Source organism: Mesorhizobium sp. ORM8.1 (assembly GCF_053005525.2).
In genome coordinates this window covers 7,053,090-7,276,287 of record NZ_CM132600.1, presented here as the reverse complement: position 1 = coordinate 7,276,287, position 223,198 = coordinate 7,053,090, and the positions used below count along the sequence as shown (strand labels likewise).

Here is a 223,198-nt window from a genome sequence, read left to right as displayed (position 1 = left end):
TTGCATCGCCATAGGAGTAGAACCTGTAGCGGTTCGCGATGGCATGCGCATAGGCCGAGCGCATCGTCTCTAGCCCGCTGAAGGCCGAGACCAACATGAACAGCGTCGAGCGCGGCAGATGGAAATTGGTCATCAGCATGTCGGCCGTCCGGAAACGGTAACCAGGCGTGATGAAGATATCGGTGGGTCCCGACCAGGCTTCGACCGCGCCGTCTGCCCGTGCAGCGCTTTCCAGCAGGCGCAACGATGTGGTGCCGACAGCGATGATGCGTCCTCCCCGCGCCTTGGCCTCGTTCAGCGCCTCGGCCGTCTCCGGGCTCACCGAGCCGGCTTCGGCATGCATCTTGTGATCAGCTGTGTCGTCGGCCTTGACCGGCAGGAAAGTGCCGGCGCCGACATGCAGCGTCACGAAATGGCGTTGAACACCCCTGGCATCAAGCGCGGCAAACAGCTCGGGCGTGAAATGCAGCCCGGCTGTGGGGGCCGCGACGGCGCCTTCTTCCCTGGCATAGATGGTCTGGTAGTCGCTGCGGTCGCGTTCGTCATCGTCACGCTTGGAGGCGATGTAGGGCGGCAGCGGGATGTGGCCGACGGCGTGCAGCGCCTCGTCGAGGAACGGGCCTGACAGATCGAAGCCGAGCAGCACCTCGCCCGCCTCGCCTTTCTCGATAACCGTCGCGTCGAGCTGACCGAGGAAGCAGGAATTGCCATCATGGCCGAAATGGATGCGGTCGCCGGCGGCAATGCGCTTGCCCGGCCGCATGAAGGCCTGCCAGCGGTCGGGCGCCACGCGCATGTGCAGCGTCGCCTCGACCTGCGCTGTTGCCTCGCCGCGCTTGCGGATGCCTTTCAACTGCGCAGGGATGACCTTGGTGTCGTTGAACACCAGCACGTCGCCTTCACGCAGCAACGACGGCAATTCATGAACGATACGGTCCTGCAAGACTTCGCCGGGCCTGACGACCAGCAGCCTGGCGCTGTCGCGCGGCTCGGCGGGACGCAGCGCGATGCGCTCCTCCGGCAGATCGAAGTCGAAAAGGTCGACGCGCATCAGAACAACCGGACGAGCAGCGCTCCGGCCAAGAGCAATACCGCACCGGCGACGCGGCCGAACGAAATCTCGCGCACTGCGACGCCGAGGAAACCGATACGGTCGATGAGCATGCCGGCGAGCAGTTGGCCGGCGACGAGGAATGCCATCAGCGCGGCCGCGCCAATGCGCGGCGTCAGGATGGTGGAGAGCGTGACGTAGAAGCCGCCAAGCATGCCGCCGGCGACGAACAGCCAAGGCGCCGGCGCCTTCCAGTCCAGCGTGATGCCTTGCAGCTTCACCACCGTGACGGAGATGATGCCGAGCACGATAGCGCCGGACAGGAACGAAAACGCAGCCGCCGCAACCGGGAGACCCAGGCCGCGCGCCAGCTGCGAATTGATCGGGGCCTGAATGGCAATGAAGGCGCCGGACAGGATGCCGAGAAGCGACCAGACGACGCCCATCATTGTCGTTTGCCCTTACTTGACGTCGGCCGCGACCTTCAGCGACACGATCTTGTCGGGATCGACCACCGGCTCGCCGCGCTTGATCTTGTCGACATTGTCCATGCCTTCGATGACCTGGCCCCAGACCGTATACTGACGGTTGAGGAAGGCTGCGTCGTCGAAGCAGATGAAGAACTGCGAGTTCGCCGAATTCGGGTTCTGCGCGCGCGCCATGGAAAGGGTGCCGCGGCCGTGATTGGCGTTGGAGAACTCGGCCTTCAGGTCCGGCTTGTCGGAACCGCCCATGCCCGCACGCGAAGGAGCAAAGGTGGGCTTCGACGAATTGCCGAATTTGACGTCGCCGGTCTGCGCCATGAAGCCGTCGATGACGCGATGGAACACCACGCCGTCATAAGCGCCCTCGCGCGCCAGCTCCTTGATGCGGGCGACGTGGCCGGGGGCCAGTTCCGGGTACATTTCAATGACGACCTTGCCCTTGGTCGTTTCCATGATCAGCGCGTTTTCGCGATCCTTGATCTCAGCCATGTCAGAAATCCTTTTTAAAATAGAGGGTTATTTGCCGTCAGCGGCGATGCGAACCTTGATCATGCGGTCGGGGTCGGTGACGCTGCCATTGTCGCCCTCGTCGCCCTTCTTGATCTTGTCGACAAGATCCATGCCGCTGACGACCTTGCCGACGATGGTGTACTGGCCGTCGAGGTTCGGCGCCGGCGCGAACATGATGAAGAACTGCGAGTTCGCCGAATTCGGATCGGCCGTGCGCGCCATGCCGAGCACGCCGCGCGTGAATTTCTCGGTCTGCGAGAACTCGCCCGGCAGGTCAGGCAGGTCGGAGTTGCCTGTGCCAACCGCTTCGGCGCTATAGCCCTTCTTCATGTTGCCGAACTTGACGTCACCGGTCTGCGCCATGAAACCGTCGATGACGCGGTGGAAGGCGACATCGTCGTAGGCGCCTTCGCGCACCAGTTTCTTGATCTGCGCGACATTCTTGGGCGCCAGGTCGGGCCTTAGCGCGATGGTCACGTCGCCGTCCTTCAAGGTGATGATCATGGTGTTTTCCTTGTCGGCGGCGAAGGCAGGCAGGGACACGGCCAAAAGGCCGGCAAGCACGACAAGGAACGAGGCGAGCTTCTTCAGCTGCATAGGAATCTCCGGGAAAGCCTATTTGGTGAACTTGGCGGTGAGCGCGCCGGCAACGGCCGCCGGCACGAAAGGACGGATGTCGCCGCCCATCGAGGCAATCTGGCGGACAAGTGTGGCGGTAATGGTGCGCACCGAGGGGCTGGCGGGCAGAAAAACCGTCTGCAACTCCGGCGCCATGGTCTCGTTCATGCCGGCCATCTGCATCTCGTAGTCGAGATCGGTGCCGTCGCGCAGGCCGCGGATCATGATAGAGGCGCCCTGCTTGCGGGCGGCGTCGATGACCAGCCCGTCGAAGGCGACCACCTTGATGCGGCCGGCATCCTTGCCGAATTCGGCCTTGGTCGCCGCCTCGATCAGCTTCACCCGTTCCTCGAAGGAAAACAGCGGCGTCTTGCCGGGATGGATGCCGATCGCAGCGTAAACGGTGTCTGCGACCGCGAGCGATGCCTTCAGGACATCGAGATGGCCGTTGGTCAGCGGGTCGAAGGAGCCGGCGTAAAGGGCGGTGCGTTCGGTCATGGCAGGCTTCTAGCGAGCCTCTCAAACAAAGGCAAATCCAGCTTTGAACCTTTTCGGCGCCATGAACGACAGATGAATGCAACCATCACGAACGCTTCACGCAGCGTTCACTAGAGCACGTCCTGTTTAATCCGGTTCATATCCTGCGGCTTTGAAGTAGTTGGCACATTCGGCTGGGGTGAAGAGGTCGACGACCGCGCCGACCGCGTCCCACAACGCCTTGATGGTTCTCTCGGCCTTTACCCGTAGCAGCGCCTTGAGTTTGGCGAAGGCGTTCTCAATCGGATTGAAGTCGGGACTGTAAGGCGGCAGGTAGAGCAGGCTCGCGCCCGCGGCCTCGATCGCGTCGCGCACGCCGGCGGCCTTGTGGGCGGGCAGGTTGTCCATGACGACCATGTCGCCCTCCGACAATGTCGGGACCAGCACCTGCTCGACATAGGCCAGGAACACGTTGCCGTTCATGGCGCCGTCGTAGACGAAGGGCGCAGTCATGCCCGTCAGCCGCAGCGCTCCGGTGAAGGTCGTGATCTTCCAGTGGCCATGCGGCACGCCGGCCCGGCAGCGCTCGCCGCGCGGCGCTCTTCCACGCAGGCGGGCCATCTTTGTGGAGAGGCCGGTCTCATCGATGAACACGAGCTTCGCCGGATCGAGGTCGAGCTGGCCGTCGAACCAGTCCCGGCGCCGCTTCAGGATGTCGGGGCGATCCTGCTCCAGCGCGTGCGCGGACTTTTTTTGAATGTCCAGCCGTGGCGGCGAAGCCAGGCGCTCAAGGCACTGCGGCTGATGCGCACCGACTGCTCGGCGACGAGCCGCTCCACCATCTCGTTCAGCGTGATGTCCTTGCGCTCCTCGATCAGCCCGACGATGAACGCTTCATGCGTATCGAGGCTGGAGGCGCGGCGGCGGCCCTGTGGGCGGGGCGCCAGTTCGCCGATCTTCGCCCGCGCAATCCAGCGGATCGCGCTGGATACTCCCACGCCGAACCGCGCCGCCGCTTGCCGCGCCGACATGCCCTCGTCCGAAGCCTTCAAGACCCGCGACCGAAGATCCACGCTCAATGCTTTTCCCATCGTCAACCTCCATCGAGGTGGACGTTGAATCAGCACAAAACGCAGCCGTCACTTCACAATCGATTCATCGATCACAGGACGTGCTCTAGGTTGCAGCTTGGAAGATGAAACCAAATCCCCATCTTTTCGTTGTAAGCGCAGGAGAACACGCAAATGCTGATCTATATGCTTGCCGCCGCAATGACCGTCGTAATGCTGATCGCAACCGCATTCGGGCTGCATCAGGAAGCAGCAAGGGTTCGCGTCAAGGCCAATACCAGGCGGATTGACCACTTCGTAGTCCGCAAGCCCTATCGCCGTTTCTGATTTGCAAGGAATGAATGCACCGGCCCGCTGGCCGGTGCTTATGTAGTGGATTATTCGCCCTGGGCTTCGTCTTCGGCGCCCGTCTCGCCCGAAATCTCTTCGACTTCCTCGTCAGACTGCGGTTCCGAAATCCGCTCGACCGACACCACCTTCTCGCCCTCAGCGGTATTGAAGATGGTCACGCCCTTGGTGGCGCGGCTGGCGAAGCGAATGCCGTTGACCGGCACGCGGATAACCGTGCCGCCGTCCGAAACCAACATGATCTGATCGTCATTGCCGACCGGGAAGGTCGCGACCAGCCGACCGATCTCCGCCACTTTCGACACATCGGTGGCGCGGATACCCTTGCCGCCACGGCCGGTCAGGCGGAAATCATAGGACGACGAACGCTTGCCGTAGCCATATTCGGTAACCGTCAGAACCAGTTGCTCGTGCGCCTTGAGGAACTCGTAGCGGTCGTCGGAAAGCTCCGCCTCCTCGCCGATCTCCTCGTTGGTCAGCGCAATCTCTTCCTCCTCGCCGGTGGCGCCGGCGGCAAGACGGCGCTCGGCCGCCGCGCGCTTGAGGTAAGCGGCGCGCTCGGCCGGCGAAGCATCGACATTCTCGATCACCGACATCGAGATGATGCGGTCGGTGTCGGCCATGGTGATGCCGCGCACGCCGACGGAATTGCGGCTCTGGAAGACACGCACGTCACCGACGGAGAAGCGGATGCACTGGCCCGAACTCGCCGTCAGAAGCACATCGTCATTGTCCGTGCAGGTTTCGACGCCGAGGATCTCGTCGCCTTCCTCCTCCAGCTTCATGGCGATCTTGCCGTTGCGGTTGACCTGGACGAAGTCGGACAGCTTGTTGCGGCGCACCGTGCCGCGCGTGGTGGCGAACATCACGTCGAGCTCGCCCCAGCTCGTTTCGTCCTCCGGCAGCGGCATGATCGTGGTGATGCGCTCGCCCTGCTCCAGCGGCAGCATGTTGATCAGCGCCTTGCCGCGTGACTGCGGGTTGCCGATCGGCAGGCGCCAGACCTTTTCCTTGTAGACGATGCCGCGCGAGGAGAAGAACAGCACCGGCGTGTGCGTGTTGGCGACGAACAGCCGGGTGACGAAATCCTCTTCCTTGGTCGACATGCCGGAGCGGCCCTTGCCGCCGCGGCGCTGTGCCCGGTAGAGCGACAGCGGCACGCGCTTGATGTAGCCCGAATGGCTCACCGTCACGACCATGTCCTCGCGCTGGATCAGGTCCTCATCTTCCATGTCCGAGCCACCCTCGGAGAGCTCGGTGCGGCGTGGCGTGCCGAACTCGTCGCGCACCACGGCCAGCTCGTCCTTGACGATCTGCTGAATGCGGGCGCGGGACGACAGGATGTCGAGGTAGTCCTTGATCTCGTCGCCGATCGTGTTCAGTTCATCGGCGATTTCATCGCGGCCAAGCGCGGTCAGGCGCTGCAGGCGCAGCTCGAGGATGGCGCGCGCCTGTTCCTCGGACAGGTTGTAGGTGCCGTCCTCGTTGATGCGATGGCGCGGATCGTCGATCAAAAGGATCAGCGATTCGACGTCGCCTGACGGCCAGCGCCGCTCCATCAACTGCTCGCGCGCCGTCTGCGGATCCGGCGCGGTGCGGATCAGCTTGATCACTTCGTCGATGTTGGCGACGGCGATTGCCAAGCCAACCAGCACATGGGCGCGGTCGCGCGCCTTGCGCAGCAGGAACTTCGTCCGCCGGCTGATCACCTCCTCGCGGAAGGCGACGAACGCCTTCAGCATGTCGGTCAGGTTCATCACTTCCGGCTTGCCGCCGTTCAGCGCCACCATATTGGCGCCAAAAGAGGTCTGCAGCGGTGTGAAGCGGTAGAGCTGATTGAGGATGACGTCGGCGACGGCGTCGCGCTTCAGCTCGACGACGACGCGATAGCCCTGGCGGTCGCTCTCGTCGCGAATATCGGAAATGCCCTCGATGCGCTTGTCACGAACCAGCTCGGCCATCTTCTCGATCATCGACGACTTGTTCACCTGGTAGGGAACTTCCGTGATGATGATCGATTCACGATCGTTGCCGCGCTGTTCGATGTTGACCTTGCCGCGCATGACGATCGATCCGCGGCCGGTCGAATAGGCGCTGTAGATGCCGGAGCGGCCGAGCACGATGCCGCCGGTCGGGAAATCCGGCCCTGGAATGATCTCCATCAGCGCCGGCAGGTCGATCGCCGGATTGTCGATGACGGCAATGGCGCCGTTGCAGACTTCAATGAGATTGTGCGGCGGGATGTTGGTGGCCATGCCGACGGCGATACCGCCGGAACCGTTGACCAGAAGGTTCGGGAAGCGCGCCGGCAGCACCTTGGGCTCACTGCCCGAGGCGTCGTAAGTGTCCTGGAAATCGACGGTTTCCTTGTCGATATCCTCCAAGAGCTCATGCGCGACCTTGGTCAGCCTGGATTCGGTGTAGCGCATCGCCGCCGGCGGATCGCCGTCGATCGAGCCGAAATTGCCCTGACCGTCGATCAGCGGCACGCGCAGCGACCAGTCCTGCGCCATGCGCACCAGGGCGTCATAGATCGAGGCGTCGCCATGCGGATGGTATTTACCCATCACGTCGGCGACCGGGCGCGCCGACTTCACATATTTGCGGTTCCAGTGATAGCCGCTCTCATGCGAGGCGTAGAGGATGCGCCGATGGACGGGCTTCAGGCCGTCGCGCACGTCGGGGAGCGCGCGGCTGACGATCACGCTCATGGCGTAATCGAGATAGGAGCGCTGCATCTCCTCGATGATTGAAATAGGCTCGATGCCGGTGGGGCCGCCGTCGCTGCCGCGCGGTGTCTTCTGGTCGGTCAAATCAGGTCACAATCCTGTCGGGAATCACTGCATGCTTATATAGGAAGCTTCGCCGGAACTCCAACCTTGGCCGGACTTTTCCAGAGACAATTTTCGTGGTAATTTCAAATGGATACCACTGATTGCGACGATATGGCCAAAGAGCATTTTGCTGCCGCTAAAGGGGTAAAGGTCGGCAATGGATCGTCACCCTGACGCGGCAGTCGCAGTGAACCGAAGCCCCTGGCTGCCGCTGCGAGCCCTGAGTGGCTGGACCGCAAAGGACCTCAATGGCGATCTGGCGGCCGGCATCACGCTGGCGGCGATCGCCATACCCGAACAGATGGCGACGGCCCGCCTCGGCGGTTTCGCACCGGAGATCGGCTTTTTCGCCTTTGTCGCCGGATCGCTGGCTTTTGCGCTGCTCGGCGCCAGCCGCCATTTGTCCGTGGGCGCGGATTCAACCATCACGCCATTGTTTGCCGGCGGTCTCGCGCTGATCGCCACCGCAGGCTCGCCGCATTATCTTGCGCTCGCGGCGATGCTGGCGCTGATGGTCGGGTTCCTGGTGGCGCTGAGCGGTCTCCTGCGGCTCGGCTGGATCGCCGACCTCCTGTCGGTGCCGGTCACAACCGGTTTCCTCGCCGGCATTTCGGTCCACATCATCGTCTCGCAACTGCCTTCCTTGCTCGGATTGCCGCCGGAAAGCGGCGAAACACTGCGGCGCCTCAGTGAGATCGCCGCCAATCTCCACCTGACCAATCCGTGGAGCCTGACGATCGGGCTTGGCGTATTTTTGATCGTCTTCATTGCCGAGCATATCAGCGCCCGTATCCCTGCGGCGCTGATCGGCATGGTTCTGGCAACGCTCGCCGTTATCGTCTTCGACCTCAAGGGCCACGGTGTCGAAGTGCTCGGCGCCCTGCCGAACGGGCTGCCGACGCCCGCCGTGCCGCTGGTCAGCTTCCAGGACGCGCAGGCACTGGTTCCGCTGGCGCTGCTGATCGCCATCGTCGTCATGGTGCAGACGGCGGCGACCTGCCGCTCGTTCATCCCGCAGGACGGCAGCCAGCCGGACGTCAATCGCGACTTCATCGGCGTCGGCGCCGGCAGCATCCTTTCGGGCCTGTTCGGCGCCTTTGCCGTCAATTCAAGCCCGCCGCGCACGGCAATCGTCGCCCATAGCGGCGGCCGTTCGCAATTCTCGGGCCTGATCGCCGCGGCCATCGTGCTGGCGCTCAGCACTTTTGGGGGCAGCCTGCTCGCCAATGTGCCGCAGGCGGCACTTGCCGGCGTGCTGATGTTCGTCGCCCAGCACATCTTGCGCTGGCAGGTGTTCGCCAATGTCTACCGCCAGGCGCCGGTCGAGTTCGCGCTGATCCTGGTCACTATGGTGGCAATCGTGGTGCTGCCGATCGAAACCGGTGTCGCCATCGGCATCGGCCTGTCGCTGCTGCACGGCATCTGGAGTTTTACGCGGGCGCGGGCGATCGAATTGGCCGAGGTTCCAGGCACTTCGGTCTGGTGGCCGCCGACCGACCAGAACCCCGGCAAACAACTCCCCGGCGTGCTGGTCGCGGCGTTCCAGGCGCCGCTCTCCTTCGTCAATGCCGACCATTTCAAACGCGGCCTGCTCGATTTGATCGACGCCAGGAGCGAGGACGTCAGGCTGGTGGTGCTGGAGGCCAGCAACATCGTCGAGATCGATTACACCGCGGCGCAGGCGCTGATCGACGCTATTCGCCATTGCCGCGACAGAAACGTGGTGTTTGCCATAGCGCGCATGGAATCGTTGCGCGCCCAGGCGGCGCTGAAGCGCTTTGGCATCGCCGAACTGGTCGGCCCGCAACGGATCTTCCACAGCGTCGACGCCGCCATCAAATCACTCGGTCCGGGGGAACCGCAGCAGCAAAAACAGGACGAAAAACAATGATTGATCCGCGAGAACCCATTGTCACCCCGGTCCCCGTCGAGGAATTGAGGCCGACGCAGATAACCGTCGGCCTGCGTGAGGTTGAGTTGAAGCGCCAGATGATCCGGGCTCAGGACGCCAAGAAGAAGACCGGCGCTTTTCTCGGCAGGCATATGGTGCCGGTCGTGCTAGGCCCCAAAAAGCGCAACTATGTCACCGATCACCATCATCTCGCGCGCGCCTTGCTCGAGGAAGGCGTCAAGGATGTGCTGGTGACCGTGATCAGCGACCTGTCGGCGCTCGACAAGGACGCGTTCCTGTTCATGCTCGACAACCGTGGCTGGATGCACCCGTTCGATGAGAACGGTAAGCGCCGCGACTACTCGGCGATACCAAAGACGATCGGCGAACTGGTCGACGACCCCTATCGCAGCCTCGCCGGCGAACTGCGGCGGCAAGGCGGCTTCGCCAAGGACACCACGCCGTTCAGCGAGTTCCTGTGGGCGGATTTCCTGCGCCACCGCATCGACTGCAACGCGGTCGCGAAAAACTTCGACAAGGCGATGAAGCAGGCGCTGACTTTGGCCAAAGGCAAGGACGCGGACTATCTGCCGGGCTGGTGCGGGCCGACCACGGACTGACCACCAAAGCGATCGATCAGGAAACGCGCCTGGCCCTGTAGCTGCCGGGCGCCTCGCCCATTTCGCGGCGGAAACGGCGGTTGAAGGTCGACAGATCGCTGAAGCCGGCGTCGAAGGCGATGGTCGAGATCGCCATGTCGGAGCTGCGCAGCCGCACCGCCGCCCGGTGCAGCCTTGTCCTGAGCAGGAACTGGTAAGGCGTCATGCCGGCAACGTGCCGGAACGTGCGCAGGAAGTGATACGGGCTGGTGGCCGTGCTGTCGGCAAGCGCGGCCAGCGAAAGCGGCTGCTCCGCATCGAGCTCGATGCGCCGCACCGCCTCTGCAACGCGCTTCTGGTCGCGGCGGCTGGGCGTCCGGTCAGCCGGCCCGGCATCCGAGCCGGCGGCGACGACCGCGCCGGCAATGCGCAGGCCGAGCTCCTCGAACGCCTCGCCATCGCCCGTCTCCCGCGCGGCCTCTGCCTCAGCCAGCAATGGCGCAAGCGCCGGCAAGGGCGGCAGGCGCGGGGCGGCAAAGCCAAGCCGGTTGCCCCCGGCACATCGGCGACGACGCGCTCCATATAGGCCGGGGTAAAATGGAAAGAGAGGCAGCGGTCGCCGGCGCCATGCTCATGACCGCATTCGTAGCAGGCGCCGGGATTGCCGAGCAGGATGGCGCCGGGCGCAAGCATCGCCGTGCCTTGGCTCGTGCGATAGCGGAAGGTACCGCTGCTCACGGCGGCAACGCAAAAACTGCCATGCTCTTCCTCGAACGGCCTGTCGCCGGCGCCGGCCGTGCAAATCACGTCCGACACCTGCCAGCCGAGCCCGGAAGCGAGATTTTGCTCGGTCGTCATCACCGAAAGATAGCAATTTTTCCCAAGCATAGAAGGCCGCCATACCCCTATTGCTCGCCCGTTCTCTGACAAAGGAGGCGGCAAGCATGACCGATACCTTTGCCGAAGCTCTGCACAGCGACGGCCCCGATCCCAATCTTGCCGACAAGCTGAAGCTCTACGGCCGCTTTATCGGCGCCTGGACGTTCGACGCCACACGCATTCAGGAGGACGGCACCAGGCTCACCGGGCGAGGCGAGGTGCATTTCGGCTGGGTCCTGGAAGGCAAGGCGGTCCAGGACGTCTGGATCCTGCCCGCCCGCGACGCCGGCCCCTCGCCTTCGCTCGGTCCCTGGACCTTCTACGGCACGACGCTGCGCGTCTACGATCCTCGTGAAGATGCCTGGCACATCTTCTGGAGCGACCCTCGCAACCAGTATTACAGCCGGCAGCTCGCACATCTGGAGGGCGACACAATCAGTCAGGTCGGCGCCGACGGCAGCGGCGCGTCGGTGCGTTGGAGCTTTTCGCGCATCACCGAGGATTCGTTCCGTTGGCTCGGCGAGCGCTCGCATGACGGCGGCGCAACCTGGCGCATGGAGGTCGAGTTCCTGGCCGGCGTATGGATGAAGCTCGATAGTCCCTGAAAAATCGCTCGGAACGGAAGGTCGCGGTCCTTCGCGGCTTTCACAGCTTGCGCACCATTTCCGTCGCCCCTGTTTTCAGCGCCCCGGCTTTGCTCTACCAATTGCAGGGTTCGGGTTTCGCCCGGCGGGAGGGGACGATGCCGAGCTTCGACAGCCTGTTCAACGCCTTCGTCACCATCCTGGTGACCATCGACCCGCCCGGACTGGCGCCGCTCTTCCTTGCCGTGACGCGCGGCATGAACCGCGACGAGCGTCGTCAGGTCTCGGTGCGCGCCTCGATCATCGGCTTCCTGGTGATGGCGCTGTTTGCGGTTGCCGGCGCCTCGATCCTGTCGGTGTTCGGCATCACGCTGCCGGCCTTCCGTGTCGCCGGCGGCTTCCTGTTGTTCTTCATCGCCTTCGAAATGGTGTTCGAGCGCCGCCAAGACCGCAAGGAAAAGATCGGCGACGTCGCCATCACCAAGGACATGATCCACAACATCGCCGCCTTCCCGCTGGCGATCCCGCTGATCGCCGGGCCCGGCGCGATCTCGGCGACGGTGCTGCTGTCGGGCTCGTTCCAGGGCGTTGCCGCGCAGGCCGCCCTGGTCGGCATCATCTTCCTGTGCCTCGCCATCACCTATCTGGTGTTCGTGCTGTCGGAACGCATCGACCGCATCCTCGGCCAGACCGGCCGCTCCATCCTGACCCGCCTGCTCGGCGTCATCCTGGCGGCATTGGCGGTGCAATTCGTGGCCGATGGCATCAAGGCGCTAATGGCGGGTTGAACGGTAGCCGCCACTGCCCTATTTCGCTGCAGTATCAACGACTTCGAAGTCATGCGTAAGCGTCGCCGTCTTGGCCATCATGGCGCTGGCCGAGCAGTATTTCTCGATCGACAGGTCGATCGCGCGTTTGACCTTGTCATGCGACAGCGCGCGGCCCTTGACGATGAAATGCATGTGGATGCGGGTGAACACTTTGGGATCGGTCTCGGCCCGGTCGGCGTCGAGCTCGACCACGCAATCCTCGATCGCCTCACGGCCTTTTTCGAGGATGTGCACGACGTCATAGGTCGAGCAGCCGCCGGTGCCGATCAGCACCAGTTCCATCGGGCTCGGCCCCGGCGTCGCGCCGTCCGGGCCACGCGCGGTACCCAGCACCAGCTTATGGCCGCTGCCGGACTCGCCGACGAAGGTGCGTTCCTCAACCCATTTGACGCGTGCTTTCACTGTCGTTTTCCTTAAAAAGCCGCCGGCCGCTCTATTGGCCGAACACCACCGAATACATGATCCGGCCGGGCAACAGAGTGAAGACGCCCGCGCCGATCAACGCGAAAATATAGAGCGAGATCATCACCTTGCGATGCTTCGCCACGCGGTGGTTGCGCGCATGCCAGACCGCCAACGGCACTGTTATCAGGACCAGGATCGACAGCAGGTGGATCGGGCTGAACGGCCCGATCAAGCGTATCTGCTGGATCCAGAAACTGGAGATGGCGACGACCAGCATCAGCACCACCCAGGCATAGCCTAGCACGCGGTGACGCATCGTGCCTTTGGGCAGCGCCAGTTGGGCGCCGCCGACCGCAAGCGCGGCAAAAGCCGCGAAGGCATGCCATGGAATGGGAGGCGGCGCCGACAGAAGCGGTCCGAGCGACATCGCGCCTGCCCTCAAACAACCATCGCGAAATGCTTAGAACGGGATTTCGTCGTCCAGTTCACGCGACGAACCGCCGCCGCCCCTCGGGGCGCTGCCGCCGCCGCGGTTGAAACTTTCATTCGGGCTGGACTGGCCGAAATCGGAGCCACGGCTGCTGTTGCCGCCGGAATAATTGCCGACCTGGCCGCCTTCACCCTGGCCGCGCGCGTCGAGCATCTGCAACTCGCCGCGGAATTTCTGCAGCACGACTTCCGTCGTGTACTTGTCGGCGCCGGTCTGGTCCTGCCATTTGCGCGTCTGCAGCTGGCCCTCGACATAGACCTTCATGCCTTTCTTCAAATACTGCTCGGCCACCTTGGCGATGCCCTCATTGAAGATGACGACATTGTGCCACTCGGTCTTTTCCTTGCGCTCGCCGGAATTCTTGTCGCGCCAGCTTTCCGAGGTCGCGATGCGAATGTTGACGACCGGCTCGCCCGAATTCAGGCGGCGGACTTCCGGGTCCGCCCCGAGATTGCCGACCAGAATGACCTTGTTGACGCTACCCGCCATCGTATTTCTCCGCGCTCATCCGAAACAAATTTTAAGTCGCTCACCTTACAGCCTTGGGATCGCTCACGCCTGCAAAGGCTGGCTTTTCCCACAAGGTTTTTGTTCTATTTTTGTTCTAGTATCAGCCGCCCATTCTGTCAAGGAATGGCAGCAAGGCGGTGTTCGAACATACGTTTGGATATGGCGATCAAATAGGCGCTTGCCAAATCGATAAGTATCGACTTATGCTTTTGCCATGATCGAAGCAGAGATTTTCCGGGCACTGGCCGATCCGACACGGCGCGCCGTCTATGAGCGGCTGACCGCAAGCGAGATGTCGGTGTCCGAGCTGCGCGCCGGCACGAGCGTGTCGCAGCCGGCGGTCTCGCAGCACCTCGCCGTGCTGCGCGGCGCTGGGCTGGTGGTCGAGCGGCGGGCCGGCCGCAACGCCTATTACCGCGTCGACCCGCAAGGGCTCGATCCGCTGCTTGGCTGGATCGACCGCTACCGCGCCTTCTGGCCGGAACGCATCGAGAAATTGAAGACGGTTCTGAAGGAAATGGACCAATGACGGCAATCGAACACCCAATGACAGCCACCGAGGCGCCGCTCAGCTTCGAATGCGAGTTGGACGATCCGCCGGAAAAGGTCTGGCGGGCGCTGAGCGAGCCGGAACTGCTCGCCGCATGGCTGATGCCCAATGACATCAAGCCGGAACCCGGCGAGCGCTTCACCTTGGCTGGGCCGGCAGCACCGATCGAATGCAAGGTGCTCGACGCCGAACCTGGCAGGCTGCTGCGCTTCTCCTGGCGCGAACAGCCCGGTGCGGACACAGCCGAGCTCCCGGCCTTTGACAGCATCGTCACCTTCACGCTGGCGCGCACCGCGGCCGGCGGCACGCAGCTTCGCATCGTCCATGACGGCTTTGTGCCGGCGGCGCAGTCTCTTGTCGCCATCTCGGGCGCCGGCTGCGGGCTTTCGCTCGACGCGCGCAAGAACCCCACCGCCGCCAATGCGCCCTGCATGATGCTGCGCGCGGCCTGAACACGAAAGAGGAGGGAATATGCCATGAGCATTGGCAATCTGGTGCCGATGGTGATCGAGCAATCGAGCCGAGGCGAGCGTTCTTTCGATATTTTCTCGCGGCTGCTGCGCGAGCGCATCGTCTTCATCAACGGCGAGATCAACGACAACGTGTCGGCGCTGGTCTGCGCCCAGCTTCTATCGCTGGAATCCGACCATCCCGACAAGGAGATCTCGATCTACATCAACTCGCCCGGCGGCATGGTGACCAGCGGCTTCGCCATCTACGATACCATGCAGTACATTTCCTGCCCGGTCGCGACCGTGTGCATGGGCTTTGCCGCCTCGATGGGCTCGTTCCTGCTGATGGCCGGCGCGCCGGGCCGGCGCATCGCGCTGCCCAACACACGCATCGTGCTGCATCAGCCGCTTGGCGGCTTCCAGGGCCAGGCCTCCGACATCCAGCGCCACGCCGAGGACATCGTGCGCACCAAGCAGCACATGACCGAACTCTACGCCAGGCATTGCGGCCGGACCTATGAGGAGGTCGAGCGCACGCTCGACCGCGACTATTTCATGAGCGCCGAGGAAGCCAGGGTCTGGGGCCTTGTCGACCACGTCTACGACAGCCGCAAGAAAGCGGCGTGATAGCCACCGCGCGGCGATTTGATCGCCGCGCGTCTGGCTTCGCTTCGATCGCGTCTCTATAGTTCGGGAATGATCCGAGGCCACACCTTGAAGAGCTTGCACATCGCCCTTGCGGTGCTCGTTGGAGCCATGCTGGCCGACACAACTGCCTTTGCCGACGACAACGCATCGCAAAAACTGCCGGGCGTCAGCGGCGATTACCGCATCGCCAAGCCCGCGCCGCAGCCGGAACCGGATGACTTGCCCGCCGGCAGCGACGGCTCGTTCAAGATCGGCAACACCGATGTCAGGATCGGCGGCAGCATAACCGTCGACATGGGGACGGGCGGCACCCGGATTCCGAACCACTGATCGCAAGACGGTCGCCGGGTCGAGAGAGTCCTTCGGTCAAAATGTAAGCCCCGCCGCTGCTTCCGCAGTCAGACGGGGCTCTCATGGATCTGAAATCCAAACTAGCCGGAAGTGTACTTCCAGCGTTCTGTTTCGGATGCATCGCGGCGTTCAGCCGACGATCCGACTATCGTCTCTAATTTTGGGGAAACGGCAAGTCACGGTTTGTCGGGCCAACGCTCACGCCTGCCCTGGCACTTGTGCCCGCCGCGGCTCCATCATGTGTGGAGCCTCAAGGGACTGTCCGGTGGCGTCATGCTCCGCTCCTGGGTCCGTTGCGACAATGTCGTTCGAAGCGCTAATCGCTATCACCTGCGGCGTCTCGCAGGCCGCCTGTTGGGCGGCGAGGCCATCGAAAGACGGCCGGCTTCGTTGACGCCTTCGAGACTGCGCCCCTCAGCCGGGCACGTCAACCATTGAATAGCCGGTTACGGAAAAACGTGATCGCCGGCAGGTTACGTGCAGGTAAGTCGAGTGCCTTGATGGACCAGACCGGGCGCCGTGTCGGTACCTATTGTTTCCACAGTTTTGTCAGGAGCATGTTCGGCCTTTGTTCTTTCCGCTTGCCCGCTCGCGCGAAAGACGGTTAAACGCTTCTGGTCGAGATTTGTGGCGTCACTCGACTTGGCGACGAAACCACCTACATAAGGGATGGCCGGGGGCAACCCGCCAATCCAGCAAATTCCAGACCTGAGGCGGCGACCGGCGATGGCCGACCATAAATATCTTTCCATTCGCGGCGCGCGCGAACACAATCTCAAGAATGTCGATCTCGACCTGCCGCGTGACAGCCTGATCGTCATGACCGGCCTGTCGGGCTCCGGCAAATCGTCGCTCGCTTTCGACACAATCTATGCCGAGGGCCAGCGCCGCTACGTCGAAAGCCTGTCGGCCTATGCAAGGCAATTCCTCGAGATGATGCAGAAGCCGGACGTCGACCAGATCGACGGCCTGTCGCCCGCCATCTCGATCGAGCAGAAGACGACCTCGAAGAACCCGCGCTCGACGGTCGGCACCGTCACCGAGATCTACGACTATATGCGCTTGCTCTTCGCGCGCGTCGGTATTCCCTATTCGCCGGCCACCGGCCTGCCGATCGAGAGCCAGACGGTCAGCCAGATGGTCGATCGCGTGCTGGCGCTGGAGGAAGGCACGCGCCTGTTCCTGCTCGCGCCGATCGTGCGCGGCCGCAAGGGTGAATACCGCAAGGAACTGCTTGAGCTGCAGAAGAAGGGTTTCCAGCGCGTCAAGGTCGACGGCGTCTTCTACGAGATTGCCGACGTGCCGGCGCTGGATAAGAAATACAAGCATGACATCGACGTCGTCGTCGACCGCATCGTGGTGCGTGGCGATCTCGCGACGCGGCTCGCGGATTCGATGGAAACCGCGCTCAAGCTCGCCGACGGGCTGGCCGTGGCCGAGTTCGCCGACAAGCCGCTCGACGCCAGCCAGACCGGCGACGATGCCGTCAACAAGTCGAAGAACGAGACGCATGAGCGCATTCTGTTCTCGGAGAAATTCGCCTGCCCGGTGTCCGGCTTCACCATTCCGGAGATCGAGCCCAGGCTGTTTTCCTTCAACAACCCGTTCGGCGCCTGCCCGACCTGCGACGGCCTCGGCAGCCAGCGCGCCATCGATGTAAATTTGGTCGTGCCGGACGAAAACGTCTCGCTGCGCGATGGCGCGATCAGTCCATGGGCGAAGTCGACTTCGCCCTATTACGCGCAGACGCTCGAGGCGCTCGGCAAGGCCTATGGCTTCAAGCTTGGCGACAAGTTCAAGGATCTGAGCGCCGAAGCGCAGAATGCCGTGCTGCATGGCACGGGCGAGCGCGAGATCACTTTCCAGTATGATGACGGCCTGCGCTCCTACAAGACCACCAAGACCTTCGAAGGCGTGGTCCCCAATCTCGACCGGCGCTGGAAGGAAACGGAATCGGCCTGGATGCGCGAGGAGATCGAGCGCTTCATGTCGGCCACCCCCTGCCTGGCCTGCAACGGCTATCGCCTGAAGCCGGAAGCGCTTGCGGTGAAGATCGCCGGCAAGCACATCGGCGAGGTCACCGAGCAGTCGATCCGCAAGGCCGACCAGTGGTTCACCGACCTGCCGGCGCAGCTCAACGACAAGCAGAACGAGATCGCGGTGCGCGTGCTCAAGGAAATCCGCGAGCGCCTGCGCTTCTTGAACGATGTCGGTCTCGACTATCTGACGCTGTCGCGCAATTCCGGCACGCTGTCGGGCGGCGAGAGCCAGCGCATTCGGCTCGCCTCGCAGATCGGCTCCGGTCTGACCGGCGTGCTCTATGTGCTCGACGAACCGTCGATCGGCCTCCACCAGCGCGACAATGCCCGCCTGCTCGACACGTTGAAGCACCTGCGCGATATCGGCAACACGGTGATCGTCGTCGAGCATGACGAGGACGCCATCCTGCATGCCGACTATGTCGTCGACATGGGCCCGGCCGCAGGCATTCATGGCGGCGAGATCATCGCCCAGGGCACGCCTCGGCAGGTGATGGCCAACCCAAATTCGATCACCGGCAAATATCTGTCGGGCGCGCTCGAAGTGGCCACACCAGGTGTCAGGCGCGAGGCCAAGAAAAATCGCCGCATCAAGGTTGTCGGCGCGCGCGGCAACAATCTGAAGAATGTCACGGCGGAAATCCCGCTCGGCACCTTCACCGCGGTCACCGGCGTTTCCGGCGGCGGCAAGTCGACCTTCCTGATCGAGACGCTGTTCAAGGCGGCGTCGCGCCGCATCATGGGCTCGCGCGAGCATCCGGCCGAGCATGATCGCATCGAGGGCCTGGAATTCCTCGACAAGGTCATCGACATCGACCAATCGCCGATCGGCCGCACGCCGCGCTCCAATCCGGCAACCTATACCGGCGCTTTCACGCCGATCCGCGACTGGTTCGCGGGTCTGCCGGAAGCCAAGGCGCGCGGCTATCAGCCAGGCCGTTTCTCCTTCAACGTCAAGGGCGGCCGCTGCGAGGCTTGCCAGGGCGACGGCGTCATCAAGATCGAGATGCACTTCCTGCCCGACGTCTACGTCACCTGCGACGTCTGCCACGGCAAGCGCTACAACCGCGAGACGCTCGACGTGCTGTTCAAGGGCAAGTCGATCGCCGACGTGCTCGACATGACGGTCGAGGAAGGCGTCGACTTCTTCGCCGCCGTGCCCGGCGTGCGCGACAAGCTGGAGACGCTGAAGCAGGTCGGCCTTGGCTACATCCATATCGGCCAGCAGGCGACGACGCTGTCCGGCGGCGAGGCGCAGCGCATAAAACTCGCCAAGGAATTGTCACGCAAGGCGACCGGCAAGACGCTCTACATCCTCGACGAGCCGACCACCGGGCTGCATTTCCACGACGTGGCCAAGCTCCTGGAGGTGCTGCACGAGCTGGTCGACCAGGGCAACACGGTGGTGGTCATCGAGCACAATCTCGAAGTCATCAAGACAGCCGACTGGGTGCTCGATCTCGGCCCCGAAGGCGGCGACGGCGGCGGCGAATTGGTCGCGTCCGGCACGCCGGAAGCGATCGTGCGCGAAAAACGCAGCTATACCGGCCAGTTCCTGAAAGAGCTTCTGGAGCGGCGTCCGGGAGGCAAACGCGAAGCGGCTGAGTGATGGCTGAAAACGGCCTGATCTCCGTCGAAAGCCGTTTCAGCGTGGCCAAGACGATTGACCGGTTGGCCGAGATCGCAACAGGCGCCGGTTTGCGTGTGTTCGCGCGCATCGACCATGCCGCCGGCGCGCATGAGGTCGGCGCCTCGCTGCGCCCGACCGAATTGCTGGTCTTCGGCCATCCGAAAGGCGGGACGCCGCTGATGCAGGACCAGCAACTTGCCGGCATCGACCTGCCTGTCAAGGCGCTGGCCTGGGAGGATGAGCAAGGCAAGGTCTGGCTGTCCTACAATGACGCGCAATGGCTGGCCGAGCGGCATGGCCTCGGCGACGCCAGCCGCGATGCCGTTGCGGCGATTGCCGCAGGCATGCAGAAGGTTATTTCGGCCGCTGCCGGAGTTGACCAACCATGAGACTCGCTCTCCCCGACGATCTTGCCGCCATCGTCGCGCTGACTTCGGATGCCTATGCGCCTTACATACCCGTCTTCGGCGGGCCGCCGATCCCGGTGACCGAGGATTATGCGCCGCGCATCGCGCGCGGCGAGCTCTGGCTGCTGGAAGATGGCTCGCAAATGGCCGGGCTGATCGTTCTCGAGCGCCACGCGGACCACGCCATGATCTTCAGCGTCGCCGTTTCGCCTGCCTTCCAGGGAAAAAACTCGGCATCAAGCTGCTCGGCTTCGCCGACGAGCAAGCGCGGTCTTGGGGTCTGCCGGAGGTGCGGCTCTATACCAATTCGCTGATGGAGCGGAACATCGCGCTCTATTCGGCTTACGGCTATCGCGAAACGGGTCGCCGCGCCAATCCGTACCGCCCAGGATGGACATTGGTCGACATGGTGAAGCCGGTCGACAAGCCTGATCGTATTTTGAAACACTGAGGAGGAAAACAATGAGCCAAGGAAAAATCCGCTCGGGCATGGGCGGCTGGACCTTCGAGCCCTGGGATACCTCTTTCTACCCGGACAAGCTCGCCAAGGCCAAGCAGCTGCACTACGCCAGCCGCCAGGTGCCGAGCATCGAGGTCAATGGCACCTATTATTCCAGCTTTAAGGAGCCGACCTTCGTCAAATGGGCGGGCGACTCCCCGGACGGCTTCGTCTTTTCGCTGAAGGGCAACCGCTTCGTCACCAACCGCCGCGTGCTCGGTGAAGCCGGTGAATCGATGATGCGTTTCCTCGGTTCCGGCGTCGCCGCGCTCGGCGAAAAACTCGGGCCGATCCTGTGGCAGTTCGCGCCGACGAAGAAGTTCGACCCCGACGATTTCGAAGCCTTCCTGAAGCTGCTGCCGGAGAAGCAGGATGGCGTGCCGCTGCGCCATGCGCTGGAAGTCCGCCACGACAGTTTCATCGTGCCGGAATTCCCCGCGCTTGCGCGAAAATACAACGCCGCGATCGTCTATGCAGACCACGCGAAATATCCCGCGATCGCCGACGTCACCGGCGACTTTATCTATGCACGGTTGCAGACGGGCAGCGACGACAATCCCGACTGCTACACGCCGAAAGGCCTCGATGAATGGGCGGCGCGGGTCAAGACCTGGGCGCAAGGCAAGCAGCCCGCCGACCTGCCGCGCGCCGATGCCAAGACCGATGCGCCGGTCAAGCCGCGCGACGTGTTCGTCTACTTCATCACCGAAGGCAAGGTGCGCGCGCCCTTCGGCGCCATGGCGCTGATGAAACGGGTCGGCTGACCACCACCGGCCCCTGTTACAGCTTCACGTCGAACCCGATGCTGATCGTGTGCTGGTTGTGGCCACTGCCGAACTGCCCGCCATAAGTCGAGGTCAAGGCCATGTTCGGCGTAATGTTCGCCGAAAGCCCGGCCTCGACGCGGCCGAACGCACCTTTTTGCGTGTCGATCTCGCTCAAGAAAATTGTCGGCGAACTGGTGTAGGAGGTCGAGATGGAGTCGTTGCCGAGGAAGCTGTCGCCGACGCCCACGCTGACGAAGCCGCGCAGCTTGCCGCCATTCGCCATAGTCCAGTCCTTCGCCGCCGAGACACCGACGAAGCCCTCGAGATGGTCGACCGAATAGGATGGAACATTGAGGTTGCCCGTGCCGGCGTCGGTCTCGGTGTAACCGTCGACATGCGTGCGCAGGTAAGACAGGTTGGCGAAGGGCGTGATGGTGGCCACCGGCATGTCGTATGGCTGCGCCACGCCGATGCGGGCGCCGAAGCTGCTGCCGTCGATATCCGCATTCGCTGTGCCCGCTCCCGCGGTGCGGGAATAGGTCCAGGATCTGTTCGACAGCGAAATTCGCGCATCCAGGATTGTGCCGGTCGGCGCCACCCAGCGCGCATAGGGCGCGACGGTGTATTGCTTGTTGGTGATATCGGAATAGACGCCGCCGATGTCGCCGCTGCCATGCGCGTAGCCGCCGGCGATGCCGAGCAGCAGTCCAGATGCAAAATTGTGCTCGATGCCGATACCGGCCAGGTAACCATCGAAATCGAGGTCGCCCGCCGAATAGTCGCGCGAACCGGTGGTGTAGCCACCGAACAAGTAACTGCGCGTGCCGTCGACATTGGTAACCGCGACCTTGCCGCCTTTCTCGCCGATCTCGTTGGCGAGCGCAGCCGCGCCGTCCTGCTTTCCGCCTGGTGCATTTTCGGCAGCGTACTGCAAAGCGCCGGTCACCATTCCGGGAGCGTTGTAGCCGTTCGTCCAGATCACGGCGTCACGGTTGAGGATGCCGTCGAACGCGTCATGCATGCTTTGCGACAGGCCGGTCACTGCGCCGGCGGCGGGCAGGCTGCCGTCGACCAGCACGCTCCAGTTCACCAGCGTCTGGATCTGTTCGACCGTCAAGCCATCGAACACCGGACTGTTGACGAAGAGCTGCGCCTGCTGGGTCGCCAGCGCGACGTCCTGCAGATAGACTGCCTGATCGGTGCCCGTTCTGGCGTTGTCGCCGAACAGGATATCGACATTCATGATCGACACGGTCTGGCCGGGGGCAACCGTCAGCGGAAAGATGATGTAGGGATTGTCGTCGCCGTTCACGAAGTGCGTCGTGGTCTGATTGAAGGCGTAGTCGTTGTTGCCGTAGATATGCGCGATGACGGGATCGGTATAGTTACCGACTTGGTTCTGCCCAGTCACGACATAGCCCGGTCCCGACGCGTGCACATAGGTAGCGCTGTCGGAACCCAGATTGCCGCCAAAGGCCACGTTGGCGGAAATACTGCTGCCCGTGTTGTTGGTGAAGCTGTCGAACCAGCGAATTGAGTTGGCCGGGAGGCCCGGCACAGCGACGTAAGATTGCGTCTGGCGTGCCGCGGTGAGGCCGTTGAACGCTGTGGCGTAGGGGCTGTTGTAGGCATCGCCGGTGTTGGTCGTGCCGTAGATTGCGCCCCAACCGTCATAGGCGTCCGTCACGACACCGTTAGTCGCCGATGCTTCGACAGCACCACCTGGAACGGACGATGTCTGCGCAATAGCTGAATCAAGTGCGGGCCCTATATAGGACGTGCCACTCGTCCCTCCTTGACAATAGATGTTCTGACAAATGAAGTATTGTATGACGCTCTGGTCGGCGCGGGCACCCGTCGCCGGGAGCGCAAGCGCCATTGCCGAAACCGAGGCAAACAAGCCCGCTGTCAGAAATTTCATGCTATCCCTACCACCCGTAGACACCGCCCTCGGCGGATGTCATCACCCTACGTAACTCTTTACACGCCGCAACAATTGGTGTTTTCCGGCAGGATTAGGGATTGGTAATTAAGTTGCAGAATAGCAACAGTTTTTCGCTCGACCGCCTCATTGCCGAAGCCCGCAGGCTGCACCTTGCCGGCGACTTCAGGCGCGCCCGCGCAACCGCCGAGGCTATTCTGCGCGGCGCGCCGAAAAACCTGCCGGCGCTCGAGGTCTTTGCCCTGGTGGAAATGGAGCATGGCGACCTCGCCGAAGCCGTGCGGCTGCTCAAGCAGAATCGCCAAGGAACTGCCCGGCAGTGCCGAGGCGCAGTACAATCTCGCCCTGGCTCATCGCTACGCCGGACGCCTGGAGCTGGCCGCATCGGGCTTCAACCTGGCGCTCAAGCTGAACCCGGGATTGGGTCGCGCCCGGGCCGAACTGGCCACGACCTATGCCAACCTTGGACAGTTCGACAGCCTGGCCCGGATCTGCCGCACGATGATCGAGGCGAATCCCAACGACCCGCGCCCCTACAGCCATCTCGCCTTCAATATGCCCGAGGCGTTGTCCGACCAGCATTGCGCGCTGATGGCAAGGGCCGGCCATGACCAGAAGATCCCGCAGGGCATAAGGGCCAGCTTTTTATTTTCGATCGCGGAGATCTTCCGACGCCGGGGCAGGCATGAAGAGGCATTTGCTGCCTTGAAGGAGGCCAATGATCTTACTTTGGCCGCGCTTGGCGACGATGCCGCACCGACCAAGGCAATCGCGCCGGCCGGAGAGAAGCCGCGGCTGACGACGCCGGAGGCAGCGGCAACGGCACACAAGCTCCTCTGCGACTACGTTCGGGACACCTTCACGCCGCAGTTCCTGTCAAGATTTGGCGGCCATGGCGAGCGTAGCCGCGTTCCCGTCTTCATCGTCGGCATGCCGCGCTCGGGTTCGACGCTGGTCGAGCAGATACTGGCCAGCCACCCCGGCGTCTTCGGCGCCGGCGAAATTCCCGACTTGTCCATCCTGACCAACATGCGTTGGCCTTATGGTGGTCCGAGCCGCGATGGCGGCAAGCGTCCCGACCAACCGCCAGCTCCGGTCGCCACCTATTTCCGGGATATCGGTCGCGAGTACATCGCCAGGTTGCGCAAGATCGATGCGCAGGCCACCATGATCGTCAACAAGATGCTCGGCAATTACGTCCATATCGGTATGATCGACCTCTGCCTGCCCGATGCCATCATCATCGACATAAGGCGCGACCCGGTCGACAATTGCCTGGCCTGCTACCAACGTCAGTTCCGCACCGGACATGAATTCACCTACGATCTCGCCGCGCTGGGAGCGCAGTATCGGCGCTATGTCGCGGTCATGGATCATTGGGACCGCGTGCTGCCCGCAAGGGTGCTGAGGGTCGATTACGAGGAATTGGTCGGCGACCCGGAACCGCAGATCCGCCGGTTACTCAACCATTGCGGTCTGCCGTGGAACGACGAGGTGATGCGGTTCCACGAAAACACCCGCCCGGTCCGCACCGCCAGCCTGTCGCAGGTGAGGCGCCCGATCAGCACGACGTCGGTGGCCAAATGGAAGCCATACGCCCGGCACTTGGGGCCGTTGCTTGAAAGTCTGGGCGACCTGGCGCCGAAAAACTAGGCCACCGCCTGGATCTGCCCGCACCGGCGCAACCGGCAAAACCCTCGCATCTTCGCGGCGATCGTAACGCAATCGATACTTCCTTGCTGCACTAATGCGCCTACGTCAGGTTGCAGAGGCCCGGCGTCGGCAAGGACGCGTTTATGCTGCTCGACTACAATTCATTGCTTCTGGCCGTCGGCTTTTCCGCTGCCTGCCTGAGCCTCACATTGTTCGGGACGTGGCTGACCGCTCGTACCGACAAGTTCCTGCTGACATGGGCGATCAGCGTGCTGGTTATCGTGGCCGAGGTCTTCGTCTACGACGCCTATATCGCAAAGCCCGGGCCGACGCTTGGCGTGGCGACGCTTGCGCTGCTTCTGCTCGGCTTCTCGGTGATGCTGGGCGCCTCGCATCAGTTCCGGACCGGACGCTCGCCGCTGCCGCGCATCGTGCTCGGCGCCGGCGTCTCTTTGCCTTCACCTTGCCGCCCATGGCGCTCGGCTATGACGGGCTGGGCTTCATATCGGAGATCTCTTCGCAGCACTTCTGCTGTTCGGCACTGCCTATGAATATTGGCGGGGTCGGCGCGAAGCCCCTGTGCATCTTGTCGGCGTGGCGCTGCTCTATTCATTGACCGCCGCATCCTTCGTTTTGTGCTCGGCCATGCTGGTGCTGGGCGGCAAGCTGGTCCTCGGCCACGCGCCGAGCAACTGGGCGGAAGATCTGAACCTCGTCATCGTCATCGCCGCGATGACCGGCATCGGTGGGCTGTCGCTGGCGCTGAACCAGGGGCGGATCGCCCGCCATCACCAGCACGAGGCGCAAACCGACGCGCTGACCGGACTGCTCAACCGCCGCGCGCTCTTCGACTTGCACGGCAAAACGCCTGTCGGCGCTTTCACGGCCGTGGTGGTTTTCGATCTCGATGGCTTCAAGGCGATCAACGACCAATACGGCCACGCCGCCGGCGACGAGGTGCTGAAGGTCTTTGCCGAAGAACTGATGGTCAGCCTGCGCCCGAACGACATCGCCGCGCGCATGGGCGGTGAGGAATTCGCGCTGGTGCTGAAGCGCACGATGCCGGAGATGGTCGAGGGCGCTGCCGAGCGGATCAGAGCAGCGTTGGCCGCGCGCGCGATTGAAACAGAGACGGGCCAGCTGAGATGCACGGTCAGCGCCGGCTTCGCTTTCGGCAGCAATGAAGGCACCAGCTTCGACAAGGTGCTCAGCGCCGCCGACAAGGCGCTCTATGCGGCCAAGCGCGGCGGCCGCAACCGCGTGCTCGACTTCCGTCGCGCCGGGTAAGTCCGTCTTCTAGAGCAATTCCAGGAAAAGTGTGAGCGGTTTTCTGTCCGGAATTGCGTCAAAACAAGGAGATAGAGCGGTTCGCCGTTTCCGTGAAACGGTGAAACGCTCTAGCCTTCAGTGATGCGCTATCACGTCGTAGAAGGCATCGAGATCGACGTAGAAAACCTTGGTTATTTCATCCAGCAGGTCATCCTGGTCGAAGCCCTGCGACATCAGGATGTTGATCGCCGTCATGATATCGACGCGCTCGGTGAGGCGCCGCTTCTGATAGTCCTCGACAAAACGCTCCATCGCCTTTTCCCCTGGCAAGATTCTTTTTGGACGCATTGACCGACAATCACTGCGGGGAAAGCTAGGAGGACTGGCTTGCGTGAAACTTGCGGGCCAAGCCCCGACTTTCCCGTTCATCTGCGACTGGTACGGAAAGCGGCCGACTCACCAAGGCCAAGAAAAGACTAGCATGCAGTATTACTGGTGCCAGGGGGTAGTATGCGAACCTCGCGACTTCGTCATCCTTGGGCGTAGCGACGCGAAGCGGAGCGAAGACCCAGGGATCCATGCCGTGACTTCGAAGCGTTGCGAACGGTGCAAAGAATGGGGCAAAATGCGCCGCAGAAGTAATTTTATTCTCTACCGCGGCGCTCTTCGGCGGATGTCGCGGCATGGATTCTAGGGTCTGCGCGCGTCGCTGCGCTCCTTGCTCCGCCCTAGAATGACGAAGCGCTTTGGGAAGTTCAGCTAATATTCAACGTGCGCGATCCGCGCAGCCGTTCAGCGATGAAAATCTGGGCTACACAGTAAGGAACTTCCGAACATCGGCGCGATCTAAATCTTCCGCCGGTCCGGTGTGGACGATCTGGCCGCGGTCCATGATGTTGACCTCGTCGGCAAGCTCACGGCAGAAATCGAGATATTGCTCGACCAGGAGCACGGCGATCCCGGCCTGGTCGCGCAGGTAGCGGATGGCGCGGCCGATATCCTTGATGATCGAGGGCTGGATGCCTTCGGTCGGCTCGTCGAGCACAAGCAGCTTCGGCCGCATCACCAGCGCCCTGCCAATGGCGAGCTGCTGCTGCTGGCCGCCGGAGAGATCGCCGCCGCGACGTCCCAGCATCTGCTTCAACACCGGAAACAGCTCGAAGACATGCGCTGGAATATTACGGTCGGCGCGCTTGAGCGGTGAAAAACCGGATTCCAGGTTTTCGCGCACCGTCAGCAGCGGGAAGACTTCCCTGCCCTGCGGCACGAATGCGATGCCCGACCGGGCGCGATCATACGCCGCGCTCCGGTCGAGCGCCTTCCCCTCGAAGGCAACGCTTCCGCTCGTCAGCCGGTGATGGCCGACGATCGATCTCATCAAACTGGTCTTGCCGACGCCGTTGCGGCCGAGCACGCAAGTGATCTTGCCGGCGCCCGCCTTCAGCGAAACGCCGCGCAACGCCTGGGCGGCGCCGTAGTGAAGCGTGGCGTTGGAAACTTCGAGCATGTCAGCGCCTTCTCCAGAACCGGAGGAACGACAGATCGAAGCGATGGAATTGCACCCGCCACACCATGCTCATCTCCCCAGATAAACTTCGACGACACGCTCGTCGGCCGAGACGAAATCGAGCGTGCCCTCCGACAGCACCGCGCCCTCATGCAGACAGGTGACCTTGACGCCGAGCTCGCGCACGAAATGCATGTCGTGCTCGACCACGATCACCGAATGGTCGCGCGCAATGTCCTTGAGCAGGCGCGCGGTCTCCTCGGTCTCGGCGTCGGTCATGCCGGCGACCGGCTCGTCGACGAGCAAGAGCTTCGGGTCCTGCGCCAAGAGCATGCCGATCTCCAGCCATTGCTTCTGGCCGTGGCTCAGATTGGCGGCGAGCACGTCACGCTTGTCGCCAAGCCGGATCACGCCGAGGATGTCGTCGATCTGGCGCGTTTCGCCGGCGGAGCGGCGATGGAACAGCGCCGGGAAGATCGAACGCGGCCCCTTCAGCGCCAGCATCAGGTTTTCCTCGATCGTATGGCTTTCGAAGACGGTCGGCTTCTGGAATTTGCGGCCGATGCCCATCATGGCGATCTCGGCTTCGTCATGGCGGGTGAGATCGACCTGGCCGTCGAAGAACACCTCGCCCTCGTCGGGCCGTGTCTTGCCGGTGACGATGTCCATCATCGTCGTCTTGCCGGCGCCGTTGGGACCGATGATCGCCCGCATCTCACCCTTGTCGAGCACCAGCGACAAATTGTTGATGGCGCGAAAACCGTCGAAGGAAACCGAGACGCCGTCGAGATAGAGGATGGTGTTCGACTTGCTCATGGGGTCGCTCACTCCGCCGGCTGCGGTTCGGGGCCGGAGGCCGACCAGGCGCCGGGCGCGGTCGCCGCCGAGCGCACGATCTTCGGTTCTTCCGCGTCGATGGCGGCTTCTTCGGCGACCAAGGCAGCGCGCATCGCTCGGGCATTGCCACGCCAGGAATCCCACATGCCGACAATGCCCTTGGGCAGCAGCAGCGTGACGGCGACGAACAATCCGCCCAGCGCGAACAGCCAGTATTCCGGCAGCACGCCGGTGAACCAGGATTTGCCGGCGTTGACGAGCAGCGCGCCGACGATCGGGCCGACAATGGTGCCGCGCCCGCCGACGGCGGTCCAGATCACCACCTCGATCGAGTTGGCCGGATCGAATTCGCCGGGATTGATGATGCCGACCTGCGGCACGTAAAGCGCGCCGGCGATGCCGGCCATCACCGCCGAGACAGTGAAGGCGAACAGCTTGACGTTCTCCGCCCGCCAGCCAAGGAAGCGGGTGCGGCTCTCGGCGTCGCGCACCGCCATCAGCAGCTTGCCGTATTTGGAACCGACGATTGCCCAGGTGAGGAACACGGCGAGCGCAAGCGTGACGGCGCTGGCCGCAAACAGCGCCGAGCGGGTCGCATCGGCCTGTACGTTGAAGCCCAGAATGTCCTTGAAATCGGTCAGGCCGTTGTTGCCGCCGAAACCCATGTCGTTGCGGAAGAAGGCAAGCAGCAGCGCATAGGTCATCGCCTGGGTGATGATCGACAGATAGACGCCGGTGACGCGGCTGCGGAAGGCGAACCAGCCGAAGATGAAGGCAAGCAGCCCGGGCACGGCCAGCACCATCAGCGCCGCGAACCAGAAATGGTCGAAGCCGGTCCAGAACCAGGGCAATTCCTTGTAGTTCAGGAACACCATGAAGTCGGGCAGGATCGGGTTGCCGTAGACGCCGCGCGAGCCGATCTGGCGCATCAGATACATGCCCATCGCATAGCCGCCGAGCGCGAAGAACGCGCCATGGCCGAGCGAGAGGATGCCGCAATAACCCCACACCAGATCGAGCGCGAGCGCCAGCAGCGCGTAACTGAGATACTTGCCCGTAAGCGCCACCATGTAGGACGGGACGTAGAAGGCGCTGCTTGGCGACACGGCAAGATTGAGCACCGGCACGATGACGGCCGCCGCCAGCAGGATGAAGATGGTGATGGCGATGCGGCGGTCGGCGCCGAAGAAGCGTCGTGTGATCATGCTTCCACCGCCCTGCCCTTGAGCGCGAACAGGCCGCGCGGGCGTTTCTGGATGAACAGGATGATCAGCACCAGGACGACGATCTTGCCGAGCACGGCGCCGGCATAGGGTTCCAGGAATTTATTGAGGATGCCGAGCGAGAAGGCGCCGACCAGCGTGCCCCACAGATTGCCGACGCCGCCGAAGACGACGACCATGAAACTGTCGATGATGTAGCCGCGGCCGAGATTGGGCGAGACATTGTCGATCTGGCTGAGCGCCACGCCGGCAATGCCGGCGATACCGGATCCAAGCGCGAAGGTCAGCGCATCGACCCAGGGCGTCCTGATGCCCATCGACGCCGCCATGCGCCGGTTGGCGGTGACGGCGCGCATCCGCAGGCCCCAGGACGTGCGCTTCATGACATAGAGCAGCACGCCGAACACCAGGAGCGCGAAGACCAGGATCCACAACCGGTTCCAGGTGATGGCGAGCTGGCCGACATCGAACGAGCCGGACATCCAGGACGGATTGCCGACCTCCTGGTTGGTCGGCCCGAAAATGGTGCGCACCGCCTGCTGCAGGACCAGCGACACGCCCCAGGTGGCCAGAAGCGTCTCCAGCGGACGGCCGTAGAGGAAGCGGATGATGCCGCGCTCGATGGCCAGGCCGACCAGGGCCGCGACCAGGAAGGCAAGCGGCAGCGCGATGATCAGCGACCAGTCGAACAGCCCGGGAAACGACGTGCGGATCACCTGCTGGACGACGAAGGTGGTGTAGGCCCCCAGCATCACCATCTCGCCATGCGCCATGTTGATGACGCCCATGACGCCAAAGGTGATGGCGAGCCCGATCGCGGCCAAGAGCAGCACCGATCCGAGCGAAATGCCGTACCAGATGTTCTGGCCGGCATCCCAGAGCGCCAGTGTTGAATTGATGTTGGCGATCGCCGCCGTCGCCGCTTCCTTGACTGCTCCGGAGGCGTTGGCCTCGACGGAGGTGAGGAGCGACACCGCGTTGCGGTCGCCACGCGCCCCGATCAACGCGATCGCGGCGAGCTTGTCAGCTTCGGGTTTGTCTGAAACCAGCACGGAAGCAGCACGTGCCTGTTCCAGCAAGGCCTTGACGCTGGCCACGCTTTCACTGGCGATCGCTGCGTCGAGCGGCTCGATATTGGCGGCGTCCGGTGTCTTGAACATGGTGTCGGCGGCGGCGATGCGGACAGTCGGATCCTTGGAGCCGAGCGTCAACGTGCCCAATGCATCGCGGATGGCGCGACGCAACGTGTTGTTGACGCTGACCTTGGTTATGTCGTCCGCAGAGGCCTCGCCCGCTGCTTCGCCGCTCAGAGGGTCGAACAGCTGGACGTTGTCGTCGCCTTCCTTGCCGATGAACACCATCGAATCGGCCGCGCGGCTGTAAAGATTGCCGTCCGCCAAGGCAGCAAGCGGCCGTTCGACAGTTGGATCGCCTGTGGCTGTCAACTCTTGAACGACAGCTTCTGTCTCGGAAAAGTCCGTTACCGTAGCGAACTTGGCGATAATGGCACGCAGATCGGCTTCCGCGGCGCCCGAAGACGACAGCGTCGTCAACAGGAGCAAGAGCGTCAGGCCCATCGCATGGAAGATCTTCATCGGTTTTTGATGACCCTTGAAGGTTGAACTGGGCGTCCGGACAGTGGAGGAAACCGTCCGGACGCGCGCGGTCTTGGACATGGACCCGGAAGTCCAGCCCGGGGAGGATCAGTTCGTGCCCTTGCCGCCGCACTTGCCGGTCTTGACGTTGAAGTTGCCGCAGCTGAGCGGCGCGCGCCAATCGGAAATCAGGTCTTTGGAGTCGGGCAGATAGTCGGACCATTCGTCGCCCATCACCAGGCCTGGCGTCTTCGAAACCGTTTCGAACTGGCCGTTGGCCTGGATTTCGCCGATCAGCACCGGCTTGGTGATGTGGTGGTTCGGCATCATTGTCGAGTAGCCGCCGGTCAGGTTCGGCACTGAAACGCCGACCATGGCGTCGATGACCTTGTCCGGATCGGTGGTGCCCGCCTTTTCAACCGCCTTCACCCACATGTTGAAGCCGATATAGTGGGCTTCCATCGGGTCGTTGGTGGTGCGCTTGTTGTTCTTGATGAACTTGTGCCAGTCGGAGATGAACTTCTTGTTCTCGGGCGTGCTGACGCTCTCGAAATAGTTCCACGCGGCGAGATGTCCGACCAGCGGCTTGGTGTCGAGGCCGGCCAGTTCCTCTTCGCCGACCGAGAAGGCCATGACCGGGATGTCCTCGGCCTTGATGCCCTGGTTGCCGAGTTCCTTGTAGAACGGCACATTGGCGTCGCCGTTGACGGTCGAAACGACGGCGGTCTTCTTTCCGGCCGAACCAAACTTCTTGATCGCCGAAACTTCGGTCTGCCAGTCGGAGAAGCCGAACGGCGTATAGTTGGTCATGATGTCTTCGGCCGCGACGCCCTTGGACTTCAGATAGGCATCGAGGATCTTGTTGGTGGTGCGCGGATAGACGTAGTCGGTGCCTTCCAGCACCCAACGCTTCACCGAGCCGCCGTCCTTGCTCATCAGATAGTCGACCGCCGGAATGGCCTGCTGGTTCGGAGCGGCACCGGTGTAGAACACGTTGCGCTCGCTTTCCTCGCCCTCATACTGGACGGGATAGAACAGGATGTTGTCGAGCTCGGAGAACACCGGCAGCACCGATTTGCGCGACACCGAGGTCCAGCAGCCGAACACCGCCGCCACTTTGTCCTTCGAAATGAGCTCGCGCGCCTTTTCAGCGAACAGCGGCCAGTTGGAAGCCGGATCGACAACCACGGCCTCGAGCTTCTTGCCGAGCAGGCCGCCCTTGGCGTTCTGCTGCTCGATGAGCATCAGCATGGCGTCTTTCAGCGTCGTCTCCGAAATCGCCATGGTCCCCGACAGCGAATGCAGAATGCCGACCTTGATCGTGTCTTCCGCGGCCTCGGCGGAAGCCGAGGCCAGCAGGCCGGCCGCGACGACGCCCGCCGACAGGATCTTTGTTATTTTCGCGAAATTACCCCTCATATGACACGCTCCCAAGCTGGTTGTTTGCACCGCACCATAGGCTGTGCAAGCGACATGCCAGACGGAAAGGCATCGCGACATTTTATGAGATAATATTGTATTTACAGGCGCTTATCTTATGATCTTAAAACTTCTCGCACCTGCCGCAGTGCGGAAAGTTGAGAAAAGTTTACGCACATATGCCTAGATTTTGCCCAAATGGTAAAACTGCCTCAAGTTTCATCAGCAGCGTCCCGATCGCCTGCGGCCCTGTTGCGGGGTCACGGCAAAATGAGGCAAGGTCGCTCTCGCAAACGAGCGACGTCATGGCCTTCCGTTTTATCCTCGCCTTCCTGATTCTCGTGTCCGCCGCCGGCGGCGCGCGCGCCGACTTCGCCGACGGCAAGCTGCCAGACGGGACCTATCACTGCGAAGTCTATCTGCTCGGCCTGTTCATCAACCTCGGCGACATCACCATCAAGGGCAACCTCTATAGCGGCCCGGTCACCTTCGGCAGCGCGCCTCAGGCCTACAACTATCAGATGGACGCCAATGGCGAGATCAACTGGCTCGGTCCGCTCGGCGGCTACACCGCCGGCGGCAACTCGCTTTCGATGACGCAGGCGACGCTCGACGGCCAAGGCGCCCCGTCTTTCGACATCATCATGAAGCAGCCGGACGGCGCCTTTACCGCGTCGACCTGCACCAAGGGCTGAGCTCTCGTAAAAAAGACGCGGAGCCCTTTCGGACCCCCGCGCCAGCAGGCAGTCGGGAGGTTCAGATGGTCTTCGCCGACATCTGCGCGGCGATGTAGTCGGCCTGGCGGATCGCCAGCGACACAATCGTCAGCGTCGGGTTCTCGGCCGCGCCCGTCGTGAACTGGCTGCCGTCCGAGACGAACAGGTTCTTGATGTCGTGCGCCTGGCCATGCTGGTTGACGACGCCGTCTTCCGCTTTCTCGCTCATCCGGTTGGTGCCGAGATTGTGGGTCGAGGGATAAGGCGGCGTCGGGAAGCTGCGCGTGGCGCCAACCGCATCGTAAAGTGCGGCGGCCTGTTTATAGGCATGGTTGCGCATCGCCTCGTCGTTGGGATGGTCGTCGAAATGGACGTCGGCGATCGGCATGCCGTGCTCGTCCTTTTCGTCCTTGTGCAGCGTGATGCGGTTTTCCTCGCGCGGCATGTCCTCGCCGACGATCCACAGGCCGGCCATGTGGTCGTAATGGTCGAGCGCGGTTGTGAAGGAGCGACCCCAGCCACCCGGGTTGAGGAAGGCGGCCATGAACGGCAGACCGAGCGACAGCGTCTCGAACTCGTAGCCGCCGACGAAGCCACGCGACGGATCGTGCCGCGCCTCGTCGCGGATGATGCCGGCCATGGTCGTGCCGCGATACATGTGCACCGGCTTGTCGAAGATGGCGTAGACCGAGCCGGTAGTGTGGCGCATGTAGTTCTTGCCCACCTGCCCCGACGAATTGGCAAGCCCGTGCGGGAACTTGCTCGACTCCGAATTCAAGAGCAGGCGCGGGCTCTCGATCGAGTTGCCGGCGACCGCGACGACGCGGGCTTTTTGCTCCTGCAGCTTGCCGTCCTTGTCTGCATAGACCACGCCCGTGACCTTGCCGGAAGCGTCATGGTTGATCTTGATCACCATCGCGTTCGGCCGGACTTCCAGATGGCCGGTCGCTTCCCCCTTCGGGATCTCGGTGTAGAGCGTCGACCATTTGGCGCCCCATTTGCAGCCCTGGAAGCAGAAGCCGGTCTGCTGGCAGGAATTGCGGTCGTCGCGCTCCACCGAATTGATGGCCATGTTGCCGGTATGGCATTCCTTGTAACCGAGCTTGTCGGCGCCGGCCTTGAGGATCTTGAAATTGTTGTTGCCGGGCAGGCGCGGCCAATCATTGGTGCCGGTCACGCCCATCTTGGCCTCGGCCTTGGCGTAGTAAGGCTCCATTTCGGCCAATGTCACCGGCCAGTCGAGAAGGTTCGCGCCCTTCACCTTGCCGTAGGTCGTTGCCGTCTTGAACTCATGCTCCTGGAAGCGCAGCGAGGCGCCAGCCCAATGCGTGGTAGAGCCGCCCACCGATTTGACGATCCAGGCCGGCAGGTTCGGAAAATCCTTGGCCACGCGCCACTCGCCGGATGTGGTGCGCTTGTCCTTCCAGGCGAGTTGGGCAAACGAGTCCCACTCGTCATTGATGAAGTCCTCATATTCGTGGCGGGCGCCCGCTTCGAGGACAACGACGTCGATGCCTTTCTGCGCCAGTTCATTGCCGAGCGTGCCGCCGCCGGCGCCGGAGCCGATGATGACGACCACGCCGTCGTTTTTGAGATCAAATTGTGCTGCCATGGTTTCCTCCCATGAAATCGGTCAAAAAGCGGTTCGAGAACAGAGCGGCTCAGAGCCACTCGATGTCGTTGAAGCCGCGCGCGATATAGCCGCCCTTGGAGTAGGACTCGCCCTCGTAGCCGAAGATCGGCCACACCTCCTTCTGGTTGTAGAGGCTGACGACGAGACCGCCGCGAACCGCCTGGAAGAAAGGCGTCTTCTCGATGTCGGTGAGCAGCGCCACACGCTGCTCTTCCCAGCCAAGCCCGCGATAGCCGCCCTTGCCGGCCTTCTTGTCAAGTTCGGCGATGCCCTTCTCGATCAGTTCCTTGTGGGCAGGATCCTTGGCGGCCGCCTCGTCATGGCCCTTGACGGCGATCGCGTAATATTTGTCCGGGACCTGGTCGTGCGGATAGATATCGCGCGCCACCTGGATCAGTGTCGCCATCGTCTCCGGCTTCAGTGCCGAGGTTTCCAGACCCCAGGCATGTTCGGGACTGATGATGGCGCTGCCCGAGATGATGAGCAGCGCGCCGGCGCCGCCGCGTTTGAGAAGCTCGCGCCGTGACAGGCCAGGCTTCTTCTCATAGCCCGGCCTCTTCTCATAAATCGTGACCATATGTTCCTCCCTGCTTGCTGTTCGCACCCCGAAGGTGCCGTTGCTGGCGCCGCGCCGGTCCGCGCGGCCGTTTGTCCGAATTTGCTGGAGCATGATCTTTTCCGAAAACCGGTTCCCACTTTTCGGGATCACGCCCTAGAGGTAGCGCCCTCCTCGCTGCAGAACCTCGATCTTGTAGCCGTCGGGATCCTCGACGAAGAAAAAGCGGGCGATCGGAGTGCCGTCGTGATTGAAGTCGACGATCTTCTTCGGATTGAGGCCGAGCGCGCCGAGCCGGTCGTGCTCGCCGTCGAGATCGGCGACCGAAACCGCGAGGTGGCCATAGCCGTCCCCGAGCAGATAGGGCTCGGTCCGCCCCTTGTTCACGGTGATCTCGACCTCGAAGGGCTGTTCGGTATTGCTGAGATAAATGAGCGTGAAGGTTTCGAAATCGAGCCGCTGCGCAACCTTGAGGCCGAAGGCCTTGTCGTAGAAGTCGACGGACCGCGCCTCGTCGAGAACCCTGATCATGGAATGGACCGTCTTTGCCAAATCGGACTCCGCAGCGTTCCTGGGCTTTCAGGAGCGATTATGCGCGCCGGCGAAAAAAGATGGTGGCAGCCGATTACCACGCATACGGCTTGAAAATGGCTAGTGTCGCCACAGTTTCCAGGAAGGCCGCCGCCTAAGGACCAAAGTCCGATTGCCGTTGCCGGCGGTGAGGTTGAAGATAACAGGTGCAGGCAGTGTTCAAAAGACGCCGATTCAACAGGCGCCCAAAACCAACAAGAACGGGAGGTAACGATGTGCAGAGTCTTTGCCGGACAGGATCCGGAAGGCTACCGCCAGATCAATCGGTCGATCCGTATCGACGGACATTCGACCAGCATCCAGCTTGAGGCGACGTTCTGGGGTCTCCTCGACGAGATCGCCGAGAGCCAAGGGCTGACGACGCCGAAATTCATTTCGAAGCTCTATGACGAGGCCATCGAGATCAATGGCCAGATCCCGAACTTCGCCTCCATGCTGCGCACCACTTGCGCGCTCTATCTGCGCGGTCACCGCCCGAGCGTCGAGGAACAGTCCCATATGAAGCAGGAAGCCGCCTAGCCAGGGTACGGGTGAACTTTTCTTGGACAGGCGAAGGCAGCGGAACGACCCGCTATGGCGCCGGCGCTACCGGCGTCCGCAAGGAGCTGGCGCAATAGGCTTCAGCTCGCGCTTGCGACCTCGAGCGTCAGCCGGGTCATATCGGTGAAAAGCGCCTGACGCTCGGCGTAGTCGGTCTGCTCGCCGGTGGTGATATGGTCGACGACGGTGAGCAGCGACAGCGCGCGTGCACCGAAATGCGCGGCGATGCGGTAGAGCGCGCTGGTCTCCATATCGACCGCCAGCGCACCGCGTGCGGTGAGCTCATCGAAGCGAGCCCTGCCGTCCGGATGGTGGAACGCGTCACTACACACTGTCAGCCCAGTCTTGCAGGCGATGCCAAGCTCGGCCGCCCGCCGCACCGCCAGCGCATGCAGGGCCTGGTCCGGTCCCGCCGACTGATAAAGCCCGAACACCTGCCCGCTCATTGCGCCCTCGGGGCAGACGGCGCTGGAAATGACGACGCCGCGCAACGGCACATCTCGCGAGAGGCCGCCACAGGTACCGGTGCGGATCAGCGTCCTCACACCATGGAAATCCAACAGCTCATGGGCGTAGATAAGGAAAGACGAGACGCCGATGCCGGTTGCCTGGATGCTGACCGGCTTGCCGCGGAAAAGGCCGGTGAAGCCAAGCGCGCCGCGACGGCGGTTTACACAACACGGCGCCTCGAGAAAAGTTTGCGCCATCCATTGGGCACGCTCGGGATCGCCCGGCAGCAACACCGTTTGGGCATAATCTCCATGGTCCGCCTCGATGTGCGGCGTCACGCTACCTTACCATCATGCATGTCAACCCCCGCCGCCATCATGGCAGGGTCAATGCAATGTGCAAGCGAGCTTTATTAGAGCAATTTCAGGAAGAGTGCCGAGCGGTTGGGCTCGGCGGCTTCGCCGTAGCCTTCCGAAATTGCGTCAAAACAAAGAGATAGAAAATTTCGCCGTTTCCCCCAAACTGCGAAATTCTCTAGGATTCCAGCACGTCCTTGACGATCGTCGCCAGTTGCTTGAGCGAGAACGGTTTGGGCAGGAAGCCGAAATGCGCGTCGGCCGGCAGATTCCGGGCGAAGGCATCCTCGGCGTAGCCCGAGACGAAGACGAACTTGATGTCCGACTGCCGCTTGCGCAATTCGCCAAGCAGCGTCGGCCCATCCATCTCCGGCATCACCACGTCCGACACCACGATGTCAACCTTGCCGCCAAGCGCCTCGAAGACCTCCAGCGCCTCGACGCCGGAAGACGCTTCGTGAACGGTATAGCCGCGCGAGGTCAGCGCCCGCACACCGCCCATGCGCACGGCGTCCTCGTCCTCGACCAGCAAGACCGTCGCCGAACCGGACAAGTCTTTTGCGGCATCGGTCGCCTTGGCGGGAGCCGACGCGGCGCTCGCCGGCGCATCGGCGACCTCGCCCTGTTTCTTCACCTCGGCGATATGCCGTGGCAGGAAGATACGGAACACCGTGCCCTTGCCGACTTCGGAATCGCAGAAGATGAAGCCGCCGGTCTGCTTGATGATGCCGTAGACCATCGACAGGCCAAGGCCGGTCCCCTTGCCGACTTCCTTGGTGGTGAAGAACGGCTCGAAGATCTTCTTCAGCACGTCCGGCGCGATGCCGCTGCCGGTGTCCTCGACCTCGACCAGCACATAGTCGGCCGGGGCGAGCTCGCGATAGGCGAAGGACTTGCACTCCTCGCTCGAAACATTGCGGGTTCGCACCGTCAGATCGCCGCCCGCGGGCATGGCGTCGCGGGCGTTGACGGCGAGATTGACCACCACTTGCTCGAACTGGCCGATATCGACCTTGACCGGCCAGAGGTCGCGGCCATGGTCGATCTTCAGCTTGATGTCGTTGCCGACCAGGCGGGCAAGCAGCATCCTGAGATCGGCCAGGACATCGGTCAGGTTCAGCACCTCCGGCCGCAGCGTCTGCTTGCGTGAGAAGGCGAGCAATTGCCGAACCAGCGAGGCCGCGCGGTTGGCGTTCTGCTTAATGTTCATGATGTCGGGGAACGACGGATCCGACGGCCGGTGGTTGGTCAAGAGAAGGTCCGACGCCATGATGATGGCGGTCAGCACATTGTTGAAGTCATGCGCGATGCCGCCGGCAAGCTGACCGACCGCCTGCATCTTCTGGCTCTGCGCCATCTGGCCTTCGAGCGCCTTCTGCTCGGTGGTTTCGACGGCATAGACGATCGCCGATTCCTCCACGCCATCGCCGGCAGCCCCGTCGGCGACGGCGTTGACGTAAAAGCGGATGTGGCGTTCTTCGTTGCCGGGCAGCACGGAGTCGATCGCCTCGATGTTCGCCTGCCGCTGCCGTGCCTTCTCGAAGGCGCCGGCGAAAGCCGGCCTGTCCCTGTCATGCACGATGGTCTCGAACCGTACCCGGCGGTCGACGGCGTCGCGGTCGACGACGGACGAGAACAGCTGCAGGAACGGCGCGTTGGTGCGCAGGATGCGCCCGCTTGCATCGACACCGGCGATCGCCATCGGCGTCGAATTGAAGAAACGGGTGAAGCGGACCTCGGAGGCCCTGAGTTCGGCGGAAGCGTCCTCGCCCTGGGTGCGGTTGAGCACGATCGTGCGGGTTGGACCGTTCACGCCCTCGCGGCTCGCCGAAACGCGATGCATGAAGCGGACGGGCAGCGCCTGCCCGCCCATCGTCGTGAGATCGAGGTCGATAACGGCGTTGCGCGTCGTGCCGGGATCGGCCTTGACCGAACGCACCAGCGCCATGCCGTCGCCGGCGATGATTTCGGGCAGCGTGATGGCGCCCGGCGTGAAGGAGGCAAGGTCGATGCCGAGCCATTCGGCAAGCGTGGCGTTGATATAGGTGACGCGGCCTTCCTGGTCGGCTGAAAAGAAGCCGGCCGGCGCGTGATCGAGATGGTCGATGGCTTTCTGCAGGTCGAGGAAGAAGCGCTCCTGCTCGGCTCGTTCCTGCGAGATATCGGCGAGCTGCCAGGCTAGCATCGGCAGCCTTTGCCCCGGCATGCTGAAGGCGCGGGCCCGGGCCCGATACCAGCGCGCGCCAGGCTCGGCGCCCGGCTTGATCGACTGCGCCAGCCGGAACTCGCCGTCACCGGCCTGGCCGTCGCGCAGGCCGGAGGCCAGCCGGTAGATCGTCATCGAGGCTTCGGGAACATCCGACAACAACCCCTCGACGGTCTTGAGATCGGCTGCCGACTCGGCGCCAGTCATGTCGGCATAGGCGCGGTTGGCATAGACGACACGGCCTTTGGTGTCGGTGACCAGCAGGCCTTGCGACATCGAGTCGACAAAGGCCTTCGACAATTCGTCGCCGGTCGAACGCGGCGCGATCTGCACGAAGCCGATGGCCGTGGCGAACAGGAAGCCGACGCCGATCATGGCGAGCACGCCGAGCATGCCGAGCAGGAACGGGTCGCCCAACCGCTCGCGGAACAGCCCGAAGACGATTGCGGCGCCGGTCAGGACGACGATGAAGACGATGAGCCTGGTGACGGCGCCCGGACGCGTGTTCTGGTCGACGATCGGTACCGGATAGAAATCGCCGCGCGCTTCCTTGGCCATGTTCCCCCTGCAGGTGATTCCGGTGTCCGACAGGTGCGGACGGCCGGTTGAATCACATTCTCCTGTAGCGGAAAAGGCCTTGGCGGCAAATGTCCGATAAAATCAACGATTCATGTTTCAAACTGTTCACGATGCGTGAAGCGAACTTGCGGCGAGCCGTCACCACGGTCTAGTGTCGCCTCACTTCAAAAAGGTGATGGGTGCACACCGATGCTGCAGTGGCTGGATAGCATGGCGGGTCCGGGTTATGTCGCTGCAATCCTGTGGACGTTCGCGGCGCTCATTTTGCTGGTCGTCGTGCTGCTGGTCATCAAGGTCGTCCGCAACCTGACCTTCGGAACCTTCGTTGCCGGCGGCGAGGATCGCAAGACGCGGCTTGCCGTCATGGACGCCACCGCCGTCGACAGCCATCGCCGGCTTGTCCTGGTGCGTCGCGACGACATCGAGCATCTGATCCTGATCGGCGGACCGACCGATGTCGTGGTCGAGCGCGACATCAGGCTGGCGGCGCCACGCCGCCCGGCATTGACAGGCGACGGCGGCCAGCAACAGCAACAGGCGGCCGGGCCACGCCCGCGGACGCCGCAACCGGCCCCCGCCCCGGCACCGGCCAGACAGGCGCCGGCGCAGCCGGTCGCCCAACCGGCGCCGCAACCGCCAGCCGCCGCGCGTCCACGGCCAGCCCCCACGCCGGCGCCCAGGCCGGCAGCGCCGAGCCAGCCGACCGCGAAGGTCATGCCGTTGCCCAGTTATGGGGCACCCAACGGCAGCGCGCGCTACACGCCGCCGCCCGCCAACGAATCCATCGACGACACGTTGATGCACGAGCTCGAGGCCTCGCTCGACGAAGACACCCAACCTGCCAAGCCGGCGGCCAAGCCTTCGCTTGACGACGAGATGACCAAGCTTCTCGGTGAATTGGGCAGCCACAAACGCTGACCGGAGCGTTTCACCGTTCCACGGAAACGGCGAACCGCTCTATCTCTTTGTTTTTACGCAATTCCGGGCGGAAAACCATTCACACTTTTCCTGGAATTGCTCTAGACGCCTGCTTCGGCCTGCTTCGGCGAACCGACGACATCGCATCCCATTTGCCGAAAAACAAAAATGGCCGGAAAACCGGCCATTTTTCATGACAATCTGGGTCGCGCTCAGTCGTCGCGATAAACCTTCTCGCGGCGTTCATGGCGCTCCTGCGCCTCGATCGACAGGGTTGCGATCGGGCGCGCGTCGAGCCGCTTCAGCGCGATCGGCTCGCCGGTTTCCTCGCAATAGCCGTAGGTGCCTTCGTCGATGCGCTGCAGCGCGGAGTCGATTTTCGAGATGAGCTTGCGTTGGCGATCGCGGGCGCGCAATTCGATGGCGCGGTCGGTTTCAGAAGAGGCACGATCGGCTAGGTCGGGGTGGTTGGCGTTTTCTTGCTGAAGGATTTCGAGAGTTTCACGCGCTTCACGAAGTATGTCATTCTTCCAGGTGATAAGCTTTTGACGGAAGTATGATTTCTGCCGTTCGTTCATGAACGGCTCGTCTTCGGAGGGTACGTAATCGGCGGTAGCGATATCGTTCATTCGACTCACCCAACAACCCCAAATTTGGCGCCTATATATTCGCGGACAAGGGGCTGCACAAGCGCAATCGGCGAGAGTTTCACGCAATTGTTAGTACCGCAGCGGAAGCGCGTGGCACCGGCTTTGTTTCAACGGCGGAGATCGAATTCCCCTATGATTTGCTGCGCTTGTTGAAAAGCCTGCCATTGTGCACGACACGGTTCTGGTGACTAATCGCTTCGCCAGGAAAGGCGGCACATGGGGGTCGGTTTGAGCAGACTTTATCTGTTGCGGCATGCCAAGGCCGGATGGGCGCTGCCGGGTGTGCGCGACTTCGACCGTCCGCTGGACGAATCGGGCATTGCCGATGCCGAGGCGATGGGCGAGGCCATGCGAGCGCTCAATTACGTGCCCGACGTCACCCTTTGCTCCAACGCCAGGCGGGCGCGGCAGACGCTGGAAGGGCTTGCCGGGCGCACCGACACCGGCCGGGTGCTGTTCTTCGACACGCTCTACAGCGAGGATGCCGCCGGTTATCTCGACATTATCCGGAAAAACGGCGCCGCCGCCTCGCTGTTGGTGATCGGCCACAATCCGATGACGGAAGACCTCGCCATGGCGGTGTCGGGCGATGGCGAGGAGACCGCGCGCGGCCTGCTCAACCATGGCTTTCCCACCTCCGGTCTGGCCGTGGTGCGCTTTCCCGGCGACCTGGCGGAAGCGGCGCAAGGCAATGGCTACCTCGAAGCCTTTCTCACCCCTGCGGACCTCTGACACCATTTCAAACGGGTGCACCAGGGCCTATATCGGGTCCTGACCCGCGACACGGAGCAATTCCAGGAAAAGTGTGAAACGGTCAGGTTCGGCGACTCCGCCGTAGCCATCCATCCGGAATTGCGTAAAATAAGGATGGATCGGTTCACCGTTTCCGTGAAACGGTGAACCGATCCAGAGACATGATTTGGCATCATCGCTGACCACTTTCACCGACGAGGCGAGGATAGCGCTCGACACGCTGTCGGGCCGTGCCGCCGGGCTCTTCTCTCCGTCGTTGCGCCTGGGCGTCACCGGCCTCTCCCGCGCCGGCAAGACGGTTTTCATCTCCGCTCTCGTCCACAACCTGATCCATGGCGGACGCCTGCCGCTGTTCGAGGCGCAGAAATCCGGCCGCATCGCCCGCGCTTTTCTCGAGGAGCAGCCGGACGACGCCGTTCCGCGCTTCCAGTACGAAGATCACGTCGCCGCCCTGGTCAACGATCGCATTTGGCCGGAGTCGACGCGCGCCATCTCGGAACTGCGGCTGACCATCGAATACGAGTCCGCTTCCGGCTGGAATCGCCTGTTCTCGGCTGGAAAGCTCTCGCTCGACATCGTCGACTACCCAGGCGAATGGCTGCTCGACCTGCCGCTGCTCGGCAAGTCCTTCGCCGATTTTTCGCGCGAGGCGGTGGAACTGGCCGCCCTGCCAGTGCGCTCGGACCTGTCGCAGGCCTGGCGCGAGCTGGCATCCGCCATCGACCCCGACGCCGACGCCGACGAAATGACGGCGCGCCGGCTGGCCGAAAGCTTTGCCGCCTATCTCAAGGCCTGCAAGCTCGACGAACGCGCGCTGTCGACGCTGCCGCCCGGACGTTTCCTGATGCCGGGCGACCTTGAGGGCTCGCCGGCGCTTACCTTCGCGCCGCTGATGACGCTGTCAAAGCGGACACGCTCCGGCTCGCTGCAGGCGATGGTGGAGCGCCGTTATGAGGCCTATAAGACGCATGTCGTAAAACCGTTCTTTCGCGAGCACATCACCCGCCTCGACCGCCAGATCGTGTTGATCGACGCCATGCAGGCGCTCAATGCCGGCCCCGCCGCCATGGCCGATCTGGAGCGTGCCGTCACCGAGATCCTGTCCTGTTTCCGCCCGGGCCGAGGCAATTTCTTGACCGATTTCTTCTCGCGCCGTATCGACCGTATCCTGGTGGCCGCCACCAAGGCCGACCATCTGCATCACGAAAGCCATGACCGGCTGCAGGCGATCGTGCGCAGGCTGACCGACCGGGCGCTGGCGCGGGCGAATTCCAGCGGCGCAGATGTCGATGTCGTCGCCATGGCGGCGGTGCGTTCGACACGCGAAGGCACCGTCAAGCAAGGCCGCGAGACATTGCCGGTGATCATCGGAACGCCGCTAAAGGGTGAGAAGATCAACGGCGAGACGTTCGACGGAAAAACCGAAACCGCCATATTTCCCGGCGACTTACCGGAAAAAGTCGATGCGGTGTTTAATCTTTCCGAAGCCGGACCGGAAAATAACGAGCCGGCGATCCGCTTCGTGCGCTTTCGCCCGCCGAAGCTCGAGCGCACGGCCGAAGGCGTCACGCTGTCCTTGCCGCATATCCGGCTCGACCGCGCGCTGCAATTCCTGATCGGAGATCATCTGGCATGACCGCGCCCCGTAAACCCGCGGCCTTCCGCATCGAACCCGAAGTGGAGTTCACCCCAGAGCCGGCAAGGAACCGCCGCGCGGAGGAACAGCCGGCGCGCAAGCCGCGCGCTGCCAGAGCCGACGTCGCGGTTGTGGTGCCGTCGGAAGTCGACGTCTTCGACGAGCCCGACATCGAAGCCGCGGCGCCGCCGCCGGCGACCGCGCCGCGAAAGCGGTCGCTGCTTGCGCGGCTGTTTTTCGGCGCGATCGGCGCGCTCGTCTCGCTCGCGGTCGGCCTGTGGACGGACCAGCTCATCCGCGACCTGTTTGCCCGCGCCGACTGGCTGGGCTGGCTGGCGGTCGGCATGGCCGCGATCGCGCTCTTGTCGCTGTTCGTCATCCTGATCCGTGAGTTCCTCGCCATTGCCCGCCTCGCAGAGGTCGAAAAGATGCAGAAGCGAGCCCTGGACGCGGTGGCGCGCGACGACCCCAAGGCCGCCCGCGCCCTGGTCGACGAGTTGTCGGCCTTCGTCGCGGCAAAGCCCGAGACAGCGGCCGGCCGGCGCTCGCTTGCCGCACTGCGTGGCGAGATCATCGATGGCGCCAATCTGGTGCGGCTTGCCGAGGTTGAAATCCTGTCGCCGCTCGACGCCCGCGCCAAGGCCATGATCCTCGAAGCCGCCAAGCGTGTCTCGCTGGTGACGGCGGTCAGCCCGCGCGCCCTGGTCGATGTCGCCTATGTCGTGTTCGAGGCCGGCCGGCTGATCCGGCGCCTGTCCGAACTCTATGGCGGCCGTCCCGGCACGCTCGGCTTCTTCCGGCTGGCGCGCGGCGTTCTCGCCCATCTCGCGGTGACCGGCTCGATCGCCTTTGGCGACAGCTTCGTGCAGCAGATCGTCGGCCATGGCCTTGCCGCCAAACTGTCGGCAAAGCTCGGCGAAGGCGTCGTCAACGGCATGATGACGGCGCGCATCGGCATCGCGGCGATGGAAACCGCCCGCCCCTTGCCGTTCATCGCCGTCAAGCGCCCGGGCCTTGGCGATTTCCTGTCGGCGCTGACCTCTTTTGCGTCACGCAAGGAGGGTGAAGACAAGCGGTAAGGTAAACGCAGAACCCGGCGCTAGTGACGAAGCATTAACCAATCTTGGTCATGGTCACTCAGGTTCCAAACACAGACTCTGCCGTGCCGGGTGTCGTCCATGAGAAGCGTAATCTTGTCCTGCGTCCTGTCTTCGGCAGTTGCCATCGCCGCACCTTTGGGTCTCGTTGCAAAGGCCTTCGCAGCAGAGCCGGACAAGCAGTTCTTCCATTCGATCGAAGGCACTTGGGCCGGTCCGGGCGAGATCATCGCCGGCAAATACAAGAACACCAAATTCACTTGCAATTTCGTCGGCTCGACGCCTGACGGCAAGGTTGGGATGACACTCGACGGCGGTTGCCGGGTCGGCATGTTCACGCAGAAGATGTCGGCAACCGTCGAGCGCAAGGGCCGCGACGGCTACCGCGGCAGCTTCATGGGCGGTTCGACCGGCAATGGCATGGACATTGTCGGCGGCAATGTCGTCGATCCCCAGAAGGTCGTCTTCACCATCAACCGCAAGCAGTTGAACGGCGTCATGCAGGCGCGTGTCCCCGACGACAATTCGATGACCGTGACGATTGCCGTGCGCGTCAACAATCAGCTGGTGCCGGTCGTCGGCATGAGCCTGAAGCGCATCGATTCGCTCGAAGTCGGCGCGATCGCGAAGAACTAATCCGCGCCGAAGCGACTCTCAGACCAATGTCGGGAAATGGCAGGCCACTTTGCGGCCGCTGCGATGTTCCTTCAACTCGGGCCGTTCCGAACGGCATCGATCCGCCGCGATCGGGCACCGCGGATGGAACCGGCATCCCGATGGCGGTTTGAGCGGGCTTGGCACGTCGCCGGTCAGGATGATGCGCTTGCGCGTCCCCGTCGGCGTCGTCTCCACGACCGGAACCGCCGAGATCAGCGCCTGGCTGTAAGGATGGGACGGGGTTGCAAACACTGCTTCGGCTGGCCCCTCTTCGACGATCGAGCCGAGATACATCACCGCGATGCGGGTCGACACCTGGCGCACCACGGAGAGATCGTGCGCGATGAAGATGTAGGTGAGCTTCAGCTTCTCCTGCAAATCGGCGAGCAGGTTGACGATCTGCGCCTGCACCGAGACGTCGAGCGCCGAGACAGGCTCGTCGAGCACCACCAGATCAGGGTTCAGCGCGATCGCCCGCGCGATGCCGACACGCTGGCGCTGGCCGCCGGAAAACTCGTGTGGGAAACGCATGACATGGTCCGGCAGCAAGCCGACCAGGTCGAACAACTCGGCGACGCGTTTCTTGATTTCGGCGGATGAAAGCCTGGTATGAATGCGCAGCGGCTCGCCCACCAGATCGCCGACGCGCCGGCGCGGATTGAGCGAGGCCGACGGATCCTGGAAGACCATCTGCAGGCGTCGTCGAAGCGGCCTGAGTTCAGACAGCGACTTCGAGGTGATGTCGTCGCCTTCGAACAGGAGCTTGCCGTCGCTGATGTCGTAGAGCCGCACCAGGCAGCGCGCCAGCGTGGACTTGCCGCATCCCGATTCGCCGACCAGCCCGACTGTCTCGCCGTGCCGCACCGTCAGCGAGACATTGTCGACCGCGTGCACCGTCCGCCTGCCCTCGGCCGAAAAGCGGCTGCCGATCGAAAACCGCTTTGCCAGCGAACGCGTTTCGAGGATGGGGGTCTCTGTCATAGGCTCGCTCATACCTGCGCCACCCGGAAGCATGCCGCCGCGTGCGCGCCGGCGCCGAGGCCTGGCTTGTCGGCCGCGCACGGCTCGTAGCGAACCGGGCAGCGCGGGCCAAAGGCGCAGCCTTGCGGCAGCCGCAGCAGCGACGGCGGCGAGCCGGGAATGGCCGGCAGACGGCGCGGTTTCTCGCCGGTCAGCGGCGGGATCGAGCCAAGCAGCGCGCGGGTATAGGGGTGTCGCGGATCGGAAAACAGCTCGGTTCGCGTGCCGCGTTCCACCACGCGGCCGGCATACATGACCATGACCCGGTCGGCGAGTTCGGAAACCACGCCCATGTCATGGGTGATGAAAACGACCGCCGATTTGTGCGTCGCGCGCAATTTGCGCACGAGGTCGAGGATGCCGGCCTGCACCGTCACGTCGAGCGCCGTGGTCGGTTCATCGGCCACCAGCAGCGCCGGATTGCAGGACAGCGCCATGGCAATCACGGCACGCTGGCGCATGCCGCCGGAGAGCTGGTGCGGATAGCGCGACATCGCCTCGTGCGGGTTGGGGAAATTCACTTCGGCCAGAAGTTCTTCGACACGCTCCATCGCCTTGGATTTGCTGATCTTGCGATGCGCGCGGATCTGTTCGGCGATCTGCCAGCCGATCGTGTAGACCGGGGTCAGCGCCGTCATCGGATCCTGGAAGATCATGGCGATCTCGTTGCCGCGCAGGCGGCGAAGCTCGCGCGCGGGCAGACCGACGAGTTCGCGACCCTTGTAGCGGATCGAGCCTTCGATCCTGGCGTTGGGATCGGTGATCAGGCCCATTACCGCCAGCAGTGACACCGTCTTGCCCGAACCGGATTCGCCGACGACGCCGAGGATTTCGCTTTCCTCGAGGTCGAAGGAGACGCCGTCGATCGCCCGCACCAGGCCGTCATTGGTGCGGAAGGATACTTTGAGGTCGCGCACCGACAGGATCATGATGCCCTCAGGCGCGGATCGAGAAGGATGTAGATGAAATCGACCACCGCATTGGCGATCACCACGAACATGGAGGCATACATCACCGTCGCCATGATCATCGGCAGGTCGAGGTTCTGCAGCGCATCATAGGTGAGCTTGCCGATGCCGTGCAGGCCGAACACCACTTCGGTCAAAAGGGCCGAGCCGCCCACCAGCGCGCCGAAATCCAGGCCGAACAGGGTGACGAAGGCGATCAGCGACGTGCGCAAGGCGTGGCGCAGCATGATGCGGGTTTCCGACAGGCCTTTGGCGCGGGCCGTGCGGATAAAGTCTTCCTGCATGGATTCGATGATGGCCGCACGCAGCACGCGCCCGTAGATGCCGATATAGAGGATCGCCAACGTGATCCATGGGATGACCAGGGTCAGGAACCAGCCCTTCGGATCGTCGGAGAAATTCTTGTAGCCGAGCGGCGGCACCCAGGAGAACATCCAGCTGTCATGGTAGCGGCTCTGGGTGATCAGGTTCATCACCTCGCCCAGCCAATAGACCGGCATGGAAATGCCGAGCAGCCCCAGCGCCATCAAAAGCTTGTCCAGCCAGCTGTCGCGGGTGGCGGCGGCAACGACGCCGATGATGATGGAGACAACCACCCACAGGATCGCCGCCCCAAAGACCAGCGAAAGCGTGACGGGGATCGAATCCATCACCGCCGGCACCACCTTCCAGCCACGGTTGACGAAGGAGGTCAGATCGCCGGTGACGAAGATCTTCTCCATCATCTTCACATACTGCACGTAAAGCGGCTGGTCGAAGCCAAAGCTGCGGCGCACCGCTTCCAGCACCTCCGGCGACGCGTTGCGGCCGGCGATGCGCGCGGCGGGGTCGGCGCCCGGCGTCGCGAAGAAGATCAGGAAGACGATGACGGAGATGCCGAACATCACGAACAGCATTTGGCCGAAACGGCGAAGGATGGCGTAAAACATCAGTCGCGCCCCAGCCGAACCTTGGAGCGCGGGTCGAGCGCGTCGCGCAGACCGTCGCCGAAGACATTGAGCGCCATCACCGAAACGGCGATCGCCAGGCCAGGCACCAGCGCCACCAGCGGCCGCGTGTAAAGCAGCGCCTGCCCGTCCTGGATGATGGTGCCCCAGCTCGCGGCCGGCGGCTGCACGCCGATCGACAGGAAGGAAAGTGCCGATTCCGTCAGCATGTTCAGCGCCATCATCAGCGGCACGAAGACGATCAGCGTGGTGGTGATGTTGGGCAGGATATCGCGCCACAGGATGCGCCATCCCGGCACGCCGAGATTGATCGCGGCGTGCACGAACTCGCTGCGGCGCAGCGCCAGCACCTGTCCGCGTATCGGGCGCGCCACGTAAGGCACATAGACGATGCCGATGATGATGATCGGCAGCCACAGGCTGCCGGATTCGATATCGATCGGTCCGATCCTGATGCCTTGCGCGATGGTGACGATGGAAAGCGAAATCGCCAGCAGATAGATTGGGAATGCCCACAATATGTCGAGCAGGCGCGACAACACCGTGTCGGTGATGCCGCCGAAATAGCCGGCGATCAATCCGGCCAGCGTGCCGACGATCAGCGTGAAGATGGTGGCAGCACCGGCAATCAGCAGCGAGCTCAGCCCGCCATAGAGCATCCTCGCCATGACGTCGCGGCCCTGGCTGTCAGCGCCGAGGAAATAATTGCCGAGCTGCCAGGTCGGCCCGATCGGCGTATAGCCGAGGCCGAGCCCCTCGGTCGACTGCTCCATCACCGGAACGTCGGTGCCGTCGATCTGGATGACGGCGTCGAGCGTCGAGGCGAAGGGGTCCGTGCCCGCCCATTTCGCATAAAGCGGCGCGCTGAAGCAGGCGATGACGATCAGCAGGAACACGGACAGGGACGCCATGGCGGCCCTGTCCGTTGCCAGCTTCGCAAACGCGACGGCCCAGGGCCCTCGCGTCTTGCGCGGCATGGCTGCGACTTGGTTGGACACGGGGGATGTGCCTTGCGCGGTTCGTTACTGCACCCAGGACTGGGTGACGATCCAGTTGAACTGCGGGTTGAACTTGAAATTGCCGATGCGCTTGCTGACGAAATCAAGCCGCTTCGGCGTGAACAGGCCGACAGCCGCCGCCTTGTCCGTGACCTGCCTGTCGACTTCGGCCCAAAGCTTGTCGGCCGCCTTCTGGTCGGTCACGCCGAGATCCAGCGCCTTCTGCATCTGGGCGTCGATATCCTTGTCGCAGAAGCCGGAGATGTTGATCGAAGCGTCCGAGCCTTCGCGGTAGGAGGCGCAGGAGAACAGGATGTTCAGGAAGTCCGAGGCCGCCGGATAGTCCTTGTACCACTGGGTGACGGACATCTGCACTTTGTTGTTGGTGTTCTGGATATAGGTGAACTGCAGGTTGGACGAGATCGGCTTGACGTCGGCGACAAAGCCGATGCTGGTCAGCACGCTCTGCAGATAGACGCCGATCGACCGCGAAATCGCGGTGTCCTCTACGATGATCGTCACCTTCTGGCCCTTTGTGCCCGATTCCTCGACGAGCTGCTTGGCCTTGTCGAGATCCGGCGCCGACCATTTGGCGCCGGGGTTCTTGGTGAAGGGGCAGTAGTCTTCATGACCGGGGAAATCCGGCGGCAGGACCTGGCAGACCGGCGAGGCCAGCACCTTGCCGCCGAACAGCTTGACCAGCGTGTTGCGGTCGACGGCAAAGGCTACGGCCTGGCGCGCCTTTTCGTTGTCGAACGGAGCCATGCGGGTGTTCAGCGGCGCATACCACCACGCCGAAAGCGGCGAGATGTGCAGCTGGTCCATGGACTTGCTGCCGAGTTCACCGAGGCGATCGCTGGGCAGCGCGTCGAACATCCAGTCCGCTTCGCCGTTCTGGATCGCCGTGACCGCCGCTTCCTCGGACAGGCCGAAATCATATTGTACGACATCCGGGTAACCGTCCGGCTGGGCTTCCTCGCTCCACTGCTTGAAATTGGGGTTGCGCGAAACCGTCATGCCCTTGTTGGGGTCGAAGGCGGAGATCATGTAGGGGCCGGTGCTCGGGATGGGCTTGGAGCCCATGTCTTCCGTGGGCGTGTCCGCCGGCAGCACCACGGCATGCGGCAAGGCCAGCTTGTAGAGGATCTCCGCGTCCGGCTTGGTGAGATTGAGGGTAATGGTGCCCTTAGCCTCGTCGGCGACCACGCCGCCGTCCAGCGTGCAGCTCTTGGTGTCGGCCAGGCATTTGTCGGCACCGACAATGCCGGCATAGAAGGTGCCGGAAGTCGGCCCGGAAACCTTGAAGATGCGTTGGAAGGAAGCGACGACGTCCTTGAGGCCAACATCCTGGCCGTTGGAGAACTTGATGCCCTTGCGCAGCTTGAAGGTGAAGGTCTTGCCGTCATTCGTAACCTCGGGCAGCGCCTCGGCCAGGTCGGCAACGACAGAGAAGCCATCCTTGCCCTCGGCCTTGCGGAAGGTGACCAGGCCGTCATAGATCGGCTGGTACATCTGCCAGCCCTGGTCCGTGTAATTGATATGCGGATCGAGCGTGCCGGCCGCCGAGCGGGCGAGCAGGCGAATGGTGCCGCCGCGGTGTTCCTTGAGATATTCGGCCTGCGCCGGGGCGAGCCATACGCCGGCCAGCAATGCCGCGGCTGACGCCGCCAAAAGCAGTTTCTTCATTTCGTTTATTCCCCTTTTCGTCAGTTGTCGTTGTCGTCCAGGAAGTCTCCCACCACCCGCATGCATGCCTCTTGCTCCTCGACATGCGGCATGTGGCTGGAATGCTCGAATATCTCCCAGTGTGATCCCTTGATGCCGTCCTTGAAGGGCTGGACGGTCGCCGGCGTGGCTTCGTCGTATCGGCCGGAGATGATCAGCGTCGGAACATCGACGGCCGGCAGGCGATCGACGATGCTCCAATTCTTCAGCGTGCCGATGACGTGGAATTCGTTCGGCCCGTTCATCACATTGTAGACGGTCGGATTGCGCGCGATCTGGGCGAAGGTCTCCGTCACTTCCGGCGGGAATGGCACGACACGGCAGACATGCCGTTCGTAGAACCGCATCGTCGCCGCCTGGTAGGCCGGATCGTCCGTCGTGCCGGCCTGTTCGTGCCGCGTCAGCGTCTCCTGCACGTCCTTGGGCAGGTCGGCGCGCAACCGGTTGGCCTCCTCGACCCACAACTTCATGGAAGCTGGCGAATTGGCGATGGTCAGCGACTTAAGGCCCTTGGGCTGCGTCACCCCATATTCGGCGCCGAGCATGCCGCCCCAGCTCTGCCCGAGCACATGGAAGCCACCGCGGATGCCGAGATGATCGACAAGGTTCTCGAGTTCGTCGATGAACAGACCGGGCGTCCAGAAGTCGGCGCCTTTTTGCGGCAGCAAGGTGGAATTGCCGCAGCCCAGCTGGTCGTAATGGATGACGGCGCGGCCATCTCGGGCAAGGAGCTTGTAGGCGTCGACATAATTGTGCGCGGCGCCGGGCCCGCCATGCAGGATGACGATCGGCGCCTTGCCGGCGTCGAGGTCGCCGCTGATCCGGTACCAGGTTTCGTAGCTGCCGAAGGCGGCCCGCCCCTCTTTGCTAGCGATCTCGGACGACATCCCGGCTCCTTGCGTGGTTGAAGGCATGCTGATCGCCTAGTTCGTTGCGCGGCTGGACCGCACCCACTCTTCCAACATCTGCACGCCGAACGCGGTCGCGCCTTCGCGACCGAGCGGCCGATCCGCGTCGGCCATTTCCTTGCCGGCTATGTCGAGATGCACCCAGGGCCTATCCTCGGTGAAATGGCGCAGGAACGCCGCCGCGTAAGGCGCGTCGCCGTCTTCCATGTCCTTGGCGTGGTGCCGGATATCGGCGAAGGGCGATTGCAGGCCTTCGTCATAGGCTTTGTCTAGCGGCAGCTGCCAGAACCGCTCGCCGACCGTTTCTCCTGCGGCGATCATCTGTGAGGCGATGGCATCGTCGGTGCTGAACAGGCCGGCGAAGACAGATCCCAGGCCGCGCATCACCGAATAGGTCAGCGTCGCCAGATCGACGATCACCGAAGGGTTGAAGCGCGAGGCGGCATAATAGAGGCAGTCGGCCAGGATCAGACGACCTTCCGCATCGGTGTCGAACACCTCGACCGTCTGTCCCGACGCCGTGGTGATGATGTCGCGCGGCTTGAGCGCGGTGCCGGACGGCATGTTCTCGGCAATGCCCAGCACACCGACGGCATGCACCGGGCTGCCTTGCCTGGCGAGCGCAATCAGCAGGCCGACGACGGCGGCCGCGCCGCCCATATCGGCCTTCATGTCGAACATCTGCTCGCCGCGCTTGATGCAGAGACCGCCGGAATCGAAGCACACGCCCTTGCCGACGAAAGCCATCGGCTGCGAAGGCGCGCCCTTGCCGCGATAGCGCAGCACCGCCACGCGCGGCGGCCGCACCGAGCCCGAGCCGACGGCCAGGATCGCGTTCATGCCGAGTTCCTTCAGCCGCGCCGGATCGAGTATCTCGACATCGATGCCGGCTTCGCGCAGCGGCTCCAGATAATCGTGGAAACTGTCGGGATGGAGATGGTTCGGCGGCAAATTGACCAGCGTGCGCGCATATTCGACGCCATCGGCAATGGCATTGATCCGCGCCAACGCCGGGGCGAGATCCGCGCCGCTCGCACCGACCAATTGCACCCGCAACGTCCGATCCGAGCCCGCGCCCTGGCGTCGGTTGCGCATGTCGAAGCGATAGCGCCGCAGCCGCATGCCCAGCGCGACACGCGCCAGGATTTCGGCTGCGGGCAGGTCGACACCGGCGATCGGGTCGAGAACCAGGGTGGCCGCGCACTCGCCCTTGCCCTCCAGATGCGCGGCGAGCAAGCCGCCGGTGCGCGCCAGGGACAGCGCGGTAACAGTGTCCGCCGCGCCAAGGGCGAGCACGATAACGCGCCGGGTGGAAAGCCCTTCGGGAGCAATGACGTCGATGCAGGCGCCGGACTTGCTCAGGGCGGTCGGATCGGAGCAGGCACGAGAGAGGATCCCGTTCAAGTTGGCGCCCAGTGCCGCGGCTCGGGGACCGAAGCCGGTCCGGGCAGCCTGCAGGATCACGACGACGGGGGCTTCCGTCGAAATCTCGTCCGCCGTCTCAAAGACCGGCACTGGCGATTGCGGCATAGACGCTCGTTCTCCCATTTGCGGGCGCCCCTGCCGAGGCTCAAGCTTGCGTGATGCGCGAAGCTTCGCCTGCCATCGGCGCAAACCCGGTCAAACCGGTCCCCGCCTCTGGTGCACGGCATCAAAGTGCCCAAATAATCGTTTTCTGATGACGACTTAGTCGCTCTTGCCAATTGGGTATCCCCGAACCGGTCGGGTGATCAAACGCCAATTTTGCCCAAGTCGATTGACAAAAACTCAATCGACAATCCATGATCGGCCAATGGCGCTACCCTCCCTCAATGGCATGCGCGCTTTCGAGGCCGCCGCGCGCCTTGGCAGCATCAAGGATGCAGCGGAAGAATTGCACCTGACGCCCTCGGCCATCAGCCGACACATCCGGTCGCTCGAGAGAAATCTGGGCCAGGACCTGTTCGAGCGCGGCTTTCGCCAGATAACACCGACGATCAGGGGCTCCTATTATGCGCGCAGCCTCTCCGAGGCGTTCGAGGCCATCTGGCGCGCCACCGACGACGTCAGCTTCGTCGATGGCCCGGCTCATGGCAGACCTCAGCGGGTCAGGGTTTTATGCGTGCCCGTGGTTTTGAATCTTTGGCTGGCGGACCGGTTGCCGAACTTCCGAAAGCTGCATCCGACCGTGGATCTGGAGATTTCGACTTCGGGCAAGCGGGCCAACTTCGATTTGGCCATCATCGACGAGTTCGTCTACAAGGCCGGCCCGGCTTTGACGCTGCTGATCCCGCTGATCCTGACGCCGGTCTGCGCGCCTTCGCTGCTCGAAGGGCCGGTGCCGCTGCGAACGCCAGCCGACCTGGTCAATCATCACCTGATCCATGAATGCGAGACCATGCGCTGGAAGCGATGGCTGGAGCAGGAAGGTGTTTTGGATACCACGCCGAAATCCAGCACGACGCTCGATGACTGCACCTTGATCATGCGCGAGGTGATCAACGGCGCGGGCATAGCGTTGGCCGATACGATGATGGCGCAGGATCTTCTGCAGCAAGGCAAGCTCGTCGCCCCGTTCCGCGCCCGCCACACTTATCCAGCCGGCATCTACCTGCAACAGCGCCGGAGCATCGGCAACAAGCCTGGCACCGGCCTGTTCCAGGATTGGCTGCTCGCCGAGATCGCCGACCACAAGCGGGCGATGGCTATAGCTTAGAGCAATTCCAGGAAAAGTGTGACGCGGTTAAGTTCGGCGACTTCGCCGTAACCCTCCGTCAGGAATTGCGCCGAAACAAAGAGGCCGCACCAACAAAAAAGGCGGCAGCCAAATGGCCACCGCCTCTCTACGTCCTGAAGGGCTGCCTTTAGCTCTTGATCGCGGCAGTCAATTCGTCATAGGCCTTGCAGGCGTCGTTGAGCGTCGTCGCGCCCTGATACTTGGTCGTCACGGCCTGCACCTTGGCGGTGAGGTCGGCAGCCTTGGACGGATCCTTGGTGATCGCTGCCTGAAGCGCTGCAGCCATATCCTGCGCCTTCTTGGTGGCGATTTCCTGCGTGCATTCCGGTCCCTTGGAACAGGCGGAACCAGCGAGTGCCGCAACACCAACGGCAACGAGCAAAAACTTCTTCATGTCAGTCATCTCCTCAAAAAAGGCAGCCGCCCATCGCCGCTGCCTTTCCAAATGGCCGAAGCCTAATGGCTAAAGCCAGGCGTGCCTTAACCGCTGATTGTAGCGGGACGCAACGACCAGGCCGCATAAACTTGTGTAACCAGGCTGCAATGTCGCTGCGGCCCGGATTCAGGCCGCTCAGTGTATGTCGCCCAAAAGTGCGAAGCGGTTTTGGGGCAACGACATGCATGAAAACAACAACCTAAGCGCGTCGCATGAGGCCGTTCAGACGCGACGCGCTTTAGGTCAGCTGGAGCAAAGTTCAGTCGCCGCGAGGCTGCAGCAGTGCCAGCGCCACCGTCGCTACGGCAAGGACGGCGGTAAGGCTCAAGGGGCCCGTGGCGCCATAGGTGTCCACGACATAGCCGCCGACAACCGCGCCGGTGGTGATGGCAATCTGGAAAGAGACGACCATCAGGCTGCCCGCTGCTTCCAGCGCATCAGGTGCGGCGCGCGACAGATTGGTCGGCAACACCACCGGCCCCATGCCGAAGGCCAGCCCCCAAAGCGTGACGAAGCCGAAAGCAACGCCGATGTGCACGCCCCAAAGCACCAATGCCAGCGCCGCAATCGCCATCAACACGGCGGTGACCACGAGAGCGACGCGGATATTGGCATCGGCCATGCGGCCGCCGGCAACGTTGCCGATCACGGCGGCGATGCCAAACCCGAGCAGAGCGAGCGCAATTGGCCCGGTTGCAAGAAGCGTCACTTGCTCGAGGAAGGGGCGCACATAGACCGAGCCGGCGAAATGCCCGGTCATCAGCAGAAGAATGGCAAGCATGCCGAGTTGAATGCCGCGCCGCCGTGTCAGCCGGAATACGTCGGCAAGGCTGTTGCTTGCCGTTGCAGGTAAGGTCGGCAGGCTAAGCAACTGCAGCAGCATGGCAACCACGGCCAGTCCCGCCGTCATGGCCATGGCGCTGCGCCATCCCAGCCAGTCGCTGATCAACGCGCCCATCGACGGCGCGGCGATGGTGGCAAGCGAGACCCCGAGGGTGACGATACCCATGCCTCGACCTGTCGCATTGGCGCCAACCAGCCTGGCTACGACGGCAACCGAAAGGGCCCAGAAGGCGCTGATGGCGATTCCGAGCCCGGCCCGGCCCAGCAACAGCAGCCAGAAATTGGGCGCCAGCGCGGCAAGGATGTTGGAGCCGATGGCCAAGGCCATGAGGCCGACCAGCACCGTCTTGCGGTTCAACCGGCCGATGAGGACATTGCTCAACATGGCCGTCACGGCGCCTATGGAAGCGGTGGCGGTGACGACCTGTCCGGCCGTCCCTTCGCTGATGCCGAGATCGCGCGCCATTGGCGTCAGCAGGCCTGCCGGCAGGAATTCGGCCGACACCAGGGCAAAGCTGGTGGCCGCCAATGAAATGACCGCGAACCAGGTGGTTACGCTCCACGCGGCTGGCGCGGCGGCTTCAACGTCTATCGCCGCATCTTCAAGCTGTAATGTTGTGTCTCGTCATCGAAATATCTCCAGGGATTGGAGATATTTATAGACGAGTCCTTCCGGATGATATGCAACCTAAAATCCGAAATTCATGTCCATTCGTCCGGGAATTGTGCGGCGCACAACGCCCGGCGAGACATTGGTGATGCGCTTGAACGCGCGCGCGAAGGATGCCTCGGAATCATAGCCCAAACGGGTGGCGACCTCGGCAACCGACAAGCCGTTTTGCCCCAGCAAGTCACGGGCAAGCTGCATGCGCAGCCGGGCGAGATAGCGTGCGGCGCCCTCCCCCAACACAGCGCTGAAGCGCTCGGCGAAAATCGAGCGCGATTGGCCTGCCAGGGTAGCGAGGCTTTCCAGCGTCCAGTTATGGCCGGGGTCACGGTGCATGGCTGCCAGTGCGCGGCCGATATGGGGGTCGCGGATGGCGGCGAGCCAGCCGGTGGTCGAGGCTCCCGTGCAATTGACCCAGCAGCGGATGAGCCGGGCTGTCAGCAAGTCCGCCATGCGCGACAAGATGGTGGCGCTGCCCATCTGCGGCTGCGCGGCCTCCGCCGTCATGGCCGCCAGCAAAGGCCCAACGACCGGGTCATTGCCGGCCACATCGCAGCCCTTGATGATAGGCGGCATCAACGTGATCAACGGGTTAAGCGCACAGGCGCCCAAGACCATGGAGCCGCAGAAAAGGGTGCTCGTCGCGCCCGTTCCTTCCCGCACCACTTCGCAGACGTTGCTCCCCAGCTTGGTCACCTGGCAACCCTCGAGCGAGTCGCCTTCAACGTCCGGCGCACTGGCCAGCCGATGGGCTATGCCTTGCGGCAGCAGTACCAGATCGCCATCGCGTAACTCTTGCCAGCCTTCCGCTTCGGTATGGATCCAGCACGGACCCTGGCTGACAAAGTGAAAACGAAGCAGCTTTTGTTGCGGAAAGGCGATGCTCCATGGATGTCGGAGCTCGCAGCGGCCATAGTTGACGCCACTCAAGCGAAAGTCCTGCAGGACTTCGCTGAGCGCATCCATCGGGATATGCGGTGCCGGAGAGGGGCGGGACGAATAGTCAGGCATTTACCCGATATAGATGCCGAACGTCCGGCAGGCAAGCGGGCACCGCTTCAACGGCACCCTACCCTTCCTGGCAGGCTCACTGCCCTTGCCTCCCGCTCCGGTCGCATGCAAGGAAGTTCTCGGGAACAACAGGACGACAGGCATGGCGGTTGAAGCTTCGAGCAGCGATCTGGTGCAGGTGGTGGCGCTGCTTGCCGCCGGCGTCGTCGCCGTGCCGATCTTCAAGCGCCTGGGGCTGGGCTCGATCCTCGGCTATCTCGCCGCCGGCGTGATCATCGGCCCGTTCGGCCTTCGCGTCTTCTCCGAATCGGAAGCCATCCTTCACGTCGCCGAGCTCGGCGTCGTCATGTTCCTGTTCATCATCGGGCTGGAAATGCAGCCGTCGCGGCTCTGGGGCTTGCGTCGCGAGATCTTCGGGCTCGGCGCGCTCCAGGTCGGCGTCTGCGCGGTGCTTCTCACTCTGGTCGGCCTGGCCGGAGGCTTCCCAATCGCGCAATCCTTCGTCGCCGGCACCGGCTTCGTGCTGACTTCGACGGCGATCGTCATGCAGTTGCTGGAAGAACGCGGCGAAATCTCCGCGCCCAAGGGCCAGCGCATCGTCTCCATCCTGCTCCTCGAAGACCTGATGATCGTGCCGCTTCTGGCCCTGGTCGCCTTCCTGGCGCCCGGCGGCGGCGAAACCAGCCTTTCGGAGCGTCTGACCGAAGTCGGCATCGGTGTCGCGGCTATCGTTGGCCTGGTCGTGGCCGGACGCTACCTGCTCAATCCGCTCTTCCGCATCCTGGCCGACGCCCGCGCCCGCGAGGTGATGACCGCCGCCGCCCTGCTTGTGGTCCTCGGGTCGGCGCTTGCCATGCAGCTGTCCGGCCTGTCGATGGCGATGGGCGCCTTCCTGGCCGGCGTGCTCCTGTCGGAATCGACCTTCCGCCACCAGCTCGAAGCCGATATCGAGCCGTTCCGCGGCATCCTGCTCGGCCTGTTCTTCCTCGCCGTCGGCATGTCGCTCGACCTCGGCGTCGTCGCGCAGAACTGGCGGCTCGTCGCCATCTATGTCGTCGCCTACATGATCATGAAGGCGCTCGGCATCTACATCGTCGCGCGCATACTGAAGACCGGCCATCGCGAAGCGCTGGAACGCGCGGTGTTCATGGCGCAGGGCGGCGAATTCGCCTTCGTGCTTTATTCCGCGGCCAACGCGGTCCATATCATCGACGGCCCGGCCAACGCGACGCTCACCGCCATCATCATCATCTCCATGGTGCTGACGCCCCTGGCCATCATAGCGCTGCGTTACGTCACGCCGCGCGACGAGCAGTCGCTCGAAGGCGTCGACGTCGCCGACGGCCTCACCGGCAGTGTTTTGATCATCGGCTTCGGCCGCTTCGGTCAGATCGCCAGCCAGCCGCTGTTGTTGCGCGGCATCGATGTATCGATCATCGACAACGACGTCGAAATGATCCAGGCGGCCGCCGATTTCGGCTTCAAGGTCTATTACGGCGACGGCACCCGGCTGGACATCCTGCGCGCCGCCGGCGCCGGGCGCGCGCGCGCCGTGCTGATCTGCGTCGACAAGGCCGACGCCGCCGTCCGCATGGCCGAACTGATCAAGTCGGAGTTTCCGCTGCTGACGATCCTGGCGCGCGCCTTCGACCGCGGCACCGCGCTGCAGCTCATTCGCGTCGGCGTCGACTACCAATTGCGCGAAACTTTCGAATCGGCGCTCGTCTTCGGCGGATCGGCCCTCGAAGCGATGGGCGTCGATCCCGAGGAAGTCGCCGACGTTATCGACGATGTGCGGCGGCGCGACGCCGCCCGCTTCGAGACGCAGCTGGCCGAAGGCATTCGCGCCGGCCAACGCTTCCTCAGGGGCAATATCGGCACGCCGATCCCGACGCCGCTCACGCAGCCGCGCCGCGCCGGCCAGGCGTTGAACCAGGAGACCGCCGTCGTCCTGAACAAGGATATGAACAAGGCAGAAACGAAGAACTGAGGGGGACGCAATGGCAGGGCTCGACGCGCGAGCGCTTTCGCTGACAAAATTCTGGCGCGATGCCGGCGAGGACGCATGGTTCGAGAAGAACGACGCCTTCGACATGGATTTCCGCAACCGTTTTCTCGAATTGCACTACGCCGCCGCGCGCGCGAATGCGACGACTGGAACGCGCATGCCGAAGGGTCGCTGGCGCTGATGATCCTGCTCGACCAGTTCCCACGCAACTGCTTTCGCGGCACCGGGCACATGTGCGCGACCGATCCTTTAGCCAGGTATTTTGCCGACAAAGCAATCACCGCGGGCCAGGATCTCGAACTGGAAGAGCTGGTCCGCGTTTTCCTCTATCTGCCCTTCGAGCATTCCGAACTGCTCGCGGATCAGGAACGCTCAGTGGCGCTTACAACCGCGAACGCGGCCGAATATGTGAAATACGCGCACGAGCACCTGGAGATCATACAGCGTTTCGGCCGCTTCCCGCACCGCAACCGATTTCTCGGCCGCGAGACGACGGCAGAGGAGCAGGCATTTCTGGACGGTGGCGGATTTTCGGGCTGAATCTTAGCAATTCCAGGAAAAGTGGCGACCGGTTTTCCGTCCGGAATTGCGAAAACAAAAAGTCAGACCAGCCACCACTCCCGTCCGGATGACAGCCGCTCGATGCCCGAAATATCGACGGCCTTGAGCCGCTCCGACACACTCCTGCCGCTGACGGAAAGCTCCGGCGCGATCTCGGCCAGCGGCGCCAGCACGAAAGCGCGCTCCAGCATGCGCGGATGCGGCACTTCGAGGCCCGTCTCGTGGATGACGCGGTCGCCGAACACCAATATGTCGATGTCGATCAGGCGCGGCCCCCAGCGCTCTTCGCGCACGCGCTTCAGGCGCCGTTCGGCATCGAGGCAAAGATCGAGCAAGGCGCGCGGCGAAAGCTGCGTCTCGATCGCGGCGGCGGCGTTGAGGAAATCCGGCTGGTCGAGCTTGCCCCAGGGCGGCGTGCGATAGAGCGACGACACGGCGGTGACGCGCGTCTGGTCGTCGCCATCGAGCATGCGCAACGCCGCGCCAATGGATTTCGCCGGCTCGCCGAGATTGCCGCCGAGACTGAGATAGACGGTGCTATTCTGGCCAGACAACTGTCACCTCGACATGATCGAGCACGCCTGGCACCGGCGCGTTCGGCTTGCGCACCGTGATCGCCGCCTTCCTGATCTGCGGAAAGCGCGACGCCAGCGCCTTTGCCACTTCGAGCGCCAGCGCCTCGATCAGGAAACGCCGATGTCCGGTGACGATCTTCTCGATGACCGTGAAAGCGACACCGTAATTGACCGTGTCCTCGATGGAGTCTTCCTCCAGGGGACGGCCGGGCTCGACCGTCAATTCGGCATCGACATAGAAACGCTGGCCAAGCGCCTCCTCCTCGTCCAGCACGCCGTGCCGGGCAAAGAAGGCGCAGTTCTGCATGCGGATGACGTACATGTTCAGTGTCCGGAAGGAAAGAAGGTCTCGCGCGCCAGCATAGCATCTGTCACCGCCAGCGCGTCCACGTTGATTGCGACATCGTGGACGCGAAACAGGTCGGCTCCCTTCAAGCGCAGGATAACGCTGGTGGCAGCCGTGCCTGCGGCGCGCTCGGCGGGGTCGCGGCCGGTGGCGTTGCCGATGAAGCGTTTGCGCGATGTGCCCGCCATCAGCGGGTAGCCGAGCGCGCGCAGCTCGGAAAACCGCGCCATCAGATCGAGGTTTTCCTCGGCCGTTTCCTTGGCGAAGCCGAAACCGGCATCGAGCACGATCTGGCCGTCGGCGACGCCGGCCCCATGCGCAATTTCCAGGGATTTGCGCAGAAACACGAACTGGTCCTCGATCACGTCCGGAAGCTTTTGCCTTTCACGCCCGGTATGCATGATGACGAGACCCGCGCCGGTTTCCGCGGCGACGCGCGCGATGCCCGGCTCGCGCTGCAACCCCCAGACGTCGTTGACGAGATGCGCGCCGGCGGCGACAGCGCGTTGCGCGGTGTCCTCGCGATAGGTGTCGATCGAGATCAGCGCTTCGCCGGAAGCGGCGAGCGCCGCGATGACCGGCAACACGCGCGCCTGTTCCTGCTCGGCGGTGACGGGCGAAAAACCGGGCCTGGTCGACTCGCCGCCAACGTCGACGATGGCCGCGCCCTCCGCCACCATGCGGCGTGCCTGTTCCACCGCCTTTTCAGTCGCGATGAACAGGCCGCCATCGGAAAAGGAGTCCGGTGTCACATTGAGGATGCCGACGACGACGGCCTTGGGTCCGAGGTCGAGGTGGCGCCCATGCGCCAGCTGCCATCGCCTCGTCGTCATTGTCCATCAACCATGCGTGATCCGCCCGAAATCAATTCCGTTGCGCCGGCAACGGCCGTAAAGCAAGCTGCGTGAAGAGGCAACATAATGAACCGGTCCCTGCTCTGCGCCCTGATGCTCGCCATGACCGCACCGGCGGCGAGCGCGGCCAATCTGGTGAAAACATACAGCTATTTCAGCGTCGGCGGCCGCACGCTCGACGAAATACAGAACCAGCTGTCGAAAAACGGGCCGCAGGTGAAAAGCACCGGATCGCGGCATCCGGGCGCCACGCAGATGGCCTTCACCAGCCGCATCAGCTACGCGCAAAGCGCTAGTTCCTGCCGCATTGCCGACGCGGTCGTGACCGTGAAGGTCAAGGTGATCCTGCCCGAGTGGCGGCGGCCGCGCAAATCCGATCCCGACGTCAGGCTGTTCTGGGACACGCTGTCGGCTGACATCAAGCGCCATGAGGAGCGCCATGTCGAGATCGCCAGGAACCATGCCAAAGCGCTTGAGGACGCGCTGAAGGCCAGCTATCCGCAAAAGACCTGCGACGCGGCAAAGGCCAGGGCCGCGCAGATCACCGCGGCCGAGCTCGCCAGGCACGACCAGGACCAGGTGCGCTTCGACCGCGTCGAAGGCGCCAATTTCGAAAGCCGCATCCTTCGCCTCATGCGCTACCGGATGCAGCGCGTCGAAAATGGCCAGCTGCCGCCGCCATAGAGCAATTCCAGGAAAAGTGCGAAGCAGGTCACATTCAGGGCCAATCACGTCCAAGCATGGTGCCAGAACGCAAAAACTTTCGAGCGGTGGTCGAAATCGGCCTATATCGCGCGACATATAGCGGGTTCGAAGACACGGACCCCGAAACCGCAAAGCAACAGGCGGCCGACGCAACGGACCGCCTATGGCCGTCCGCCTCACGGCGGATCGAGCATCAGCCTTTGAAAGAATGAAGCATGGACCAGACCGTCGACAACAACACGATGGCGACAAAGCCCTCGCCGGTGTTGAGCGAGAGCGAGAAGAACGCCATCATCGGCGGCGTGCTGTTGTCGATGCTTTTGGCAGCCCTTGACCAGACCATCGTCGCCCCGGCCCTGCCGACCATCGCGCGCGCGCTCGGCCATGCCGAATACCTGCCCTGGATCGTCACCGGCTATCTTCTGACGGCGACCGCCGTTGCGCCGCTCTACGGCAAGATTTCCGATGTCTATGGCCGCCGTCCGGTCATCTATGCCGCGATCCTCATCTTCCTCATTGGCTCGCTGGTCAGCGCGCTGGCGCCCAACATGCTGGTGCTGGTCATCGGGCGCGCCATCCAGGGCGCCGGCGGCGGTGGCCTGTTCGCGCTGGCGCAAACCGTGATCGGCGACCTCGTGCCGCCGCGCGAGCGCGCCCGCTATGCGGCCTGGATCTCCGGCACCTGGGCAGTCGCCAGCATCGCCGGTCCGCTGCTCGGCGGCGTCTTTGCCGAGCATCTGCACTGGTCTCTGATCTTCTGGATCAACCTGCCGATCGGCTTCCTGGCGATGGCCATCATCAACAACCCGCTGAAGAAATTGCCGATCGTCGCCAAGAACCACCGCATCGACGGGCTGGGTGCGGTGCTTCTGGTGATTGCCACGGCGCTGCTGCTGCTGGCACTCAACTGGGGCGGCAGCACCTATCCCTGGTTCTCGCGCGAAATCCTCGGCCTTGTGGCCTGCTCGGCCGTGTTCTGGGCTTTCTTCGCGCTGAGGCTCTTGCGCCGCCGCCGAGCCGCTGATCTCGCTCGAGGTGCTGAGCAATCCGATCGTGCTCGCCGGCACGCTGTCGATGTTCCTGCTTCAAGCCGCCAACATCGGCGCCTCGGTCTACCTACCGGTTTACCTGCAATCGGTGGTGGGGCTTTCGGTCAGCGAATCCGGCACAGCCATGCTCGGGCTGCTGCTTGGCACCGTCGCCGGCGCCACCTTCTCGGGCCGCATGATCCCGCGCTTCGTGCACTATAAGCGTATCGCCATGATCGGCGTCACCTTGGCCATTGTCAGCATCGGCCTGCTCAGTGCCATTGCGGGACACGCCTCGTTGCTCGAGGTCGAGATCCTGACCACTTTGGTCGGCCTGGGCGGCGGAACGACGTTCCCTGTCGCCACCGTCTCTGTCCAGAACGCGGTCGATCGAACCCATCTAGGGGTCGCGACCGGCGTGCTGACCTTCCTACGCACGCTGGGCGGCGCTCTGGGCGTCGCCATGCTTGGCGCCGTCGCGCTCGGCTATGGCTTGCCGCTCTCCTCCGAGGGCTCGCAGACACCGATCCAGCTGACATCGGCGTTGCCGTTCGTGATGATCTTCCTGACCGCCGGCATCACGCTCGTCCTGGCGCTCATCGTGCTCTTCCTGATGCCGGAGAAAGCCCTGCGCGGCCGCGACGAGCATGCCGCGCCGGTGCTTGCTGAATGACGGGACGGCTCTCGGTTTCGTATGCGAACAAAAAGTCTAGTCGTGGACGCCGAGCTTCTTCTGCAGGCTGGTCGACGAGGTCGTGTACTGGAAGACGATACGCTCGCCCGGGCTGACGATGCGCTTGGCCGCCTGCGCCATCAGCGCCACCTCGTGGAAGCCCGACAGGATCAGCTTCAGCTTGCCGGGATACCAGTTGATGTCGCCGACGGCGAAAATGCCGGGCACCGACGTCTGGAATTTCTCGGTGTCCACCGGGATGAGGTTCTCATGCAGGTTGAGCCCCCATTCGGCGATCGGCCCGAGCTTCATGGTGAGACCGAAGAAGGGCAGCATGCGCGTGCACGGCACCTCGACATCGCCGTCCGGGCCGCCTTTGATCGTCGCGGAGGAAAGCTGGCCGTCCGCGCCGGCCAGCCCGCTGACCTGACCGACCAGGAACTCCAGCTGCTTCATCTCATGCATGGCATACATCTTGTTGACGCTGTCGGGCGCGGCGCGGAATTCCGGGCGCCGGTGGACGAGCGTCACGCTTTTGGCGATCGGCTGCAGGTTGAGCGTCCAGTCGAGCGCGGAATCGCCGCCGCCGACGATGACGAGATCATGACCGCGGAATTCCTCCATGCGCCGGACCGAATAGAAGACGCTCTTGCCTTCATAGGCCTCGATGCCCGGTATCGGCGGGCGCTTGGGCTGGAAAGAGCCGCCGCCGGCGGCGATCACCACCACCTTGGCCTCGAACAGCTCGCCCTCGTCGGTGGTGACGCGAAAAGTTCCGTCCTCGAGCTTTTCCAGGCTCGACACCATGCGGTTGAAGGTGAAGTCCGGCTTGAAGGGCGCGATCTGCTCCGTGAGCTTGTCGACGAGCCCCTGGGCCGAGATCGTGGGCCAGCCCGGAATATCGTAGATCGGCTTTTCCGGATAGAGCTCGGCGCACTGGCCGCCGGAGCGGTCGAGAATGTCGATGAGATGGCACTTCATGTCCAGGAGGCCAAGCTCGAACACCGCGAACAGGCCGATAGGCCCTGCGCCTACAATGAGAACGTCCGTCTTGATGGTCTCGGTCATGCGGTGTGCCTCGCTGCTGGACTGGCGTGAGACTGCATGACCACCGGCTCGCTGCCAAGCGGCAGCGGCAAAAATCGACTTTTCAGCCCTGGCGCTCAGGGACCCGCACGACCAGCCCGTCGAGCGCGTCGCGGACCTTGATCTGGCAGGACAGGCGCGAATTCGGCCGGACTTCATAGGCGAAATCCAGCATGTCCTCCTCCATCGCTTCCGGCTCGCCGACTTCTGCCGTCCAGGCCTCGTCGACATAGACGTGGCAGGTCGCGCAGGCGCAGGCGCCACCGCACTCGGCCTCGATACCGGGAACCGCGTTGCGGATCGCGTTTTCCATGACGGTCGAGCCGTTTTCGGCATCGACGTCGAACTGGGTCCCGTCATGGGCGATGTAAGTCAGCTTTGTCATTAGTCACCTGAGGAGTCGCAGCGGAGATAATCACTCCACCGGACAAGTCAACTGCGGCGCGAAAGCGCCACGAAATGCCGTTTTTTCGGAAGATGGGCCAATGCATGTCGCACAAAAGTGTGCAGCGGTTTTGCGGCGACGACATGCATAAAACAAAAACCTAAACTGCCTCGCCTAAATTCGCTTCAGGGCGACGCAGTTCAGCGATTGATGCCGGCGATGAAGTCGCGCACTTCCTCGATCAGCGTGCTGAGCTTCTTGAGCGCGCGGGTGTCGTCCGGCTGCCCTTCGATGATCGCCGCGCAGTCGGCCACGGCAAAGGCGCCGATGCCGCGCGCCGATCCCTTCAAGCCATGCGCAAGAAGCACTCTTTGCCGGACGTCGGCATCAACGATTTGATCGCGCACCGAAAGCGACTGGTGCACGAACATCGCCAGCACCTCCCGTTCGAGTTCGCGGTCGCCCATCGTCTGGCGCGCCAGATGGGCAAGATCGACCGGGCGGGCCCCGGCCGTCCCGGATACATCGCCACCGGGCATGGAAAACGCAACACCAACTTCGCCACGCATACGCACTAGAAACTCCATCAAGCGGGCAGACAGCCCAAGAAAATAGGCGACTCGGGTCGCCATCCGGTTAACGGTTGGCGCGGAAAAATGTTGTCACGGAGGCAAGCGCATCACGCTTGCGTTAACCTTATATTTAAAGTTTTACGTATCGGCCCGAATGCATGTTTTCTTTACCCCAGTGTGTCATTACGATACGAAGGTCCATTTTTCAGCCTCCTGCGCGGGATAGACAAGCCAGAATCAGGCCAAAATCATAAGTCCCGCGGCAGCTAGTACAGGGTAGCGAAGGCATGGCTAAGAAACCAACGACGACGAAATCTCTCGAGAATGACGTGGCCGCGGAGCTGGAAAAGGCGCTCGACCTTGACCTCAACGGCGACGACGGCGGCCTCGACATGGCGGCGTCGATGGAAGATCTCGAGGCTCAGATTTCGGCGGCGGCCGACGAACTGGCGCGCGAAGGCCGCAGCCAGAAGGCAGAGCCGGCGACGCAGTCCCAGCCTCCGAAGGCGCCTGCTGCCAAGCCGGCCGAACTTCGTCCGGTCGAGTCGCGCAATACCCAGGCGAACGGCTTCACGCCCCCGGCCGGCTTTGCACCCGCCAATGACGATCGCCAGAAGGACTATAAGACGCTGCTGCACGGCCTCAACCGGCGTGCATCGAGCACCATCTACTGGGTGATCGCGTTTGTTTCGCTGGCCTGGATCGCCGGCGCCGGCGGCCTCGCCAATCTCTTGTTCGGCCCCGGCATCTGGAAGATCCGCACTTTCGACCAGTTCTTCGCCCGCCCCGACCTCATCGGGCTTGCGGTCGCCGCAATCGTGCCGGTGATCCTGTTCTGGGCCTTTGCCGCCATGATCCGGCGCGCCCAGGAAATGCGTCTCGCGGCGCAGTCGATGACCGAGGTCGCCTTCCGCCTGGCGGAGCCGGAAAACCTCGCCCAGGATCGCGTCATGATGATCGGCCAGGCCGTTCGCCGCGAAGTGGCGGCCATGGGCGAAGGCATCGAGCGCACTTTGGCGCGCGCCGTGGAACTCGAGACGCTTGTCCACAGCGAAGTCAGCCAGATCGAGCGCTCCTATACGGAAAACGAATCCCGCATCCGCTCGCTGGTCGATGGCCTCGGCAGCGAGCGCGAAGCGGTCGTCAGCCATGCCGAGCGCGTGCGCGCCTCGATCTCCAGCGCGCACGAGACGTTGCGCGACGAGATCGGCGCGGCCAGCGATATCATCCGCGATTCGATCCTCAACGCTTCGACCAAGCTGTCGATGACGATCAACAATTCCGGCGACACGCTGATCGATCGCATCAACGACAGCTCGACATCGATCTTCGATTCCGTGGAGTCGCGCCTCGACAACATCACCGACCGGCTTTCGACGTCCGGCGAGGCCTTCGCCAGCCTGCTCGACACCCGCATTGCCAAGCTCACCGACACCACGGACGGCCTCACCCGCTCGCTGACCGATCTGCTCGACGATCGCACCCACGGCATGGTTTCGCTGCTCGGCGGCGCGGCGCGCACGTTGAATTCCGAGTTCGAGGCGAGCCTCAATGGCATCGAGCGCACGCTGGCCGAGCGCGGCCAGGCGCTGATCAGCGAATTCCAAACCCGCGCCGAGGCGCTCGACACTGGCACCCAGAAGCTGAATGCCGCGCTGGAAGCCCGCGCCCGCCAGATCAATGAAACGATGGTCGAACGCGCCCGCGAGATTGCCCACACCTTCGCCGAGAGCAAGGACCAGCTGTCGTCGATGATCGACCAGGGCAAGACGCAGATTGGCGCCGATATGGCCGACATCATCTCGTCGACATCGTCGATGCTCGAAGCCCGCGCCACCGATTTCGCCGGCCGCATGGAAGCGGCCCGACACGTCGTGTCGCGCTCCTTCGATACCGACATCCAGCGGCTCGCCAATGCCCGCGTCGGCATCGAGGAAGCCGTCGAAAACCACAGCCGCAAGCTTTCCGAGAGCCGCGAACGCATGGCTACCGCCATGCAGACGGACCTGGCGAAATTCGCCGAAGGCCGCGCCGCGATCGATGCGGCGGTCACCAACCAGGTGCAGAAGCTGGCCGAAGGTCGCGGCCTGATCTCGCGCGCGCTGGAAGAAGACCTGCGCAAGGTCAACGAATCGCGCGCCGCCATAGACGCTTCGCTGGGCGGCCACCTCGAACAGCTCGAGGAAGGCCGTAACCGCCTCGCCCAGGCTTTGAATGAAGACTCCAGCAGGCTTGTCCAAGCCCGCACGATCATTGACGAAATGGTCGCTGGCCACGTCGGCAAATTGGCCGAAGGCCGCAACATCCTTGCACGCGCCTTGGAAGCCGATCTCGGCAAGCTCGCCGACAGCCGCGCCTCGATCGACGGCCTTGTCGCCGGCCAGGTCGAGAAGATTGCCGAGGGCCGCGCCGTGCTCGCCCAGGCGCTCGAAACCGACATTATCGGCATCAGGGGCCTGGTCGAGACCCACTCGGCCAAGCTCGCCGAGGACCGCGGCGAACTGAGCCGTGCGCTGGAACATGATCTGAGCGGCATCCGCGGGCTGATCGACAGCCATTCCAACAAGCTCGCCGAGGATCGCAGCGTGCTGTCGCAGACGCTGGAGGCCGATCTTGCGAAACTGGCCGACAGCCGCGCCTCGATCGACGGCCTGGTCGCCGGCCAGGTCGAGAAGCTCGCCGAAGGCCGCGATATCCTCAAGCGCGCGCTGGAAGCCGACCTCAACAACATCAAGGGTGCCATTGCGGGACACTCCGACAAGGTGCTGGAAGATCGCGCCCAATTGTCGAAGGCTTTGGAAGCCGACCTGCAGTCGGTCAGCGGCGCCATCAACGAGCATCAGAACAAGCTGGTGGAGAATCGCTCCGCCTTGTCCAGTGCCCTGCAAGACGATTTGCGCCATGTAAGCAGCGCCGTTGCCGAACATCAGGATCGCCTCGTTCAGGAACGCTCCGCATTGTCCAATGCGCTGCAGGATGACTTGCTGAGCGTAGGCAGCGCGGTTGCCGAGCATCAGAACCGTCTGGTTCAGGAACGCTCTGGGCTGTCGAAATCGCTTGAAGACGATCTTGCGAAACTGGCGGAAAGCCGCTCCTCGATCGACGGCCTGGTCGCCGGTCAGGTCGAGAAGCTTGCCGAAGGCCGCAACATCCTCAAGCGCGCGCTCGAAGCCGACCTCAACACGATCCAGGGCGCGATCGTCGATCATTCGCAGAAGATCACCGATCACCGCGCCGAGCTTTCGCGCGCGCTTGAAACCGATTTGACGAGCGCCAGCGGCCTCATGCAGACGCATGCCGATCAGCTCTCGCAAAATCGCTTGGCATTGTCGAAGGCCCTGGAGGACGATCTGGCGAAACTGGCGGAAAGCCGCTCCTCGATCGACGGCCTGGTCGCCGGCCAGGTCGAGAAGCTCGCCGAAGGCCGCGATATCCTCAAGCGCGCGCTTGAGGCCGACCTTGCCAAGCTGGCTGAAAGTCGCACCGGCATCGACGGCCTGGTCACCGGTCAGGTCGAGAAGCTTGCTGAAGGCCGTGATATCCTCACGCGCGCCCTGGAAGCCGATCTCGCCAAGCTTGCCGAAAGCCGCGCCAGCATCGACGGCCTGGTCGCCGGTCAGGTCGAGAAGCTTGCCGAAGGCCGCAACATCCTCACACGTGCTCTGGAAACCGACCTTCAGCAGCTGGCCGATAGCCGTTCGCAGATCGACGACGTCATCGCCGGCCATGTCGGCAAGCTGTCGGAAGGCCGCAACATGCTGGCCCGGGCGCTCGAGGACGATCTCGTCAAGCTCACCGACGCACGCAAGGATGTCGACCGCTCGGTCGCCGGCCATATCGACCAGATCGCCGCCAGAAGCGGCGACATCTCGGCCGCGATCGCCGCCGATGTCGAAAAGATCGAACAGGCCTTCAGCCGCCAGACCGGCATTATCGAGGAACGCGCCGGCACCATGGAGCGCGCGCTCTCGACCGGCGTCGACAACGTCCGCGGTGTCCTGGAAAAGACCGCCGTCTTCGTGGCAGGCGCCCTGCGCGACAAGGTGATGGAAGTGACCAGCACCCTGCACGAGCAGGCGGGTGCGGCCTTCAGCGACGCCGACCGCAAGATCGCCGAACGCGCCGAGCAGACCTCGGCGGCATTGCTTGCCCGGGCCGAGGACATCGCCCAGGCTTTCGAGCAGGCGGACCGCCGCCTGCATGAGCGTGCCCAGGATACGTCCAACATGCTCATGGCCCGCGCCGACGATGCGTCGAGCGCTCTTATGGCCCGCGCCGAGGAAACCGCCGACAAGCTGGCCAGCCGCGCCGGCGAGATCGCCAACACCTTCGACGCCGCCGACCAGAAGCTTGTTGCCCGCGCGGTCGAAACCGCGCAGTCGCTGGCCGCACGCGCCGGCGATATCCTGCGCAACTTCGAGGGCGCCGACGAGCGGCTCTCGATGCGCATCGGCGAATCGGCCGAAGCGCTGGCCGCCCGCGCCTCTGATCTGGGCCGCGTCTTCGACAGCGCCGACCGGCAGTTGATGTCGCGCATCGCGGAAGGTGCCGAAGCGCTCTCGGCCCGCGCAGGCGAAATTGGCCGGATCTTCGACGACGCCGACAACCGGCTGGTGGCGCGCATTGCCTCGAGCAGCTCGGCCATTGGCGAGCATGCCGACACCATCGTCGGCGCCTTCGCCTCCACCGAGCAGCGCGTCGCCGACCGCGCGCGCCAGACCGGCCAGGAGCTGGCTGTCCATGCCCGCGAAATCGAGCAGGTGCTGGCCGGCGCCGACGAGCGGCTGTCGGCGAGCGCCGCCGCTGCCGCCGCCCGTGTCGAGGACCAGGTGGCGAATGTCGAGAACCGCCTCGCCTACACCGCCGAAACGATGGGCCAGAAGCTCAACGAGCAGGTCTCCAACGCCGAGGCCCAGCTGATCTCGCGCGCCAACGTCATTGCCGAGACCTTCACCGCGGTCGGCCAGCATATCGGCCAGAGCACCAACGAGGCGGCTAAGACCATCGGCTCCAACACGCGCGAGCTCAACACCATGCTCGCCGCACGCTCGGCCGAAATGGCAAAAATCCTCGACGAGACGGCCAGGCCTTTGGTCGATCGCTTCACCCAGGGCGGATCCGAGCTGCAGCGCAGCATGGAAGAAGTCACCGAGCGGGCAACCGAGAAGCTGCGCAGCGAAAATGCAAGCCTGGTCAACGCGCTCGCCAGCCGCACGGCCGAGACGCTTTCGGCTGTCGAGGGCGCACGCTCCTCGCTTGCCGACAGCGTTTCCGACCTCATCGGCCGCATGTCGACCTCCAGCGCCCAGCTCGGCCAGCTGATCGATCAGGCTGCGGTCAACCTCGGCCAGGTCGAGGAGCGGCTTGCCGGCAGCACGCAGAGCTTCGCCACGACCACGGAGAAGGCCGCGCAGACCTTCGCGTCCTCGGCACGCCTGGTCGATTCCAACACGACGCGGCTCACCGACCTGTCGTCGTCGACGCTGCGCGAAGTTGCCTCGATCGCGACCAAGTTCGACGAGCACAGCCGCCTCTTGTCCAGCGCCTCGAATTTGCTCAGCTCCGCGCAGAGCAATCTCGAGCACACGCTGGAGCGCCAGTCGTCGCTGGAAGACCTCGCCGTCGGCCTGGTCAAGAAGTCGGAAGACCTCGAGCGGGTGATGCGGTCCTTCGAGAACCTCGTTGGCCAGACGATGCAGAACGCGGAAGGCCGCACGATGGAATCGGCGGAAAAGATCCGCACGGCCATCACGGAGGTCGTCGAATCGGCCACCCGCCGCTTCGCCGACGCCACCGAGGAGATGCGCCGCACCGCCGGCTCCATCAAGAGCGAGCTCGATCTCACCCGGGCCGAGCTCAAGAAGGGCGTCATCGAGATGCCGGAAGAGGCCAAGGAATCGACCTCGGCCATCCGCCGCGCCGTCGCCGAGCAGATCAATGCGCTGAAGGAACTGTCGGATATCGTTGCGAAATCCGGCCGCAGTGGCTCCAGCGAAGCCGGCGAGCCGCGCGGTCTGCGCCCGGCTCCGCAGGCGCCGGCCCGTGCGGCTGAACCGCCGCTGCGCCGTCCGCCGCAGCCGCAGTCGCAGCCACAACCGCCACCGCCTCGAGCGCCGCAGGCGCCGGTCGCCGAGACGGCGCTGCGCGGCACGCTCGATCTCGAGCGCCCCGCCGAGGCGCCGCGCCGCGATCCCAATGCCAAGACGCCGCAAGGCGGCTGGGTGCGCGATCTGTTGACCAACGCCTCGCGCGAGGAGGAGCTTAGGCCGGCAGCGCTCGCCGAAGCACCGCGCGCGACGCCTGCCCAACGCTCACCGCTGCATGTGATGGAGTCGCTCAACTCGCTCTCCGTCGACATCGCGCGCGCCATCGACCACGACGCCTCGATCGAGCTGTGGAACCGCTACCGGCGCGGCGAGCGCGACGTGTTCACGCGCCGCCTCTACACGCTGAAGGGCCAGCAGACCTTCGACGAGATCCGCCGTAAGTATCAGGCCGAGACGGAATTCCGCGCCGCCGTCGACCGCTACTGCGAGGATTTCGAGAAGCTCCTCAAGGATGTCTCGCGCAACGACCGCGACAACATCATGGCGCAGACCTACCTGACGTCCGACACCGGCAAGGTCTACACCATGCTGGCCCATGCCAGCGGCCGGTTGCAATAAACCGGTAAAGGCGCCGAAGGAAAAGAAGGCGGGCCAAGGCCCGCCTTTTTTATGTCTTCGATTGAAATTCGGTTCGTCTTCGAACAGCCTTCCCGGGTCCGCTCAGATGACAGAATCCGTCCAGCGGACGATGTCCTTGGCGGCCTGGCCAAACGCGCTGTCCAGCGCGTCGACATAGGCGGTGTTGCCTTTGCCCGACACAGGCGCGCTCGCCGTAAAACTCTTTGACGCCCGCACCTCGCCGTTGCGGTCGTTGAGGATGCGCACGAACAGGTCGACATCGGCATGATCGCCGCCATTGACGCGCACCTCGAAGGAACGCACCTCGACGATGATTTGATAGTCGATCGCCAGCCCTTCGCCCGGCTTGCCGACGCCGGCAAAGCTGCCGGAACGCTGGAAGGTCTCGGCCAGTCTCGCCTGGACGATGAGCGGCAGGCGGTCCGCCCATTGCGCGCCCTTGAGGAACTGGATCGATCCGTCGGACGGCCTGATGACGATGTTCTGGCTGTCCAGCGCCTTCAGCGCCGAAGGCTGGGCGATCAGGATCTGGCGACGGCTATGGGCATGTATGTCGACCGAAGGCGCGGACAGCTCGAACGTATCGAGCGGCGCCGGCTTGCCGCCAAGGGCGGCACAGCCGGCAAGTGTGAGCACGAGCGCCGCGGCGGCAACCGACTTCAACCCTCTCACCGACTTCACGCCTGATCCCCGTTGTCCCCGGATCTTACGATCAACCCACACTTGCGGTTCATTTCTTGGCGGTCGCGGCAGCGGAAGTCAACGCCGTGCCCTTCCATCGAACTGTCGGACCTCGCCCTCACCGCCGGACAAAATGCGCTGCGGATTGCGGCTGAGGTCGGTCACTGCTTCCTCGATGCGGTTGATCGAACGCCGGCTGTCCTGCACCAGCGCTTCGACATTCTGCAGACCCGAGCCGGAGAAGCGCGACAGATTGTCGACGATGGTGCCGAGGCGAGAGTTCAGCGTATCGGCAACCTGCTTGAAGGATTTCAGCGTCGCCCGGGCGTCAGCCATCACGCCGTTGGCTTCGCCGGATCCGAGAAGCTTATCGACCTTGGCAAGGATGCCGTCGACGCGCACCGAGGCATCGTTGAGGCGCTGCGAGAGCTGGCGGGCATTCTTGATGGTATCATTGATGTCGTCGGAGCGGTTGGCGATCTTGTCGGTGACCCTGGCGATATCGGCGGCGGCCTTGTCGGCGTTGGCGCTGGCCTTCTGGATGTTGGCCAAAGCTGCCTTCACATCGGCGGGATCGATGCCGTCGAGCACGCCGTTGACTTTGTCCAGGGTGCCTTGCGTCTGCTTGGCGAAATCGTTGATCGAGACGACCGCCGTGTTGACGTTGCCGATGACGGTGTCGAACTGCTTCGAGGTCTCTTTCAGGTTCGCCGTCACCGTATCGACATTGGCCACGATGCTCTTGATCTGGTCCTTGTCGACGGAATTGAGCAGGCCTTCGGCCGCCTTGAGCGTGCTGTCGAGCCGGCCCGAAACGTTCTTCAGCTGATCGGAAAGCGAGCTCACCGCCGAGAGGAACTTGTCGATGCCGTCGGAATTCTTGGCCAGCGCGTCGGAGAAGGTCTCGACATTCTTGACCGTCTGCGTCAGCGGGCCGCGGACATCCTTGGTGAAGCCTTCGAGCTCGGTCAGCACCTTGTCGGCGCGGGTAAAGATGTTCTGCGCCGTCTGCAAAAGATTGGTGACGGCTGACGGGTTGGCGACGATCTCGGCGATCCTGCCTTCCTTTTTCGCCTCGTCGAGAACCCTGGCTTCCTTGGGATCGGCGCCCTTGAGCTCGATATTGGCCTGGCCGCTGAGGCCGGTCAGTCCCAGGTCGGCCTGCGTCGACTTGGTGATCGGCGTCCAACTCGCGACTTCGGTATCTGCAATGGCGACGGTGGGATCGTCACCGTCGATATAGACATTCTTGACGTCGCCAACCCTGACGCCGTTGAACAGAACCTGGCTGCCGCGGCTGAGACCGGAAGCCGAGCCCGGGATACGCACGCGCAGCATCGTCGTTTCGCCCTTGTCGCCGATCGCCGCGGTCCAATAGACGAAGGCGAAGGCCGCAAGGATCGCGCCCAGCGTGAAGATGCCGACAATTACATAGTTGGCTCTTGTTTCCATCGCCTCACTTATGGCTATGTGCGCGCCGCAAGATCAAGTTGCCGGGCGCGTTTTCCGCGGAAATAGGATTTCACCCACGGCTCATCACTCTTCAGCATGTCGTCAATCGTGCCCTCGACCAGCACCTTCTTCTTGCCCAGCACCGCTACGTGGTCGCAGGCGGTGAACAGCGTGTCGAGATCGTGTGTGACCATGTAGACGGTCAAATCCATCGTGTCGCGCAGCTTGACGACCAACTCGTCGAATTCGGCCGCGCTGATCGGGTCGAGCCCCGACGTCGGCTCGTCGAGAAAGACGATGTCGGGGTCGAGCGCGAGCGCCCGCGCCAGCGCCGCGCGCTTGATCATGCCGCCGGAAAGCTCGGACGGGAATTTTTGGGCAGCATCCGGCGGCAACCCGACCAGCTCGATCTTGAGCAAGGCGAGTTCATCCATCAGCGACTTAGGCAAATCGAGATATTCGCGCATCGGCACCTGGACGTTCTCCAGCACCGTCAGCGCCGAAAACAGCGCGCCGTGCTGGAAAAGGACGCCGAGGCGCATGTCGATGCCCAGGCGTTCGGCATCGCTTGCCTTGTCGACATCGACACCGAACAGGCTGATCGTTCCCGACTGCTTCGGCATCAAACCAAGGATGGTGCGCAACAGCACCGACTTGCCGGCGCCCGAGGCGCCGACGAAGCCAAGGATCTCACCCCGCTTTATGTCGAGCGAAAGCTTGTCGAGGATCGACCTGTCGTCGATGGCAACGGTCACGTTTCGAACCGAGAGAACGATCTCGTCGTCCGCTTTGTCTTGCGATGCCGCCGCGCCGTTGCCGTTCGCCATCTCAGAACCCGATCGCTGCGTAGAACATGGCGAAAAGCCCGTCGAGGATGATGACGACGAAGATTGACTTCACCACCGAAGCGGTCACATGCAAACCAAGCGATTCGGCGCTGCCGCCGACCTTCATGCCTTCGACCGACGCGATGATGCCGATGATCAGCGCCATGAACGGCGCCTTGATCAGTCCGGCAAAGATGGTGCTGAGGTCGATGGCGGCGCGCAACCTGTCGATGAAAGCGGCCGGCGGGATGTCGGAATACAGCCATGCGGCGGCAATGCCGCCGCCAAGCGCCGCGAAATTGGCAATGATGGTGAGGCACGGCAGGCCGATCACCAGCGCCACCAGGCGTGGAAAGACGAGCACGCCGATCGGGTTCAGCCCGATCACCTTCAGCGCGTCGACCTCCTCGCGCATCTTCATCGAACCGATCTCGGCCGTGATGGCGCTTCCCGAGCGGCCGGCGATCATGATCGCCGTCATCAGCACGCCGAGTTCGCGCAGGATCAGCACGCCGACGAGGTCGACGACAAAGATGTTGGCGCCGAAATAGCTGAGCTGATAGGCGCCCTGCTGGGCAACGATGGCGCCGACGATCGCCGACATCAGCACCACCACCGGTATCGCGCCAACGCCCATGCGGTCGATCTGGTTGAAGATCGCCGCAAGATTGACGCCATGGCCGCGACCAAGCTTCATCTGCGCGCCGCGGATGGTGGCGCCAAGGATGTTCATCGAGGCGAGAAAATCGTCGCGTATCTCATAGACCCGCCGGCCGACCAGCTCGAGGGCGCGCACGACGATGTTGGGCGGCTTGGACGGAGCCGATTCGGGCTCACGGCGGACGGCGTCACCGACCGCGCCAAGCAGGATCGAGGCGACCTCGCTCTGCCCCTGCATATGAACCTCGACGCCCTTTTTCTCAAAGACGCTGGCCAGCCGGTCGATCAGCCAGGCACCGGCCGTGTCGATCTTTTCAATCTTGGAAAGGTCGAGCACCAGCTGCTTTGCGCCACTGCGCTTCTCGATCTTGCGCATGTCGGCATCGATCAGCGCCACGGTGCGCGTCGTCCACACGCCGGAAAACGCGCAACGGAGCACACCGCCCTCCTCGCCCACGGCGACGCGCGGCTGGTGCTCGGCGTCCTTGGCGGCCTCGCCGCTTGCGTCGCGTTTGCGGATGGTCAACATGGCGTCCTGTTTAGCCTGATGGGACAGGCGTGTCGATTTGCCGGCAGACCGGTGTCGCACAGCCGGAGAAGAAAATTATGGCGCGTGTCATTTCGGTCGAGATGGAGCGATTCCCGATCGCCAGCACTTTCACCATCTCACGCGGATCGAAAACCGAAGCCGAAGTCATCACCGTCACGATTGCCGACAACGGCCATGTCGGCCGTGGCGAATGCGTGCCCTACAAGCGTTACGGCGAGACGATGGACAGCGTATATGCGGCAATCGATGCCATGCGAGGCGAGATCGTCCGTGGCATCGACCGTGTGGCCCTGCTCGCGGCCATGCCTGCGGGAGCGGCGCGCAATGCCATCGACTGTGCTTTATGGGACCTGGAAGCCAAGCTGAGCGGTACGTCCGTGGCCGCCGCGATCGGCGCCCTCCCCGCCAAGCCGCTCGAAACCGCCTACACGCTGTCGCTTGCCGAACCGGAAGCGATGGCGGCGCAGGCCCGCGCCAATGCGCATCGGCCGCTGCTCAAGGTCAAGATCGGCGGCGACAACGACATGGCCCGCATCCGTGCCGTCACCGCGGCAGCGCCCAATAGCCGCATCATTCTCGACGCCAATGAAGGCTGGACCGACGATAACGTCGAAGCCAACGTCGCCTTCGCCGCCGAGCATGGTATCACGCTGATCGAGCAGCCTTTGCCGGCAGGCAAGGACGCCATCCTGCGCCGGATTGCGCATCCGGTGCCGATCTGCGCCGACGAAAGCGTGCACGGCACAAAAGACCTCGATGGGCTGGCCGGGCTTTATGACGCCGTCAACATCAAGCTCGACAAGGCGGGCGGCCTGACCGAGGCGCTGAAGCTTCGCGATCGTGCCCGCGACCTCGGCTTCGGCATCATGGTCGGCTGCATGGTCGGCACCTCGCTCGCGATGGCGCCGGCGGTGCTGCTGGCCCAGGATGCCGATTTCGTCGATCTCGACGGTCCGCTGCTCTTGGCGCGCGACCGCGAGCCTGGCCTTGTCTATGACGGGTCGATCGTCCTACCGCCTGAGCGGGCGCTGTGGGGCTGAACGCGCGGCAAGCCCTATCAACGCCATGCCGATGATCGCGATCGGGATCATTGCCCAGAAGCCGTCGACGCCCAACCGGTCATAGAGCGGACCGGAAGCAAGCGTCACTGCCGCCATGAAGAAGCCGTTGAAGAAATAGGCAATGCCTTGCGCCGCACCGGTGCGCTCTTCGGAAATCGTCTCGCCGATCATCTTCTGCAGTCCGATCAGCACCATTGCGACCGATACCGAATGCAGCGACTGCACGAGGAAGAAGCCGGCAACGCCAAAGCCGAGCGGCCAGACCAGCGGGAAGACCATCCAGCGCACGATCGAGCCGATGCCGGCGATCACCATCACCTTGACCACCGAGACCGAAGAAAAAATGCGGTTGAAGAACAGGAACATGCAGACTTCGGAGACAACGCCCCAGGCCCACAGCAGGCCGACGACGGAATCGCCGATGCCGATCGACTTCCAGTAGATCGACACGAAACCGTAGAGGAAGGCATGGCTGGCGGTGATGATGCCGACGCCAAGGGTGAAATAGAGGAAATAGGCGTTGAACAGGCTCGGCGCCTTGTCCTGGATCTCGGTTGCCGACAGCGGCGAGGCCTTGCGCGGCCGCCCCATCCGCGGCGCCACTAGTGCCGCTACGAGAGCGGCGCCAAGCGCCACGAAAATGATCACCGGAACCGCCTGCGGACCGGTGGCCGCCAGGATGAAACCGCCGGCGACGTTGGCGCACAGATAGGAAATCGAGCCCCATTTGCGCATGGCGGTGTAGTTGGAGCCGAAGCGGCGCACGCCCGACAACGCCAGCGAATCGGCCATCGGCGAATGCGGTGTCCAGGCGATCGTCAAAAGCAGCGATACGGCGAGCACGATGGCGTAGGTGGCCGGCAGGAAATAGCCGGCCGAGACGGCCATCGAGGCTGCGACCAGCGCGATATAGACGTTGGCGCGGTCTTTCGCCCGATCGGCAAGCGCCGTCAGCATCGGCGTCGTCACCACGCGCAGGAACATCGGCGCTGCCAGGATGACCGCGATCTGCTCGGCATGGAAACCTTTCGCCTGCAGCCAGAGCGGAAAGTAAGGCAGATGCGTGCCTTGCGACACGAACAAAGTCGCGAAGATCAGGCTCATGCGAAGTTCGAAATGGCTTGGCTTGACGAGCTGTTCAGGCGAGAGCGGCGGCAGCGACATGAATCGATCCAATTTCGCTGCACTTGGCGTCCGCGCAACGTGTTTCGATCCCTAACATGCAGCAAAGCGCGGCGGAACTGCCTGGACCAATCGATCAAAGGCAAAGCTGTTGATGACGCTCGAAAGAGTCGGCAAAGCGCCCGTTACACCAATGCAATCAAGGCAATGGAGCTAGGCGCGGGCAAACCGGCCGTGGTCAGGCGGCCTGCGCCGCCCTGCCCTTGAGGTCGATGAGATCGACCGGCACCAGCACGTCGCTGCCTGCCTCGGTCTCCGGCAGCACATGCGCCCAGGTCAGGATCTCCATGTGGCCGTCGAAATGCTCGACCACCGCAGTGCAGCTTTCAACCCAGTCGCCGGTGTTGATGTATTGCACGTCGCCATAGTTCTCGATCGCCGCGTGGTGGATGTGGCCGCAGATGACGCCGTCGACATGCGAGCGCCGGGCCTCGTCGGAAAGCACGGTCTGGAACGAGCCGATGAAGTTCACGGCCTTCTTGACCTTGACCTTGGCCCAGGATGAGAACGACCAGTACGGCAGCCCCAGCAGATGGCGCAGCTTGGTCACGACGCGATTGACCACCATGGCTCCGTCATAGGCATAGTCGCCAAGATAGGCGAGCCAGCGCTGATTGTGCACCACCGTGTCGAACTGATCGCCATGGATCACCAGCAGGCGCCTGCCGTCGGCGGTTTCGTGGATGGCGCGGTCGGCAACGACGATGCCGCCGAAATGCACGCCCTGGAACTGGCGGGCGAATTCGTCATGGTTGCCGGCGATATAGGTGATCGAAGCGCCTTTGCGCGCCTTGCGCAGCAGCTTCTGCACCACGTCGTTGTGGCTCTGCGGCCAGTGCCAGCTGCGCCGCAGGCGCCAGCCGTCGACGATATCGCCGACCAGATAGATGATGTCGGCGTCGTGGTGACGCAGGAAATCGATCAGGAAATCGGCCTTGGCCGCCTTGGAGCCGAGATGCACGTCGGAAATGAACATAGCACGGAAAGTGCGGGGCTCTGGGCCTGACATCGCGATTTCACCTTTGCTTTCGCGTGCCTATGCCCCGATTCATGCAACAACCGTATGACGGTTGCGGTTGGTCCAGCCCAGGCGCTAGCTTGCGCGCAATTCAATCAGGAGAAAAATCGTCATGGATCTCGGCATTCGCGGCAAGAAAGCCATCGTCTGCGCTTCGAGCAAGGGACTCGGGCGCGGCTGCGCGATGGCGCTTGCCGAAGCCGGCGTCGATCTCGTCGTCAACGGCCGCAACGCCGAGCTCGTGGCCAACACCGCCAAGGAGATCCGTGACCGGTTCGGGGTCAAGGTGATCGAAATCGTCGGCGACGTATCGAAGCCGGACGTGCAGAAGGCGATCCTCGCCGCCTGTCCCGACCCGGACATCCTGGTCAACAACAATGGCGGCCCGCCCTTGCGCGATTTCCGCGAGCTCGACCGCGCCAAGATTCTCGAAGGCGTGACGCAGAACATGGTGACGCCGATCGAGCTGGTGCAGGCGGTGGTCGACGGCATGGCCAAGCGCGGCTTCGGCCGCATCGTCAACATCACCTCGCTGTCGGTCTATGTCCCGATCCCAGGGCTCGACCTGTCGTCTGGCGCAAGGGCCGGCCTGACGTCGTTCCTCGCCGGCGTGGCACGCACGGTCATCGACCGCAACGTCACCATCAACAGCCTGTTGCCCGGCAAGCTCGACACCGACCGCCTGCGCGGCCCGCATGAGGCCGGCACCGTGGAAGACCCGGCGGCCGCGGCAGCGCGCAAGACCCGCATCGGCGCCGATGTGCCGGCCAAGCGGCTGGGCACGCCGGAGGAATTCGGCCAGATCTGCGCCTTCCTCTGCTCGGTTCATGCCGGCTACCTCACCGGACAGAACATCCCGGTCGATGGCGGGCTTTATGTCAGCGCCTTCTGAGACAGGCCGCGCGCTGCCGACTCTCGAAGCAAAGAGCTGAAATAACGCGACGATTCCGGTTTCGCGAATGTGAACGCGACGCCCGGGGTTTGGCGTCGCGAAAAATCGCGCTCGCGTGCATCCTGCTTGATGCAATTGCAGACGGAAACCGTTTCACACTTTTCCTGGAATTGCTCTAAAAGGCTCGGAAAGCAGGAAGCAGAGGGAGGCCGTAATGGACGGCGAGAACAAGAAAACGGCCCGGTCGGACCTCGACGAGGCCGCCCTCTTCTTCCACAAATATCCGATCCCGGGAAAGCTCGAGATCCAGGCGACGAAGCCGCTTGGCAACCAGCGCGACCTGGCGCTTGCCTATTCGCCCGGCGTGGCGGCCCCTTGCCTGGAGATCCGCGACAATCCGGCGACCGCCGCCGACTATACCGCGCGCGCCAACCTGGTCGGCGTCGTCTCCAACGGCTCGGCCGTGCTCGGGCTCGGCAACATCGGCCCGCTCGCTTCCAAGCCGGTGATGGAAGGCAAGGCGGTGCTGTTCAAGAAATTCGCCGGCATCGACGTCTTCGACATCGAGATCGACGCGCCCGAGATCGACCGCATGGTCGAGACGGTCGCCGCGTTGGAACCGACCTTCGGCGGCATCAACCTCGAGGACATCAAGGCGCCGGAATGCTTCGAGGTCGAAGAGCGGCTGAAAGCCCGCATGAGCATTCCGGTCTTCCACGACGACCAGCACGGCACGGCAATCATCGTCGCCGCCGCGGTCCTCAACGGGCTTGAACTGGCCGGCAAGGCGATCTCCGACATCAAGATCGTCACCTCGGGCGCGGGTGCCGCGGCGCTTGCCTGCCTCAACCTGCTCGTCTCGCTCGGCGCCAAGGTCGAGAACATCTGGGTCACCGACCGTTTCGGCGTCGCCCATAAGGGCCGTGTCGAGGAGATGGACCGCTGGAAGGATCCTTATGTGAAGGATACCGAAGCGCGCACGCTCGCCGATGTCATTGCCGGCGCCGATGTCTTCCTCGGCCTCTCCGCCGCCGGCGTGCTGAAACCGGACCTTTTGCAGCATATGGCGCCGAAGCCTTTGATCCTGGCATTGGCCAATCCCAACCCCGAGATCATGCCGGAGGTGGCGCGGGCCGCCCGGCCGGACGCCATGATATGCACGGGACGGTCCGATTTTCCCAATCAAGTCAACAACGTGCTGTGTTTTCCTTATATCTTCCGCGGCGCGCTCGACTGCGGCGCCAGCGCCATCAATGAGGAGATGAAGATGGCCGCGGTCAGGGCAATCGCCGCCCTTGCCCGCGAGGAGCCTTCGGACGTCGCGGCGCGCGCCTATTCCGGCGAGACGCCGATGTTCGGCCCGGATTTCCTGATCCCCTCGCCCTTCGACCCGCGCCTCATCCTGCGCATCGCGCCGGCGGTGGCGAAGGCCGCCTGCGACACCGGCGTGGCGACACGGCCGATCGCCGATTTCGCCGCCTATATCGACAAGCTCAACCGCTTCGTCTTCCGCTCCGGCCTAGTGATGAAGCCGGTGTTTTCCTCGGCCAAGACTTCGAGCGCCAAGCGCGTCATCTATGCCGACGGGGAGGACGAGCGCGTGCTGCGCGCCGCGCAAGTGGTGCTGGAGGAAGGCATTGCCGAGCCGACCCTGATCGGCCGTCCGCATGTCGTGGAAGTGCGCCTGAAGCGCTATGGCCTGCGCATCAAGCCGGGCGTCGATTTTGCGCTGATCAATCCCGAAGACGATCCGCGCTACCGCCACTATGTCGATCTTCTGATCGAGCTCGCCGGCCGGCGCGGCATCACGACGGAAGCCGCGCGCACCATGGTGCGCACCGACAACACGGTGATCGCGGCGCTGGCGCTGAAGCGCGGCGACGCCGACGCCATGATCTGCGGCCTCGAAGGCCGCTTCGAGCGGCATTTGCGCAACGTCACGCTGATCATCGGGCCACGCGCCGGCATCAAGGATTACGACCTGTCGACGCTGTCGATGTTGATCTCGCAGCGCGGCATCATCTTCCTCACCGATACGCATGTCTCGGTCGATCCGACTGCGGAGGAGATCGCGGAAATGACCGTGCTGGCGGCGGAGGAAATCCAGCGCTTCGGCATCGAGCCGAAGGCGGCGCTGTTGTCGCACTCGGATTTCGGCTCCCGCGATTCCACCAGCGCATTGAAGATGCGCCAGGCGGCCGAAATCCTCGGCCGCATCGCGCCGGACTTGCAGTGCGACGGCGAAATGCATGCCGACACCGCGCTGTCGGAACATCTGCGCCAGCGCGTCTATCCGCATTCGCGGCTAAAGGGCGAAGCCAACCTTCTGGTGTTCCCGAACCTCGATTCGGCCAACATCACGCTGACGGCGCTGCGCGCCATGATGGACGCGCTGCATGTCGGACCGATCCTGCTCGGCACCGACAAGCCGGCGCATATCCTGACGCCGTCGGTGACCTCGCGCGGTGTCGTCAACCTGACCGCGCTGGCCGTGGTCGAGGCCGCGCACAAGGCGCAGGCGCTCGCTCCGCTCTGAGTTAGGTGCCGAGCTGGCCACTCAGATTGGCGCGAAGCGGAAATGACCTGTCTGCCGGAAGACGTACAAAGTGTCCTCCTCGCGGGCGCCCCAGCCGATATTATGGACGACCAGCGGCCGTTCCGGCGCTTCAGCCGAGCGGTTGGATGAAACGATGGCGATATGCGTCAGATTGCCGGGCAGCATCTGCGTGACCAGGTCGCCCGGCTGATAGTCGGCCGGGTCCTGGCTGACCGGCAAGGACGCGCCGCGCCGGGCGAAAAACACGGCAAGGTTGGGCACGCGGCGGTGGTCGATGTTGGGGTCGGTCGATTTCAGGCCCCATGCCTTCGGGTAAGCCGCAAAATCGGCCAGCATGTCTTCATGCACCAGCTTTTGCAGATCGAGCTTGAAGGCATTGCGATAAGCGCGGATCACGACATCCGTGCACACGCCCCGCTCCGGCGCGACATCTCCGCCGGGATAGGCGATGCGTGTGTAGGCCGGATCGTAGATGGTCGTGATTCCGATCTGCCGACGCGCGGCATCGACCAGCCTTTTGCGCCAATCGGCAGCCGATCCTTTCTCGGCCCTGGCGGCCGGCATCGCCAGGCACAGAAGACCGAACTGCAGTGCGGCTCGACGGGTAATCTGGGTCATTGCCCTGGCCTCCGGCTGGATCGAGGGGATTTTTCAGGCCCGAATACGCCTTTTTTGCACCTGCTCCATGCAACTTTCATGCACGGGAAAAGTCTGGCGGTCGCGGCTTTGTCGACGCAGCCCCGCCAGCACCTGCATCGGCGATTTGGGTCGAGATCGTCTTTGGTTGTAGATTGAGGAAACGGTTAACCGCGAATCCGGTAGCATCCCGACAAACGGGCTAGCAGGGGTTGGCATATGACGCGCGGAGGGTTGAGGCTGACCCACCTTGCGGCGCTGCTTGCAGCGCTTGCCGCCTCGGCCGTTGCCGTGACCGAACCGCAGGCGGCGTCGCGCACATGCCGCCAGCTCGAGGCCGAACTTGCCGCCACGCGCGGCGGGGGCGGCGGACCGGGCCTGATCGGCAAATATGACGACGCCATCCAGCGCCAGCGCGAGCAGCTCGCCAAGGCACGCAGCCGGGCAAACGATGCCAATTGCGATTTTTCGCTGTTTTCGCGCAGTGTCAGCCAATGCGCCGCGATCAATGCCTCGATCCAGCGCATGAACGCCAATCTCGACACTTTGCAGGCCAAGCGCGAGCGGCTGGCGGCCGGCGGCACCCGGCAAGACCGCAGCCGCATCCTGGCGGCGCTCGACGCCAATGGCTGCCGCGACGACGAGATCGCGCCACGGCGCGCGCCAACCCAGGAGGCTGCCCGCGACAATGGCGGCGGCAGTATCTTCGAGCAGCTTTTCGGACGGCAGCATCCGGAAAGCGAGACGCTCGACAACGTGCCGGACGCGTCGGACGTGCCGCCCGACGATCCGAGCGTGCGCAACGTCCGCCGCGTCATCAACCAGCCCGACGGCATGGACCTGCCGCGAATGGGCGGCGAATTCCACACCATGTGCGTGCGCACCTGCGACGGCTATTTCTTCCCGATGTCGAACGCCGCTTCCGTCGGTGATTTCGAGCGCGACCAGAAGAATTGCAGATCGAGCTGCCCCGGCACCGAAATGCAGGTCTTCTATTCGCGTGGAATCGACGACGATTCTGGGTTCGATGACCTCCTCGGCGACAGGCCAGCCCTACAGCGAACTGCCCAGCGCCTATCTCTACAAGCAGGCGAATTATTCGCGACCGCCGAGCTGCGGCTGCAATGCGCAGGCCGGCAATTTCTCGATCATCGGCGGCAATCCGCCCAATCCCGAACAGTCGCAGCCGGAAAATGAAAGTGCGCCGTTCATCCCGGTGCCGGCTGCCAAGCCCGACCCGGGCGCCGATCCGGAAACGCTCGCCAACACCCAGGGCGGGCTCGACCGCGAGGCGATCAAGCGCCTCACCACCAAGGTGCCGGTATCGCCGGTGTCGGCGCTGCCGCCCGACCAGCGCAAGGTCAGGGTCGTCGGGCCAGCGTTCCTTCCCGACCCATCAGCGGCAATAGATCTGAAAGCTCCGGCCCCGCAGTCCGCCCAGTAAGCGCGAGCCTCAGCGGCATGAACAGCGGCTTGCCCTTGCGTCCGGTGGCTTCCTTGATCTTGCCGGTCCAGTCCTTCCAGACCGTGCCGTTCCATGGCTCCTCCGGCAGCACGTCGAATGCCTGATTGAGGAAATCGCGATCCTCGCCGGAAAATTCGGCCGGCTCCGGCGGGCCGTCACTCCAGAATCCGCCACCAGGTGGCGGCATCGGCCAGCCGGTCGAGATTGCCGCGCACGGCCATCCAGAACGGCTCGGCCTTGTCGCCGGAAATGCCGAGCACCATCAGCCGGTCGCGCGCTTCGTCGAACGACATGTGATGCAAAAGCGAACGGTTGAGCACGAACAGTTCAGCTGGATCGAACTTTGCCGACGATTTCGAGGTCGCCGCCGGGTCGAAATGGCCGGCGAGTTCGCTGAGGTCGTGCGCGGCGGTGACGTTCTCCGACGTGCCGACGAGCACGGCGAGCGAGGCGACGGCCATCGGCTCGATGCCGTCCTCGCGCAGGCTCTCGATCGACAGCGCGCCGCTGCGCTTCGACAGCCCCTCGCCTGTCGAGGTGGTCAGCAGATTGTGGTGGCCGAAAACCGGCGGCTCGGCGCCGAGCGCCTTGAAGATCGAAATCTGCACACCGGTGTTGGTAACATGGTCGTCGCCACGGATGACATGGCTGACGCCCATCTCGATGTCGTCGACCACCGAGGGCAGCGTGTAGAGATAAGTGCCGTCCTCGCGCACCAGCACCGGGTCCGAGAGCGAGGCCAGATCGACCGTCTCTTCGCCGCGCACCAGATCGTTCCAGTGCACCTCGGTACGCTCCGGCTGCAATGGGTCGCTGGTGAAATTGGGCAACAGGAAGCGCCAGTGCGGCCGACGTCCGTCCGACCGGTATTCGGCCACCTGCTCGGTCGTCAGCGTCAGCGCCTCGCGGCCATAGACCGGCGGCAGGCCGCGCGTGCGGCGCACCTTGCGGCGAAGATCCAGTTCCTCGGGCGTTTCGTAGCAAGGGTAGAGCAGCCGCGCTGCCTTCAGCTTCTCGACCGCCGCGTCGTAGATCTCGAAACGCCTCGACTGATAGTCGGTGGCATCGGGAAAGATGCCGAGCCAATGCAGGTCGTAGAGGATGGAATCGGCAAATTCCTGCTTCGAGCGGGCAATGTCGGTGTCGTCGAAGCGCTGGATGAAGCGGCCCTTGTTGTTCACGGCGAACAGCCAGTTGAACAGCGCGGTGCGCGCATTGCCGATATGGATGCGGCCGGTGGGCGACGGGGCAAAACGTACGGTAACTGTCATGGGCGGGGCGTAGCGGATGCTTTTCACATTGACAAGGCGCGCCCCCGCGCGAAGGCAACAGATAGTGCAAGCCAGCTAAAATGAAAAGCCATGGGGCAGACACGGGCTTCCGGGCAGGCTGATAAACCTCGTCAAGTGCCTGCAAAGCAGGGCGTCGCATGTCCCCGTTATCCACATGTGTGACACACAAGATGTTGGGGTCATAAAAGCTACGCAAACAGAATCCTTGACGGGCAAGGACGAGTCGCTTTTTATGGGCCATGCGTTCCTGTTGAGAGCGTGACCGGAAAGTTTTGAGGCCGGTCTTTTTCCCGGATTTTGTGCGTTTTGCCCGGATTTCCGCCTGTTACGAGGCCGGCGGAAGCGTTGGGATCGGTGGGGGCTTGGGTGGGCGAAAGGGACAATTGTCGGCCTGGAAAAAATGATCTGTTAACACTATATTTAGTGTTTGCAGGCAGGCTCGACGCTAGATAGTGTGAACCTCCCTCGAACGAGGGAATCGACCAAAGTTTCAGTTGAGGGACCCGCGAGGGTCGGTCTGCAGCCCGGGCAAACGCTCGGCAGGGCGTATCGCTGACTGCATGCCGGCACTTGCGACAAGGAGAGTGTCGGCGTCGCCTGCGATGCCGGCAAACGGCGGACTGCGCTTTTCGCCATGTGGGGCAGAAATCCCCGGGGAAAAGCGCTATATATAGACAAAAAGGGACCGGACCAATGCGCATCGAGCGTCGCTTCACCAAGCCAGACCAGTCTGCTTATGCGGAGATCGAATTCCGCAAGGCGCTGTCGGAAATCAAGAACCCCGATGGTTCGGTGGTGTTCCGCTTGGATAACATCGATGTGCCCGTGCAATTCAGCCAGGTCGCGGCCGACATCCTGGCGCAGAAATATTTCCGCAAGGCCGGCGTGCCGGCGCGGCTGAAGAAGGTCGAGGAGAACGACGTCCCTTCGTTCCTGTGGCGCTCGATCGCCGACGAAGCCGAGCTCGCCAAGCTGCCGGAGGCTGAGCGCTATGGTTCCGAGACCGACGCCCGCCAGGTCTTCGATCGCCTTGCCGGCACCTGGACGTACTGGGGCTACAAGGGCGGCTACTTCAAGTCCGAGGACGACGCGCGCGCTTTCCGCGACGAGCTCGCCTATATGCTCGCCACCCAGCGCGTCGCGCCGAACTCGCCGCAATGGTTCAACACCGGCCTGCACTGGGCCTACGGCATCGACGGTCCGAGCCAGGGTCATTTCTATGTCGACCCCTTCACCGGCAAGCTGACCAAGTCGAAATCCTCCTACGAGCATCCGCAGCCGCATGCCTGCTTCATCCAGGGCGTGCAGGACGACCTCGTCAACGAGGGCGGCATCATGGATTTGTGGGTGCGTGAAGCGCGCCTGTTCAAATACGGCTCCGGCACCGGCTCGAATTTCTCCATGCTGCGCGGCGAAGGCGAGAAGCTGTCCGGCGGCGGCCGTTCGTCCGGCTTGATGAGCTTCCTCAAGATCGGCGACCGCGCCGCCGGCGCCATCAAGTCGGGCGGCACGACGCGCCGCGCGGCCAAGATGGTCATCGTCGACGCCGACCATCCCGATATCGAGGAATTCATCGACTGGAAGGTCAATGAAGAGCAGAAGGTCGCCTCGCTGGTGACCGGCTCGAAGATCGTCAAGAAGCATCTCGAAGCGATCATGAAGGCCTGCGTCAATTGCGAAGGCAATGGCGGCGACTGCTTCGACCCTGCCTTGAACACCGCGCTGAAGCGCGAGATCAAGGCCGCCAAGAAGGATGCCGTGCCGGAGAACTATATCTACCGCGTCATCCAGTTCGCCAAGCAAGGCTACACCTCGATGTCGTTCAAGACCTACGATACCGACTGGGATTCCGACGCCTACCTCACCGTCTCCGGCCAGAACTCCAACAACTCGGTGTCGCTGAAGGATAATTTCCTGCGCGCCGTCGAGGCCGACAGCGACTGGCAGCTCACCGCCCGCAAGGACGGCAAGGTGCTGAAGACGCTGAAGGCGCGCGACCTGTGGGAAAAGATCGGCTACGCCGCCTGGGCGTCCGCGGATCCCGGCCTGCATTTCAACACGACGATGAACGACTGGCACACCTGCGCGTCCGCCGGTGCGATCCGGGCCTCCAACCCGTGCTCGGAATACATGTTCCTCGACGACACGGCCTGCAATCTCGCCTCGATCAACCTCCTGCCCTACCGCAATGCCGACGGCACGATCGACATCGCCGCTTACGAGCACACTGTCCGTCTGTGGACCATGGTGCTCGAAATCTCGGTGATGATGGCGCAGTTCCCGTCGAAGGAAATCGCCAAGCTCTCCTACGAATACCGCACGCTCGGCCTCGGCTACGCCAATATCGGCGGCCTGCTGATGACGTCGGGCATTCCCTATGACTCGGACGAGGGCCGCGCCATCTGCGCAGCACTCACTGCCATCATGACCGGCGTCGCCTATTCGACCTCGGCCGAAATGGCCGGCGAGCTCGGCGCCTTCCCGGACTATGACCGCAACGCCCAGAACATGCTGCGCGTCATGCGCAACCATCGCCGCGCCGCCTATGGCGAAAAGCAGGGCTATGAGAAGCTCGCCGTCAATCCGGTGCCGCTGGTCGCTTCCGACCTCAAGCAGCAGGCGCTTGCCGAGCATGCGAAAGCCGCCTGGGACCGCGCCATCGAGCTCGGCGAGGAGCATGGCTACCGCAACGCGCAAGCGACCGTGATCGCGCCGACCGGCACGATCGGTCTGGTCATGGATTGCGACACCACCGGCATCGAGCCCGACTTTGCCCTGGTGAAGTTCAAGAAGCTTGCCGGCGGCGGCTACTTCAAGATCATCAACCGCGCCGTGCCGGAAGCGCTGCGTACGCTCGGCTATTCCGAAAGCCAGATCGCCGAGATCGAGGCTTACGCCGTCGGCCACGGCAACCTCAACCAGGCGCCCGGCATCAACCCCGGCTCGCTGAAGGCCAAGGGCTTCACCGACGAGAAAATCGCGGCGCTCAATGCGGCGATGAAGTCGGCCTTCGACATCAAGTTCGTCTTCAACCAGTGGACGCTCGGCGCCGACTGGGTGAAGGAGACGTTTGGCTTCACCGACGAGCAGCTCGGCGACTTCGCCTTCGAGATACTGCCGGCGCTGGGCTTCTCCAAGAAGGACATCGAGGCCGCCAACATCCATGTCTGCGGTGCCATGACGCTGGAAGGCGCGCCCTTCCTCAAGGCCGAGCACCTGCCGGTGTTCGATTGCGCCAGCCCCTGCGGCAAGATCGGCAAGCGTTCGCTGTCAATCAACAGCCACATCCTGATGATGGCGGCGGCCCAGCCCTTCATCTCGGGCGCCATCTCCAAGACCATCAACATGCCGAACGACGCGACGGTGGAAGACGCCAAGGGCGCCTACATGCTGTCGTGGAAGCTGGCGCTGAAGGCCAACGCGCTCTATCGCGACGGCTCGAAGCTGTCGCAGCCGCTCAACTCTTCGCTGCTCGCCGATGTCGAGGACGACGAGGATGAGGCCATCGAGCAGCTGATCGCCGCGCCCGCCGCGCAGCGCGCCGTGCAAGTGACGGAAAAGATCGTCGAGCGCGTCATCGAACGCCTCTACCGCGACCGCGAAAAACTGCCGAACCGCCGCAAGGGCTACACCCAGAAGGCCGTCGTCGGCGGCCACAAGGTGTACCTGCGCACCGGCGAGTTCGACGACGGGCGCCTGGGCGAGATCTTCATCGACATGCACAAGGAGGGTGCTGCCTTCCGCGCGATGATGAACAACTTCGCCATCGCTATCTCGCTCGGCCTGCAGTATGGCGTGCCGCTCGACGAATATGTCGAGGCCTTCACCTTCACCAAGTTCGAGCCGGCCGGCATGGTGCAGGGCAACGACGCGATCAAGAACGCGACGTCGATCCTCGACTATGTGTTCCGCGAGCTTGCGGTCTCCTACCTCGCCCGCCACGACCTCGCCCATGTCGACCAGTCCGACTTCGACAAGACCGCGCTCGGCCGCGGCATCACCGAAGGCAAGGCGACACCCTTCTCCAAGGGCCTGACCCGCGGCGTCTCGCCGGTCAAGCTGGTGTCGGGCGTCGGCTCCGAGCCCAAGGGCTTTGCCGGCGCTGCCCCGACCACGGCCCCTGCCCGCGCCGCGCCCACCGCCTTCTCCGGCTCCAACGTCTTGACGCTGAAGCCAGCAAGCGACGAGGCGATCGCCTACAAGCGCGACTATGAGGATCGCGCCAAGGAACTGGCCGAGGAGATCGTCGAGGAGGAAGTGTCGAGCGCCGAGGCACTGTTCACCGACGCCGCCGCCAACGAGGCCGCCGAGGCCAAAAAACTCGCCGCCACCCGCCGCCAGCAGTCACTGCTGCAGGGCTACACAGGCAACGAATGCACGGAGTGCCACAACTTCACCATGGTGCGGAACGGCACCTGCGAGAAGTGCGACACGTGCGGAAGCACGAGCGGGTGCAGCTGAGGAATCTGAGCCGCTAAAACGTACGTAACATGATCGGCCCGGTCGCAAGATCGGGCCGATTTATGTCGGACTCTCAAAAAGCGATTGTTGGATTTCGTTTTCAATTCCATGGTCGAGGCGGATAACGCCATTGATCAACCATTGCGGGTAGGCTTTGTGGGTCCCCATAGCGAGAACAAAACCCTTTTTTGGATATTCTATTCCAAATCGATCTGACATTTTCTGCAGCGTTTCTGCCTCGCCGTATAGACGTTGCCACCGAAGAAAGGTGGCCTCAATTTCCCAGTCCTGGCACGTTCCTTCGCGCACGCCATCGTCGGTTTCATACCTATACTTGAAGACAAAAGGTGCAGGCTCATAAGGAACCAGGCTTTTTTCTAGGAACCCAAACAAGCTGTTGGCCTCTTGGTCATGCCACTTCCGAAACCTGACTTTTTCACTCTCAAACGTATTGCGATCCTTTCGCTCGACGAGGAATTCTGCATTTCTTGGTCGAACAAGTGCCAAACTCCGACCTCTTTCCAGCTCAGCAGCGAGACTGGAAACAACGTGCCGAGCTAAAAACTGAGATCGTGACTTTTCAGACAAAGTGCCTGTAATCACTAGCGATTTATGTTCTAGTCGCCGGCTCTCACGTCGTTGATCGCCTCTCGGGAGAGTCCAACCATATTCAATCGTGTCCCATCTGCCGAACTTCTGGGCATCTTGCAGCGTACGAAACGCGACCGGATACAAGCGTATCCAATTTCCGCTAAAGTCTATGCCGGCACAGCAGACCAGTTCGCCGTGGGTCTCCCCGACGCGCGGCGCCGCCTTTACAAGGACCACCGCTGAATCGCGTTGAGTTATTGACGCCAATCAAGCCGCCTTTAGACAAAACCCTTTCGGTACACCAAGATGCTTAATGGTAATATTTCTATTTTTCAATATCTCTTCGCAAACAATGGACCGGTGGCAGTCTTTGTGATCTCGCTCAAAACACATCAGGCAGATATTTTTGTTTTCGGACTGAGCAGATATGTCGCCAATCGTTTTTTTAGCAACCTCATTGGCAATATGGCTTCTGAAAATTCGTTCGAACCGCCGACGATCCCCGCTTCGCGCGGCCAGCCGACCCTCTTTTGGATCACCTAGAGTCTTCGCATGTCGATATTCGATAGCAGACTCTTCGAGGTGTCTTTTGAGCGAATTTTTAGAAAAGCCCGGCTTCCTTGACAGCGGCAAATCTCGCACGTCAATAAGTACGTCTATCTTTGCTGCCTTAAGAACGGACACGAAATCGCCGATCTCGGAACCTTCGTAGCCAATCGTTAGTAGCGCCATAGGATATCTCACAGTTCTGCTACGCTGGTCATAAACGATCAAACTTGTCCGAAGCGTGACGCTCGGCCTGCGGAGACTAGCATGATCGACCATATCACCATCGAAGTCAGCGACCTCGATAAGAGCAAGCTCTTCTACGAAAAAGGCTTTTGCGCCGCTGGGACACACCCTCTCCTTCGGCAAGGAGGGCGTGTTCTGGGCTTTCGATGTCGGCAATGGCTGTCTGTTCGAGATCCAGAGCACGGGCGAGAAGCCGCCGCTCACCCATCTGCATGTCGCCTTGCGCGTGAAGGACAAGGCCGAGGTCGACGCCTTCTATCGGGCAGCGCTCGAAGCGGGTGCGGCGGACAATGGCGCGCCGGGGCCGCGTCCGGAGTACACCGAGAACTACTATGCCTGTTTCGTGCTGGATCCCAACGGCTACAATATAGAGGCGATGATCAACTAGCCTTGAGCGCCCTACTCATCGATCGCCATCACCCGCACATAACCCTCCAGCAGAAGCGCGCGGTCGCGGATGACGTTGGTCGCGTCGGCCGCCTGCATGGGCACGTACATCGTGCCTTGCCTCGTTTCATAGAGCGCGTCGCGCGCCTTCGCCTCGGCGTCGCGGAAGGCCAGCCAGGCGCGCTGCGACAGGCGCAGTTGCTGCGCCGCCGCGCGCGGCAGTTTGTGCATGAGCGTGGCATAGGCCGCATTCATGCGCCGATCGTAATCGCTGGTCGCCGCTGCCTCGCAATCCGTCTGGCCGGCAGTCGTGCCGTTGACTGCGTCGTTCAGGCAGCGGTCGAGCGTCTCAGCCGTGGCATCCTTCAAACCCGAGGCAAACAGAGCCGCAGGCAGCGCCGCCGCCAGCGCGAGCGAGGTCGCGCCTCCGACAAGCCAAAGCCGCGCGCCGACAATCCGTATTTCGCCTCCGAGGCCCGATCTCTATGCTGATGCAATTCTGGACGCAAAGCCGCTCCCGCGCCAGACGTGGGGAACCCGCGCGCTAAAAATCACCGTCCGGATTTGTGAGGCAATATCTTAGCGGCCGGCTTCGACCGGGTATCAGGACAGCAAGCCGCTCAGTCCCTGAATGTGATCCCGTAGCTTGCCGCCTGTTCCTTCGGCATGTCGGCAAATGCCTGCCGCACCGTATAGCCGCCATAGACGCTGCCGCCGTTGCGGATCATCCAGTCCTCGACATCGGCTTCGGCCACCGTCATGCGATCGCCGATCTTATACTTGTTGCCGTTGACCGGCTCATCGGCAAGCAGGCCGACGAAGCGGCCCTCGTTGTAGCCGGTGAGCTGTAGCCAGATGTGCTCGGTGGCGCCGTTCTGTGTCAGCGGAAACTTGATCGTGTAGGTGCCCGACGTACCGGCGGCCATCAATTGGCGAAAGCGCGCCAGCGTCGCGTGGCCTTTGGCCTTGGCGCCCTGCATGCCCTGGTCGGCGGTGAAGTAGGCGACGACATTTTCCTTGATCGGCCGGGGCGACATCGGCAAGGCGCCGGGCGCGGCCTCCGGGATGCGACCGGCTTGTCGCTCGGCGTGTGCCCCATCGCATTGTAAAATCCGTAGCCAAAGACGGCAACAAAGGCGACTGCCAGAACCGGATTGCGCATAAACCCTCCAAAACGCGATCACGGACACGTTACCGGAAGGCCATTGCCGCACCGCTAAGAGACACGGTGAGCGGGCGGTTAGCGAAATGCTGAAAATTGAGAGCGCGTCTCTCCAGCTGAAGAGATCGCGACCTCAGTCGGCGTCGGCCATCATCTGCCCGCCCCCGCCCAGCCAAGCGCGCCATGCCTTTTCGTCGCCATGGAAGACGTTGAGGTCGATGCGACCCGTCACGCCATGCGACAGGCCGGATCCGGAATATTGCCAGAACAGCCATTTGCGGCCCGGATAGACTTTTGAGGGTGCCGCGCCACCGCGCGCAGCCAGAACGGATAATCCTCGAAGGCGCCCTGCAGATTGTCGCGATAGAAATCCGGCGATGTGTAGATGATCGGCCGCTGTCCGTAATGACGCTCGAGCTTGTCCATGAACACCTGCATCTTCTCCAGCACCTTTTCGCGCGAAGGTTTGCGCCTGCAGGAAGAATCGCCGTTCCATTCGACATCGATCACCGGCGGCAGCGCGCCGTCGACCTTCGGCACGTTGCGGATGAACCAGTCGGCCTGCTCGCCGGCAGTGCGGCACCAGTAGAAGAAGTGATAGGCGCCGCGCTTCAGCCCGGCGGCATCGGCATTGCGCCAGTTCTTCATGAACATCGGATCGAGATGGTCGCCGCCATCGGTCGCCTTGATATAAGCGAAGTTGGCCCCCTGGGCACGCAGCTTGTCCCAGTTGATGTCGCCTTGCCAGCGCGACACGTCGACACCGTGGACGGCAAGATGGCGCGGCGAGGCGCGCCCGAAATTCATCGGCTTGGCATCGCGGAACGCATAGCGCGTGACCGGACCGGCGAGCATTGCGGGCGCCGCGCGCGACAACCGCTTCGGCTTCGCAACGAGCGCCGCCTCTTGCACCGGCGGCTCGACGCTGTCCGGCAGGCCCTGTGCGGGGAAATTTACGGTCTCCTCCTCGGCGAGGCCGAATGGGCGCGGATTTTCGTCATCGTCGCGTGCATTGTCCTCGTCGAGACGGGCGTTGTCCTCGCCAAGGCGCGAATTCTCGTCGCCAAGCAGCGGCGCCGGCGGTGCAATACGCGCAGCACCCGACATCGACGCGGTCTCGACGGTTCTTTCGGTCCGGGCCGTCCGCCCGGCTTTCGATACGGGCGCGCTTGGCCGCACGACCGAACTGGTCGTCTCGTTGGACGGCGCCTGCAAGGCATCGACGCCCGACGTGGACGAGCAGCCGGCAAGGCATAGCGATGCGAGCACGAAACTGACGACGCTGACAATCCGCATCTTGACCTGTACGCGATACAAAACAGACCGAGGCAGGAACGGCACCATCGGACAATCAGCCCTTTCCTAACGAGAAATTACCAACAAAGTTTGAATCAAAATTTACTTTTGGCCGACAAGCGCGGGCGCGAATCGGTGTGTCCTCGTCACCTCGCCGGCGCGAATTCGACGGAAAACGCAGCCCGACCGGCCTTCGCCGCGCTTGACAGCGCACACGCTTCACCGTTGAGACAAAGGCGATCCATTCGCTCGCGATGAAAGCGCCAACTCAAAATGCTCCGTGTCTTTCGCCTCTCGCTGCTGCTTGCCTGCCTTGTCGGCGCCTTGCAGGGTTCGCCCGCGCGCGCGGAAAAACTGATCGTCGTGCCGCCCGGCAACCGTTCGGAGGCCCAGCCACCCATTCCAAGCGCGTCGGCCAACCGCACCCGCGCGTTCAAGACGACCTACAACGAGAAATACGAAAAGATCATCGCGCTGCTGAAGCACGAGACGAAGCTGGTGGCGCACATCAAGCAGGCTGCCGCCGCTTACGACATCGATCCCATCCACATCGTCGGCGCGCTGGTCGGCGAACATACCTACAACGTCACCGCGGTCGGTTCGGTTCAGACCTACTACGTCAAGGCGCTTTCCTATTCCGGGCTCGATTTCGCGTTCCGCTACAAGGGCGTGCGCGTGCAGGATTTCGTCAAGCGCCCGGAATTCGCCAGTTGCGAAGAGGCCAAAGGCAGCGCGGCTCTGTGGAGCTGCCGCGACAGGGTCTGGACCGGGCATTTCAAGGGCAAGACCGTGGACGGTGTCGCCTACGAGCCGATGACCTTCCAGCAGGCGTTCTTCCAGCCATTCTTCGCCGGCCAGACTTTTGGGCTCGGCCAGATCAGCCCGCTGACCGCGCTCGAAGTCACCGACCTCGTCAACCGGGTAAGCGGCTACGCCAGGCTGACCCCCGACGACCCGCAGGCGATCTACCGCGACGTGATGGATCCCGATCGCAGCATCGTCTACATCGCGGCAATCGTGCATGATGCGATCGAGGCATACAAGGAACAGGGCTTCGATATCTCCGGCAATCCGGGCATCACGGCCACGCTCTACAATGTCGGCCAGCCCAGGCTGCGCGCCGCCCAATTGAAGGCCTCGGGCCACAAATTGCCGGTCGAGAACTATTACGGCTGGCTGGTCAACGAAAAGCTCGACGAGTTGAGAAGCCTGCTCGACAGCGGCAGCTGAGACAGAGGCCTAGAGCCGGATGATCTCAGGTCGAAACGACCTGAGATCTGAATCCGTCTCTAAATCAAAGGGATAGAGCATGATGCCGCCCGAAAGCCGCTTCACACTCTTCGGCATCATGCTCTGATGGAGAATTTTGTCGATCAGTGCGTCCGGCTCATCGAAACGCATCAGGCCTGGGCCGGGCTCATCGTCGGCCTGCTCGCCTTTGGCGAATCCCTGATCCTGATCGGCATCCTGCTGCCCGGCACCACTGTGCTCGTCATCGTCGGCGGCCTGGTTGGAGCCGGTCTGATCAACCCTGTCCCGGTTGTGCTCGCCGCGATCGTCGGCGCGGCGCTCGGCGATATCGTCTCCTATTATCTTGGCGTGAAGCTCGGGCGCGGCGTCGTCCACAAATGGCCGCTCAACCGCTATCGCCGCGAGATCGCGCGCGCCAGGCTGTTCTTCCAGCGCTACGGCTTCGCCGCAATCTTCCTTGGCCGTTTCTTCGGCCCGGTCCGGGCCACGGTGCCGCTGGTTGCCGGTATGATGGGCATGAACCGGCATCGCTTCCAGCTCGCCAACATCCTCTCGGCGCTGATCTGGGCGCCGGCCATCCTGGGTTCGGGCTGGCTGGTCGCCAAGGGCGCGGGCGAACTCATCCAGTTCAGCACGACGACCATCCTGGCGCTCGCCGCTGTTGTCATCGTCGTGGCAATCGTCATCGCCCTGGTCGGCATCAAGCTCCGCGCGCGCAGCCGTAGTCGCGCTAGCCGCCCTTCCTGAACACGCCGACCATCGGTCCGAGATTCCAGAAATCGTCGTTGCGGCCGATCGCCGGCGCATAGAGGCTCGAAATCGAACCGTCGAGGAAGAGTGCGTTCGGGCAATTGAGGTCGTCGCGAAACAGGCGCGCGAATTCGTGGAAGGTGACGACGTCGTTCGAGATGGCGAAGACGGCGACGCCGTCGGCGCGCACGCCCACGCCGTCGCGGATTTTCCGCGACGAACTGTCGGCCTGGAATTTCGAATGCAGCTTACCGTCGATCACCAGCATCGGGCCGGATTGCGTGGCGAAGTCCACCCGCGGCCGGCGTTTCAGATAATCCTTCGTCGCGCGAACGCCGGCCTTGTTGCCACTCAGATAAAAGATGCCATTCGGTTGCATGGAGAAATTGCCGGTGCCCGCGCCGGTTTTTGCCGGTGTGATCTGCTCGCCGCGTTCGACGTAGAGACCGACCGGCGCAAGATCCGGATGGTACATGCCGGCATTGATGCCGAACAGCATGGTACGGCCGGCGGCCTGTTCTGCGGTGCGCAGATTGTGCAGCGAGCGGTAAAGGGCACCATCCCGGTTCTTCCAGAACAGCTCGATGGAGAAAAGCTTCGGATCGGTCTCGCAAACCAGATAGGTCGCCGTCTCAAAGGTGTGGTCGCGGCAAGGCGGAAGCGCCGCCAGCCATTGGCCGGCGCTCAAGCCAGCGCCAACCACCGCCGGCACCGCCGATTTCACCAGCATTGCCAGCAAGGGTACCGATTGCAGAAGCGTCACAAGATCCATGCGGGCATCACTCTATAGACGACCGGAAAGCGAGAAAACGGCCCTCTCGCGGCGATTGTGCAAGCGTCACGATGCCGGAATGCCCGGATCCTGCAGCAAATAGAAGACCGGCTTGGGATTGAAGTCGGTGATGAGGAAATTGAAGGTCGAGCGCCTCAGCGGATCGACATGGCCGTCGAGAAACCGCAGCCGGTCGAACGGTTCCAACTCACGATCGTATCTGGCGAAGCTGTCGCAGGAAATGAAGTCCGGCGGCGTGTGGATCTGGTCGAAGGACAGGCCGTCGCCGAACGTGCTCGGCTCGTTCAGGATCGATTGAAGTTCAAACAGGAAATCCACCCATGGATGGCCGCTATCGTTGAGCGCCACGATACGCAAATAGAGGATCCCCTCCGTGAAGTTGGCCTCCGGCTGCCGTTCGCGGATCTCCAGGACGACGGGATCCGCCGACTCCAGTTCTTCGTCGACGATGACTGGATCGGCTCTCGTGCCCATCCCGGAGACCGAGCGGATGCGAAAGCCGCCGAGTTCGTCGGAGAAGGAATATTGACCGGCTTGCCAGGCCCCGCTGCTCTGGCCATGCGCGCTCGACACAAACGCCGCCAGAGTGCAGCAGCCGAGAAAACCTGCGAGGCGCACCGATCGTGCGCGAATTCCTGGCGGTGCCAAATGGGCTAGGTAAGCCATCCCGTGGCCACGCCGATCAACAGGACGACGCCAAGCACGCCACGATAGATCACAAAAGGCCAGGCCGAAAAACGTTCCAGGATCCGCATCAGGCCCCAGATGGCGAAAAAGGCCGAGATCGAGGCGACGACGAGGCCGACCGCCAGGATCGACCAGCCATGCGCGTCGAGATGCGCTTTGTGCAATTCCCAAAGCTCCTTGAGGCCGGCAAGCGCGATCGCCGGAATGCCGAGCAGGAAGGAAAGCCGCGCCGCCTCGGGTCGAGTGTAGCCCAGCCCAAGTGCTGCCGTCAGCGTCGATCCCGAACGCGACACGCCGGGGATCAGGGCGCCGACCTGGGCCACGCCGACAAGCAGCGCGTCGAGGATCGAGACCTTGTTGAGCGTCAGCCGGTGGCTGGCATAGATTTCGGAAAGCGCCAGCAATATCGCCATGGCGATACAGGCCCAGCCGATGACGGCAAGCCCGCGCAAGGGCGAGCCGCAGGCATTGAGGGTGCTCGAAAGCGCCAGGCCGGCAATGACGATCGGAACCGTCGCAAGGACAATGCCGACCGCCAGGCGGAAATCGCGGTTGGCGAAATCGCGTTGGGTGAGCGCCGACAGCGATCCGAAGACCACGCCGCGGACATCGGCCCAGAAATAGCTGACGACGGCGGCAAGCGCCGCCAGTTGCATGGCCGCCGAAAAGGCCGAACCGGGGTCCTGCCAGCCGAGCACGGCCGGAACGATGCGCATATGCGCCGTGGACGAGATCGGCAGCAATTCGGTGATGCCCTGGACGACGCCTAAAAATGCGACCTTGGCATAGCCCAGGCCGACGAATCCAGTATCCAACCCTTGAGTGCAGACGTCGGTCATCTCAACCCTTTCTCAGCGAAAAGTGAATCGTCATTCGAAAAGCCATCGAGGACAGGCTTAGCCTCACGATAGCGTGATTCCAACTCACGGATTTGTAAGGTGCCACTAATCCTGCTTGACAACGGCCGTCGCCATATTATCCTTTGCTAATCTTACACTGTAAGGCAAGTCGGAGGATCATCATGTCGACCGCCCTCTCGGAACTGCAGCAAGCCATGCCGCCGCGACCGCATAGTCCGCAAATCGCAATCGAGGAGGTATCGCGTGATATCAGCCGCGCCATCGAGCGCGCCGAAGTCGCTGCCTGGCTCGACCTTTACGAAGCGGCTCCCGCGGATTTCGCGGCACGGCAAGGCCTGTCGATCGCCAGCGACGGCGACCTCGTCTGGACCACCTGCACGGCAATCCCGTTCATCCATTTCAACTGCGTGAAGAATATCGGCGTCGACAATCCGGCCTCGGAGACACAGGTCGACGCGCTGCTCGCGCATTATCGCGACGCCGGCATCATGCGGCCGTGGTTCTATGTCAATCCGCACACCGAGCCGTCGCGGCTGAGATGCTGGCTGGAAGCACGCGGCCTGCAGCAGCAGGGCGGCTGGGAGCGCATCTATCGTGACGCAAAGCCGCTGGCCGCCGAAACGTTCTTCCCTGTCGACGATCTGTTGGTCGAGGAGGTTACGCGCGAGACAGCTTCGCAATGGGCTTCCTTCATCGATCGCAACTACAGACTGCCCACCTCGCCTTGGTTGATAGCGCTCGTCGGCCGCAAGGGCTGGCGTCACTATATGCTGCAACGCGGAGGTACGGTGGAGGCGGTGCGCTCGCTCTTTATTGGTGCTGACGGCGCCGCCTGGAGCGGCATCGACGCGCCGGTGCCTGGGATCATGGCGCCAAGCTTCAATCTTGATGCCATGCTTGGGGAAAGGGTGGTTCGCGACGGGATCGCCGCCGGCGCGAAACTGTTTGTCGCCGACATCGAGGCGCCGCATCCCGGTCGCCACGGACCGGCCTATCGCAACTACGACCGGCTCGGCTTCAGGCTCGCCTATTCACGCAGCCACTATAGCTACCTGCCGGCGCATTCGAGCTGACCCGCGGCTGTTGTCTTTGCGCAATTCCTTACGGAAACCGCAATGCATTTTTTCCGCGTTTGCCTCAGCGATGCAGCCACTGCTTCAGGCAGCTTCTCGCCACCATATGCGCGGGTGGCACCGAAGCCTGGTCGATACGAGAATCGTCGCCAGCCTTGTCGCGGGCCTTTTCCAGAAGCAACCGAAGCTCGGCCGGCTGGACGCGATCGCGCGCCATGACAAGTTGCACCATCGGGTCGTTCAGCAGCTCGTCCAGGGTGTTGATGGTCTCGCTCATCAGTCGTCTCCTCGATATCGGCCCGCAACGCATAAATAAGAAGCCAATCATGGCTCGCCAATGACGCTTTGCCGGCTATCTCGTGAATCGAAGATGAAATTTTTGTGCAGTAATGTGCAGTAAAAAGTGAATCAGGCCGGCGGCGCGCCTTCATATTGCGGCAGGCCATCGTCCAGCCGCAGCCATGGTTGTTTCGAGGCGATCCAGAAATGCATGTCGGGCTTGAACACCGAGGGATCGTCGAGCGAACCTGACGTGATGCCGATTATGCCCCTGAATCGCGCCGCGAAAACATCGTCGTGCCGCAGGCCGGGCAGAAGCCGCGCTTGAGGTCCGGCGAGGTGTTTATCGTCGCCACGTGGCCTTCGATGGCCACGTCGTCGATGCGGAACAGAAGCCGCGCATTGAAGGCGGCGCCAATCGCCTTCTGGCAAAGCCCGCAATGGCAGACGCGCTCGTTGATCGGCTCGGCCTCGGCCTTGTAGCGCACCGCGCCGCACACGCATCCGCCCTGATATTTCGTCATCGCAATCACTCGTTCCTCGGATACCGCCACGGTAGCGGTCGGCCTCATCGCGTCAATCAAAAAGCTCTGATGGGAAGCGATCGATTGTGCTGATGCGGTGGCCCAACGACCGGTGCCTGCCTGTGATTGACAATCGGCGGCAGCCACGCCCTGCTTGCGTCGTCCCGGCAGGAGCAGGGCTGTCCGGGGAAAGTTTTGAGTGAATCGAAATGCCGCATGTGCATGCCCCGTAAAACGGGGTTTGTCCGTCTTTTCTCTGGTTGTCGAGACTCAGAAAAGGAACGGGGCATGCGCTTTGCACCTAGCATCTTCGGGCAGCTTCTTGAAGCCGTCGATCGCCGTCAATTCCAGGCAATTGTGGATCGCCACGACGGGGATGCCTACGACAAATCGTTCAGGAGCTGGGATCATCTGGTGGTGCTGATCTATGCCCAGTTCTGCGGCAGCAGCGGTCTGCGCGGCCTGGAGGCCGGCTGGAACGCCAACCGCCAGCACCATTACCACCTGGGCAGCGGTCCGCTGATGCGTTCGACCTTGTCGGACGCCAACAGACGGCGTCCGGTCGCCATCTTTGCCGAGGCCTTCAGCCTTGTGGCGGGCCTGCTCGACCGACAGACGCGGCAAGAGGGCCAAGACATGCTGCGGCTGATCGACTCGACCCCCATTCCACTCGGCAAGCTGTGCGACTGGGCCAAGTCGAACGGCCGCATCCGCGGCATGAAGGTGCATGTCGTCTATGACCCGAAGGCCGACCATCCGCGCGTCCTCGACATCACCGACGCCAACGTCAACGACGCCCAGATCGGCCGCCGGATCACCATCGAACCCGCGGCGACCTATGTGTTCGACAAGGGCTATTGCCACTATGGCTGGTGGACGGTGATCGCCGAGGCCGGGTCGGTCTTCGTGACGCGGCCCAAGACCAACATGGGGCTGGCGCAGGTGTGCAATCGCCCCATAGCCGAGCCGCAGGGCGACGGCTTCCTGGTCCTGGAAGACAGTGAGGTGAGCCTGGTCAGCAAGGGCGTTTGCAAGCTGCCGATGCGCCTGCGGCGCCTGCGCATTCAGCGCGAGCAGGGCGACACCATCATGCTTTTGACCAACGACCTGGAGCGCTCCGCAGTCGAGATCGGGCAGCTCTACAAAGGCCGCTGGCAAATCGAGCTTCTGTTCCGCTGGATCAAGCAGCACCTCAATATCCGCAAGTTCCTGGGCAACAACGCCAATGCAATCCGCCTGCAGCTCTTCGCGGCAATGATGGCCTATGCACTGCTGCGCATCGTCGCGCGCACCCGCTGCGTCGCCATTCCAATCCTGAGGTTCACAGAGATGGTCGCCCAATACTTGTTCGGGCGGCGAAAAATACACGCCATCGACAAGCCGCCGCCGGTCAATCCGAGCCGACCAAGAGACCGATCCTCCCCCAATCAGATGGCCTTCATATATGAATAACTTTCCCCGGACAGCCCTGCGGCAGGAGGAAGATTGATGGCCGATATCGATACGATCGCGATCGCGGCGCTGTTCGGGTCGCCCTCACCCGCCCGCGATCAAACCGACGCCAGGATCATGGCGGCGGCCTCCGGCATCGGCTTCATGGCGATCCGCGATTTTCCGGGCGACGACTGGCTGACGCCGCGGAACCGGGCACGGCTGCTGGCGCTCTTTTCGCTGCCCGAGGCCGAGAAGCAGAAGCTGCTGCGCTGGAATTTCGACCCGACGAAGAAAAATGTCTATCGCGGCTGGTTCCCGCTGCAGCCGAATGCCGTCTCCTACAAGGAAGGCATCGACATGGGGCCGGACATCGCCGATGCAACGGCCGCTACGACGGGCCTTGATGCCAGCGACCCGCTCTGCGAGCCGACGCCGCTGCCGCCCGAAAGCGCCTTGCCTGGCTGGCGCGCGGCCGCCGCCTCCTACTACCGGGCGATGGAAGCGGTCGGCAACGCGCTGCTGCGCTCGGTCGCGCGCGGGCTTGGCCTCCCGGAAGCCATCTTCGATGCCGATTTCGAAGGTGGCATCTCAACCTTGCGCCTGATCCGCTATCCGCTGCGCGATCCAAACAGTGGCGTCGACCTGAGCGGCCCGGATTTCTCCGTGCTGCACAAAGGCGAGACGCGCACGGTCATCGGCCGCGAACATGCCGATTCCGGTTTCGTCACCTTGCTGGCGCAGGATGGTGTCGAAGGCTTGCAGGCGAAAAACCTTGCCGGCGAATGGATCGACGTGCCGCCCGCCGACAACACGCTCGCCGTCAATTTCGGTCAGTTGCTGGAGCGCTGGACGGCCGGCCGCGTGCGCGCCACCAGGCACCGGGTGATCGCGCCGAAACAGGCGCGCTTTTCGATCCCGTTCTTTTATGAACCGCGCGTCGATGCCGAGATCGCGCCATTGCCCCTGGCCGGCGCCGAAACCTTCAAACCGTTCCTCTATGGCGACTATCTCTGGGACACGGCGACGAAGTTCGTCGAGATGAGCGGCGTCAGGCATCTGCGCCAGCCACGGCGAGCCAAGGCTTCGTAAATCAGTGGCGCTTGGCCTGGACCATATAAGCGTCGATCTCGGTCTCGCCCAGCCATTTGGCGGCTTCCAGCCGATGCAGCCCTTCGACGAGGATATGGCGCTTGCCGTCGTGGCGCACCTGGATCGGCGTCTTCAGGCCGTTCTCCAGAATGTCCTCGGCAAGGTGACGAACCGTTTCGGGGTGCAACGTCTTCTTACGCGCCGTCGGCACGTAAATGTCGGCGACCTTGACCTTCTGCACTCTTAGCATGCCCGCTCCCGAGGCGGAAAATACCGCCTCACCTGAAATAGTCGCTTTGGTGGGTGTGGCCAAGGGTGGCTAAGCAATTGCTGGCCCGATCGTTTCCATTTGACGCTTGGTCGGCCAATGGTCTCAATGGCAGCCTCTCCGTTTCAGGTGTTCCTTGACGCAGTTGCCAACCGAATTCCCCGATTTCGGGCTGACGCCCGAACAGCGCCGCGAGGCGGTGCGCGGCCATTATTACGAATGGCCGGGGATGGATGGCGAGCGTGGCGAGATCTGGTGCTACAGCGACCGCTTTTCCTACCGCCCGGGCGAGACGGTGACGCTCAATGTCAGTTCGACGGCGCCGAAATACGGCATCGCCATCGTCCGCGACGGCGATGCAGAGACCAAAGTCTTCGAGAAAACGGGGCTGCTGGCGCGTTGGCAGGACACGCCCGACCAATGCTCCGTGGAAGGTTGCGGCTGGCAAACCTCGTTCGACTTCCGCGTCGAAGCCGACTGGCCGTCCGGCGCCTACCGGATAGCGCTTACGGCCGATGGCCGGGACGGCAAGCTGATCCGCAGCCATCACCTTTTCATTGTCGCGCCGCTGCCGGGCAAGAAACCCGGGCGCCTGCTGCAGGTCGCGGCGACCGGGACCTGGCTCGCCTACAACACCTGGGGCGGCTCCAACCACTACCAGGGCATCACCGGCCCGAAGCGCGACCAGTACGCCACAATGGTGTCGACGCAACGCCCCTGGTGCCGTGGCTTCGCGGTGCTGCCCAAGGATGCGCCGCGCGTGCCGTTGGAGGTGGCTGTGCCGCCCAAAACCGTGCCGCGCTACCCGCATATGGAATGGGCCTTCGCCACTGGACATTCCAAGAAATACGCCTCTTCCGGCTGGGCGAGCTATGACAGTCATCTCTTCCGCTTCGCCGAGCGCGAAGGCTACGCCATCGATCTCGCCAGCCAGCACGACCTGCATTTTTCGCCCGAAATCCTCGAAGGCTATGACTGCGTCGTCTTCGTCGGCCATGACGAATACTGGACCTGGGAGATGCGTGATGCGGTCGACGCCTATGTCGAGCACGGCGGCCATGCAGCGCGCTTTGCCGGCAATTTCATGTGGCAGACCAGGCTGGAGGACGAGGGCCGCCGCCAGGTCTGCTACAAGTACCGGGCGCGGGCTGAAGACCCTGCCTATCGCGGCGGCGACGTAACCCGCGCCACCAATTCCTGGGAAGCGCCCGAAATCGGCCGCCCCGGCAGCGCGACCTTCGGCCTCAACGCGACACGCGGCGTCTATGCCGGCTGGGGTGGATGCGCGCCGCGCGGCGTGCGCGGTTTCCCGGTCTATCGTCCAGAACACTGGGCTTTTGCCGGTACCGGCATCTACTATGGCGATCTTCTCGGCGCCGACAGCCATGTCTATGGTTATGAGGTCGACGGCCTCGATTTCGAGATCCGCGGCGGCCTGCCCTATCCGGCACCAGACAGCGGCGCGCCTGACGGATTGCAGGTGCTTGCCGTCGGCATGGCGAGCCAGGTCGAGGAGAGCGCCGACATCCCGATCGAGGACCAGTTCCTCACCGACGAGGACGGACGCTTTACCGCCGAGACGTTGTTCGGTGAGGCGAGCGACGCCAACCTCGACAAGGTCAAGCGCGGCAACGGCATGATCGTCAACTTCCAGCGCGGCAAGGGCGAAGTATTCCACGCCGGAAGCTGCGAATGGGTCGCCGGCCTGCTAAGGCAGGATCCGATGGTCGAACGCGTGACGAAAAATGTTCTCGACCGCTATCTTGGAAAGTCCTGACATGCCGAAATCGCAAGTCCAGCCCGCTGCCGAAACCGAAGCGCGTGAGCCGTCGCATCTGTTCTATCTGTCCAGCCTGCGCCGGCCGCTCGTCGACCGCGCGGAAGGCATCTACTTCTGGACCAAGGACGGCCGCCGCTTCATCGACGGCTCGAGCGGGCCGATGGTCGCCAATATCGGCCATTCCAACCGCAATGTGCTCGACGCCATGAAGCGGCAGATGGACAAAACCACCTTCGCTTACCGGCTGCATTTCGAGAACGAGCCGGCCGAGGAGTTGGCGCGCGAACTGGCGGGAAAGCTCCCCGAAGGCATGGACCGCATCTTCTTCGTCTCCGGCGGCTCGGAAGCGACAGAATCCTGCATCAAGCTTGCCCGGCAATGGGCCGTCGCCACCGGCCAGCCGAAGCGCTGGAAGATCATCACCCGTTTCCCCTCCTACCATGGCGGCACGCTCGGCTCGCTTTCCGTCACCGGCGACGACGCGCTGGCCGAGACCTTCACGCCGATGATGCGGCCGATGCCGACCGTGCCGGCGCCGACCGCCTGGCGCGATCGCGACAATCTCTCGATGGAACAGCGCGGCATCCGCTACGCCGACATGCTGGAGGAAAAGATCCTGGACGAAGGGCCGGATAGCGTGCTTGCCTTCATCATGGAGCCTATCGGGGGCGCCGCGACAGCAGCGCTTGTCGCGCCCGACAGCTACTATGCGCGCATCCGCGAGATCTGCGACCGCCACGGTATCCTGCTCATCCATGACGAAGTCATGAGCGGCGCCGGCCGTACCGGCAAATTCCTCGGCGGCGACCACTGGAACTGCAAGCCCGATATCGTCGCGCTGTCGAAAGGCCTTGGCTCGGGCTACGCGCCGCTCGGCGCGCTGGCGGCCCCGATGCGGCTGGTCGAGCCGCTGCTCGCCTCGGGCGGCTTCCAGCACGGCCACACCTATGCCGGCAATCCACTCGCTTGCGCCACCGGCCTTGCCGTGCTCGGCGAGATGGACCGGCTCGATCTGATCGACAATGCCGCCGCCATGGGCGACGTGCTGATCGGCGAGCTCAAAGAGCTGCAGAAGCGCTTTCCGTTCATCGCTGACGTGCGCGGCAAAGGCCTTCTGCTTGGCGCGGAAATGGTTGCCGATCCCGACACGCTACAGCCGATCGATCAGGGCAAGAAAGCCACCCAGCGCCTGCTCGACCTCGCCTATGCGCGCGGCCTGATCATCTACGGTCGCAAGGTCAAGGGCGGTGTTGATGGCGACAATTTCATGGTGGCGCCGCCGATGATCATTACCTGCGAGCAGATCGGCGAGATGATCGCCATCATCGGCGACTCGCTGGAAGCGCTGGCGGCCGAACTCGACCTGCCGGTTGAAGGCTGAGGGACGAAAAGATGGCGCCGAGGAAAGTCACGCCTGCGAGTCCGGAGGCGCGCGATGCCGGCGCTGAAGGATGGGGATAGGGTGACGTTTTGAGAATGGCTTTGAGATGACGGCGTTCCTTCGCCCCCCTCTCTGTCCTGCCGGACATCTCCCCTCAAGGGGGAGATTGGCCGTCACGAGTGCCTTCGCCAACCTCCAACATTGCAGAAAGAGCCGCGGCGCCAAAGCTGCTGATCTCGCCCCTTGAGGGGGAGATGGTCGGCAGGTCAGAGGGGGGGGCCTGGGCGCCATGCTCTCCATGAGCCATACCTCAACCGCGCAAACCGTCACCCTCCGCCCCGCCACCATCGACGACGTCGATACCATCCACGCGGCGCTGCTGCGCCTCAGCACGCATATCGGCTCCCACCAGGAGATCAAATCGACAGCCGATGACCTCCGCCGATACGGTTTCGGCGAAAAACCCGCCTTCTCCACCCTGATCGCCGAGGTCGACGGCGAATTCGCCGGCCTCTGCCTGCATTTCCCGATCTTCTCCACCTGGATGGGCCGTCCCGGCGTCTATATCCAGGACCTCTATGTCGAGGACCGTTTCCGCGGCCGCCGGATCGGCGAGAAGCTGCTGCGGCGCGTGGCAAGGAATGCCGCGCGGCTGGCGGCGTCTATCTCAGACTGTCCGTCGATACCGACAACGAGACCGCCAAGGCCTTCTATGAACGACTTGGCATCGGCTGGGCGAACTACGAGCAGGTGCGGAAAATCGTCGGCGACGCCTTCTTCGCTTTTGCCGACGCGCCGGAGGAATGACGATGAAAGCCTTCTATGCCGAAGAGCAAAAGCGCCACGATCCCAAGGCTTTCCTGTCCAGCGGCGCACCGCAACCCAATCCGGAAAAACCGGAGCGGATCGTGAGATTATTAGCCGGCGCAACATCTGCCGGATTGACGGTTGAAAGACCGAGGAACCACGGCCTCGGTCCGATTGCCGCCGTGCACACGCCTGAATATCTCGACTTCCTCGAGCATATCTTCGCGCGCTGGCAGCGCATCGACGGCGCTTCGGCGGAAGTCATCCCGAACATCCATCCGATTGCCCGCGGCGGCTCCTACCCGGCCTCGGCCGTCGGCCAGGCTGGCTACCACATGGCCGATACGGCTTGCCCGATCTCGGCCGAGACCTGGGACAGTGCGCTGTGGAGCGCCTGGAGCGCGGTTGGGGCTGCGGAGGCCGTGATGACCGGCGCGCCCTCTGCCTACGCGCTCTGCCGCCCGCCGGGCCACCACGCCTTTGCCGATGTCGCCGGCGGCTTCTGCTTCATCAACAATTCTGCGGTTGCCGCGCAAGCGCTGCGGAAAACACCGCGCGCGTCGCCATCCTCGATGTCGACCTGCATCACGGCAATGGCACGCAAGGGATATTCTATGCGCGACCGGATGTGCTCACCGTCTCGCTGCATGCCGATCCGGTGCGCTTCTATCCGTTCTTCTGGGGTCATGCCGACGAGCGCGGCGAAGGCCCGGGCCTCGGCTACAATTTCAACCTGCCGCTGCCGCGCAAATCCGCCGACGCAGCGTTTCTCGAAGTGCTGGCCACAGCCTTCCAGCGCATCCGCGCCTTCGCCCCCGAAGCGCTGGTGGTCGCGCTCGGCCTCGATGCCTTCGAGGGCGATCCCTTCGGCGGGCTTTCGGTCACGACGCCCGGCTTCTCGCGCATCGGCGAAGCCATTGCGAGGCTCCGCCTGCCGACCGTGATCGTGCAGGAAGGCGGCTATCTCTGCGACGCGCTCGGCGACAACCTCACCGCTTTCCTGACCGGCTTCGGCAGCGCTCACAAAAACTGATTGCGGCGCTGGTCAGCGCCGCTGCTGCCTCAGCATTGCGATCACCCGATGCACGCTCTCCAGCGTCTCATCGATCTCGGCTACCGTGTTGTAATGCGCAATGCCGATGCGCACGACGCCATGCTCGGCGGGAATGCCGAGTTGGTGGACGATCTCCCAGGCGTAATTGTGGCCCGACCACAGGAAGATGTTCTCGGCATTCAGCTGCCGCACAATCGTCTCCGGCGCGATGCCTTCGACCGTGAAGGAAACGGTCGGCACGCGCTCGGCAAGCCGTTCCGGATCGATGATGCCGCGGATGACCAGGCCCTCGATGCCCGACAGGCCCTCGATCAGCTGCCGGGCCAGGGCATTTTCATGAGCGATCGACACCTTGAAGGCTTTCGCGATCCGCTCACGACGCGAACCACCCTCACCGGCTGCTGAGCCGAGATCGGCGAAATAATCGACGGCCGCGGTCAGGCCGGCCATCAGCTCGATCTGCGGCGTGCCGAGTTCGAAGCGCTCCGGCAGGCCGTTCGATGAGCAGCGGCATTTATAGGGTTTCAGCGCATCGATGACGTCGCGGCGGCCCCACAATATGCCCATGTGCGGCCCGAAGAATTTGTAGGCCGAGCAAACCAGGAAATCGCAGCCCAGGTCCTGCACGTCGATCAGGCCATGCGGCGCGAACTGCACGGCATCGACATAGACCAGCGCGCCGGCCTGTTTGGCGATAGCGGTCAGCGCCTTCACCTGGTTGATCGAGCCGGTGAGGTTAGAAGCGTAGTTCAGTGCGACGAGCCGCGTCTTGTCGGTAAGCAGAGCGCTCAATGCCGCCCCCTCGACCTGCCAGCTTGTCTCATCGAAGGGCAGGAAACGCACGACCAAGCCAAGATCCTCGGCCAGTTGCAGCCAGGGCGAGACGTTGCCCTCATGATCCATGCGGGTGACGATGATCTCATCGCCGGGCTTGAATCCGCGACCGAGCGTGCGCGACATATGATAGGTGAGCGTCGTCATGTTGGCGCCGATGATGATTTCCTCGACGCTTGCGGCATTGAGAAAATCGGCCATCGCGGCATGCGCGTCGTCGACCACATGCTGTGCCGCGACCGTCGTTTCAAAGAAGCCGCCGAGATTGGCGTTGGTGGTGAGAAGACAGCGCGATACCGCGTCGGCCACCGCCTGCGGCACCTGCGTGCCGGCCGGATTGTCGAGATAGATGCGGCGGCGCCCTTTGTCGGTCAGCGAAAGCGCCGGAAATTTTGTGCGCACGGCCTTGATCGGAAAATCTGCCATTGCCTCCATCTGTCTTCCCTCAACGCTTCCCAGTCACGGGCACGGATTGCCGACCCGCTGGTGGATCGCATCTACAGCCTTCTGCATCTCCTCGGTCCAGGTCACGTCGGCCGAGGATAATGCCATGTCGAGCTGCGCGACACTGGTGGCGCCGACGATGTTGGCGGTCACGAACGGCCGGCTCGACACATAGGCGTTGGCAAACAGCGCCGGCTCCATGCCGAAGGAACGCGCCAGCTCATTGTATTCCAGCTGAACCTCGGCCGCGTTCGGCGTCTCGTAACGCTGGCCGCGGTTGAAGAGCTGCGAACGCGAGCCTTGCGGCCGCGCGCCATGGTCGTATTTGCCGGTCAAATAGCCCTGCGCCAACGGCGAATAGGGAAGAAACGCGATATCTTCGCGTGTGCAGACCTCGGCGAGGTTCACTTCGAAGGTGCGGTTGACGAGGTTGTAGGCGTTCTGCAGCGAGGCGACGCGCGGGCCGACGCCCTTTTCGGATCTGAAGAGGTAGCGCATGACGCCCCAGGAGCTCTCGTTCGACAGGCCGAAATGACGGATTTTGCCGGCCTTCACCAGATCCTCCAAAACAGCGAGTGTCTCGGCGATCGGCGTCTCGTCGGATGTTGCGCCTTCGCTGTCGGCGCGGCGCGGCATTGCGCCGATGCGCGTCGGATTCGATCCCCACGGGATATCCCGCTCCGGCCAATGGATCTGATAGAGATCGATATAGTCGGTGCCGAGCTTGGCCAGCGACTTCTCGACCGCGTCGAAAATGTCGGCGCGGTTGAGCTGCGAAGACCGGTCGCCGCGAAACCAGGTGTTGCCCGTGCGGCCGACCACTTTCGAGGCGACGATGACCTTGTCGCGGTTGCCCTTCGCCTTCAGCCAGCTGCCGATGATCTTTTCGGTCCGACCCTGCGTCTCAGCCTTGGGCGGGATCGGGTAAAGCTCTGCCGTGTCGATGAAATTGACGCCGCGCGAAAAGGCGAGGTCCATCTGCGCATGGCCCTCCGCCTCGGTGTTCTGCTGGCCCCAGGTCATCGAGCCGAGACAGATTTGCGAAACAAGAAGATCGGTCCGACCGAGGCGGCGTTTATGCATGGAATTCTCCGATGGGAGGTTGCGCGGACAGCGCGGGGAGGAAATTCAAGCATAAAGCAAAGGCCGGAGGTTCTCCAAGCCCGTCGCGGCCGCTTTTGCGTGATCTGCGAGCCGTTACTTTCTAGCGCCGGCCAGGGCCCGCCGCTTGGCCTCGTCGATCAGCATGTTGGCCACCTGCATGCGGATCATGGCGCGTTGGCGCAGATGCGGCGCGACACGGTCGGGATGGTTGGCGAAGGCGAAGCTACGGCGTATGCGGCCAAGATCGGCATTCTTGGCGGGACGGTCGAGGCCGAGCTCTCCGGCAATCGATTCGGGATCGATCGGCGGCAGCTTTTCCTCCGGCCGGTGTTCCTCGCTCGCGAGCGCAAGCTTCGCGTGGTCGAGCAGCGCGGCGAATTCGGCGGCCAGGTCACCTGCCTCACGATACTCGGCGGCAACGCTCTCGCCGGCAACCTTGATGCGGCCGGAATGAAGCTCGTCCGCCACCGACAGATAATCGAACGGAATAGACGGCCGCGCGCCCTCATCCTCGCCCTTCTCGGAGGCGGTGATCAGGTCGTCGAGCAATGAAGCGAAATCACGCTTGGTGCCGATCTCAGCCTCCTCCTGTCGCAACGGCATGCATTTCTCAACCAACGACCATAGGGCGCTCTCGTTAAAAATGAATGCCTACGGCGCTGAGAATTGCCGTCATTCATGGGACTTCTGGAGGGTTCGAAGGGCGCCGAACATAAAAAGCCGGACCGCATTTTCATGCAGCCCGGCAGGATCGCCAGGAGTGGCGAGGAAAAAGCCAGCCATGTGCCAGCATATGGGCCTACGGTCGAGCCGATCGAAAAGTTTCACCGAAAATCGATTGTGGTGAAAAAATGCGCGTGGCATGGCAGCCATGCAATTGCTGCACTGCACAATTTTCACAAATCAGCTATATGGTTGAGGGTGGAGGATGAACTGGGGCACAGAGTCATGGGGTTCTTCACCGAAATGTTCGCGCGGCCAAGGCCGCAGGAACAGCAGCGTTACCGTTCGGCGCTCGCGCTTCTCAATGCGATGAGCAATGCCGACCGCGCCGACATCGGCATCAAGCCGGCGGATTTTCCGCGTATCGCGCGTGAAATGTCGATGCGCTGAGGCGCATTGAACGAGCCGATAAGAGGGTTTCCCGCTAAGCAGGCGGGAAACCTCTAAGCTTTTGTTCTGTCAGCGATTTCCCAGGAAAGTCTGCTTGCTCAGCGGCACGCCATTGTGGCGCAGGATGTCATAGGCCGTGGTGACGTGGAAGTAAAAGTTCGGCATCGCCAGGTGCAGCAGATATTGCAGGCCCGGCAGCGTGGTTTCGCGCCCGCCGAGCCGCACTTCGACCGTCCTGTCCTCCGAACCTTCCAGATCAGCCGCCGAAAAAGACGCCAGATGATCGAGCGTCTTGGCGATTCGGGCCTGCAGCTCGGCAAAGCTCGCTTCATTGTCTTCGTATTTCGGCACCTCGCGGCCGGCGAGCCGCGACGGCGCGCCCTTGGCATGGTCCGTGGCGATCTGTACCTGCCTGGCCAACGCGAACATGTCGGGCGCAAGCCGGGCTGTCAGGAACACTTGCGGGTCGATCTTGCGCTCGCCAGCATTCTGCTCGGCCGCGGTCAGCACGCTGGCCAACGCCTTGAGCCGGGCCGAAAAGACGCCGACCGATATGTCGTACATGGAAATGGTCACGGGTTACCTCCCAAGGCGGCTCCAGCGCCGCGGGCCGTGACCTAGCGCCTCCTGCCACGATTCTTCAAGCAGTCGCTCGCCGGCGTCACCACGTCGCCGCAATCGCCGTGGTAGTATTTTCGTTACCCGAGTGGAGGACCCGATGAGACGCGCCACTTTCGCTGCGACCGCCTTTTTCTCCCTGATCTGCATCGGACAATCGGCCCAGGCCGCCGACGCGCCCTATATCGACGACAGGTCCAGCGCAGAATCGGTCGTCCGCTCGCTTTACAGCGCCATCGGCCGGCACGAGTTCGCCCGCGCCTGGGGTTACTTCGGAGATACTAAGCCGGCAAAGGATTTTGCCACTTTCGCCAAAGGTTACGACGATACCGACACGGTCGAGGTCAAGACTGGCGCTGTATCGCAGGACGGTGCCGCCGGCAGCATCTACTACAGCATCCCTGTCGCCATCCAGGCGACCGACAAGAAGGGCGAGGCCAAGGTTTTTGCCGGTTGCTACACGGTCCGCCAGGTCAATGCGCAGATCCAGGAGCCGCCCTTCCAGCCGATCTTCATCGACAAGGGCGCGCTGAAGCCGTCGACCGAGGACTTCGACAGCGCGGTGCCGGCAAGCTGCGGCGACGGCCCGCCGCCGCCGAAGAAGGACACGGCGCTGGAGCAGGCGAAAAAGGCGTTTCTCGCCACCTATGGCGACAAATGCGACAAGCAGGATCCGGACGGCAAGCCGATCGGAGAGCCCCAAGCTCACTCCATCCACTACAAGGACAAGGACGCCCAGCCCAACGACCCGGAGCGTGAGACGCGGCTCTTCCGCTTCTTCTGTTCCATGGCCGCCTATAACGAAACCGCGGTCTATTACATTTATGACGACGTCAACGGCGTAACGCAGCTGCAATTCACCGAGCCGGAGCTCGACATCCGCTACGAGAACAACAACAGCGAGGGCAAGGTCGAAGCGATCCACATCATCGGCTTCAAGACGAGCGGCTGGGCGACCAACTCCGACTATGACGAGACAACCAAGACGATCAGCACTTTCAACAAATGGCGTGGGGTTGCCGATGCCTCGTCATCGGGCACTTACCTGTTCCGCAATGGCGACTTTTCCCTCGTCCAGTATGACGTCGACGCGTCCTACGATGGCGAGCAAAATCCGCAGACCATCATCGACTACAACACCGCGCCTTGAAAAGGGCACCCTGTTCAGGGCGCTTTCGTCAGCATCCAGTTCAACGCGCCGCGCCAGTCGACCATGCGGATGGGCGTGCCATGCGTGCCGGTCTCGAAGCGCACGAAGCGGGTCGGATAGGTCTTCGACTTGGCCAGGATCGAGCGGAAGAAGGCCTCCTGCTTGTCCACGGGGAAGACGATATCGTGGCTGCCCTGGCCGAAAAACACCGGAATGCGGCGCTTGAAGGCAGGGCTGGTAAGGAAACTCTCATCCCATAGCGAGCCGAGCAGCAAGAGCCCATTGATGCGGCTGCCCGTATCCTTGCGGTCGGCGAGCTTCCAGCAGATCATGCCGCCCATCGAACCGCAGGCGACGAAGATCTTCGCCCCTGGCGATTGCTCGCCATAGTGATCGATCAGCGCCGCGACCTGGCCCGCGCCCTTGTCGCCGAAATCGGGGAAATCCGGTGAAAGATAGAGGCCGTTGTTGGCGGCCATCAAATTCTTGATACGGTTGAAATTGCCGCCGAAGGTGAAGTCGTCGACGCCCTGCTTGCGGCTGCCGCCCTGCCCGTGCAGGTAAAGCACGATGATGGCAGCGCCGGCCGTTCTACCGACTGCGACATGCCTTATATCGCCGGCGTCGGATTTCAGCATCAGATCCTGCTGGACCTTGCGCACGCCGGGATCGCTATACTGGGCGCGCACCCGCTTTTCCGGCACCTCGTCGCGCTGGTTGATGTCGCGCATCTCGTGATAGTCGAGCACGGTGTATGCGCCATTGTCGCCGGTCGACAGCGTCGGCGGATAGGCGAAGAGATCGTCCTTGAACGGTTTTAGCGACGGCGCCTGGCTGTTGGCGGCCGAGACGGCGAACCCGGTTGCGACAAGCAGCGCGAAGAGAAAGCGGAAATGGAAAGACATGCCCAAAGGCATGCGAAATTCGCCTCCGGTTTGTCAATCCTGCAGGACGCCGCCGGCTCCTTCCAGCGCCTCGCGCGTGTCGACATCGATCGAGGCGCCCTGCCCGATCTCGACATCGATGACATCGAGCCCGCCGGCCTCGACGAGGTGGCGCGCGCCGGTGTCGCCCTCCAGCTGCGCGACGGCCGCAAACAGCGCGCGCGGCAAAAGCACCGGATTGCCGCGTTTGCCTTGATGCGATGCCCGCACGACAGCGCGCCCGCCCGAGCGGCGGAATGCATCGATCAGACTGTCGAGATCGTCTGACGACACGCCCGGCATGTCGCCGAGCACGATCATGGCGCCAGCGGCTTCTGGTGCGACCCCGCCAATGCCTGCCTTCAGCGACGAGGCGAGGCCGTCGGCAAAATCCGGGTTGTCGGCGAGCCGCAAATCCAGGCCGGCAAGCGCGGAGCGGATGCGCTCGCGCTGATGCCCGGTGACGACGATGGTGCCGGCGGCCTTGGAGCCAAGCGCCCGTTCGGCGGTGCGACGCACCAGCGGCTTACCCTCGAAGAGCGCCATAAGCTTGTTCGGACCGCCCATGCGGCTGGAACGGCCGGCGGCCAGAAGCACGATGTCGACCTTCGGCTCGGAATTTGCCGATCTTGGTGCCGGCTCACGCGGTTGCGGCCGTGTCGGGATCTCCATCAGCAACCCTCCAACCCCCATGCTGGCAATGTCACTCGCGGTGACATCGAGCCCGGCAATCAGTCGGTCCAGCACCCAGTCGAAACCGTTTTCCTTCGGGCTGCGCGCGCAACCCGGCGCGCCGATAACGCGCTTGCCGGCCAGCGTACCCAGCACCAGCAGATTACCGGGATCGACCGGCATGCCCGCGCGGATAACAGTCCCACCGGCCCTTTCAATCGCAGCCGGCACGACATCGGCGAAATCGCTCATCGCCGAGGCGCCGAAGATCACCACAAAATCGTTGTCGCGCGCCAGCGCGGCGGCGGCTTCCGCGACCGGCGCCACTTCATGCGGCGTGCGGCGCTCCGCCGTCACCCGGCTGCCGGAGCGCGCCAGCCGGACTTCGGTGATACGCAGCGTCTTGTCGAGCACGCTCGGCTTGATGCCGGGAAGCACCGTCTGGATGACGCCGACTTTGACCGGGCGATAGGCGTTGACCGCGAAGATTTCGCCGGCAGCGCAGATTCCGACCGCCTGCTCGACCAGGCTTCCCGCGACGGCAAACGGAATGATCTTCACCGTCGCCACCATCTGACCCGGCTCGACCGGCGCATGCTGCGCCAGCGTGGCGATGGTGATCGCCGGATCGACCGCGTTGATGGCATCGATCACGCTGGCATCGACGGTGAAGACACCGGCGGCTTCGGCATGCAGGTTGACCCGTCCCGTGGCTGCAGGTCTGGCGTCGATACTGCGGCGCCTCATCGCGGCTGCGATCCTGGTCGCCGCCGCGTCCTCACTGAGATCGTCGGCTGCCAGGATGGCGGCAACGACCTCGACGATGCCGGCTGCCTTCAGGGCCGCAACATCCTCGCCACTCAAGCGGTGAGCCTTACGGTACCGCCGACCGCCGGCCGTCACCGCATGCGCCAGCACCGCGCCTTCCGCCTCGTCGATCGGAACCGGGCCGAACTTCACGCCACGGCGCCTTTAGCTTCGAGACCGCGCGAGCGGAAAGCGTGGATGGTCTGCGCGAGGATCGCGACGGCGATCTCGGCCGGGCTGGCGGCCCCGATATCCAGGCCGATCGGCGCATGGATGCGCGCGATCTGGTCGGCGCCGGCGCCCAACGCCAGCAACCGCTCGACGCGCTTGGCGTGGGTTTTGCGGCTACCCAGCGCCCCGACATAGAAGCATCCGGCGTCGAGCGCCGCCTTCAATGCGAAATCGTCGATCTTGGGATCATGGGTGACGGCGGCGAGCGCCGTATAGCTGTCGAGCGGTCCCTGCTTCAGCACCTCCTCCGGCCATTCGGCATGCAGCGCGACATCGGGGAAACGTTCGGGCGTGGCGAAAGCCGTGCGCGGATCAATGATCTCGACAGGATAACCGGCGATCCTTGCCATCGGCGCCAGCGCCTGGCTGATATGCACCGCGCCGATCACGACAAGGCGCGGGCGTGGCAGATGCGCGTTGAGAAAGAATGTCCTTCCTTCCGCTTCGACCGACGCTGAATTCCCGGTGCGGAATGCCTTGGCGATTGCCGCTCCCAGATCGCCAGCAACCGGATCGCCCTCGCGCACGATGCGGTCGCGGCCGTCGCCGAGGTCGGTGACCAGCACCGCGGCGCGCCGCGCGCGACGCTCTTCATTCAGTGTCTTGAGAACATAAGGATCCATCTGGTCAGCCTAGTCTTTCGACATAAACCTTGATGCGACCGCCGCAAGACAGGCCGACCTGCCATGCGGTTTCGTCGGCAACGCCGAACTCCAGCATCTTGGCTTTGCCGGTGTCGATAACGTCGATCGCTTCGCTCACCACGGCGCCCTCGACGCAACCACCTGAGACGGAACCGTGGAAATTGCCTTCGGCATCGATGACCAGATGGCTGCCAACAGGGCGCGGCGCCGAACCCCAGGTCTCGACCACGGTGGCGACCGCGACATCCTTGCCGTCCTTCATCCAGCCTTCCGCGATGATCAGGGGATCGCGGGCCTCATCGAGATAGATGCTGTTGTCCATAGCTGCTTCTCTCAAAGTCTGTTTTTCGGGATCCAAAACATATGGTCATGCGGCGCGTCTGATGCCAGCGTCCAGCCAGCGGCGCGGATCGACCGAAGCGGCCGATTTCTTGTCCAGCGATGCGCACAGATCGGCCAGCGCATCAAGATTATGCACCGCGCGGAACTCGTCGACATGCGGCAGCATCGCCTTCACGCCACGAGCCCGCGCCTCGAAACCGTCGAAGCGCAGCAGCGGGTTCAGCCAGATCAGCCGGCGGCAGGATTTGTGCAGCCGCTCCATCTCTTCCGCCAGGCCGGCGACGTCGTCGCGTTCGAGCCCGTCGGTGATCAAAAGCACCACGGCGCCCTGCCCCAGCACGCGCCGCGACCACATACGATTGAATTCGGCAAGCGTGTCGCCGATGCGGGTGCCGCCCGACCAGTCCTTGACAGCCGCCGAGCACTCGGCCAGCGCCTCGTCCGGATCGCGATGGCGCATCTGGCGGGTAAGGTTCGTCAGCCGTGTGCCGAAGACGAAGGCATGCACGCGCCGGCGCTTTTCGGTCAGCGCATGCAGGAAATGCAGGAAGATGCGGGTGTACTGGCTCATCGAGCCGGAAATGTCGGCCAGCACCACCAGCGGCGGGTGCACTTCGCGCGGTGAGCGGTACTTCGGCAGGATGAGCGCGCCACTGGTGCGCGCGGCCGAACGCATCATGGCGCGCGGATCGATGCGCCGCCCCTGCGCGTGCGCCTCGAAGCGGCGCGTGCGCACTGTGTCGAACGGCAGGCGCAACGCCGCGATCGCCTTTTTTGCCTTGGCCATTTCGCCGGCGTCCATCTGCGCAAAGTCCTTACCGCGCAGCACCTCGTTGCCGGAAAAGGTCAGACGCGCATCGACCTCGATCTCGGGCACTTCCCGTACCGGCTGGTTCTTGCTGTGGCCCTCGAACATCGCCTGGCTGACACGGTTTTCCGCCGCGCGCGGTTTTTGCTTCTCGCTCCTATCAGGCGCAATCGGCGAAAACATCGCCAGCATCTTTTCGATCAATTCGCGTGATTTCCAAAACAGCCGGAAAGCCTCGTCGAATACTGGATGATCCTCGTGCCGCGAGACCAGCACGGCGTGCAGCGTCCAGTAGAAATCGTCGCGCGAGCCGATGCCGGCGGCAAGCACGGCTTCGATGGCATCCTTGACCGAGGCCGGCCCGACCCGCATGCCGGCTTTGCGCAGCGTTCGGGCGAAATAGACGATGTTGTCGGCGATGCGTCCGTGCGCGAGCGCCTCTCTGGGTTCCGGTTGCGAAGGCATGCGGGCTACTCCGCCGCCGACAGCTCGGCCTTCACCTCATTGAGGATGCGCCGGCCCTCGCCCTCGCCGATGCGGGCGATATCGTCCTGGTATTTCAGAAGCACGCCGATCGTGTCGGACACAGTTTCCGGGTCGAGCGCCACCTTGTCGAGCTCGGTCAGCGCGCCGGCCCAGTCGATGGTTTCGGCGACGCCGGGCGCCTTGAACAATTCGACCTGGCGCAGCTTCTGGACGAAGGACACCACTTCGGCCGACAGCCGGCTGTTGGCCTGCGGCACCTTGCGGCGCACGATCTCCAGCTCGCGCTCGGCATTGGGATAGTCGACCCAATGGTAGAGGCAGCGCCGCTTCAGCGCGTCGTGGATCTCGCGGGTGCGGTTGGTGGTGATGATGACGATCGGCGGTTCTTCCGCCTTGATCGTGCCAAGCTCAGGAACCGTCACCTGGAAGTCCGACAGAATCTCGAGCAGGAAGGCTTCGAAGGCCTCGTCGGTGCGGTCGAGCTCGTCGATCAGGAAGACAGGTGCTGCACCCTTCTTGCCGGTCAGCGCATCGAGCACGGGGCGGCGGATCAGGTATTTTTCGGAGAAGACGTTGCGCTCCATGTCGGAGCGCACGACCTTGCCCGCCGCCTCCTCCATGCGGATCTCGATCATCTGGGCGGCATAATTCCACTCATAGACGGCCGAGGAGACGTCGAGCCCTTCATAGCATTGCAGACGGATCAGCCGGCGTCCAAGTGCTGCGGCCAGCACCTTGGCGATTTCGGTCTTGCCGACGCCCGCCTCGCCTTCGAGGAACAGCGGCCGCTGCATGCGCAGCGAAAGGAACAGCACCGTTGCCAGAGAGCGGTCGGCGACATAGTCCGCGCCGGTCAAAAGATCGAGCGTTTCGTCGATCGATTTCGGCGCGGGGCGCAGCGCGGTCATCATGTCTCCGTGGATCCCACGCACCGTTTCAAAGAATGTGGCCGTTTCAAAGAAAATGCCCGTTTCAAAGAAAATGGTAGCCGCGGTTGTGGTAGATCAGCGGCCGCAAATTATCGCCGATGCGCAGGCCTGTCACCTTGCCAAAAAGCACACGGTGGGTGGCAAGGTCCTTGGTGTCGATGATCTCGCAGTCGAACACGGCGAGCGCGCCTTTCAAGGTCGGCGCTCCGGTCGAGATCACGTCCCACTCAGCCAAAGCGAAACGCTCATCCGCCGGCAGGCCGGTGACGCCGGAAAAGCCGACCGAGACGGCCTCCTGGTCGGAAGCCAGTGTGTTCAGCGCAAACTTGCCGTTTTTGATGAAAGCCTCGTTCTTGGCGTTCTCGCGGTTGAGGCAGACCAGCACCGTCGGCGGCGTGTCGGAGACCGAGCAGGCGGCGATCACCGTCGCGCCCCTTTTTCCTCCGGGACCGTCCGTCGTCACCACATGGACATGGCCGGCAAAATGCGCCATCGCGTCGCGATAGTGCTGCGGCCCTATGTCGTTGATCTTGAGCACGCGATAATCCACCTGTTAGAGCAAGCTCGTTATATATGGCGGTCTATTGCGCGCCACAAGTTGCCCATCATAGGCGAAGTGCTTGGCCGCAATCCGCAAATTCGCGTGTTGCGCCGCGCCTGGCCAGCCTTTAGGTCTTTGCTGGAACAGTGTCGGGACTATACTCCCGGCACGGAGGATTTCATCGCCCGAATGCGCCTTGTCACGACGACATCAGCCGCGCTGGTTCTGCTGGCGCTGGCCGCAAACGCCAACGCCGAGATTCTCGTCGGTGTCGCCGCCCCGCTATCCGGTCCGTCAGCCATCCTAGGCAAACAGGTCGAGAACGGCGCCGAGCAGGCAGCGGAGGCGAACGGCGTCACCGTCAAGACTGTCGATGATGCCTGCACGGCCGATGGCGGCGCGGCGGCAGCGAAGGAATTCGCGGCTGAAAAAGTCAACATTGTCGTCGGCTTCCTCTGCACCGACGCGATCGAGGCGGCCTTGCCGATCCTGAAGGATGCCAACATTGCGGTGATCACGATCGGCGTGCGCACCGAAAGCCTGACCGATCGCCGCGCCAAGACCGGCTGGCCGGTCTACCGGCTCGGGCCGCGCGGCGACGACGAGCGCAATGCGGTCGCCACCGACCTCACCCAATTGTGGCGCGACGACTTATTCGCCATCGTCGATGACGGCACGATCTATGGCCGCGAGATCGCCGAGACCTTTCGCGCCGCGGCCGAGCAGGCAGCGCTGAAACCGGTCTTCACAGACACGTTCCGGCCGCAGCTCGAGAACCAGATCGGGTTGGTCGGCCGTTTGAAGAAGGCCGGCGCAACCAAGGTGTTTGCCGGCGGCGATGGTGACGACATCGCCATCATGGGACGCGACGTCGCCCAACTCGGCGCCGGCATCACCCTGGCCGGCGGCGAAAATCTGCGCGCGCCGCCCGGCGACGTGCCCTATGCAGCAGGCACGCTGATGATCGCGCCGCCCGAATGGGAACAGGTCGCCGACCCCAAGGTGGTGCAAGCCTTCACGGCCCGGAACATCGTGCCGGAAGGCTATACGTTGCCCACCTATGCCGCCGTCGAGATCGCCAAGGCGGCGCTGGCCGATGCGCAAAGCACTGGAAAACCCATTGCCGAGGCGCTGACCGGGCATGATTTCACCACCGCGATCGGCACTATCCGCTTCGACGAAAAAGGCGACCTCAGCCAGAATCCGTTCCGTGTCTTCCGCTTCGACGGCACGCATTTCGTGCCGCTGGAGGCCAAGTGATGTTCCGCACGGGACCGCGCAACCTGATTACCGACGTCGCCGGCCTTCGCGTCGGCAATACCGGCGACACCAGGCTGAAATCCGGCGTCACCGTAGTGCTCTGCGATGAGCCGGCGGTGGCCGGCGTGCAGGTGCTGGGCGGCGCGCCGGGAACGCGCGAGACCGACCTGCTCGAGCCGCAGAACTCGATCGCGACCATCCATGCCGTCGTGCTGTCCGGCGGCTCGGCCTTCGGCCTCGATGCCGCTTCAGGCGTGCAGGCGGCGTTGCGCGAGAAAGACATCGGCGTCGAAGTCGGCGGCTTCCGCGTGCCGATCGTGCCGGCCGCGATCCTGTTCGACCTGCGCAATGGCGGCGACAAGCACTGGGGCCGCTATCCGCCCTATCGCGACCTCGGCTATGAGGCCGTGCAGGCGGCAATTGTCGACTTCGCCATCGGCACAGTCGGCGCCGGTACCGGCGCGCTGACGTCCGGGCTCAAAGGCGGGCTAGGCTCGGCCTCGACCGTGCTCGACAGCGGTGTCACCATCGGCGCCCTCGCCGCCGTCAACCCGACAGGCTCGGTGACGGTCGGCCGCAGCCGCCATTTCTGGGCGGCGCCCTTCGAGATCGGCGACGAATTCGGTGGTCTGGGCTACCCTAACCCGCTGCCGGAAGATGCCCGGGCAATATTGCTGAAATACCGCGACAGGCGCCTCGGCGGACAATCGGAGGGCAGCAGCACGACGATTGCCGTCGTCGCCACCGACGCGGTCCTGACCAAGGCCGCCGCCAAGCGGCTGGCGATCTCGGCGCATGACGGGTTCGCGCGTGCCATCTGGCCGACGCACACGCCGGCCGACGGCGACCTGGTCTTTGCGCTGGCGACGGGCAAAAGCGGCATCGAACTCAGCGCCGACGCCGCGATCGACCTGTTCGCGGCAGCCGGCGCAACCATGGCCCGCGCCATCAGCCGCGGCGTCTACGCCGCGACGCCGAACGAAGGGGATTTGTTTCCAGTCTGGTCGTCGCGCTGACTGGAGCAATTCCAGGAAACGTGTTGCAGCGGTTAGGCTCGGCGCTCCGCCGCAGCTTTCGTCACGGAATTGTAAATACAAAGATCAGGTCGGATCGGATTTCTCTTCCTCGAAGGTGACCGCGACATCGGAATTGGCCGACAGCCAAACCTTGCCTTCCTCGATCTCGGCAAACAGCGCGAGCGGGACATAGTGGTGATGGCCCTTATGCGCGCCCATGCCGCTGTCGCCCTTGGTCAGCTTGATCCGGTCGCCCTCGACTTTGTCGACGGTGCCGATATGGACGCCGTCGGCGCCGATTACTTCCATGTGTTCGCGTATCTTGCTGACGTCGGTGGTCATGTTGGTTCTCCACTGGTGGCCGTGCGTCGTTTTGGATGCGTGACGGCCGACAATAACAAATGAACGTCCGATTGGATGCATGGCGCGGCCTGTTCATCATGCTTTGACGGGCATGACGCCAATGAGACAGCTGTGCACGGCAGCGGCGTTGAGCATTTTGTCCACCTCTGTTAGGACGCGACCAACGCTTTCCCAGGCAGGACTTTTAAAGAATGATCCCTCGCTACTCCCGGCCGGACATGGTCGCCATCTGGTCGCCCGAAACCCGCTTCCGCATCTGGTTCGAGATCGAGGCGCATGCCTGCGACGCGCTGGCCGAACTGGGCGTCATCCCGAAGGAAGCGGCAAAGACCATCTGGGAAAAGGGCGGCGCCGCCAAATTCGACGTCGACAAGATCGACGAGATCGAGCGGGTCACCAAGCACGACGTCATCGCCTTCCTGACCCATCTTGCCGAGTTCGTCGGGCCGGACGCCCGCTTTATCCACCAGGGCATGACGTCATCCGACGTGCTCGACACCTGTCTTGCCGTGCAGCTCAGCCGCGCGAGCGACATCCTGCTGGCCGACATTGACGCCCTGCTCGCCGCGCTGAAGCGGCGCGCCTTCGAGCACAAGGACACCGTCACCATCGGCCGCAGCCATGGCATCCATGCCGAGCCGACCACCTTCGGCGTCAAGCTGGCGCAGGCCTATGCCGAATTCTCGCGCTGCCGCGAGCGACTGGTGCACGCGCGGGAGGACATCGCAACCTGCGCCATCTCCGGCGCGGTCGGCACCTTCGCCAACATCGAACCCTATGTCGAAGAGCATGTGGCGGCACAGCTCGGCCTGAAGCCGGAGCCGGTCTCGACGCAGGTCATCCCGCGCGACCGCCACGCCATGTTCTTCGCCACGCTCGGCGTCATCGCCTCGTCGGTCGAGCGGCTGGCGACCGAGATCCGCCATCTGCAGCGCACCGAGGTGCTCGAAGCGGAGGAATATTTCTCGCCGGGCCAGAAAGGCTCGTCTGCAATGCCGCACAAGCGCAACCCGGTGCTGACCGAAAACCTCACCGGTCTTGCCCGCATGGTACGCTCGATGGCGCTGCCGGCGATGGAAGATGTGGCGCTCTGGCATGAACGCGACATTTCGCATTCCTCGGTCGAGCGCATGATCGGGCCGGATGCGACGGTGACGCTCGACTTCGCGCTGGCGCGGCTGACCGGCGTCATCGACAAGCTGCTCGTCTATCCCGACAACATGCTGAAGAACATGAACAAGTTCCGCGGCCTAGTGCATTCGCAGCGCGTGCTGCTGGCCCTCACGCAAGCCGGCGTCAGCCGCGAGGACGCCTATCGCCTGGTGCAGCGCAACGCCATGAAAGTCTGGGAACAAGGCGCTGATTTCCTTGAAGAACTGCTGGCCGACAAAGAGGTCACAGCCGCCCTTCCCGAAGCCGAGCTGCGCGAAAAGTTCGATCTTGGCTATCACACCAAGCATGTCGACACGATCTTCAAGCGGGTGTTTGGAGAGGCCTAAATTTTCCTTCTCCCCGTTTACGGGGGAAAGAAGCGCGCCGACCCCCAATCAAGCCTTTCCAGGCACAGTCTTGATCACCGTGCCCCACGGATCCTCGCGGCTGGTCTCGGCCGTCACATTGTCCGAGCGCATCTCGACCCAGGCAAGGCCCGCGCGAGACGGATCGCGTCGGCCGGCGCCGGGACTGCGCCAGGCATTGGCGCCGATATGGTGGTGGTAACCGCCGGACGACAGGAACACCGCCTGGCCGCCATACTTCGCCACAGTGTCGAAGCCGAACTGGCCGTGCCACCAGGCTTCAGCGTCTTCCGGCCGGCCGACGCGCAGATGCACGTGGCCGATCACAGAGTTTTCCGGCGCGCCCTGCCAGCCGGCGTCGCCAGCCGGCACGCTGGCCACCACGGCCGGCAGGTTCAGCCGCTCGGTCGCCATAGCGATCTGGTCGCCATTCCATTTCCAGTCCTGCGGGCGGCGGTCGGCATAGATTTCGATGCCGTTGCCTTCCGGGTCGGTCAGGTAGAGCGCCTCGCTGACCAGATGGTCGGATGCACCCTCGATGCGGATCTGGTTGGCGGCGGCGTGGCTGATCCAGCGGCCGAGATCGGCGCGCGACGGCAACAGGAAAGCGGTGTGGAACAGGCCGGCGCTGTGCGGGTCGTCGGGCTTGGCCGAAGAATCCTGTTCCAGCACCAGAAGCGGACGGTTGGCCGCGCCGAGCGTGATCGCGCCGTCAGCGCGACTCAGCTCCTGCAGGCCGACGACAGCGCGGTAATAGGCAGCCAGGCTCTCCGCGTCGCGCGCCTTCAACCCGACGCGCGCCACGCTGACCGGGGTGGTCGCGGCAAAAGGCAATTCGCTCATTCAACTCTCCGTTGGGCGGCGCTTCTCCCAAAAAGGGACGCTCCAGGCCGCCAGTCATTGTTGCTTCTTCAAATCGTCGATTGCGATCGTTCACACAAGGCAGCAAGGATCGAACAGGTTGTTCACGATTGTGATCTGGCCGATGTTCAGGCAGGGTTGCAGGTGGCAAGGCCGCTCGCTACATCGGCGCCATGAAAGTCAAAGACGCAGACATACTGATCGTACCAGGCTACACCAATTCCGGTCCCGAACACTGGCAGACGCGCTGGCAGTCGAAACTGTCGACAGCGCGCCGGGTCGAGCAGGCCGAATGGACGAAGCCGGTGCGCGAGGATTGGACGGCAAGCGTGGCGAACGCCGTCAATCAGGCCGAACGTCCAGTGGTGCTTGTTGCCCATTCGCTCGGTGTGGCGGCGGCCGTGCAGGCCATTCCGCAATTCAGGAAGCCGGTGGCCGGCGCCTTTTTCGTGGCGCCGCCTGATGTCGCCAATCCGACGATAAGGCCAAGGCATCTGATGACCTTCGGCCCCTACTCACGAGAGCCGCTGCCATTTCCCTCGGTCGTCATCGCCAGCCGCAACGACCCGTTCTGCGCCTTCAATGTCGCCGAGGACATTGCCGGCGCCTGGGGGTCGCTGTTCATCGATGCCGGCGAAACCGGCCATCTCAACGAGGACGCCGGTTTCGGTCCATGGCCGGAGGGATCGATGACCTTCGCCAAGTTCCTGACCGAGTTGAAGGCGCCTTGAGCTTATCCGAAGGTCAGGAGCCGATCGAATCCCGCATGCTCTTCAACAGCGTCTTGGCGCCGAGCGAGATCAGCGTGTGGTCGGAGCCCATGGCGAGCAGCCGGTAGCCCATCGCCACCATGCGCCCGGCAACCGCCGGCTCGACGATGTAGGTCGCCGCGTGCTTGCCGGCCTTGCGCGTGCGCTCGGCGATCGAAGCCACCGTCTCCATCATGCTTTCCAGCGTTGAATTTATCGTCGTGCCATTCGACCAGGCGATCGAGAAATCCGACGGACCGACGAAGATGCCGTCGATGCCGGGGGTTTCAAGAATGCCGTCGAGCACCTCGAAAGCCGCGCGCGTCTCGACCATCGCAAACGCCATGGTGCGCTGGTTGGTGTCGCGCAGCCATTCGGCATGGTCGCCCTTGCCGTGGCGGGGAAAGCGTAGGTCGGCCCCCAGGAACGCTCGCCGATCGGCGGATATTTCATGGCTGCCGCGAACTGCCTGGCATCGGCCACCGAGTTCACCATCGGCGCGATCACCGCCTCGGCGCCGAAATCGAGCGCGCGGCTTGCCATGTCGAAACGGCCGACCGGGATTCGCACCAAAGCCGGCTTGTTGGCGGCAAGCACCGGCACCAGGCCGCGTAACACGCTGTCCTCGTGATGGCCGCCATGCTGCATGTCGAGCGTGACGGCGTCAAAACCCTGCTTGGCGATGATTTCCACCGTCAGCGCGTCCGGCACGCCGGACCAGGCGGTGAACAGCGTTTCATCGGCGGCCAGGCGGGATTTCAGCGACATTGGAACTTTCCTCGTTAACAATCGGCAGTTTCAGCGCGAAACGGCGGCAAAGGCAAAGAAAAACCGCCCGACTAAGCCGAGCGGTCGATTGGTCCAGTTATCCGGGTTGTCGCAAAACCGTACGACATTTTGCGCAACCTGCTTCGGTCGGATCAGGTGTTTTTGATCTGCTCGATCGCCTGCGCCATCAATTCGTCCATGGTGCGGCGGATCTGATGGTCCGACTGGCTGACGCCCGCGGCGTCGAAATCCTTGCGGATCTTGCGGAAGACGTCGTGGTCACCGGCTTCCTCGATATCGGAAACCACCACCTCCTTGGCATAGGCGTCGGCGTCGGCGCCGGATTTGCCGAGTTTTTCGGCGGCCCACAGACCGAGCGCCTTGTTGCGGCGCGCCGAGGCCTTGAAGCGGAGTTCCTCATCGAAGGCGAATTTGCGCTCGAAACCCTCTTCGCGGTCTTTCATGCTGCTCATGACGTCCCTCCGGTCAAAATCCGATTCGCGTGGCGGTGAATATGTGTGGTGGGCAAGCACAAATCAAAAGGCCGCGAGCCGGTCAATATGCTTCGTTACATGCTGCGCTGCGGCATTTCAGTCCGCAAAGCGGTTGATTCGCTGGATTTGCCGATTGAGCAAATAAGACGATTGCGATAACACCGGCATTGAACACCACCGTCGCCATACTAATTTAGGCAGACGGACAGGAACTGGTCGCTTGCCGCCTGCCCGCAAATCCAGAGAAAAAATCAAATGAAAAATCGCCGCCGCATTTATGAAGGCAAGGCCAAGATCCTCTATGAAGGGCCTGAACCGGGCACGCTGATCCAGTTTTTCAAGGATGACGCCACCGCTTTCAACAAGAAGAAACACGAGGTCATCGACGGCAAGGGCGTGCTCAACAACCGCATTTCCGAATATATTTTCAACCACCTCAACCGCATGGGCATCCCGACTCATTTCATCCGCCGGCTCAACATGCGTGAGCAGCTGATCAAGGAAGTCGAGATCATTCCGCTCGAGGTGGTGGTGCGCAACGTCGCCGCCGGCTCGCTGTCCAAGCGCCTCGGCATCGAGGAAGGCACGGTGCTGCCGCGTTCGATCATCGAGTTCTATTACAAGGCCGATGCGCTCGACGACCCGATGGTGTCGGAAGAGCACGTCACCGCCTTTGGCTGGGCAAGCCCGCAGGAAATCGACGACATCATGGCTTTGGCCATCCGCGTCAACGACTTCCTCTCCGGCCTGTTCCTCGGCGTCGGCATCCAACTCGTCGACTTCAAGATCGAATGCGGCCGCCTGTTCGAGGGCGAAATGATGCGCATCGTTGTAGCCGACGAGATCTCGCCGGATTCCTGCCGGCTGTGGGACGTCGCCACCCAGGACAAGCTCGACAAGGACCGTTTCCGCCGCGACATGGGCGGCCTGGTCGAGGCCTATCAGGAAGTTGCCCGCCGCCTCGGCATCATCAACGAGAATGAGCCGCCGCGCCCGACCGGCCCGGTGCTCGTCGCCTCGTCCGAGCCGCCGAAGGGCTTGAAGCACTGCGGCCCGCCGGCGACGGCGGGCCCGCCGACCACACGACCGATCATTTCAGGAGTATCGATGAAAGCCCGCATCACCGTGACCCTCAAAAACGGCGTTCTCGACCCGCAGGGCAAAGCGATCGAGCACGCGCTGTCGGGGCTGGGCTTCGACGGCGTCGGCCAGGTGCGCCAGGGCAAGGTGTTCGACATCGAGCTTTCGGAGACCGACAAGGCCAAGGCTGAGGCTGACCTGAAAGCCATGTGCGACAAGCTTCTGGCGAACACGGTGATTGAGAACTATAGTGTGACGCTTACCTGAGGTTGTGCCGGAGGCGTCATGCCGGAAGTCACGAATGAGCTGATGTACGAGCTTCTGAAACGCGTGCATCACCAAATCGGAGAGCTTTGCCAAGACGTGTCCGAGACGAAGCGGGAACTGAATGTGATGCGAGGTCACATGGTGGCGACGCAGAGCGACATCCACAACATCTATGGTATTCTCGCCCGGCAGGACGAGCGACTCGAACGCATAGACAGGCGCCTCGATACGCGCGAACTAGTCGAAAACCAGAGGCCTTACGAACCCAAATGAAATCAGCCGTCGTCCTCCTGCCTGGCCTCAACCGCGACCGCGATATGATCGCGGCGCTGACCAAGATTTCCGGTCAGGCGCCGGCAACCGTCTGGCAGACCGACACCGAAATCCCCGATGTCGACCTGATCGCCATCCCCGGCGGCTTCTCCTTTGGCGACTACCTGCGTTGCGGCGCCATCGCGGCGCGCATGCCGGTGATGCGGGCGGTTGCCGAGAAGGCCGCCAAGGGCGTCACGGTCATTGGCGTCTGCAACGGTTTTCAGATCCTGGTCGAGGCCGGCTTGCTGCCCGGCGCCCTGATGCGCAATTCGTCGCTGAAGTTCGTGTGCCGGCAGGTGAAGCTCGAGATTGCCAACGCCAACACCATGTTCACCCGCCGCTACCAGCCCGGGCAGGTCATCCGCTCGCCGGTGGCGCATCATGACGGCAATTATTTCGCCGACGCCGAGACGCTCGCCCGTCTCGAAGGCGAAGGCCAGGTGGTGTTTCGCTATGCGGAAGACACCAACCCCAACGGCTCGATCAACGACATTGCCGGCATCGTCAACGACAAGGGCAATGTGCTGGGCCTCATGCCGCATCCGGAGAACCTGATCGAAGCCGCGCATGGCGGCAATGACGGCCGGGCGCTGTTCGAAAGCGCTCTCGGCATCGCTGCTTGATCCTTCAAAATCCCAGAACGCGGGGGCGGACTGACCATGAGACCGACGATTGCTCGCCTTGCTCTCCTGGCCGCCGCCGGGCTTGCGCTGGCCTCCTGCCAGTCCAGCCCGAAGACCGCGCCGATATCTTCCGGTAAAAGCGCCTCGCTGCTTGCCATGGAGCAGGTCGCCATCTCGGCGCACAAATGCTGGATCGCCAGCAAGGATCCGGCCTTCAAATCCTATCAGATGGCCAATGAGCTGAATTCCTACAGCGGCACGCCGCGCTTCCTGCTGGTGCCGGCCAAACACTATGGCGGCAAGCCGTTGCTGGTCGTGCAGGCGCAAGGCAATTCGAGCCGCGTCGACGCCTTCGGCCCACTGATGAACGATCCGCTCGGCGCGCGCATCGGCTCCGACATCGCCCGCTGGCAGGCCGGCAATCCGTCCTGCACGGCTGCTGCGTAAAGCCGCCATGGGCCGGTTCCTGCAAATCGCGGGACTGACCATCGGCCTCGCCGCGCTTGTCCTGCAATTCTCGATCAGCATCCCGGCATCGATGACGGCCGGCCGCGGCCTGCTCGGCTCGATCGTCTTCTATTTCAGCTTCTTCACCATCCTGACCAACATCGCGGCGGTGCTGGTGCACGCCTCGCTGGTGTCACCCGCCGGCTATGCCTGGTTCCCGGCCTTCGCCGGCCCACGCATGCGCGCCGGCGTCGCGGTCTCGATAACGCTGGTCTTCATCGTCTACGCGACCGTGCTGGCAAGGCTCTGGCAGCCGCAGGGCCTGTTCCTGCTTTGCGACATGCTGCTGCACTATGTGACGCCGGTGATCTTCGTGCTGTGGTGGCTGGTTGCGGGAGCCGACGGCGCCACGCGCTGGCGCGACGTCTCCTGGTGGATGATCTATCCGCTCGTCTATCTCGCCTATGCGCTGATCCGCGCGCCCTTCGCCGGCGAAGTGCCCTACCCATTCCTCGACGCAGCCAAGAACGGCGCGGCCAGCGTCGCCTTGGCGTCGCTGGCCATCACCGCGTTGTTTGTCGGATTGGGCGTGCTCGCCGTGCTTACCGATCACGGCATCGCACGGCTGCGCAAATAACCGCGCTCGCAGGCGATCAGTCCCAGAGCGACCGGATGCCTTCGCGGTGCGCGTCGCAGCGCGACACGCCGATGTCCTTGAGCTGCTCGTCGGTCATTTCCAGCAAGGCCAGCCGGCCACGGCGGCGCTCCAGCATCCGGTCGAGTTGGCCTGCCATGGAACCGAGCACAAGGACGAAGCGGTTCACAAAGCCATCGCGAACCTGCGTCCGGGCCCTTAGCGTCGGACCGTCGTAGCGAATTGTCTCGATTGTATCCATTGCCGTTCTACCTTGTCTCGATTGTACCCTTTCAATCGTATGCTCGATATGAATTGACTCATCTTGCGGTGCAATATAGAAAATTGTCACCATGACAAATTGGCTCCCTGATCTCTCCTCCGGCTCCGGACCGCTCTATCAGCGTCTTGCTGACAGCATTGAGTCAGATATCGACAAGGGCGTCATCGATGCCGGCGCCAAACTGCCGCCGCAGCGCGATCTCGCCTATGACATCGGCACGACTGTCGGCACCGTCGGCCGCGCCTATCAGTTGCTGCGCGAGCGCGGGCTGGTCAGCGGCGAAGTCGGGCGCGGCACCTATGTGCTGGCCCAGCAATCGCAAGCGGCGACGCCCGAATTCACCGAGCCCGCCGTGCAAGGCACGCGCTATGTCGATGCGCCCTCCGGCAAGCTGCGCTTCGACAGCACGGCGGCGCCCGACATTGGCCAGGGCGCCATTGTCGCCGATATGCTGTCGCGCACGGCGCAGGATTATCCGCATGAGATTTCAAGCTACACCAGGGATTTTCCGGATCGGTGGTTCGAGGCTGGCGCCCGTTGGCTGTCGCGCAATTCGTTCCGGCCGCCCGCCGACTCCATCGTTCCCACCCTCGGCACCCATGCCGCGGTGATGGCGGCGATCGCGGCACTGACCACACCCGGCGACTATGTCGCCTTCGAGCACCTCACCTATTCGCAGATTTCGCGCAGTGCCGGCCTGATCGGCCGCCGCACAGCGCTGGTGGGGTCGGACGAGGAAGGCATCGACCCCGAAGATTTCGAGCGCGTCTGCGCGCAAAAACATCCCAAAATGATCTTCCTGATGCCGACGGCGCAGAACCCCACTTTGGCATGCCTGTCGGCGCCGCGTCGCGAAGCGATTGCGCGCGTCGCGCGCGAGTACAACGTCGTCCTTATCGAGGACGATCTCTACGGCAGCCTGACCGACGATCCGGCGCCGCTGCTGGCCGAATACGCGCCTGAGCGCACCATCGTCGCCGGCGGGTTGTCAAAATCCGTCGCCGCCGGTGTTCGCGGCGGCTGGCTGTCCTGCCCGCCCGCCTATCGCCATCGCATCCGCGTCGCCCACAAGATGATAACCGGCGGCATGCCCTTCCTGCTGGCGGAGGTGAATGCCAGGCTGGTGCTGTCCGGGCAGGCCGATGACATAAGCCGCCGCAGCATTGCCGAAATCAGCGCCCGCATGGCGATCGTGCGCGACACGCTGGCCGGCTTCGCATTCAGGTCGCACGACAAAGTGCCTTTCGTCTGGCTGACCTTGCCCGAACCGTGGCTCTCCGGCACCTTCAAGCAGGCCTGTCTCGAACATGGCGTGCTCATCGATGACGAGGACGAGTTCAAGGCCGGCCGTTCCGAGCAGGTTTTTCACGCCGTTCGCTTCGGCGTTTCGCAGCCAAACCGGCGCGACGATGTCGCCGGCGGCGCGGCGGTGATCCGCCGGTTGCTGGAGGAAGGCCGCGCCGGCTACGACAGCTTTTCCTGAGCCAATCCGCGGCCGACGGAGCTGGCGCTCAGCCCTCCGCCTTGAAGTTCTTGGCTTCCTTCACGGCCTTGTCCTTGCCGTGCTCCTTAGCCAGGTCCTTGGCCTGCTTCGGCGAAACGTCGGTGGTCTCGGCGATATGCATCGCCTCCTTCTCCGAGAGGCGATTGTCTTTCTTGCCTTGCCTGGTAGCCATGTCGAAAATCTCCTGATTGGTTGCAGCCGTAACGGCTGGGGGTGCCATAGCGTTCCGCATTGGCCCCGCGCTGTTGGTAGTTGGTTGTTTTGCGTGTTTTTTCCTCGGTCGATGGGTGTATCGGTCGCAAAGCTTGCGATAAGAGGAAGACTCGAAGCTCCCCTTTACCATGGACACGACCCGCCGCCCATGACCATCTCCAATTCCGTGCCGATCACCCCGGAACTCATTGCCGCGCACGGGCTGAAGCCCGACGAATATCAGCGCATCCTCGATCTGGTCGGGCGCGAGCCGAGCTTTACCGAACTCGGCATCTTCTCGGCGATGTGGAACGAGCATTGTTCTTATAAATCCTCGAAGAAATGGCTGCGCACGCTGCCCACCACCGGCCCGCAGGTCATCCAGGGTCCGGGCGAAAATGCCGGCGTGGTCGACATCGGCGACGGCGACTGCGTCGTCTTCAAGATGGAGAGCCACAACCACCCCTCCTACATCGAGCCCTACCAGGGCGCGGCGACCGGCGTCGGCGGCATTCTGCGCGACGTCTTCACCATGGGAGCACGGCCGATCGCGGCGATGAACGCGCTGCGTTTCGGCGCGCCGGACCATCCCAAGACGCGCCATCTGGTCAGCGGCGTGGTTTCCGGCGTCGGCGGCTACGGCAATGCTTTTGGCGTGCCGACGGTCGGCGGCGAGGTCAATTTCGACGCCCGCTACAATGGCAACATCCTGGTCAATGCCTTTGCCGCCGGTCTTGCCAAGACCGATGCGATCTTCCTGTCTGAAGCCAAGGGCGTCGGCTTGCCGGTCGTCTATCTCGGCGCCAAGACCGGCCGCGACGGCGTCGGCGGCGCAACCATGGCTTCGGCCGAGTTCGACGACAAGATCGACGAGAAGCGCCCGACCGTGCAGGTCGGCGACCCCTTCACCGAAAAATGCCTGCTCGAAGCCTGCCTCGAGCTGATGGCGTCCGGCGCCGTCATCGCCATCCAGGACATGGGCGCGGCCGGCCTCACCTGCTCGGCGGTCGAGATGGGCGCCAAGGGCGATCTCGGCATCGAGCTAGACCTCGACAAGGTGCCCGTGCGCGAGGAGCGCATGAGCGCCTATGAGATGATGCTGTCGGAAAGCCAGGAGCGCATGCTGATGGTGCTGCGCCCGGAAAAGGAACAGGAAGCGGAAGCGATCTTCCGCAAATGGGGGCTCGACTTCGCCATCGTCGGCAAGACGACCGACGACCTTCGCTTCCGCGTCATCCACCAGGGCGACGAGGTCGCCAACCTGCCGATCAAGGATCTCGGCGACCAGGCGCCGGAATATGACCGCCCCTGGGTCGAATCCAAGAAGCCCGCGCCGCTTGCGGCAAACGATGCGCCCAAGGCCGACGTCGCCGACGCGCTGCTCAAAATGCTCGGCGGACCAAACCTGTCGTCACGTCGCTGGGTATGGGAGCAGTATGACACGCTGATCCAGGGCAATTCGCTGCAGCTTCCCGGCGGCGATGCCGGCGTGGTGCGTGTCGAAGGCCACGCGACCAAGGCGCTCGCCTTCTCCTCCGACGTCACGCCGCGCTATTGCGAGGCCGATCCTTATGAGGGCGGCAAGCAGGCCGTCGCCGAATGCTGGCGCAACCTGACCGCCACCGGCGCCCTCCCCCTTGCCGCCACCGACAACCTCAATTTCGGCAACCCCGAACGGCCCGAGATCATGGGCCAGTTGGTCGGCGCGGTGAAGGGCATCGGCGATGCCTGCCGGGCGCTCGGCTTCCCGATCGTCTCCGGCAACGTCTCGCTCTACAACGAAACCAACGGCCAGGGCATCCTGCCGACGCCGACCATCGGCGGCGTTGGCCTGATCGCCGACTGGTCGAAGATGACCCGCATCGGCTTTGCTGGCGAAGGCCAGATGATCGTGCTGGTCGGCGCGCCCGCCACCTGGGGCAGCCATCTCGGCCAGTCCGCCTATATGCGCGATATCCATGGCCGCGCCGACGGTCCGCCGCCGCCGGTCGACCTCGCGCATGAGAAGCGCGTCGGCGACCATGTGCGTGCGCTGATTGCCTCGGGCGTCGTCACATCAGCTCATGACCTCTCCGACGGCGGGCTGGCGATAGCGCTGGCCGAAATGGCGATGGCCTCAGGTATCGGCGCCAACATTCCAGGGCTGACAGGCACTGACCCGATCCCGGTCTGGTTCGGCGAAGACCAGGGCCGCTATCTGCTGACACTGTCGGTCGACCCGCAGAGCAAGGAATGGGACGCCATCCGCGAGGAGCAGAGCAAGCTCGGCATCTTCGCGCCATGGATCGGCACCACCGGCGGCAACACATTGAAACTCGGCGATGCCCGCGCGATCCCCGTCAGCGACTTGACGGCCGCCCATGAAGGCTGGTTCCCCCGGTTCATGGATCAGGCCAGTTGACTAGGCTAAAAGCATGTCTCCCGAAAGTGTGTAGCGGTGCGACATGATTTAACCGCCAGGGCGCTGATTGCAGTCGTCTTCTGGCCGTCGCTGTTCTTCTTCTGGTTCCTCGGGCCGTTCGTGTTTTTCCTGCTGTCGACGACCTCGAGCGAGGTCTGCCCGCTGTTGGAAAGGCGTGAGCAGTTCCTGGCTTCGGCCAACGGCACGCTGCCGATGTTGATGCTGCAGAACCTGATCTACGCGGTCCCGATCGTCTGCCTAGTACTGTGGAGCAGGCTTCTGCCGGATCCGGTGCGGGCGAGGCATATCATGACCTGCATCAAACTCTTCGTCGTCGCCGCGGTGATCGGGGCATTGTGGGAATATGGCTCGTCCTTGGTCTGCGATGGCTACGGCCAGGCTTTCTTCTCATCCGCCTGGCAGATGACGAGCTATCTTCCCATCGTCGTCCTGGTGATCAACATCCCGCTCTATGTGCTGACGTTCAGCCTCGGCCGCGCATTCTCGACCCGCGACGACATCACGGAAGATGGTGTGGTCCACTCCAGCCGGGATGACGCTTAACCTGCCATTCCCGAGTCAACGGCTTCAATCCGGGCCGGAAAGGCTTTAGGCTCGCGCGAGTCACACATCAGGCCGCCGCTTAGCCGCCCGCTTAAAATAGGATTCCGCCATGGCAATGGATGCCCACGACATCGAAAAACTGATCAAGGACGGCATCCCCGACGCCAAAGTGACGATCCGCGACCTCGCCGGCGACGGCGACCACTATGCGGCCGAGGTGGTGGCCGAAAGCTTTCGCGGAAAAAGCCGCGTCCAGCAGCACCAGATGGTCTATGACGCGCTGAAGGGCAACATGGGCGGCGTGCTGCATGCGCTGGCGCTGCAGACCAGCGTTCCCGACTGAGGTTAGCCCAAAATCGCGTTATCCCTTGCGCCATCGCGACAGCGACGCGGCTAACGTCTTGTTTCAGCCAATCTATGGGTTTATTTGAAGGACATGTTTCCAGCCTGACTCCCACAGGCGTGAAAGGACCGTCCATGACTGGCATCAACGACTACATCGACAATGAAGTGAAGAGCAACGACGTGGTGCTCTTCATGAAGGGCACCCCGGCTTCCCGCAGTGCGGTTTTTCCGGCCAGGTGGTGCAAATCCTCGACTATATCGGGGCCGACTACAAAGGCGTGAACGTGCTCGACTCGGCCGAACTGCGCCAGGGCATCAAGGAATATTCGAACTGGCCGACCATCCCGCAGCTCTACGTCAAGGGCGAGTTCGTCGGCGGCTGCGACATCATCCGCGAGATGTTCCAGGCCGGCGAGTTGCAGGACTTCCTGGTCGAAAAGGGCGTCAGCGTCAAAGCCGCTGCCTCCTGATCGAATACCGCCTGCCGGCATCCTGGCCGGCAGCGTTGGTCTCTGAGGCTGCCCCACCTCGGCATTGTAGTTCTCGACAGTGAGAACGGGACGGACCGATGCGCCGCAAGCCGGCGCATGTTCGTTTGGAAGATCGGATTTCGCCGTGGACAAGCAGGCAGCAGCGCAGCAATCGGTAACCCGCTTGCCCATTCCGCGCTGGGAATTCATTGCGCTCTGCGCAGCGCTTATGGCGCTCAATTCTTTGGCCATCGACATCATGCTGCCGGCGCTGCAGCAGATCGGCGCCTCGCTCGGCGTCGTGAGCGAAAACCACCGCCAGTATGTCATCACCGCCTATATGCTCGGCTTCGGCGGCGGGCAGCTCTTCTTCGGGCCGATCTCTGACCGCTACGGTCGTCGTGCGCCACTGGTTTTCGGCCTGATTGTCTATGTCGCCGCCGCGGCCGCCGCCGCCGTCGCGCCGAGCTTCGCCCTTTTGCTGACCTGCCGTCTCATACAGGGCTTCGGCGCCGCGGCCACCCGCGTCATCGCCGTCTCGATCGTGCGCGACACATTCGACGGACGCCGCATGGCCGAGGTGATGTCGCTGATCTTCATGGTGTTCATGGCAATCCCCGTCATCGCGCCCGGCATCGGCCAGTTCATCATGCTGTTTGCCAGCTGGCACTGGATCTTCGTCACCATGGCCATCGGGGCGATGCTTGTTTCGGCATGGGCGCTGCTGCGGCTGCCGGAGACGCTGCATCCGGAATATCGGCGGCCGCTGACGGTCAGTTCGGTTGTCGGCGGTTTCCGCATCGTGCTCACCAATCGCCTGACGCTGTGCTACGCCTTCGCCAGCACCTTCATCTTCGCCGCCATGTTCGGCTTCATCAGCTCGGCGCAGCAGATCTATGTCGACATCTTCCATGTCGGCGAGCTGTTCCCGGTCATCTTCGCCGGCGTCGCCGGTGTGCTCGCTTTCTCGAACTACCTCAACTCGCGGCTGGTTGGACAGGTCGGCATGCGCCGCCTGTCGCAAGGCGCGCTGCTTGTGTTCCTGTGCATCAGTCTCGCCTGGCTGGTCGTCTCGCTCGAAATGAACATGCCGCTCTGGCTGTTCATCACCTTCTTTGCCTCAGCCATGCTGCCCTTTGGCGGGCTCGGTGCGAATTTCAACGCCTTGGCCATGGAGCCGCTGGGCGAGCTTGCCGGCACCGCCGCATCCATTCTGGGCTTCATGCAGACCTTTCTCGGCGCCCTCATCGGCGCGGCGATCGGCCAGGCCTTCAACGGCACGGTGACGCCGCTGGCCGCCGGCTTCTGCAGTGTCTCGGTCGCGGCGCTGCTGATGATCCTCATCGCCGAGCACGGCAAGATGTTCCAGCCGCACAACCCACCCGTTTCAGGCCACGTCACGGACCTGCACTGATCGATCGGTAAAGCGCGGTCAGGATCTGCCTTCCTCCGCCGCCGTGAAGAGTGGGCACAGCGGGCGCCCCGCGATCGCCCCACCCATGCCTTTGGTGAAAGGCACCGGCAGTTCCTTTCCAAGAGCCTCGATCACCGAGGCGACGAAAGATCTGTTCAAATCGTCATCCGGCCCGAGCTTGGAGAAGGTGGCGCGCGGCTTGCCGATAAGCGTTCCGTCCCGGCGAAGCGAGAAGCACAAGGTCAGCGACATGCCACCCGTCCCGCGCGGCGGCTGCCAGCAGGCGTAAATCGCTCCCGACATCTCAGCTATGGAATTGACCGGATCGCGACTGCCGCAGGCGCGTTCCTGTGCCTGGGCTTTCCCGCAACCTGCGCCCAGGATCAAGGCGAAAACAAAAGCGGCCGCTGCCGACCGGAAATTCATAGACATCCCCCGATTTCTTGCGAAGTCATAGGGATCCTGCCGACCTCCCGCCCCGCAAGTGAATGCTCCACCGCCTAAAAGGCGGTGGCTTCAGGTTACGGCTTAAAGCCGGATCGGTCCGCCGTCCGGCGGACAGGGCGCAAACTCATGTCACGTTAAAGTTGTCGTCGGGTTCGGGCGGTGTCTGGTTGGTAATGTATTCCATCCACATCTCGTCCGTCACATTGCCGCTTGTGGCAACCCAATAACCCCTCGCCCACAGGTGCTGGCCCCAATAGCGCTTGCGCAATATCCCGAACTCGCTCAGCAGCTTGTGCGAACTGCGCCCCTTCAGGTGCTGCACGGCGCGCGATACCGACAGGCTTGGCGGGATCGACACCAGCATGTGCACATGGTCGCGATTGATCGATCCGGCGTGAATCACCATCTCATGCGCCTGCGCCGTCTCGCGCAGCAACTCCCGGCATCGGTTGCCGACATCACCGCCTAGCACCGCATAGCGATACTTCGTCACCCAGATCAGGTGATACTTGCAGTCCCAAACCGTGTGGCTGCCGCGCTTGTACGCTTCCATCCGGCCAATCTACACCGGATAGGCCGCCATCCCAGCCGCCTAAAGGCGTGGGGTTTCCTGATCCCCTATCGGGGACTCTAAAGAATTCCAGGAAAAGTGTGAGCGGTTTTCCGTTCGGAATTGCGTAAAAACAAAGAGTTAACCTATCTACTCAGCCCAGAGCTCGCGACGCAACTCTTGCCAGCTCTCCTTATCGGGAGCGACCAGCAACCCGCCGTCGACATGCGACGGCAGATAGGTGCTGCCGTCGATCCGCGCGGCATGGCCGCCGGCCTCCTGATGGATCAGCGCGCCGGCTAGATGATCCCAAGGCATCAGCTTGTTGTAGACGACGAAATGCGCATGGCCGCTGGCCAGGAGCCGGTATTCATGCGCCGCGCAGCGATAGCCGAATTGCGACAGCGCCTTGGTATGGTTGCGGGCAAGCCGTGAACGCTCCGGCTCCTCAAGAAATTGCCAGGAGACCGCGCCCGTCATCTGCGACAGAGGCACCGGCGCCGCGACGCGCACCTTTTCCAGCGCGCCATGCGCATGGCGGATATGGCCGCCCGCGCCCTTGGCGCCGATCAGCCAGTCCTTGCCGACAGGATCATGGATGATGCCGGCAACCGTCTCGCCCTTGACGACGACAGCCAGCATGACGCCGAACAAGGGCAAGCCGGACGCGAAATTGAAGGTGCCGTCGACCGGATCGATCACGAAGGCAAGCTCGGCATCGCCAAGACCATCAAGCAGCGCCGGATTGTCGGAGCATGCTTCCTCGCCGACCACCGTTGCGTCGGGATAGCGTTCGCGCAGCCTGGCGGTGATCAGCCTCTCGGCATTCACATCCGCCTCGGTCACCAGGTCGGCGGCCGACGTCTTCTGGCGGATGTCGCCCTCGCCCAGCCGGCGGAAACGCGGCATGATTTCGGCGGTTGCCGCATCGGCGAGAAGCTCGGCCAGCCAGTCGATCGCACGGTCGTCAAATGTCATCGGCTTGCCTTGTCGTGATGCTCTCGTTGAGCGCTGCGAAGTCGAACAGTTTTCGGTCGAGCAGATGCGAGGGCCGCACATTGGCCATGGCGCGGATCATCGTGTCCTTGCGACCCGGCAGGCGCTTCTCGATGTCGTCGAGCATTGCCTTCATCGCATTGCGCTGCAGCCCTTCCTGGCTGCCGCAGAGATCGCAAGGGATGATCGGGAACTTCATCGCAGTGGCGAATTTTTCGAGATCGACTTCCGCGCAATAGGCGAGCGGCCGCAGCACCATGACGTCGCCCTCGTCGTTAAGGAGCTTGGGCGGCATGGCGGCCAGACGCCCGCCATGAAAGAGGTTCATGAAGAAGGTTTCGAGAATGTCCTCGCGGTGATGACCGAGCACCAGCGCCGAGCATCCCTCCTCGCGCGCGATGCGATAGAGATGGCCGCGCCGCAGCCGCGAGCACAGCGAGCAATAGGTGCTGCCCTCGGGCAGCTTGTCGGTCACCACCGAATAGGTGTCCTGGTATTCGATGCGGTGCTGAATGCCGTTGGCATTGAGGTAATCGGGCAGGATGTGCTTCGGGAAATTCGGCTGGCCCTGGTCGAGATTGCAGGCCAGCAGCTCGACAGGCAGCAGGCCGCGCCATTTGAGATCGAGCAGCAGTGCCAGCAGGCCGTAGGAATCCTTGCCGCCCGAGAGCGCCACCAGCCAGCGCTCGTCGGGCTTGACCATGGCGAAATCATCGATCGCCTGGCGCGTCAGCCTGAGCAGCCGCTTGCGCAGCTTGTTGAACTCGACCGAGGACGGCACGTCGGCGAACAGCGGATGGAAACCGCCCTCGGCGATCGGTTCGAGTGTTTCGATGTCTGGCAGCATGTTCATGGCGCGACGGCCCCTGCGTGTGACTACCGCCCGGATTAGCGCATCGGCCGGAGAAGCGAAATTGATTTTAGCGACACACGGCACAAGCCGATGAGCGAAACAAAAAGGCCGCCTCGAAGGCGGCCTTTCCGATATCGCAGAAAAGCGTTCGCTTAGCGCGAATAGAATTCGACGACCAGGTTCGGTTCCATCTGGACAGCGAACGGAACATCCGCCAGGCCGGGAACACGGGCGAAGGTCGCGACCATCTTGTTGTGGTCGGCTTCGATGTAATCCGGCACGTCGCGCTCGGCCAGGCCGACCGACTCCAGCACGATGACGAGCTGCTTCGACTTCTCACGCACCTCGACGACGTCGCCCGGCTTGCAGCGGTACGAACCGATGTTGACGCGCTTGCCGTTGACGTTGACGTGGCCGTGGTTGACGAACTGACGGGCCGCGAAGATGGTCGGCACGAACTTGGCGCGGTAGACGACCGCGTCGAGACGCGACTCGAGCAGGCCGATCAGGTTCTCGGAGGTGTCACCCTTGCGGCGGTCGGCCTCTTCATAGACCTTGCGGAACTGCTTTTCCGAAACGTCGCCATAGTGACCCTTCAGCTTCTGCTTGGCGCGCAGCTGCAGGCCGAAGTCGGAAAGCTTGCCCTTGCGGCGCTGGCCGTGCTGGCCGGGGCCGTATTCACGCTTGTTGACCGGGGACTTCGGGCGGCCCCAGATGTTTTCGCCGAGACGGCGGTCGATCTTATATTTCGCGGATTTGCGCTTGCTCATCGCATTCCCTTTCAAAACAAAATACCCGAAACCCCATGGCTCCGGGCGAAGGAAACGCGCCCTCCTCTGGCCCCCGTTTTCGGGACCTGACAGGGTTTTCCACGCAAAGCGACGGAAAACCCACGGGACACGTCAGTTCAAACAAGATCGGCAACGACTGTGACAGATCTTGCATATACAAAACAAACACCGGACATCGCTGCCCGGCGTTGGCGGCTGGTTAAACCGAGATTTAACCGGTGTCAAGCTTGTGAGTGGCGCAGCGCAACGCAGCCCTATAGCGTTGAACACGTTGTGTGTGCCGGATATGGCGGGAGGTTTACGCCAGCGGCACCAGCAAGCGACTGGAGCTAGAGGAGCCCGATTAACATGAAGAAGTTCTTCCTTACCTTGGCCGGTGCCGCTGTACTGGCCGGATCGATGGCGGTTGCGCCGGAACCGGCGATGGCCCGTCATTGGCACGGGCACAAGCAGGTCTGCCGCGTCATCGTCAAGAAGAGGGTGGTGTGGCGGCACGGCCATCGCAGGGTGATCGTCGAAAGAGTACGGCGCTGCCACCGCTGGTAAACCAGGCGGGTAGTCAAAGGGCCAGCGATCAATCGCTGGCCCTTTTTTCAGCGGCTGTTGTCAGGGGTCTGGCTCGAAGCGCTCAATCCTTGGATTTTTTCTCGGGCAGCCCTTTGCGCTTCGTCTCGGCGAATTCCTCGAGCTGCGTTTCACTCATCGATTCATACATACCCTTGGAAGCGCCCTTGAGCTCGCTCTTCTTGGTCTCGCCACGTTTGGCAGAGAGCGCGGCGCCGGCGGCTTTCTGCTGGGCTTTCGAGGTGGCAGGCATGGCCGTTTCTCCTTTGCTGTCAGGAGAAACGCCGCGCTTCGGCGGCAGTTCCGTCGCAGCGGCTGAGTTCCCGGTCCGCTTGGTGCAGCCCATCAGGCTGCCGGCTCCGGCCATTTTCCGTGGCGGCCTTCCCGCGCCTAGAAGCCCAGTGTAGGACGGACGGCATGAAATCACTGACCGACCCCTCACAGGCACTCTCCGCCGGTCTTTCAAAAATCCGCACCGCGTTCCACGTGCCGGATGGATTTCCGCCGAATGTAACGGCCTCGGCGCAGGCGGCGGCCAAGCGTGTGCCCGACCAGCATGTCGATCGGACGACGGTGCCCTTCGTGACACTCGATCCGGCGAGCTCAACCGATCTTGACCAGGCGTTCTGGATCGAGGCGAGCGGTAGTGATCTTCTGTTGCACTATGCCATTGCCGACGTCGCCTGGTTCGTCGAGGACGGCGACGCGGTGGATCTCGAAGCCTGGACGCGGGGCGAGACGCTTTACCTGCCGGACGGCAAGGCCGGGCTTTACCCGCCGGTGATCGCCGAGGCCGCGGCGAGCCTGTTGCCCGACGGACCGCGTCCGGCGGTCATCTTCACGGTTCGCGTCGCCGAGGACGGCGCGGTGAGGCTGGACGGCGCCGAGCGCGCAATCATCCAAAACCGCGCCAAGCTCGCCTATGACAGCGTGAAGGCCTCCGATGTTCCGGCCGGCTTCGCGGAGTTGGCGCGGCGCATGGCGGCAAACGAAGAGCGGCGTGGCGCCTCCCGTGTCGACCCGCCCGAGCAGGAAGTGGAAAGGCTCGCCGATGGCAGCTTCCAGCTTTCGTTCAGGCCGATCCTGCAATCCGAGCAAGACAACGCAGCACTTTCGCTGGCCGCCAACATGGCGATTGCCGACGCCATGCTGGCGCACAAGACCGGGCTGTTCCGGGTCATGTCGGGGCCTGATGCTTTCAAGGTGCAAAGGCTGCGCAACGCGGCGCAGGCCCTCGGGCTGTCCTGGCCGGCCTCGACCAGCTTGCGCGACTATCAGCGGACCCTCGATCCGACCAACAAGCAGCAGGCGGCGCTGATGCTGGAAATCCGTCGTGCAGGCAACGGCGCGTCCTACCAGCCCTATCAGGAAGGCGTTGTCCCCTGGCATGAGGCGATGGCTGCGACCTACCCCCACTCTACCGCGCCGCTCAGGCGACTGGCCGACCGCTACGTCGTGCGCTGCACGCTGGCAATCGCCAATGGCCAGCCCGTGCCGCTGGCAGTAAGCGACGCATTCGCCAGATTGCCGAAGGTGATGGGGCGTGCGGATGCCCGTGCTTCACAGATCAACCACGCGGCGATCGACCTTGCCGAAGCGGTCATGCTGAAGGGACACGAGGGCGAGATTTTCAACGCCGTCGTCACCGACATCGTCGACCAAGGCGTGCGCGTTCACCTTGCCGACATGCCTGTTGTTGCCAACGTCAAGGCCTCGGGGCTCCGGCAAGGTGACGGTCTGAAGCTAACGCTGGTCTCGGCCGATCCGGATCAACGCAGCATCGTCTTCCAACCTGCTTGAGTGGCAGGTCCCAGGTGTATTGATATTCAGGTCAGGCCCGCATCACCTGAATACCAATACGCCTTAGCGCGTCGTCAATCCAAAGCCCTGGATCAGGCGTCTCGTGGCGAAGTCCACCTTGCCCGAGGTGAAGATGGCGATATCTGGCTCGTTCTCGGCTGAAGGCTCGCCCACGGGATCAAGCAGCGACATGGCGCGCCGTGCGATCGCCTCCGCCGGATCGATCCAGTCGACCGGCCAGGGCGCCGTCTTGCGCATGCGATTGACCAGAAACGGGTAATGCGTGCAGGCCAGCACGACGATATCGGTGCGATTGCCGTCGCGCTCGATGAAGCATGGCGCGATTTCGGCGCGCACGGCCTCCTCGTCGACAAAGCCCTCGCGCATATAGGTTTCGGTCAGCCCCGCCAGCCTGTCGCTGCCGACCAGGCGCACGTGGCATTTCTGCGCCCATTTGCTGATCAGGTCGCGTGTGTACTGACGCTTCACCGTGCCCGGCGTCGCCAGCACCGAGACCAGGCCGGAGCGCGTCCGCTCGGCCGCCGGCTTGATCGCCGGCACGGTGCCGACGAAGAGATGGTCGGAGAATTTTTCGCGCAGCGCATCGATCACCAGGGTCGAGGCGGTGTTGCAGGCGATGACCGAGATCGCGGGTTTAAACCGGTCCAGCAATGAGCCGAACAGCGCCAATATATGGGCGTTCAACGCCGGTTCTTCCCAGGCGCCGTAAGGAAATGCCGCGTCGTCGGCAACGTAAACGAAGCGGCGGTCCGGCATCAGCACGCGCGCCTCGCGCAGCACCGTCAACCCGCCAATGCCGGAATCGAACATCAGGATCGGCGGCTGGCTTGATCGATCGCTCATTGTCATCCGGTCACAGGAAGAACCCGGCCCGTGATCGGGCCGAGAGCGCTTCTATCGCGAATGATCATGGTCTTGAAGTGGCGAATGCCCGCAGCTTTTGCGCAGTCGTCAGCCTCACACCCCACGCTTGCCGAAGCCGGCCGGGCGTGGCCGGCCAAAAGGCTGCGGCGCGGGCGGAACACGGGCAGCGGCGGCACGCGGCGCGGCCGGGACACTGCTTGTCGCGACACCCGCGGCGCGGGCGGGCGTTGGCAGCGGACCGTCAAAGTCGAACGTCGAGGTCAGCTCTTCGATGTTGCTGCCGGCGACAGGCTTCGCCCACAGGATTGTGCACCAGAGGCCGAATATGGAAAGCCCGAGCAGGTTCAGGCCGCCAGGCACGCTTTCTGGATCGCTGAATTTCATGACCAGCAGCGTGCCCGCTTGCAGGAAGGCGTAGAAGCCGGAAAGCACGATATAGGACCACACGACCCAGCGGTATTTGTTTGCGTCGCGGCCACGGCGCAGGGCGATGTTGCCGCGCAGCGCGACAAAGATGAGCGAGAAGACCAGGGCGGCGCCGGCCAAGCCTTGCCGCGATGGGCCTGGCGCCGAATCGAGCAGCCCTTTGAAGCCGATCGTGGCGATGATGCAGATGATGATCGCTACCACCTCGCCTACCCAGAGGCCGAGAGAGTAGAGAAAGAAGCGCATGCGGCCAATATTGGACGTAAACATATGCCACCCCCATCGTTCCAATAAGGATGGATCAAAACCGAATAATATTCGGTTACTTCAAATGTTCGGAGCTTATCGATTTTAACTTTCTTTGTCCGCCGCACGACTTCGCGCGGGTATTCGCCTCGGATCGTCACCCGGCGAGCCGTCGCCACGCGGCATGGCCGGCGAAAACCTGTCGAGCGAGGAGATGATGCCGCGCAATACTTTCAACTCCTGTTCAGCGAAGCCAGCGCGCGTCAGCACGGCGCGCAGATTGTCGACCATCTTCGGCTTCTTCTCTTCCGGCCGGAAGTAACCACGCGCCTCAAGCGCCCCCTCCAGATAAGCAAACAGGCTGTGCAGCTGTTCCTTCGACGCCGGCACAAGCTCCGGTCCGGAGAAGTTGGTCGCCGTCTCCTCGGCGAGGCCTGATTTCATCCACTCATAGGACATCAGCAACACGGCCTGGGCGATGTTGAGCGAGGAAAAACCCGGATCAACCGGAAAGGTGACGATCTCGTCGGCGAGCCCGACCTCGTCATTGTAGAGGCCGAAGCGTTCGCGGCCGAACAGTATCCCGGTGCGAAGCCCTGCCTCGGCGCGGGCGCGCAGCGCCCTGCCCGCCTCGACCGGACCGCGCACCGGCTTGAAGCCGTCTCGCTCGCGCGCCGTGGTGGCGAAGACGAAGTTGAGGTCGGCGACCGCGGACGCAAGGTCGTCAAACACCCTGGTGGCATCGATGACATGGTCGGCGCGGCTGGCGGCGGCGCGCGCCTTTTCGCTCGGCCAGCCATCGCGCGGATTGACCAGGCGCAGCTCCGACAAACCGAAATTCGCCATCGCCCGGGCCACCATGCCGATGTTCTCGCCGAGCTGCGGCTCGACCAGGATGATCGCCGGTCCGGCGGATAAGGTCTTGGTTGCGTCTTCTAGGGCGGGCATGGCGGTCGGTAACCGATGTTTGCGGCGTTTCGGCGTCCCCTGCCACATCCGACGCCGAAAATGAAGCATTCACAACAGCGGCACTCGTCCAACATGAGGCGGATCGCGGTTTGCGCGCTCAAAAGGCCTTTGATATACGCTCCCCATCCCCGGCCGAACGCCATGCGGGCAAGGCCGTTCAGATCCCCAGCAACGAGGCATTCTTTCCATGGCGAAGATCAAGGTGGCGAACCCGGTCGTCGAACTCGACGGCGACGAGATGACCCGCATCATCTGGCAGTTCATCAAGGACAAACTGATCCACCCTTATCTCGACCTCAAACTTGAATATTACGACCTCGGCATCGAGCACCGCGACGCCACCAACGACCAGGTGACGATCGACTCGGCCAACGCCATCAAGAAATGGGGCGTCGGCGTCAAATGCGCCACGATCACCCCCGACGAGCAGCGCGTCGAGGAATTCAAGCTGAAGAAGATGTGGAAGTCGCCCAACGGCACCATCCGCAACATCCTCGGCGGCACCATCTTCCGCGAGCCGATCATCATGAAGAACGTGCCGCGCCTGGTGCCCGGCTGGACCAAGCCGATCATCGTCGGCCGCCACGCCTTCGGCGACCAGTACCGCGCCACCGATTTCCGCTTCCCCGGCAAGGGCAAGCTGACGATCAAATTCGTCGGCGAGGACGGCCAGGTGATCGAACACGACGTGTACGATGCCCCCGGCGCCGGCGTCGCCATGGCCATGTACAATCTCGACGAGTCGATCCGCGAGTTCGCTCGCGCCTCGCTGAATTACGGCCTGCTGCGCAACTATCCGGTCTATCTCTCGACCAAGAACACCATCCTCAAGGCCTATGACGGCCGCTTCAAGGACATCTTCCAGGAAGTCTACGAGGCGGAATTCGAGGCCGAGTTCAAGGCAAAGAAAATCTGGTACGAGCACCGCCTGATCGACGACATGGTGGCCTCCGCCCTGAAATGGTCGGGCGGCTATGTCTGGGCCTGCAAGAACTATGACGGCGACGTGCAGTCCGACACGGTTGCACAAGGCTTCGGCTCGCTCGGCCTGATGACTTCGGTGCTGATGACGCCCGACGGCAAGACCGTGGAGGCCGAAGCCGCGCACGGCACCGTCACCCGCCACTACCGTCAGCACCAGAAGGGCGAGGAAACCTCGACCAATTCGATCGCCTCGATCTTCGCCTGGACGCGCGGTCTGTCACATCGCGCCAAGCTCGACGACAATGCCGAATTGAAGCGGTTTGCCGACACGCTGGAGAAGGTCTGCATCCAGACCGTCGAAAGCGGTTTCATGACCAAGGACCTGTCGCTGCTGATCGGTCCCGACCAGCCCTGGCTGTCGACCACCGGCTTCCTCGACAAGATCGACGAGAATTTGCAGAAAGCCATGGGGTGAGGAGCGGTGCGCGGTGCCAGCGAAAAGGTTCACCTTTGCGCTGGCAACAACGCCGATCTGTGTCAGGCTATATTCAAGGCGCATGGACTAAGTGATCGGAGGAACGACTCCTTCTGGTCAAGCGAGGAGAAAGCACCATCCTACTACCCTAATGCTGTCAGCCTGGACGCCGTTTCGACGGCGGCTCAGCTTATGGAAGTAGCCCGGTTGACATCCGTTCTCGCCAGCTTTGCAGTCAAGGATGGGTTTTTCTGTCTTGATCTCCAACCGTTAGGGTTCTCCCAGCTCTTCGAAGCCAGCTGGATCTGGATGGACCCGGCTCATCTGACCACGACGCCTTTCGGCTGGGAGCGTGTTGAAGACGCTGCCAGCTTGGAAATGTGGGAGTTTGCCTGGGCTGATGGATCATCTCTCTCAAGTGGCCGTGTCTTTCCACCGACGATCCTGGCCGACCGCGAGATCGCCGTCCTTGGAAGACGGACGGCCAATGGCTTCACCGCAGGCTGCATAGCTAACAAATCAGAACTGGTGGTTGGCGTGTCGAATGTCTTTGCCGCGGATGGCAGGTCGACATATCGAGATGCTGCGCGGGCCGCAGCCAATGCATTTGGCCGGGGCCTTGCCTTGGTAGGATATGATCGCGGCGACGGGCTACGTGATGCACTGGCCTGCGGTTTTGACGCCATCGGCGCATTGCGCGTCTGGATGAGGGACTTTAGGCAAGACGAGACGGAGCGCGGCTCGCCGCACTACCACCATGGCAAAGAGTGATGACAAATGGCAAAGCCGATCCTCTACGGCGCCGATTACAGCGTCTATGTGCGCATCGTCCGGATGGCGCTGGAGGAAAAAGGCGCCGACTATGAGCTTGTGCCACTCGACATCTTCGCCGCCGAAGGCATTCCGGCCTGGTATCTGGAGCACCACCCGTTCGGCCGCATCCCGGCCTTCGAGCATGACGGTTTTCGCCTGTTCGAGACGAGCGCGATCGCGCGCTATGTCGATGAGGTCTTCGACGGTCCGGCGCTGCAGCCGGCCGACGCGCGCGGCCGGGCCAGGATGACCCAGATCACCGGCATGCTCGACGCCTATGGCTACCGCACCATGGTCTGGGACGTGGCGGTCGAGCGGCTGGAGCAAGCTCAGCCGGACGAGAGCCTGATTGCCGCCGGCCTTATGCAGGCGGAGACGGTGCTCAAGGTGCTGACCTCGCTGAAAATGCAAGGACCGTGGCTGCTCGGCGACCAGCTGACGCTGGCCGATCTGCATGCGGCGCCGATCATCGCCTATTTCGTCAAGGTCGCTGAAGGGCGCGACTTGCTGGCGCGGTTTGCGGATATTCGCGACTGGTATGGGCGGGTGACTGAGCGGCAGAGCTTTGTGCGGACGGAAAAGGTCAACTAGGTTGAGTGAGCTTCTTTAAGGCTGGCGCTGCCCCTCATTGCCCTGCCGGGCATTTCTCCCCGTAAACGGGGAGAAAGAAGCTGGCCGCAACGCCGGCGCCCTTCTTGCAACATTGGCGATGAGCGAAAGCCGCGACAACAGCCCCTTCTCCCCGTTCTACGGGGAGAAGATGGCGGCAGCCAGATGAGGGGCAGCACTGCCGCATGAGAGTCTGGCGCGCCTAGCCTGAGGCCAAGCCAAACTCGCCAGCCTACGCCGCCTCCAGCGCCGCCCGCACCGCCGCGATCGCGTCATTGGCCTTCGACGCATCGGGGCCGCCGGCCTGCGCCATGTCAGGGCGTCCACCGCCGCCTTGCCCGCCGAGTGCTGCGGAAGCGACGCGCACCAGGTCGACGGCGCTGAAGCGGCCGGTGAGGTCGTCGGTGACGGCGACCACCACGCTCGCCTTGTTGTCCTCGCCGGCGCCGACGAAGACGACGACGCCGGAGCCCAGCGTCTTCTTGCCGGCATCGGCGAGCGGCTTCAGGTCCTTGGGCGCCACGCCGCTGACCGCCTTGCCGAGGAAGCCGATGCCGGCAACCGTCTCATTGGCCGCCGGAGCATCGGCAACGGCGCCACCGCCGAGCGCCAGCTTCTTGCGCGCCTCGGTCAACTCCTTCTCGAGCTTCTTGCGCTCCTCAAGCAGCGTCTCGACGCGCGCCGGCACATCGGCCGGCGAGATCTTCAGCGTCGCCGCCGCGGCCTTCAGGCGCTTGTCCTGCTCGTCGAGATGCTTGCGCGCCGCTTCGCCGGTCAGCGCCTCGATGCGGCGCACGCCGGCCGCGACCGCGCTGTCCGACAGGATGCGCACCAGGCCGATATCGCCGGTCGATCTGACATGCGTGCCGCCGCAGAGCTCGACCGAATAAGGACGGTTGGCCTTGGCGCCGTGCACGCCGGTGCCCATCGACACGACGCGCACCTCGTCGCCGTATTTCTCGCCGAACAGCGCCATGGCGCCCTCGGCAATGGCGTCGTCGACCGACATCAGGCGCGTCGTCACCGGGCTGTTCTGCACGACGATCTCGTTCGCCATGCGCTCGACCTCATCGAGATCCTGCGCCGAAATCGGCTTGTTGTGCGAAATGTCGAAGCGCAGCCGCTCGGGCGCCACCAGCGAGCCTTTCTGCGCCACATGCGTGCCCAGCACCTCGCGCAGCGCCTCGTGGATCAGATGGGTCGCGGAATGGTTGGCGCGCAGCTTCGAGCGGCGGGCATGGTCGACCTTCAGTTCAACGGCTGTACCCGTCTTGACGGTGCCGTTCGCGACCTTGCCGATATGGACGAACAGGCCGTCGGCTTTCTTCTGCGTATCGGAAATCTCGATCGAGAAGCCGTCGCCGGAGATTACGCCGGTGTCGCCCATCTGGCCGCCGGACTCAGCGTAGAACGGCGTCTGGTTGACGACCACGGCAACGGCATCGCCCTGATCGGCGCTGTCGATGGTCTTGCCGTCCTTGACCAGCGCCTGGATCAGGCCTTCGGCAGCTTCAGTCTCATAGCCGAGGAATTCGGTCGCGCCGGTCTTCTCGCGCACCGCAAACCATACCGTCTCGGTCGCCGCTTCACCCGAGCCCGCCCAATGCGCGCGCGCCTCGGCCTTCTGCCGCTCCATCGCGTCGGTGAAGCCGGCAAGGTCGACCGAGATGCTGCGCTGGCGCAGCGCATCCTGCGTCAGGTCGAGCGGGAAGCCATAAGTGTCGTAGAGCTTGAAGGCCGTCTCACCGTCCAGCATGTCGCCGGCATGCAATGTCTCGGTGGCTTCTGAAAGCAGGCCAAGGCCGCGCGTCAGCGTTTTGCCGAAACGCGTCTCCTCGAGCTTCAGCGTCTCGGCGATCAGTTCCTGCCCGCGTAAGAGTTCCGGATAGGCCTGGCCCATCTCGCGCACCAGCGCCGGCACCAGCTGCCACATCAAGGGCTCCTTGGCGCCGAGCAGCTGCGCATGGCGCATGGCGCGGCGCATGATGCGGCGCAGCACATAGCCGCGGCCTTCGTTCGACGGCAGCACGCCGTCGGCCACCAGGAAGGACGACGAGCGCAGATGATCGGCAATGACGCGGTAGGACGCGACATTCTCCGCATCCGGGCCATGGCCGAGCGCTGACGAGGCGGCGTCGATCAGGTGGCGGAACAAGTCGGTCTCAAAGACGCTTTCCACGCCTTGCATGATGGACGCCATGCGCTCCAGGCCCATGCCGGTGTCGATCGAGGGACGCGGCAGATCGATGCGCTCTTCCTTCGTCACCTGCTCATACTGCATGAACACCAGGTTCCAGAATTCCAGGAACCGGTCGCCATCCTCTTCCGGGCTGCCGGGCGGGCCGCCCCAGATGTGCTCGCCGCGATCGATGAAGATCTCCGAGCACGGGCCGCACGGGCCGGTATCGCCCATCGCCCAGAAATTGTCCGAGGTCGCGATGCGGATTATGCGGTCTTCCGAAAAGCCGGCGATCTTCTTCCAGAACCCCGCCGCCTCGTCGTCGGTGTGGTAGACGGTGACCAGCAGCTTGTCCTTGTTCAGCCCGAACTCCCTGGTGATCAGGTTCCAGGCAAGCTCGATGGCGCGTTCCTTGAAGTAATCGCCGAACGAGAAATTGCCGAGCATCTCGAAGAAGGTGAGATGGCGCGCGGTGTAGCCGACATTGTCGAGGTCATTGTGCTTGCCGCCGGCGCGCACGCTCTTCTGCGCCGTCGAGGCACGCGAATAGGGACGCTTCTCCAGGCCGGTGAAGACGTTCTTGAACTGTACCATGCCGGCATTGGTGAACATCAATGTCGGATCGTTGCGCGGCACCAGCGGGCTCGAGGCGACGATCTCGTGCCCTTCCTTGCGGAAGTAGTCGAGGAATGTCGACCGGATCTCGTTCACGCCAACCATTGCATACTGCCTTTTCACGAAAACCGCCGGCACGGCCGGCGGCAATGGGTTTTGTGTCTAAAGCAATTCCAGGAAAAGTGCGAAGCGGTTAAGTTCGGCGACTTCGCCGTAACCCTCCGTCCGGAATTGCGTCGAAACAAAGAGATGGATTGGCCTTTTAGCGATAGGCCTTGGCCCTGTCCAGAAACACGGGACTAAGCATGTCGCCCAAAACTGCGCAGCGGTTTTGGGGAAACGATATGCGCAAAAACAAAGCCTGCGCGTCGCCTGAATCCGTTTCAGCGCGACGCGCTTTAAGCCAAGCCAGAGAGCCCCGCGCTCGAATTCCGGCGCTTAAAACGCAAACCGCCGGCACGAGGGCCGGCGGTTCAGGAACGCGGTACTACAGAACTCAATTACATAAGCATATGCCGATATGCCAGGATTGTGGCCGAACTCCGGCCAAGCCAGCTAACTGTCGGCATTATTCCGGACATTGCTGGGGTCCAGCATCTTACACGGCGCCGGCTTCGTCCTCGAAACCGTCATCGCCATTGCCCTCGGATCTGTCATTTTCGAGGAATTTCTCGGCGATCAGACCGGCATTCTGGCGCAACGCCAGCTCGACCTCGCGCGCGGTGTCGGGATTGTCGCGCAGGAACAGCTTTGCGTTCTCGCGGCCCTGGCCGAGGCGTTGCGAATTGTAGGAGAACCAGGCGCCCGACTTCTCGATGACGCCGGCCTTGACGCCGAGATCGACCAATTCGCCGGTCTTCGACACGCCCTCGCCATACATGATGTCGAACTCGACCACCTTGAAGGGCGGGGCCAGCTTGTTCTTGACCACCTTGACGCGGGTCTGGTTGCCGACGACCTCGTCGCGGTCCTTGACCGAGCCGATGCGGCGGATGTCGAGGCGCACCGAGGCGTAGAATTTCAGCGCATTGCCGCCGGTGGTGGTTTCCGGCGAGCCGAACATGACGCCGATCTTCATGCGGATCTGGTTGATGAAGATGACCATGGTGTTGGAGCGCGAGATCGAGGCGGTCAGCTTGCGCAGCGCCTGGCTCATCAGGCGGGCCTGCAGACCCGGCAGCGAATCGCCCATCTCGCCTTCGATTTCGGCGCGCGGCGTCAGTGCCGCGACCGAATCGACCACCAGCACGTCGATGGCGCCGGAGCGCACCAGCGTATCACAGATTTCCAGCGCCTGCTCGCCGGTATCGGGCTGCGAGATCAGGAGGTTCTCCAGATCGACGCCGAGCTTGCGGGCATAGACCGGATCGAGCGCGTGTTCGGCATCGACGAAGGCGCAGATGCCGCCCTTTTTCTGGGCTTCCGCCACCGTGTGCAGCGCCAGCGTCGTCTTGCCCGAGCTTTCCGGCCCGTAGATTTCGACGATGCGGCCGCGCGGCAGGCCGCCGACGCCGAGCGCGATGTCGAGGCCAAGCGATCCCGTTGGCACGGTTTCGATCTCGACTACCTGCTCGTTGGCGCCGAGCCGCATGATCGAGCCCTTGCCGAAGGCGCGCTCGATTTGCGACAGCGCCGCATCCAGAGCCTTTGATTTGTCCACTGCCTTGTCCTCTACAAGCCGCAAAGAATTCTGAGCCATGATACATCACCCCTTGGTCGTCAATGAAGGCCGGACAATCCGTAATCCTTATTAGTTTGTACCTTTTTTGTTCTCATTTGGCAAGTGGCAACAAACATTTGAAAAACAATCAATATCTGGATTTGTTCTATTTTTGTCTCACCAGGGTTAGTCGCGGCCGCGGCGACTGGTCCAGAAGCGACGCAAGCCCCCGGCCCCGAATCGCTGCCGATCGCGAAGCCCTGCGCGAACATTGCGAGGCGGTGAGCGGAAATCTAGTGTGCGCGACCGAACGATCAACAAGGTAATCCCACCGCATGCCGACATCCCCGACAATCCTGGCGCTGGGCGGCGCCCACATCGACCGCCGCGGCCAGGTCTCGGGCGCCTATGTGCCCGCCGCCTCCAATCCGGGCGTCATGCGCGAGGATGTCGGCGGGGTTGTCTTCAACGCGTTGCGCAGCGTGGTGAAGCGCGGCGTGTCGGCATCGCTGATGTCCGTGCGCGGCGGCGACGCGGCGGCAGACACAGTTGCCTCGGCCATCGACGATGCCGGGATAACCGACCTCTCGGTGGTGTTCCTCGACCGCGTCACGCCGAGCTATACTGCCTTGATCGACGCAGAGGGCGAGCTGATCGTCGGCCTGGCCGACATGGCGCTCTACGATCTCGCTTTTCCCAAGCAGATAAGACGCGCCAAGGTGCGCGAGGCGATCGGCGCCGCCGACGCCATTTTGTGCGACGCCAATTTGCCGACGGCGGCGCTGGAGCGGCTGACGGCGCTGGCCGGCGACCGTCCGGTCTTTGCCATCGCCGTCTCGCCGGCCAAGGTCGTCCGCCTGGCGCCGCTGCTTGGCGCGCTGTCGCTGCTCTTCATGAACCGCCGCGAAGTGGCAGCACTTGCCGGCGCCGATCTGTCGGACGGGGACGCCGTCGGCAGACTGAGGCAGGCCGGCCTCGGCGCCGGCGTGATCACGGCCGGCAGCGCCCCGGTGCTGGGCTTCGACGACAGCGGCATGTTCGAAATCGATCCGCCCGCGCCACGCCGGATTGCCGACGTCACCGGCGCCGGCGATGCGTTGACCGGCGCCACGGTCGCCGCGATGCTGCGCGGACTGCCCTTGCGCTCCGCCCTGCGCGAGGGCCTCGCCGCGGCAATGCTTGCCATCGAGGGCGTCGAGGCCGTGCCGGCCTTCACGGTGGCGAGCTTCGCGCAGGCGCTCGCCCTTGTGCCGCAGGCGCGGGAAGTGGCATAGGGCCAAAGAATCATCTTGCCGGAGCTCAATTCTCCGGATCGGAGACAGACATGACACCGCAAACCGCCAGCCCGTTCATCGACATCCATCCGCCGGTCGCCGAAGCGCTCCGCGCCGGCAAGCCGGTGGTGGCGCTCGAAAGCACCATCATCACCCACGGCATGCCCTATCCCGACAATGGCGCGATGGCGGCCAAGGTCGAGCAGATCATCGTCGACGGTGGCGCCGTGCCGGCGACGATCGCCGTGGTCAACGGCCGCATCAAGATCGGGCTTTCCGATGGCGAGCGCGAATCGCTGGCCATGACCGGCGACGCCATGAAGCTGTCGCGCGCCGATCTCGGCTTTGCGGTGGCGCAAGGCCGTACCGGCGGCACCACAGTCGCCGCCACGATGATCGCCGCGCATATGGTCGGGATAACGGTCTTCGCCACCGGCGGCATCGGCGGCGTCCACAAGGGCGCGGAAAAGAGCTTCGACATCTCGGCCGACCTGGATGAGTTGGCGCGCACCCCTGTCATCGTCGTCTCGGCCGGCGCCAAGGCGATCCTCGACATCGAAAAGACGCTTGAAGTGCTGGAGACGCGCGGCGTGCCCGTGGTCGGCCACGCCTGCGAGACCATGCCGGCCTTCTGGTCGCGGCAATCGCGCTTCCGCGCCCCCTCACCCTGCACAAGGCGGAAGAAATCGCGCGGTTCTACGAGACTCGGTCCGCGCTGGGCCTGGGCGGTGGCATCCTGATCGCCAATCCGGTGCCGCAGAATGACGAAATCCCAGCCGACGAGATGGCCGGCTACATCGAGGCCGCGCAGAAGGCCGCGGAAGCGCAGAACGTCACTGGCAAGGCGGTGACGCCGTTCCTGCTGGGAAAAATCCTGGAACTGACCGGCGGCCGCAGCCTCAAGACCAACATCGCGCTGGTCGAGAACAATGCGCGGCTGGCGGCCGAGATTGCCAAGGCGCTGTAGGCCTCACTTCCCCGCCCTTCGTCCGGCCTCATGCGCGCGGCGCGCCCAGACATTCATCTCGTCGGGATCGTCAAGCGCGCTGTCGGGAATGCTCCAATACGGCATCGCGACCTGCTTGCCATGCCGTGAGCCGGTATAGGTCCACTGCTTGCAGCCGGCGGCCTCGAAGTCCGGCGCGCTCTGCTCGTCGGCCTTGAGCAGCAACTCGCCGCGCAGCACGATGGCCACGATCACGCCGTCGAAATAGATGCCCTTGCCGCCGAACAGCCTGCGGATGCTGACCGAGCCTAGCCCCTCGAACAATTCGGCGATGCGTTCATTGTCCATGGCGCTATCATGTCACCGGCTTCCGGTCTTGTCATGGCCGCAACCAAAAGCATGCTGACAAGTTGAAATCTGGAAACGGAGTACCTTCATGCCTGTCCTGCTCAAAGGCTCCTGCCGCTGCGGCGCCGTCCGCTTCGAGGTGGAAAGCCACACGCCGGTGCCGTTCATGCTCTGCTACTGCTCGATCTGCCGCAAGCAGCAGGGCGGTGGCGGTTTTGCCATCAATCTCGGCGCCGACTACGAAACCATGAACATCAGGGGCAAGCGCAGCCTCGGCGTCTTTCGCGCCGAGATCGAGGACGACGAGCATCCTCATTGCGAGATCTCGACCGGCGAGCGCAATTTCTGCAGGAAGTGCGGCGCGGCCCTGTGGCTCTACGACCCGACCTGGCCGGAGCTGGTGCACCCCTTCGCCTCGGCAATCGACAGCGACCTGCCGAAGCCGCCGGAGAAGGTGCATCTGATGCTGAAATACAAGGCCAACTGGGTCGAGCCGGTGATCGGCAAAAAGGACAAGGTCTTCGACGTCTATCCGGAGGAGTCGATCGCCGACTGGCACAAACGGACAGGGATGTGGGTCGATTAGCCTTCTTCGCCCCGTTTACGGGGAGAAGATGCCGGCAGGCAGAGATGAGGGGCGGCGCCAGCATCGGACAGGACGAAATTACCCTCATCCGGCCCTTCGGGCCACCTTCTCCCCGTAAACGGGGCGAAGGAAAATCAGGCGGAGGCGCGCGCTTCGGCCAGCGCCTTGAGATCGGCAGGCTTCAATTCGACCGATTCGCCGCAGCCGCAGGCCGAACTCTGGTTCGGGTTGTGGAAGGTGAAGCCGGTGCGCAGCGTCGTCTGCTCGAAATCCATCTCGGTGCCGAACAGGAAAAGCGCGGCTTCCGGCGCGACATAGACATGGGCGCCGTCGCGCTCGATATGGTCGTCCTTGGTGTTCGGCTCGGTCACCAGATCGACCGTGTATTCCATGCCGGCGCAGCCGCCCTTCTTGATGCCGAGCCGGATGCCATGCGCGTTGTCGCGCGTGGCGACGATCTCGCGCACGCGGTCGGCGGCCTTTTCGGTCATCGTGATGACGGCGAAGCGTCCCATGCTTTTTCTCCGCGTTCACGCAGGTTCAAGGCCTGCGGAATGAGTCTTCCTATAAAATGGTGAAGTTTGCTGGCCGGCGCAACCCCAGAAAGTTGCCCCCCTCTCGTCATCCAGGTTCAGCCTCATTTACCCCATGCACCGAAGCCCACAATCCAAGTCGCCTTGCACCATTTTAATCGCTATACTGGTTCAAACTTTCTATAGGAACAACCTTGACTGGTGGCCCATCCATCCCCTCAGAATCCGAATCTGGCGTCGACGTCGACAACCTTATTGTCTTCACCGAAGATTATGATGTTAAGATTAATAACTTTCTAGGATTCGCGATAATATCTTCTGTTATCCTTATTGGATTTATAGCTCTATATAGAGGTAATGGTTTAGCATATGATGCAATTTTCATACTTTTACTATTGTATGTAATTTTTACATGCTCGATATTTACCTATCAAATATTTCGACAAAATCGTTCGGTGACACTCTCTCCCGATGGATTGAGAGATTCCAACATCATGACCGAATTTGTCCCATGGTCAGCGGTCAACCAGGTTACAAAATACCCGATGTTCATACACCTGGGACTGAAGCCGGGCACGGGCAGGATTCTCAAGTTAAACTGGCGGGGGCAGCATTTTTTCCTGAAGAAGGACGAACTCCAAATAGCGTTTGGGAGTGGCATGATGGCGCTTGGAACACGCATAGACCCCGAGCGGTTTTCGGAAGTGGTCAAAGCGTATGCCCGTGCGTACGGACATGACGTCAAATAGAAGCTCTCAGTACCAACCCACCGCGACCTGCGCCTCTTCCGACATGCGGTCCGGCGTCCAGGGCGGATCGAAGGTCATGTTGACCTCGACGCCGGACACGCCTTCGACGGCGCCGACGGCGTTTTCCACCCATCCGGGCATTTCGCCGGCCACCGGGCAGCCCGGCGCGGTCAGCGTCATGTCGATCTTGACCGAGCGGTCGTCCTCGATGTCGATCTTGTAGACGAGGCCAAGCTCGTAGATGTCGGCCGGGATTTCCGGGTCGTAGACCGTCTTCAGCGCCGAGACGATGTCGTCGGTCAGCCGCGCCAGTTCGTCGGCGGGAATGGCCGAGGCCGAGACGATGCCGTTGGCAGCCGTTTCCGGCGCGGTCTCTGCGGTGGTGCTCACATCATCCATCATCGTCATCCGAAGAATTTTCGCGCCTTTTCCAGCGCCCCGGCCAAAGCGTCGACTTCGGCCCTGGTATTATACATGCCGAACGATGCCCTGCATGTGGAGGTGACGCCGAAGCGTTTCAACAGCGGCTGGGCGCAATGCGTGCCGGCGCGGACCGCCACACCCTGCCTGTCTATCACCATCGAGACGTCATGGGCATGAATTCCCTGCAATTCGAACGAGATGATGGCGCCCTTGCCCGGTGCGTCGCCGAAGATGCGCAGCGAGTTGATGGCGCGCAGCCGCTCATGAGCATAGGTCTTCAGGTCCGCCTCATGCGCGGCGATGCGCTCGCGGCCGACCGTCTCCATATATTCCAGCGCCGCGCCCAGGCCGATCGCCTGCACGATCGGCGGCGTGCCGGCCTCGAAGCGATGCGGCGGGTCGTTGTAGGTGACGATGTCCTCCGTCACCTCCTCGATCATCTCACCGCCGCCCATGAAGGGCCGCATCTGCTCGAGCATATCCTTCTTGCCGTAGAGCACGCCGATGCCCGACGGCCCGTAGACCTTGTGTCCGGTGAAGACGAAGAAATCGCAGTCGAGGTCCTGCACGTCGATCGGCATATGGACAGCGCTCTGGCTGCCGTCGACGAGCACGGGAATGCCCCGCGCATGCGCGATGCGCACGATCTCCTTGATCGGCGTCACCGTGCCCAAAGCGTTGGACATCTGCGTGATGGCGACAAGCTTGGTGCGGTTGGTCAGCCGCTTCTCGAATTCCTCGATGTGGAAGGCGCCGAGATCGTCGACCGGCACCCAGACCAGCTTGGCGCCCTGCCGTTCGCGGATGAAATGCCAGGGCACGATGTTGGAGTGGTGCTCCATGATCGACAGCACGATCTCGTCGCCCTCGCCGATCCGCGGCATGCCATAGCCATAGGCGACCGTGTTGATCGCCGAGGTCGTGTTGGACGTGAAGACGATGTTGTCGGTGCTCGGCGCGTTCAAAAACCGCTGCACGGACTTCCGCGCCTTCTCATAGGCATCGGTCGCGGCGTTCGACAGGAAATGCAGGCCACGATGGACGTTGGCGTATTCCTGGCTGTATGCGTGCTGGATGGTGTCGAGCACCACCTGCGGTTTCTGCGCCGACGCGCCATTGTCGAGGTAGACGAGCGGCTTGCCATAGACTTCGCGCGACAGGATCGGGAAATCGCGGCGGATCACCTCGACATCATAGGGGGTGGTTTCGATCTTCTGGTCCATCACAAGCTCTCTTGAGGCACCGCCTCGTTCCGTCACGCGCCCCTCGTCCGTCTCGGCGCTAACGCCGATCCACCTTCTCGCACAAGGGGAGAAGGAAAGGCGCTAGCCATGCGCCACGAACCAGCCATCGAGGCGGGCCTCCAGCGCCTCGACAAGCGCCTCGTCGTCGAATTCTTCGATCACTTCGGCGACGAAAGCCTTCACCAGCAGGCCGCGCGCGCTCTTCTCGTCGATGCCGCGCGCCATCAGATAGAACAGATGGTTGTGGTCGATCTCGGTGACGGTCGCACCATGGCCGCAGACGACGTCGTCGGCGAAGATTTCCAGCTCCGGCTTGGTCGAGAACTCGCCATCATCCGACAGGAGCAGCGTATTGCAGGCCATCTTGGCGTTGGTCTTCTGCGCGTATTGATGCACGTTGATGCGGCCCTGGAAGACGCCGCGCGCCTTGCCGGTCACCACATTGCGGATCACCTCGGTCGAGGTCGTGTGCGGTACGGCATGGTCGAGCACCATGGTAACATCAGTGTGTGTATCGCCGGCGAGCAGATTGACGCCGCGCAGCTTGAAGTCGGCGCCTTCGCCCGTCGTCCTGACCACGACCTCCTGGCGCACCAGTCTCGCCGCCGGCGTTCATCACGAACAGCGTCAGCTTCGCGTCCTTGCCGATATGCGCCTTGAACTGCGCCAGGTGCGTCGCCGTCTCCGGCTGTTCCTGGACAATCAGCCAGATCACCTCGGCGCCCTCGTCAAGCACAAGCTGGCTGACCGAGCTGACGAGCGCATCGTTACCGTCACCGGTTTGCCGCTCGACGATGATCGCCTTGGCGCCGGCGCCAACCTTGTCAGCAGCCGCACATGCGCCTGGCCTCCGGCCTGCAGGTTCTGCAATTCGATCGGCTTTTCCAATTCCGTGCCGTCGGCGATCTCGACGAAATAGCCGTCGGCGACGAAGGCCGTGTTGAGCGCGCCGATCGCGTCGTCGGAACCGTAAGGGTCCAACCCCGGCGCCACGCTGCCATCGGTCAGCTTCTCCGACAGGCGCTGCACGGCAACGCCTTCGACCTGGGGCAGTTTTGTCTGCGACACGCCGTTCAGCACCGGCAGGACGGCGGAACCGTCCAGAATAGGAGCCAGCGCTTTTGCGACAGCATCGGCCTCGAAACCCGGCACCGCCGTCAGCAGGCGACGCAAATCCGTATAGTGCCAGGATTCGACGCGCCGCGTCGGCAGGCCGTGCTTGATCGCCTCGATGGCGTCATCGCGCTTGGTCATCACCGCGCCGTCGCCCGGCAGCAGCGACAGGCGCTCGCCGAAGGCGTCGATCAGCGCCGTCTCGGCCAATGTCCGCTGGGGCTGTGCATGCATGTTCATCGCTCTTGCCTCGACTGCTCCCATCTCACGCGGCTTGCCCGATCACGCCGGCATAGCCATTGGCCTCGAGGTCGAGCGCCAGCGACTTGTCGCCGGACTTGATGACCTGGCCCTTGTAGAGCACGTGCACGCTGTCGGGCACGATGTGCTCCAGGAGGCGCTGGTAGTGCGTGATGACGACGATGGAGCGCTCCGGCGAACGCAGCGCGTTGACGCCGTCCGAGACGATCTTCAGCGCGTCGATGTCGAGGCCGGAATCGGTCTCGTCGAGCACGCAGAGCTTCGGCTCAAGCAGCTTCATCTGCAGGATCTCGGCGCGCTTCTTCTCGCCACCGGAGAAGCCGACATTGAGCGGCCGCTTCAGCATCGCCATGTCCATCGAGAGCGAGGCTGCCGCCTCCTTCACCCGCTTGAGGAATTCCGGGATCTTCAGCGGCTCCTCGCCGCGCGCCTTGCGCTGCTCGTTCATCGCCACTTTCAGGAATTCCATGGTCGCGACGCCCGGTATCTCCATCGGGTATTGGAAGGCGAGGAAGATGCCCGCCGTGGCGCGCTCGGCCGGGTCCATCTCCAGGATCGACTGGCCGTTGTAGAGGATGTCGCCTTCGGTGACTTCATAATCCTCGCGGCCGGCGAGGATATAGGACAGCGTCGACTTGCCCGAGCCGTTGGGCCCCATGATGGCGGCGACCTCGCCGTCTTTCACGATCAGGTTCAAGCCGCGGATGATCTCGGTGCCATCATCGACGATGCGGGCGTGAAGGTTTCTGATTTCAAGCATCATTTTCTACTTTCGTGTTCTTGTCGTTCTCGACGCTCGGTCCCTGACGGGATCTCCCTAAAAGCGCGCCCGCAAGACGAAGCGCGTCATCCTCGGGCTTGTCCCGAGGATCTACCGACCTCTCAATCATGATTGCGTCACATTCTCGTTGGGCGGCAGATCCTCGGGACAAGCCCGAGGATGACGGCGCAATACCCGGCAATGACGGTGCAATGCCCGAGGATGACGACCGTAGCGCGCGAGTATCTGCTGACTTCTTAATTGTAATCACTCCACATTCTCGTATTCGGATGAGGCCGATAGACATTCTCAATCTCATCAATGCTCTCATACAAATCCAGCCAAGTCGGGTTTAGGCCTTCAATCAGATTCGTCTTCCATTCGCGGCGATAGCGCTTCAAAGACTTTTCGCGCTGAATCGCTAGAACGATATTTGGGTGCCGTTCGAACCAAACCAGATTCTTTGCACTATATTTCGAGGTAAAACCTCGGTGCACATCATTACGGTGTTCCCACACTCGCGCATGCAAATCGCTCGTTACACCAATGTAGATAACTCCACGCGGCTTATCGGACATCATGTAAACAAAGCCAGTCATTTTCCTGCTGATGACCGGTCCAAGGTGCCGGCATCTTTAAACTTGGCGCCGTCATCCTCGGGCTTGTCCCGAGGATCTACCCGCCTCTCAATACCGATCGCGCCGTATCTCTGTTGGACAGCAGATCCTCGGGACAAGCCCGAGGATGACGGCACGAGACTCACAGACGACAGCGCGAAACTCAGAGACGACGGCGCCAAATCCGAGGATGACGGTGCCAGGCTCAGAGATGACATCGCAAAGCCGGAGCTCATCACCCCACACTCCCCTCAAGCGAGATGCCAATCAGCTTCTGCGCTTCGACCGCGAACTCCATCGGCAGTTGCTGGATGACATCCTTGACAAAGCCGTTGACGATCAGCGCGATCGCCTCTTCCTCGGGGATGCCACGCTGCATGACGTAGAACTTCTGGTCCTCGGAAATCTTCGACGTCGTCGCTTCATGTTCGAACTGCGCCGTCGAGTTCTTGGCTTCCATGTAAGGCACGGTGTGCGCGCCGCACTGGTCGCCGATCAGAAGCGAGTCGCAGTTGGTGAAGTTGCGCGCGTTGGTCGCCTTGCGGTGCGCCGAGACCTGGCCGCGATAGGTGTTCTGCGAGAAGCCGGCGGCAATGCCCTTGGAGATGATACGGCTCGACGTGTTCTTGCCGAGATGGATCATCTTGGTGCCGCTGTCGACCTGTTGGTAGCCGTTCGACACGGCGATCGAATAGAACTCGCCGCTGGAATCGTCGCCGCGCAGGATGCAGCTCGGATATTTCCAGGTGATCGCCGAGCCGGTCTCGACCTGCGTCCACGAGATCTTCGAGCGGTCGCCACGGCAGTCGCCGCGCTTGGTGACGAAATTGTAGATGCCGCCCTTGCCCTCGGCGTCGCCGGGATACCAGTTCTGTACCGTCGAATATTTGATCTCGGCATCGTCGAGCGCCACCAGTTCGACGACAGCCGCATGCAGCTGGTTCTCGTCGCGCTGCGGGGCCGTGCATCCCTCGAGATAGGAGACGTAAGCCCCCTCCTCGGCGATGATCAGCGTGCGCTCGAACTGGCCGGTGTTCTTCTCGTTCATGCGGAAATAGGTCGACAGTTCCATCGGGCAGCGCACGCCCTTCGGCACGAAGACGAACGAACCGTCGGTGAACACGGCCGAATTCAGCGTCGCGTAGAAATTGTCCGAGGTCGGCACGACCGAGCCGAGATATTTCTTTACGAGTTCCGGATGCTCGCGGATGGCTTCCGAGATCGAGCAGAAGATGACGCCGGCCTGCGCCAGCTCCTTCTTGAAGGTGGTAACTACCGAAACGGAATCGAACACCGCGTCGACGGCGACGCGGCCCGACTTGTAGACATTGTCGCTGGCTTCCTCGAGCTCGGACACGTCGGTTTTCTGTACGCCGGCGAGGATTTCCTGCTCCTTGAGCGGAATGCCGAGCTTCTCATAGACCTTGAGCAATTCGGGATCGACATCGCTCAGCGACGTCGGGCCGGGCGTGCTCTTCGGTGCCGCGTAATAGTAGATGTCCTGGAAGTCGATCTTCGGATAATGGACGCGCGCCCAGGTCGGCTCTTCCAGCGTCAGCCAGCGCCGATAGGCTTCCAGACGCCATTCCAGCATCCAGGACGGCTCATCCTTCTTGGCCGAGATGAAGCGAATAATGTCTTCGCTCAGGCCCTTGGGGGCCTTGTCCATCGCGATCTCTGTCTGGAATCCGTATTTATACTGGTCGACGTCGATCTTTCGAACTCGATCGATCGTCTCCTGCACAGCAGGCATCAGCGTTCTCCATCCACGCCGGGTTCAAGGCCCGGCAGTTTTCAAACTATGGCATCGCTTTCAATCGGGCGACCGAAGGGCCCGAAGCGGCGTAAGTTCCATATAGTGCGTTCCAACCGGAAATTCACCCGGCCAGCGCGAAACGCACGGCTCTACCAGGCCAGATGGCCTGAATTCATCCTCGGGCAACAGGTTTGCGAGAACCATGAGGCAATTCTCGCTTCCTATGCCCTGCCGCCCTTCAGGCGGCTTGTTCCTTCCCGGCCCGGCGTCCGGCAATGCCGGCCAGCGCTGCCTTGAACGCCGCGATGTCCTCGACACCGGTCGCGCGGCCGATCGACACGCGCAACGCGCCGAGGCTGTCGCCATGGCCCATCGCCTTCAGCACATGGCTCGGCCCGACTTTTCCCGACGAGCAGGCCGATCCCGCCGACAAGGCTATGCCGGCAAGATCGAAAGCGATCTGCGCCGTCTCGGCCTTGACGCCGGGAATAGCGAAGAATGTCGTGTTGGCAAGCCTCGGAGCGCCATTTCCGAAGATTTCCGCGTCCAGCACCAATCCTGTCACGATGGCTTCGATCTCATCGCGACGTTGTGCGATCGCATCGACATCGCCAAGACCGGCCAGCGCAACGCGCGCGGCAGCGCCGAAGCCGGCAATGCCGGCGATGTTTTCCGTGCCGGCGCGGTGCCCCTTCTCCTGGCCGCCGCCATTGACCAGCGGCTTCGGCATCATCAGGTCGGACGCGGCGACAATCGCGCCAACCCCCTTCGGACCGCCGATCTTGTGCGAGGACAGGATCAGATAGTCCGCATAAGGAACTGACATATCGAGCGCAATCCGCCCCGCCGCCTGCACGGCGTCGACGACCAGCACCCCGCCCGCGGCCTTGACGATTGCGGCAATACGCTCGATCGGCTGGATGACGCCGGTCTCATTGTTGGCGGCGTGGATCGCAACCAGTGGCAGGCCGGCAGCCTTGTCATGCGCGGCAAGCGCTGTAGCCAGCGCGTCGAGATCGGCGATGCCGTTCCGATCCACACCGATACGTGACACTTGCCCTGCCGAGAACCGCCCACCGCTGAGGATGCAAGGATGATCGGCCTCGCAAACGTAAAGGTGGCTCATGCGGATGGCGCCGCGGCCCATCCGCCAGTCGGGCGTCAGCAGCGTCGAGGCGGCCTCGGTAGCGCCGGAGGTGAAGACGACATGCTCAGACTTGGCGTTGACCAGCCGCGCCACATCGCGGCGCGCATCTTCGACCAGCCGCCGCGCCGCGCGGCCTTCGGCATGCACCGAGGACGGATTGGCGGCGTCGAGCGCAGCGACCATCGCCGTCCGCGCCTCTGCAAGGAGCGGCGCGCTGGCGTTGTAATCGAGATAGGCGCGGTTAGCGGCCATTTTCGCTCAGTTCGTCCTTCCGCCAACTATCCCGCGAGAATAGCGCGTTATTTCCTTGAAATTGCAAGGCAAGCCGTCCTATTTACCCGGCTTGCGGCGCGGGCGTCCGGACCATTGGGTTCCGGCCACCCAGTTTTGAACAATTCTAAACTAGCTTCTAGGAAGACGCTTGCCCGGCGTCAAGGTCGCAGAGGCCAAGGAAGTTCCGGGCGAGCGCACTCGTATGCTACGTGGAGTATTTTATGCCTGAGGTCATTTTTGCCGGTCCGGCCGGTCGCCTGGAGGGTCGTTATCAGCCCTCGAAGGAAAAGAGCGCCCCGATCGCCATCGTGCTGCATCCGCACCCGCAATTTGGCGGCACGATGAACAACAAGATCGTCTATGACCTCTTCTACATGTTCCAGAAGCGCGATTTCACCACCCTGCGCTTCAATTTCCGCGGCATCGGCCGCAGCCAGGGCGAATTCGACCACGGCACCGGCGAATTGTCGGACGCGGCCGCAGCCCTGGACTGGGTGCAGTCGCTGCATCCGGATTCCAAGAGCTGCTGGGTCGCCGGCTATTCCTTCGGCTCGTGGATCGGCATGCAGCTTCTGATGCGCCGGCCTGAGATCGAAGGCTTCATCTCTGTGGCGCCGCAGCCCAACACTTACGACTTCTCCTTCCTGGCGCCCTGCCCGTCGTCCGGCCTCATCATCCATGGCGATGCCGACAAGGTGGCGCCGCCCAAGGACGTGCAAGGGCTGGTCGACAAGCTGCACACCCAGAAGGGCATCACCATCACCCAGAAGACGCTGCCCGGCGCCAACCATTTCTTCGCCAACGACTCCGAGCTGCTGATCCAGGAATGCTCCGACTATCTCGACCGGCGCCTGGCCGGCGAACTCGCCGATCCCCGGCCGAAGCGGCTGCGCTAAGCGCAAATCGCTGGAAGACTGCGCCGAGGTCTTCCAGCCGTGATTGTCTAAGCCGGCTGCTTGCAGCAGGTCAGCGAACCGCTCCGCTAGCGCAATTCCGGGAAAAGTGTCAGCGGTTTTCCGTCCGGAATTGCGTTAAAACAAGAAGATAGAGCGGTTCGCCGTTTCCGTGAAACGGTGAAACGCTCGACAGCCAATAAGCCTACGGCTTGTCGGCCCTAACCTCTTCGGCTGAGCGGGTCCGCCTGGCCATGGCTATCCTGACGTTGGGCGGATCGGACCGGCCAAGCCGGAACGTCTTTTTTGCGCACCGGTAGTTTCGCCTGGTTGTGCTCGAAAATGAAACCGAGCCGGGCAAAGACCAGGCCGGAGAGAATGGCGAAGGCCAGTCCCAGGCCAAAACCTGCGACCGTATCGCTCGGATAGTGCGCGCCGACGAAAACGCGTGTCGAGGCAATGCAGGCGGTGACAATCAGCGCGAGGGTCCAGCGCCGAGGGAACAGCAAGAGCAGGATGCCGAAGATCGCGCCCATCGTCGTGGCGTGGCCGGATGGGAAGCCGGCAAAGCGCGCATCCATGGCGAAAGGATGCAGCGACAAGACGCCGAACCTGTCGAAATAGAGCGGCCGCGCCCGGCCGACGCCGTATTTGACCAGATTGACCACAAGGCCCGAAAGGCCAACCGAACACAGCACAAAGAAGGCGAAACACGTCCAGTTGTAGACGAGCATCCGGCCATCCCGTGAAAGCCCGCGCCAATCCGTCAGATTGGCAACGACGAGGCAAAGCGCCGCCGGAATGAGATACCAGCCGCCAAGCCCGAATTGCGTGAAGAAGTCGGCGAAGCGCACGAAACCCGGCGACCATTCGCTCCGCATCTCACCCGCGCCTGTGTCGAGGCGCAGGAAGACGGCCACGGTCAACAGCGCCCAGGCAAGTACCCACACAGCCCACAGAATTCTCGGATAGCGCGCCGGGCGCACGGCAAAGCGTCGCTTCACGATCCTCATCGTGTCGCTAAAATTGCCGAGCGAGCGGCGATATAGGGATATTCGATGCCCGAGCCTGTTGTTCACGGCGCCACCCGATAAAGGCCGAGCGAGAGCTTGTCTCCTGACGAATAGTTGATGCCTTCGATCTCGGTCAGGCGCTGCGCCGACTTGCCCTGCGCGGCCAGCGCGCCGGTAAGCTTCTGCTCGTCCTTGATCGGCACCAGTCCAAGAGCGCAGGACGGATCAGCCAAAAGATGCCGTGCCACGCCGTCGACATCGGTGAGCACGGTCTTGGTGCCGACCAGGAACACAAGGCTCGGCTCCTGATACTTCGCCGAGGCAAGCACAGTGGTGTCGCAGAGACGGTTGGCGTCGACCGCGGCTTTGATAGCCGGGCTCAACCAGATCGGCTTCAGCGACGGCGCAATCACGCCGAACAGCAGGCTGAAGGTGATACCGGCGCCGACCGCGATCGCGGCGATGCGTCCGAGCGGCACCTGCAATTGGCGCGGGAACGCCAGATATCCGGTGGCCAAAGCGGCGATCGCCGCCGGAATGCTCCACCAGGAAAAGGTCTTCGTCAGATAGAGCGGCAAGCCGACGCAGACCACGGCAAGGCCGATCGCCACCACGCCGAGACCGAAGGCCGTCGCCCACCAAAGCCAACTCTGCCAGCGCTTCAGCGGCGCATTGGCCTGGTCGGCCGGCAAGGTCAGCAGCCAGCCGACCAGCAGCGCCATGCCCGGATAGGCCGGCATGACATAATGCGGCAGCTTGGTCGGGATCGCCTCGAACACCAGCCAGAATGGAATGTACCAGGCCAGGCAGAAGCGCAGGCGCGGATCGTCCCAAAACCGGTTGATCGCCTGCAGTCCGGCGCCGACCGCGATCAGCCCGAAAGGCCACATGAACAGCGAATAGGTCAGCATGTAGAAGCCGGGCGGCAGGCCGTGCGATTCCTCGCCCTGCGCCACCTTGTTCAGCATGTCCTTGCCGAGCGCTTCCTGGAAGAAGGCGCCGCCGCTCTTCCAGGTGATGAGGATGAGCCAGGGCAGCACGATCGCAAGCACGATGATGACGCCGCGCACCAGCTTCATCTTGAGCAACCAGCGCCAGTCGCGGTCGAAGGCAATCAATGCGGCCGCCGTGAGCAGCGACAACAGCGGCGCGACCGGCCCCTTGATGAGGATGCCGAGCCCTTGCGCGATCCAGAAGATCCACGGCAGATGGCCAGGTGCCGGTTCGTTGCGCCGCGCCGCCAGATAGACCTGCGCCAGCGCGCCTTGCGCCGCCACGCAACAGGCAAGAAGCATGGCGTCGGTCTTGGCGTCGCGACCTTCGAAGGCGGTGGCGAAGATCGCCGCCATCATCAGGCCGGCGGCAAGGCCGGCATTGGCGCCGAAGAGTTTTGTCCCGGTCCAGCCGATGCCGACGACCGCCAGCGCAATGCCAAGCATCGAGACCAGGCGATAAACCCAGATCGGCGCCCCGGCCCCCTCGCCGCTCAACGCGACGGCCGCCGATTGCAGCCAGTAGATGCCGATCGGCTTCTTGTAGCGCGTGACGTCCTGGAGGCGGATGTCGACATAATCGCCGGTCTCGACCATCTGCTTGGTCGCCTGGACGAAGCGGGATTCGTCGCGATCGACCGGCGGCAGGATGGCCAGTCCGCTGACGGTCATGACGATGCTGAACAGAAAGAGGAAGAGATAGTTCCTGTTCATCGCGGGAGCTTGTCCGATCTGTCTGCGGGATGGCCCCGTCGCGGCGTAAGGCGCGCTTGGTCTTTGCGCGGCGCCTCATTACGCCAGCAAAATGGGCGAGGCAAGGACGCGCGGGCGTCGAACCCAATCCGGCCGCAAACCGGAAAGCACTTTTGCTTCGGCCGCTTGGATGCTAAACGCCCGCGTTCATATCAAGCTTGGCTGCGTACCAAGCGATCTCCAGGAAGAAAAAATGTCTGCCTTCAAATCCGATTTCCTGCGCGTCATGAGCGAGCGCGGCTTCATCCACCAGATTTCCGATGAATCCGGCCTCGACCAGCTTTTCGCCAAGGAAACGGTGAGCGCCTATATCGGCTTCGATGCCACCGCCAAGAGTCTGCATGCCGGATCACTGATCCAGATCATGATGCTGCATTGGCTGCAGCAGACCGGCCACCGGCCGATCGCGCTGATGGGCGGCGGCACCTCGATGATCGGCGACCCGTCCTTCAAGGACGAGGCGCGCAAGCTTCTGACCCCGCAGGACATCGACGACAACCTCGTCGGCATCCGCCGCAACTTCGCGCCTTACCTGAAGTTCGGCAACGACGCCGGCGACGCGGTCATGGTCAACAATGCCGACTGGCTGATGGAGATCAACTACGTCAACTTCCTGCGCGATGTCGGCCGGCACTTCTCCGTCAACCGCATGCTTGCCTTCGATAGCGTCAAGCTCAGGCTCGACCGCGAGCAGTCGCTGTCCTTCCTCGAATTCAACTACATGATCCTGCAGGCCTATGACTTCGTCGAGCTCTACAAGCGCGCCGGCTGCCGGCTGCAGATGGGCGGCTCCGACCAGTGGGGCAACATCGTCAACGGCATCGACCTCGGCCACCGCATGGAAGGCGTGCAGCTGTTTGCGATGACCACGCCGCTGCTCACCACGTCGTCCGGCGCCAAGATGGGCAAGTCCGCCTCGGGCGCGGTCTGGCTCGATGGCGACATGCTGTCGCCTTATGAATTCTGGCAGTATTGGCGCAACACCGAGGACGCAGATGTCGGTCGCTTCCTCAAGCTTTATACGACGATGCCGCTCGACGAAGTGGCACGGCTCGCGGCGCTTGGCGGCGCGGAGATCAACGAGGCCAAGAAGATCCTGGCCACCGAGATCACCGCCATGCTGCACGGCCGCGCCGCCGCCGAAACCGCCAGCGAAACCGCGCGCAAGACCTTCGAGGAAGGCGCGCTCGCCGACACGCTGCCCAGCGTCGAGGTAGCCAAATCCGATCTCGAAGCCGGCATCGGCATCCTGTCGCTGCTTGTCGGCGCCGGACTGGCGGGCTCGAATGGCGAAGCGCGCCGGCACATCCAGGGCGGCGCCGTGCGCATCAACGACCAGCCGCTGACCGACGACCGGCGCGTTGTCACGCTTCAGGACCTCGGCCCGGAAAATGTCGTGAAGCTTTCGCTTGGCAAGAAGAAGCACGTGCTGGTGCGTCCGGCTTAACGGCCGCACTCGCTACCGGTACTCGAAGATCGAGCGGAATATTCCGGGCGCCACCACCGACAGCGGATTGATGTTGAGCGTCGGCTTGTTGGCGTTGCCCTTGAGCCGGTAGGTGACGCCGATCAGGCCGCGGTCGCGGCCGTTGCCGAGCAACGGGCCGAACAGCGGCAGTTCGCCGAAAATGCGGTTCAGTCCATAGACCGGCATGAAGGTGCCGGTCATGTCCATATTGTTGTTCTGGTCGTAAAGTATGCCCTGGAAGGTCGTGCCGATGCGCGGGCCGCGCAGCAGGCCGTTGCCCAGCTTCAGATAGCCGGAGCCCTTCTCGATCTCGGCGAAGCCGCGCTCGAACTGCACGCGCGATGTGTCGATATTGGCCTTGACCGCCTGGTTCAGGCTGCGCGTGTCGCCGGCCGGCGTCGTCGACACCATCGAGGCGAGCTTGGGTTCGTTGACGATATAGAAATTGCTGGTGTCGACCTGCCCTTTCATCGGCCCGTCCGCGGCGCCGGCGAGCGACATGGTGATCGCGCCGCCTTCCATGTGTTCGTAGACGTTGAGGAAACGCAGGATGGCGCCGGCATCGGCCGACTTCACCCGGAGCGAACGGCCGCCTTCGTTGGTGGTGTTGGTGATTGCGATCGCTGCGCCCGAACTCGCGGCGGCGCTGACATTGAGCCCGTTCACGCGCGAGCCGGCGGCGCTGTAGTCGAGCTTCAGGTTGGAGAGCACCTCGTCATGGAAACCGGTCAAGGATTGCACATCGGCACTGACTGAGATCGCGTCGCTGCCAGCGCCTTTGGTGGCGGTGTCGACATCCGAGGTGAACTGCTTGATCAGCGAGCGGGCGTCGAGCGCGGCGCCGCTGACATCGACCGCGTAGCTCTTGCCGGATCGCTTGACCGACACGGCGATGTCGTCGCCCCGGTTGAGCGCAACCTTGCTGAAGCGGGCCGATGACAGCGCGCCGTTGACCAGGGTCACGTCGCCCTCGACCGAGAAGCTCTTTCCATCGAGGTCGAAATCCGACAGCGTGGTCGTGCTGCCGGACTTGGCCATCGCAAATGTGACCTTGGCCGGAATGCCGGCGCCCTTACTCCATCCCGCCCACGGAATGTCGAGCCTGGCGTTTGTCAGGTCAGCCGAAACCTCCTGGGCGCCCTCGCCGCTCTTGTCGATCGCCACCTTGATGGTGCCGGAAAGCAGGTCCGACAGGCCTGGCATGCTGGCTTTGCGGGTCTTATCGTCGAGCACCAGGGTAACCTTGCGGCTGCGCGCCGGTCCGTCATCGGCGAGTGGCTCGACAAGATCGAGCTCGGCCGGGATGCCGTTGAGCTTGGCATCGGCCGAGATCACCGCCTGCTTTGGCCCGACGGTGATCGAGCCATCGGCCTCGGTCACCGTCTGGTCCTCGAACGGCTTGGCCAGCGACAGATCCTTGTAGTCGAGCGATACCAGCCAATCGAGCGTCGACGTGTCCATACCCCGCGTCAACGGAATGTCCGCCTTGACGTGGCCGGCGACGGTGCCGGACAAGTCCTCGGGCGAGAACCCGACATGGCGCATAGCATTGATCGGTTCGTAGGAAGCGAGTTCGGCGATCGCCGGCGCCTCGCCGGCGACGTCGATGTCGAGCGCGCCGACAACGATCGGACGGTTCGCGTTCTTGATCGTCAGCGTGCCGCCGCTTGCCGCCACGGTGCGGCCGCTCGGCATATAGACGCTGCCGGAAGACAGGCTGATGTCGACATCGTTGCCGTGGAAGGCGACAACGCCCACGGCGTCGCGGATCGGCGGGATGCGGCCTGCCGTGTCGAAGCGCGAGCCGTCGATCTGGAAGCGGCCGAACACCTCGTCGCCGGACAGCGGCACGCCATTGCCCAGCCGCCCGGGCGCGACCTGGAACTGCAGGCTGGCGTCGCTCACATTGCCGCCAAACAGATTGCCGAGCACCCAGAGCCGCGCATTGCGGGCCGAGAACCACGGCCACAATTGCTTGACATGCGAAACCGGCATGTCGTGGACGTTGAGGGACAGCGATATGCCCGGAGGACCGTTGTCGATGAAGGCAAGCGTGGCCGCGCCTAGCACCTCGCTCGAGCCGCCGGAGCGGACGCCGATCTGCTCGGCAATGAGCTTGCGGCTGCTGGGCTGGTAGACCCCGGCGATGCGGGCGACGAACGGAAGCGGAGGCTCAGGCGACTCCGAAGGCGCCAGCGTGGAATCGTCGCTGGTCAGGTCGTAACGGTAGGACGGCTCCTCCCCCGCAACTGCCGGCTTCGGCCCGATCGACCCGGCAAAATCGAAGCTGGAACGGCCGTTCTTGATGAGCAGCTTATCGACCGAAATCTTGTCGGAGCCTGCCACCAGCGTGGCATTGGCATCGACATCGGCGGGCAACAGGCCGCGCTCATCCAGGTCGAGCTCCGCACCGGCAAGCGACAATGAGGCTGTCAGCTGCGACGGCGTATCGCCGGCCGCTTCCGAGCCTGAAAGCTTCAAAGCGACCGAACCAAGCTTGCCGCCACCGGCGGCGGGAGCAGCATTGTTCGAGCTTGCCGCGGCGGAGGTTCCCCCTGCCGCGTTCGCATCCGCTATCTGAAGGCTGGCATCCAGCGAGGCGATGCGACGGCCCGTTGCATCGCGCGCCGCCGATCCCGTCAGGACCGCGTGCCTGCCGTCGACATCGGCGTCGTAGGAAAGCTGTATGCCGCCGGTTCCTATCTGGGTCACCTTGGCTTCGGTGACGGTCACGCGCTTTGCCAACCCATTGTCGGGCAAATCGAACTCGACATTGCCGAGTTCGACCTGGCGCATCGAATCTTCGCGCACCGCATCCAGCGCCTGGTTGACGCCTGCGAAGACCGCCACCAAAACTTTCTCCGGATCGATCAGGCCGTTCTCATTGCGCAACCTCGCCGTCCAGTCGCCGCCGCCCGACGGCAGCGCGGCGGCCATGATACGGGCATCGGAGAAGCGGGCGCTGGTCAGCCTGACCTGGCCGGACAGCAGCGGCAGCAAGCGCATGCCGAAGCGGACACGGCCCATGTCGGCCATCGGCTTGCCGTCGGCGCTTTTCAGGCTGACGTCGTTCACCTGGAGGGCAACGAGGCTGGACCCGTCCAGGGTCAGCCGCGCCGATCCGACGGCGACTTGGACATCGACGCCGGCGAGCTTCTCGATCGCCGCCTCTGCCTCGGCGCGTAGCCGTTCCGTGCCGATACCGGATGCACCAATGACATAAACGCCAGCCGCCGCCAGGAACACGAGCGCGCAAAGCCCGGCAAACACGTGGCCAAGGATGCGAAAGCGGCGGCGCACGGCCGCCCGCCCAAGCGGCGGCACGCTGCACGCGGACGGAAACCTGCCCAGGTCGGTGATCTCGTCACGCCTGAACCTGATCTTCTCGTGCTGCGGTTCTTCCTGATCCAAGCAATATTCCGTTGTGACGAACTCGTCGTGGACGGATCCCCGCTTCACGTTATATCGATGCTTTCTCGCGCGTAACCGCAAACAAGGGCATCGATATGGCTGATCTCGACGTGGGCGACGAAGCGCCGCAATTCGATCTTCCGCGTGACAGCGGCGGTTCGCTCAGCCTCGCCGCGTTCCGGGGCAAGCCGGTTGTACTCTACTTTTACCCGCAGGACGACACCACAAGCTGCACCAACGAGGCGATCGGCTTCTCGCAGTTGAAGCCGGAACTCGAAAAGGCCGGCGCCGTGGTGATCGGCCTCTCGCCCGACAGCGTGAAGAAGCACGACAAGTTCAAGAAGAAGTACGATCTCACCGTCGATCTGGTTGCCGATGAAGAGCGAAAAGTGATCGAGGCCTACCATCTGTGGGTCGAGAAAAGCATGTACGGCCGCAAATATATGGGCGTCGAGCGCGCCACCTTCCTGATCGGCAAGGATGGACGTATCGCCCGCATCTGGCGCCAGGTTCGCGTCAAGGGCCATGCCGAGCAAGTCCTGGAGGCGGTGCGCGCGCTCTAACCTCCTCGGCACAATCGCCTTCCGGTCACCCCTCGCCGCCTTCCGGTCACCCCTCGCCGTGCTCCCTGTCGCCGCAACCCGGCACCCGCATCGCGGGAATAGGTTGAGCCGGGATTACGAACCGCAAAACTTTGTTAACCCTAATAATGTGTAATCGGGCTTCTCGTTGGTGGTCGTAACGAAAGCTTGGTCCCGTGAACCCAACCGGTCAGTCAGCGGTCTTCGGCAGGCGCAAGGAACCCCATACGGTCATCATCGCCCGCGGCAATGAAATCAGGCATTTCACGATTCGCCCCTGGCTTGCGGCGCTGATCGGATCTGCCCTGGCCGCGGTCGCCATCGGTTACCTGCTCGCCACCTCCTATCTGGTGTTGCGCGACGATCTGATCGGCGCCACGACGGCCAGGCAGGCGCGCATGCAACAGGCTTATGAAGATCGCATCTCTGCGCTTCGCGCCCAGGTCGACCGCATCACCAGCCGCCAGCTTCTCGACCAGCAGCTCATGGAAACCAAAGTCAGCGAGCTGCTGGCCAGGCAGACCCAGCTCAGCCAGCGCCATGGCCGGCTGGGTCCGATCCTCGAGCGCGCCGAAAATGAAGTCGGCGGCGACGTGCCCGCGACAAACGATACGGCGCCGAAGCCCAACGCCGAGATCACTGGCAGCCTTTCGCAGGCACCGACCTATTCCGTCGCATCCTTGAGCGCCAGCGACACAAGGCCTTTCTCGCTGTGGGCGACACGGTCTGACCCGCTCGATGGCGAGACGGCCGCAGATCGCGCCGACAAATTGTTCGTGTCGATCAATGCGTCGCTCAAAACCATTGAAAATCAACAGCTTTCCCGCATCACCACGCTTGCTGACAGCGCTTACAAGAATGCCGACGCCATCACGCAGGCGCTGGAGGCGGCAGGCCTGCCGGTCGATGGCGAATTCGGCAAGAGCGATGTCGGCGGCCCGCTGGTTCCGCTCGACCCGTCACTGGTCTTCGACAGCAAGGTCAAGGAACTGGACGAAGCGCTCGATACGCTCGACGAGGTCAAGAAGGAAGCGCGCAAGCTGCCGCTCACCAATCCCGCCCCTGGCCATACCGTGACCAGCCCGTTCGGCGTGCGCATCGATCCGATCCTCGGCACCGGCGCCTTGCACACGGGTATGGATTTCCGGGCGCCGATCGGCATGCCGGCCAAGGTGACAGCGGCCGGCGTGGTGACAAGGGCCGACTGGGCCGGCGGCTACGGCCGGATGGTGGAGGTCGATCACGGCGGCGGCTTTGCCACCCGCTATGGCCATCTGAGCGAGATCGACGTCGTTGTCGGCCAGAAGCTCGCCGCCGGCGACGTCATCGGCAAGACCGGCAGCAGCGGTCGCTCGACCGGCCCGCATCTGCACTACGAGGTGCGCCACGATGGCGAGGCGGTCGACCCGCTGCGCTTCCTCAGCGTCGGCAAGAAAGTCGCGCAGTATCTCTAACGTTGCGCCGACAGGAACATCGTCGCCGCCGAAACCAAGGTGAGAACGCCGTTCTTCAACGCGGCCTCGTCGACGCGAAACCGGGCGTGGTGAAGCGGATAAACCGACCCCGCCTCTTCATTGCGGATACCGAGCCTGAAATAGACCGACGGGCGTTTCTCGCTGTAATAGGCAAAGTCGTCGGCAATGCTCCATCCCGGCATGTTGAGCGCATTGTCCGCGCCGATGCTGGCCTTGGCGCCTGCGATGATCAGCCCCGCCATCTCGGCATCGTTGACAACGCCAGGTTCGCCCCGGTGGATATCGACCTTTGCGCTCGCCCCATGGCTTGCCGCGATCCCCTCGACGACCGCGCGAACCCGGCGCCAGGCGCGCTCACGGGTGGCGTCTCTGCCGCTGCGGATAGTGCCCTTTAGCGTCACCTTGCCGGCCGTGACGTTATAGGCGTTGCCGCCATTGATGGCGGTCACCGAAATGACCAACGGGTCGTAGGGGTCGGTCTCACGCGAGACGATCTTCTGCAACTCGCCCACCACCGAGCAGGCTACGGTCAGCGCGTCGACGCCTTCATAAGGTTTCGCCGCATGCGCCGCCGAACCGGTGACGATCACATCGAACGTGTCGCAGGACAAAGTGTAGGGACCGGAGCCGACGCCGACCTTACCCGACGGCGTATACGGATCGACATGGACGCAGATCGCGGCGTCGACATCGTCGAGAAGCCCCTCCTCCACCACCCGTTTGCCGCCTGACGGCTCGTCCTCCTCGGCCGGCTGGAAGATGAGGCGGACGGTCCCGCCGAAACTGTCGCGCTGGCGATGCAGGTGCGCGGCCACGGCAAAGCCCATCGCGGCGTGGAATCGTGGCCGCAGGCATGCATCACACCCGGATTCTCCGACGCAAACTCGACGCCGGACTCCTCCTCGATCGGCAACGCGTCGATATCGGCGCGAATGGCGATCTTGCGGTTCGATGGCCGGCCGGTGCCGACTATGTCGACAGTCAGGCCGTAGCCGGCGACATCGCGAATGTCCGCAATACCCTCCGCCGCGAGCATCTCGCGCAAATAACGCTGCGTGCCCGTCTCGCGGTTCGAAAGCTCCGGGTGGCGGTGCAGGTGACGACGGACCTCGATCATCCGCTCGAGAATCCCGGCATCGATGTCGAGCGCTGGGGCTGGCCGGTCAGGATTTGACATGGATGTCTCGTGGGAGCTTCGTCAGCGTCTCATTGCCGGTCTCGGTCACCAGAATGGTCTCGCTGACCTCGATGCCCCAGCCGTCCATCCACATGCCCAGGATGGAATGCACGACGTTGCCGGGTTGCAGCACCGTCTTGTCGCCGGGCCTCAGGCTGGTCGTGTGCTCGCCCCAATCCGGCGGATAGGCGACGCCGATCGAGTAGCCGATGCGCGATTCCTTCTTCAGCCCATAGCGCTGGATGACCTTGCGCCAGGCGGCTTCGACCGCCTCGGCGGTCGTTCCCGGCCGTACGGTATCGAGCACCGCATCCATGCCTTCGATCACCGCCTTTGCCGTGTCCGCGACAATTGTCGGCGTCTTGCCGAGCTGCATCGTCCTGGCAAGCCCCGCGGCATAGCGGCGGCAGACGCCGGCGAGTTCAAGCGCGATCGTCTCGTCCTTTCCGAACCGCCTGTCGCTCCACATGATGTGCGGCGCCGATGCGTTTTCGCCACCGAGAATGGTCGGCGGCAGTGCCGTGATGTCGCCGGCGAAATCCGGACTGCCGGCGATCTGCGCCGCCTGGATCGAGGCAATCGCATCGCATTCGCGCACGCCCGGCGCGATCACTTCGAAGGCGCGCGTGACCGCCGCCTCGGCCAATGTCGAGGCCTTGCGCAGATAGGCGATTTCGGGCGCCGACTTGACCGCGCGGATCCAGTTCACCAAGAGATCGGCATCGTGCCATTTGGCATTGGGCAGTCCCGCAACGAGCCGCGCATGCGCCTTCGGCGAGAAATAATAGGCTTCGAGTTCGATGCCGATAGGGCGGTTGCCCCAGCCCTTGGCGACGATCCAGGCCGCGATCCAGTCCATCGGATGGCGGTCGGCGCGCTGGACGTGGTCTTCGGGAAAGCCAATCACGTTCTCCGGCTTCATCCACGCCGTCAGCAACCCGCCGGCCGCATCCATGGCGCGGCCGATCCAGACCGGCTCGACCTCCTCGATCGGGACCAGCACCACCTGCGGCGTGTAGAACGACCAGCCGTCATAGCCGGTGATGTAATGCTGGTTGGCGACGTCGTTGACGATCAGGAGTTCGATGCCGCGCTTCGCCATCTCGGCGCGGATTTTCGCGAGGCGCTGCTGGTACTCTTCGCGGGCAAACGGCAATTCGATCATCTTTGCTCCATGCTTTGTTGGATCAACGGTTGCGGGGCTTGCTCATCATTGAAAGCGGCTTCGGCGGGCGGCAATCGGCCAAGGGCGACAGGTTCTAGGCCATGGCCTTCTTCGGGCATGAGGTTCCATTGTCATTTTTATTTTTGAATTCCATTTGACTGAATAAATCTTTGATGCGAACCTTGCATCAGCCGGGAGCGCAAGGCATGGCATTGCGGGGGACCAATCAGGAATTCGGGCGGCCGTACAACCGGCGCATCGTGCTTGAGTCTATCCGCCTTCATGGACCGATCGCCCGCGGCGAGATCGCCAGCCGCGTCGGGCTTACCGTCCAGACGGTATCGACCATCGTTCGCGAATTGGAGGAGCAGGGCTACATCCTCTCCGCTCGCGAGGAGCCGAAGGGACGCGGCCTGCCTGCGGCGACGCTGCGGATCAATCCTGAGGGCGGCTATGCCGTCGGCATCCACATCACCCCGCTCGGCATCAATGCCGCCTTGATCAATTTGAGCGGCGACGTGATCGAGAGCACCTATCGCGAAGCGCCGAACGCAACGCCTGACCACGCCTTCGAGCTGATCGGCGCGATGGTGATTGAATTGACCAGGTTGCGGGCCGGAGGACGGGTTCTCGGGGTCGGCCTGGCCCTGCCCGGACCGTTCGGCGTCGAATCCATGAGTTTTGTCGGTCCGACCACCATGACCGGCTGGAAGGATGTTGCGCTGCGCGAGCGGCTGGCGGCCTCGACCGGACTGCCGGCCTTCTTCGAAACCGACATGGCGGCTGCGGCAATGGGCGAGCGGCTTTACGGCCTCGGCTCTCAATTCTCTGAATATTATTACCTCTATTTCGGCGTCGGCCTTGGCGGCGTCATGGTCCATGACGGCGGCGTGCTGCGCGGCGCGTGGGGAAATGCCGGCGAGGTCGGACACATCCCTGTTGTTCCCGGCGGCGAGGCTTGCCCTGCGGCAACCGCGGCTGTCTCGAAAGGTACCTCTCGCTCGAGGCGCTCCGGCGCTGGAACGGCACAGAGGCCGATTGGGTCGCGGAAGTCGCGCCGATCTTTCGCAATGCCATTGCCGTCATCGAAAACCTGTTCGACCCCGAAACGGTTATCCTCGGCGGGCTGGCGTCCATCGACCTGCTCGAACGGCTAGCCGGTTCGACTGACGGCCTGCACAACTCCGTCTCGGCGCGCAAGGACCGCACCACGCCCCGGATTTTGGTCGCTCGCGGCGGGCAACATTCGGTACTGCGGGGCGCCGCCGCCCTTGCGGTTTCCGGAGTGCTGTCGCCGCGCTTCGGCCAGATGTTTACCGCCGAGCGCGAACGAGGGCGCGATCTTCTGACGGCAAGGAGATTGCCGCATGAGCGAACCCTTGCTGGTGCTCGACAACGTCACCAAGAACTATGGCGCCATCGAAGCGCTGAAGGGAATCAGCTTTTCCATCGGCAAGGGCGAGGTCGTGGCGCTGCTCGGAGACAATGGCGCCGGTAAATCGACGCTGGTCAAGATCATTGCCGGCGGGCTGGAGCCGACCTCGGGCCGCATGCTGTTCGAAGGCAAGGAGTTTCTTGCTCGGTCGCCGGCCGAGGCCAAGGCGGCGGGCATCGAAACCGTCTACCAGGACCTATCGCTGTGCACCAATGTCGACGTCGTGGCCAATTTCTTCATGGGCCGCGAGATCACCAGGAAGGTTCTCGGCATTCCCGTGCTGGATGAGCGCGCCATGGAGGCCGTGGTCGGGAAGGCTCTGGCCAGCGCCGGCACCCGCATTCCGTCCCTGCGCACCAATGTCGAGCATCTTTCGGGCGGCCAGAGGCAGGCGATCGAACTCAACCGATTCGTGCATTGGGGCGGCAAGCTCGTGCTGCTCGACGAGCCGTTCGCCGCCCTTGGCGTCGAACAGACGCGGCGCGGCCTCGACATGATCCGCCAGGTGGCGAGCCAGGGCATCGGCGTCGTCATCATCACCCACATCATGCAGCAGGCTTTTCAGGTGGCCGATCGGATCGTGGTGATCCGCCAAGGTGTCGTGGCGGGCGATGTGGCGCGCAACAAAACAAGTCCCGATGCGGTGATCAACATGATCACCGGAGAGACGCTTGCCGGTGCCGGACCGGTAGGCTGAGGGATAAAGAGGGGTCCGGCTTAACAGGGAGCCAACAACATGAAGCGAATACTTCTTGCTGTCTTCGGTATCCTGGCACTGGCCTTTGCCACGCTCACGCCGGCATTCGCCCAGTCCAAGGGAACCGTCTACTATATGGTGCCGACACTGCTCGACGAGTTCCAGACCGGCTCGGTGACCGCGCTGGAACTTTTCCTGAAACAGGTCGGCTACGACATAAAGACGCTGAACGCCGACAACAAGACCGACGCGCAGCAATCACAAATGAATGACGTCATCGCGCTGAAGCCGGCGGCGATCATCCTGGCCGCGGTCGATTTCAACGCGCTGAAACCATCGATCGAAGCCGCGCGCGCCGCCAGCATCCCGGTGGTCGAGTTTGACCGCCAGATCACCTCGACGCCTTCCGACTTCACCTCGGTGGCGGGTACCGTGGAGATCGGTCATATCGCCGCCGATCAGGCCGAGAAGCTGCTGAAGGCGAAGAACGGATCGGTGAAGGGCAAGGTTCTGCAGGTGCTGGGCGACCCCGGCGATCCCTACACGCTCGATATCCAGAAGGGGTTTGAGGAGAAGATGAAGGCGTTTCCCGACGTCAAGATCATCTCGCTTCCGGCCATGCAGTGGGAAGCCAGCAACGCCGGCACCATTGTCGCCGACCAGATGTTGGCCAATCCCGACATCGACTTGATCTTCAGCCATGCCGCGCATCTCTCGGTCGCCGCCGTCGCCTCGCTCGAGGCTGCCGGCAAGAAGCCGGGCGATGTCATGCTGATGAGCTCGAACGGCGCTCCGGTTGGCCTCGACCTGATCCGCAAGGGTTGGCTCAACGTCGAAGTCGAACAGCCGCTCTACGCACAGGCCGCGGCCGTCGCCATGTTCATGGACAAAGTCGTCAAGAAGCAGGAAATCAAGCCTGGCGACTATGACGTGCTTGGCCTGAAATCGGTCGTCACCAAGGAAGCCTGGGGCCCGAACATCAAGATCCCGGGCGCCGCCATCACAAAGGAAAACGTCGACAATCCGGCCTTCTGGGGCAATCAGAAGCCGCCGACGGACACTGTCAAGTCAGTCGAATAGCACGTCGCAAAAAACGCTCCGGGCCATCTCGGTCCGGAGCCAATCCCGCGCAATCCCAATCCGCGCCTTTCCGAAGATCGAATTGATTGTCGGGCCATGCGCCAGCCGGATCAGCCTATGAACCTCCGCACCCGCCATACCCTGGAGTTCGTCCTCGACAATCTCGTCTGGTTCATGCTGCTGTTCGTGCTGGTGGTGTTTTCCATCTTCATCCCAAACTATTTCCAGCTCGGCATCTTCGCCAATATCGTCGAGGCGTCGAGCGTGCTCGGCGTCATGTCGATCGGCCTGGCGCTGGTCATCATCGCCGGCCACATGGACCTGTCGGTCGAATCGGTCGCCGCGCTCAGCGCCATGGCAGTGGGCATCCTGTTCTGCTCGTCGGGCATTGGCCTTGGTATTCAACTGCATCCGGAATGGCTGATGGTTCCGGTCTCGCTGCTGCTGGCGCTGGCTGTCGGCGGCGTGATCGGCGCTTTCAACGGGTTTCTGGTGGTGCGGGTCAAGATGAGCGCCTTCATCATCACGCTCGCCTCCTACATCTGGGTGCGCGGCCTGGTGCTGGTCATTTCGGGCGGCCGCTCGGCGCAGGACCTGGCACCAGCCATCCGCTGGTTCGGCATCCAGCGCCTCGCCGGCCTGCCGCTCACCGCCTGGATCGCCATCGCCTGCTTCGTCGTCTTCTCGCTGATCATGGCCAAGACGCCGTTCGGCCGGCATCTCGTGATGATCGGCGGCAACGAGACCGCCACCTTCCGCGCCGGCATCCGGGTCAACCGCAATCTCATCATCGCCTTCGTGCTTGCCGGTGCCATCGCCGGCCTGGCCGGCTGGCTGCTGGCGATCCGCACCTCCGGCGCCACGGCCAATCTCGGCGTCGGCCTGCTGTTCAACGCCTTTGCCGCGGTGGTCATCGGCGGCGTCAGCTTAAAGGGCGGCGTCGGCACCCTGCCTGGCGTCTATGCCGGCGTGCTTCTGCTCTCGGCCATCAACACGGCAATCAATTTGATGGGCCTGCCGGCCAACTTCACCCAGGTTATCCACGGCCTGCTGGTGCTCGCCGCCGTGCTGCTTGACGCCTTCAAGCAAACCATTCGCCAAAGACTAGCATGACAGGAAGACTCTGATGACAGGAAGGCGGGCATGACCGGACGACTGCAAGACAAGGTGGCGCTGATCATCGGCAGCGCGCGCGGGATAGGCAAGGGTATCGCGCTGCGCTTTGCCGAAGAAGGTGCAAGGCTGGTGCTGGCCGACACCGATGTGGAGGCCGGGCAAGCGACCGCGGACGAACTCGGCGTCCCCTTCATCCGCACCGATATTTCACAAATGAGCGACGCCGAGGCCGCGGTCGCGTTGGCGCTGAAGCAGCACGGCCGCCTCGACGTCATCGTGCAAAATGCCGGCATCTATCCCTGGCAATTGATCGAAAACACCAGCGCCGACGATTGGGACCGCGTCATGGCGGTCAATCTGCGCGGCACATTCAATGCCAGCCGTGCAGCACTGGTGCCGATGAAGGCGCAGCGCTTTGGCCGCATGCTCTACACCTCATCCATCACCGGCCCGCATGTCACCAGCCCGGGCCACGGGCACTACGCGGCGACAAAAGCCGGCATCAACGGCTTCATCCGTTCGGCAGCGCTCGAGTTCTCGGGCTATGGCATCACCGTCAACGGGGTCGAGCCAGGCAACATCCTGACCGAGGCCATCCAGCAGCATCGCGGCGCCGCCTATATCAAGAACATGGAGGATTCCATCCCGCTCGGCCGGCTCGGCAGCCCGCGCGATGTCGCCAATGCCTTCCTGTTCCTGGCCTCGGACGACGCCAGCTACATCACCGGCACGACCATCGTCGTCGACGGTGGGCAATTGCTGCCGGAAGGTAAGGATTTTCGGATGGCGCCGCCGTGACACCCCTGGTCGTCCGCGATCTGGCGGGAACCGGCTTGAATATGGTGGAATGGTGGGCGATGACGGGCTCGAACCGCCGACATCTTCGGTGTAAACGAAGCGCTCTACCAACTGAGCTAATCGCCCGCCTGAGCGCGGACCTTTAAGCAGTTAGCGTCGCATTCGCAAGGCCAAATGAATGCCCGGCAACGCCCCTGCCGGCCGGTTTTCCCCAGCCTCGGCGCGGCTGTCAAAAAACCTTCTCCTGTTTGCTGTAAATGCTTCAATGCCGCGCTTGACACCCGGTAACGAACCCCTTATCCACCGCCCCAACGACGAACACGGCTGACACGTGCTCGTTAATGCGCGGGTGTAGCTCAGTTGGTTAGAGTGCCGGCCTGTCACGCCGGAGGTCGCGGGTTCGAGCCCCGTCACTCGCGCCATTTCTCCTCAGGAGAAATGTGACATAATCGTCAAAAAACGTGGTCTTGCTCACAACAATTCAGATCCGACCGGATCTGGATCTGATCTTCCTGAAGCATCACCCTTTGGCCGACGACGCCTCGGCTTCCTGTGCGACGAACAGCCGAGCACCTTCATCGCCCAGAGGGTCGGGCGGCACGATCTCGGAACCATCCCATCCCTGCCCGTTCCACCCCAAGGGCAAAAAAGACGGGAGAAATCTGATGGCTGTGAGATGCCGTATTTCGATTGACGATGCCAGGGATGTGGACGAGCTGGCGTTCCAGGAATTGCCGCGCGTCGGCGAAAGCATGTCGATGCCAGCCGAAGGATCGAGCAAGGATCTTCGCGTTCTGCGCGTCGTGCACATGCCCGGCACCGAGCAAGGCGCAACCACTATGCTGGAGCTGACCAGCAGGATTCTTTGACTCCTGACAGTGTCCCTTCAGAAAAACCCGCCTCGATGCAGGCGGGTTTTTCGATTCGAGCCTCCGGCCGGTTCGTCATTCGCCCAACACAACTCCGGAAGCCGTGATCTGCGCCGTGCGCTCGGTAAGCTTCCCGCGCTTCGTCAGCGTCGGCTTTTCGTAGGCTTTCTTCATCTTGCCGCTCCAAATCCGTGCCCCATCTTGGGTTCAAGGCAATGAACGCGCGCGTATCGGGTTGCGTTCCGAGCGGCGGATGGCCCCTAAGCATTGGGAGAAGTGAAAATTGCGGGTCAGGCCCGCGCCAGCAGCGCTTCTACCTCTTGCAGCGTCGGCATGGATGGCGCCGTGCCCGGGCGCGTCACCGAAATGCCGGCGACGGCGCAGGCAAAGCGCACCGCTTCCAGCGGCTCGACGCCCTTGGCAAGGGCTGCCGCAAGGCCGCCATTGAAGGCATCGCCTGCGCCGGTGGTTTCGACGACCGCGCCGGCGCTGACGGCGTCGATATGCTCTGAGCGGTCCTTCGTGTGCAGCAACGCGCCCTTCTCGCCGAGCGTGACGATCACCGCGCCGACACCCTTGGCCAGCAATGCGTCGGCGGCGCGGCGGGCATCCTCGATCGACGACACCTTGATGCCGGTCAGCCCTTCGGCTTCGGTCTCATTGGGCGTGACATAATCGCAAAGCGCGTAGATGCGGTCCGGCAGCTGTGCTGCCGGCGCCGGGTTGAGGATGGTGATCACCCCTGCCCCACGCGCGATCTCGAGCGCCTTGAGCGCGGCGTCGATCGGCTGTTCGAGCTGCGTGACGAAGACGCCGGCGGAGCGGATCAGTCCGGCATGCGCCTCGATATCGGCGGGCGAGATCAGCATCGCCGCACCCGGGCTGACGATGATGGCGTTGTTGCCGCTGCCCTCCTCGATGAAAATATAGGCTGCACCCGTGTAGCTGTCGGGCGTGTCGATGACGGCGCTTTTGACGCCCGCCGCAGCCCAAGTCTGCTTCGCCATATCGGCAAAGGCATCGACGCCGAGCCTGGTCAGGAAGGTCGTGTCGGCGCCAAGCTTGCCGGCCGCTACCGCCTGGTTCGAGCCCTTGCCGCCCGGCCCGAGCTTGAACGAATTGCCGAGGATCGTCTCGCCCAGGCGCGGTTGCCGGTCGGCGCGATAGGCCGTGTCGGCGACGAAGACTCCCAGGATGACGACGGGCTTGCCAATGGCCATGGTCTTACTCCGCATCCGGCGGCACGACGCCCTTGCGGAAAGCAAAGCAGCCGTAGAAGCGGCGCTCGCCGGTCTGGATGACGCAATAGGCCTTCCTGGAGCGGTCGTAAAGGCGTAGCGCTCGATCGAGATCATCGGCCAAGGCTTGCCCTCGGCGGCGTTGATCTCCTTTTGCACTTCCTTCTGCACCGGCGGGATTTCGTTCGGCTTGCCGACGATTTCCATGCGCGCGGCCGCATCGTTGACGAAGGTATCGAGCGGATAGAGCGACAGCACCGCCTTCACCACTTCGGCCGCCGACGCATCGATGCGCAGCACTTTGCCGAGCACGGTCTGGCGCGCCACCGAATCGGCCGGGAAATTGGTGTCGGCGATGATCAGGTCGTCGCCATGCCCCATCGCTCGCAGTGCCTGCAGCACGTCGGCATTGAGCAGCGGATTGATCCCTTTGAGCATACTGTCCCCTCGTGAATTTGTTCGCAGTCAGAGACGCGTGCCGGTCGCCGCGTCGAAAAGATGAACTTGCTCGAGCCGCGGCCTCAGCTTCAGCGTGTCGCCCGGCTTGACGTCGTGGCGTTCGCGGAACAGCGCCACCATCTCGCCCTCGCCGAAGCGCAGGAACACCAAGGTCTCCGAGCCGGTCGGCTCGACCACCGAAACCGTGGCGGCGATACCGTCGGGATGGATTTCCAGATGCTCCGGCCGCACGCCATAGACGACGGCCTGGCCGTCCTGGGCAGCACGTCCCGAGGGCAGCGGAAACGCCGTGCCGGCTATGTCGACGGCGTTGTCGCCCTTCTTCACCGTGCCCTTGAGCAGGTTCATGGCCGGTGAGCCGAGAAAGCCGGCGACGAACAGATTGGCCGGCCGGTCGAACAGCTCCAGCGGCGCGCCGACCTGTTCGATGCGACCGTCACGCATCACCACGATCTTGTCGGCCATGGTCATAGCCTCGATCTGGTCATGCGTGACATAGATGGTCGTGGTCTTAAGCCGCTGGTGCAGTTCCTTGATCTCGGTGCGCATCTGAACGCGCAATTTGGCATCGAGATTGGAAAGCGGCTCGTCGAACAAAAACACCTGCGGGTTGCGCACGATGGCGCGGCCCATGGCGACGCGCTGGCGCTGGCCGCCGGAAAGCTGGCGCGGATAGCGCTTGAGATAAGGAGCGAGGTCGAGGATATCGGCGGCGCGCTTGACCCGTTCGGCAACGACAGTCGGGTCGGTGCCGCGCAGCTTCAGCGCAAAAGCCATGTTCTGCTCCACCGTCTTGTGCGGATAGAGCGCGTAATTCTGGAACACCATGGCGATGTCGCGCTTTGCCGGCGGCAGATTGTTGACGACGCGCTCGCCGATCGAGATCGTGCCGCCCGAAACAGTCTCCAGCCCGGCCACCATCCTCAGCAGCGTGGACTTGCCGCAACCCGAAGGGCCGACCAGCACGACGAACTGGCCGTCGGCAATATCGATGCTGACCTCGTGCAGGACCTTGACGGTTCCAAACGCCTTGGCCACACTGCTGATCGCGACTTGAGCCATCATCTCCCCTTTATCGTTTGCGGTGAAGCTAGCCATTGCGAACGGCAAGGGCAAGTCGGTATATTATAGATAAAAACCCAGTCGTGTTGACAAGGTAATCGATTACGCGAATAGTGGCGAGTGCCAATCCGACAACGGGCCTCTTACCCCGAAATCGGAACTCCGGCGACGCAGGGTGGGGTCCCACGTCCCCGTATGTTCAGGGAGAACCGTAAGACGTTTCGACGTCCGATAGATTGGCATTTCCATTCAATGGCTGTTGTTCTGGGAGGAACCTGTAGATGAGAGTCGACCTGTACGAAAAACTGATGCGAGCCGGCGCGAGCCGCCGTGATGTGCTGAAAGGCGCAGCGAGCATGGCCGCGATAGCCGCCGCGTCCGGCGCCGGGCTCGGCCCGATGACAAAGCCGGCCGCCGCCGACGATGGTTTGCGGGCCAAGATCCTGCAGATCCCCGGCGTCGGCAAGGGCCAGCCGACCGACGCCGACTTCCAGAAAGTCGGCGAGCTCTGCCTCGAAGCCACCAAGGCCAATGTCAAGGAAGGCGAGTTCGCGGGCGTCGAGCTCAAGTTCATGGGCCTCAACAACCAGAACCTTCACAATGTGCTGTTCCGTGGCTTCCTGAAGCCTTGGGAGGCCTATACCGGCGCCAAGATCAGCTGGATCGACCTCGCCCAGGCCGACTACAATGCCCGCCTGCAGCAATCGATCGCCACCGGAACCGTGGACTTCGACATTGCCGAGATGGGCGCGCCTTTCGAAGGCGATGTCTGCGGCAAGGGGCTTACTTCTGAAATGCCCGACTGGGTCAAGAAGCAGATCGATATCGACGACCTGGTCAACTACCTCAAGCCGCCAGTCGGCACCTGGAACGGCAAGCAGTATCGCGTGACGATTGACGGCGACACGCATAACTTCAACTACCGTACCGACGTGTTCGCCGACGCGGATCTCGCCAAGCAATGGAAGGACGGCGGCGGTGCCGGCGAATGGGGCGTGCCCAAGACCTGGCAGCAGGTCCAGGCCGTGACCAAGTTCCTCAAGGGCAAGAAATTCAAGGGCCAGGACGTCTACGGCTATCTCGATGCGCCCAAGCCATGGGGCGGTTTCGGCTTCTACTTCCTTGGCAGCCGCGCCGCGGCCTATGCCAAGCACCCCGACGACAAAGCCTGGCTGTTCGACGCCGACACAATGAAGCCGCGCGTCAACAACCCGGCCTGGGTGCGCGCCATCCAGGACGTAATCGACGCGCTGCCGTCCGAGCCCGCCGACCAGATCAATGCAGACCCGAACACCACCGGCTTCCAGCAGTTCCTGGCTGGAACTGGTTCAATGATCCCCTGGTGGGGCGACATCGGCTCCAACGTCAAAACCAACGATTCGTCCGTGATTGGCGACCTTTGCGGCTTCGACATCCTGCCGGGCTCTGATGACGTCTACAATTCCAAGACCGGCAAATGGGAGAAGCTCGCCAGCGGACCCAACTTCGCGCCCAACCTCGCCTATCTCGGCTGGGGCATTTATGTCATGGCCCGCGTCGACAGCGATCCGAAGAAGCAGAAAGCCGCCTGGAGCGCCGCGGCGCATCTTGGTGGCAAGGATCTGGCCATCTGGACGGCAATGTACCCGTCCGGCTTCCAGTGCTACCGCAACAGCCAGCACAACATCGACGAATGGGTAGCCGCTGGCTACGACAAGGCATTCATCACGAATTACCTCGACTCCCAGTTCAACTCCTACAACCATCCCAATGGTGCAATCGAGCCACGCATCCCCGGCATCTTCCAATATTACAGTGCCGCCGAGGACATTCTGGCCAACACCTTCGCCGGCAAGATGAAGGCGCAGGAAGGCGCCGACGCAATCGCCGCCGCCTGGGAAAAGCTGACCGACCAGATCGGCCGCGAAAAGCAGGTCAAGCTCTACAAAGCCTCGCTCGGCATGTAAGCTGGCTTAAGCAGACGTCGCGGCCCGGTGGCACACCGTCACCGGGCCGCATCTTTACCCGGCCTTGCCGGTTTGATGCGTTAAGAGGCAAGAGGCGTGGCTGAGCAGACTTCGACCGCAAATGCCTGGCCGGCAAATCCGGCCGACCTGATCCCGGCCGGCCGCAAACGCCTGGGATGGGGCCTGCTGGCGCTGGCGACGCTCGGCCTTCTGGCGATCATCGTCGTGCAGATCCTCTACAAGACCGAGACGTCCACGATTGGTTTCGACACTTGGCGCCCGGTCATCTACGCCTATGTCCTGTGGGGTGTGGCGCTCGGCGCCTGGCAGGTGCTGACGCGCGGCGAGGACGGCCAGCGCGCGCTGTTCCTTTTGCCGGCCCTGCTCTTCACCATCGCCATGGTGATCTTCCCGACGCTGTTCGGCTTCTACATCGCGCTGACCGACTGGAACCTCAGTTCGTTTACCGGGCGCAGGTTCAACGGCCTCGACAATTTCTGGCAGATGCTGGCCGACCCCTACTACCGCAACGCGCTGTTCAACATGGTGCTCTATGTGCTGGCGGTGCTGGTCGAATATGTCATCGCCTTCGGCTTGGCGCTGCTCCTCAACGCGCAGATCCGCGCCAGGAAGTTCTTCCGGGTCGTCTTCCTGCTGCCGCTGATGCTGTCGCCGGTCGCGGTCTCCTGGATGGTCGGCAAGTCGCTGATGGAATACCGCTTCGGTCCGGCGGCGACGCTGGCGCGCCATCTCGGCTGGGAAAATCCCGCCTTCTTCTCCGATCCGATCACCGCCCGCATCTCGATCATGATGCTCGACGCATGGACCTTCATCCCGTTCATGATGATCATGCTGCTTGCCGGCCTGCAGGCGATGTCGCGCGAGGTGCTGGAAGCCGCGCGCGTCGACGGCGCGACCGCATGGCAGACCTTCTGGCAGGTCACGTTCCCGCTGATGCTGCCGGTGTCGGTGACGGCGGTGATCCTTCGCATCATCTTCAAGCTGAAGCTTGCTGACATCATCATCACCTTGACGTCCGGCGGCCCCGGCGGCGCCACCGATTCCGTGTCGAGCTTCATTTATCGCGAGTACCGCGACCGCTCGAATGTCGGCTATGGCACCATGCTCGCCATGGCCTATCTGGTCATCATCGTCGTGTTCGTGACCTGGCTTTTGAAATTCGCCAATCGCTTCGTGCGCAACGTCAACTGAGCGGCACCATGAGCGTCCAGACCACCGACTACACCGTTTCCGAAATCCGCTCGCCGGCAGCTTTCGTCGCGAGCCGCGTCTTCATCTATGGCGCGCTGCTCTTCTGGGCCTTCGTCTGCCTGTTCCCGATCTACTGGACGATCACCACCTCGTTCAAATCGGCGGTCGATGTCACGCAAGGCCACCTCATCCCGTTCATCGACTTCCAGCCCGACTGGAAGGGCTGGCGCTCGCTTGGCCTGTCGCCGGATTCGATCTTCGAGACCTCGACCGTGCGCGACGAGTTCTTCAAGCGTTTCATGAACTCGGTCATCACCTCGGTCGGCGCGTCGGCGCTTGCCATCGTCATCGGCAGTTTCGCCGCCTATGGCCTGACCCGCTATCGCTACAAATTCGCCTGGTTCAAGAACGAGGACATCTCCTTCTTCTTCCTGTCGCAGCTCATCCTGCCGCCGGTGGTGCTGGCGCTGCCCTTCCTGGTGCTCTACCGCGAAGTGGCGCTGCTCGACACGCGCATCGGCCTGATCCTGCTCTACACGCTGATGGTGCTGCCGATCGTCATCTGGATCATGCGCGACCAGTTCAACTCGATCCCCGTCGAGCTCGAGGAGGCGGCCCTGGTCGACGGGCTTTCGATCTGGGGCGCCTTCTTCCGCATCGTCATGCCGATTGCCCTTCCCGGAATGGTCGCCGCCTTCATCCTGGCAATGGTGCTGTGCTGGAACGAGTATTTTTTCGCCGCCCTTCTGACATCGACGGATGCCAAGACAATCCCGGTCATGGTGGCGAGCCAGACGGGCTCGCAAGGGATCAACTGGTGGTCGATGGCCGCCCTTGCCACCGCCGCGATCGCGCCGCTGGCGGTCATCGGCATCGCGCTCGAGCGCTATCTGATCATGGGCATGACGGCCGGTTCGGTGAAATAGGGCGCCCTCTTTTCCTTCTCCCCTTGTGGGAAAGGGCAAAGCAGCGCTAGCGCCTCAGGATCGACCGCAAGTTATCTAGGATCATGGTGACGCCCCTCTGCCCCAGCTCCGCCGAAGCTTCCGCGGCGCTTTTCGTGTACCAGCCGGTGTTGTCGGCGAAACGCGCCGCGTCCACCGCCTCCGGGCATAGCGCCAGCATCAGTGAGGTTTCGCCGATGCCGGCATGATCGAACGGATATCTGCCGTTCATGGAAGCCGGCATCAGCGGATGCACCTGCACCCAGTTGAAGACATTCTCGCCCTGCGCGTGGCCGGCATAGTAATCGACCATGGCGTTCGACCCCCACCAGCCCTCGCCGCGCTCCTTTTCGAGGAAACGGAAAATCGCCTGCCGTCCAGCGGTCTTGAAAGCGAGATCGGTCGGCATGCCGGCCACGAAATTCTCTGTCTGGTGATGGATGATAGCGTGGATGTTGCGAAAGCCGATGCGTAGCAGGCCGTAGAACAGCTCCTCCGCGAACGGCGCCAGCACCGGTCCGCCGACCTGCACCGAGCCGCTGCCCTCGGGTGCGGCCACGGCGTAGCTCGCCGCGCCGTAGTAGAAGGGCGGCAGGATGACGAGGTCCCTTTCCTTCTCGATCAGCTCCACCGTCTTGATCACCGCCAGCGTGTCCATGCCGACCGCCATGTGCTCGCCATGGTATTCGAGCACGCCGAGCGGCAGCATGACCGGCCAATTCTCCTCGATCGCCTTGCGGATCTGATGCGGCAGCATCAATTCGTAGCGCATGGTCCCTACTCCATATTGGTGTGCCTGGCGCGCATGGCTTCCGGCGTAGCGCCCGTCAGGCCCTTGAGCTTCAGCACCATGATCTCGAACAAGACAAACAGCGCGCCTTCGAACAGCGAGCCCATCGGCAGCACCGAGGTCCTGGCCGCGCCCTGGTCGCTGGCCATGGTCTGGGCCGGAATGAGCAATGTGAAGTCGGCGAGTTTTGCGGCACTTCCACCGGCCTCCGCCGTGAGCAGCAGCACTTTCGCGCCGGCCTCGCGGGCAACGCGCATCAAGGTGAGTACTGTCGTGGTCTCGCCCGGCCCGGAACTGACCAGAAAAACGTCGCCCTGCCCCAGCGGCGGCGTGGTCATGTCACCGACCACCGAGATCGGCAGGCCGAGATGGTAGAGCCGCATGGCAAAACCCTTGACCTGCAGCGCCTCGCGGCCGCAGCCATAGGCGGCGATCTTACCGGCGCCGGCAAGCATGGCGCAGGCAGCGTCGATGCCGTTTTCATCCATGCGCGCCAACACCGCGCCGAGTTCGTCCAGCGCGGTCGCGAACATCCCGGATCCGGCTTTGCTCATGATGGCTCACCCTGTTTGCCGAGGTCTTGGGTAGGTGGTGCGAATTTTGCGGCTGCCACCCACGAAACGCTTGTTTTTATTCATGCTATCACCTCGAAAATCGCTATCCAACACGCCGCGGCGCTTTTGCTGGGCCACCAGCGTTGATAGTGTCATGTCAGACAAATCGCTCCGGGAAAATCGTTGGACATGAAGACACGGCATTTCGACCGCATCGGCAATGGCGGCATCACCTTCACCGAGCTTGGCTTCGGCACCGCGCCGCTCGGCAATCTCTATCGCGCCGTCCCCGACGAAGACGCCAACGCCACGCTGGAGGCGGCTTGGACAACCGGCTGCCGCTATTACGATACGGCGCCGCTTTACGGTCTCGGCCTTGCGGAGACCCGCCTCAACGCTTTCCTGCGCGGCCGCAAACGCGACGACTATGTGCTGTCGAGCAAGGTCGGCCGCCTCATGCGCGTCGCCCCGCCCGAGCAGCGCACCGGCATCGGCAAGTTCTTCGACACGCCGTCGCGCCGCGAGGTCTACGACTACAGCTATGACGGCGTCATGCGCTCCTTCGAGGCGTCGCTGGAACGCCTTGGCGTCGACCGTATCGACATCCTGTTCGTGCACGACGTCGACATCTTCACGCATGGCAGCAAGGAAGCCTCCGACCGCCGCATCGAGGAGTTCATGTCGTCCGGCTATTACGGGCTGCTGTCGTTGCGCGACCAGGGCGTGATCAAGGCGTTCGGCGGCGGCATCAACGAGTGGCAGGTTGCGCAGACGCTCGCCGAGCGCGGCGATTTCGACCTGTTCCTGCTTGCCGGACGCTACACGCTGCTCGAGCAGGACGCGCTGGCCACCTTCCTGCCGCTCTGCCAGAAGCGCGGCATCGGCATCGTGCTCGGCGGCCCTTACAATTCCGGCGTGCTCGCGACCGGACCGAAGCCCGGCGCTTACTACAATTACAGCGAAGCGCCAAAGGAGATACTGGATCGCGTGGCGCGCATCGAAGCCGTCTGCAAGCGCCATGGCGTGCGCCTGATCGAGGCGGCGCTGCAGTTTCCCCTGCAGCATCCATCCGTGGTGTCAGTGATCCCGGGCGGGCAACGGCCGGCGGAAGTCGAAAGCAACCGTGCGCTCCTCGATGTCAAGATTCCGGCAGCACTCTGGGCCGATCTCAAGCAGGAAGGCCTGCTGCGGGCCGACGCGCCGGCGGCCTGAACCCGCGCGCGCCAGGCGAACCGCACACAAAAGAAAAGCCGGGCAAGCCCGGCTTTTCTGCTCTTAAAGAAAAAGGTCTTAGTTGACCGCGTCCTTGAGGCCCTTGCCGGCCGAAAACTTCGGCACGGTGCGCGCCGGAATCTTCACTTCGGCGCCGGTCTGCGGGTTGCGACCCGTCGAAGCAGCGCGTTTTGACACGGTGAAATTTCCGAAGCCGACAAGCCGGACATCGCCGCCCTTCTTCAGTTCGCCGGTGATCACGGAGAACACTGCATCGACGGCGGACTGCGCGTCAGCCTTCGAGATGCTAGCGGAGTCGGCGACAGCGGACACCAGTTCGTTCTTGTTCATAAAAATTCCCTTCCATGAGAAAACCGGAACTTACGACTCATCCGGCAGGAAACGGACTTTAGAAAGAAGCGCTCCGGAACCCAAGTCGAAAACCGCGGAATTCCGGGCTTTTTTGCTTTTTTTCGTGGCTTTTTCACATGAAAAAGCCGGGCTCGAAGCCCGGCTCTCTCTTTGTGCGACGCAACATTAGAAAATTCTAATGAGCAAGCGACTTTCCGGCGTCGTCAACGGTGTCGACCGGAGCCGGCGCATTGACCGGCTCGACCCATTCGATCGGCTCCGGCATCCTGACCAACGCGTGCTTCAGCACCTCGCCGACGCGTGCGACCGGAATGATCTCCATGCCGTTCTTCACATTGTCCGGAATCTCCGCCAGATCCTTGACGTTCTCTTCCGGGATCAGCACCTTCTTGATGCCGCCGCGCAGTGCCGCGAGCAGCTTCTCCTTAAGGCCACCGATCGGCAAGATGCGGCCGCGAAGCGTTATCTCGCCAGTCATCGCCACGTCGGCCCGGACCGGGATACCGGTCAGGATCGACACGATCGCCGTGGCCATCGCGGCACCGGCAGACGGACCATCCTTCGGCGTCGCGCCTTCCGGCAGGTGCACGTGAATGTCGCGCTTGTCGAACAGCGGCGGCTCAACGCCGAAATCGAGCGCCCGCGAGCGGACATAGGAGGCCGCCGCCGAGATCGATTCCTTCATCACGTCGCGCAGATTGCCGGTCACCGTCATGCGACCCTTGCCGGGCATCATGACGCCTTCGACCGTCAGCAGCTCGCCGCCGACTTCCGTCCAGGCAAGACCCGTCACGACACCGACCTGATCGTCAGCCTCGACCTGGCCGAAGCGGAAGCGCGGCACGCCAAGATAATCGGCGAGATTGGCCGCCGTGATCTTCACCGTCTTCTTCTTCGTCCGCAGGATCTCGGTCACCGCCTTGCGGCCGAGCTTCATCAGCTCGCGCTCGAGGCTGCGAACGCCGGCTTCCCGCGTATAGGTCTGGATGATGCCGCGGATCGCGTCCTCTGCGACCGAGAATTCGTTCGGCTGCAGCGCGTGATCGCGGATCACCTTCGGCATCAAGTGCCGCTTGGCGATCTCGATCTTCTCGTCCTCGGTGTAGCCGGCGATACGGATGATCTCCATGCGGTCCATCAAGGGCGCAGGGATGTTCAACGTGTTCGCCGTCGTCACGAACATCACGCTCGACAGGTCGTATTCGACCTCGAGGTAATGGTCCATGAACGTCGAGTTCTGCTCCGGATCGAGCACCTCGAGCAGGGCCGATGACGGGTCGCCGCGGAAGTCCTGGCCCATCTTGTCGATCTCGTCGAGCAGGAAGAGCGGGTTGGACTTCTTGGCCTTCTTCATCGACTGGATGACCTTGCCGGGCATCGAGCCAATATAAGTCCGCCGATGGCCGCGGATCTCGGCCTCGTCACGCACGCCGCCAAGCGCCATGCGGATGAACTCACGGCCGGTCGCCTTGGCGATCGACTTGCCAAGCGAGGTCTTGCCGACGCCGGGCGGTCCGACGAGGCACAGGATCGGCCCCTTGAGCTTCTTCTGGCGGCTCTGCACAGCGAGATACTCGACGATGCGCTCCTTGACCTTGTCGAGGCCGAAGTGATCGGCATCGAGCACGTCCTGCGAGAAAGTCAGGTCCTGCTTGACCTTGGAGTTCTTGCCCCACGGGATCGATAGCAGCCAGTCGAGATAGTTGCGCACGACCGTCGATTCAGCCGACATCGGCGACATCGACCTGAGTTTCTTCAACTCCGCGTCCGCCTTCTCGCGGGCCTCCTTGGAGAGCTTGGTCTTCTTGATGCGCGCCTCGATCTCGGCGGCCTCGTCGCGGCCGTCCTCGCCCTCGCCGAGCTCCTTTTGGATCGCCTTCATCTGCTCGTTGAGGTAGTACTCGCGCTGCGTCTTCTCCATCTGGCGCTTGACGCGCGAACGGATGCGCTTCTCCACCTGGAGCACCGATATCTCGGCTTCCATGAAGCCCATCGCCTTCTCCAGGCGCTCCTTGACGGAAAGCGTGGCGAGCATTTCCTGCTTTTCAGGAATCTTGATGGCGAGGTGCGAGGCAACCGTGTCGGCGAGCTTGGAATAGTCGTCGATCTGGCTGGCCGCACCCACCACTTCGGGCGAGATCTTCTTGTTCAGCTTGACGTAATTCTCGAAGTCGGTGACGACCGAGCGAGCAAGCGCCTCGATCTCGACCTCTTCCTCTTCCGGCTCGACCAGCGCGGTGGCGCGGGCTTCGTGGAAATCGGCGCGGTCCGTGAACGAAACGATCTTGGCGCGCGAGGCGCCCTCGACTAGCACCTTCACGGTGCCATCGGGAAGCTTCAAAAGCTGCAGCACATTGGCGAGCGTGCCGATGTCGAAGATCGCATCGGGCTCGGGATCGTCGTCGGCTGCATTCATCTGGGTGGCAAGCAGGATCTGCTTTTCCTGACCCATCACTTCTTCCAGCGCCTTGATCGACTTTTCACGCCCGACAAAGAGCGGAACGATCATATGCGGAAACACGACGATATCGCGCAGTGGGAGGACCGCGAAAACGCCGTCGCCGGAAGCCTTGGATATCTTGGCCATTGTCCAACCTTTCATGTCGCAGTCGCTAATTTTAGCCAACCGCGAATCTCATATTAACGACCGAGTGTCGTTCCGCCTACCACCGTTTGTGACGGGAGTTTTACAGCACAGAATTCGGCGCCTCGGCCTTCTGCTGTTAGGTGGATGCAGCCGGGGCAAAGATCAAGGGCTAACACGGGTCGTATGATCCCTTCCATGGCATGCTTGCCAGTCCCTTTCGTGGCAAAACAGCGCCGTTCACAGCAAAACGGCGCCACGCGGGCGCCGTTCCATGAAAATGCGGCCTCAGATGCCATTTCAGGCGCTGACATTGCCCTTCTTTTCCTTCTGTTCGGAATAGATGTAGAGCGGCCGGGCGCTGCCGGTCACCACCTCTTCCGAAATCACCACCTCGCGCACGCCTTCCAGCGCCGGCAGCTCGAACATGGTGTCGAGCAGGATCGCTTCCATGATGGAACGCAGGCCGCGCGCGCCAGTCTTGCGGTCGATGGCGCGCTTGGCGATCGCCGACAGGGCGTTCTCGTGGAAGGTCAGGTCGACATTTTCCATCTCGAACAGCCGCTGATACTGCTTGACCAGTGCGTTCTTCGGCTCGGTCAGGATTTGGATCAGTGCCGGCTCGTCGAGGTCTTCCAGCGTCGCCAGCACAGGCAGACGGCCGACGAATTCCGGGATCAGGCCGAATTTCAACAGATCTTCCGGCTCGACCTGGCGGAACAGGTCGCCGGTACGGCGATCTTCCGGGGAAGCCACGGTCGCGCCGAAGCCGATCGAGGTCTTGCGGCCGCGATCCGAGATGATCTTGTCGAGCCCCGCGAAGGCGCCGCCGCAGATGAACAGGATGTTGGCGGTGTCGACCTGCAGGAATTCCTGCTGCGGATGCTTACGGCCGCCCTGCGGCGGCACCGAGGCGACCGTGCCTTCCATGATCTTCAGGAGCGCCTGCTGCACGCCCTCGCCCGACACGTCGCGGGTGATCGAGGGATTGTCCGACTTGCGCGAGATCTTGTCGATTTCGTCGATATAGACGATGCCGCGCTGGGCCCGCTCGACGTTGTAATCGGCCGATTGCAACAGCTTCAGGATGATGTTTTCGACATCCTCGCCGACATAACCGGCTTCGGTCAGCGTCGTGGCGTCGGCCATGGTGAACGGCACGTCGATGATGCGGGCGAGCGTCTGGGCCAGCAGCGTCTTGCCGCAACCGGTCGGGCCGATCAGCAGGATATTCGACTTCGCCAGCTCGACATCGTTGCTCTTGCCGGCATGCGCGAGGCGCTTGTAGTGGTTGTGGACCGCCACCGACAGCACGCGCTTGGCGTAAGGCTGGCCGATGACATAGTCATCCAGAACTTTCAGGATTTCCTGCGGTGTCGGCACGCCCTCGCGCGACTTCACCATCGAGGTTTTGTTTTCCTCGCGGATGATGTCCATGCACAGTTCGACGCATTCGTCGCAGATGAAAACCGTCGGGCCGGCGATCAGCTTGCGGACCTCATGCTGGCTTTTGCCGCAAAACGAGCAGTAAAGCGTGTTCTTTGAATCACCGCTATTATTGCCGACCTTGCTCATTTTCCTGTCCTTTCACCGACGCCCGCCGATCGCCTGGCTGCAAGAGGCGTCTCACCAATCTATCGCGGGAATCCGCCGCCGCCAGTGTCCCGGCCCACACTGCGCATTCCGTACGAAACACAAATCAGAAAACGCGGCAATGATTCGCAGCTACCCCCACGCAAAGCTAAGCCGTCGAAAATCAACATAGCCTTAACGTAGGCAATCCCAACGCCCGAGGGAACAGCCAAATGTGGCCGAAATGCCGCAAGCCGCGCCAAAAGCGCGTTATCCTGCCATCCGGTTGCCAAGGCGCCCTTATGTGGCGGCGCCTTCGACCGGTTCGCGCGACGAGATGACCTTGTCGATCAGGCCGAAATCCTTGGCCTCGTCGGCAGTCATGAAATGATCGCGATCGAGCGTCCTCTCGATCTCTTCATAGCTCTTGCCGGTGTGCTTGACATAGACCTCGTTCAAGCGACGCTTGAGCTTGATGATGTCCTGCGCATGGCGCTCGATGTCCGAAGCCTGGCCCTGGAAGCCGCCGGACGGCTGATGGACCATGATACGGGCGTTCGGCGTGGCAAAACGCATGTCCTTGTGGCCGGCCGTCAGGAGCAGCGAGCCCATCGAGGCGGCCTGGCCGATGCAAAGCGTCGAAACCGCCGGCTTGATGAACTGCATGGTGTCGTAGATCGCCATGCCCGAGGTGACCACGCCGCCCGGCGAATTGATGTAAAGGTTGATTTCCTTCTTGGGGTTCTCCGCCTCGAGGAACAAAAGCTGTGCACAAACCAGCGTCGCCATCCCGTCCTCGACCGGACCGGTGATGAAAATGATGCGTTCCTTCAAGAGGCGCGAGAAAATGTCGTAGGCGCGCTCGCCACGATTGGTCTGCTCGACCACCATCGGAACGAGGTTCATGTAGGTTTCAACGGGGTTCTTCATGGACTACCCTTGTTGGAGATGGGATCCCGGCGCCGTGGTACATTGGCAATCGGGCGGAATCGCTCTGGATCGGTTATGACCTAAATAGGATGCCGGCTCACCCTAGCGCAAGGCCGCCTCTCCTAGCCACCTGGTTAACTGGAATCAAGCGGTGCAGCCGGCGCGACGCCCGCGCCTGGCTAGGCTGCGGACGGCCCGGTCCCCGAAGCGCGGCCGCAGCCTTCCGCCTCGGTAGCATTTTCTTAACCGCGCCGCTTAACGACAAGCCTTGAAATCGCTGCCTGGCCCGGGACCTTCCGCTACACTCCTCCGTTGAAAATGCGTCCTTTTTCAACGGGGGAATGTCATGATCCGCAAAAGCACCACATCCCTGGCAGTCATCGCGATGCTTGCCACGGTGTCTGAAACCGCCGCCGGCGGCCGCGCACTCGAATGCTACGAGCCCGTGCACAGGCCGGCGCTCTACGACACCGTATACGAAGACGTAATGCTGAGCCCGGGCGGCCAATTGGTCGATTACGACGCGCCGATCTACGGCACATACCAGAGCGTCGAGCAGATTGCGCCGCCGCGCGTGACCTATGAGACGCTGCCGGCGGAGACGCGCACGGTCTACCATACGGTCAGGGTCGACGATGGCGGTTACGCCTGGGAATGGCGCGTCATCCACGGCCGCAAGGTGCTTTGCAAGGTGTGGCGCAAGGCCCGCTATGCGCGCGTTGCCGAAATCGTGGTGGTCAGACCCGAACGCGTGCGCCGTGTCGTGCAGCCGGCGGAGTATGAAGGCGTCGCCCGCGAAGTGCAGGTGCGGCCGCAACAAGTACGTATCCGCGAAATCCCGCCCTCATATGGGACGGTGGCGCGCCGGGTGGTGGTGCGGGAAGGTTCGACCAGCTGGCGGCGTGTGCATATCCCGCGGCACTGCCAGGATTAGGCGGTACTCACCTGGATATCGTGGCCGGCCGGGCGGCGGTGTTGCGCACCCCGGCCAGAACCGATGGTTGGCTTAGGCCAGATCGACGTCGAGGATCGCCATCGAGAAATTATAGTCGCCATCATCCTCGTCCTTGAACACGAGGCCCAGGAATTCGTCGCCGATATAGACCTCGGCCGAGTCTTCCTTGCGCGGGCGCGCCTTGATTTCGAGCCGGGGATTCTGGAACACCCGCTTGAAATAGGCGTCCAGCTTTCTGATTTCGTCAGGCTTCAAAGACTTCTCCGAGATGTCGGTCTGTTCGTTGGAACGCGCTTCTGACACGCGGACGATGGCTATGTAAAGGCAAGCCGGCAGCATTGACACGCGGCAGCCAGCGCCTGAACCGGCGGTCCGAGGGGCCGCCGCCGGTGGCAAGTTGCTCAGATGTCGAAGCTGACCACGTGATCCATCGTCTGCGACGGCAGGAGCTGGTCCATCTGCCGCGAAGGCTGGTCGCAGCCGGTTTCTCCCACAACCCGCGCGGGCACGCCGGCGACGGTTTTGTTGTGCGGCACGGGCGACAGCACCACCGAGCCGGCGGCGATCTTGGAGCAATGGCCGATCTCGATGTTGCCGAGGATCTTGGCGCCGGCGCCGATCAGTACGCCACGGCGGATCTTCGGATGACGGTCGCCATTGGCCTTGCCGGTACCGCCCAGCGTCACGCCATGCAGGATCGACACGTCATCCTCGATGACCGCCGTCTGGCCGACGACGAGGCCGGTGGCGTGGTCGAGGAAGATGCCCTTGCCGATGCGGGCGGCCGGGTTGATGTCGGTCTGGAACACCGAGGAGGAGCGGCTCTGCAGGTAGAGCGCGAAATCGCGGCGGCCATGGTTCCACAGCCAATGCGCCAGACGGTGGGTCTGGATGGCGTGAAAACCCTTGAAATAGAGCACCGGCATGATGAAGCGGTCGCAGGCCGGGTCGCGGTCGTAATAGGCCTGGATGTCGACGCGCACCGTCGTGCTCCATTCCGGATCGTCGTCGAGCATCGCCTTAAAAGTCTGGCGGATGAGGTCTGAGCCGATATCCTGATGGTCAAGACGCTCGGCCAGACGATGGATGACCGCTTCCTCGAGGCTCTCCTGGTTGAGGATGGTAGAATAGAGGAACGCCGCGAGCAGCGGATCGCGGTTCACCGCTTCCATCGCCTCATCGCGGATCGAACGCCAGATCGGGTCGACCGGCTGCACCATGCTGGGGCGGGCAATCGTAATGCTGTTCATCGACGCTCTCCGGCCTCGCTCATTCTCCGGCGGCACATATAAGCCAAATCATAGCACGGTTGAACTCAATTTTCCTTAGTGCTTTGTCAAATGGACATGGTTCACGCAGAATCAAGCGACAATGGAAAACGAACCCTTGATCGACGACGCACTGAAAAACGAGCTTTCCGCGCTCTATCAGGCCGCGGACAGGCACTACCACAACCTCGCCCACATCAAGGCCATGCTGGCGCTGGCTGACGAATATCGAGGACTGCTCGATGACCCGGACGCCGTCGAGGCGGCAATCTGGTTCCACGACGCCATCTATGACAGCCGCGCCAAGGACAATGAGGCGAAAAGCGCTGAAATGGCCGAGAAAAGGCTGGCCGGGCGCGCAAGTTCCGAGCGCCTGGCCCGCATCGTCGCGATGATCAACGCCACCGCAACGCATCAGCTGCCTGCCCTGGGCGACGAGAAAGCCCTCAACGATGCGGCCCTTCTGCTCGACATGGACCTCGCCATCCTCGGCGCCGAACCCGACGCCTTCGACGCCTATGAGAAGGCGGTCCGCCTGGAATATGGCTGGGTGGAAGAGCCGATGTGGCGCGCCGGACGCGCCGCGGTCCTGAAGAGCTTTCTCGGCCGCCCGCATATTTTCCATACTCAATCGTTTCGCGATCGGTTCGACGCGCGCGCCAGGCAGAACCTGGACCATTCGCTGCAAGCGCTGCAAGGCTAGCCCCGACAGGCCCACTGTCCCGTTGGGACTTGCCCCTATGTCTTAATTCCATGTCCTGCGATCACTGGCGGCCGCTAACCGCTCCGGATGACCGACGCCATGGAAAACAGCTTTCATCAACCCGCTGATGCGGCGCAGGTGCCGCGATTTGCCGGTCTTTCCACCTTCATGCGGCTGCCGGCCGTGGCGAGCGCCAAGGGGCTCGACATCGCCCTCGTCGGGATTCCTTGGGACGGCGGCACGACCAACCGGGCCGGCGCCCGTCACGGTCCGCGCGAGATCAGGAACCAGTCGAGCCTGATGCGCCGCGTCCATCACGTGTCGGGAACCGAGCCGTTCAGCATCGCCAATGTCGCCGATGTCGGCGATGTCTCGGTCAATCCCATCAATCTGCTCGACGGCCTGAAGCGCATCGAGGACGGCATTGCCGCGATCGTTGCCGATGGAGCCATCCCGCTGGCAGCGGGCGGCGATCATCTGACGACGCTGCCGGTGCTGCGCGCCGTGGCCCGCAGCGCGCCAGTCGGCATGGTTCACTTCGACGCCCATTCCGACACCAACGACCGCTATTTCGGTGACAATCCCTATACGCACGGCACGCCTTTCCGCCGCGCGATCGAGGAAGGGCTGCTCGACCCGAAGCGGGTGGTCCAGATCGGCATCAGAGGGTCGATCTATGAGCCCGGCGAACACGACTGGGCGACCGCCCAGGGTATACGCATCATCTATATGGAAGAGTTCGTCAGACGCGGCGCGGCGTCCGTCATGCGGGAAGCGCGCGATCTTGTCGGCGACAGCCCGACCTATGTGACCTTCGATATCGACTGCATCGATCCGTCGATGGCGCCCGGCACCGGCACGCCGGAGCTTGGCGGCTTCACGACACGCGAGGCGCAGGAGATGGTTCGATTGCTCGACGGATTGAATTTCGTCGGCGCCGATGTCGTCGAGGTCGCGCCTCCCTTCGATCTTGCCGGCATGACGGCGCTGGCCGGCGCGACGATGATGTTCGAACTGCTCTGCGTCATGGCGGGATCTGTCGCTAATAGGAAACCGCGCGGCTAGGGTGTGCCGATATTCGGGTGAGGCCGGCCTCACCCGAATATCGGCACACCCTAATCCGGAAAAGCCTCCATCCGGCGCGAGTAGGCCCTGAACCCGGCGCGCTCGTAGACCGACTGGGCACCCGGATGGTCATAGGTGTCGGTGTGAAGCCAGACCCGTTCCGGCCGCTTCGACCACACCGAACGCAACGATTGGTCAAGCAGGAACGGTCCCAGCCGCCGTCCTTGAAATGCTGGAACGAGCCCGAAATGCACGAGTTCGACGGCCGCCCGCCCGACATCGTTGAACTCGCAGAAACCGGCGGCTTGGCCGCCGACGCGCAGCACGTGAATATGCGTCGCCTCGCTGGCAAGTAGCGTTGCCAACTCTGCTTCGGGCATGCGCAGGCGCTGATCCCACTGCACCGGTCCGCCGACGGCGCGGTAGAGATCGACATAGTTCGAAAGATCAAGACTTTCGCGCGTCACCACCGCACCGGGCAGCGGCGCCGCGAGCGCATCGCCGGACGGCGGCGCGAGCATCTCCATGTAAGTGACGAGAAGATCGACCATCGTCAGGTCGAGACAAGCCGAACGCTCACAGTGGATTCTCAGCGTAGAACTCCAGCACGCGCTGCTTGAAGCTCTTGTCGCCGACGGCGAGCATGTGGTCGCGGCCTTCGATGTGGAAAGCTTTTGCATTGGGCATCAAGGCGGCAAGCTCATCCGGCGAGCCGCCGATATCGTCCGTGGTGCCGACGGCAATCAGCGTCGGCTGGGCGATGCGGGCCATGTCGTCTTCGCTGAGCAGCTCGCGCGATTTGGCGATGCAGGCGGCGAGCGCACGCCGGTCGCTGCGCGTCTGGTCGGCAAAGGCGCGAAACGAGCGGCCGCGCGGATGCGTGGTCTGGGCTGGGTCCTCCGCCAGAAGCGCGGCCGCGATCGGGTCCCAGTCGCCGACGCCATCGACCATGCCGATGCCCAGCCCGCCGAACACCAGTGTCGCGACCTTGTCCGGATCGGACAGCGCCAGGAAAGCCGAGACCCGCGCGCCCATCGAATAGCCCATGACATGCGCGCGCCCGATGCCGAGATGGTCGAGCAGCGCCGCCGCGTCCGACGCCATCTTCTGCGGCGTGTAGTCGGCCTCGTCATAGCTCTTCGACGACGAGCCGTGGCCGCGATTGTCGAAGGCGATCGCCCGGTAGCCGGCATCGTTCAGCGTCTTGAACCAGCCGGGCGAAACCCAGTTGACATAATGGCTGGAGGCAAAGCCGTGGATCATCAGCACCGGGTCGCCCTGCCCCGACGCCGGCTGGCGATCGAGAAAGGCAAGCTCGAAACCGTCATGGGAAAAGAATTGCATCGGCAGAAATTGCTTTTCAGTTGGAACCGGCGCCCGCGCCGATAGAAGGATGGCGCAAAACATCGCCTTCCTTGATGCCGTCCTTGGCCGCGGTGCCTGCCTTCAGCTCAAGCACGAAACGCACGGGTTGTCCGGGTGAAATGATCGCTTCGGATTCGGGCTCGCCGCGCTTGATGGCCTTGATCCTGCCGTCCTGGCCGATAAAGACGAGGTCGAGCGCCATCGGCGTGTTCTTCATCCAGAAATCCGCCTCTTCGGATCTTTGGAACACGAACAACATGCCGTGGTCGTCGGCCATGGTCTGGCGAAACATCAGCCCCGCCTCGCGCTCGGCGGAGGTATCGGCGATCTCGATGGAGAAGGAGCGATCACCCGAACCCGTCGCCACCACCAGCGGTGTGCGATCGACCGGCAGCAGCATGGCGTCCGCCGCGCTCGGCTTCAAGGCGCTGAAATAGACAGCGAAAATCATCGCGGCGCAGAGCGCGCCTGCAGTCAGCCGGTTGCGGTGAGCCATTTGATACCTCGTGCGGCCCTGTCCTAAACCATGTTCCGCAAGACTGGAACCGGTTTTCGAACAAGATGATCCCGCCAGCAAGGGCCTCTCCAACAGTGCTGGAAAGACCTTAGTGCGAAACCGACAAGGTGCCCATATCGGGGTGGATTTCGGCGGCCATAAGGCCTTTGTCGCCGCGTCCGAAGCGAACCAGGACCACCTGGCCGGGCCTGAGCTCGGTGATGCCGTAGCGCCGCAACGTCTCCATGTGGACGAAGATATCCTCAGTACCGTCACCTCGGGTCAGGAACCCAAAACCCTTGGTGCGATTGAACCACTTGACCAGCGCGCGTTCGAGACCGCTCTCGGGGGTCACGGTGACGTGCGTGCGCTGTTCCTGTTCTGCGGGATGGATGGCGGTAGAAGCATCCATCGAAAGAACGCGGAACGCCTGCAGGCCGCGTTCACCCTGTTTGACCAGGCAGACGACCCGCGCGCCCTCGAGCGCTGTCTGGAAGCCGTCCCGTCGAAGGCAAGTCACATGGAGGAGAATATCACCCGAGACGCCGTCGTCCGGAAGGATGAAGCCGTAGCCTTTGGCCACGTCGAACCATTTGATAGCGCCAGCGATTTCGACAAGCTCGGCGGAGTCGTCGCCGCTGTCTGGACGCAAGGCGTCGTCAAGGCTTCCGTCCTGCCTCATGAAAGAGGCTTTTTCCCCCATAAGAATGCCCCCTTTTTCAACTGAAACCGTAACTGATTCTTGCCATCAGCTTAACACTGCGGCTTCCGGGGTGTGCAAGGCCTGACGTGCCTTTTTTCACTATTGGACACCGGAAACACTGAAATGTTGTTTGCCGGCGCCGATGGACGAAGTCCGGCAGGCCCCAAACAGACCATCCCGCCCTGTATTGTCTGATGATTGCCCTTTGGCGAGGTCGCTCTTATGGTGCGCCGCAACCCAACGCTCCGAGGAAGCTGCCATGCGCTATCTGCACACAATGGTCCGCGTCGCCAACGTCGACCAATCGCTTGATTTCTACTGCAACAAGCTCGGCCTGAAGGAAGTGCGGCGCTACGAAAACGAGCAAGGCCGCTTCACGCTGATCTTCCTCGCTGCCTCGGAAGACGAACAGAGCGGTATCGACGACAAGGCACCGCTGATCGAACTGACCTACAATTGGGATCCGGAAGAGTACAAGGGCGGCCGCAATTTCGGCCACCTCGCCTATGAGGTCGACGACATCTACGCGACTTGCCAGCATCTGATGGACAATGGCGTCGTCATCAATCGTCCGCCGCGCGACGGCAACATGGCCTTCGTCAAGTCGCCGGACGGCATCTCTTTCGAGTTGCTGCAGAAGGGACCGCCCAAGCCCAAGGCCGAGCCCTGGGCCTCGATGCCCAACACGGGCACCTGGTAGCGATCACGCCATCTTGAAGCGAGGCGGTCGGGGCAAAAGTCGGCCGCCTTTGCCGTTTTGCGCAAAGCCACCTATCTACGGCATGATCCCGAAAAGTGGGAACCGGTTTTCGGACAAGATCATGCTTCAACAAAGAGCTGCATCAGGATGACGATTCAACGAACGTCATCCTGATGCAGTGTCATCGCGCCCAGCCGACAGCCAGCGCTCTGAGCTATCAGGAGAATTCAATGCCCTCCAGCCATGCCGATGTCGCCACCGAACACGCCAGCCGCTACCTGCAGCAGCTGTGCAAACACTGGGCACACAAATTTCCCGTCGAGTTCGATCCAAGCCACGGCAGCATCGACCTGTCGCTCGGCCGCACCGTCATGGATGCCGATGCAAGTGCGCTGCACATCACGGTATCGACGGATGAAGGCGGATCGCTGGAGCGGCTGGAAAGCGTCGTTGCCGACCACATCAAGCGCTTTGCCTTCCGCGAGAAACTGACCTTCGCGTGGAAGCCCGCTGCGGCGGCCTGATCCTTATTTCGAGCCGGCTTGGCCGGCCATCTCCAGAAGCGCCAGCACCGAGCGCCAGTTGCGCGCGGTGCCAGGCACCTTCAGAACGCGCGGAATGAGGTTGGCAAACACGGATTTGCCGAGCCCGTCCGGCGCGCTGAGGTAGAGCACGTCGCCCTTGACTTCGAAGCGCTCGGGGCCGGTGCACTTCTCGGCCAGTCGCGCCACCTCGTCGGCGGTCGGCTCGCGCTCCAGCGCATAGGCATGCAGCTTGGTGTGGTCGGCGGCCGCTTCCGGATAGGGATTTTCGCTCACCAGCCGTTCGAACCAGGAGAGATCGCGCACCATTATGCGCGAATAAAAGCCCCATTTCTTTTCGAAGGCCGCTTCCAATTCCTTGGTCAGCGCCGCCGCATCGCCCGTCTTTGCCCGGAAGACGACGTTGCCGCTCTGCACATAGGTCGCGACATCGTTGAAGCCGAGGCTTTCGAAGAACGACTTCAGCTCCGCCATTTTGACGATGCGGTTGCCGCCGACATTGATGCCGGAAAACAGCGCCACGAAAACAGTGCCTTTTGCGCTCATATGATGAACCCGGCCAGCGTTTCGTTGTCGGTGATGTCCTGATACTGCACGCCTTCGGCTTCGAAATTGGCCTTCAACAGATCGAAATTGCGCCGGTCCTTGGTTTCGATGCCGATCAGCACCGAGCCGAAATTGCGTGCCGACTTTTTCAGATATTCGAAGCGGGCGATGTCGTCGTCCGGGCCGAGCATTTCGAGGAAGTCGCGCAACGCGCCCGGCCGCTGCGGGAAGCGGATGATGAAGTATTTCTTCAAGCCCTCGAAGCGCAGCGCCCGCTCCTTCACGTCGGGCAAACGCTCGAAGTCGAAATTCCCGCCTGAAACCACCGCAACGATCGTCTTGCCCCTGATCTCCTTGCGCGAAAAATCCTTGAGCGCGTCGATGGCCAGCGCGCCGGCCGGCTCCAGCACCACGCCTTCGATGTTGAGCATCTCGATCATGGTCGCGCAAAGCCGGTTTTCCGGGATCAGCCGCACCGTGTCGGCGGCAAACTCCTTAAGGTATCGCAAAGGCTCGCGGCCGATCTCGGCCACCGCCGCACCGTCGACGAAGTTGTCGACCTTGGCGAGCTTCAGCCGTTTCCCGGCCGCAAGGCTGTCGTGCAGGCTCGGCGCCCCGGCCGGCTCGCAAAAGACGAAACGCGCCTCCCGGCCCTGGTCGGCGAAAAAGTGCGTGACGCCGGCGGCGAGGCCACCGCCGCCGACCGGCAGCATGACGATGTCGGGCATGCGCCCCCGGGCATCTGCGCGGCGATCTCATAAGCCACCGTCGCTTGGCCTTCGATAATGTCCTTGTGGTCGAAAGGCGGCACCATATGCGCGCCGGCGCTTTCGGTGAATTCGAAGGCAGCGCGGTAGCAATCGTCGAAGAAATCGCCGACCAGCCTGATCTCGACGAAGTCGCCGCCGAACAGCCGTGTCTTGTCGATCTTCTGCTGCGGCGTCGTCACCGGCATGAAGACCACGCCCTTTTTGCCGAAATGGCGGCAGACAAAGGCAAAGCCCTGCGCATGGTTGCCGGCCGACGCGCAGACGAACAGCTCGGCATTGTTGCCGGCGGCAAGTGCCTTGCGGAAGAAATTGAAGGCGCCCCGGATCTTGTAGGAGCGCACCGGCGTCAGGTCCTCGCGCTTCAGCAGCACATGGGCGCCGGTTTTCTTCGACAGGTAGTCGTTCTCCTGCAGCGGCGTTTCCGGAAAAATCTCGCGCACCGCCTCGGTGGCAGCGGCAACACGGGCGGAGAAACTGTTCACTGCAAAACCTCGCATTCTTTCGCCCGCGACCGCGAGACGGAATTCATTCCGAATTCGGGAGCACGTGCCAGGACGGCAAAGGGCCGTGCCAGAACGGTTCGTAATACACGGCTCCCCTCGACAACAGGCCGGCAACGTAACTCAGCGAGCTCTTGGCCATGATCAGGCAATCCGCCTGGATCATCGCCGAGACCGTCGAAAAGACATCTGAATTCAGCTCGAAGTCGCAGAATTCCGCCAGCGGCCCGAAATCCGCCGGCGCCCCCTCGGACAGGATTAGGACCCGATGGCGCGGATGCTCGCCAAGCACATGCCTGATATTGGCCAGCACCATCGCGTTGTCGGTCAGACGATGCGTATATTTGGCATTGCCGATGACGTCGCCGCGCCGGATGTGAACGGCAATGGTCGGCGTGTCGAATGTCCGTGGCGGCAGGACCACGCGGTTGCGAAGCTCGTCGGCAAGTGCCGGATAAAATCCGAGATTTCGCTCCGCAAAGCCATGGAAATTCTGCGCGGCGACGATCGCGGGCGCGCCACGATAGCCCTGGTTGAATTCCTCGCTGAATATGAATGGCACGCCCTTGGGCACCTTTGGCGCGCCAAGCCCGAGATTGAAGGCGCGTTCCCACTGTGCAGCGAAGGCCTTTGGATTGCCGCTATGACTGACGCGCTCGAATGGCGAATGGAAATAAGGAATTCCGTTGGCGCGCGAAAACAGCAGCACCGACATGACGGCATGGACCTGCGCGCCGCCGCCGTCGCGCTTGCCCACGCATGTGATGCCGAGCAGAGACCCTCTGTCCTTGTCGGATAGATCGAGCTCGACGCCTTCAGTGGGCTTTCGACGTTTGAACCAGAACATGAGCCGAAGCCTATTGCATGAATCGATGTCGGCGGCCACCGATGGCGGCTGCGCGGGAACCGGCTGGATACCGATTATCGACCGCCTGCTTGCCAGCGAATTTGGCGGCTTTCGCGCCACAGTGCCGCGGTCGTCGCCTGGTGCTGCCCGGATTTCCGGTGGACACGACTTACTTTGGCCGCACTTCGCCTGTCCGGGAGGGTTCGCGGAGGTGGGATGGCCCTTTGCGGCCGGAGTGGAATTTTCAACGTGCATTTGAAGACGATTTGCATCATTGCCCTTGCCCTGCTGATGGTGGGCTGCGCGGGCCACCAGACACAGGAAATCCTGGGCAGCGTCGTCGTGCCGACGCAGGCGACCGAGATCGCCGGCAACCACGCGATTTTCATCGCCACCACGCGCAAGGCTTCAGACGATCCGAACAAGGTCTTTGATGGTGAGCGTTCGGCGACGCTCAACTACGCCCGTGTCAGCGTAACGGTGCCGCCGATCCACCAGACCGGCCAGATCGAGCGGCGCTCGCGCGGCAAGTCGAACGACCCGACCAAGTATTTCATGGCCTCCGAAATGGTCGGCTACGACACGCAGCCGAAATTCGCCAGCGCGCTCAACGCCGATATCGAGGCCCGTGGCGGCCGCGTCATGGTTTTCGTCCATGGCTACAACACCGGCTTTGACGATGCCGTCTACCGGCTGACGCAGATCGTCCATGATTCCGGCTATCCGGGCACGCCAGTGCTGTTCTCCTGGGCCTCCGGCGCCAAGACCACCGACTATGTCTATGACAAGGAAAGTGCCGCCGCCGCCCGCGACCAGCTCGAGGTGACGCTGCGGATGCTGGCCCAGACAGGCGCCCGGCGCATCGACATCGTCGCCCATTCGATGGGCACATGGGTGACGATGGAGACGCTGCGCCAGCTCGCCATCACCGGCGACCGCGATCTCAACGGCAAGCTCGGCGATGTCGTGCTGGCCTCGCCGGACATCGACGTCGACGTCTTCAAGAGCCAGATGCGCCGCTACGGCAAGCCGGACAAGCCGTTCATCCTGCTGCTCTCCGACGACGACCGCGCGCTGCGGCTGTCCGGCCTGATCGCCGGCTCGCGGCCGCGCGTCGGCGACTACAGGGACGCCGCCGATCTCGCCTCCTATGGTGTGACGGTGGTCGACCTCTCGAAGGTCAAAGGCACCGACAGCTTCAACCACACCAAATTCGCCGACAATCCCATGATGGTGCAGATGATCGGCCAGCGGCTGCGCGAGGACGACGGCTTTGCCAGCGATCGTGACGTGACGGACCGCATCCGCCAGCTTGCCGGCCAGTAACGCCGCCACGCGGGACGGCATCGTTGCCGTCTTGCATATTGACTTTGAACTGGACCCGGCCGCCCTCTGGCTTTATCGGAATGGGGATAGAGGTTTGCCGCCCTTGGGGGATCCCGGGTGACCGTGCGCTGTAAGATCGTCCTTGGCCTTGCCTTCGCGCTCGCCCTGACCGGCTGCGCCGGCCCCACGCATGACCTGCTCAACCGGAAGCTGGTGACGGTGCCCGCCTCCGACATCGCGGCCACGCACGAGATTTTCGTCGCCACCACCCGCCAGCAGGCGATCAAGGATCCGCGGCAGGTGTTCGGCGGCGATCGTTCGCTGACCACTTCCTATGCCCGTGTCGACGTCACCGTCCCGAAGATCCATCAGGTCGGCGCGATCGAGCGCGCCAAGGGCTCGGCCGACAGCAATCCGGCCAAGCAATTCAGCGCCACCGATGTCGTCCATTACGGCGACGCACAGCAATTTGCCAAGGCGGTCGGCGCCGACATTTCCATGCGCGGCGACCGCGCTTTGGTCTTCGTGCACGGCTTCAACAATGGCTTCGACGACGGCGTCTTCAGGCTGACGCAGATCGCGCATGACACCAAATACCCGGGCACGCCGGTGCTGTTCTCATGGGCTTCGAGCGCCAAGACGACCGGCTACATCTACGACAAGGACAGCTCGACCGCCGCGCGCGACGATCTCGAAGCCACGCTCAGGATGCTGGCCAAGACGCGGGTAAAAAGCATCGACATCATCGCCCACTCGATGGGAACCTGGCTGACGATGGAGGCGCTGCGCCAGCTTGCCATCACCGGCGACCGCGATCTCGGCGGCAAGCTCGGCTACGTCGTCCTTGCCTCGCCCGACATCGATGTCGACGTTTTCAAGAAACAGATGATCCGTTACGGCAAGCCCAACAAACCCTTCGCCATCCTGCTCTCGGGCGACGACCGGGCGCTGAAATTGTCGAGCTTCATTTCCGGCGACAAGCCGCGTGTCGGCGACTATGGCAACGCGGCCGACCTTGCAAGCTATGGCGTCGTCGTGGTCGATTTGACCAAGGCCAAGGGTGGCGACGATGGTCTCAACCATGCCAAGTTCGCCGACAATCCGATCCTGGTGCAATTGCTCGGCAACCGCCTGCGCACGCCTGCCGGCCTTGCGCCCGATGAGCCCAACCAGGCGCAGCTCAATGATATCGGCCAGGGTCTGGGCAAGGCGGTCGGCTCGGTAGCCGAGGTCGTCATCACCACGCCGTTCAAGGTGCTGACCATCGCCACCGGCGGCTGACGCTCCGGGGGTCTCAGATGAACAGGTCGACTTTCTGGAACGTCGTCACATCGACCAGGCCGACGTCGGAAATCCTGAGCTCCGGAATGACCACCAGCGCCAGCAGCGAGTGCTGCATATAGGCGTTGTTCAACGAACAGCCGACCTTGCGCATTGCCGCCGTCAGTTGATCGGCCTTGGCCGCCACGATCTCGGCGCGCTCATCCGACATCAGCCCGGCGATCGGCATCTCGACCAGCGCCAGTTCCTTGCCTTTCGAGTAGAGCACGACGCCGCCACCGACCTCACCCAAGCGATTCACCGCCAGCGCCATGTCCTTCTTGTTGGTGCCGACGCAAATGATGTGGTGTGCGTCATGCGCCACACTCGACGCCATCGCGCAGTCTTCCATATAGCCGAAGCCGGAGACAAACGCGTTGGTGACGCCGCCGGTGCCGCGATGGCGTTCGACCAGGGCGATCTGGCAGATGTCGTTGCGGCGGTCCATGGCGACCAGCCCGTCCTCGACCGGCAGATCGGCTTCCAGCGCGCGCGTCGGCGCCTGGTTCTCGATCACGCCGATCACCCGCACCCGCACCTCGTTCGCCCCTTGCGGCGCGGCGATGTCGAAATCCGCGGCCGCCAGTTTCTTGCCGAGCTTGACCGTGTCCTTGGCCGACTTCGGATAATCATAGGCCGGAATGTCGATCTCGAGCTTGCCGGCCTTGGCCAGCCGCACACCACGGCCATAGACCTCATCGATGCTCATCTGGGCGAGATCGGAAACGATCAGCATATCGGCAAGCCGCCCCGGTGCGATCGAGCCGATCTCGCGCTCCAGCCGGAAATGCTGGGCTGTGTTGAGCGTTGCCATCTGGATCGCCGTCACCGGCTTCAGGCCCTGGCTGATCGCATGGCGCACCACACGATCCATATGGCCTTCATGCACCAGCGTGCCGGAATGGCTGTCGTCGGTGCACAGGATGAAGTTGCGCGGATCGATGCCGCCTTCGGTCACCGCCTTGATCTGCGAGGCGACGTCGTACCAGGCCGATCCCAGCCGCAGCATCGCCTTCATGCCCTGGCGCACGCGCGCGATCGCATCCTCGGCGCGCGTGCCTTCATGGTCGTCCTCGGCGCCGCCGGCGACATAGCCGTGGAAAGGCAGGCCGAGATCGCGCGAGGCATAGTGCCCGCCGACCGTCTTGCCGGCCTTGACCGTCTCGGCGATCTCGCCCGACATCACCGGATTATTGGCGGCAACGCCTGGAAAATTCATCACCTCGCCGAGCCCGATGATGTTTTCCCAGGTCATCGCTTCGGCGACATCGGCCACCGTCAATTCAGCGCCCGCATGTTCCAGCCCGGGCGCCGACGGCACGCAGGACGGCATCTGCACATGCACGTTGATCGGCATGGCGACCGCCTCGTCATGCATCAGGCGAACGCCTGGCAGACCCAGCACATTGGCGATCTCATGCGGATCGATGAACATCGAGGTGGTGCCGTGCGGGATGACGGCGCGGCAGAATTCCGTCACCGTCACCATGCCGCTTTCGACATGCATATGCGCGTCGCAAAGGCCCGGCACCAGATAACGCCCGCCGGCATCGACCACCTTGGTCCCCTGCCCGATGACATGGCCGGCATTCGGCCCGCAATAAGCAAAGCGGCCGGCGGCGATCGCGATATCGGTGCCGGCAATGATCTCGCCCGAATGGACATTGACCCAGCGCCCGTTGCGGATGACGAGATCGGCGGGCTTTCGCCCCATGGCGACATCGACAAGATGCGGCGCCACCTCGGTCCAGGGCTTTGGCTTTGCGGCGCTTTGGGCTTTGGCATTCGTCATTGGCGAGTCCTTTTCTGCGGCCACTCTGGCAAATGTCGGCGCGCGGAGCCAGAGCCGGTACCCGAAGCCGAAGACCGCGTGTGCATGGCATTCGCGTAAACCACTGTTGCAGAAACGCAATTTCTTTCCGCGCCGAATAGGGCTAGTTTGAGTATGAGAGTCTTTCGAACCCGCCATTTCGGAGAGCTCGATGCGTCGCCTGACGCTCGCCAGTGCCGGTCTTCTCATGCTGCTGTCGGGAGCAACCCAGGCGGCGGACTTGGGCGTTGATCTGCCGATGACCGCGCCGGGCTTCGACTGGACAGGTTTCTATGCCGGCGCGCAGGCCGGCTACGGCTGGGGCCGGTCCGATATTACCGGGGACAATGGCGGCCCCTTCTCTTTCAGGCCTGACATCGACGGTGGTTTTGTCGGCGGCCACATCGCCGGCCTCTGGCAATTCGACCAGGCGGTGCTCGGCGCCGAAGCCGAGCTCAACTATGCCTCGATCAACGGCACGGCCGATGCCGGGCCGGGCGGCAGCGTTGGCACTGACGTCAAATGGTTCGGATCGGTCAACGCCAAGGCCGGCTACGCCATGGACCGCGTTTTGATCTACGGCATCGGCGGCGTCGCTTTCGCCGGCATCGAAACCTCGCAGGCGGCGGGCGCCGCCTTTGCCCAAACGCATACCAGCACCGGCTGGACGCTCGGCGCCGGCGTCGACTACGCTTTCAGCAACAACGTCGTCGTCGGTGCGCAATACCGCTACTATGATTTCGGCAAGGAGCATTTCGACACGCCCGACGCCTTTTCCGACCGCGACCAGGACGTCAAGTTGCAGACGCTCGGGGTGAATTTCAGCTATAAGTTCTGAGAGCCACCTTCGTCGTGGCGAGGTGGAAAACTCTCATCTCAAGGGTTCGCTGAAAGGGATTGGCCGGCGCCCGCAGGGGGCGGGGGAATGGGTAGGGGCCTGATAGACGCCGGCCGCGGCGGAGTGATTCGCCACGTGAGCTACCCTAGCGGCATCCTTGGAAACCGTAATTCCGTGATCGCGCCACTTTCCAACCGGCCCCTGCCCCGCGAGCGCCTTGGGTTTATGGTAAATACGTCACGGTAAATACGTCGGGCCGGCAGCTTTGCAATCGGATCGGTCAGGCCGACCTCAAGCCAGCCTTCGCGCCGGCTTCGCGGCGAGGCATTCCTCCAGCCGCTGCAGTTGCGCCTTGTGCCAGCGCAGCGCATGCGCGGTCTCGTGCAGGTTGCGTTTGGCCTTGGAGTTGGCGGCGCTCAGCAGATCCCGTTCGAGCCGATCGACCTCGCCGCGCAACTTCAACGCCTCGGCCTCCCGAAGCCCCCTGATCCAGCCTAACCCACGCATGCCTCACCCCTAAAGCAGGCCTGATGTTGGCAGAAAAACGCTAATGAGGTCGGTTCGGGTAATCTCGAATTTTAAATATCACTAATGTTAAATCTATGCGGGCTGGCTTTGCCCCCAAAAGAGGTCGCCTTTCATGGCCCAACCCGGCAAACTCTAACTCAACAGGCGCGGTGTCTTAGGACCAAAACACAGTGACTCTGAGCGGCCGAGTTCGACCTATTGCGGACGTTGGCCTAGTGAAGATGTCCTTTGTATCCGATGAGTGAGAGCACTTTGGCGAGCTTATCCCCAGGAAGCCCAGAGCTCATCTTGATCCAGGTCGCCATATCGTGTCCGTGTGGACGGCAATCGGTTGAAGCACCGATTAAAAGAAGCCAACGCGTGAATTTCACCTGTCCCGCGTGCGCTGCCAACGAAAGCGCCGTGTCACCGATGTCATTCGCGGCGTTGATTTTAGCACCTTTGGCGAATAGCACTTCTCCAGCACGGGTGTTGCCCTCCATCGCGGCAAGCATGAGCAAAGTCCACGCGAACCGGTTGGCTAGGTTTGGGTCCAGGCCGTCGTCTAAAGCGCGATTGAGGGACAATAAGTCCCCGCGCTTGATACAGCGGTGAGCTTCATCGAAAGTCATGGGGTGTGAAGTTAGAGCATTTCAAGCGCCGTACAAAGGCCGCTATCCATCCATCTCGGCCCCTGGTGGCAGCCAGATGGCCTGGGAACCTTGAACTTGTGACATGGGCTGTGACATACCGATGCCACGGTGACTTGCGGGCGTGGCGAAACTGGTAACCGCACAGGACTTAAAATCCTGCGTCCTTAGTGACTTACGGGTTCGACCCCCGTCGCCCGCACCACCCTTCGCTCTTCGAGCTTCGTAGGCAAGCCATCTCTATCCATTCGCGATCTGACGACAGGCTCAACCCACCATCGGATTGAGCTTCAAATGCTGGATCAGGATGATGGTCTTGGCATCGACGATGCGGCCATCGGCAATGCCGGCCAGCGCCTCGTCCAGCGGCATCTCCAGCACCTCGATGTCCTCGCCCTCCTCCGGCGCGCCGCCGCCGGCGGAAATCCGGTCGGCGGGCGAATAGCGCGCGACGAAGAACCACAACCGCTCCGTCACGCTGCCCGGGCTCATATAGGGCGCAAACAGCCGCTCAATGTTCTTCAAGTGGTAGCCGAGCTCTTCTTCCGCCTCCTTTCGGATGGCGGTTTCCGGATCGTTTTCGTCGAGCAGGCCGGCGCAGGCCTCGATCAGCGGCTCATGGTGGCCGGTGACATAGGCCGGAAAGCGGAACTGCCGCACCAGAAGCACCGTCTGGCGCTGCGGATCGAACGGCAGGATCACCGCGCCGTCGCCGCGATCATAAGTCTGGCGGGTTTGCGTCTCCCACCGACCGTCACGCCGGCGGTAGTCGAGCACGGTTTTCTTCAACACCGCCCAGTCGTCCGAGAGAACTTCCTCCGAACGAATACGAATGCGATCTTCCATGATGAGCTCCGTGTTTGGGCGGCTAGGGGTAGCGGCGAACGTGCGCCCGCGCAATCCGCGGAATGGTGGGTCCGGCATGACTTTTTCACCGGCTCGTGTGTGGTCTTGGTCCCGACCATTGCTTAGATAGGCATGACCTTTCCCTGGAGTTTTCCATGACGTCAGCCCTTTTTCAGCCGATCACTCTCGGCGGCCTCACCTTCCCCAACCGGATTGCCGTGGCGCCGATGTGCCAATATTCGGCCGAAGACGGCTCCGCCAGCGACTGGCATCTCTATCATTGGATGAACCTGGCCATGTCGGGCGCCGGCATGGTGACGGTCGAGATGACCGACGTCGAGCGGCGCGGCCGCATCTCGCATGGTTGCCTCGGCCTTTATTCCGACGACAACGAGGCCGCCGCCCGGCGAGCGCTCGACGCCGCCAGGCGCGTTGCCCTGCCCGGCGCCAAATTCGGCACCCAGCTTGCCCATGCCGGCCGCAAGGCCTCCAACAGGAAGCCCTGGGAAGGCGGCGGGCCGTTGCAGCCCGACGAGGACCCCTGGCAGACGGTTTCAGCCTCGGCCATCGCCTATGACACCGGCTGGAACGTGCCGCATGCGCTGGAGGAGGAGGAAATCCTGCAACTGGTCGCGCGGTTCGCGCAAGCCGCCAGGCGGGCCGAGCGCGCCGGGTTCGACTTCATCGAACTGCACGCGGCGCACGGATACCTGATCTTCCAGTTCCTTTCGCCGCTCTCGAACCAGCGGACCGACCGCTGGGGCGGCTCGCTGGAAAACCGCATGCGCTTCCTGCTCGAAATCGTCCGGGCCGTGCGCAAAGCGGTCCCGGACATGATGCTGGGCGCGCGCCTTTCGGTGAAGGAATGGGTCGATGGCGGCTTCGACGTCGAGGAAGCGATCGAGGTGGCCAAGGCGCTGAAGGCCGAAGGCGTTGCCTATCTCTGCTGCTCCAGCGGCGGCAATTCGCCTTTGCAGCAGCTGCCGACCGGCCCAGGCTACCAGGTGCATCTGGCGGAAGCCGTGCGCAAGGGCGCCGGCATCGCGACGCGGGCCGTCGGGCTGATCGACGATCCGAGCCAGGCCGATGCGATCATTGCCGATGGCCGCGCCGACATGGTGGCGCTGGCGCGCGCCTTCCTCGCCGATCCTCGTTGGGGCTGGCGCGCGGCGGCGACCTTCGGCGAGGAAATCCATCCGGCGCCGCAACTGGCGCGCTCGGTTGCGACGATGCGCCACTGGATGAAGGCGGCGGGATGAATGCGCTGATCGCCGACTGGGACGTTTGGGCGCAGGGTGCCCGCCACCTTTGCAACCAAATTGGCCGTTTTACGTTGGCGCCCATGACAGACAGCAAACCATTTGAAACGCCGGTGGTGGTCGAACTCGGCCATGTCGGCAAATATCGCCAGATAAGCAGCACCCGCGAAGCCGCCGAGTGCCTGATGACCGTTTGGCCGCTTAATCGCGGCGAGCGTCATCGGAATGCTCTCGACACTTGCCTCAAAGCGCTGGAAGGTTATCGTTCGATTGCGGACGCGCGCCGCGCCCTGATCGAGGCAGCCAGGAATCGGAAGTTCTGGTTCCCGAGGACAGGTTGCCCGACGGAAGGCTGCATTGAGCGAGTGCTCTTAACCGGAGGATTTCATGGCGAAGCTGACTTATAAGATTGTCGAGCATGACGGCGGCTGGGCCTATAAGGTAGGCACAACTTTTTCAGAGACGTTCCGCACCCACCAGGAGGCGTTGCGAGCCGCCGAAATCGCGTCGGCCGAGCAGCAAGTCGCCGGCGCCACTGACGGCATCCAATATGAAGATGCCGATGGCAAGTGGCATGACGAACTGGCGGATGGACGCGACCGGCCGCAAACCGAAGTGTCGGACTAGTGTGTTCCCCGCCGCGCCGCGGCCGGCAATGCGATGCCGGCCGCCGGCGAGACCCTGCTGATTACTTGCCGCAATAGTGGTCGTTCACGTTGCCGCTCGCATTGGCGTCGGGTCCGGCCGTATTATCCGCACATGGACCGGCAGCTCCCGTATTGCCGAGGATGTTGAGGCCGGACGTGTCCCTGCCCGTGGAAATACTGCCAGTGGTCGTGCGATCGATCGGCCGCTGCTCGCTCGAGCCCCAGTGGTGCCACCACGACCAGTCCCAATCGGACGATTGCGCCATAGCCGACCCACCCAGGGCCAGCACAAGCGCCGAAGCTGCGATAATTTTCCTAAGCATTGGAGTCTCCATTCTATCTACTCGCCGAATTTTCGTCGGCGACGGGTATGAAACCCCAGATTGGAGGCAAGGTTCCGACGGGAAAATCACGATGAACCGATGGCTTCGACACGTTTGTGTGACGACGCTGTGAGTCGGCGATGCACTGGCGGCCGCGGGCGGGACTGCGGACTACTTGCCGCAATACTGGTCGTTGACGTTGCCCTGGGCATTGGCGTCGGGTCCGGGCGTGTTATAGGCACACGGGCCGGCGGCTCCGGTACTGCCGAGGGTGTTGAGACCCGAAGTATCCCTGTCCACGGAAATGCTGCCGGTGGTGGTGCGATCGGCATGTACGGAACCGTCGCTTGCTGGTGGAACACGTGACGGCGACCAATCGTCGTCGGTCGCCTGCGCCATGGCCGAGCCGCCCAGGGCCAACACAAGCGCCGAAGCTGCGATCATTTTTCTAAGCATTGGAGTCTCCATATCGTTGGTCGCCGAATTGGATCGGCGACCCGCATGAAACCCCGGGCTGACGGCAAAGGTTCCGGTCGGGAAATCACGAAAAACCAAGGAATTCGACACGTTAGTGTGACGTCCTCGTGAGCGGCGGAGAGCTCAACATCGCGTGATCGACGCAGTTACGGTCGAAAGTCAGGTCATGTCCGCGAAAGCGCGCTTCGCGATGCGCTCGATGAAGGCGACAACCCGCTCGGCATCGACGAATTGCGGCATGTGGCCAAGCCCTTCGATCCGCTCGAAGTCGAGCCCCTGGATCTTGTCCAGCATCGGCTCGCCATGGAGGGCCTCGCCGATGACACGGTCGGCGCTACCGAACAGAATGCCGGCCGGCATCGCTATCTCGCCATAGCGCTGTTCGATACGACCAAGATCCTGTTCCACCGCCACGGCATCCGTGGAGGTGGCGAAGAAATGCGCCGGACGCAGCCCGAGCCATCCTCCGCCGCCGATCATATAATCCTGGGGAACCGCTTGCGGGGCGAAAATGGACCTCATGGTCGGCTCGGCGTAACGCCGGCTTGCCGGTATCGCCACCGTATGGGCCAGAACGCGGCGCACCAGCCGCGACGGAATATAGAGCAGGTCAAATCGCTGACGTATGCGCGCTTCCAGATGCGTCAGCGGCGAGAGCAGCGCGATGCCCGAAATCGCTTCAGGATGCTCGACCGCCAAGGTAAGCGCGATCGCGCCGCCGAGCGAATGGCCGACGATCAAAGGCCGTTCCAGGCCGAGCGCTTCGATAAAGCGCCGCACCGCCGCCGCCTGTTCGGGCAACCGTCCGGTCGCGCCGCTTGCCCGCACCGAATAACCCGAGCCCGGCCGGTCGAGCGCGATCAGGCGGTAGCCCGAACCGAAACGGCCGAACAGCGTATGGCGGAAATGGTGGAGCTGCGCGCCGAGCCCGTGCACGAAGACGATCGGCCTGCCCCCGCCCTCTTCCGCATAATGGATGCGGTTGCCGTCGATCTCGACGAATTTTCCGCAGGCCGGCACCAGCCTTTCGGCCTTTGCGGCAATAAGCCAGGTCGCAACCACCAGGCCGACGAGGACTAAAACCGCCAAGGCGAGCAGGCCACCAAGCAGCCACGAAACAATCGATACCAGCATTGTTCACCCGAACCTGACCGGCCGCACCATAGTCGCAACCGCGGCCGCGACAAGCGCTCTCCCGGCTTTCGCATTGCGGCCGGCCACGCGCCGCGTTATTTCAGACGACCCCTTTTTGCCGGAGCTCGTCATGCCTGAAATCGTCACCGCCGCCATGCTCGTCATCGGCGACGAGATCCTCTCCGGCCGCACCAAGGACAAGAACATCGGCCATCTCGCCGACATCATGACGGCGATCGGCATCGACCTGAAGGAAGTGCGTATCGTTCCCGACGAGGAGGATGAGATTGTCGCCGCGGTCAACGCCGTGCGCGCCCGCTACAGCTATGTCTTCACCACGG

The 223,198-nt window shown here is 63.0% G+C and carries 205 protein-coding genes, 3 tRNA genes and 20 pseudogenes (2 of these 228 only partly in view); 98 read left to right on the top strand and 130 right to left on the bottom strand.

Features of this window, described 5'->3' with window-relative positions; translation table 11 throughout:
• The 6 genes from queA to ACVDG8_RS36220 all read right to left on the bottom strand — a co-directional run.
• Positions 1-1,051: the 5' portion of a tRNA preQ1(34) S-adenosylmethionine ribosyltransferase-isomerase QueA gene (queA, locus tag ACVDG8_RS36245; protein ID WP_447252766.1), read on the bottom strand. The gene continues 38 nt to the left of window position 1, outside the view; only the first 1,051 of its 1,089 coding nucleotides appear in the window; it begins with the start codon at positions 1,049-1,051; its stop codon lies beyond the left edge, outside the window.
• Positions 1,051-1,500 carry a DMT family transporter gene (locus ACVDG8_RS36240; RefSeq protein WP_447252765.1) on the bottom strand — a complete coding sequence of 150 codons (450 nt, stop codon included), beginning with the start codon at positions 1,498-1,500 and terminating at the stop codon, positions 1,051-1,053. Before ACVDG8_RS36240 ends, queA begins: the two co-directional genes overlap by 1 nt.
• A gap of 12 nt (positions 1,501-1,512) precedes the next feature.
• Positions 1,513-2,025 carry a peptidylprolyl isomerase gene (locus ACVDG8_RS36235; RefSeq protein WP_447252764.1) on the bottom strand — a complete coding sequence of 171 codons (513 nt, stop codon included), beginning with the start codon at positions 2,023-2,025 and terminating at the stop codon, positions 1,513-1,515.
• A 27-nt stretch (positions 2,026-2,052) separates the two neighbouring features.
• Positions 2,053-2,643 (bottom strand): peptidylprolyl isomerase, encoded by a 591-nt coding sequence (locus ACVDG8_RS36230; RefSeq protein WP_447252763.1) that lies wholly within the window; start codon positions 2,641-2,643, stop codon positions 2,053-2,055.
• Positions 2,644-2,661: 18 nt separating this feature from the next.
• Positions 2,662-3,162, bottom strand: coding sequence for a pantetheine-phosphate adenylyltransferase (gene coaD / locus ACVDG8_RS36225; RefSeq protein WP_447252762.1), 501 nt, complete (start codon positions 3,160-3,162; stop codon positions 2,662-2,664).
• Positions 3,163-3,288: 126 nt separating this feature from the next.
• Positions 3,289-4,232 (bottom strand): IS630 family transposase gene (locus ACVDG8_RS36220; RefSeq protein WP_447252761.1). Its coding sequence is split into 2 segments (ribosomal slippage): positions 3,289-3,896 and positions 3,896-4,232, totalling 945 coding nucleotides; the frame shifts between segments, so codons are not numbered across the junction.
• 153 nt (positions 4,233-4,385) lie between these two features.
• On the opposite strand from ACVDG8_RS36220, the gene ACVDG8_RS36215 reads away from it, so the two are divergent.
• On the top strand, positions 4,386-4,538 hold the full coding sequence (locus ACVDG8_RS36215) for a hypothetical protein (RefSeq protein WP_371010680.1): 153 nt from the start codon (positions 4,386-4,388) through the stop codon (positions 4,536-4,538).
• 50 nt (positions 4,539-4,588) lie between these two features.
• Here ACVDG8_RS36215 and gyrA read toward each other — a convergent pair whose 3' ends face one another.
• Positions 4,589-7,372: a DNA gyrase subunit A gene (gene gyrA / locus ACVDG8_RS36210; RefSeq protein WP_447252760.1), complete on the bottom strand. Its 2,784-nt coding sequence runs from the start codon at positions 7,370-7,372 to the stop codon at positions 4,589-4,591.
• 178 nt (positions 7,373-7,550) lie between these two features.
• Between gyrA and ACVDG8_RS36205 the strand changes: the two genes are divergently transcribed.
• Together ACVDG8_RS36205 and ACVDG8_RS36200 are read left to right on the top strand one after the other, a co-directional pair.
• Positions 7,551-9,284 carry a SulP family inorganic anion transporter gene (locus ACVDG8_RS36205; RefSeq protein ID WP_455707455.1) on the top strand — a complete coding sequence of 578 codons (1,734 nt, stop codon included), beginning with the start codon at positions 7,551-7,553 and terminating at the stop codon, positions 9,282-9,284.
• Complete coding sequence (locus tag ACVDG8_RS36200; protein ID WP_447252758.1) at positions 9,281-9,904, top strand: ParB-like protein; 624 nt, start codon at positions 9,281-9,283, stop codon at positions 9,902-9,904. The genes ACVDG8_RS36205 and ACVDG8_RS36200 overlap by 4 nt, the downstream gene beginning before the upstream one ends.
• Before the next feature lie 16 nt (positions 9,905-9,920).
• Here the strand turns inward: ACVDG8_RS36200 and ACVDG8_RS36195 are convergent.
• Positions 9,921-10,741: pseudogene (locus ACVDG8_RS36195) on the bottom strand (helix-turn-helix transcriptional regulator).
• A gap of 86 nt (positions 10,742-10,827) precedes the next feature.
• Between ACVDG8_RS36195 and ACVDG8_RS36190 the strand changes: the two are divergent.
• The gene (locus ACVDG8_RS36190) at positions 10,828-11,367 is read left to right on the top strand and encodes a hypothetical protein (RefSeq protein ID WP_447252756.1); all 540 of its coding nucleotides are present in this window, start codon (positions 10,828-10,830) and stop codon (positions 11,365-11,367) included.
• A gap of 137 nt (positions 11,368-11,504) precedes the next feature.
• Complete coding sequence (locus ACVDG8_RS36185) at positions 11,505-12,134, top strand: MarC family protein (protein WP_447252755.1); 630 nt, start codon at positions 11,505-11,507, stop codon at positions 12,132-12,134.
• 18 nt (positions 12,135-12,152) lie between these two features.
• On the opposite strand, the gene ACVDG8_RS36180 is transcribed toward ACVDG8_RS36185, so the two are convergent.
• Genes ACVDG8_RS36180 through ACVDG8_RS36170 form a run of 3 tightly spaced genes read right to left on the bottom strand, consistent with a single transcriptional unit; the run spans position 12,153 to position 13,560 of the window.
• Complete coding sequence (locus tag ACVDG8_RS36180) at positions 12,153-12,578, bottom strand: OsmC family protein (protein ID WP_447252754.1); 426 nt, start codon at positions 12,576-12,578, stop codon at positions 12,153-12,155.
• Between the two features lie 31 nt (positions 12,579-12,609).
• Positions 12,610-13,008, bottom strand: coding sequence for a DUF2306 domain-containing protein (locus tag ACVDG8_RS36175; protein WP_447252753.1), 399 nt, complete (start codon positions 13,006-13,008; stop codon positions 12,610-12,612).
• Positions 13,009-13,041: 33 nt separating this feature from the next.
• Positions 13,042-13,560 carry a single-stranded DNA-binding protein gene (locus ACVDG8_RS36170; protein WP_447252752.1) on the bottom strand — a complete coding sequence of 173 codons (519 nt, stop codon included), beginning with the start codon at positions 13,558-13,560 and terminating at the stop codon, positions 13,042-13,044.
• A gap of 235 nt (positions 13,561-13,795) precedes the next feature.
• Between ACVDG8_RS36170 and ACVDG8_RS36165 the strand changes: the two genes are divergently transcribed.
• From ACVDG8_RS36165 to ACVDG8_RS36130, 8 genes and pseudogenes are all read left to right on the top strand, one after another.
• Positions 13,796-14,110: an ArsR/SmtB family transcription factor gene (locus tag ACVDG8_RS36165; RefSeq protein ID WP_447252751.1), complete on the top strand. Its 315-nt coding sequence runs from the start codon at positions 13,796-13,798 to the stop codon at positions 14,108-14,110.
• Positions 14,107-14,583 (top strand): SRPBCC family protein, encoded by a 477-nt coding sequence (locus ACVDG8_RS36160; protein WP_447252750.1) that lies wholly within the window; start codon positions 14,107-14,109, stop codon positions 14,581-14,583. Before ACVDG8_RS36165 ends, ACVDG8_RS36160 begins: the two co-directional genes overlap by 4 nt.
• Positions 14,584-14,607: 24 nt before the next feature.
• Positions 14,608-15,210: an ATP-dependent Clp protease proteolytic subunit gene (locus ACVDG8_RS36155; protein WP_371010693.1), complete on the top strand. Its 603-nt coding sequence runs from the start codon at positions 14,608-14,610 to the stop codon at positions 15,208-15,210.
• A 129-nt stretch (positions 15,211-15,339) separates the two neighbouring features.
• On the top strand, positions 15,340-15,561 hold the full coding sequence (locus tag ACVDG8_RS36150; RefSeq protein WP_447252749.1) for a hypothetical protein: 222 nt from the start codon (positions 15,340-15,342) through the stop codon (positions 15,559-15,561).
• Between the two features lie 747 nt (positions 15,562-16,308).
• Positions 16,309-19,230: an excinuclease ABC subunit UvrA gene (gene uvrA, locus ACVDG8_RS36145; protein WP_447252748.1), complete on the top strand. Its 2,922-nt coding sequence runs from the start codon at positions 16,309-16,311 to the stop codon at positions 19,228-19,230.
• Complete coding sequence (locus ACVDG8_RS36140; RefSeq protein ID WP_447252747.1) at positions 19,230-19,640, top strand: DUF302 domain-containing protein; 411 nt, start codon at positions 19,230-19,232, stop codon at positions 19,638-19,640. The genes uvrA and ACVDG8_RS36140 overlap by 1 nt, the downstream gene beginning before the upstream one ends.
• A pseudogene (locus ACVDG8_RS36135) lies at positions 19,637-20,109 on the top strand (GNAT family N-acetyltransferase). Before ACVDG8_RS36140 ends, ACVDG8_RS36135 begins: the two are co-directional and overlap by 4 nt.
• A gap of 11 nt (positions 20,110-20,120) precedes the next feature.
• A complete protein-coding gene (locus tag ACVDG8_RS36130) occupies positions 20,121-20,921 on the top strand; it encodes a DUF72 domain-containing protein (protein WP_447252745.1) in 801 nt (266 codons plus the stop codon).
• 16 nt (positions 20,922-20,937) lie between these two features.
• Here the strand turns inward: ACVDG8_RS36130 and ACVDG8_RS36125 are convergent, their stop codons facing one another.
• Both ACVDG8_RS36125 and ACVDG8_RS36120 read right to left on the bottom strand, forming a co-directional pair.
• Positions 20,938-22,611 (bottom strand): autotransporter outer membrane beta-barrel domain-containing protein, encoded by a 1,674-nt coding sequence (locus tag ACVDG8_RS36125; RefSeq protein WP_455707454.1) that lies wholly within the window; start codon positions 22,609-22,611, stop codon positions 20,938-20,940.
• Positions 22,612-22,904: 293 nt separating this feature from the next.
• Positions 22,905-23,126 (bottom strand): hypothetical protein, encoded by a 222-nt coding sequence (locus tag ACVDG8_RS36120; RefSeq protein WP_455707453.1) that lies wholly within the window; start codon positions 23,124-23,126, stop codon positions 22,905-22,907.
• Between ACVDG8_RS36120 and ACVDG8_RS36115 the strand changes: the two genes are divergently transcribed.
• Together ACVDG8_RS36115 and ACVDG8_RS36110 are read left to right on the top strand one after the other, a co-directional pair.
• Positions 23,125-24,519 carry a tetratricopeptide repeat-containing sulfotransferase family protein gene (locus tag ACVDG8_RS36115; RefSeq protein WP_455707452.1) on the top strand — a complete coding sequence of 465 codons (1,395 nt, stop codon included), beginning with the start codon at positions 23,125-23,127 and terminating at the stop codon, positions 24,517-24,519. The genes ACVDG8_RS36120 and ACVDG8_RS36115 overlap by 2 nt on opposite strands.
• 143 nt (positions 24,520-24,662) lie before the next feature.
• Positions 24,663-25,806: pseudogene (locus ACVDG8_RS36110) on the top strand (GGDEF domain-containing protein).
• A gap of 117 nt (positions 25,807-25,923) precedes the next feature.
• Here ACVDG8_RS36110 and ACVDG8_RS36105 read toward each other — a convergent pair.
• The 6 genes from ACVDG8_RS36105 to urtA form a co-directional block, all read right to left on the bottom strand.
• Positions 25,924-26,100, bottom strand: a complete 177-nt coding sequence (locus ACVDG8_RS36105) for a hypothetical protein (RefSeq protein WP_447252741.1) — start codon at positions 26,098-26,100, stop codon at positions 25,924-25,926.
• A gap of 499 nt (positions 26,101-26,599) precedes the next feature.
• Positions 26,600-27,295 carry an urea ABC transporter ATP-binding subunit UrtE gene (urtE, locus tag ACVDG8_RS36100; protein ID WP_371010701.1) on the bottom strand — a complete coding sequence of 232 codons (696 nt, stop codon included), beginning with the start codon at positions 27,293-27,295 and terminating at the stop codon, positions 26,600-26,602.
• Positions 27,296-27,364: 69 nt separating this feature from the next.
• Entirely contained in the window at positions 27,365-28,111 is a 747-nt protein-coding gene (urtD, locus tag ACVDG8_RS36095; protein WP_447252740.1) for an urea ABC transporter ATP-binding protein UrtD, read from the bottom strand.
• An 8-nt stretch (positions 28,112-28,119) separates the two neighbouring features.
• Positions 28,120-29,337 carry an urea ABC transporter permease subunit UrtC gene (urtC, locus tag ACVDG8_RS36090; RefSeq protein ID WP_447252739.1) on the bottom strand — a complete coding sequence of 406 codons (1,218 nt, stop codon included), beginning with the start codon at positions 29,335-29,337 and terminating at the stop codon, positions 28,120-28,122.
• A complete protein-coding gene (gene urtB / locus ACVDG8_RS36085) occupies positions 29,334-30,950 on the bottom strand; it encodes an urea ABC transporter permease subunit UrtB (protein WP_447252738.1) in 1,617 nt (538 codons plus the stop codon). The genes urtC and urtB overlap by 4 nt, the downstream gene beginning before the upstream one ends.
• 108 nt (positions 30,951-31,058) lie before the next feature.
• A complete protein-coding gene (urtA, locus tag ACVDG8_RS36080; protein ID WP_447252737.1) occupies positions 31,059-32,369 on the bottom strand; it encodes an urea ABC transporter substrate-binding protein in 1,311 nt (436 codons plus the stop codon).
• A gap of 305 nt (positions 32,370-32,674) precedes the next feature.
• Between urtA and ACVDG8_RS36075 the strand changes: the two genes are divergently transcribed.
• Entirely contained in the window at positions 32,675-33,064 is a 390-nt protein-coding gene (locus tag ACVDG8_RS36075) for a hypothetical protein (protein WP_447252736.1), read from the top strand.
• A 61-nt stretch (positions 33,065-33,125) separates the two neighbouring features.
• Here the strand turns inward: ACVDG8_RS36075 and ACVDG8_RS36070 are convergent, their stop codons facing one another.
• From ACVDG8_RS36070 to ACVDG8_RS36060, 3 genes are all read right to left on the bottom strand, one after another.
• A complete protein-coding gene (locus ACVDG8_RS36070) occupies positions 33,126-34,697 on the bottom strand; it encodes a GMC family oxidoreductase (protein WP_447252735.1) in 1,572 nt (523 codons plus the stop codon).
• A 49-nt stretch (positions 34,698-34,746) separates the two neighbouring features.
• Positions 34,747-35,295 (bottom strand): gluconate 2-dehydrogenase subunit 3 family protein, encoded by a 549-nt coding sequence (locus ACVDG8_RS36065; protein ID WP_447252734.1) that lies wholly within the window; start codon positions 35,293-35,295, stop codon positions 34,747-34,749.
• 135 nt (positions 35,296-35,430) lie between these two features.
• The gene (locus ACVDG8_RS36060) at positions 35,431-35,826 is read right to left on the bottom strand and encodes a VOC family protein (RefSeq protein ID WP_447252733.1); all 396 of its coding nucleotides are present in this window, start codon (positions 35,824-35,826) and stop codon (positions 35,431-35,433) included.
• Between the two features lie 252 nt (positions 35,827-36,078).
• On the opposite strand from ACVDG8_RS36060, the gene ACVDG8_RS36055 reads away from it, so the two are divergent.
• Positions 36,079-36,384 carry a ribbon-helix-helix domain-containing protein gene (locus ACVDG8_RS36055; protein ID WP_447252732.1) on the top strand — a complete coding sequence of 102 codons (306 nt, stop codon included), beginning with the start codon at positions 36,079-36,081 and terminating at the stop codon, positions 36,382-36,384.
• A 101-nt stretch (positions 36,385-36,485) separates the two neighbouring features.
• Here the strand turns inward: ACVDG8_RS36055 and ACVDG8_RS36050 are convergent, their stop codons facing one another.
• Together ACVDG8_RS36050 and cckA are read right to left on the bottom strand one after the other, a co-directional pair.
• Positions 36,486-37,193: a purine-nucleoside phosphorylase gene (locus ACVDG8_RS36050; RefSeq protein ID WP_447252731.1), complete on the bottom strand. Its 708-nt coding sequence runs from the start codon at positions 37,191-37,193 to the stop codon at positions 36,486-36,488.
• A gap of 196 nt (positions 37,194-37,389) precedes the next feature.
• Positions 37,390-39,975, bottom strand: coding sequence for a cell cycle histidine kinase CckA (gene cckA, locus ACVDG8_RS36045; protein WP_455707451.1), 2,586 nt, complete (start codon positions 39,973-39,975; stop codon positions 37,390-37,392).
• A gap of 210 nt (positions 39,976-40,185) precedes the next feature.
• On the opposite strand from cckA, the gene ACVDG8_RS36040 reads away from it, so the two are divergent.
• Entirely contained in the window at positions 40,186-40,914 is a 729-nt protein-coding gene (locus ACVDG8_RS36040; RefSeq protein WP_455707450.1) for a hypothetical protein, read from the top strand.
• Positions 40,915-41,126: 212 nt separating this feature from the next.
• On the opposite strand, the gene dksA is transcribed toward ACVDG8_RS36040, so the two are convergent.
• Positions 41,127-41,543, bottom strand: a complete 417-nt coding sequence (gene dksA / locus ACVDG8_RS36035; RefSeq protein ID WP_140815850.1) for an RNA polymerase-binding protein DksA — start codon at positions 41,541-41,543, stop codon at positions 41,127-41,129.
• Between the two features lie 249 nt (positions 41,544-41,792).
• Here dksA and ACVDG8_RS36030 point away from each other — a divergent pair, with 249 nt between their 5' ends.
• From ACVDG8_RS36030 to ACVDG8_RS36015, 4 genes are all read left to right on the top strand, one after another.
• Entirely contained in the window at positions 41,793-42,296 is a 504-nt protein-coding gene (locus ACVDG8_RS36030) for a SixA phosphatase family protein (RefSeq protein ID WP_447257183.1), read from the top strand.
• Positions 42,297-42,483: 187 nt separating this feature from the next.
• On the top strand, positions 42,484-43,953 hold the full coding sequence (locus ACVDG8_RS36025; protein WP_447252729.1) for a YcjX family protein: 1,470 nt from the start codon (positions 42,484-42,486) through the stop codon (positions 43,951-43,953).
• Positions 43,950-45,032: a YcjF family protein gene (locus ACVDG8_RS36020; RefSeq protein WP_447252728.1), complete on the top strand. Its 1,083-nt coding sequence runs from the start codon at positions 43,950-43,952 to the stop codon at positions 45,030-45,032. Before ACVDG8_RS36025 ends, ACVDG8_RS36020 begins: the two co-directional genes overlap by 4 nt.
• 99 nt (positions 45,033-45,131) lie before the next feature.
• Entirely contained in the window at positions 45,132-45,686 is a 555-nt protein-coding gene (locus tag ACVDG8_RS36015; RefSeq protein ID WP_447252727.1) for a hypothetical protein, read from the top strand.
• 18 nt (positions 45,687-45,704) lie between these two features.
• Here the strand turns inward: ACVDG8_RS36015 and ACVDG8_RS36010 are convergent, their stop codons facing one another.
• The 7 genes from ACVDG8_RS36010 to ACVDG8_RS35980 are packed head-to-tail and all read right to left on the bottom strand — an operon-like array spanning position 45,705 to position 53,803.
• Positions 45,705-46,688, bottom strand: a complete 984-nt coding sequence (locus tag ACVDG8_RS36010; protein WP_447252726.1) for an ABC transporter ATP-binding protein — start codon at positions 46,686-46,688, stop codon at positions 45,705-45,707.
• A gap of 8 nt (positions 46,689-46,696) precedes the next feature.
• Complete coding sequence (locus tag ACVDG8_RS36005) at positions 46,697-47,656, bottom strand: ABC transporter ATP-binding protein (protein WP_447252725.1); 960 nt, start codon at positions 47,654-47,656, stop codon at positions 46,697-46,699.
• Positions 47,653-48,624 carry an ABC transporter permease gene (locus tag ACVDG8_RS36000; protein ID WP_447252724.1) on the bottom strand — a complete coding sequence of 324 codons (972 nt, stop codon included), beginning with the start codon at positions 48,622-48,624 and terminating at the stop codon, positions 47,653-47,655. The genes ACVDG8_RS36005 and ACVDG8_RS36000 overlap by 4 nt, the downstream gene beginning before the upstream one ends.
• Positions 48,624-49,640: an ABC transporter permease gene (locus tag ACVDG8_RS35995; RefSeq protein ID WP_447252723.1), complete on the bottom strand. Its 1,017-nt coding sequence runs from the start codon at positions 49,638-49,640 to the stop codon at positions 48,624-48,626. The genes ACVDG8_RS36000 and ACVDG8_RS35995 overlap by 1 nt, the downstream gene beginning before the upstream one ends.
• A gap of 24 nt (positions 49,641-49,664) precedes the next feature.
• Entirely contained in the window at positions 49,665-51,326 is a 1,662-nt protein-coding gene (locus tag ACVDG8_RS35990) for an ABC transporter substrate-binding protein (protein ID WP_447252722.1), read from the bottom strand.
• Between the two features lie 20 nt (positions 51,327-51,346).
• Entirely contained in the window at positions 51,347-52,252 is a 906-nt protein-coding gene (locus ACVDG8_RS35985; protein ID WP_447252721.1) for a proline iminopeptidase-family hydrolase, read from the bottom strand.
• Between the two features lie 36 nt (positions 52,253-52,288).
• Positions 52,289-53,803 (bottom strand): leucyl aminopeptidase, encoded by a 1,515-nt coding sequence (locus tag ACVDG8_RS35980; protein WP_447252720.1) that lies wholly within the window; start codon positions 53,801-53,803, stop codon positions 52,289-52,291.
• A 262-nt stretch (positions 53,804-54,065) separates the two neighbouring features.
• On the opposite strand from ACVDG8_RS35980, the gene ACVDG8_RS35975 reads away from it, so the two are divergent.
• Entirely contained in the window at positions 54,066-54,968 is a 903-nt protein-coding gene (locus ACVDG8_RS35975) for a LysR substrate-binding domain-containing protein (protein WP_447252719.1), read from the top strand.
• Positions 54,969-55,116: 148 nt separating this feature from the next.
• Here the strand turns inward: ACVDG8_RS35975 and ACVDG8_RS35970 are convergent, their stop codons facing one another.
• The 3 genes from ACVDG8_RS35970 to ACVDG8_RS35960 form a co-directional block, all read right to left on the bottom strand.
• A complete protein-coding gene (locus ACVDG8_RS35970) occupies positions 55,117-55,383 on the bottom strand; it encodes a hypothetical protein (protein ID WP_447252718.1) in 267 nt (88 codons plus the stop codon).
• A 301-nt stretch (positions 55,384-55,684) separates the two neighbouring features.
• Positions 55,685-56,860, bottom strand: a complete 1,176-nt coding sequence (locus tag ACVDG8_RS35965) for an MFS transporter (RefSeq protein WP_455707877.1) — start codon at positions 56,858-56,860, stop codon at positions 55,685-55,687.
• 96 nt (positions 56,861-56,956) lie between these two features.
• On the bottom strand, positions 56,957-57,946 hold the full coding sequence (locus ACVDG8_RS35960) for an AraC family transcriptional regulator (RefSeq protein ID WP_447252716.1): 990 nt from the start codon (positions 57,944-57,946) through the stop codon (positions 56,957-56,959).
• Between the two features lie 142 nt (positions 57,947-58,088).
• Here ACVDG8_RS35960 and ACVDG8_RS35955 point away from each other — a divergent pair, with 142 nt between their 5' ends.
• Together ACVDG8_RS35955 and ACVDG8_RS35950 are read left to right on the top strand one after the other, a co-directional pair.
• Complete coding sequence (locus tag ACVDG8_RS35955) at positions 58,089-59,936, top strand: monovalent cation:proton antiporter-2 (CPA2) family protein (protein ID WP_447252715.1); 1,848 nt, start codon at positions 58,089-58,091, stop codon at positions 59,934-59,936.
• Between the two features lie 10 nt (positions 59,937-59,946).
• A pseudogene (locus ACVDG8_RS35950) lies at positions 59,947-60,494 on the top strand (DUF924 family protein).
• Positions 60,495-60,556: 62 nt separating this feature from the next.
• On the opposite strand, the gene folK reads toward ACVDG8_RS35950, so the two are convergent.
• From folK to folP, 3 genes are read right to left on the bottom strand one after another with little or no spacing between them, the layout of a single operon-like run.
• The gene (folK, locus tag ACVDG8_RS35945; protein WP_447252713.1) at positions 60,557-61,069 is read right to left on the bottom strand and encodes a 2-amino-4-hydroxy-6-hydroxymethyldihydropteridine diphosphokinase; all 513 of its coding nucleotides are present in this window, start codon (positions 61,067-61,069) and stop codon (positions 60,557-60,559) included.
• Entirely contained in the window at positions 61,053-61,412 is a 360-nt protein-coding gene (gene folB, locus ACVDG8_RS35940; RefSeq protein ID WP_447252712.1) for a dihydroneopterin aldolase, read from the bottom strand. Before folB ends, folK begins: the two co-directional genes overlap by 17 nt.
• Before the next feature lie 2 nt (positions 61,413-61,414).
• On the bottom strand, positions 61,415-62,269 hold the full coding sequence (folP, locus tag ACVDG8_RS35935; protein ID WP_447252711.1) for a dihydropteroate synthase: 855 nt from the start codon (positions 62,267-62,269) through the stop codon (positions 61,415-61,417).
• 87 nt (positions 62,270-62,356) lie between these two features.
• On the opposite strand from folP, the gene ACVDG8_RS35930 reads away from it, so the two are divergent.
• Both ACVDG8_RS35930 and ACVDG8_RS35925 read left to right on the top strand, forming a co-directional pair.
• Positions 62,357-62,974, top strand: a complete 618-nt coding sequence (locus tag ACVDG8_RS35930; protein ID WP_447252710.1) for a DUF922 domain-containing Zn-dependent protease — start codon at positions 62,357-62,359, stop codon at positions 62,972-62,974.
• Positions 62,975-63,210: 236 nt separating this feature from the next.
• Positions 63,211-64,696 (top strand): annotated as a pseudogene (locus ACVDG8_RS35925) (MDR family MFS transporter).
• Between the two features lie 36 nt (positions 64,697-64,732).
• On the opposite strand, the gene ACVDG8_RS35920 reads toward ACVDG8_RS35925, so the two are convergent.
• The 3 genes from ACVDG8_RS35920 to ACVDG8_RS35910 all read right to left on the bottom strand — a co-directional run bounded on the left by ACVDG8_RS35920 (position 64,733) and on the right by ACVDG8_RS35910 (position 66,736).
• A complete protein-coding gene (locus ACVDG8_RS35920) occupies positions 64,733-65,764 on the bottom strand; it encodes an NAD(P)/FAD-dependent oxidoreductase (protein ID WP_447252708.1) in 1,032 nt (343 codons plus the stop codon).
• A gap of 82 nt (positions 65,765-65,846) precedes the next feature.
• Positions 65,847-66,167 carry a 2Fe-2S iron-sulfur cluster-binding protein gene (locus ACVDG8_RS35915; RefSeq protein ID WP_337093431.1) on the bottom strand — a complete coding sequence of 107 codons (321 nt, stop codon included), beginning with the start codon at positions 66,165-66,167 and terminating at the stop codon, positions 65,847-65,849.
• A 200-nt stretch (positions 66,168-66,367) separates the two neighbouring features.
• Complete coding sequence (locus ACVDG8_RS35910) at positions 66,368-66,736, bottom strand: Hpt domain-containing protein (protein WP_447257182.1); 369 nt, start codon at positions 66,734-66,736, stop codon at positions 66,368-66,370.
• Positions 66,737-67,026: 290 nt separating this feature from the next.
• Here ACVDG8_RS35910 and ACVDG8_RS35905 point away from each other — a divergent pair, with 290 nt between their 5' ends.
• Entirely contained in the window at positions 67,027-73,404 is a 6,378-nt protein-coding gene (locus ACVDG8_RS35905; protein ID WP_455707449.1) for a kinesin, read from the top strand.
• Positions 73,405-73,506: 102 nt separating this feature from the next.
• On the opposite strand, the gene ACVDG8_RS35900 is transcribed toward ACVDG8_RS35905, so the two are convergent.
• From ACVDG8_RS35900 to ACVDG8_RS35885, 4 genes are all read right to left on the bottom strand, one after another.
• Positions 73,507-74,097 carry an ABC-type transport auxiliary lipoprotein family protein gene (locus tag ACVDG8_RS35900; RefSeq protein ID WP_447257181.1) on the bottom strand — a complete coding sequence of 197 codons (591 nt, stop codon included), beginning with the start codon at positions 74,095-74,097 and terminating at the stop codon, positions 73,507-73,509.
• 87 nt (positions 74,098-74,184) lie between these two features.
• Positions 74,185-75,558, bottom strand: coding sequence for an MlaD family protein (locus ACVDG8_RS35895; RefSeq protein WP_447252706.1), 1,374 nt, complete (start codon positions 75,556-75,558; stop codon positions 74,185-74,187).
• A 14-nt stretch (positions 75,559-75,572) separates the two neighbouring features.
• Positions 75,573-76,385, bottom strand: coding sequence for an ABC transporter ATP-binding protein (locus ACVDG8_RS35890; RefSeq protein WP_447252705.1), 813 nt, complete (start codon positions 76,383-76,385; stop codon positions 75,573-75,575).
• Between the two features lies 1 nt (position 76,386).
• On the bottom strand, positions 76,387-77,574 hold the full coding sequence (locus ACVDG8_RS35885) for an ABC transporter permease (protein ID WP_447252704.1): 1,188 nt from the start codon (positions 77,572-77,574) through the stop codon (positions 76,387-76,389).
• Between the two features lie 77 nt (positions 77,575-77,651).
• Here ACVDG8_RS35885 and dgcA point away from each other — a divergent pair, with 77 nt between their 5' ends.
• Positions 77,652-78,635, top strand: coding sequence for an N-acetyl-D-Glu racemase DgcA (gene dgcA, locus ACVDG8_RS35880; protein WP_447252703.1), 984 nt, complete (start codon positions 77,652-77,654; stop codon positions 78,633-78,635).
• Here the strand turns inward: dgcA and ACVDG8_RS35875 are convergent.
• Together ACVDG8_RS35875 and ACVDG8_RS35870 are read right to left on the bottom strand one after the other, a co-directional pair.
• Positions 78,606-79,820, bottom strand: a complete 1,215-nt coding sequence (locus ACVDG8_RS35875) for an MFS transporter (protein WP_447252702.1) — start codon at positions 79,818-79,820, stop codon at positions 78,606-78,608. The two genes, dgcA and ACVDG8_RS35875, sit on opposite strands and share 30 nt — an antisense overlap.
• Positions 79,821-80,016: 196 nt before the next feature.
• Entirely contained in the window at positions 80,017-80,814 is a 798-nt protein-coding gene (locus ACVDG8_RS35870) for a UDP-2,3-diacylglucosamine diphosphatase (protein ID WP_447252701.1), read from the bottom strand.
• A gap of 154 nt (positions 80,815-80,968) precedes the next feature.
• On the opposite strand from ACVDG8_RS35870, the gene ACVDG8_RS35865 reads away from it, so the two are divergent.
• Positions 80,969-81,748: an SDR family oxidoreductase gene (locus ACVDG8_RS35865; RefSeq protein WP_447252700.1), complete on the top strand. Its 780-nt coding sequence runs from the start codon at positions 80,969-80,971 to the stop codon at positions 81,746-81,748.
• 214 nt (positions 81,749-81,962) lie between these two features.
• A complete protein-coding gene (locus ACVDG8_RS35860) occupies positions 81,963-84,284 on the top strand; it encodes an NADP-dependent malic enzyme (protein WP_447252699.1) in 2,322 nt (773 codons plus the stop codon).
• A 21-nt stretch (positions 84,285-84,305) separates the two neighbouring features.
• Here the strand turns inward: ACVDG8_RS35860 and ACVDG8_RS35855 are convergent, their stop codons facing one another.
• Positions 84,306-84,923 carry a DUF1287 domain-containing protein gene (locus tag ACVDG8_RS35855; RefSeq protein ID WP_447252698.1) on the bottom strand — a complete coding sequence of 206 codons (618 nt, stop codon included), beginning with the start codon at positions 84,921-84,923 and terminating at the stop codon, positions 84,306-84,308.
• A 237-nt stretch (positions 84,924-85,160) separates the two neighbouring features.
• Between ACVDG8_RS35855 and ACVDG8_RS35850 the strand changes: the two are divergent.
• A pseudogene (locus ACVDG8_RS35850) lies at positions 85,161-86,385 on the top strand (DUF2865 domain-containing protein).
• Here the strand turns inward: ACVDG8_RS35850 and gltX are convergent.
• Positions 86,303-87,677 (bottom strand): annotated as a pseudogene (gene gltX / locus ACVDG8_RS35845) (glutamate--tRNA ligase). The pseudogenes ACVDG8_RS35850 and gltX overlap by 83 nt on opposite strands.
• Before the next feature lie 714 nt (positions 87,678-88,391).
• Here gltX and ACVDG8_RS35840 point away from each other — a divergent pair.
• Positions 88,392-92,159 carry a vitamin B12-dependent ribonucleotide reductase gene (locus tag ACVDG8_RS35840; protein WP_447252696.1) on the top strand — a complete coding sequence of 1,256 codons (3,768 nt, stop codon included), beginning with the start codon at positions 88,392-88,394 and terminating at the stop codon, positions 92,157-92,159.
• Between the two features lie 60 nt (positions 92,160-92,219).
• On the opposite strand, the gene ACVDG8_RS35835 is transcribed toward ACVDG8_RS35840, so the two are convergent.
• Positions 92,220-93,017 (bottom strand): hypothetical protein, encoded by a 798-nt coding sequence (locus ACVDG8_RS35835; protein ID WP_447252695.1) that lies wholly within the window; start codon positions 93,015-93,017, stop codon positions 92,220-92,222.
• On the bottom strand, positions 93,018-93,482 hold the full coding sequence (locus tag ACVDG8_RS35830) for a DUF488 domain-containing protein (protein WP_447252694.1): 465 nt from the start codon (positions 93,480-93,482) through the stop codon (positions 93,018-93,020). It lies immediately after the preceding gene.
• 81 nt (positions 93,483-93,563) lie between these two features.
• Here ACVDG8_RS35830 and ACVDG8_RS35825 point away from each other — a divergent pair.
• Positions 93,564-93,930 (top strand): annotated as a pseudogene (locus tag ACVDG8_RS35825) (VOC family protein).
• An 11-nt stretch (positions 93,931-93,941) separates the two neighbouring features.
• On the opposite strand, the gene ACVDG8_RS35820 reads toward ACVDG8_RS35825, so the two are convergent.
• The 3 genes from ACVDG8_RS35820 to ACVDG8_RS35810 all read right to left on the bottom strand — a co-directional run bounded on the left by ACVDG8_RS35820 (position 93,942) and on the right by ACVDG8_RS35810 (position 96,387).
• Positions 93,942-94,298 carry a lysozyme inhibitor LprI family protein gene (locus tag ACVDG8_RS35820; RefSeq protein ID WP_447252693.1) on the bottom strand — a complete coding sequence of 119 codons (357 nt, stop codon included), beginning with the start codon at positions 94,296-94,298 and terminating at the stop codon, positions 93,942-93,944.
• A gap of 251 nt (positions 94,299-94,549) precedes the next feature.
• Complete coding sequence (locus tag ACVDG8_RS35815; RefSeq protein ID WP_447252692.1) at positions 94,550-94,966, bottom strand: DUF2314 domain-containing protein; 417 nt, start codon at positions 94,964-94,966, stop codon at positions 94,550-94,552.
• 353 nt (positions 94,967-95,319) lie between these two features.
• Positions 95,320-96,387, bottom strand: a complete 1,068-nt coding sequence (locus tag ACVDG8_RS35810; protein ID WP_455707448.1) for a GH25 family lysozyme — start codon at positions 96,385-96,387, stop codon at positions 95,320-95,322.
• Between the two features lie 273 nt (positions 96,388-96,660).
• Here ACVDG8_RS35810 and ACVDG8_RS35805 point away from each other — a divergent pair, with 273 nt between their 5' ends.
• Both ACVDG8_RS35805 and ACVDG8_RS35800 read left to right on the top strand, forming a co-directional pair.
• A complete protein-coding gene (locus ACVDG8_RS35805) occupies positions 96,661-97,617 on the top strand; it encodes a DUF1402 family protein (RefSeq protein WP_447252690.1) in 957 nt (318 codons plus the stop codon).
• A 126-nt stretch (positions 97,618-97,743) separates the two neighbouring features.
• Positions 97,744-98,385: a DedA family protein gene (locus tag ACVDG8_RS35800; RefSeq protein WP_447252689.1), complete on the top strand. Its 642-nt coding sequence runs from the start codon at positions 97,744-97,746 to the stop codon at positions 98,383-98,385.
• Here ACVDG8_RS35800 and ACVDG8_RS35795 read toward each other — a convergent pair.
• The 3 genes from ACVDG8_RS35795 to ACVDG8_RS35785 all read right to left on the bottom strand — a co-directional run bounded on the left by ACVDG8_RS35795 (position 98,369) and on the right by ACVDG8_RS35785 (position 100,707).
• On the bottom strand, positions 98,369-99,160 hold the full coding sequence (locus tag ACVDG8_RS35795) for a phosphodiester glycosidase family protein (protein ID WP_447252688.1): 792 nt from the start codon (positions 99,158-99,160) through the stop codon (positions 98,369-98,371). The genes ACVDG8_RS35800 and ACVDG8_RS35795 overlap by 17 nt on opposite strands.
• Positions 99,161-99,226: 66 nt before the next feature.
• Positions 99,227-99,754, bottom strand: coding sequence for a hypothetical protein (locus ACVDG8_RS35790; protein WP_447252687.1), 528 nt, complete (start codon positions 99,752-99,754; stop codon positions 99,227-99,229).
• Positions 99,755-99,834: 80 nt separating this feature from the next.
• Positions 99,835-100,707 carry an undecaprenyl-diphosphate phosphatase gene (locus ACVDG8_RS35785; RefSeq protein ID WP_447252686.1) on the bottom strand — a complete coding sequence of 291 codons (873 nt, stop codon included), beginning with the start codon at positions 100,705-100,707 and terminating at the stop codon, positions 99,835-99,837.
• A 182-nt stretch (positions 100,708-100,889) separates the two neighbouring features.
• Between ACVDG8_RS35785 and ACVDG8_RS35780 the strand changes: the two genes are divergently transcribed.
• On the top strand, positions 100,890-101,801 hold the full coding sequence (locus ACVDG8_RS35780) for a hypothetical protein (protein WP_447252685.1): 912 nt from the start codon (positions 100,890-100,892) through the stop codon (positions 101,799-101,801).
• A gap of 64 nt (positions 101,802-101,865) precedes the next feature.
• Here the strand turns inward: ACVDG8_RS35780 and ACVDG8_RS35775 are convergent, their stop codons facing one another.
• Positions 101,866-102,078, bottom strand: coding sequence for a hypothetical protein (locus ACVDG8_RS35775; protein ID WP_447252684.1), 213 nt, complete (start codon positions 102,076-102,078; stop codon positions 101,866-101,868).
• A gap of 131 nt (positions 102,079-102,209) precedes the next feature.
• Positions 102,210-102,604, bottom strand: a pseudogene (locus ACVDG8_RS35770) (GFA family protein).
• A 288-nt stretch (positions 102,605-102,892) separates the two neighbouring features.
• On the opposite strand from ACVDG8_RS35770, the gene ACVDG8_RS35765 reads away from it, so the two are divergent.
• Both ACVDG8_RS35765 and ACVDG8_RS35760 read left to right on the top strand, forming a co-directional pair.
• Positions 102,893-104,056: an IS4 family transposase gene (locus tag ACVDG8_RS35765; RefSeq protein WP_447252682.1), complete on the top strand. Its 1,164-nt coding sequence runs from the start codon at positions 102,893-102,895 to the stop codon at positions 104,054-104,056.
• 36 nt (positions 104,057-104,092) lie between these two features.
• A complete protein-coding gene (locus tag ACVDG8_RS35760) occupies positions 104,093-105,127 on the top strand; it encodes an isopenicillin N synthase family dioxygenase (RefSeq protein WP_447252681.1) in 1,035 nt (344 codons plus the stop codon).
• A 1-nt stretch (position 105,128) separates the two neighbouring features.
• Here ACVDG8_RS35760 and ACVDG8_RS35755 read toward each other — a convergent pair whose 3' ends face one another.
• Positions 105,129-105,377 (bottom strand): ParB N-terminal domain-containing protein, encoded by a 249-nt coding sequence (locus ACVDG8_RS35755; RefSeq protein ID WP_447252680.1) that lies wholly within the window; start codon positions 105,375-105,377, stop codon positions 105,129-105,131.
• Positions 105,378-105,531: 154 nt separating this feature from the next.
• Between ACVDG8_RS35755 and ACVDG8_RS35750 the strand changes: the two genes are divergently transcribed.
• The 4 genes and pseudogenes from ACVDG8_RS35750 to ACVDG8_RS35735 all read left to right on the top strand — a co-directional run bounded on the left by ACVDG8_RS35750 (position 105,532) and on the right by ACVDG8_RS35735 (position 110,396).
• On the top strand, positions 105,532-107,172 hold the full coding sequence (locus ACVDG8_RS35750; RefSeq protein WP_447252679.1) for a N,N-dimethylformamidase beta subunit family domain-containing protein: 1,641 nt from the start codon (positions 105,532-105,534) through the stop codon (positions 107,170-107,172).
• A gap of 1 nt (position 107,173) precedes the next feature.
• On the top strand, positions 107,174-108,556 hold the full coding sequence (locus ACVDG8_RS35745) for an aminotransferase family protein (RefSeq protein ID WP_455707447.1): 1,383 nt from the start codon (positions 107,174-107,176) through the stop codon (positions 108,554-108,556).
• Positions 108,557-108,854: 298 nt separating this feature from the next.
• A pseudogene (locus tag ACVDG8_RS35740) lies at positions 108,855-109,363 on the top strand (N-acetyltransferase family protein).
• Between the two features lie 2 nt (positions 109,364-109,365).
• A pseudogene (locus ACVDG8_RS35735) lies at positions 109,366-110,396 on the top strand (histone deacetylase family protein).
• A gap of 12 nt (positions 110,397-110,408) precedes the next feature.
• Here the strand turns inward: ACVDG8_RS35735 and ACVDG8_RS35730 are convergent.
• The 3 genes from ACVDG8_RS35730 to ACVDG8_RS35720 all read right to left on the bottom strand — a co-directional run bounded on the left by ACVDG8_RS35730 (position 110,409) and on the right by ACVDG8_RS35720 (position 113,402).
• Entirely contained in the window at positions 110,409-111,677 is a 1,269-nt protein-coding gene (locus ACVDG8_RS35730; protein ID WP_447252676.1) for a cysteine desulfurase-like protein, read from the bottom strand.
• A gap of 33 nt (positions 111,678-111,710) precedes the next feature.
• The gene (locus ACVDG8_RS35725) at positions 111,711-112,778 is read right to left on the bottom strand and encodes an aldo/keto reductase (RefSeq protein WP_455707446.1); all 1,068 of its coding nucleotides are present in this window, start codon (positions 112,776-112,778) and stop codon (positions 111,711-111,713) included.
• A gap of 114 nt (positions 112,779-112,892) precedes the next feature.
• The gene (locus ACVDG8_RS35720; RefSeq protein ID WP_447252674.1) at positions 112,893-113,402 is read right to left on the bottom strand and encodes a hypothetical protein; all 510 of its coding nucleotides are present in this window, start codon (positions 113,400-113,402) and stop codon (positions 112,893-112,895) included.
• A gap of 345 nt (positions 113,403-113,747) precedes the next feature.
• On the opposite strand from ACVDG8_RS35720, the gene ACVDG8_RS35715 reads away from it, so the two are divergent.
• On the top strand, positions 113,748-113,912 hold the full coding sequence (locus ACVDG8_RS35715) for a DUF1127 domain-containing protein (protein ID WP_124997668.1): 165 nt from the start codon (positions 113,748-113,750) through the stop codon (positions 113,910-113,912).
• A 69-nt stretch (positions 113,913-113,981) separates the two neighbouring features.
• Here the strand turns inward: ACVDG8_RS35715 and ACVDG8_RS35710 are convergent, their stop codons facing one another.
• On the bottom strand, positions 113,982-114,488 hold the full coding sequence (locus ACVDG8_RS35710) for a DUF1993 domain-containing protein (RefSeq protein ID WP_447252673.1): 507 nt from the start codon (positions 114,486-114,488) through the stop codon (positions 113,982-113,984).
• Between the two features lie 142 nt (positions 114,489-114,630).
• Between ACVDG8_RS35710 and ACVDG8_RS35705 the strand changes: the two genes are divergently transcribed.
• Positions 114,631-115,680, top strand: coding sequence for a DUF1176 domain-containing protein (locus ACVDG8_RS35705; protein WP_447252672.1), 1,050 nt, complete (start codon positions 114,631-114,633; stop codon positions 115,678-115,680).
• Between the two features lie 14 nt (positions 115,681-115,694).
• Here the strand turns inward: ACVDG8_RS35705 and ACVDG8_RS35700 are convergent, their stop codons facing one another.
• The 7 genes from ACVDG8_RS35700 to ACVDG8_RS35670 form a co-directional block, all read right to left on the bottom strand.
• Positions 115,695-116,597, bottom strand: coding sequence for an alpha/beta hydrolase (locus ACVDG8_RS35700; RefSeq protein WP_447252671.1), 903 nt, complete (start codon positions 116,595-116,597; stop codon positions 115,695-115,697).
• Between the two features lie 21 nt (positions 116,598-116,618).
• The gene (locus tag ACVDG8_RS35695) at positions 116,619-118,235 is read right to left on the bottom strand and encodes an NTP transferase domain-containing protein (protein ID WP_447252670.1); all 1,617 of its coding nucleotides are present in this window, start codon (positions 118,233-118,235) and stop codon (positions 116,619-116,621) included.
• Positions 118,232-118,936, bottom strand: a complete 705-nt coding sequence (locus tag ACVDG8_RS35690) for an XdhC family protein (RefSeq protein ID WP_447252669.1) — start codon at positions 118,934-118,936, stop codon at positions 118,232-118,234. Before ACVDG8_RS35690 ends, ACVDG8_RS35695 begins: the two co-directional genes overlap by 4 nt.
• Positions 118,937-118,940: 4 nt before the next feature.
• The gene (locus tag ACVDG8_RS35685; RefSeq protein ID WP_447252668.1) at positions 118,941-119,279 is read right to left on the bottom strand and encodes an XdhC family protein; all 339 of its coding nucleotides are present in this window, start codon (positions 119,277-119,279) and stop codon (positions 118,941-118,943) included.
• A gap of 45 nt (positions 119,280-119,324) precedes the next feature.
• Positions 119,325-120,572: a vWA domain-containing protein gene (locus ACVDG8_RS35680; RefSeq protein WP_447252667.1), complete on the bottom strand. Its 1,248-nt coding sequence runs from the start codon at positions 120,570-120,572 to the stop codon at positions 119,325-119,327.
• 5 nt (positions 120,573-120,577) lie between these two features.
• Positions 120,578-121,501, bottom strand: a complete 924-nt coding sequence (locus ACVDG8_RS35675) for an AAA family ATPase (RefSeq protein WP_447252666.1) — start codon at positions 121,499-121,501, stop codon at positions 120,578-120,580.
• Between the two features lie 64 nt (positions 121,502-121,565).
• Positions 121,566-122,060, bottom strand: coding sequence for a flavin reductase (locus ACVDG8_RS35670; protein ID WP_447252665.1), 495 nt, complete (start codon positions 122,058-122,060; stop codon positions 121,566-121,568).
• Positions 122,061-122,252: 192 nt separating this feature from the next.
• Here ACVDG8_RS35670 and ACVDG8_RS35665 point away from each other — a divergent pair, with 192 nt between their 5' ends.
• Positions 122,253-123,323, top strand: a complete 1,071-nt coding sequence (locus ACVDG8_RS35665) for a branched-chain amino acid ABC transporter substrate-binding protein (RefSeq protein WP_447252664.1) — start codon at positions 122,253-122,255, stop codon at positions 123,321-123,323.
• On the top strand, positions 123,323-124,339 hold the full coding sequence (locus ACVDG8_RS35660; protein WP_447252663.1) for a P1 family peptidase: 1,017 nt from the start codon (positions 123,323-123,325) through the stop codon (positions 124,337-124,339). Before ACVDG8_RS35665 ends, ACVDG8_RS35660 begins: the two co-directional genes overlap by 1 nt.
• 84 nt (positions 124,340-124,423) lie before the next feature.
• Here the strand turns inward: ACVDG8_RS35660 and ACVDG8_RS35655 are convergent, their stop codons facing one another.
• Positions 124,424-124,681, bottom strand: a complete 258-nt coding sequence (locus tag ACVDG8_RS35655) for a DUF2171 domain-containing protein (protein ID WP_447252662.1) — start codon at positions 124,679-124,681, stop codon at positions 124,424-124,426.
• Positions 124,682-124,893: 212 nt separating this feature from the next.
• On the opposite strand from ACVDG8_RS35655, the gene purB reads away from it, so the two are divergent.
• Positions 124,894-126,201, top strand: a complete 1,308-nt coding sequence (gene purB / locus ACVDG8_RS35650; RefSeq protein WP_447252661.1) for an adenylosuccinate lyase — start codon at positions 124,894-124,896, stop codon at positions 126,199-126,201.
• Between the two features lie 48 nt (positions 126,202-126,249).
• Here purB and ACVDG8_RS35645 read toward each other — a convergent pair whose 3' ends face one another.
• Complete coding sequence (locus ACVDG8_RS35645) at positions 126,250-127,062, bottom strand: VOC family protein (RefSeq protein WP_447252660.1); 813 nt, start codon at positions 127,060-127,062, stop codon at positions 126,250-126,252.
• A 191-nt stretch (positions 127,063-127,253) separates the two neighbouring features.
• Between ACVDG8_RS35645 and ACVDG8_RS35640 the strand changes: the two genes are divergently transcribed.
• Positions 127,254-127,811 carry an RBBP9/YdeN family alpha/beta hydrolase gene (locus ACVDG8_RS35640; protein ID WP_447252659.1) on the top strand — a complete coding sequence of 186 codons (558 nt, stop codon included), beginning with the start codon at positions 127,254-127,256 and terminating at the stop codon, positions 127,809-127,811.
• Positions 127,812-127,824: 13 nt separating this feature from the next.
• On the opposite strand, the pseudogene ACVDG8_RS35635 reads toward ACVDG8_RS35640, so the two are convergent.
• Positions 127,825-128,597 (bottom strand): annotated as a pseudogene (locus tag ACVDG8_RS35635) (HpcH/HpaI aldolase family protein).
• A gap of 152 nt (positions 128,598-128,749) precedes the next feature.
• Positions 128,750-129,070: a DUF1476 domain-containing protein gene (locus tag ACVDG8_RS35630; protein WP_371010796.1), complete on the bottom strand. Its 321-nt coding sequence runs from the start codon at positions 129,068-129,070 to the stop codon at positions 128,750-128,752.
• A gap of 276 nt (positions 129,071-129,346) precedes the next feature.
• Between ACVDG8_RS35630 and purC the strand changes: the two are divergent.
• From purC to ACVDG8_RS35600, 6 genes and pseudogenes are all read left to right on the top strand, one after another.
• Positions 129,347-130,105 (top strand): annotated as a pseudogene (gene purC / locus ACVDG8_RS35625) (phosphoribosylaminoimidazolesuccinocarboxamide synthase); the annotation flags it as partial.
• Positions 130,106-130,198: 93 nt separating this feature from the next.
• Positions 130,199-130,438, top strand: a complete 240-nt coding sequence (gene purS, locus ACVDG8_RS35620; protein WP_447252656.1) for a phosphoribosylformylglycinamidine synthase subunit PurS — start codon at positions 130,199-130,201, stop codon at positions 130,436-130,438.
• Positions 130,439-130,456: 18 nt separating this feature from the next.
• Positions 130,457-130,711, top strand: coding sequence for a hypothetical protein (locus tag ACVDG8_RS35615; protein WP_447252655.1), 255 nt, complete (start codon positions 130,457-130,459; stop codon positions 130,709-130,711).
• Positions 130,708-131,376: a phosphoribosylformylglycinamidine synthase subunit PurQ gene (gene purQ / locus ACVDG8_RS35610; RefSeq protein WP_447252654.1), complete on the top strand. Its 669-nt coding sequence runs from the start codon at positions 130,708-130,710 to the stop codon at positions 131,374-131,376. Before ACVDG8_RS35615 ends, purQ begins: the two co-directional genes overlap by 4 nt.
• Before the next feature lie 36 nt (positions 131,377-131,412).
• On the top strand, positions 131,413-131,823 hold the full coding sequence (locus ACVDG8_RS35605) for a hypothetical protein (RefSeq protein WP_447252653.1): 411 nt from the start codon (positions 131,413-131,415) through the stop codon (positions 131,821-131,823).
• A gap of 7 nt (positions 131,824-131,830) precedes the next feature.
• Positions 131,831-132,460, top strand: a complete 630-nt coding sequence (locus ACVDG8_RS35600) for a Pr6Pr family membrane protein (RefSeq protein ID WP_447252652.1) — start codon at positions 131,831-131,833, stop codon at positions 132,458-132,460.
• Between the two features lie 16 nt (positions 132,461-132,476).
• Here ACVDG8_RS35600 and ACVDG8_RS35595 read toward each other — a convergent pair whose 3' ends face one another.
• On the bottom strand, positions 132,477-132,719 hold the full coding sequence (locus ACVDG8_RS35595; RefSeq protein WP_447257180.1) for a DUF1127 domain-containing protein: 243 nt from the start codon (positions 132,717-132,719) through the stop codon (positions 132,477-132,479).
• Positions 132,720-132,810: 91 nt separating this feature from the next.
• Here ACVDG8_RS35595 and ACVDG8_RS35590 point away from each other — a divergent pair, with 91 nt between their 5' ends.
• Positions 132,811-134,223 carry an aminotransferase-like domain-containing protein gene (locus ACVDG8_RS35590; protein WP_447252651.1) on the top strand — a complete coding sequence of 471 codons (1,413 nt, stop codon included), beginning with the start codon at positions 132,811-132,813 and terminating at the stop codon, positions 134,221-134,223.
• Positions 134,224-134,251: 28 nt separating this feature from the next.
• Here the strand turns inward: ACVDG8_RS35590 and ACVDG8_RS35585 are convergent, their stop codons facing one another.
• Complete coding sequence (locus ACVDG8_RS35585; protein ID WP_447252650.1) at positions 134,252-134,416, bottom strand: hypothetical protein; 165 nt, start codon at positions 134,414-134,416, stop codon at positions 134,252-134,254.
• Positions 134,417-134,605: 189 nt separating this feature from the next.
• Between ACVDG8_RS35585 and purL the strand changes: the two genes are divergently transcribed.
• The 5 genes and pseudogenes from purL (at position 134,606) to ACVDG8_RS35560 (ending at position 139,630) form a co-directional block, all read left to right on the top strand.
• Positions 134,606-136,837, top strand: coding sequence for a phosphoribosylformylglycinamidine synthase subunit PurL (gene purL, locus ACVDG8_RS35580; protein ID WP_447252649.1), 2,232 nt, complete (start codon positions 134,606-134,608; stop codon positions 136,835-136,837).
• A 36-nt stretch (positions 136,838-136,873) separates the two neighbouring features.
• Positions 136,874-137,401, top strand: coding sequence for a hypothetical protein (locus ACVDG8_RS35575; RefSeq protein ID WP_447252648.1), 528 nt, complete (start codon positions 136,874-136,876; stop codon positions 137,399-137,401).
• Between the two features lie 109 nt (positions 137,402-137,510).
• On the top strand, positions 137,511-137,744 hold the full coding sequence (locus ACVDG8_RS35570) for a BolA/IbaG family iron-sulfur metabolism protein (RefSeq protein WP_010909092.1): 234 nt from the start codon (positions 137,511-137,513) through the stop codon (positions 137,742-137,744).
• Between the two features lie 134 nt (positions 137,745-137,878).
• A pseudogene (grxD, locus tag ACVDG8_RS35565) lies at positions 137,879-138,216 on the top strand (Grx4 family monothiol glutaredoxin).
• A 190-nt stretch (positions 138,217-138,406) separates the two neighbouring features.
• On the top strand, positions 138,407-139,630 hold the full coding sequence (locus ACVDG8_RS35560) for a multidrug effflux MFS transporter (protein ID WP_447257179.1): 1,224 nt from the start codon (positions 138,407-138,409) through the stop codon (positions 139,628-139,630).
• A gap of 18 nt (positions 139,631-139,648) precedes the next feature.
• Here the strand turns inward: ACVDG8_RS35560 and ACVDG8_RS35555 are convergent, their stop codons facing one another.
• The 5 genes from ACVDG8_RS35555 to rpsD all read right to left on the bottom strand — a co-directional run bounded on the left by ACVDG8_RS35555 (position 139,649) and on the right by rpsD (position 143,246).
• Complete coding sequence (locus ACVDG8_RS35555) at positions 139,649-139,882, bottom strand: hypothetical protein (RefSeq protein WP_447252646.1); 234 nt, start codon at positions 139,880-139,882, stop codon at positions 139,649-139,651.
• A 319-nt stretch (positions 139,883-140,201) separates the two neighbouring features.
• Positions 140,202-140,630: an IS200/IS605 family transposase gene (tnpA, locus tag ACVDG8_RS35550; RefSeq protein WP_447252050.1), complete on the bottom strand. Its 429-nt coding sequence runs from the start codon at positions 140,628-140,630 to the stop codon at positions 140,202-140,204.
• 147 nt (positions 140,631-140,777) lie between these two features.
• Positions 140,778-141,605, bottom strand: coding sequence for an inositol monophosphatase family protein (locus ACVDG8_RS35545; protein ID WP_447252645.1), 828 nt, complete (start codon positions 141,603-141,605; stop codon positions 140,778-140,780).
• Entirely contained in the window at positions 141,595-142,476 is an 882-nt protein-coding gene (ttcA, locus tag ACVDG8_RS35540) for a tRNA 2-thiocytidine(32) synthetase TtcA (RefSeq protein ID WP_447252644.1), read from the bottom strand. The genes ACVDG8_RS35545 and ttcA overlap by 11 nt, the downstream gene beginning before the upstream one ends.
• Before the next feature lie 152 nt (positions 142,477-142,628).
• Positions 142,629-143,246: a 30S ribosomal protein S4 gene (gene rpsD, locus ACVDG8_RS35535; protein WP_455707445.1), complete on the bottom strand. Its 618-nt coding sequence runs from the start codon at positions 143,244-143,246 to the stop codon at positions 142,629-142,631.
• A 369-nt stretch (positions 143,247-143,615) separates the two neighbouring features.
• Here rpsD and ACVDG8_RS35530 point away from each other — a divergent pair, with 369 nt between their 5' ends.
• Positions 143,616-143,813, top strand: coding sequence for a hypothetical protein (locus tag ACVDG8_RS35530; protein ID WP_140506376.1), 198 nt, complete (start codon positions 143,616-143,618; stop codon positions 143,811-143,813).
• A gap of 82 nt (positions 143,814-143,895) precedes the next feature.
• On the opposite strand, the gene ACVDG8_RS35525 is transcribed toward ACVDG8_RS35530, so the two are convergent.
• Entirely contained in the window at positions 143,896-144,084 is a 189-nt protein-coding gene (locus ACVDG8_RS35525; protein WP_447252643.1) for a DUF3008 family protein, read from the bottom strand.
• A 164-nt stretch (positions 144,085-144,248) separates the two neighbouring features.
• Here ACVDG8_RS35525 and ACVDG8_RS35520 point away from each other — a divergent pair, with 164 nt between their 5' ends.
• Positions 144,249-145,631 (top strand): RNB domain-containing ribonuclease, encoded by a 1,383-nt coding sequence (locus tag ACVDG8_RS35520; RefSeq protein WP_447252642.1) that lies wholly within the window; start codon positions 144,249-144,251, stop codon positions 145,629-145,631.
• Positions 145,632-145,694: 63 nt separating this feature from the next.
• Here the strand turns inward: ACVDG8_RS35520 and murI are convergent, their stop codons facing one another.
• From murI to ACVDG8_RS35505, 3 genes are all read right to left on the bottom strand, one after another.
• Positions 145,695-146,495, bottom strand: a complete 801-nt coding sequence (gene murI, locus ACVDG8_RS35515; RefSeq protein WP_447252641.1) for a glutamate racemase — start codon at positions 146,493-146,495, stop codon at positions 145,695-145,697.
• A gap of 114 nt (positions 146,496-146,609) precedes the next feature.
• Positions 146,610-147,212: a hypothetical protein gene (locus ACVDG8_RS35510; protein WP_447252640.1), complete on the bottom strand. Its 603-nt coding sequence runs from the start codon at positions 147,210-147,212 to the stop codon at positions 146,610-146,612.
• A gap of 81 nt (positions 147,213-147,293) precedes the next feature.
• Complete coding sequence (locus ACVDG8_RS35505; RefSeq protein ID WP_447252639.1) at positions 147,294-148,136, bottom strand: RNA methyltransferase; 843 nt, start codon at positions 148,134-148,136, stop codon at positions 147,294-147,296.
• Positions 148,137-148,344: 208 nt separating this feature from the next.
• On the opposite strand from ACVDG8_RS35505, the gene ACVDG8_RS35500 reads away from it, so the two are divergent.
• From ACVDG8_RS35500 to ACVDG8_RS35490, 3 genes are read left to right on the top strand one after another with little or no spacing between them, the layout of a single operon-like run.
• Complete coding sequence (locus tag ACVDG8_RS35500) at positions 148,345-149,556, top strand: NADP-dependent isocitrate dehydrogenase (protein ID WP_447252638.1); 1,212 nt, start codon at positions 148,345-148,347, stop codon at positions 149,554-149,556.
• 6 nt (positions 149,557-149,562) lie between these two features.
• Positions 149,563-150,327, top strand: coding sequence for a hypothetical protein (locus ACVDG8_RS35495; RefSeq protein WP_447252637.1), 765 nt, complete (start codon positions 149,563-149,565; stop codon positions 150,325-150,327).
• A gap of 6 nt (positions 150,328-150,333) precedes the next feature.
• The gene (locus ACVDG8_RS35490; RefSeq protein ID WP_447252636.1) at positions 150,334-150,960 is read left to right on the top strand and encodes a glutathione S-transferase family protein; all 627 of its coding nucleotides are present in this window, start codon (positions 150,334-150,336) and stop codon (positions 150,958-150,960) included.
• A 250-nt stretch (positions 150,961-151,210) separates the two neighbouring features.
• On the opposite strand, the gene alaS is transcribed toward ACVDG8_RS35490, so the two are convergent.
• A complete protein-coding gene (gene alaS, locus ACVDG8_RS35485; RefSeq protein WP_447252635.1) occupies positions 151,211-153,877 on the bottom strand; it encodes an alanine--tRNA ligase in 2,667 nt (888 codons plus the stop codon).
• A gap of 493 nt (positions 153,878-154,370) precedes the next feature.
• Positions 154,371-155,471 carry a recombinase RecA gene (gene recA / locus ACVDG8_RS35480; protein WP_447252634.1) on the bottom strand — a complete coding sequence of 367 codons (1,101 nt, stop codon included), beginning with the start codon at positions 155,469-155,471 and terminating at the stop codon, positions 154,371-154,373.
• Positions 155,472-155,767: 296 nt separating this feature from the next.
• On the opposite strand from recA, the gene ACVDG8_RS35475 reads away from it, so the two are divergent.
• Positions 155,768-156,706, top strand: a complete 939-nt coding sequence (locus tag ACVDG8_RS35475; RefSeq protein ID WP_447252633.1) for a carbohydrate kinase family protein — start codon at positions 155,768-155,770, stop codon at positions 156,704-156,706.
• A 50-nt stretch (positions 156,707-156,756) separates the two neighbouring features.
• Positions 156,757-157,673 (top strand): annotated as a pseudogene (locus ACVDG8_RS35470) (pseudouridine-5'-phosphate glycosidase).
• A 3-nt stretch (positions 157,674-157,676) separates the two neighbouring features.
• Here ACVDG8_RS35470 and ACVDG8_RS35465 read toward each other — a convergent pair.
• A complete protein-coding gene (locus tag ACVDG8_RS35465; RefSeq protein ID WP_447252631.1) occupies positions 157,677-158,000 on the bottom strand; it encodes a TfoX/Sxy family protein in 324 nt (107 codons plus the stop codon).
• Between the two features lie 88 nt (positions 158,001-158,088).
• On the opposite strand from ACVDG8_RS35465, the gene ACVDG8_RS35460 reads away from it, so the two are divergent.
• Positions 158,089-158,586 carry a GFA family protein gene (locus ACVDG8_RS35460; RefSeq protein ID WP_447252630.1) on the top strand — a complete coding sequence of 166 codons (498 nt, stop codon included), beginning with the start codon at positions 158,089-158,091 and terminating at the stop codon, positions 158,584-158,586.
• Positions 158,587-158,720: 134 nt separating this feature from the next.
• Here ACVDG8_RS35460 and sufA read toward each other — a convergent pair whose 3' ends face one another.
• On the bottom strand, positions 158,721-159,101 hold the full coding sequence (gene sufA / locus ACVDG8_RS35455; protein ID WP_013532156.1) for a Fe-S cluster assembly scaffold SufA: 381 nt from the start codon (positions 159,099-159,101) through the stop codon (positions 158,721-158,723).
• Between the two features lie 512 nt (positions 159,102-159,613).
• Between sufA and ACVDG8_RS35450 the strand changes: the two genes are divergently transcribed.
• Positions 159,614-159,868: a hypothetical protein gene (locus tag ACVDG8_RS35450; protein ID WP_447252629.1), complete on the top strand. Its 255-nt coding sequence runs from the start codon at positions 159,614-159,616 to the stop codon at positions 159,866-159,868.
• Positions 159,869-159,874: 6 nt separating this feature from the next.
• Here ACVDG8_RS35450 and ACVDG8_RS35445 read toward each other — a convergent pair whose 3' ends face one another.
• The 7 genes and pseudogenes from ACVDG8_RS35445 to ACVDG8_RS35415 all read right to left on the bottom strand — a co-directional run bounded on the left by ACVDG8_RS35445 (position 159,875) and on the right by ACVDG8_RS35415 (position 167,441).
• On the bottom strand, positions 159,875-160,267 hold the full coding sequence (locus tag ACVDG8_RS35445) for an SUF system Fe-S cluster assembly protein (RefSeq protein ID WP_447257178.1): 393 nt from the start codon (positions 160,265-160,267) through the stop codon (positions 159,875-159,877).
• A gap of 5 nt (positions 160,268-160,272) precedes the next feature.
• Positions 160,273-161,514 (bottom strand): cysteine desulfurase, encoded by a 1,242-nt coding sequence (locus ACVDG8_RS35440; protein ID WP_447252628.1) that lies wholly within the window; start codon positions 161,512-161,514, stop codon positions 160,273-160,275.
• A 102-nt stretch (positions 161,515-161,616) separates the two neighbouring features.
• Positions 161,617-162,888 (bottom strand): annotated as a pseudogene (sufD, locus tag ACVDG8_RS35435) (Fe-S cluster assembly protein SufD).
• A gap of 25 nt (positions 162,889-162,913) precedes the next feature.
• Complete coding sequence (gene sufC / locus ACVDG8_RS35430) at positions 162,914-163,669, bottom strand: Fe-S cluster assembly ATPase SufC (protein ID WP_447257177.1); 756 nt, start codon at positions 163,667-163,669, stop codon at positions 162,914-162,916.
• A gap of 257 nt (positions 163,670-163,926) precedes the next feature.
• Positions 163,927-164,268, bottom strand: coding sequence for a GIY-YIG nuclease family protein (locus ACVDG8_RS35425; RefSeq protein ID WP_447252626.1), 342 nt, complete (start codon positions 164,266-164,268; stop codon positions 163,927-163,929).
• Between the two features lie 253 nt (positions 164,269-164,521).
• Positions 164,522-166,039, bottom strand: a complete 1,518-nt coding sequence (gene sufB / locus ACVDG8_RS35420; RefSeq protein WP_447252625.1) for a Fe-S cluster assembly protein SufB — start codon at positions 166,037-166,039, stop codon at positions 164,522-164,524.
• 241 nt (positions 166,040-166,280) lie between these two features.
• The gene (locus ACVDG8_RS35415; protein WP_447252624.1) at positions 166,281-167,441 is read right to left on the bottom strand and encodes a cysteine desulfurase family protein; all 1,161 of its coding nucleotides are present in this window, start codon (positions 167,439-167,441) and stop codon (positions 166,281-166,283) included.
• A gap of 242 nt (positions 167,442-167,683) precedes the next feature.
• Between ACVDG8_RS35415 and ACVDG8_RS35410 the strand changes: the two genes are divergently transcribed.
• The gene (locus ACVDG8_RS35410) at positions 167,684-168,358 is read left to right on the top strand and encodes an alpha/beta hydrolase (protein WP_371010837.1); all 675 of its coding nucleotides are present in this window, start codon (positions 167,684-167,686) and stop codon (positions 168,356-168,358) included.
• Between the two features lie 218 nt (positions 168,359-168,576).
• On the opposite strand, the gene ACVDG8_RS35405 is transcribed toward ACVDG8_RS35410, so the two are convergent.
• On the bottom strand, positions 168,577-169,368 hold the full coding sequence (locus ACVDG8_RS35405) for a phosphatase PAP2 family protein (RefSeq protein WP_455707444.1): 792 nt from the start codon (positions 169,366-169,368) through the stop codon (positions 168,577-168,579).
• A 62-nt stretch (positions 169,369-169,430) separates the two neighbouring features.
• Positions 169,431-171,074 (bottom strand): ArnT family glycosyltransferase, encoded by a 1,644-nt coding sequence (locus tag ACVDG8_RS35400; RefSeq protein WP_447252622.1) that lies wholly within the window; start codon positions 171,072-171,074, stop codon positions 169,431-169,433.
• 232 nt (positions 171,075-171,306) lie between these two features.
• On the opposite strand from ACVDG8_RS35400, the gene tyrS reads away from it, so the two are divergent.
• Positions 171,307-172,560 carry a tyrosine--tRNA ligase gene (gene tyrS, locus ACVDG8_RS35395; RefSeq protein ID WP_447252621.1) on the top strand — a complete coding sequence of 418 codons (1,254 nt, stop codon included), beginning with the start codon at positions 171,307-171,309 and terminating at the stop codon, positions 172,558-172,560.
• Between the two features lie 12 nt (positions 172,561-172,572).
• On the opposite strand, the gene ACVDG8_RS35390 is transcribed toward tyrS, so the two are convergent.
• Entirely contained in the window at positions 172,573-175,992 is a 3,420-nt protein-coding gene (locus ACVDG8_RS35390) for a hypothetical protein (protein WP_447252620.1), read from the bottom strand.
• Positions 175,993-176,087: 95 nt separating this feature from the next.
• On the opposite strand from ACVDG8_RS35390, the gene ACVDG8_RS35385 reads away from it, so the two are divergent.
• Together ACVDG8_RS35385 and ACVDG8_RS35380 are read left to right on the top strand one after the other, a co-directional pair.
• Positions 176,088-176,555 carry a peroxiredoxin gene (locus ACVDG8_RS35385; RefSeq protein WP_447252619.1) on the top strand — a complete coding sequence of 156 codons (468 nt, stop codon included), beginning with the start codon at positions 176,088-176,090 and terminating at the stop codon, positions 176,553-176,555.
• Positions 176,556-176,749: 194 nt separating this feature from the next.
• Complete coding sequence (locus tag ACVDG8_RS35380) at positions 176,750-178,027, top strand: M23 family metallopeptidase (RefSeq protein ID WP_447252618.1); 1,278 nt, start codon at positions 176,750-176,752, stop codon at positions 178,025-178,027.
• Here the strand turns inward: ACVDG8_RS35380 and ACVDG8_RS35375 are convergent.
• From ACVDG8_RS35375 to ACVDG8_RS35365, 3 genes and pseudogenes are all read right to left on the bottom strand, one after another.
• On the bottom strand, positions 178,024-178,875 hold the full coding sequence (locus ACVDG8_RS35375) for a M20 metallopeptidase family protein (RefSeq protein WP_455707443.1): 852 nt from the start codon (positions 178,873-178,875) through the stop codon (positions 178,024-178,026). The two genes, ACVDG8_RS35380 and ACVDG8_RS35375, sit on opposite strands and share 4 nt — an antisense overlap.
• Positions 178,876-178,931: 56 nt before the next feature.
• Positions 178,932-179,084 (bottom strand): annotated as a pseudogene (locus ACVDG8_RS35370) (M20 metallopeptidase family protein); the annotation flags it as partial.
• A gap of 127 nt (positions 179,085-179,211) precedes the next feature.
• Positions 179,212-180,390 (bottom strand): M24 family metallopeptidase, encoded by a 1,179-nt coding sequence (locus tag ACVDG8_RS35365; RefSeq protein ID WP_447252616.1) that lies wholly within the window; start codon positions 180,388-180,390, stop codon positions 179,212-179,214.
• A gap of 206 nt (positions 180,391-180,596) precedes the next feature.
• Between ACVDG8_RS35365 and ACVDG8_RS35360 the strand changes: the two are divergent.
• From ACVDG8_RS35360 to ACVDG8_RS35340, 5 genes and pseudogenes are all read left to right on the top strand, one after another.
• A pseudogene (locus tag ACVDG8_RS35360) lies at positions 180,597-181,753 on the top strand (ROK family transcriptional regulator); the annotation flags it as partial.
• Positions 181,754-181,757: 4 nt separating this feature from the next.
• Positions 181,758-182,522: an ATP-binding cassette domain-containing protein gene (locus ACVDG8_RS35355; RefSeq protein WP_447252614.1), complete on the top strand. Its 765-nt coding sequence runs from the start codon at positions 181,758-181,760 to the stop codon at positions 182,520-182,522.
• 39 nt (positions 182,523-182,561) lie between these two features.
• Positions 182,562-183,602 carry a sugar ABC transporter substrate-binding protein gene (locus tag ACVDG8_RS35350; RefSeq protein WP_447252613.1) on the top strand — a complete coding sequence of 347 codons (1,041 nt, stop codon included), beginning with the start codon at positions 182,562-182,564 and terminating at the stop codon, positions 183,600-183,602.
• Positions 183,603-183,719: 117 nt separating this feature from the next.
• A complete protein-coding gene (locus tag ACVDG8_RS35345; RefSeq protein ID WP_447252612.1) occupies positions 183,720-184,715 on the top strand; it encodes an ABC transporter permease in 996 nt (331 codons plus the stop codon).
• A 30-nt stretch (positions 184,716-184,745) separates the two neighbouring features.
• Positions 184,746-185,516 carry an SDR family oxidoreductase gene (locus tag ACVDG8_RS35340; RefSeq protein ID WP_447252611.1) on the top strand — a complete coding sequence of 257 codons (771 nt, stop codon included), beginning with the start codon at positions 184,746-184,748 and terminating at the stop codon, positions 185,514-185,516.
• Between the two features lie 50 nt (positions 185,517-185,566).
• Here ACVDG8_RS35340 and ACVDG8_RS35335 read toward each other — a convergent pair.
• Positions 185,567-185,642 (bottom strand) — tRNA-Val (locus ACVDG8_RS35335).
• Between the two features lie 219 nt (positions 185,643-185,861).
• Between ACVDG8_RS35335 and ACVDG8_RS35330 the strand changes: the two genes are divergently transcribed.
• Together ACVDG8_RS35330 and ACVDG8_RS35325 are read left to right on the top strand one after the other, a co-directional pair.
• Positions 185,862-185,938, top strand: a tRNA-Asp gene (locus ACVDG8_RS35330).
• A 45-nt stretch (positions 185,939-185,983) separates the two neighbouring features.
• Positions 185,984-186,385, top strand: a complete 402-nt coding sequence (locus tag ACVDG8_RS35325) for a hypothetical protein (RefSeq protein ID WP_447252610.1) — start codon at positions 185,984-185,986, stop codon at positions 186,383-186,385.
• Between the two features lie 75 nt (positions 186,386-186,460).
• Here ACVDG8_RS35325 and ACVDG8_RS35320 read toward each other — a convergent pair whose 3' ends face one another.
• The 4 genes and pseudogenes from ACVDG8_RS35320 to ACVDG8_RS35305 form a co-directional block, all read right to left on the bottom strand.
• Positions 186,461-186,559, bottom strand: a complete 99-nt coding sequence (locus tag ACVDG8_RS35320; RefSeq protein WP_447252609.1) for a putative RiPP precursor — start codon at positions 186,557-186,559, stop codon at positions 186,461-186,463.
• A gap of 116 nt (positions 186,560-186,675) precedes the next feature.
• Entirely contained in the window at positions 186,676-187,605 is a 930-nt protein-coding gene (gene rbsK / locus ACVDG8_RS35315; RefSeq protein WP_447252608.1) for a ribokinase, read from the bottom strand.
• 4 nt (positions 187,606-187,609) lie between these two features.
• Positions 187,610-188,061 (bottom strand): annotated as a pseudogene (locus tag ACVDG8_RS35310) (RbsD/FucU family protein).
• Positions 188,062-188,088: 27 nt separating this feature from the next.
• On the bottom strand, positions 188,089-189,144 hold the full coding sequence (locus ACVDG8_RS35305) for an ABC transporter ATP-binding protein (RefSeq protein ID WP_447257176.1): 1,056 nt from the start codon (positions 189,142-189,144) through the stop codon (positions 188,089-188,091).
• Positions 189,145-189,425: 281 nt separating this feature from the next.
• Here ACVDG8_RS35305 and ACVDG8_RS35300 point away from each other — a divergent pair, with 281 nt between their 5' ends.
• The 3 genes from ACVDG8_RS35300 to ACVDG8_RS35290 all read left to right on the top strand — a co-directional run bounded on the left by ACVDG8_RS35300 (position 189,426) and on the right by ACVDG8_RS35290 (position 193,228).
• Entirely contained in the window at positions 189,426-191,090 is a 1,665-nt protein-coding gene (locus ACVDG8_RS35300) for a sugar ABC transporter substrate-binding protein (protein ID WP_455707442.1), read from the top strand.
• A 96-nt stretch (positions 191,091-191,186) separates the two neighbouring features.
• Positions 191,187-192,302, top strand: coding sequence for a carbohydrate ABC transporter permease (locus ACVDG8_RS35295; protein ID WP_447252605.1), 1,116 nt, complete (start codon positions 191,187-191,189; stop codon positions 192,300-192,302).
• 8 nt (positions 192,303-192,310) lie between these two features.
• Positions 192,311-193,228 carry a carbohydrate ABC transporter permease gene (locus tag ACVDG8_RS35290; protein WP_447252604.1) on the top strand — a complete coding sequence of 306 codons (918 nt, stop codon included), beginning with the start codon at positions 192,311-192,313 and terminating at the stop codon, positions 193,226-193,228.
• Between the two features lie 46 nt (positions 193,229-193,274).
• Here ACVDG8_RS35290 and ACVDG8_RS35285 read toward each other — a convergent pair whose 3' ends face one another.
• Together ACVDG8_RS35285 and ACVDG8_RS35280 are read right to left on the bottom strand one after the other, a co-directional pair.
• A complete protein-coding gene (locus ACVDG8_RS35285) occupies positions 193,275-194,018 on the bottom strand; it encodes a creatininase family protein (RefSeq protein ID WP_447252603.1) in 744 nt (247 codons plus the stop codon).
• Positions 194,019-194,023: 5 nt separating this feature from the next.
• Positions 194,024-194,590 carry an SIS domain-containing protein gene (locus tag ACVDG8_RS35280; RefSeq protein ID WP_447252602.1) on the bottom strand — a complete coding sequence of 189 codons (567 nt, stop codon included), beginning with the start codon at positions 194,588-194,590 and terminating at the stop codon, positions 194,024-194,026.
• A gap of 189 nt (positions 194,591-194,779) precedes the next feature.
• Here ACVDG8_RS35280 and ACVDG8_RS35275 point away from each other — a divergent pair, with 189 nt between their 5' ends.
• The gene (locus ACVDG8_RS35275) at positions 194,780-195,802 is read left to right on the top strand and encodes an aldo/keto reductase (RefSeq protein WP_447252601.1); all 1,023 of its coding nucleotides are present in this window, start codon (positions 194,780-194,782) and stop codon (positions 195,800-195,802) included.
• 78 nt (positions 195,803-195,880) lie between these two features.
• Here the strand turns inward: ACVDG8_RS35275 and hupB are convergent, their stop codons facing one another.
• From hupB to clpP, 4 genes are all read right to left on the bottom strand, one after another.
• Complete coding sequence (gene hupB, locus ACVDG8_RS35270; protein WP_027166452.1) at positions 195,881-196,153, bottom strand: DNA-binding protein HupB; 273 nt, start codon at positions 196,151-196,153, stop codon at positions 195,881-195,883.
• Positions 196,154-196,349: 196 nt separating this feature from the next.
• Entirely contained in the window at positions 196,350-198,761 is a 2,412-nt protein-coding gene (gene lon / locus ACVDG8_RS35265) for an endopeptidase La (protein ID WP_447252600.1), read from the bottom strand.
• Between the two features lie 297 nt (positions 198,762-199,058).
• Positions 199,059-200,333 (bottom strand): ATP-dependent Clp protease ATP-binding subunit ClpX, encoded by a 1,275-nt coding sequence (gene clpX, locus ACVDG8_RS35260; RefSeq protein ID WP_447252599.1) that lies wholly within the window; start codon positions 200,331-200,333, stop codon positions 199,059-199,061.
• Positions 200,334-200,630: 297 nt separating this feature from the next.
• Positions 200,631-201,260 (bottom strand): ATP-dependent Clp endopeptidase proteolytic subunit ClpP, encoded by a 630-nt coding sequence (gene clpP / locus ACVDG8_RS35255; protein ID WP_447252598.1) that lies wholly within the window; start codon positions 201,258-201,260, stop codon positions 200,631-200,633.
• Positions 201,261-201,606: 346 nt separating this feature from the next.
• Between clpP and ACVDG8_RS35250 the strand changes: the two genes are divergently transcribed.
• A complete protein-coding gene (locus ACVDG8_RS35250) occupies positions 201,607-202,194 on the top strand; it encodes a hypothetical protein (RefSeq protein ID WP_447252597.1) in 588 nt (195 codons plus the stop codon).
• A gap of 72 nt (positions 202,195-202,266) precedes the next feature.
• Here ACVDG8_RS35250 and ACVDG8_RS35245 read toward each other — a convergent pair whose 3' ends face one another.
• Both ACVDG8_RS35245 and cysE read right to left on the bottom strand, forming a co-directional pair.
• Positions 202,267-202,470: a DUF3126 family protein gene (locus tag ACVDG8_RS35245; protein WP_371010866.1), complete on the bottom strand. Its 204-nt coding sequence runs from the start codon at positions 202,468-202,470 to the stop codon at positions 202,267-202,269.
• 146 nt (positions 202,471-202,616) lie between these two features.
• Positions 202,617-203,465: a serine O-acetyltransferase gene (gene cysE, locus ACVDG8_RS35240; RefSeq protein ID WP_447252596.1), complete on the bottom strand. Its 849-nt coding sequence runs from the start codon at positions 203,463-203,465 to the stop codon at positions 202,617-202,619.
• Between the two features lie 121 nt (positions 203,466-203,586).
• On the opposite strand from cysE, the gene ACVDG8_RS35235 reads away from it, so the two are divergent.
• Together ACVDG8_RS35235 and speB are read left to right on the top strand one after the other, a co-directional pair.
• The gene (locus ACVDG8_RS35235; RefSeq protein WP_447252595.1) at positions 203,587-204,186 is read left to right on the top strand and encodes an HD domain-containing protein; all 600 of its coding nucleotides are present in this window, start codon (positions 203,587-203,589) and stop codon (positions 204,184-204,186) included.
• 99 nt (positions 204,187-204,285) lie between these two features.
• The gene (speB, locus tag ACVDG8_RS35230; protein ID WP_447252594.1) at positions 204,286-205,251 is read left to right on the top strand and encodes an agmatinase; all 966 of its coding nucleotides are present in this window, start codon (positions 204,286-204,288) and stop codon (positions 205,249-205,251) included.
• A gap of 50 nt (positions 205,252-205,301) precedes the next feature.
• On the opposite strand, the gene ACVDG8_RS35225 is transcribed toward speB, so the two are convergent.
• The 4 genes from ACVDG8_RS35225 to ACVDG8_RS35210 form a co-directional block, all read right to left on the bottom strand.
• Positions 205,302-205,802, bottom strand: coding sequence for a GNAT family N-acetyltransferase (locus ACVDG8_RS35225; protein WP_447252593.1), 501 nt, complete (start codon positions 205,800-205,802; stop codon positions 205,302-205,304).
• A 25-nt stretch (positions 205,803-205,827) separates the two neighbouring features.
• Positions 205,828-206,595 (bottom strand): alpha/beta fold hydrolase, encoded by a 768-nt coding sequence (locus ACVDG8_RS35220; protein ID WP_447252592.1) that lies wholly within the window; start codon positions 206,593-206,595, stop codon positions 205,828-205,830.
• 16 nt (positions 206,596-206,611) lie between these two features.
• Positions 206,612-207,112 carry a DUF192 domain-containing protein gene (locus tag ACVDG8_RS35215; RefSeq protein ID WP_447252591.1) on the bottom strand — a complete coding sequence of 167 codons (501 nt, stop codon included), beginning with the start codon at positions 207,110-207,112 and terminating at the stop codon, positions 206,612-206,614.
• Between the two features lie 109 nt (positions 207,113-207,221).
• The gene (locus ACVDG8_RS35210; RefSeq protein WP_447252590.1) at positions 207,222-207,794 is read right to left on the bottom strand and encodes a cold-shock protein; all 573 of its coding nucleotides are present in this window, start codon (positions 207,792-207,794) and stop codon (positions 207,222-207,224) included.
• A 280-nt stretch (positions 207,795-208,074) separates the two neighbouring features.
• Here ACVDG8_RS35210 and ACVDG8_RS35205 point away from each other — a divergent pair, with 280 nt between their 5' ends.
• Both ACVDG8_RS35205 and ACVDG8_RS35200 read left to right on the top strand, forming a co-directional pair.
• Entirely contained in the window at positions 208,075-208,515 is a 441-nt protein-coding gene (locus ACVDG8_RS35205) for a VOC family protein (RefSeq protein ID WP_371010875.1), read from the top strand.
• 230 nt (positions 208,516-208,745) lie between these two features.
• A complete protein-coding gene (locus tag ACVDG8_RS35200; RefSeq protein WP_447252589.1) occupies positions 208,746-209,039 on the top strand; it encodes a DUF2218 domain-containing protein in 294 nt (97 codons plus the stop codon).
• A gap of 3 nt (positions 209,040-209,042) precedes the next feature.
• Here ACVDG8_RS35200 and ACVDG8_RS35195 read toward each other — a convergent pair whose 3' ends face one another.
• The 3 genes and pseudogenes from ACVDG8_RS35195 to ACVDG8_RS35185 form a co-directional block, all read right to left on the bottom strand.
• Entirely contained in the window at positions 209,043-209,603 is a 561-nt protein-coding gene (locus tag ACVDG8_RS35195; RefSeq protein WP_447252588.1) for a DUF1697 domain-containing protein, read from the bottom strand.
• Positions 209,600-210,870 (bottom strand): annotated as a pseudogene (gene ilvA / locus ACVDG8_RS35190) (threonine ammonia-lyase IlvA). The gene ACVDG8_RS35195 and the pseudogene ilvA overlap by 4 nt, the downstream one beginning before the upstream one ends.
• 28 nt (positions 210,871-210,898) lie before the next feature.
• A complete protein-coding gene (locus ACVDG8_RS35185; RefSeq protein ID WP_447252586.1) occupies positions 210,899-211,720 on the bottom strand; it encodes a hypothetical protein in 822 nt (273 codons plus the stop codon).
• 216 nt (positions 211,721-211,936) lie between these two features.
• Here ACVDG8_RS35185 and ACVDG8_RS35180 point away from each other — a divergent pair, with 216 nt between their 5' ends.
• Positions 211,937-213,046: an alpha/beta hydrolase gene (locus ACVDG8_RS35180; protein ID WP_447252585.1), complete on the top strand. Its 1,110-nt coding sequence runs from the start codon at positions 211,937-211,939 to the stop codon at positions 213,044-213,046.
• Positions 213,047-213,163: 117 nt separating this feature from the next.
• Positions 213,164-214,327 carry an alpha/beta hydrolase gene (locus ACVDG8_RS35175; RefSeq protein ID WP_447252584.1) on the top strand — a complete coding sequence of 388 codons (1,164 nt, stop codon included), beginning with the start codon at positions 213,164-213,166 and terminating at the stop codon, positions 214,325-214,327.
• Between the two features lie 13 nt (positions 214,328-214,340).
• Here the strand turns inward: ACVDG8_RS35175 and ade are convergent, their stop codons facing one another.
• The gene (gene ade / locus ACVDG8_RS35170) at positions 214,341-216,158 is read right to left on the bottom strand and encodes an adenine deaminase (protein WP_447252583.1); all 1,818 of its coding nucleotides are present in this window, start codon (positions 216,156-216,158) and stop codon (positions 214,341-214,343) included.
• A gap of 190 nt (positions 216,159-216,348) precedes the next feature.
• Between ade and ACVDG8_RS35165 the strand changes: the two genes are divergently transcribed.
• Complete coding sequence (locus ACVDG8_RS35165) at positions 216,349-217,014, top strand: outer membrane protein (protein WP_447252582.1); 666 nt, start codon at positions 216,349-216,351, stop codon at positions 217,012-217,014.
• A 291-nt stretch (positions 217,015-217,305) separates the two neighbouring features.
• On the opposite strand, the gene ACVDG8_RS35160 is transcribed toward ACVDG8_RS35165, so the two are convergent.
• Both ACVDG8_RS35160 and ACVDG8_RS35155 read right to left on the bottom strand, forming a co-directional pair.
• The gene (locus ACVDG8_RS35160) at positions 217,306-217,476 is read right to left on the bottom strand and encodes a hypothetical protein (protein ID WP_455707441.1); all 171 of its coding nucleotides are present in this window, start codon (positions 217,474-217,476) and stop codon (positions 217,306-217,308) included.
• 278 nt (positions 217,477-217,754) lie between these two features.
• Positions 217,755-218,153 (bottom strand): ankyrin repeat domain-containing protein, encoded by a 399-nt coding sequence (locus ACVDG8_RS35155; RefSeq protein WP_447252580.1) that lies wholly within the window; start codon positions 218,151-218,153, stop codon positions 217,755-217,757.
• Between the two features lie 136 nt (positions 218,154-218,289).
• Here ACVDG8_RS35155 and ACVDG8_RS35150 point away from each other — a divergent pair.
• Positions 218,290-218,376, top strand: a tRNA-Leu gene (locus ACVDG8_RS35150).
• A 62-nt stretch (positions 218,377-218,438) separates the two neighbouring features.
• On the opposite strand, the gene ACVDG8_RS35145 is transcribed toward ACVDG8_RS35150, so the two are convergent.
• Positions 218,439-219,017, bottom strand: a complete 579-nt coding sequence (locus ACVDG8_RS35145; RefSeq protein WP_447252579.1) for an NUDIX domain-containing protein — start codon at positions 219,015-219,017, stop codon at positions 218,439-218,441.
• Positions 219,018-219,172: 155 nt separating this feature from the next.
• On the opposite strand from ACVDG8_RS35145, the gene ACVDG8_RS35140 reads away from it, so the two are divergent.
• Genes ACVDG8_RS35140 through ACVDG8_RS35130 form a run of 3 tightly spaced genes read left to right on the top strand, consistent with a single transcriptional unit; the run spans position 219,173 to position 220,903 of the window.
• A complete protein-coding gene (locus ACVDG8_RS35140; protein ID WP_447252578.1) occupies positions 219,173-220,276 on the top strand; it encodes an NADH:flavin oxidoreductase/NADH oxidase in 1,104 nt (367 codons plus the stop codon).
• Positions 220,273-220,683: a DUF982 domain-containing protein gene (locus tag ACVDG8_RS35135; protein ID WP_455707440.1), complete on the top strand. Its 411-nt coding sequence runs from the start codon at positions 220,273-220,275 to the stop codon at positions 220,681-220,683. Before ACVDG8_RS35140 ends, ACVDG8_RS35135 begins: the two co-directional genes overlap by 4 nt.
• Positions 220,664-220,903, top strand: a complete 240-nt coding sequence (locus ACVDG8_RS35130) for a DUF2188 domain-containing protein (RefSeq protein ID WP_447252576.1) — start codon at positions 220,664-220,666, stop codon at positions 220,901-220,903. The genes ACVDG8_RS35135 and ACVDG8_RS35130 overlap by 20 nt, the downstream gene beginning before the upstream one ends.
• Positions 220,904-220,964: 61 nt before the next feature.
• Here the strand turns inward: ACVDG8_RS35130 and ACVDG8_RS35125 are convergent, their stop codons facing one another.
• From ACVDG8_RS35125 to ACVDG8_RS35115, 3 genes are all read right to left on the bottom strand, one after another.
• A complete protein-coding gene (locus ACVDG8_RS35125) occupies positions 220,965-221,246 on the bottom strand; it encodes a hypothetical protein (RefSeq protein WP_447252575.1) in 282 nt (93 codons plus the stop codon).
• A gap of 171 nt (positions 221,247-221,417) precedes the next feature.
• Positions 221,418-221,702, bottom strand: coding sequence for a hypothetical protein (locus tag ACVDG8_RS35120; RefSeq protein WP_447252574.1), 285 nt, complete (start codon positions 221,700-221,702; stop codon positions 221,418-221,420).
• 180 nt (positions 221,703-221,882) lie between these two features.
• A complete protein-coding gene (locus ACVDG8_RS35115; protein WP_447252573.1) occupies positions 221,883-222,857 on the bottom strand; it encodes an alpha/beta fold hydrolase in 975 nt (324 codons plus the stop codon).
• A gap of 130 nt (positions 222,858-222,987) precedes the next feature.
• Between ACVDG8_RS35115 and ACVDG8_RS35110 the strand changes: the two genes are divergently transcribed.
• Positions 222,988-223,198 carry the start of a competence/damage-inducible protein A gene (locus ACVDG8_RS35110; protein WP_447252572.1) on the top strand. Its footprint extends 530 nt past the window's final position, so the window shows 211 of its 741 coding nt (coding positions 1-211); the start codon lies at positions 222,988-222,990; its stop codon lies beyond the right edge, outside the window.

Excerpts from the sequence above, each read along its gene's own strand:
- ACVDG8_RS36240 (WP_447252765.1), bottom strand. The coding sequence starts at position 1,500 with ATGATGGGCGTCGTCTGGTCGCTTCTCGGCATCCTGTCCGGCGCCTTC.
- ACVDG8_RS36235 (WP_447252764.1), bottom strand. The coding sequence starts at position 2,025 with ATGGCTGAGATCAAGGATCGCGAAAACGCGCTGATCATGGAAACGACC.
- ACVDG8_RS36230 (WP_447252763.1), bottom strand. The coding sequence starts at position 2,643 with ATGCAGCTGAAGAAGCTCGCCTCGTTCCTTGTCGTGCTTGCCGGCCTT.
- coaD (WP_447252762.1), bottom strand. The coding sequence starts at position 3,162 with ATGACCGAACGCACCGCCCTTTACGCCGGCTCCTTCGACCCGCTGACC.
- ACVDG8_RS36215 (WP_371010680.1), top strand. The coding sequence starts at position 4,386 with ATGCTGATCTATATGCTTGCCGCCGCAATGACCGTCGTAATGCTGATC.
- ACVDG8_RS36205 (WP_455707455.1), top strand. The coding sequence starts at position 7,551 with ATGGATCGTCACCCTGACGCGGCAGTCGCAGTGAACCGAAGCCCCTGG.
- ACVDG8_RS36200 (WP_447252758.1), top strand. The coding sequence starts at position 9,281 with ATGATTGATCCGCGAGAACCCATTGTCACCCCGGTCCCCGTCGAGGAA.
- ACVDG8_RS36190 (WP_447252756.1), top strand. The coding sequence starts at position 10,828 with ATGACCGATACCTTTGCCGAAGCTCTGCACAGCGACGGCCCCGATCCC.
- ACVDG8_RS36185 (WP_447252755.1), top strand. The coding sequence starts at position 11,505 with ATGCCGAGCTTCGACAGCCTGTTCAACGCCTTCGTCACCATCCTGGTG.
- ACVDG8_RS36175 (WP_447252753.1), bottom strand. The coding sequence starts at position 13,008 with ATGTCGCTCGGACCGCTTCTGTCGGCGCCGCCTCCCATTCCATGGCAT.
- ACVDG8_RS36170 (WP_447252752.1), bottom strand. The coding sequence starts at position 13,560 with ATGGCGGGTAGCGTCAACAAGGTCATTCTGGTCGGCAATCTCGGGGCG.
- ACVDG8_RS36165 (WP_447252751.1), top strand. The coding sequence starts at position 13,796 with ATGATCGAAGCAGAGATTTTCCGGGCACTGGCCGATCCGACACGGCGC.
- ACVDG8_RS36160 (WP_447252750.1), top strand. The coding sequence starts at position 14,107 with ATGACGGCAATCGAACACCCAATGACAGCCACCGAGGCGCCGCTCAGC.
- ACVDG8_RS36155 (WP_371010693.1), top strand. The coding sequence starts at position 14,608 with ATGAGCATTGGCAATCTGGTGCCGATGGTGATCGAGCAATCGAGCCGA.
- ACVDG8_RS36150 (WP_447252749.1), top strand. The coding sequence starts at position 15,340 with ATGCTGGCCGACACAACTGCCTTTGCCGACGACAACGCATCGCAAAAA.
- uvrA (WP_447252748.1), top strand. The coding sequence starts at position 16,309 with ATGGCCGACCATAAATATCTTTCCATTCGCGGCGCGCGCGAACACAAT.
- ACVDG8_RS36140 (WP_447252747.1), top strand. The coding sequence starts at position 19,230 with ATGGCTGAAAACGGCCTGATCTCCGTCGAAAGCCGTTTCAGCGTGGCC.
- ACVDG8_RS36130 (WP_447252745.1), top strand. The coding sequence starts at position 20,121 with ATGAGCCAAGGAAAAATCCGCTCGGGCATGGGCGGCTGGACCTTCGAG.
- ACVDG8_RS36115 (WP_455707452.1), top strand. The coding sequence starts at position 23,125 with ATGGCGACCTCGCCGAAGCCGTGCGGCTGCTCAAGCAGAATCGCCAAG.
- ACVDG8_RS36120 (WP_455707453.1), bottom strand. The coding sequence starts at position 23,126 with ATGCTCCATTTCCACCAGGGCAAAGACCTCGAGCGCCGGCAGGTTTTT.
- ACVDG8_RS36105 (WP_447252741.1), bottom strand. The coding sequence starts at position 26,100 with ATGGAGCGTTTTGTCGAGGACTATCAGAAGCGGCGCCTCACCGAGCGC.
- urtE (WP_371010701.1), bottom strand. The coding sequence starts at position 27,295 with ATGCTCGAAGTTTCCAACGCCACGCTTCACTACGGCGCCGCCCAGGCG.
- urtD (WP_447252740.1), bottom strand. The coding sequence starts at position 28,111 with ATGAGCAAGTCGAACACCATCCTCTATCTCGACGGCGTCTCGGTTTCC.
- urtC (WP_447252739.1), bottom strand. The coding sequence starts at position 29,337 with ATGATCACACGACGCTTCTTCGGCGCCGACCGCCGCATCGCCATCACC.
- urtB (WP_447252738.1), bottom strand. The coding sequence starts at position 30,950 with ATGAAGATCTTCCATGCGATGGGCCTGACGCTCTTGCTCCTGTTGACG.
- urtA (WP_447252737.1), bottom strand. The coding sequence starts at position 32,369 with ATGAGGGGTAATTTCGCGAAAATAACAAAGATCCTGTCGGCGGGCGTC.
- ACVDG8_RS36075 (WP_447252736.1), top strand. The coding sequence starts at position 32,675 with ATGGCCTTCCGTTTTATCCTCGCCTTCCTGATTCTCGTGTCCGCCGCC.
- ACVDG8_RS36070 (WP_447252735.1), bottom strand. The coding sequence starts at position 34,697 with ATGGCAGCACAATTTGATCTCAAAAACGACGGCGTGGTCGTCATCATC.
- ACVDG8_RS36065 (WP_447252734.1), bottom strand. The coding sequence starts at position 35,295 with ATGGTCACGATTTATGAGAAGAGGCCGGGCTATGAGAAGAAGCCTGGC.
- ACVDG8_RS36055 (WP_447252732.1), top strand. The coding sequence starts at position 36,079 with ATGTGCAGAGTCTTTGCCGGACAGGATCCGGAAGGCTACCGCCAGATC.
- cckA (WP_455707451.1), bottom strand. The coding sequence starts at position 39,975 with ATGGCCAAGGAAGCGCGCGGCGATTTCTATCCGGTACCGATCGTCGAC.
- ACVDG8_RS36040 (WP_455707450.1), top strand. The coding sequence starts at position 40,186 with ATGCTGCAGTGGCTGGATAGCATGGCGGGTCCGGGTTATGTCGCTGCA.
- dksA (WP_140815850.1), bottom strand. The coding sequence starts at position 41,543 with ATGAACGATATCGCTACCGCCGATTACGTACCCTCCGAAGACGAGCCG.
- ACVDG8_RS36020 (WP_447252728.1), top strand. The coding sequence starts at position 43,950 with ATGACCGCGCCCCGTAAACCCGCGGCCTTCCGCATCGAACCCGAAGTG.
- ACVDG8_RS36015 (WP_447252727.1), top strand. The coding sequence starts at position 45,132 with ATGAGAAGCGTAATCTTGTCCTGCGTCCTGTCTTCGGCAGTTGCCATC.
- ACVDG8_RS36010 (WP_447252726.1), bottom strand. The coding sequence starts at position 46,688 with ATGACAGAGACCCCCATCCTCGAAACGCGTTCGCTGGCAAAGCGGTTT.
- ACVDG8_RS36005 (WP_447252725.1), bottom strand. The coding sequence starts at position 47,656 with ATGATCCTGTCGGTGCGCGACCTCAAAGTATCCTTCCGCACCAATGAC.
- ACVDG8_RS36000 (WP_447252724.1), bottom strand. The coding sequence starts at position 48,624 with ATGTTTTACGCCATCCTTCGCCGTTTCGGCCAAATGCTGTTCGTGATG.
- ACVDG8_RS35990 (WP_447252722.1), bottom strand. The coding sequence starts at position 51,326 with ATGAAGAAACTGCTTTTGGCGGCGTCAGCCGCGGCATTGCTGGCCGGC.
- ACVDG8_RS35985 (WP_447252721.1), bottom strand. The coding sequence starts at position 52,252 with ATGTCGTCCGAGATCGCTAGCAAAGAGGGGCGGGCCGCCTTCGGCAGC.
- ACVDG8_RS35980 (WP_447252720.1), bottom strand. The coding sequence starts at position 53,803 with ATGCCGCAATCGCCAGTGCCGGTCTTTGAGACGGCGGACGAGATTTCG.
- ACVDG8_RS35975 (WP_447252719.1), top strand. The coding sequence starts at position 54,066 with ATGGCGCTACCCTCCCTCAATGGCATGCGCGCTTTCGAGGCCGCCGCG.
- ACVDG8_RS35970 (WP_447252718.1), bottom strand. The coding sequence starts at position 55,383 with ATGAAGAAGTTTTTGCTCGTTGCCGTTGGTGTTGCGGCACTCGCTGGT.
- ACVDG8_RS35960 (WP_447252716.1), bottom strand. The coding sequence starts at position 57,946 with ATGCCTGACTATTCGTCCCGCCCCTCTCCGGCACCGCATATCCCGATG.
- ACVDG8_RS35955 (WP_447252715.1), top strand. The coding sequence starts at position 58,089 with ATGGCGGTTGAAGCTTCGAGCAGCGATCTGGTGCAGGTGGTGGCGCTG.
- folB (WP_447252712.1), bottom strand. The coding sequence starts at position 61,412 with ATGTACGTCATCCGCATGCAGAACTGCGCCTTCTTTGCCCGGCACGGC.
- folP (WP_447252711.1), bottom strand. The coding sequence starts at position 62,269 with ATGACGACGAGGCGATGGCAGCTGGCGCATGGGCGCCACCTCGACCTC.
- ACVDG8_RS35930 (WP_447252710.1), top strand. The coding sequence starts at position 62,357 with ATGAACCGGTCCCTGCTCTGCGCCCTGATGCTCGCCATGACCGCACCG.
- ACVDG8_RS35920 (WP_447252708.1), bottom strand. The coding sequence starts at position 65,764 with ATGACCGAGACCATCAAGACGGACGTTCTCATTGTAGGCGCAGGGCCT.
- ACVDG8_RS35915 (WP_337093431.1), bottom strand. The coding sequence starts at position 66,167 with ATGACAAAGCTGACTTACATCGCCCATGACGGGACCCAGTTCGACGTC.
- ACVDG8_RS35910 (WP_447257182.1), bottom strand. The coding sequence starts at position 66,736 with ATGCGTGGCGAAGTTGGTGTTGCGTTTTCCATGCCCGGTGGCGATGTA.
- ACVDG8_RS35905 (WP_455707449.1), top strand. The coding sequence starts at position 67,027 with ATGGCTAAGAAACCAACGACGACGAAATCTCTCGAGAATGACGTGGCC.
- ACVDG8_RS35895 (WP_447252706.1), bottom strand. The coding sequence starts at position 75,558 with ATGGAAACAAGAGCCAACTATGTAATTGTCGGCATCTTCACGCTGGGC.
- ACVDG8_RS35890 (WP_447252705.1), bottom strand. The coding sequence starts at position 76,385 with ATGGCGAACGGCAACGGCGCGGCGGCATCGCAAGACAAAGCGGACGAC.
- ACVDG8_RS35885 (WP_447252704.1), bottom strand. The coding sequence starts at position 77,574 with ATGTTGACCATCCGCAAACGCGACGCAAGCGGCGAGGCCGCCAAGGAC.
- dgcA (WP_447252703.1), top strand. The coding sequence starts at position 77,652 with ATGGCGCGTGTCATTTCGGTCGAGATGGAGCGATTCCCGATCGCCAGC.
- ACVDG8_RS35875 (WP_447252702.1), bottom strand. The coding sequence starts at position 79,820 with ATGTCGCTGCCGCCGCTCTCGCCTGAACAGCTCGTCAAGCCAAGCCAT.
- ACVDG8_RS35870 (WP_447252701.1), bottom strand. The coding sequence starts at position 80,814 with ATGTTCATTTCCGACGTGCATCTCGGCTCCAAGGCGGCCAAGGCCGAT.
- ACVDG8_RS35865 (WP_447252700.1), top strand. The coding sequence starts at position 80,969 with ATGGATCTCGGCATTCGCGGCAAGAAAGCCATCGTCTGCGCTTCGAGC.
- ACVDG8_RS35860 (WP_447252699.1), top strand. The coding sequence starts at position 81,963 with ATGGACGGCGAGAACAAGAAAACGGCCCGGTCGGACCTCGACGAGGCC.
- ACVDG8_RS35855 (WP_447252698.1), bottom strand. The coding sequence starts at position 84,923 with ATGACCCAGATTACCCGTCGAGCCGCACTGCAGTTCGGTCTTCTGTGC.
- ACVDG8_RS35840 (WP_447252696.1), top strand. The coding sequence starts at position 88,392 with ATGCGCATCGAGCGTCGCTTCACCAAGCCAGACCAGTCTGCTTATGCG.
- ACVDG8_RS35830 (WP_447252694.1), bottom strand. The coding sequence starts at position 93,482 with ATGGCGCTACTAACGATTGGCTACGAAGGTTCCGAGATCGGCGATTTC.
- ACVDG8_RS35815 (WP_447252692.1), bottom strand. The coding sequence starts at position 94,966 with ATGTCGCCCCGGCCGATCAAGGAAAATGTCGTCGCCTACTTCACCGCC.
- ACVDG8_RS35810 (WP_455707448.1), bottom strand. The coding sequence starts at position 96,387 with ATGCGGATTGTCAGCGTCGTCAGTTTCGTGCTCGCATCGCTATGCCTT.
- ACVDG8_RS35805 (WP_447252690.1), top strand. The coding sequence starts at position 96,661 with ATGCTCCGTGTCTTTCGCCTCTCGCTGCTGCTTGCCTGCCTTGTCGGC.
- ACVDG8_RS35800 (WP_447252689.1), top strand. The coding sequence starts at position 97,744 with ATGGAGAATTTTGTCGATCAGTGCGTCCGGCTCATCGAAACGCATCAG.
- ACVDG8_RS35795 (WP_447252688.1), bottom strand. The coding sequence starts at position 99,160 with ATGGATCTTGTGACGCTTCTGCAATCGGTACCCTTGCTGGCAATGCTG.
- ACVDG8_RS35785 (WP_447252686.1), bottom strand. The coding sequence starts at position 100,707 with ATGACCGACGTCTGCACTCAAGGGTTGGATACTGGATTCGTCGGCCTG.
- ACVDG8_RS35780 (WP_447252685.1), top strand. The coding sequence starts at position 100,890 with ATGTCGACCGCCCTCTCGGAACTGCAGCAAGCCATGCCGCCGCGACCG.
- ACVDG8_RS35775 (WP_447252684.1), bottom strand. The coding sequence starts at position 102,078 with ATGAGCGAGACCATCAACACCCTGGACGAGCTGCTGAACGACCCGATG.
- ACVDG8_RS35765 (WP_447252682.1), top strand. The coding sequence starts at position 102,893 with ATGCGCTTTGCACCTAGCATCTTCGGGCAGCTTCTTGAAGCCGTCGAT.
- ACVDG8_RS35760 (WP_447252681.1), top strand. The coding sequence starts at position 104,093 with ATGGCCGATATCGATACGATCGCGATCGCGGCGCTGTTCGGGTCGCCC.
- ACVDG8_RS35755 (WP_447252680.1), bottom strand. The coding sequence starts at position 105,377 with ATGCTAAGAGTGCAGAAGGTCAAGGTCGCCGACATTTACGTGCCGACG.
- ACVDG8_RS35745 (WP_455707447.1), top strand. The coding sequence starts at position 107,174 with ATGCCGAAATCGCAAGTCCAGCCCGCTGCCGAAACCGAAGCGCGTGAG.
- ACVDG8_RS35730 (WP_447252676.1), bottom strand. The coding sequence starts at position 111,677 with ATGGCAGATTTTCCGATCAAGGCCGTGCGCACAAAATTTCCGGCGCTT.
- ACVDG8_RS35725 (WP_455707446.1), bottom strand. The coding sequence starts at position 112,778 with ATGCATAAACGCCGCCTCGGTCGGACCGATCTTCTTGTTTCGCAAATC.
- ACVDG8_RS35720 (WP_447252674.1), bottom strand. The coding sequence starts at position 113,402 with ATGCCGTTGCGACAGGAGGAGGCTGAGATCGGCACCAAGCGTGATTTC.
- ACVDG8_RS35715 (WP_124997668.1), top strand. The coding sequence starts at position 113,748 with ATGGGGTTCTTCACCGAAATGTTCGCGCGGCCAAGGCCGCAGGAACAG.
- ACVDG8_RS35705 (WP_447252672.1), top strand. The coding sequence starts at position 114,631 with ATGAGACGCGCCACTTTCGCTGCGACCGCCTTTTTCTCCCTGATCTGC.
- ACVDG8_RS35700 (WP_447252671.1), bottom strand. The coding sequence starts at position 116,597 with ATGCCTTTGGGCATGTCTTTCCATTTCCGCTTTCTCTTCGCGCTGCTT.
- ACVDG8_RS35690 (WP_447252669.1), bottom strand. The coding sequence starts at position 118,936 with ATGGATCCTTATGTTCTCAAGACACTGAATGAAGAGCGTCGCGCGCGG.
- ACVDG8_RS35685 (WP_447252668.1), bottom strand. The coding sequence starts at position 119,279 with ATGGACAACAGCATCTATCTCGATGAGGCCCGCGATCCCCTGATCATC.
- ACVDG8_RS35680 (WP_447252667.1), bottom strand. The coding sequence starts at position 120,572 with ATGCCTTCGCAACCGGAACCCAGAGAGGCGCTCGCGCACGGACGCATC.
- ACVDG8_RS35675 (WP_447252666.1), bottom strand. The coding sequence starts at position 121,501 with ATGACCGCGCTGCGCCCCGCGCCGAAATCGATCGACGAAACGCTCGAT.
- ACVDG8_RS35665 (WP_447252664.1), top strand. The coding sequence starts at position 122,253 with ATGCGCCTTGTCACGACGACATCAGCCGCGCTGGTTCTGCTGGCGCTG.
- ACVDG8_RS35660 (WP_447252663.1), top strand. The coding sequence starts at position 123,323 with ATGTTCCGCACGGGACCGCGCAACCTGATTACCGACGTCGCCGGCCTT.
- ACVDG8_RS35655 (WP_447252662.1), bottom strand. The coding sequence starts at position 124,681 with ATGACCACCGACGTCAGCAAGATACGCGAACACATGGAAGTAATCGGC.
- purB (WP_447252661.1), top strand. The coding sequence starts at position 124,894 with ATGATCCCTCGCTACTCCCGGCCGGACATGGTCGCCATCTGGTCGCCC.
- ACVDG8_RS35645 (WP_447252660.1), bottom strand. The coding sequence starts at position 127,062 with ATGAGCGAATTGCCTTTTGCCGCGACCACCCCGGTCAGCGTGGCGCGC.
- ACVDG8_RS35640 (WP_447252659.1), top strand. The coding sequence starts at position 127,254 with ATGAAAGTCAAAGACGCAGACATACTGATCGTACCAGGCTACACCAAT.
- ACVDG8_RS35630 (WP_371010796.1), bottom strand. The coding sequence starts at position 129,070 with ATGAGCAGCATGAAAGACCGCGAAGAGGGTTTCGAGCGCAAATTCGCC.
- purS (WP_447252656.1), top strand. The coding sequence starts at position 130,199 with ATGAAAGCCCGCATCACCGTGACCCTCAAAAACGGCGTTCTCGACCCG.
- ACVDG8_RS35615 (WP_447252655.1), top strand. The coding sequence starts at position 130,457 with ATGCCGGAAGTCACGAATGAGCTGATGTACGAGCTTCTGAAACGCGTG.
- purQ (WP_447252654.1), top strand. The coding sequence starts at position 130,708 with ATGAAATCAGCCGTCGTCCTCCTGCCTGGCCTCAACCGCGACCGCGAT.
- ACVDG8_RS35605 (WP_447252653.1), top strand. The coding sequence starts at position 131,413 with ATGAGACCGACGATTGCTCGCCTTGCTCTCCTGGCCGCCGCCGGGCTT.
- ACVDG8_RS35600 (WP_447252652.1), top strand. The coding sequence starts at position 131,831 with ATGGGCCGGTTCCTGCAAATCGCGGGACTGACCATCGGCCTCGCCGCG.
- ACVDG8_RS35595 (WP_447257180.1), bottom strand. The coding sequence starts at position 132,719 with ATGGATACAATCGAGACAATTCGCTACGACGGTCCGACGCTAAGGGCC.
- ACVDG8_RS35590 (WP_447252651.1), top strand. The coding sequence starts at position 132,811 with ATGACAAATTGGCTCCCTGATCTCTCCTCCGGCTCCGGACCGCTCTAT.
- ACVDG8_RS35585 (WP_447252650.1), bottom strand. The coding sequence starts at position 134,416 with ATGGCTACCAGGCAAGGCAAGAAAGACAATCGCCTCTCGGAGAAGGAG.
- purL (WP_447252649.1), top strand. The coding sequence starts at position 134,606 with ATGACCATCTCCAATTCCGTGCCGATCACCCCGGAACTCATTGCCGCG.
- ACVDG8_RS35570 (WP_010909092.1), top strand. The coding sequence starts at position 137,511 with ATGGCAATGGATGCCCACGACATCGAAAAACTGATCAAGGACGGCATC.
- ACVDG8_RS35555 (WP_447252646.1), bottom strand. The coding sequence starts at position 139,882 with ATGTCGCTGACCTTGTGCTTCTCGCTTCGCCGGGACGGAACGCTTATC.
- tnpA (WP_447252050.1), bottom strand. The coding sequence starts at position 140,630 with ATGGAAGCGTACAAGCGCGGCAGCCACACGGTTTGGGACTGCAAGTAT.
- ACVDG8_RS35545 (WP_447252645.1), bottom strand. The coding sequence starts at position 141,605 with ATGACATTTGACGACCGTGCGATCGACTGGCTGGCCGAGCTTCTCGCC.
- ttcA (WP_447252644.1), bottom strand. The coding sequence starts at position 142,476 with ATGAACATGCTGCCAGACATCGAAACACTCGAACCGATCGCCGAGGGC.
- rpsD (WP_455707445.1), bottom strand. The coding sequence starts at position 143,246 with ATGAGCAAGCGCAAATCCGCGAAATATAAGATCGACCGCCGTCTCGGC.
- ACVDG8_RS35530 (WP_140506376.1), top strand. The coding sequence starts at position 143,616 with ATGAAGAAGTTCTTCCTTACCTTGGCCGGTGCCGCTGTACTGGCCGGA.
- ACVDG8_RS35525 (WP_447252643.1), bottom strand. The coding sequence starts at position 144,084 with ATGCCTGCCACCTCGAAAGCCCAGCAGAAAGCCGCCGGCGCCGCGCTC.
- ACVDG8_RS35520 (WP_447252642.1), top strand. The coding sequence starts at position 144,249 with ATGAAATCACTGACCGACCCCTCACAGGCACTCTCCGCCGGTCTTTCA.
- murI (WP_447252641.1), bottom strand. The coding sequence starts at position 146,495 with ATGAGCGATCGATCAAGCCAGCCGCCGATCCTGATGTTCGATTCCGGC.
- ACVDG8_RS35510 (WP_447252640.1), bottom strand. The coding sequence starts at position 147,212 with ATGTTTACGTCCAATATTGGCCGCATGCGCTTCTTTCTCTACTCTCTC.
- ACVDG8_RS35505 (WP_447252639.1), bottom strand. The coding sequence starts at position 148,136 with ATGCCCGCCCTAGAAGACGCAACCAAGACCTTATCCGCCGGACCGGCG.
- ACVDG8_RS35500 (WP_447252638.1), top strand. The coding sequence starts at position 148,345 with ATGGCGAAGATCAAGGTGGCGAACCCGGTCGTCGAACTCGACGGCGAC.
- ACVDG8_RS35490 (WP_447252636.1), top strand. The coding sequence starts at position 150,334 with ATGGCAAAGCCGATCCTCTACGGCGCCGATTACAGCGTCTATGTGCGC.
- alaS (WP_447252635.1), bottom strand. The coding sequence starts at position 153,877 with ATGGTTGGCGTGAACGAGATCCGGTCGACATTCCTCGACTACTTCCGC.
- recA (WP_447252634.1), bottom strand. The coding sequence starts at position 155,471 with ATGGCTCAGAATTCTTTGCGGCTTGTAGAGGACAAGGCAGTGGACAAA.
- ACVDG8_RS35475 (WP_447252633.1), top strand. The coding sequence starts at position 155,768 with ATGCCGACATCCCCGACAATCCTGGCGCTGGGCGGCGCCCACATCGAC.
- ACVDG8_RS35465 (WP_447252631.1), bottom strand. The coding sequence starts at position 158,000 with ATGGACAATGAACGCATCGCCGAATTGTTCGAGGGGCTAGGCTCGGTC.
- ACVDG8_RS35460 (WP_447252630.1), top strand. The coding sequence starts at position 158,089 with ATGCCTGTCCTGCTCAAAGGCTCCTGCCGCTGCGGCGCCGTCCGCTTC.
- sufA (WP_013532156.1), bottom strand. The coding sequence starts at position 159,101 with ATGGGACGCTTCGCCGTCATCACGATGACCGAAAAGGCCGCCGACCGC.
- ACVDG8_RS35450 (WP_447252629.1), top strand. The coding sequence starts at position 159,614 with ATGACCGAATTTGTCCCATGGTCAGCGGTCAACCAGGTTACAAAATAC.
- ACVDG8_RS35445 (WP_447257178.1), bottom strand. The coding sequence starts at position 160,267 with ATGGATGATGTGAGCACCACCGCAGAGACCGCGCCGGAAACGGCTGCC.
- ACVDG8_RS35440 (WP_447252628.1), bottom strand. The coding sequence starts at position 161,514 with ATGGACCAGAAGATCGAAACCACCCCCTATGATGTCGAGGTGATCCGC.
- sufC (WP_447257177.1), bottom strand. The coding sequence starts at position 163,669 with ATGCTTGAAATCAGAAACCTTCACGCCCGCATCGTCGATGATGGCACC.
- ACVDG8_RS35425 (WP_447252626.1), bottom strand. The coding sequence starts at position 164,268 with ATGACTGGCTTTGTTTACATGATGTCCGATAAGCCGCGTGGAGTTATC.
- sufB (WP_447252625.1), bottom strand. The coding sequence starts at position 166,039 with ATGCCTGCTGTGCAGGAGACGATCGATCGAGTTCGAAAGATCGACGTC.
- ACVDG8_RS35415 (WP_447252624.1), bottom strand. The coding sequence starts at position 167,441 with ATGGCCGCTAACCGCGCCTATCTCGATTACAACGCCAGCGCGCCGCTC.
- ACVDG8_RS35410 (WP_371010837.1), top strand. The coding sequence starts at position 167,684 with ATGCCTGAGGTCATTTTTGCCGGTCCGGCCGGTCGCCTGGAGGGTCGT.
- ACVDG8_RS35405 (WP_455707444.1), bottom strand. The coding sequence starts at position 169,368 with ATGAGGATCGTGAAGCGACGCTTTGCCGTGCGCCCGGCGCGCTATCCG.
- ACVDG8_RS35400 (WP_447252622.1), bottom strand. The coding sequence starts at position 171,074 with ATGAACAGGAACTATCTCTTCCTCTTTCTGTTCAGCATCGTCATGACC.
- tyrS (WP_447252621.1), top strand. The coding sequence starts at position 171,307 with ATGTCTGCCTTCAAATCCGATTTCCTGCGCGTCATGAGCGAGCGCGGC.
- ACVDG8_RS35385 (WP_447252619.1), top strand. The coding sequence starts at position 176,088 with ATGGCTGATCTCGACGTGGGCGACGAAGCGCCGCAATTCGATCTTCCG.
- ACVDG8_RS35375 (WP_455707443.1), bottom strand. The coding sequence starts at position 178,875 with ATGGGCTTTGCCGTGGCCGCGCACCTGCATCGCCAGCGCGACAGTTTC.
- ACVDG8_RS35365 (WP_447252616.1), bottom strand. The coding sequence starts at position 180,390 with ATGATCGAATTGCCGTTTGCCCGCGAAGAGTACCAGCAGCGCCTCGCG.
- ACVDG8_RS35355 (WP_447252614.1), top strand. The coding sequence starts at position 181,758 with ATGAGCGAACCCTTGCTGGTGCTCGACAACGTCACCAAGAACTATGGC.
- ACVDG8_RS35350 (WP_447252613.1), top strand. The coding sequence starts at position 182,562 with ATGAAGCGAATACTTCTTGCTGTCTTCGGTATCCTGGCACTGGCCTTT.
- ACVDG8_RS35345 (WP_447252612.1), top strand. The coding sequence starts at position 183,720 with ATGAACCTCCGCACCCGCCATACCCTGGAGTTCGTCCTCGACAATCTC.
- ACVDG8_RS35340 (WP_447252611.1), top strand. The coding sequence starts at position 184,746 with ATGACCGGACGACTGCAAGACAAGGTGGCGCTGATCATCGGCAGCGCG.
- ACVDG8_RS35320 (WP_447252609.1), bottom strand. The coding sequence starts at position 186,559 with ATGAAGAAAGCCTACGAAAAGCCGACGCTGACGAAGCGCGGGAAGCTT.
- rbsK (WP_447252608.1), bottom strand. The coding sequence starts at position 187,605 with ATGGCCATTGGCAAGCCCGTCGTCATCCTGGGAGTCTTCGTCGCCGAC.
- ACVDG8_RS35305 (WP_447257176.1), bottom strand. The coding sequence starts at position 189,144 with ATGGCTCAAGTCGCGATCAGCAGTGTGGCCAAGGCGTTTGGAACCGTC.
- ACVDG8_RS35300 (WP_455707442.1), top strand. The coding sequence starts at position 189,426 with ATGAGAGTCGACCTGTACGAAAAACTGATGCGAGCCGGCGCGAGCCGC.
- ACVDG8_RS35290 (WP_447252604.1), top strand. The coding sequence starts at position 192,311 with ATGAGCGTCCAGACCACCGACTACACCGTTTCCGAAATCCGCTCGCCG.
- ACVDG8_RS35285 (WP_447252603.1), bottom strand. The coding sequence starts at position 194,018 with ATGCGCTACGAATTGATGCTGCCGCATCAGATCCGCAAGGCGATCGAG.
- ACVDG8_RS35280 (WP_447252602.1), bottom strand. The coding sequence starts at position 194,590 with ATGAGCAAAGCCGGATCCGGGATGTTCGCGACCGCGCTGGACGAACTC.
- ACVDG8_RS35275 (WP_447252601.1), top strand. The coding sequence starts at position 194,780 with ATGAAGACACGGCATTTCGACCGCATCGGCAATGGCGGCATCACCTTC.
- hupB (WP_027166452.1), bottom strand. The coding sequence starts at position 196,153 with ATGAACAAGAACGAACTGGTGTCCGCTGTCGCCGACTCCGCTAGCATC.
- lon (WP_447252600.1), bottom strand. The coding sequence starts at position 198,761 with ATGGCCAAGATATCCAAGGCTTCCGGCGACGGCGTTTTCGCGGTCCTC.
- clpX (WP_447252599.1), bottom strand. The coding sequence starts at position 200,333 with ATGAGCAAGGTCGGCAATAATAGCGGTGATTCAAAGAACACGCTTTAC.
- clpP (WP_447252598.1), bottom strand. The coding sequence starts at position 201,260 with ATGAAGAACCCCGTTGAAACCTACATGAACCTCGTTCCGATGGTGGTC.
- ACVDG8_RS35250 (WP_447252597.1), top strand. The coding sequence starts at position 201,607 with ATGATCCGCAAAAGCACCACATCCCTGGCAGTCATCGCGATGCTTGCC.
- cysE (WP_447252596.1), bottom strand. The coding sequence starts at position 203,465 with ATGAACAGCATTACGATTGCCCGCCCCAGCATGGTGCAGCCGGTCGAC.
- ACVDG8_RS35235 (WP_447252595.1), top strand. The coding sequence starts at position 203,587 with ATGGAAAACGAACCCTTGATCGACGACGCACTGAAAAACGAGCTTTCC.
- speB (WP_447252594.1), top strand. The coding sequence starts at position 204,286 with ATGGAAAACAGCTTTCATCAACCCGCTGATGCGGCGCAGGTGCCGCGA.
- ACVDG8_RS35225 (WP_447252593.1), bottom strand. The coding sequence starts at position 205,802 with ATGGTCGATCTTCTCGTCACTTACATGGAGATGCTCGCGCCGCCGTCC.
- ACVDG8_RS35220 (WP_447252592.1), bottom strand. The coding sequence starts at position 206,595 with ATGCAATTCTTTTCCCATGACGGTTTCGAGCTTGCCTTTCTCGATCGC.
- ACVDG8_RS35215 (WP_447252591.1), bottom strand. The coding sequence starts at position 207,112 with ATGGCTCACCGCAACCGGCTGACTGCAGGCGCGCTCTGCGCCGCGATG.
- ACVDG8_RS35210 (WP_447252590.1), bottom strand. The coding sequence starts at position 207,794 with ATGAGGCAGGACGGAAGCCTTGACGACGCCTTGCGTCCAGACAGCGGC.
- ACVDG8_RS35205 (WP_371010875.1), top strand. The coding sequence starts at position 208,075 with ATGCGCTATCTGCACACAATGGTCCGCGTCGCCAACGTCGACCAATCG.
- ACVDG8_RS35200 (WP_447252589.1), top strand. The coding sequence starts at position 208,746 with ATGCCCTCCAGCCATGCCGATGTCGCCACCGAACACGCCAGCCGCTAC.
- ACVDG8_RS35195 (WP_447252588.1), bottom strand. The coding sequence starts at position 209,603 with ATGAGCGCAAAAGGCACTGTTTTCGTGGCGCTGTTTTCCGGCATCAAT.
- ACVDG8_RS35185 (WP_447252586.1), bottom strand. The coding sequence starts at position 211,720 with ATGTTCTGGTTCAAACGTCGAAAGCCCACTGAAGGCGTCGAGCTCGAT.
- ACVDG8_RS35180 (WP_447252585.1), top strand. The coding sequence starts at position 211,937 with ATGGCCCTTTGCGGCCGGAGTGGAATTTTCAACGTGCATTTGAAGACG.
- ade (WP_447252583.1), bottom strand. The coding sequence starts at position 216,158 with ATGACGAATGCCAAAGCCCAAAGCGCCGCAAAGCCAAAGCCCTGGACC.
- ACVDG8_RS35165 (WP_447252582.1), top strand. The coding sequence starts at position 216,349 with ATGCGTCGCCTGACGCTCGCCAGTGCCGGTCTTCTCATGCTGCTGTCG.
- ACVDG8_RS35155 (WP_447252580.1), bottom strand. The coding sequence starts at position 218,153 with ATGACTTTCGATGAAGCTCACCGCTGTATCAAGCGCGGGGACTTATTG.
- ACVDG8_RS35145 (WP_447252579.1), bottom strand. The coding sequence starts at position 219,017 with ATGGAAGATCGCATTCGTATTCGTTCGGAGGAAGTTCTCTCGGACGAC.
- ACVDG8_RS35140 (WP_447252578.1), top strand. The coding sequence starts at position 219,173 with ATGACGTCAGCCCTTTTTCAGCCGATCACTCTCGGCGGCCTCACCTTC.
- ACVDG8_RS35135 (WP_455707440.1), top strand. The coding sequence starts at position 220,273 with ATGAATGCGCTGATCGCCGACTGGGACGTTTGGGCGCAGGGTGCCCGC.
- ACVDG8_RS35130 (WP_447252576.1), top strand. The coding sequence starts at position 220,664 with ATGGCGAAGCTGACTTATAAGATTGTCGAGCATGACGGCGGCTGGGCC.
- ACVDG8_RS35125 (WP_447252575.1), bottom strand. The coding sequence starts at position 221,246 with ATGCTTAGGAAAATTATCGCAGCTTCGGCGCTTGTGCTGGCCCTGGGT.
- ACVDG8_RS35120 (WP_447252574.1), bottom strand. The coding sequence starts at position 221,702 with ATGCTTAGAAAAATGATCGCAGCTTCGGCGCTTGTGTTGGCCCTGGGC.
- ACVDG8_RS35115 (WP_447252573.1), bottom strand. The coding sequence starts at position 222,857 with ATGCTGGTATCGATTGTTTCGTGGCTGCTTGGTGGCCTGCTCGCCTTG.